The sequence below is a fragment of the Peribacillus sp. SRI_006 genome (genome assembly GCF_057586375.1).
The window spans coordinates 1-230686 of the sequence record NZ_JBYCZT010000007.1 but is presented as its reverse complement, the minus strand read 5'-3'; the positions used below and the strand labels follow the sequence as shown (position 1 = coordinate 230686).

The following is a 230686-nucleotide window of genomic DNA, read 5'->3' as shown; positions in this document are numbered from 1 at the left end:
GCGAACCGCCTGTAAATGCAGGCAACGGCTTTCCATCAACTGGAATCAACTCGAACTGTTTCACGAATGGAGTTTCTTGAATGATCTTGTTTACTTTCATTTGAATATTTCCTACTACCCGCATGATGATCAGCTCCCTACTTCTTCTTTTCCGATCGGGATGTATGGGTAACCAATATAACCTTCCCGTACGATTGAATAAAAAGGACCTATTTCAAGACTGGCTTTGCAATGGTCACATTCTGCAATTTCTGCTTCTTCTTCGACTTCCGACACTTCGAAACATTTCATGCAATATACGTAACGTCGTTTAGGCCCGATAATCACCGTCTGGATTTCAGCTTCAGATAGACCAGCCTCCACTCCGAGCGAGAAGATCATCACGGCATTGTTCCATGCAGCTGCAATATAAAATTGGGTGCCCATCCTTTGTGACAGGATGACTCTCTTAATCTCCTCTTTATCTTCCATTCCGTTAATGGATAGACATTCAATAGGCACTGTACCTGCAATTTCAGAAGTGAAACTTTTCGCCTGATCATATCCGGCTTGATCGGAAATGACGACAAACTTTCTTCGTTCATTCCGAGGGGTAAATTTGTTTACGATCGTAATGGATTTATCAAACAATACTGGACTATTGTACAAGGCCCTATCCTCCTACTTATTGTTTATTTTCGCTTTTTTCTTTTCATCGATACTCCTCAAATATTCGACCGATTGTGGTAGGAATGGGGCAATTCCTTTGTATTCAGCCATTGGTCCGGGAATATCCTGCAGTACGCTATAAGTCAGATCAAACCACTCCTGGCGCAATGTCAAATCCTCTAGCGGCAGGAATTGAGTATTCAATACGAATAGAATGGCGTTACTTCGTGGCATGCGATAAAATTTTTGTTCTTCAACACGCAAACGAACAAGTTTACCTGCATTTTCCTGAGTTATTTCAGAACGTTGCGGTCCCCAGACATCCATCGTTTCATAGTTAACATCCCAACGGTCCGCCATCAGGTTCCAATTGATGCGTGTCCATGGCTTTCCTGGCTCGATGGATAATAAAAACTTACGAACGCGATCTGCGAGTTCATCTCCTTTCCGTGATACGAATGGAACAGGTGCATGTATCTCATCAAAGGACATCCCTTTATTCCAGTTAGCCGAGAAGAGTGCAGCGTATGAAACTTGACCCACTTCCAAATAGAAATTACTATCGCGATGAACCATTAAAACAAAATCATTATGGAAATGGCGGCCTATATAGTCAAGCGGCTCATTTGGAAGCGTGCTGGCATCGCCATATACGAATGAATCGGTTTCCCCGAAAATGTGGTTCTTGAAAGTCCATTTGTCCCCATCTTTAATGACCTCGAAATGCTCCGGATAGCGATCAGCTGCCATGTCAATCAGCATTTCCAACACTTCCCATTGCATTTCCATTGTGTGTGAAAAAGATTGAAACCTTATATGCGGCTGTTCTTCAAGGAGACGACGCTTCGTTTCCACTTGGAGTTTGTATTCTGGTGTAACTTCAATACAGTTAACGTTTGAGAGTTTTTTCAAGTCGTTTGAATAACGATAGTTACCTGAAGTGAATGGAAATGGGAATGTATCTAAATCTGTTGTTTTGAAATCTAAACTTTGTGTAAACATTGAACAATCTCCTCTCGTTCCCTAGATTCTTTAAAGTGAGTTTTTTTCTACTTAGCTTCCTTTAATTCCACGGATGGACGCACCATGTCAACTTCATAACGGAAAATGTATTTAGATGAAACATAGTAGGTGACTAAAGCGACAAAGTATGTTGGAATTCCGGCAGCTGTATAAAGGAAAAAGTCACTTGCTTCAAAAGTCAATGGATTATAGAGTGCCCAGTAAACGATCGTTCCAATGACCACCGTGAGAACGGCAGACGGGTTAATGCCTTTCCAATAAGTATAAGAGCCTTGTGTGTCATACAAATCCCTTATTGAAATGCGTTGGCGCTTTACAAAAAAGTAATCTGCCACGACAATGCCGCCAAGTACAGCCATAATGAAGGAAATGACAGCAATGAATGAGCCAAATGCATCGTAGAACGTTGAGCTTAGAAGTAAGAATATAGTCGGTACGGTCGTTCCCATCGCAATCATCCATGATTTTTTCGGGAATACAGTTTTAAAGCTGACAGCTTGTGAGTACATAAGGAAAATGGCTGCACCGACATTCCCTACCGAAAGTAAAATCAAGCCAATGAAGCCTCCCCAACTTCCTGCGATGGAAAACATCCAGTCAGAAGGATTAAGTGAACCAGCGACTAATGCAGCAAGGGCCCCAACTAAAGCAGCGATACAGACGATGATTCCATAGCTGTAGAATCCCGCTTTAAATGCGCCTCCTTCTGTTTTGGACAAACGGCTGTATTGGCCAAGATACGGAAGCCAGGAAAAGCCGAGACCGATATTTAATTCCAGGGCTGTCGCGAATGAACGAGAAGTCGTTTCAAAGGGTTCAGAAGGAAGTATATGGGCAACTTTCGTGAATCCCTGTCCAAACAAGACAGTTGCGAGAAGGCCAAACATGAGAACCATAAAAACCGGCACGGCCACTGCGGTATATTTTTGAATCGCTACCGGTCCCCTCACGGTTACAAGAAATGCACAGATAAAGAGTAATATCGAGAAAAACGGCGCCCCCATTGCTTGGCTTGAAAAAATTGCGGGCATCCCCAGCCAATTAGCAGCCTCTGCCAACGCCTGGCCGGACATAAAGAGCGCAATGGAAATGTAGCCGAGGGTCAAAATAAGAAAAACAAAGAAAAAGATATTGGATCCTAAATAACCAAGTGAACTTCGAAACCCTACAAAAGTGTCTATGCCATAACGCGCAAAATAAAGGGTAATGGGAACAATCAACAGCATAGGGAAGGCGTTACCGAATAAAATCGCTGCAAGTGACTGCTTCGCGTCAAGCATTGTACCTGTATATCCGCCAGTCAACAGCCCAAAAGATGAGAGGCCAATAACAACTTGAACTAAAATTAAATCCCGTAGGTTAAAAATCCGGTCGTTTTTACTTGCCGGTAAGAACCCAAAGGCCACATCCTTTGAAATGGAGGATTTCTCTTTGCTCACACGCTTCTCTCCCAACTATTAAAATAATGATTGTATGGCTTGGAATGAGGCTGTCATTGTTCTTCGTGACCTAGACAACATTTTAGACAAATGAATAGATTAGGTAGGCGATGATTAAAATCATGAAAAAAATAGAACCTGTCGCATCACTCCATTTCATTTTTTCGATTTTCACGGCATCTTCCTGCTCATACGCATTGATCCGCTCATTCAAATCTGAATATAGATTTTTAATAAAGGGATCTTCAGAATTGATATTCTGTTGGAACTGATTCTCTTTATTCAAAATCGCTTCTCCCTCCTTTGCAATCATGCTTTCTAGTCCCTTCTCTTTACTTATTGCAATAACCATGCCAATCAGAAAGCACTATGCTAACAGGGTTTTCAATAGGAAGAATATTCATTTTTGAAACTATTGAACAATTGTGAAATTTCTGTAATATGAAACTAGGAAGTTAAATGAAAGGCAGGTAGACATAAATGGATCACTTCACCTCTGCACTCTTGTCTATTTACGATCAGCTTATTGTGACAGATAAAAATGGCACCGTCATGAAATCGACCGGAACAGGGAAAACCTTATTCCATACAATCAAATCCGCTAATGTCGGTGGTTCCATCAAGGATGTTGAACAAGATTTATTTTCCACAAGCTTGGCAGAAGAGATAATGGGCAAAAATGAGAAAAGATCTATCATGCAGTCCTCATGGCAGGGTCATGAGCTGCTGATGACGGCATACCCAATTGAATCCGGGGCATGGGTCTGGGCTTACAAAGAAATTAAAGACTCATATCCAGATACATCAAGGGGGCAATCGGGACCATTAACGGAATCGAAAAAGCCAACTTTTCCATTTGTGATCCGCAGTAAACCGATGCTTGATGTTCTTCATAAAATGCAAATGGTATGTGATGTCAGCGCAACCGTCCTTTTATTGGGGGAATCCGGTGTAGGAAAGGAAATAGCCGCCAGGGCCATACATAATATGGGTAATAGAAGCGACGGACCATTTATACCTGTCAATTGCGGCGCCATTCCGGAAAACCTGATTGAAAGCGAACTGTTTGGCTATGTAGAAGGGGCTTTTACCAGCGCACGGAAAGAAGGCGCCAAGGGAAAATTCACACTGGCCCATAAAGGTATCTTATTTTTGGATGAAGTGGGCGAGTTACCGCTTAACGTACAGGTAAAACTACTTCGTGTCCTTCAGGAACGAGTTGTCACACCAATTGGAAGTACGACCTCACACCCTGTTGACATTCAAGTGATTGCCGCAACAAATAAATCGCTCGAAAAAATGGTGAAAAAAGGTGAATTCCGAGAAGACTTATATTATCGTCTTCATGTCGTGCCTATCCATCTTCCGCCGTTAAGAAATCGTGTGGATGAGATTCCCCACCTGGTTCAGTTTTTTTTACAAAAGTACAATACACTGTACAATCGAAAGGTAGCGTTCACCCCGGATGCAATCGACTTGCTTTGCATCTATCAATGGCCCGGTAACGTGCGCGAACTTGAAAATACAGTTGAAAGACTTGTGATTACTAGCGGAATGCCGGAAGTGGATGTTGCTTTGGTTAAAGAGGTGCTTCCATTTAAAGGGCCCAAACCTCTTTCACTACCTGTCATCGATTTCCTAATGCCTTTGCAGGAAGCTGTTGACCTTGTGGAAGAACAACTCATCAACATGGCGATGGAACAATATAAATCATTGAAACTGGCGGCAAAGGTATTGGAAGTCAGCCAGCCGACGATGAGCAGGAAATATAAAAAATTACGAAATAAAATGGAAGAGGCAAGCTTTTCACCAGTGGATAAACGGGCCATTTTAGAAGAACAAATAAACCAGCGGCTTCGATCCGTTGCCGTTGTAACCGCAGCTATCATTCCAGCTGAAGAGGTTATCAGTCTACAAAAAAATATGAACCGGCAAACTTCCTATTCCCAGAAATTAAAACAAAAACTTACCATGATTCAAGAAAAGGAAGGCGTAATTGAATGGGTCTTTATATTTATCATGTCGGAGGATGGACGTCTGATTCACCTTGTTGCAGACAAAGGCTTTGTAATTGAACCGGGGGAAGAATATATGGGTCCCCCGGAAATGGTCAATGTCGCTTACCAGGCGTTTAATGGTAAAGCGGGTGTTACTCCCATATACGAAGACAGGTACGGAGAGTGGAAAACAAGCTTTGCGCCAATCATTGATGATGACGGCAATATCGTAGCAATTGTCGGATGTGATTACAGCAAAGCCTATTTCAATTCAGAAATGCAACGTCTCCGCAAACAGCTAAACATACATGTTTGATTTCGGCGTGCAGTCCCATTATCGAATTGGAGCCCATGGTAAAAAAGAAAAGCTGATAACAGGAGCCGTTTTGAACGGGCTCCTGCAGTCAGCTTTTTCGTTATTATCAAACCATATATATACAACTACATAGAAGATCTTTTTAAAATCAAGTATCTCAGAGATCCATGGTGGATTTCTAGAGCATGCCTACATCCATCGCTCCAACTTTGGAGCTTCCCTAGATTGCAATGAATGTAGGTATTTTCATTTTTTCCATCAATTGATTTTGAATAAATTCTTGCATTTCCATTGCAGAAATATTTTGTGTAAATCCAGTATTTTTAGCACTTTCACTACCATCTTTTTCAGTTTTCCACCTAATTCATCTTTAGAAAACGGCATTTCATCTCCTTATACTTTTAACACAGTACTTCAACGTTAAATCCTCCGGGTGCTTCCACGTAGAAAGTATATCTGTGTATGTGTTGTGGAGGTTTTACCTTGAATCCATCCTCCTTCAACCTCTGATTGATCCTGTTAACTTGTTCTTCATTTTCTTGAATGAATCCAACATGAAAAGTTTTGGGGTATTGTACATTGCTTCCTTTCATCAGAGTCAATATGGAACCATCATCATCTTTCATTGCAGCGAACCCATCTCCCCTACTTCCTGCACATGTCAATCCAAAGTATGTTTCTAAAAAGTCACGTGAAGCTGTAACATTATTAACAGTTAAATTTATGTGATTGATTTTCATTACTTCCCCCATTTTTAATTGTATAGTTTTCTTTTCCTTCTCTCCACATGCTTCATTGTCCTTAGCTGCATAAGAAAAAAGCGATCCTGCTTAAGTAAGATTCGCATATGTTAAGTGCAATGACACGAGTTGTTAAATAGCACCCATACCTTTTTACCACAGCTCCTGAAGCTTATCCAGAAGGTCGTCGAGGCGGTAAAATTGCGAGGCACATCCTTGGACTATACCAGCCCCTCGACTGAAACGAATCCAGAACGCATGATGGGTTTTGTCTTACCCTCGTGTTCAACAAACGTCAACGTTACCAGTATAACTGGCATACCGTCGGCTGCATTGCCTTCTTCATCTGCAAACATGTCCGTTAAGACAATCTTCCCGGGTACGGTTATTTCTTGATAAACAGCTTTCCCCCAAGATTCTTGGCCATAAAATTCACCTTGGTTTTCATCTGTGCACGGCATGCAATAATGCCATACGCCGTCAGACTTAAAATTAAACGCCCGATTTTCCGTTTGCCATCCACTCGGTCCCCCCATCCAGCCAGTGCTCAGAAAAAACAAGGTCCCGCTGCCCGTCAAGGGTACGGTACATGACGAGATCCCCCCTCTATACTCGTTGTGATGTTATTAGTCACTTTGTTATCAGAAATTCCCATTCCTCCTTCCTATGTTCGTAATATGATATTCCATCTATTTCGCCAAAATGTCAGTATTCCCCTCCCAAGTAATCATTCAAGTGACCGCAGCTACAAGATTAAAAAAAGGTTAACCAGTAATAACTCTGGCTAACCTTTTATACGAACGGACAATCAATATAGGGACTCTATTACAATATTTTTTCATTTTCCAAGTTCGTGTTCGACTCTGCTTTCTTAGCCAATTTAAATTTATAGAATAATATACAGGCTACCAAAAATCCTATTCCATAAAACAGTCCAACTCTTTGAGTGGGGTCAAAGGCAAGGAATACTAGAATCAGCGAACAAAAGCCTAAACAAAACAACGGGACGAATGGGTAAAACGGTACTATGTATTGTAAGTCTTCCGTTTTGCCACCCGCTTTAATAAATTTCTTTCTAAACATATATTGCGATAAAGCAATTCCCATCCATGAAATCGTGACGGAGATACCCGCTATGGACATTAGTATCACGAACACAGTATCCGCCGCAATGAAGCTAGTCAATAACGAGAGAAGCGAAAAGCAGATTGTAAAAAGAAGGGCATTCAAGGGCACTTTCCTTTTGGACAATAGACCAAACACTTTTGGTGCCATCCCATCATGGGCCATCGACCAAAGCAACCTTGTAGATGCATAAAGACATGAATTCCCCACTGAAAGAATGGCTGTTAATATAATGAAATTCATGATACCTGCCGCATAAGGAATCCCCGCTATCTTCATCAAAGTTACAAAAGGACTTTCCAATAAACCTAATTCCGAAGAAGGGAATATGGCGGAAAGGATGATAATGGATGAAATGTAAAAAACAATGATTCTAAATAGTATGTTTCGAATGGCTTTAGGAATGTTTTCTTCAGGTTTTTCACTTTCACCTGCCGCTATTCCTATAAGTTCTGAGCCTTGATAAGAAAATATTACATTCATCATTGTCACAAAGATAATTGTAATGCCGCCAGCTGGAAATAGACCAGAAGGTGCCAAATTCTCGAAGAATGGGGTTGGACGATCAGATAAAGAGACAAAACCAAAGATACCAGCGATTCCAATCAAGATAAACAAAATCACTGCAACGATTTTTATTCCAGCGAACCAATATTCCGCCTCTGCAAAACCTCTTGTCGTTAATGCATTCAATGTAAATAAAAGCACTATGAACACCGCACACCAAATCCAGGTAGGACTATGGGGGAACCATTGTTTCATCAATATTCCTGCTGCCGTAAATTCAACTCCTGCAGTTGCGGCTGAGCCAACGAAATACATCCATCCTAGAGAGAAACCAGCGGAAGGCCCAATATATTCGGCAGCATATTTTTGGAAGGATCCTGTAACTGGCATATGAACGGCTAGCTCGCCAAGGCAGACCATGACCATATACAAAATAAGACCGCCTGCTAGATAACCGATCAGGGCTCCTCCTGCCCCCGCTTGGTTAATCGTATAGCCAGCATTTAAAAAAAGGCCTGTACCAATTACTCCGCCAAGTGAAAGCATAAATAAATGGCGTCTTTTCATTGAGCGTTGCAGCTGATCATTATTCTCCAGTCCATACCCCATATAATCACGTCCTTATCTTATCTATTAGCCTATGCCTTCTCCGAAACCATCTTAGAACCTCAATGAGAGACAACTAAGGCCGCCATCTTGTTTTTGAAATTCAGTCATTTCCACTTCAATCACTGTGTATCCCAATTCTTCAATCTTTTTCTTTGTACCCTCAAACCCTTTCGGAACAATAACGCAGTCGTTCATTCTGACGCAGTTACCGGAATATTCTTCTTCCTCTTTTACGATGATTTGATTAAAGCTAGAAAAAGCCTCATGATTAATGAATTCCCCTGCCACTAATAAATTATTGTCTCCCAGATAATTGACACCCGTTTTTAAATGAAAGAATTTCTTAAGGGGAATGATGGTCGTGCCATAACCATACTTACCCATGATATCTTTGAACTGCAGAGCACCTGCTTCATTCGTTCTGGTTGAAAGGCCAACATAGAAGTGATCCTCAACTTGCATTACATCCCCGCCATCTAACATACCTGGAGATTGAATATATTCGATTGTGTCGTAAAAGTCCTTTAAAACTTCTTTCATTTCATTAATCTCACCATTCCGGCTTTCTGCTCCAGGATTGGTTACAAGGGCACATTTTGGCGTCAACACCGCGGTATCTTCTACAAACGTGGAATCAGGATACCTCTCATCCGATTCGAGAACGGTCACTTTCACACCGCATTGTTTTAATGCTTCTACATAAGCCTCGTGTTGTAAAAGCGCTTTTTCATAATTCGGGTTTCCTAAATCCGATGTTGTTAAGCCATTTACAAAACTTTTTCCAATCTTTCTTACAATCGCGTGATTAAACATATATATTCCTCCTAAATAGGTTGATATTTTTTAAAATGTGGGAAATTCACCTTTTTGAAATGAGATTCCTTTTTGACCTTTTTCTGTTCAAGCAGTTGCTTAACTATGACAAAAGCGAGAGAAAAGACAACCGAAAGCCTTACTTACCTAAAGGGATGTCTCTTCTTAATCCATGCTTTATCAATTATTTTGATGACCGCATAATTTATCCGCTATGCCTACAAAATATCTTACTCCATACCCTAAAGCCTTCTCATCGATTTTAAATTTAGGATGGTGCAAAGGATAAGCTTTTCCAAATTCATTATCATGGACGCCTAGAAATTGCATGGAAGAGGGAACGATTTCGGAAAAAGCCGAAAAATCTTCTGTCCCAAACATAGGATCATCAACCTGGATGATATTATTTTCCTCAAAAATACCTTCCATGACCGTTCTTGAAATATCAACGGCAGCTTTATCATTCACCACCGCTGGATACCCTAAATACCAAGTGACTTCACATTTTGCCCCATGCGCTTCTGAAATCCCCTTAACGATTTGCTCTAGATACTCCCTAGCTTTCACTCGGCTATCAGCGTCCAAGGAACGAATGGTACCGCCGATTTCTGCATATTCAGGTATGACATTGAGCGCACTTCCTGAATGGAATTGGGTGACTGAAATGACAGGTGTCCTAAGAGCTGAAATTTTTCTGGAAACGATATGTTGAATATTCGTCGTTATTTCTGCACCAATGATAAGCGGATCTACCGTTAATTCCGGAGTCGACGCATGACCGCCCTGCCCTATGATTTTAATTTCAAAATCATCGGCTGCTGCACAGAATACCCCTTCCCTTAAACATATGGTTCCTGTTCGTTCATAAGGAGTAACATGCAATGCAAATGCATAATCCACTCCTTCCATGACCCCTTTTTTCACCAATTCCTGAGCTCCTCCTGGCAGAACCTCTTCGGCATGTTGGAAAACGAACCTAATTTCTCCATTAATCTCTTCTATTTTCCCGGAGAGGACTTTTGCAGCACCTAATAACATCGCAGCATGTGCATCATGTCCGCATGCATGCATAACCCCAGGATTTTTTGATTTATATTCAATATCTGCTTCCTCTTCAATCGGGAGTGCATCAATATCTGCACGAAAAGAAATGGTATTCGATTTTCGGGGTGATTTTTTTGCTCCTTTGAGAACCGCTAAAACACTCGTTTCGGTAGGTCTTGTCACTTCTAATCCTGTAAAGGTTTTTAATTTCCTATAAATGAATTCGGATGTTTGGTGTTCCTGATACGAGAGCTCCGGATTTTCATGAAAATGACGTCTCCATGAAATCACTTCATCCACAACTGTCTCCTGTATTGTCTTCATCATAAATGCCTCCTAGATACTTAGTGCTAATATTCAGATTTTTTAGATCATTAAAAAGGGCCATACTGTATGCTTTGAGCAATGATCAAAAAGATAATCGCTACGGCAACCTGAATCAAAAGATAGGGAAATACCCATTTTACCCATTTCGTAAATGATATGCCGGCCACTGCCAGTCCAGCCAATAGCACTCCAGAAGTCGGAAATATCATATTTGAAATCCCATCCCCTAATTGAAAAGCTAAAACTGCCGTTTGTCTTGTCACACCCATTAAATCCGCTAATGGAGCCATGATCGGCATCGTCAATGCTGCTTGTCCGCTTCCTGAAGGAACAATGAAGTTAAGGAATAATTGGACAATGAACATTCCGATTGCATTTATGGCGGGAGGAAGCTGCTCAACCAATCCTGCAGCATAATATAAAATGGTATCAAGCAATCCGCCACTTGTAATGATGACCAAGATTGTCTGAGCAACACCTATTATCAATGCCCCGGAAACCATATCGCCTGCTCCTGAAATAAAACCATTAGCCATCTTGGACGGAGTCAAGCCTCCGATTAGGCCCATTATGATCCCGCTTAATAAAAACAAGCCGCCAATTTCACTTATATACCATCCTAATTTAATAACTCCATAGACTAATAGGATGAAATTCACCAATAAAATAATTAAAGCAGCGCTATGTCTCTTGCTCATCCTAAAGTTTTTATCAAGTTGTCCATGTTCTTCACGCCTGAATTTCCCATACTCCCCCAGTTCAGGGTTCCTTTTAACCTTCATTGCATGAAAATAGATGTACAATACTGTAACGACATAAAAAACTGCAAGAAGAGCGATTCGCAATCCCATTCCCGAATACATGGGCAATTCTGCAATGCTTTGGGCAACTCCAACATTAAATGGGTTCGTAATGCCCGAAATGAATCCAGTCGCCAATGTTCCAAGGATGACGATCGCAAAACCAGTAAGTGCATCAAAGCCTAATGCGATCGTCATCGGAACAATGATGGCGATATAAACTAATGCATCTTCAGCAGAGCCGATCAGTGTCCCTAATGATGCGAAGATTAATACCATCAACGGAATAAGCAATTTTTCTTTTGTTCCGAATCGGACAGCCACAAACTTAATGAAGGAATCCAGTGCTCCTGTTGCCTGCATGATTCCCAGTGCTCCCCCAAACAAAAAGACGAACAAGATAATTGACGCTCCTTCAATCATCCCTGCATGAATACTGCTGAACATTTCCAATAATCCCACAGGTGTTGATTCTACGAATTCAAAAGAAGTGGGATCGACTACACTTCGGCCATCCTTTTCAATTCTTTCATATTTGCCTGCTGGTAAGATATAGGTTAGAACCGTCACTATCACAATTACGATAAACATTAATACAAAAGGATTTACCCCTTTTTCCGGCAACTCCGTTAGTTGGTTAAGTGGCTTATTATTCTGGTTAAGCGGCTTGGAAGTGATTGGACCATTAGGAAGGTTATTCATCTTAATACCCCCAGTTAAAGTTTAATGCTATTAATCCAGTTTTCCTGTCGGACCATCACTTCTCAACCAAACACTTAAACATACTCTTTATTAACTTCTCAAGCAAAACGGGCGTATGGACAAAGGCGCTATCGATGTGAAGGCGCTCAGTACGCTGATGGGCATCCTTGCCGAACGGCCCCACATTAAGTACGGGTGCCTGAAGTTTTTGCATATCGGCAAAAGGAATGCTGTAAGTATCGCCCCAGACTGGTGTATTTTTTTCAAAAGCCGTCCAGCCGTCAGAATCATCAGTATATTGAACATAGCTTAAATCGCAAAGGCCATTAAAATAATGAATTTGGCTGACTTCTTCATCAAACTTTCTGGCAGTCTCCTTCATTAATTTCACAGATTCGATGATAAGCGGATCATCGGACGAATTGACGGCTGGATAATATGGCGGTGCGAACAGCAATACAATGGCGGGTGATAGCTCCTGACATTGTATCATCAATTTTTCAGCGATCCGCACTGATTTTTCCCGTTCATCCAAATCCTTGTTTCCTTTAACTTCACTCTTTATTTGCTCAACAAAACCCCCGCCAAATTTGCCCTCGGCATATGAAAGTAACTTTTCGTAGCGCAATACTTGTACTTCGCCCACACCTTCAATTTCTTCACGCAGGCAAAGTTCTTTATAAGATTCATTGCATTTCATCGCTGCTTCGTTCGCAACCTGCTCGAATAGATCCATTATTTCTGCAGCTGTTCTTTTCATGATGAACACATTATAAAGCGCGGCTGCCCGATAAGGTGTCTGTGTTGAATATTGTAGTTTTAGATCTTTTTGCTGAAGCGATACTGGTAAAGGTGTTTCCTCGCCAAGGTCACTTTCCAGAAAAAGAGTGTTCCACTCCATGAGCTGCGTGAGAAACGAGGCTATATAGTTGGCGGTTATGCCCTTTAATGGCTCTCCTACATGAGTTTCTTTCCCATAAAAAAGGGCAGCGGGCATGATTTTCCCCAAAGTTCCGGAATAAATATAATGATTATTATCACCCGGTTTCTGTGAAAAGGACGGTTCACTATTAAAAAACATTTTATAGGAAAGGTCATATTTATCACGTAAAGCCACAAGTTCTTTAACTGCAGCCCTCATTCCCGCAGAATTCACTTCCTCATCCGGAACCGTTAACAGCAGGAGATTGATCGGCCATTGTTCGATGCTTGCCTTTTCGATGATAGCCATATGAAGGGCAAGCCCCATTTTCATATCCATCGTTCCTCTACCAAACAAGTACTTTCCTGATTCCAGATCAATGCGCGCTTCTTCCGGCAGATCATCTTTCCTATCATGAAGTTTTTTCGTGAGCTCCTCTGGTTGAAATGCAAGAGTCTCAAGGTCACCGTATTCTTCAGTATGAACCGTATCAAAATGGCTAATTAATACTACGGTCTCCTTGCTATCGGGATGTTTATAAAAGGCATTGACAAAATTCCTTCCTAAATCTGCCTCGTGAAGCGATAAGTGTGCCGGGTTCCTTTTAAAATAATCAAGCTCCCTTAATTTCTCTTGCACCTTATAAGGGAACATTCGCTCCCCTGGTGTAAGAGTCCGGCTTTCCCAGCTAACAAGTTCACACAACAAAGCACGGAGCGTTTCTGGAGTATCCCATAGTAATTGACTCATTTCAATCCCCCTTTATCAATATTTGTACGCACCACCGGGCAGGTTAAACAGGTAGGACCTCCAGTGCCCTTAAAACTGATTTCAGTTCCTTTGTACTCATAAACTGTCGCTCCCGCATCAATTAACTTTTGCTTCGTGTAAGCGTTACCAGAAGGTATCACGCAAACCCGCGGAGCTATGGCAAGCACATTACACCCCAAGTTCAAGTACTCATCAATCGGCACTTCGATAAGCTGAATGCCTCGTTCAATAAGCAGTTTTCTGAAAAAGACAGGCATAAGGCGGGAATGAACTACCGCTAAATCATGGTCGACCATGCTGATGAAAGACATGAGATGGAGACACTCTGCCTCTCCTTGATCATGCGGAAGCTGAACTACAATGAATTCATCCACAAGATGTGCGGTCATTTCCTTTAATTGCCGAATAGCTTCAGCGTTTGTACGATAACCATGCCCGACAACCAAGGTCTTATCATCAAGCCAAACGATATCACCGCCATCCGCGACCGCATCACCCGTTAAATACCCAATGATCGGGATGTTCTTTTCCTTACAGTATTCCTTGTATACAGTCGCTTCAGGCTGCCTCGATTCTTTCCCCGACTTTAAAATAATGGCCCCTTGGCTAGTAAATTTGACTGGGTCATGCGCATATAAGGAGTCAATGCCAACTACCGAAGATGCTGGCAAATAATCGATGTTTGGGACATATTTCTCCAAAATGGATATAAAGTCACCATACTCTGTTAGCGCTTCGTTGAAATCTGGCTCTTCCAAAAAGTTGAAGTTCTCCCATGTTTGGCTTAAATGCTCTTGACTAATAAAAGCTTCTTTCGGATGTTTTACAATGACACGTTCCAATGGTTTGTACATGGACGAACAAAATGTCACTGCCTCCCCCTCCTTTTCCGCATAGCGGAAAACGTTTCCGCCAATAGGAATTTTTCTTTTATTATAAATTTAGTTTTGATATAATGTCAATATGTTTTAAATTTTCAAATAAATTAACTTTTTATTTAACTTGTATGGAAAGATAGGTGGTTTTTATATGCAATCAATCGACCGCGCCATGAACGTTATAAAGGTGCTGGTATCCAATTCTTCGGAAAACTGGCTGTCAATTACGGAACTTTCCCAAGAATGTGATCTTCCTGTCAGCTCCATGCATCGTTTGTTAAAGGCAATGTCCTTGCATGGATTAATTCAACAGGACGGGCAATCCAAACAATATGGTTTGGGGAATATTTGGCTCGAATATGGTTTACGCATGTATGACAAAATGGATTACATTAGTCAAATAAGACCTGAACTCGAAAGGCTTATGAACAAAGTGGAGGAAAGCGTCTATCTAAGCCAACCAATCGGGATGGAATCACTCGTTATCGAAAGGATCGACAGTGAAAAGAGCCAAATCCGGGTTTATGACCAGCTTGGCTCACGTGTACCTATGCATATCGGGGCTGCCAATAAAGCGATGCTCGCCTATATGCCATATAATCAAACGAAAAAAATCGTAGATGCTCTTCTGCCAACTAAAGAAAGAGCAGCTTTTTGGGATATATTGCAAGAGACTAAAACGAAGGGACATGGGATCAGTCACAGTGAAAGAACAGAGGGAACCTGTTCTGTTGCCGTACCGATATTGAACCATTTCGGGGAGGTTCACGGTGCGGTGAGCATTGGTTTTGTCAGTTTTAACCTGACAGATGAAAGACTCGATTTCCTCATTAAGAATGTGATGGAAACTGGGAATCGGGTTTCTGCAAAATTGGGGTATAGGGGACCATGATAATAAGAGAGAAGTGGAGGATTATCGGATAAAACAAAAAGAAGATGAATCATATCATCTTCTTTTTGTTTGGCTCTTTTCGTAAAGATTGTTGTTTTTAAAACGAAACTATTTTAGGTTGATTGGAGCGGAAGTGCGAGACTCCTGCGGGAGCTGCGGGACAGGTGAGACCCCACAGGCGTTTACTCCGAGGAGGCTCACCGCCCGCACCAAGGAAAGCGAGCACCTGGAGGGGAAATCAACCACACTGCACTACTTCGTAAATAGCAACAAAGTATGCGAAAACAGCCTTTCGTTTTATATTAATCGCTGCCGGTCACAAATAAATCTTCTTTAAAATAGGCGAGGACCTCGCCGGCCACCACTGGTTCGCCCTCCAATACCTCCAAAGTTTCTATTTTCCCGCTGACACCAATATCAATGATTTCCACACTTCCATCTGCCTTCTTAATCTGAAATAATTGTTCCCATTCGTAAAATCTGGAATTTTTGGATATTGAAATTTTTTCAATCTTGCCATCACAAGGGCTAAGAATCACATCAACGTACATTTACATCATTCCTTCCTTCAGTATTCTTCAAAATGAAATGGGGTTTGTAAAACTAACCTTAGAAAGTTTTGGAACTCAGATATATCTTCTTGTTCAATGCCAAGGGTCGGAGCCCAGTACTGATCTAAATTAATATCATTGGCACAAAGCAGGATCATTCTTCCGCTTTGCATGGAAGTCACCATTGCTTTACCGAAAAACTGGGCCGAATATACAATGGTTACATCATATCTATAATCTTGTGACAATAAGCAATAATGATGAATAGCCTGGTTTTCTTTATTTTCGGAAAGAATATCAAAATTCAACGGATTGCCTCCTTTCTTGTAAACCCTAATTCGTTCAGAACCTTATCCACCCCCGAAGCTGGGATGCTTCTGCTATTTTGCGAATCCCTTCAATATAAGCAGCCACTTTCATGTTCACGGAATATTTTTGTGAAGTATGGTAGACATTCAAAAAGCTGGCCGTTATCTTTTCCTTCAATCGTTCATCTACAAGCTCTTCCGTCCAGTAATAACCTTGATTGTTCTGGCACCATTCAAAATACGAGACAATTACCCCTCCTGAATTCGCCAAAATATCCGGGACTAGCACTATACCTTTATCATCGAGAATCTTGATCGCTTCCTTTGTCGTCGGCCCATTTGCTGCTTCAATCAGGATTTCACATTTTAGTCGTTTTGCATTATCCTTATTCACCACTCCGCTAATGGCTGCGGGGATCAGCACATCACACTCTTTTTCCAATAATTCTTGATTGGATAATGAATCTTTGTATAAGTTCGAAACGACCCCAAAAGAGTCCCTTTTCTCCAAAAGGTAAGGAATGTCCAATCCATTCGGATCATATAAACCTCCAAGTTCATCCGCTATTCCGACAACCTTTGCCCCCATTTCATGTAAATACAATGCTAAATGACTGCCAACATTCCCGAATCCCTGGATGATTACCCGCATGCCTTCAATGGGAATCCCCTTTAAATCACAAATCATTTGAAGTGTATATAATACGCCCTTGGAAGTGGCTTTTTCCCTGCCCTTCGAACCTCCTAATCTCAGAGGCTTTCCTGTAATGAAGCCCGGTGAATCGAATTCCCTGATGTGATCATATTCATCCAGCATCCAGGCCATGATTTGTGAATTCGTATACATATCTGGTGCCGGGATATCTTTTGTAGGGCCCACTATTTGACTTACTGCCCTGACATACCCTCTGCTTAATCGTTCAAGCTCAGATGAACTCATCTGTCTCGGATCACACACAATGCCGCCTTTTGCCCCTCCGTATGGAAGATCGGTTATTCCGCATTTCAAGCTCATCCATCCGGCCAATGCCTTAACTTCTTCAGGAGTGACATCCGGGTGAAACCGGATTCCCCCTTTCGTTGGACCGGCTGCATCATTATGTTGAGCACGATACCCTTGAAACATCCTTGTCTCGCCATTATCCATTTGAATAGGAATACAGACTTCCAGAAAACGCATTGGCGCTTTCAAAAAATCAAAAACCTGCTCTGGATAGTCCAAAACATGAATCGCTTCTTTTAAGATATCCTGGAATTCTTGCAGTGGATTATCCAATTGACGTTTTTCAATAACCTTAATTTCCTCTGACATTTTAGCACCTCACTTTTATTCTTATTACTTATTAAGCAACTTTCATGCCAGCTTTGAGGATATTGTATGAATGGCACCATACCGCCATCTGTCCTCACCCATATCACACATACAATACATCAGGACATATGTATTAATTCATAAGCAATTCAGATTTGCATATGTAAAAAATGATGATTAAATACAAAAAAAAAGCACCAGATAAATGTATAAACATTCATTGAGTGCTCTTTTTTTGTTTATCCTGAAAAAGAAAGTGTTGACCTGTAGCAGATGCCAAATGATGGTACAAATCTAATCAATGGCAGTCAATCCTAGGAACCAACTGAAATCTTAAAAAATACTCAAAATATAAATATATTGAAACTTCTATTTTCCAACCAACAGGTTTAACTCATCTACAAACCTTTTTGTGATAATTTCCGGGCGAGTAATGGCCGTTCCTACTACGACTGCAAAAGCTCCACTTTCAATAGCTTTTCTAGCATGATCTTTCGTATGAATATGCCCTTCAGCGATGATGGGGATATTTAAGGCAGAAGAGAGTTTTCGAATAAGGTCATAATCAACCTCCTTCACGTATTTTGTTTCCTCTGTATACCCACACAATGTGGTTGATATTATATCAGCACCGAATTTTTCTGCGATTAGTCCCTCTTCAAAAGTCGCACAATCTGCCATCACTAAAATATTGGGATGCTCACTATTGATTTTACCTATAATTCTTTCTACCGTTTCTCCATGGGGGCGCTTTCGTTGAGTCCCATCTAATGCTACGATTGACGCTCCAGCCTCAATAATGCTTATAGCACTTTCATAGGTAGGAGTAATATATACCTCACATTCTTCGGTCCATTGCTTGTGAATACCTAATACAGGCAATTTTGTTACCTTTTTAATCGCTTTAATATTTTCTGGCCCGGTAGCCCTAATACCAACTGCGCCTCCTTTTTCTGCAGCCTTGCTTAATGCGCCCATGATTTCCGCCCCATACATCGGCCATCCCCTTCTAGCCTGGCACGAAACTATCAATCCATTCTTAATAGATTCCAGTACGTTTTTTTTATCCATAATTACCACCTAAACAACCCCCAAGAATTTACCAGCTAATCCTACCATAAAGCAAAGGAGGATTAACCAGTAGATAGCTTTTTGATATTTAAGTAATGCCCATAAGAAACCAAGTGTTAAAAGGAGCGGTAAAAGCCCAGGTAAAATTGAATCAAGAAGTTCTTGTAAATTTATTTCTTTTCCACCAAAGTTCCATTTAGCAGCCACGGTCACTTTAACAAAATTCACTACCATTGATCCTGTTACCATTAATCCTACAATGGTAGCTCCCTGAACAAACTTATTTAGCACATCAGAGTCTTTCATTTTAAGGATGAGGCTTATCCCAAACTGGTACCCATAGACAATACCGTAGTAACGAGAAAAAATATTGAGCAAGACGTTTGGCACAATAAATATAATGGGTCCAAGTGAATTTCCATCCAACGCCAAACCAGCGCCGATTGCAGCAAAAATGGTCATAAAAGTTGCTTTAAAAACAGAATCGCCAATTCCAGAGAGCGGTCCCATCAATGCGGCTTTCGTAGAAGAAATTGTGTCGGATGTGATGGGATTACCTTGTGCCCGTTGTTCTTCAAGGGCAAGAGTAACACCTATGATGGCATTGGAAGTATACGGATGGCAGTTAAAAAATTCATTATGACGAACAACCGATTCTTTTAAATCCTGATTATTTGGATAGAGTTTTTTGAGTGCCGGCAATATCGCATAGCAGAATCCTAAACTGCCATAACGCTCATAATTTATAGACGTCATACTGAAGAAAGTGCGGAAGAATGTTTTCATTAAATCTTTCCTTGTCAGAATCGTCGTTTTAGCTGTACTCTTGCGGGAGGAATCACGGGAAATTCCACTATCATTTCCTTTCGTTCCCACTGCTGTAATGCTGACCGCGATTCCAAGACCCAAAAAGGCTATCGAAAGTACATTTAGTTCCAAGTAGACTGCCAGAACAAATCCAATTAGGAAAAATGACCAAAACTTCTTGAAGTTCATCATTTTCAGGAGCATGGCCATTCCAATTGCAGGTAGGATCCCTGCTGTAATCTTTAACCCTTCCATAAACCAAGAAGGCATTGAGCCTACGATATTATTTACAAATTCACTGCCAAAATAAACGGCTAAAAAAGTTGGAATGAACATCACTGTAAAAAAAACGATTATTCCAAAAAGGTGAAGCCGTTCTGCCCTTTTTAGATTTAGCTCTTGTAAAGCATTGTCTGCCCGATGCACTAGATAAATATTAAAGTTCCAAGCTAGCATGATTAAAAATTGTGCTAAAATACCGATTGGTAATGCCAGAGCAATTCCAACCTCAGGCTTCCCCCCAGCACTAATCGCGAAAATAGTTCCAATTAGACCAGCAATTTGTGCATTAGGAGGAACACTACCTCCAATGGGCAAGACCCCCATAAACATCAATTCCACACTGGCCCCTACAATCAATCCAGTCTGTAGGTCTCCCATTATTAGTCCTAACAATGGCCCAGCAAAAATGGGACGGCTAATCATCCAATATCCATATCCATAATTTTCGGTCATGAGAATTGCAACAAAACCACTTAACAAAATCGCTGATATTAACTCAATTTCCACTTTTCCTCCCCCTTTTTACTCTGACTATCTTTTCGACCTTTAAATCTTGGTGAATAAATCAATCGATTTATCATTAGGAGAGGTTCTGATCTCACAAGGGATCCCGTGATCTCTAATCTTGAGAAAAAAAGATTTATCTTCTTCATCCAAATAGACTGTTTTACTTATTTCCTGTTTTCCTACTTTATAGTACATGCCACCTACATTTATAGAAGGCAGAATGATACCTTTTTCAATGAGAGATAAAAGGACTCGAGGACTTTTTACTACAATAAACGTTTTTTCCTGATCAGACTGCTCAATCAGATATTTGACTGCATCTTCGACAGAAAGGATAGCATGTCTTTTCCCCGAAGGTACTGCCAAGCTTAGTAACAAATGTTGTGTAGGGTCGGCTGCAACCCTATCATCAATTACAATAAATTCTGTGACTTGATAAGCAACACTCCATGAATAAGCAACTTGCCCATGTATGAGTCGTTCATCGATACGGGTAACAACGATACTCATTACAATTCCTCCTTTATGGGGTTAACTGTAGAGTTTATATAGCTAATACTCATAGAGGTATTTGCTATAAGCTCTTCGGGACTTACAGGTGAAAGGCAAGATTCAATAACTAAACCTAAATGAAAACCAGCGATTACTTGTACCCGACTATCTTTCAACACTTGAAGTGTAGCTGCATTGCATGGGGTGCCCCCTTTAATATCTGCCAGAATGATTATTTCTTTGTACCAATCCAACAATTGATTGACTGCCGATTCCAGTTCTCTTGCAAATGAATCTAACGTTACTTGATCATCCATGCTCAATGCAAAGAGTTGCTTCTGTTTCCCTGCTATAAGCTCTACACAGTCTTTCATAGTCGAAGCTAAATTCCCATGACTTACAAGTAAAATGGCCCGATTCAAACTATCTCCTCCTTATAACGTAATTTTTTGAATATTCAAACAAACCAATCTTATTGAAAAAGAATTAAAAAATCAAGGTTTTATTAAAAATATAAGAAATAAAATTTCAATTATGGCATTTTTTTTTGCATTATGTGCAAAAAACATTTCATTTATGATATAAATGAAACAATAGGGATTTACATCATTTAATAAAATATTTAATAAAGGAGACATATCATGAGCTTAACTTTATTACAAAAAATAAATGAAAAAGCCGATTCCTTGTCTCGTGCTGAACGGCAAGTAGCCAAATATATATTGGACCATGCGGATTTGGTGCAAACTTACACGATTTCTGAAATATCAACCAACGCAAATGTTTCCCAAGCTAGTGTTGTGCGTTTTTGTAAAAGAATGGGTATAGACAGCTTTAAAACCTTTCAACATACATTGGTGAAAGAAATGAGTTCAAATAGTGCCAACATTAATGATCTTTCTTTACTGCGTGAAAATGATACGCCCTATCAACTTTTCCAAAAAGTAACTATGAGCAATAAATTCGCTTTAGACTCTTTAGTACAAACGCTTAACAAAAAAGAGTTTGAAAAAGCAGTAGAATGCTTAAGCCAAGCAAAGAAAATTGCTTTTTTTGGTGTTGGGGGCTCCTCTACGGCTGCATTGGATGCTAGTAATAAATTTGCTAAACTTGGCGTTACTACAGGAATGAACACTGACTTTCATACAGTGATTTCCTACATTTCCAATTTCACATCAGAAGACGCATTGGTCATTTTCTCCACATCCGGAAAAACAAAAGATATATTGGAGATGGCTTCATATGCAAAAAAGATAAACGTACCAGTATTGGCAATAACCGCTTATACAAAGTCGCCTTTATTGAAAATAGCAAGTATACAACTTTGTTTTCCTGACATCGAACATGATCAACGAATCGGTAGTATAGCATCTAGAATCATGCAACTTAACATGGTTGATGCTCTTTACTTAAGTGTTTTTCATCGAATCGATAAAAAAACCATAGATAACTATCAAAAAGCACGTGAAGAAATTCTACGTCTAAGAAGATAACCTGCTTAAGGATGTGTTTTACTACATTTCGTTAAGAGGCGTGAATATGTATAATTCATAGGCATTTCAGGATTACATATAAAAAAACGCATCCTTTTAGGATGCGTTCAGTTTGTAGACAATAGGGGTTCGGAATTAAAAAATTTTGAACCCCTTTTGAAATTCCCTTTGAATTTTCGCCTAAAGTTAAGAGATTGCGGCATTTTTGGACCTCACCATGTCCAATTGGCCATCTTCTTTAAATTCATGTTAGCCTCCATTTTACGAACCAAATGATTCGCCTGCACCAGTTGATTTAAAGTAATCATTTCATGTTGATCTCGCTAAATAGAATTATGTTTCGAAAACATCCTCATCATCTCAAGTTTTAATAGTTCTATTTTAAAACAAAAAAGACTGTAGGCAAAAGGAGTTTCCATCTAAATTTTTAAACATAGTTGATTGGAACGGAAGGTGCGAGACTCCTGCGGGAATAGCGAGTCTAAGGGAGCCCGCGGAAAGCGAGTGCCTACGTTCCAATCAACGTCCAAATTTGTACAAGCCAAAAAAAAAATGTAGACAAACTCGATTTTCATCAAGTTTGTCTACATTCTGACGCATCCTTATCGGATGAGTTTCTCCTTCGAAAATCTCATAGCTGAATTTCTTCAACTTGGTATTGGGGCGGTGCCTTCCTGAATGCCTTTGTGATATATAATAGATAACAAAAACCAATAATGAACCAACTTGTCCCCATTATTAGGGAACTTGCCTCAAGGTTGATCCATAGAATGCCAATTGCTATAGCTCCAATTAAAGGCATAATTAAGTATTTAATACACCCCTTTATCGTTCGGTGCTCCTTTTCCCGAATGATAAAATGGCTGATCACTGAAAGATTTACAAAGGTAAATGCCATTAATGCACCAAAGTTGATCAGTGACGTTGCTGTCACTAAATCAAAGAATAAAGCCGACATTGAAATGACTCCAACTATGAGTACATTAATGGCTGGTGTTTTCCACTTGGGATGAATGAATCCAAACCATTTTTCCGGAAACACTTTATCACGGCCCATAACATACAAAAGACGGGAAACGCTGGCATGTGATGCTAGTCCCGAGGCTAGCGTATTGACGAAAGTCGTACAAAGAAAAATGGATTGAAATAGCTTCCCGCCTACATAAAGGGCGATTTCCGGTAATGCAGCATCCGGTTCCTTAAAACGGGATATATCCGGAAAAAAGAGCTGAATAAAGAAAGATGCGGTAATGAAGATGATTCCACCCCATAGCGCAGTTAAAAATATCGCTTTTGGAATCGTTTTTTTCGGATCCGGCGTTTCCTCAGATAGTGTAGTTACCGCATCGAATCCCAAAAAGGAAAAACAAAGGATCGTAGCCCCGGTTATTATGGCCGAGAAGTCCATCCCTTCATTTACGAAAGGCATTAATGTAAACACTTTTCCTGTACCTTCTCCATCATTCAAACCTTTGACAACAAGAATGATGAACACTGCCATGATGGCAACCTGAATTAAAACAAAAAGCGCATTAAAGTTAGCAAGTACATTGACGCTCCTGAGATTGAGAATGGTGACGATTGCTACGAACAATACTACCCAAATCCATGTAGGAACTCCTGGAAATAATGCTGTCAAATAAATTTTGGTCAACAATGCATTGACCATAGGTAAAAACAAATAGTCTAACAACGAGGACCATCCTACCAGGAATCCTAAATGCGGGTTTATCGCCTTTTGCGTATAAGTGTAGGCAGAACCTGCAGCAGGAAAAACCTTTACAAGTTTTCCATAGCTGGCAGCTGTAAAAAGCATCCCCACCAATGCAACGATATAGGCAGTCGGCACATGGCCGCCCGTAATCCCAGATACAATGCCGAATGTATCAAATACGACCATGGGGGTCATATATGCTAACCCCATCATAACGATTTGCCATAATTTCAGTGATCTTTTCAATGTAACCTCATTTTCCACCTATCATTCCTCCTTGAAACCGCTTTCAAACCAGTGAGTTCAATTTCTTAACTAGAATAATCCCCATGCCTCCCTCTTTTTTAAAAGTTTTACCTGTATACCTTTATGCAATTTCTGTGCCATATGATTTCGGTTTATTTCGACAAACGAAAAACACCTTAATTCCTGTATTTTTACCGGCTAATGATTGATTTACAGATATGAAGTCTTTCAGTATCTCTTCATCGGCGGCGATTCAATTTCCCATAACTTATTCGCCTTTGCATACACAAAGCCCATGTTATCTGGTAAAAACCCTCATTAAATCACTCACAGTGACTTGGCATGGTAATTGCATGATTAATCATCTATAGGAATTCATTTAATGAGTTTCAAAACTACTATAGTTATAAGAAAATGGAGGAATAGAAAAATGAAATATCCTTTATCACCTGATGTTAAACCAGAGTTTTGTACCACCGGATCATTTATGCGCTTACCTTCTACAAGAGAAAATGCCAAATTGGCAGTGGTAGGCATGCCTTTTGATACAGCTGCTTCATTCAGGGTAGGAGCCCGGTTTGCTCCACAGGCAGTCCGCCAAGCATCCATGACGTTGTTTCCTTATCATCCCATTCACAAGGTATTTCCGTTTGACGAATGTAATGCCATTGATATTGGGGACGTTTCGGTGATTCCCCATAATATACATCGAAGCTATGAGATAATTGAAAAGGCTATGGGAGACTTGATGAAAAACGGTATCATTCCAATCGGCATCGGAGGGGATCATTCAGTAACATTGGCTAATTTAAGAGCAGCCGCAAAAATCCACGGTCCTGTTGCACTTCTCCATTTTGATTCACATACAGATACTTGGGATACTTATTATGAAGAAAAATACTGGCATGGTTCCCCGTTTATCCGTGCATATGAGGAAGGCTTGCTCCAAACGGATAAAGTTTTCCAGATTGGCATCAGAGGTACGCTCAATCATCCAGGAGATTTAGATTCCAGTACAGAACTAGGGTACAATGTGATAACTACGCCGGAGCTGAAGAAGAGAGGAATAGAAGATGTCGTGAAGGAAGTCAAGAAAACCATTGGGGATACACCATGTTTCTTGACATTCGATATTGATTTTGTCGATCCATCCTGCGCTCCTGGAACTGGCACATTGGAGGTCGGCGGTCTAAATAGCTTTGAAACCCTTGAGATGATACGCTCTCTGCAAGGATTCAACTTTATTGGGTTCGACCTGGTGGAAGTCCTCCCGCCGTATGATCCAACACAAATTACATCACTATTGGCAGCCACCATCATTCATGACTTTGCCAGTCTAGTAGCCTTACAACTAAAAGAAGAAGAAAAAAAGGAGAATTCAGCCGAAAAAAGTTTATAGGACAAACACTGGCCATATAGGCCGATACTGTTAATCGATAAGATAGATCCAAGCTAATGATATAAAAGTCTAAGTACAAAATAAAAAAGTCCTGAAATTCAAAAAGCACCTGTTTATGAAAACAGATGCTCAGACTGTAGACAAATTCGAAGAAAGTGAATTTGTCTACAGTCTTTTTTCTTCAAAAATGTTCCAGCTGATTTCAGAAATCCGCTCCCTTTCCGCCGACTGTCTGCCAAGCCTCCTCGACGCGTCTGTGGGGTCTCGGCTAGCCAGCTATTCTGCAGGAGTGTCGCAAATTTCTTCCATCCATTGAGGTTTCATAAAACAAAAAAACATTAAGGATCATCTAATCTTCCTTTAAAATCATGGTTCTATGTGAAATCATTCCGAACCCCTTTTGTCGACAAACTGAGCATCTTAGGTGAAAGCAGATGCTTTTTTTCTATGTCATCTTTATCCTTGTCCTGCTACTTCGACTATAAATCATTCCATATAACAACTTCGTCTATCGGTGTAGGAAAATAAAAAAACACATCCCATCTGAAAGAATGGAATGTGTCTTCATTTTATTCGTCCGATTCTATCCCGGGACGATTGGATTGTGTTGGCAGGGTGTCCCAAAAGCTTGCATCGACAGTTTCAATTGAATCATCGGCAATAGCTCTGACAGCTGCATCCAAAGTGGTTACCGTTTGCTTTATTAGATAGCCATTACTTTTTTGTCCAAGCGCTACTGACTCGACATTGTGGTCCGACATACCTCGCATCTCAAAGAGCAGTGTGGCAATATCATAGCGAACGGCTGCACCATTACGGCCTATATTTTCTCCAGAACCGCCATCATACCTACCAATATGCCCCCAACCAGTTGGTTCAATGGAGTTATATACGACAGCACCCAATTTTTTTGAGGCTTCTAACACTTCAGGCTTTACGTTCGCGTTTGTAGGATAAAGAATTGAACCTGAAACAAGTTCACCGTCCGTTTCGCTTAGCGTCCCTTGATGATGTAAATCTATCATGTAATCTATATCGTATTTCGCAAATACATTTTCGTGTAAAGCCTTTACCTCTACTTGCATGTTATCAGTTTTTTTATCATGCTCACGGTTCAAGTCAATCCCATTTGCATTTGCCCGTGTTAAATGCCGATCACCTTTTGCTAAATAATCATCAAGAGGGAAATTAACATCTCCCATGGCTCCATCTGCATTTAACATGGGAATGATCAATATATTGACATTATCCAAAATACCTTTAGTCTTGTTCGTGCCTAGATGTTTAATGAATTCGAGTGCACCCTCGGTAGTCAGTTGTTCATTTCCATGCTGTTGCGTCAAAAATAGTATGGTTGGATTCTTAGGATTTGAGATGTACTTCGCTAGGTAAATGTCCCTTCCTTTTACCGTTTCCCCGATTACTTCCAGTGCCAGCCTTTCTTGTTTAGCATCCTGCGTTTTAAGATAGCTCACCAGGCTTTCATATGTATGAAGATTTGAAGTTGTCACTTGTCCATTTCCAGCACTGGGACCATTTCCAACCGCTCCGACAGGTAACGCAACAGCTGTTACTGCGCTTAACGTCATTAAACTAGATAATGAAACTGATAGAACCTTCTTTTTAAAATTCAATAAAAACCCTCCTTATCAAATATAATAATCAGAAAAAATTACTATTAATAATATTCTGACACTTTCGCTACTTTATGTTAATAGTGAAAAATCACTATGTTTCCAAATAGTTTTCTTCTACCAAAAAACATTTTTGTTCCCGATGAAGAAAAACCAGACGGACACCCGTCTGACGTTGATTGGAACGTAGGGCACTCGCTTTCCGCGGGCGGCCAGGGGAGCCTCCTCGGCTTTCGCCTGCGGGGTCTCCCCTAGACGCGCTTTTCTAAGCAGGAGTCTCGAACACCCGCTCCAATCAACTTTGTCTTACCTTTTAGATAGAACACATTTGCCTAGAGTTCCGTCTGGTTACTTCAATATATGCTGGAAGTTATAAAACTATCTTTTCCTCACTTTTAATTATTGCCTGCCCTCCGTCAGTGGAATTGACTCGTATTGTTCCGGATTGATTTTATATACAGAGCCATCAGTAACTCCATCGATTATTCCATATAGGCCTCTTTCAACTGCTTTAATGAGCATGCCTTTTTTCTTTTGGCCAAAAGACTGAGTTTGACCTCTAACTTCAAAGAGTACTGTCCCGCTTCCGTTTAAAGCAAAGGCTCCTAAAGCCGTTCCAGGAAGGTTTTGATTTTGCGGATACAAGGATATATTCCCATATGGAGAATTACCTTGTGCTTTCATGGCATTATATACCGCCACATTCAATTGTCTGGAAAAATCATAATTATAGTTTTTTGCATATTTTGCATAATCCTGTCCTGAAGGCGAGCTTGGATCAGGAACAAATTGAGCGGAAATCGAGTAGGTGACTAAATCATCCGTTCCATCAACTTCATAATAGGGAGCTTGGTGATGCAGGTCCACAAAAATCTCCACCTTACCGTATTGCTTCAGTAGAGCCTTGTAAACATCACGTGTTGTTTGTGATTCAGGTGTTATGAACCAACCAGGGGTGGATGATTTTCCAGGGAAGTCTTTAGCTTGAGGAATATAATTTAAATCAGGATTAAAGTCACGATTAACATCGAAACCTGGTTTGGACTCATAATCGAATGATTCATTTTTGTATGTATAGTAGTTCCAAGATGGATTGGCTCCTGCTAACTGCGGAAACTGGTCGACGACCTCTGCCCAGGTCATATCATTTCCGCGACGGTTCAATTCAGCGGCATCGGGATTCATTTTAGGCAAAGCTACCAAGGTAATTTCTTTACGAATTTTTTCCGCTTCAGGTGAGTTGGTCCCCAAAAACTTCAAGATATTCAAGATGGCATCCGTACCAGTTTTCTCATTCCCATGGATCTCACTTTGAATGAAAACGACTTTGTCGCCTGTTCCTACGGTTGCTTTATAGATTTCTCTATGTCTATTGGAATATCCAGCTACCTCCACTTTTACTTTACCTTGGCTATCACTCGCAATTTGTTCTAGCTTTTTCCCTAGTTCAGCATGATCTGTAAAACCTGAAACCGAATAAGTTTGTTGAATGGGTGTTCCCGGGGATGTTTCATTAGCTGCAAATGCTGGTGCCGCAATACTCGCCGATAAAACGGCAACTCCCAGAGTTGAAATAACCTTCCTGTTTTTCATATGACAACAATCACTCCCTTAAAATATTTTTCTATCTCATTATACAAAATGGAAAAGTAGAAATATGTTGGAATTTGGTGTCGTATTATGGCTATTTTATGATGCTGCCACCAGCTTGAGCTAAAAGTTGGGAGCTGCACTAATATATACTCTTTTTATGTTAGTGCAAAAATGCATATTTTCCCACAACAACGATCGTTGTTGCCGGATGCCTTTAACCATATATATATTAGCTATGCATTTAGTCGAATTGATGATTTGTACTATAACATCACATTACGTTATAATAAAAGAAAAAATAAGAGAAAGGGGAAAACATGAAACTCAACACTCATAGTTCTACGCCATTATATATGCAATTGAAACAATCTATTATTGAAGATATAAACAAAGGGATTTACTCTCCTGGCGAAAGATTACCAACGGAAACAGAATTATGTGACATATATGGAGTAAGTCGCATTACTGTTAGAAAAGCGGTTTTGGACTTGGTGGAAGAGGGTCTTCTAATACGCCAACAAGGAAAGGGAACATTTGTCCAATATCCTAAAGTAAAAAGGGAACTATTTGCTGTTAACGGTCATGCTGAATATATGTCAGAATTAGGGAAGATACCTCAAACTAAAATCCTTTCATTTGGAATCATACCCGCACCGGCTAATATTTCTAAATCCTTGGAGATTACTCCTGAAAGTGATGTTCTTGAATTACAAAGGATCTTATACTATGATAATCAACCTCTCACCTTGGAAATTTCTCATTATTCCTTAAAGGTTCTGCCTAATTTAAATGAACATGTCCATAACTCCGTTTCCATGTATGACATCATAAAGCATAAATATAATATTACTCCTGTTCATAACACGAAACTCTTAAATATGGTATTGGCAAATGCAGATGAAGCAAAATTTTTAGAGTGCGAAGTGGGAGATCCCCTTTTCAAAGTGGAGAAAGTGGCATATGACGCAAAGAAGCAGCCCATCCATTCCTCCTTCTTATATTATCCTGCCAATCGCGTGACCTTTACGATTGATAGTTCCATGTCGCAAGAAAAAGGTAACGAATCCCCCTCCTAATCCGGGATCTCGTTACCTTTTTCCATCTATAAATCATGTTAAACCAGCATATGGTCAGGAATATATTCTTTACCATACCCAAAAGCTCCATAATCCTGACAGGTTTGGGAGGCAGCTAAAGCTCCTTTTTGTAAAGCTTTATTTACATCTTGCCCTTGGACATACGATGAGAGAAAACCAGCAATAAATGAATCTCCCGCCCCCAATGTATCTACAACTTTGGTTTGGATAATGGCTTGTTCATATAATTGATTTTCAATTGATAAGAGTGCTCCCTTTTCCCCACGAGTAACACATACCACTTTTGTGCCGAACGAATGCACCTTTTGAATCAGTGCATGGCACTCTGCAGTGTTTAAATTACTTCCTGAAAAAAATGCATATGTCACATACGGACAAACTTTTTGTAAATAGTGTTCCTCTTGATTTGTCGAAAAATCAAAAGAAATGTCAATGAGTTGGCTTAATGATGGGAGGTTATGCTCTATATGGCTATAAACACTTGTATGAAGAAGGTCGTGTTGCCGAATATAATCCAAATCCTTGTCATTCAGTACAATCCCCAATCTGGATTGAATTCCCCCTCTATTGGAACCAATGAAAATTCGGTCCCCGTCCTTATCCAACGCGACGACGGCCATACCGTTTTCTCCTACCGCTTGTCTTACTCTACTAATCTCCATCTTTTCCTTTTGCAATACCTCTAACACATGGTCTGCCGCCCCATCATTTCCTACAATGCCAATATATGAAGATTGTTCATCATTTAAACGATTGTACATGACTGCCACGTTTAATGAATTGCCGCCGGGATATATCTTTCCTTGGTCTTTATAATAATCTACTACGTTATCCCCAATTCCAATTAGCTTCATGCCTGTTCCCCCTGTTATCATTTTACACTTCCACTAGCAATTCCACGGATAAAATACTTCTGCATGAATAAAAATAAAATGACGATAGGTGCCGCTGAAATCGTTAATCCAGAAAGCAACACTCCCCAATCGGTTTGCAATGCATCTCGGAATTGCATTAAACCGGCAGGTATCGTACGTAAACTATCATCATCTATAAAGATGATGGCGAACATGAATTCATTCCATGTATAGTAAGCTGTTAAAATTACCGTCGTTAATAAAATAGGTTTACTCATGGGTATGAAAATCCTAAAAAGGATTCCAAGGTTTGTGCACCCATCCAGCCGGGCAGCCTCTTCCAGTTCTTTCGGAATGGACAGGAAGTAGGCACGAATCAACAAGATGGTTAGCGGAATTCTGTATGCTACATAAGGTAAGATTAGCGCCCAATGGGTGTTATATATCCCAAGCTTCTGAATGATATTATACAAAGGGATCAGGCTTACTTGAGGAGATAGCATCAAACCGCCTAAGCATATGACCAAAATGAAAGCCTTTCCACGAAAATCGAAGCGAGATAATCCGTATGCACCTAACGCACTTACTAAAACCGTTAGCATACAAGTCATGCCAGTAACCATGACACTATTTAAAAAGTAGGAAGAAATCCCACTATTCCAAGCTGTAACATAATTTTCAAACAACCATGTATGAGGAAGTGACCAACTATGGTTAAAAATTTCCTCTGTGCTTTTGAAAGAACTGATGACCATCCATAATAAGGGATATGCAACAACAAGAAAGTAGGCGATCAAACCTGCATAAACAAGGGCTATTCTCATATTATAGGTTTTTCTTTTCCTTGCATACTCTAGATCTTCCACAACTAATTCCGGTACTCCAATCGTTGATTTAGGCATCTCCATTATTAGTCCTCCTTTCCCGTTTTAAATATTTTCATTTGTACAAGAGAAATAAGTAACGTAATAATTAAGATAACCGTTGCTATGGCAGAAGCATATCCCATCATATCTTTTGAAAAAGCCGTTTTATATAAATAGGTACTCAGGACTTCCGAAGAAGTTCCCGGGCCCCCTCCGGTTAAGATATATGGCTCATTAAACACTGTAAAGGCACCTGTCAATGTTAATATTACGGCGACGAATGTCATTTCCTTTGTTGCTGGAACCGTAATGTGAAAAAACGTTTTTATTTTATTCGCTCCATCCATTTCAGCTGCTTCATATAGTTCAGGTGAAATTTTTTGAATGGAAACGATATATAGCATGGCTATATAACCAATTGATTGCCACTGTGAGACAGCAATGACTGCATAGATTGCCGTTTCACTATCACCCAACCATGGCAATGCTAAATTATTCAATCCAATCATTTTAAGAAACTGATTTAACAACCCTACTTCCGGGTTGTAAAAAAATGAAAACAGCAATGCGATGACTGTCATTGAAACGACGACCGGCAAAAAATAGACTGTGCGAAATATAGGTGAAAATTTACGGATTAATTTATCTTCTAAAACGGCTGCAACAATTAACCCTCCAAAAACCTGGAAAACAATCGAAATGACAGCATAAAGAATATTATTTTTTAAAGCTTCATAAAATACGGGATCTTTAAATAAAGTAAAGTAGTTATCCATCCCTACAAATGCTTTATCTGGTGAAAATGTACTCCAATTATACATACTATCGCCAATATTCTGGAAAATGGGAATATAAACAAGCAATAAAAAAACTAAGGCTGGAAGAAGATATAGATAAGGTACAAATTTATCGGGTTTTATCATTAAAATATCACTCCCTTAATAAAACGGAAAAATGAATTCCCTTATTTCCCCGCTTCAAATCTAACGGTATCAGCTGCTTTTTGAACATCACGCATAATTTGTTTAGGTGTTTTATCTCCATTTAACATCATTTGTGTTCCGGTTAAATAGGCATCTGCAATACGCGCATCGATGCTCATGTCAAACCATGGGGCCATTTCTTTTGTGTTTAATATGCTTTGAACCGCTTCCAGCTGTTCCGGGGAAGAATTATTTTCATTCACCGTACCTTTAACTGCACTATACTTGCCCACATCAGTGACTAGTTTTTCTCCCATATGTTTAGTGGTTAGAAACTTTAAAAACTCCATCGCTTCTTTGGGATGCTTTGTCTTGGAAGAAACCATAAAGCCTTCAGGCGATCCCGTTAGATTTGTTTGATTACCCTTTCCTCCTTCTACCTCAGGGAAGTTAAACATTCCAAGTTCAAACTTAGTGGGTCCAAATAACTTGATCTCTGCCGTTTCTGCATAAAACATAGGTGCTTTACCATTTGAAAATTGCTGCCTTGCATATTCATGATCTATTGAATTAGTATTCTCATTAAAGTAAGGTAACAACTCTTGGAATTTCTCAAGCGCTTTTATGTAGTCGTCATCCTTGAATTTTCCGGTTTTTCGATTATAATCCATTGCCAGCACTTCCGGACTAACCAGACGTTGATTCAATGTGCCCACATAATGGGAAATTGTCCAAGTATCTTGACTGCCGAATTGAAGAGCTGTGTAGTTATTCTTTTTTAACACTTTTAATACATCGATAAAATCATTCCAGGTTTTAGGTGGGTGTATGTTCAATTTTTCGAAGACATCCTTGTTATAGAAAAACATTTTCCCATCCATTGTTACGGGGACACCATACACCTTATCATTAAATGTATATGGTTTGACTTGGGATGGAACGAGTTGAGAAGACCATGTCGGATCGTTTTTATAATAAGAAGTTAAATCCAAAGCTTTATTGCCTCGCACAAACTGACTGGCAAATTCATCACTCCAAGAGAAATAAATATCAGGTGGATTATTTGTACCTGTCATTACTTTAATTTTGTCTTTATACGAATCGTTTAGGACTGCTTCGGTTTTAATATGGATATCGGGGTTTTGTTTTTCAAATTCTTTTACAACTTCATTAAAGTAAGTTTTTTCCGGTTCCTTTGGCCACCTATGGAAAAATGTTAAGGTGGTTTTTCCAACTTCTGATTCTGAAGATGTTCTTTCACCAGAACATCCCCCAAGCATTAAAGATAAACTTAAAAATGATGCGAATATAAGTTTTGTTTTTCTCATGAATACCCTCCTTTTTATAAATGCTTTTATCATCAGGAAATTATACTATAATGTTATAAAACATTATAGTATAATTCGCAAATAAAATATACAGAATATTAAGTTTTCTCTAGCTATCAGTATTCTACTTTCCACATATAACGCCTTTTGCTTAAGGGATGATTACGCGCTTCCGCTAATTCTTCTGCATATTGACGTAATACACGATTTAAGATAAGCGGTGCAATATATCCTTTTACTTCTTCATCAATACCATCAAGATCATACTGTTTTGCATCTAACACCGTTAGCTTTTTGCCATAACGCTGAGAAAAAGATAATGCTCTTTCTTCCAATGGTCTTGTTTCATCCAATCCCAATAGAATGATAAACGGTACATTTTCGTCAATAATTTCGAATGGTCCATGGAAGTACTCACCAGCATGAATGGCATGTGAGTGTATCCATTGCATTTCCATTAAGATACAAATGCTGAAAGAATAGGCTGTCCCATAGTTTGAACCACTTGCCATTGTATAGATAACAGGTTCTTTTGCATGAGATTGTGCGAATACCCTTGCATTGGAAGCTTCTTGCTCCAGGGCTTTTTCATACACTGGCTGTAAGTTCTCCAAACTTGATACCAGTTTTCCGAACTTTTCATTGTTTTCCGCCATATGAAGTACACCAAAAACTAATTGATATAAAACACTGAGGTTTGTATCGAAGGCGTTTACACCGTTCCCCCATTCATATTTAATATAAAGGTCCGCATTTTGGGCCAATGGTGATGCTGGTTCGTTCGTTAATGCCACTGCAAACGCACCTTTACTTTTTGCAAACTTAGCCGCTTCAGCTGTTTCAGGAGTTGTTCCGGACATCGAGCATAAAATGACTAAAGATTCCTTCCCTAGTTGTTGTGGATTGCGATGTATAAACTCATTTGAACTATACAGATCGGAGGTTATATTTTTAGCTTCACGATCCAGTATATACTTAGCTGAATACATAATGGCAGAAGATCCCCCGCATGCTACCAAATAAATATTGTTAATTTTCTTACCCTTTAATTGATCCCATACTGTTTTTACATTACTTTTTACATTCATAACCGATTTACTCATTTTCCCACTCCTTTAATATTTGATATACAACATTATGTAATGTTATATATTGTTATATTAAATCATCACCTTTCTTTAGTCAATGGATTTGTCAGAATATTTTATTTACTCCATTTCCATGTCCCATCAAAATTTTCATGGTAAATTTTTTCCAGATGTAAGTAATGTCCACCTGAACAAGTGACGCCCCCTTACCTTCCCCTAATTTTCCCAACTGTTAATAATAACAATGGCATAATAAAACAAATCGTTAAGGATAATGGTGTCCAAGCTGTAGCCATAAAGTGTTGATAATGCACAAGATCGGGATGCGAAAAGATGGTAAACGTGAGAATTAGAAAAGCTAATGGGAATAGAAGTATTTTGTAATTTTGCAGTCCCATCAATTGTGCTAGTCCCAAGGCGAGCCCATAAAAGCATATGGTCAACTTAAAATACTCTGTAAAAACCCAAATGAAGGCTACAATGACCTCGACCCTTTCAAAAAAATCACCAATGCTTATCCTCATTCCCAGTTTATACGAAGGGTAGGTTAATCTTGCTGTATTATCAGCACCCAATACAAGGATACAGAAAATGATCACTAAGAATAGAACGCCGCCACCTAATATGGTCCCTAAATAAAAGCTTTTCTTCATTTCAGCCTTTTCATGTACATATGGAGTGATCATTAAAAAGAAAACAAGCTGAACATAAGGCAGTGCTAAGGAGTGATATGATCCCCTCAATATCGGTTTCATGCCTTTTTCAAATATAGGTTGCAAATTTTCGATTTTGATATCCGGGATAAGAAATACGAATAATATGAAAAGCAGCAGTACAAGCCAAGGGAAAAAGATTAATGCCGTTCGGCAGATGACTTCCAATCCTAGTCTTGCACCAAATAAGCTTGTTAATATAAACAAGATCATAATCATTTCTATAGGTGTCTCAACCAGAACCTGTGTTGAAAAAAAATTCCCAATTTCACTAAGTAACGCGGAAGAAAGGTAATATAAATATAATAGGAAAAGGAGTGCAGAGATCTTCCCGATCCATTTCCCAAATATTTTTTCATTAACTTCTATATAAGTCATGGATGGGTAAAGTAAGGCGAGCCGGGTAAATAACAGAACAAAACATAACCCGATGAGAGTAGCTAAGATATAAGCAATCCAGCCATCCTGTTTTGCTAAAGAGACAAGTACGGAAGGTAAAGTAAGTATCGCTCCTCCTATGGTGAATATGATGACCATTATTAGAAATTCACCAGAGCTGATTTTTCCTTTTTCAAGCATATTCCATTCCTCCCTAGGATAAAATGCGATCCATGAAATGAGCGAGTGGACTATATATTTTCGTTATCCAGTCTATAGGAGTGGGAATGGTAACATCCTTGATAATTAAAATACTCAACGTCATGCCAACTAAAAGCAATAAAATGAAAATGACAATTTCCTTCCAGCATTTCTTTTTGATAAGGGGTAGTATTTCGAAAAATGAAATAATAGCTCCAGTACACACTGTTCCAATAATTGCCCACATTGATCTTTACTCCTCGATTTCTTTTTGAAAGGATTCTGATATGGTGCCTAAATTGCGAATCTTTGCAGTAACGGTTACATTCACGTCCAATTTTGCGAATTCCTGATCCCAATTTCCTTTTAAACGCTTCCATTCTTTAGGATCGGTTCTATGAATTTCGTCACCAAAACCGAAGATATCACTTTGATACTTCTCTTGAAGCGTTTTTATCGATCCTTCTATTTTATCCTTAATGTCTTTTGCGTATCTTTTATTCAATTCTTCGATTTTTTCGGGTTTAGTTAAATCAATTGTGCATTCTACTTCACCTATACTCCCTTCTGACGTGACATTTATATCAATTTTCGGATTTCCTTTTTCCATTTTTCCCTTGATTTTCGTTTTTGTACTTGTCGTGTTGACCGTAATTTGGTCACCTTCACATGGAATATTTACCGCGGTGGACTTAACATGATCTGTAATGTAACTAACACCTTTACTGTCGTTCCTGTTTAACCAGCCGACAAGTTTATCCTTCTTGAATACTCCAAGATAATCCAATCGCAAACCGGATTTCGGGGAGATATCTTGTGCATTCGTAACCTTGCTTCCTGCTTCGGGATCACCATAAACGAGAATTCCCGTTAGCATGGCCTGTCTGCCTTTGCTGACGATACTGCTGACCAGCTCATCCAAAGTGACCGTCCTTGTAGGCGCCCATCTTGTCTCTGAATTTTCCAAGGAGTCAAAAACTTTATTTGCCGGTATTTTTTCAAGGGCCGTTTGCACATTAAGCGTATCATAAGCAGTTGAACCCTTCGCAACGGTCATATAGAAATCGGATCGCAACTCCTTTTGCCGGGAAAGGACATCCAGAGGCTTTGCAATTCCTGCCCTGGCCATTTCCTCACCAAAGACAATTTCTCGAAGATGTGCGACATATAACCTCCTTGGTACATCAGTTGATAGGCTTCTTATTGCTTCAGCAATGGTTGCACCGCTTTTCCTGAAGGTTACAACTTCCGTACGGCCGGACCTGGCATCACCTGCAAGCTCACTCGAATTCAGAACTTGGACGGATACAAGATACCCATCTTCCGTTTTATCAATTCCCATGGCAGTAACGATGGCAAGTTCATTCAACTCAATGCTGCTCCAACAGCCGGATAAACAAATTATAGGTAGCATTAAAAATACCTTTAGCATTTTTTTCATCGTAAAACCCTCATAATCTCATCATTTTATCTAGGTGGTTTTGGAGAACTGACATCTCCTCTGTCTGTATCATTTTTACTGATCAAACGAGGCCGCTTTAATAATGACCAATGTGGCATACGAATGATGTTGTCTTTTTGATCTTGTAAAATGAATGGTGCATTTGGAGCTAAATATGGTAAACCAAAAGATCTTATGCTATTTAAATGCAGGACCATCACGATCAGCCCCAAAATGATCCCGTATAACCCAAATGTAGCGGCAAGGATCATAAACAAGAATCGAAGCATCCGAAAAGCCATGGCCATACTATTGGCTGGGAACACAAAGCTGCAGATGGCTGTTAAGGACACGATGATAACCATTGTTGCCGAAACGAACCCTGCTTCGACAGCAGCCTGTCCAATTACTAATGCACCAACGATGGAAATGGATGAACCGATTGCCCTTGGCATCCTCACACCTGCCTCACGCAAAATTTCAAACACTACCTCCATCAGCATCGCCTCCACAAAAGCAGGAAAAGGAACTCCCTCACGTTGTGAAGCTAGACTTATGAGTAATGGAGTAGGAAGCATTTCTTGATGAAAAGTCGAAACAGCTACATAAAGTGACGGTGTTAGCAAAGCTAGGAAAAAGGATAAATACCGTAATACTCGAATTAATGTGGCAATATCTGCCCGTTGATAATAGTCTTCACTGGACTGGAAAAAATGCACCATCAGTGCTGGAACGATAAGGACAAACGGCGTTCCGTCAACCATTATCGCAATTCTTCCTTCTAAAATGGCAGCGGCTACAGCATCAGGACGCTCCGTATTATAAACCGTTGGAAATGGAGTGTATACCTCATCCTGAATAAGCTCTTCAATGTATCCACTCTCAAGAATCGCATCTATATTGATTCGATTTAACCGGCTTTGCAATTCTGAAACCGTTTTATCATTGGCAACACCTTTTAAATACATAATCGCAACGTCCGTTTGCGTTTTTTCTCCAATCTGCTTTGTTTCAAGCCATAAGTTAGGATCTTTTATTCTCCGTCTTATTAAAGCAGTATTTGTTCGCAGTGTTTCAGTAAACCCATCCTTTGGCCCTCTTACTACTGTTTGGGAGGAAGGTTCTTGAACTCCGCGATCGACCCAACCTCTTGAGCCGAGTGCCAATCCTTTTGGGGAGCCGTCCATCAATAACATCGTGTCTCCCGATAAAACATGGTTAAAAAGCTTTTGAAAATCAGTTATTTCCACTATTCCCCCTACAGGAAGAGTATGTGATTTTATCATTTCAAAACAATCAGGGACCGCTACTTCCAAGTCAGAGTTCCGAATTTCAACCATCAAAGTGTCGAGGATTAAATCCTGGATGGAAGCTGAATCCGTTAATCCTTCTGTGTAAATGATGCCTAATTTAATTTCCCCATTTTTACCTGCTTGGAAATCCCTTATAACGATGTCTGAACTATTTCCTAACGTTTTCTTAATATGGTCTATATTATATTGAAGATCAGGGGATATAAGTTTTGTTTGATGATTCTTTGAGTCCTTACTTCTGTTTTGGGATGTAACTGAATTTTGGTTTTGATTTTTGGTTTTGCTGGAGTTTGGATTTTCGCTTTGATTCAGGTCCTCTAGTTGTTTTTTATTTTTCACCGATTGTTTATCTTCAATTAACTTCCTCAATGGGATAGGAACTCGAGATTTCATTGCTAACCCCCTCATAACCAAAAGCTTGTTAAAATTAGGTTTTCACCTTCGCTGCAATTATATCCATGTATGTAAAATAAATCGCTGTGCAAAAAACATTATATACATGATAATCTTTTATCAAAATTTCACTTTTACCCTTAAATCCACGATTGTTATCAACCACTTCCCGCCATCTTTTCAAACTCGGAAAAAATTTGCCTTTTAGAATCAATTCGGTAGGGTGCACAATCTAAATCAAAACCATTGGAAATTATGTATAAAAGCATCCTATGAGTAAATGCATAGATTGCCAATATTCGCATAATCCATTATTGGACTAAATTGACGGGATGGTTTAGAGAAAAAAAAAACCCTGCAGATTTCCACAGAGTTTTTAATAGCTTTCAACTAATTTTTGGATGGCAAGAATTAGGGAGTAAAGAGCTTTTTCCTTCAACTTGTTTAATTCCAAGTACCTGTTTTTTCCAAACTCAACTTTTATAATTGTTTCGTCCCCATTTTCCCAACACTCTTGAAGTCGCAACATTTCATTTCTGGTACATATGTACGATAAAAAGACTACGCCCAATAAGTCCTCTTCCCCATCCTAATATGGGTGACAAGGCGCCGATTTCAAGCTTCCAATGTAATATATTCAGCTCCTTGTTCTTTTGCCCAATTATGTATATAACTGAGCAGATTATATCCAAGGCCACTAGGACGATGATTTACATCAGTAACCAAATCTTGTACATAAACATAGCGTTCATTATATGAATCTTCACGCCAGCTAATACCTGCTAATGCTACAATGCTTGTATCATGATATAAAGCAAATAACCGTTTACCCTCCTTACGCATATCATTTAATAAATCTAGATATTCCTTTAAAGTCAAATCTGTACGTAACTGACTCAATATAGGAAAAGCCTGTAAAAATTGATGTTCTACAGTTAACTCCACTATATTTTCCACTGGTATTTTCATACTAATTTCTCCTAACATTTTAAGTTTAACCGCTTCGCCTTGCCCTTTATGAATCCGGATTAAGTTTCTGACATTTAAGCCTATCAAATATGCTTGATAACCTAGAGCTTAAATATTTTTCAATATGTCCAACAGTTCTTCTTCCTTTCTCTAAATATTAGATATACCAATAAATCATTTGCAAGAATTGTGCCATATCAAAGGAAATGTACACGTTCAGTGCAATTAATATCTTCCAGAAGTCAAGAAGGTCCCTATCAAGTACTATGAGGAATGACTGAAAAGTTAGGCCATAGTTAAAACAATATACGGTTCCTAAACCATTAAGGTTCGGGACTAAGGAATTAAATTACTTTCTCTTGGACAGTAATTCTATGATTGTATAGTAGAGCTACATCAGTAAAAAGGCAGAAAATTCGCGACCGATTGATGTAACGGGGGTGGATTGTTGAAGATAGACAATTGATGTCCGTGTGAATAACTTGAACAAGAATAGCCAAAAATAGGGAGTATTAAGAAGGAAGGAACAAACATATAGGTGAAAAATAATGCCTGGTAGTTTCAAAATTTCATCACATCAATTGATGATTTTAATCCTCTTGTATTCGGTAGGAACGGTTATTTTACATACTCCTTCTCCTTTAGCTGGTTTTGCAAAGCAGGATGCGTGGCTTGCTGCATTATTTGGAACAGGAATCGCATTAATTTTTGTATGGTTTTACATCAGGGTTGGAAATTTATATCCTGATCTCGCTTTAGATCAAATAAATGAAAAGGTTTTCGGTAAGTTAGTCGGAAAGATGATTAATCTCACATTTTTCTTCTGGTCTTTTTCAACTGCTGCCGAGACCACTTATTATGTGGGGAATTTCATTAAAACTTTTTGGATGCCGGATACTCCTCTTGTAGCTTTAAATATATTGTTAGCTACAGTAGTGATCTTTACAGTCCGCCTTGGTTTTGAAACTTTTACACGCACGTTGGAAATATTCTTCATTCCCGTATTACTATTACTGATTATTTTTTTGGTTTCCATCATTCCTCAAGCAAACATTCAAAACATTCAGCCAGTATTTGAAGGAGGCACTAAACCCTTAATACGGGCGATACTTTTTTATGTTAGCGTGTTCACGCTTTCCCCTGTTATGTTTTTAATGATTTTCCCTTCAAAAGTAAATGAAAGAAAACTAGGGGGAAAAGCCTTTTATATTGGCACTTTGATCGGAGGAATCATATTAATTCTGGTTATCATGCTGGATATCTTGGTTCTTGGACCCGATAACACCGCAAGAAATATTGCTCCAAGTTATACGATGGCAAAAAAAATAAATGTAGGGAATTTCCTCATGCGGATCGAAGCCGTAATTGCCACTATTTGGATTTTCACAACCTATACGAGGACGGTTATGTATTTTTATGTTTCGGTTGTCTTATTTTCAAACATTTTCAATATAAAGGATTATCGGCCATTTACTACAGCTTTAGGGGTGATAATGGTTTTTTATTCATTGATTGTTTTTCCGACGGTCTCTTCATCCGGGGAATACAATAAAAATATATGGTTATTCCATGCAGCGGCTTTTGGTCTGGTCATGCCTTTATTATTGTTTATAACGGCTAAATTTAGAAACATCTTTAAAAAGCACCATGGTAGCCAATAAAAATGTGATCATATACTGAGTGAGTTGGAGACTTTAAAAAGAACGTCATAAAAATACTCCAAATAGTCATTTTTTCCGGGTTCAATCTGGCTCGATTGGATGATCGTAATGAATATTTACGAATGAGGTGAGTATATTGAAACATAAAATAATCATTATTTTTAGTTTGATATTTATAGCATTCATGACTGGGTTACTCATCTTTTACCTTAAAAAAGATGATTCTTCCCGATGGATGGTAGCTCTTGGCGGAATAGTGGTAAGTGCCTTGCCCATTTCATTACTATTTGTAAAAAATAATCCCTTTAACATTCCAATCATAATCGGCTATTATGTTTTGGTTTTCTGTACGGCATTTTTAGGATCCATCGCAAATTTTTATATTGATTTTAAATGGTGGGACTCTGGACTTCACTTCTACAAAGGCATCTTCGTGGGATTTGTGGGGATTGCCCTTTATAAACTTTACATCCCTCAAAAAGCGAGAAAAGACACTTCAAGGTGGGTCATTTTCCTTTTTGTTCTTTCACTTTCAGCTTGTGTCACTGTTTTTTGGGAAATATATGAATTTGTGGGAGATCTCACTTTTACTCATACCATGCAGCGAGGCGGTAACAAAGATACCATGTACGATATAATTTTCGGACTAACCGGCGGCCTGCTCATTTCCATTTATTCTAGTGTACAAAAATTAAAATTATGATGATTTGTTGAGGTAATCATATGAATCGTAAGTTAGTTATTTCATTAAGTTTAGTGTATGTATTTTTCATGGGAGCTTTATCTATTTATTACTATACAGCCGATGAAACTTTCAAATCACTGGTTTCGATAGGCGGTGTGGTATGTGGGGCAATTCCCCTTTCACTGTCCTTATTAACCAAGCTTCAATTCAATTTGCCAATTACCATTTCCTATTTGATCTTCTTATTCGCTTCACAATTTTTAGGATCTATTTTAGGTTGGTATGGACTGGGGTGGTGGGACACATTTTTGCATTTGTTAAGCGGTTCCCTTCTTGCTTTTACGGGAATTGCTTTATATGAACGATTGGTATACAGAAATGCGGGCAAAGAGATATCCCCTTGGTTCGTCTTTTTGTTCACCCTTTCTTTCTCGGCACTTGGAGGTGTCATATGGGAGATCTACGAATTTAGTTCTGATCAATTATTCGGAATGACACTGCAAGGCGGGGGAAATAAAGATACAATGATCGATTTAATCGCGGATACGATTGGAGGACTTATCATTGCAGTGTGGGCTGGAGTGCGGACAAAGATTAAGTTAAAAAAAATATAAAAAGCATGCCAGTTGATTTCAGGTACCTGCTCCCTTTCCGCCGACTGTCTGTCAAGCCTTCTCGACGCAAACGTTTCCAATCAACCTCCAAATTTGCACAAGCAAAAAAACTGTAGACAAACTTGATGAAAATCGAGTTTGTCTACAGTCTGAAACGACCATCTTACCGATGGTCATTTTTATGTTCATTTAAATATGATGGAAATTATTTTTTCCGTCGTCATCGCACTATCCACCACATATGTTCCAGGGCGTAATCCGTTGGCCTTGCCCTTCTTTTCAACCGCGTCGGAAAACTCATTGGCATTTTTGATGACTTTTGCTTTTTGCAGGTCTTTACCCACATCGATGCTTGTCGAGCCTTTAGACACAGTAAGAACTGTACGGTATATGATTTTTTCCGTTGGTTCTTTTACCGTTTCTTTTTCCGCCTCCGCCTTATCTTTAACCGACTGTGCTTCAGCAATCTGATCTTCCCATTCTTTTTCGGAATGTATGACATACCCTTCTGAAGCCAGAGACTCTTTCATTTCATCTTCTGATAGTTTCTCAGACGTGCCGGTCGCTTCACCTGGACCAAAGAAGTACACTGCACCGCATAAGCCTGCGGCAACAACAAGGCCTCCGGCAAAGCTGCGCATTGATTTAGATGTCATTGGCCACATTTCTCCTTTCATTCGTCGTTTTCATGTAAGGAGTAAGCATCCGTTCTATTTCTTCTTCCGGCTGTTTTGTCTTAAGTGCGATGCTTTCAAATGAATAGCCTCGCTTATGTAGGTCGAGTACTTCACGCAACATGTTTCGCTTTTCGGAAGACATTGCCAAAATGCCTGCCTCTTGCACCGTAATTTCAGCATCTATCTCGATGTTCCTGATTTTTTCCTGTAATACATTCATTTCATCCCCAAAAGTGCTGGCAATCTGTTCCAATTGACTGTCCACTTTTACAGAGTCCTTTTTAATAAACGATAAAATGAACAGTAATACTGCTGCAGCGAACAAAATGATCAGAGCCCATTCCATCATTCTATGTCCCTCCTTAATCTTTGAATCTACTATCTCGCCTTCTAATTATATATTGATTTGTTCCAAAACTCGATTTAAAAGTACTAAATACCACATTAGTCACGTAATTATGACAAAAAAAGGCGCGGGAAGGTCATCCATAACTATAAATAATGAAAAAACGAAAAATAAAACTTCCATTTGAGGACCATTTTACCATAATTCATTCATCATTCATACCACTATTGGTTTATTAAGGTAAATGATCTGTATTTCGACTCCTCATACTTCAAGAATACTTCAAGAATTTTTCAACACATATAACAGGGCATTCCATTGATCATCCACATGTGTCACTGCGTTTACTTTTCCCTCAAAAAGGTCCAAGAGTATATTAAATGACAAACATGTTTCCAAACGATAAGATATATATAGGTTCCTTTTCCTATTTCATTAATAAATACGATTTTACAGTGCCATATATTTATTGGTGCAAGATAATAAGGAGGAAACAATGAATATCAAAATAAATAATATACCCGGTTTCATGCAAAACGAAATCGAACAACTTCAATTAAAGTTGTCCCCCTTGTTGAAGAAAAATATGAAATACGGTTTTTTTTCAACGGTGATGATAGGCTTTTCCATCATTAATCTTTTTTTTCTCTTATTTAAGAACGACTCTTTACCCATTTCGAAAATCGCACTTGGAATCTATGCATTGGTGGGAGCTGTAGGATTTGCCTTATTAAAAGAAAACAAACACAACCAAAGAGAAATAGTGAAAATGAGTCAAAAATATATGTTGGAGAGAATCAAAAAAAGCAACTATTTAACAGATGCCAGAAAAAACAACTACTTTAAACGAGTAAATGAGCAACCGCTTACTGCCATGAATGTTTTTTTTGAGTTTCTTGCTGAAGAACAACAATGGAAGAACAAATCCTCCCACTCCGAATAAATAAAAGGAAGTTCGCAAATTTCATAACAAATAAGGCAAAAAAGGCGGCACAAAAAAAACAACTCAACCAGTATGCTCCGGTAAACTGCCGAACCACACTGGTTGGTTGCTTAGGTTTTTTCATTTACAAATTCTCCATGAACGTTCCTTTTTTAGTGCATTCCAATTGAGAGCTCAGTGGTTAGTTCTGGAGCTTATTTTCAATGAGTTCATGAAAATAGACTGCAGCATGTTCTGTTGGAGAAAAGATTCCATTTGTAAATGCCTCGGAACTTAATCCTTTTTGCAGTTTTTCCACTAGATCAAAATCTTCCTGCCGTACTTGATCAACAAATTTAAAATATTCTTCTTTTTCTATGGTTGTTTTTTCATCTAAGGAATAATCCCGATAAATACCTAACGACGTCACAGCATCAACGGGAATTACTTGAATGGTATTCACGTTTCCGTCTCCTGGATAAACGTTAATCATCATATTTGGCCAAACCCAATAAAAACGCGCTTGGTCCCCTTCGCCATTCTTGCTTGCTGTCATATATTGATAGGTGAATTTGTCATGTGTCGTTGTGCAAAAGTTTGCTAAATCAAAGGATTTAGCAAAGCCAGGATGAGCAATGGAACAATGATCACATTCCAGGTAATTGTCAACAACGGCCTTCCAATTAGCTTTTACCACACGGCGGGTTTCCCTAACTAGTTTCAGTGAATCAAAGAATGGATACTCTTTCATTTCCTCTAAAAATTCCCGATATGCTTCTGCCATAGGGGGGGCATTTTTGTCAAGATTGACAAAAATCATGGCATTCTGAACTTCTATGCGAATGGATTTCATACAGCTGTGTATTCCCAGCTCATTCGTTTTAAAATTAGGGGCTCTATTTACACTTCCATCTAATTTGAACGTCCATCCATGGTATCCGCATTGTAAAATTTTCTTATTTCCTTTATCGGCATTTTCTACTTTCATTCCGCGATGAGGGCAAATATTGTAAAAAGCACGCAGTTCACCATCGGTCCCGTGAGAAACGATAATGGGCTCTCCGGCGATATCCAATGTCATGAAATCGCCTACCTTTTCCACTTGGCTTGCATGCCCTGCCAAAATCCAACTCTTTCTGAAGATCTTTTTGCTTTCTTCATTGAATACCTCTGGATCGACATACCGTGAATAAGGCAGTGTTGGGCTGAACTGTACATTTTCTTTCGTGGACATTTTGAAATCCCCTCCTGTTTTTGATCTAATTTACAAGTTTAAAAACGCTTAATTCAATTTTAGTTATATCCGATCCATATAGACTGTCTTGACTTCTGTATAGAATTCAACGGCACTCTTCCCTTGTTCACGGCTGCCCGCGCTTGAACTTTTACATCCGCCAAATGGCATTTGCGGTTCGGTTCCTGCCGTTTCCGAATTGACATGAACAAGACCCACTTCAACATCTTCAATAAACCGTTGAGCCGAAGTTAAATTATTCGTACAAATGGCTGCGCTCAATCCATACTCTGTATCATTCGCCATCTTAACTGCTTCCTCATAATTTCCGGCCTTAAAAAGGGCAATGACTGGTCCGAAGATTTCTTCACGCGCAATGCGGGCATGTTGAGGAACATTTTCAAAGATTGCCGGCTTGACATAAAAACCATTCGCCAATTCCGCTTCTGCCGGGATCTCTCCTCCGCATAAAAGTGTAGCTTCTGATTTCCCAACATCGATCATTTCAAGCACGCCATCGCGTTGTGATTTAGATACAGCGGGACCTATATATGTTTCTTCGTTGAGCGGGTTGCCCACTTTTAATTCTTTCGTACGTGCGACAAGCCGTTCCCGGAACTCTTCATAAATTCCTTCCTCCACAATCACCCGGCTAGTGGCTGTGCATTTTTGCCCTGTGGATTTAAAAGCTCCGCCTATAGCTATTTCCACTGCTTTTTCAAGATCAGCATCGGCGAGGACGACAAGCGGGTTTTTCCCTCCCATTTCCGCTTGCACTTTCTTTCCATGTTCAATGGCTTGTTTTTGAATTTGCTGACCTACTTGATTCGAGCCCGTAAAAGATATAGCCTTCACATCAGGATGTTCCACTAATGCAGCACCAATGACGGAACCCCTTCCGAATACACAATTGATGACACCGGGCGGAAGACCCGCTTCATCAAATGCCTTTAGCACATGATGGACAGACTTAGGTGTAAGATCAGCAGGTTTAATCACGACTGTATTCCCGTAAATCAGGGCCGGCGCCAATTTCCATACAGGGATGGCGATAGGAAAGTTCCATGGTGTAATCAAACCCACCGGACCGAGCGGCGTGCGGGTAGTATATAAAAATGTATTGGCATTGGCTGAAGGAATTACTTCCCCGAGTGGCTGCCGAGCTTCAGCAGCATAATATTCAAGTATGCTGGCAGCCCGATTGGCTTCCCCCATCCCTTCCAAGAATGTTTTCCCTTCTTCCTTTATCAAATCTTGACCTACTTCCTGCATGTTCTTTTTCAAAATATCAGCTGCTTTTTGCAAATATGAAGCCCGTTGCTGAAACGAAAGTTTTTTCCATAAAGGGAATGAACTTTTCGCGGCTGCCACTGCATCATGTAAATCAGCCGCCGCACTAGATGGAAATTCTCCTAAATTTTCACCATCATGGGGACTAAGATTTTCTCTATACTCCCCTGTAGTGGGTTCTTTCCATTTTCCATTAATATAATTTAAGTAACGCATACTATTTCCTCCGTATTCTATTATTCTACTTCTCTAAGTTATAGGTTTTGCTTTTAACTGCACTTCTAAATGAATCTTAAACGACCGTATTCTTATATCTTGCATATAATAATCACTATTGAATAAAATCATTGGTCTGTTCAGTTGTTAAGGCTGGCACCTCGACGTTCCTTCGCGCATATCTGAAATAGTAAAATATATAGCAAGCAACGACGAAGCCCAATCCCCAATACAACGAAGTTCGCTGTGTCGGATCATAAGCGGTGAACACGAAAATACCTAGACACATAATGATGCAGAGAATCGGGGCAAACGGGAAAAAAGGTACTCTAAACTTCAGATTTTCAACCTTTCCGCCTGCTCTGATATACTGCTTGCGGAATCTGTACTGTGCGAACGCAATCGCCATCCAAGTAAGCACCCCTCCAACCCCGCTTATGGAAAGCAGCACAACGAATAACGTTTCTTCCGCTACTACACTAGTAAGCAGCGACAGCAAGGCAAAGACCATGGTGACTAGTAAGGCGTTCATAGGTACACCGCGCCGATTGAGCTTTCCAAATGAAGAATGTGCCATACCGTTTTGAGAAAGGGAGAAAAGGATTCTTGTACAAGCAAACAGACCCGTGTTTCCTACAGAGAGGACCGCCGTCAAAATTACGAAATTCATAATGTCTGCTGCATAAGGAATGCCTACCATTTCAAACACGGTAACAAATGGACTTTCCAGTACACCGACTTCTTTCCAAGGAACGATGGCCGAGAGAACAAAGATTGCCAGTACATAGAAAAGCAGCACACGTATTACGATGTTTCGAATCGCTCTCGGAATGCTTTGTTGCGGGTTTTCCGTCTCTCCTGCTGCAACACCCATGATTTCCGATCCCTGGAAAGCGTATACGACTGTCATCATCGATATGAAAACACCAGTGAACCCTGTAGGAAATAGTCCATCTCCTATAAAATTGGAAAGGAACGGGGCAGGTTGTGCATCCTCCATATGAATCAATCCAAACATCGCTGCTGCACCGATAATTATGAAGAGAATGACGGCAAGCACTTTAATCCCGGAGAACCAATACTCTGTCTCTGCAAAACTTTGCGTAGTCAATGCATTTATAGTGAATAAAAGGACCGTAAATATCACACACCATATCCATACTGGTATATCGGGAAACCATCTGGTCATGAGCAAACCGGCCGCTACAAATTCCAGGCCTACGTAAAGAGCCCAGCTTAGCCAGTAAATCCAGCCAATGACAAATCCAGTGGCGGGACCAATAAATTTCGTTGCATGGACCTGAAAGGAACCGGACACCGGCATCACTACCGATAATTCACCGAGACAAATCATCGCCAAGTACATTAATAAACCACCGACCAAATAGGCAACAATCGCTCCTAAGGGTCCAGCTTCACCGATTGCATATCCTGATCCCAGGAAAAGACCAGTTCCAATTACCCCACCTAAGGAGAGCATGAATAAATGCCTGCTCTTCATTGAACGCTGTAATTCTTTTGGCTGATTTTCATCTTCTGTTTGCATGAATTCCCCCCCGTTCCTGATTGATAAACTGCCTGAACACTTTCATGATTAACACAAGTTAACGAGAGTTCCCCGATAACGCTTCGGAAGGCACTGCATATTCCGGCAAGTCGCTGATTGTCGGTTTAAATATTTCATAAGCTACTTCTCTTTGATATTTTTTTTGTTTTTTTGCTTGAGTAAACAAATGATACGTATTTTTCCTGCATAGTTTTTCTATATCATCGACGACAGCTTGTGGATTTGGTTTAATCAGTCCGAATATAACCGCATCATAAAATCTTATCGCCCCCAGGTTGGCAACGAAATCATTGACAACATCTATTCCTCTCTGTCTTATGATCTCGTCTCCCTCGGGAGAAAGGGGAATATTTGCCGCCTCCACAATCAAGCTCGCTTTTACGCTTTTGGCATTGGATATGTGGATGACATCCTCCAATGCGGACGGAATTAAAATGTCGCAATCTATGTCGAGCCATTCCGTGTTTGGCCTTACATCATAATGCGGTTCAAAAAAGGCTTTATCCATTTCCCCGTACATATTCTTATGATCAATAAGCTTTTGGACATCCAATCCTTCATCACACGTTACCAAAAGGGCTGCATCGGAAATTCCCACAACTTTATAACCTAACTGGAACATTTTCAATGCGCAGCTTGCCCCTACACAGCCGAATCCTTGAATGACAACTCTTGCTCCACCTTTTCCGTTTTTAAATTTCCATGCCTCATCTGCGGAGAAAGCCACACCATAGCCTGTTACGACATCGTTTAAAAACAACCCGTCGATTTTTGTCGTCAACAGTTCATCGAAATCTTTTATCCCTTGCAGAACATTCGGATTCTGCTTCATTGATTTCGTTAGGGGGATATCAATGCCAAATTCATTAAATATTTTGAGTACATCTTCATATTTGGTACCTAAATCACTGCCTAACGATACCCCTAAATCTATATAAGGCATCATCGCAATCAGAAATCTTCTTAACACTGCATATGCGTCTGGCGCTTTATAATCATAGGCAATGCCCGCTTTACAACCGCCAGTCGTCTCAGACTCACAGGCTACATACTTATAAGCCATCGCCTCGGCCAGCCTTTCGACCTCTTCTCTTGTAACCGTTGGGTGCATTCTTGTACCGCCGCCTGTGTATCCTTTTACAAAGTTATGGACAACCAGCCAGCCTTTAGCATCTGTTTCCGTATCATTCCATTCAACAACTATATATGGTTTTAACATCTATGATACCTCCCTTACATGCCTTTTATTGGGTCCTGCTAACTTCCAAAGTTAATTATTAGACACTAACTTTTCGTATACTTCCTTCTTGTCCTGGCCTACAGATAGAATCTTTGGATTGACTGCAACTTCTATTACAGACGGCAGCCCTGAAGCAATCGCCCGTTGCAGCGCTGGCGCAAAATCAATATTTTTTTCAACCTTTTCACCATGTGCCCCAAATAAGCGGGCCAATCCAGCAAAATCAGGATTAGATAAGTCAGTTCCAACGGCCCGGTTTGGAAAATGCCTTTCTTGATGTGCTCTAATTGTTCCGTAAATATTGTTGTTCACAACAATTGATATGGTCGGAATTTTATACCTTACAGCGGTTTCAATCTCTTGGAGAGTCATCATGAAGCCGCCATCCCCGGAAATAGAAACAACATGTTTGTGAGGCTGCGCCAGTTTTGCCCCAATAGCAGCAGGCAGTCCATATCCCATTGCACCCGACGTTGGCCCCACGTATGTGTTTTCTTGTTCAAAACGATAATATCTTGATAGCCATCCAAAAAAGTTGCCTGCATCATTTGTAATGATGGTATCCTTCGGCAGACAGACAGCCAGATCATGCATCAATCCGTCCATATCCACGAAATCCTCTGTGTAATCGGCCTTCGGTTCAGAAAATTCCATATATTTATCGTGCAATTCTTTCAGATGATCTTCGCCTGAAATAAAAGATCCTGATTCTGGCGCTTGCAGTGCTTGTTCCAAAAAGCTCTTGGCATCCGCTTCAATGGCAAGAGAAGGAGCATACACTTTACCAAAAATATCGGGACAAATATCCACATGGATCAGCTTTGAATGTTTAGAAAGCAAGGTGTAATCTTGTGTTCCTACTTGAGAGAATCGTGTCCCTAATGCCAAAACTACATCTGCATCCCGGATTGCATCAAGTAAATATTGAGGTGTCCCAAATCCAAGCCACCCTGCATAGCAAGGATGTGAGTTCGGAAACGCGTCAAACCGACGGAAAGCTGTAACGACAGGAAGTTTCATTGCCTCTGCAAACTGTACTAGCAACCTGTTGGCCTTAGCATGAATCACACCTCCGCCAGCAATCAATACGGGGCGCTCCGCGTTTCGTATCGTATCCATCGCCTGCTTCACATCTTCCATATGTGGTTGAGGAGGAAGCGAGCGATATGAAGGGTTCATGTTCAACTCTGCCTCGTCTTCCAACATGTCATGCGGCAAAGCCACTAATACAGGGCCAGGACGCCCCGATCTCGCAATATGGAAAGCCCGTTGCAATAATTCCGGGATTCTTTCCACACGATTGATCTCTACCGTCCATTTACATAAATGACTGAAAAAACCCGTCAAATTCACTTCCTGGAATGCTTCCTTTTCTTTAAAAGGGCGTTCGACTTGGCCAATAAGCGCAATCAAAGGGGTTGAATCCTGAGCAGCAGTATGAATGCCGATAGCTAAGTTTGTAGCACCCACTCCACGCGTTGCCATACAGACCCCCACCTCTCCTGAAGCCTTGGCATACCCTTCCGCCATAAAAGAGGCACCTCCTTCATGCCTTGCGGAAATAAGTTCTATTTCAGGATGTTGATATAATGCATCCATTACACTAAGATAACTTTCACCTGGTACACAAAAAGCTTTTTTTACCCCTTCTTTAGCCATTACTTCTACGACTGCTCTTCCTCCACTGACTTTCATAATCAAGCCTCCCACTTTCGAAAACGTGTTTTTATTCTATTAATCTATGATTATATGAATATCGGACTGATTCCCACTGTCATTTAACAAGCTTTTCCAATCCTGAAGCCTGTTTATTATCTTCTTTCATCCCAATTGAAGTTTTTCTTGTAAGGGCACTCACTCCTAAAGTTACTGCGATGTTGATGAATAATACAGCTAACCCTACATCAAGATCTTGTATGGCTTGCGGCAGAGATGGAAATAATGTAGCAAGTGTTGTACCTGATGTAGTCGAATATACAACTAGTAGAATTCCAACGATCATGCCGGCAAATGCTCCTTGAACCGTGACAGGATTCTTTTTCCACAAACTGAAAAATAGTGCTGGAAACAACTGTGCCATGAAGCTATATGCCATAAGATACAAGGTAAAAATCGACTCCCCGCCATTGAACGTAAAATATAGAGTCACTATAGAAATGACAGGTACTAACATCCTGCTCAATCTTTGTAGCTGGTCATCCGATGTATTCGGCTTCCATACCTTATATACATTTTTTGAAAGTATCGTGGCCGTAGCCGTCAAAACGAGTGAACTGGGAATAAGGGCGGCCATTGCCCCTGATGCTCCAATAACTCCGACAAACCAGGGATCAAATGACATCTTCGCCATTTTAAATAAAGCTAAATCTGCTTCTGCTCCCTGTAAATTCGGAACTTGGAGAATCGCAGAAAAACCAATAAATAACGAAAAAATGATGATTATTTGATAAATTGGCATAACCCCAGCATTCCAACGAAGTGATTTCGGACTTTTTGCAGAGAACACTCCCGCTAACATATGAGGAAACATATAGAATGCCAATGCTGTCATGATCGTAGCTGAAATAAACCAAGAGATACTCAAACCTTGTTCCGGGAAAATCAAAAATCCTTGTTTTGCTGTATCGATTGCTTCAAACATCGGCTGTATACCACCGTAATAATGAAGTGGAAAATAAATCCCCATAAAGACGACAACTGTCAGAATCATGATATCTTTAATGACCGCGGTCCACGCCACTCCATGCATCCCTGAAGCCGTTACATAAATTGTGATTGCAATTACCCCAACAACTATAGCCACATTTGGAGATATGGACCCATAGGAGGTTTCTGATACGATAATACCTAACCCTTTCAACTGCATGATCAGATATGGAATAATTGAAATGACGCTAATTACCGCCACAAGAACACCTAAAGCCGGACTGTTGTACTTTTTGTCATAAAAATCAGATTGAGAAATGACATTATTTTTTTTTGCATATCTCCAAATAGGCGGCAACAGCCAATAGGCGATTACAAAATAGAAGCAATTAAAAGCGTATAAGGCAGGAGGCATACCAGATCGATAAGCTCCGCCGCTCGCCCCCAAAAACGTATATGTCGTAAACATTTCACCTGCTATCAAAAAGAAGAGCAAAAAGCTGCCGAAGCCTCTTCCGCCAATGGCCCATTGTTCCAAACTCATTTTTTTACCTTTTCGAGCTTGAAGCCCTAACCAAATACACAGAACCAGAAAGAAAAGGATAACGAGCAGGGCTTCATTCATCAGTCTTCTTCCTCCTCGGTTGCAGGATCAAGTCTATTGGCGATTATCAAAAAAACTGATGTAAGACAAACCCATAATATCGCCCAAAAAAGAACAAATGGCATCCCTAACACATAAGGTTCAATTCGATTGATAACCACTAGCGAGCCAAGTGCCGGTATTGCACTTATCACATAGATTATTTTCTTCATTTGTTCACCACCCTTATCAACAAATGCCAAACTCGAATCTTTCAAACCTCATTTATCAGAAAATACAGATAATTTTCTCTGTATGATTACATTGACACCCCTTTAGTTAAAGGCTCATTTACAGCCCAGTTCGGTTTCACCCCAAAAAGAACTTGTTCCACCTGCATTGCGGCATGTACAGCCATGCGTACGGAACCTTCCTTCGTCAAAGCGGCATTATGAGGGCTGACAATCACATTATCCAATTTAAAAAGTGGATTCCATTTATCAGGAGGTTCAACTTCAAATACGTCTATTCCGGCACCGGCAATCTCGCCTGCTTGCAAAGCGTTTACTAGATCACTTTCCTTCACCACACCGCCCCTGGAAGCGTTTACAAAAAAGGAGGAAGTTTTCATCCAGGAAAACTCACGGCTTCCTATTATTCCTTTTGTTGTTTTCGTTAACGGCAGATGCAGACTAATAACATCAGCGTTTCTGAATACCCATTCTAAATCTGTTGCTATCTCCAGCCCAGAATTCGGGCTGGCGGTAACATAAGGGTCGTAGCCAATCACTTTCATATCGAAGCCTTCGGAAGCTTTTTTTGCCAGTATTCTACCGATTCTCCCCAGTCCGATAATCCCCAAAGTCTTGCCTTCCAAGTCCATACCAAAAAGTTGATTACGGATAGCAAAATTCCCGCTGCGCAGCTCTTTGTCAGCCAAGCTTAAGTTTTTGGACAAAGATAAAATTAATGCCATTACATGTTCCGCTACAGAATTCGCATTTGCCTCTGGGGTATTTGTTACATAAATGCCACGCTCTGTAGCAGCTTCAATATCAATATTGTCCAAGCCCACTCCATACTTGGCTATTACTTTGAGGTTTTCAGCTGCTGTAATAACTTCTCTATTTATTACAGCCGTTGATCTCGTTAGTACTGCATCACAACCCTTGATTTCTTCCATAAGAATTTCTTGCGACAAATCAGATCCTACTTTAATCTTAAAGCCTTTTTCTACTAAATAACTTTTCCCCTCTTTCTCAATATCTTGAGGAATATACACTAAATGACTCACACATTCCCACCAACCTTTCATGTTAACCTTGGAGGAAAAACCTTTCCTACTACATTGTTTATATACAATTATTGTGCCAACATAAAAAACATCCGTTTATTCAAGAAAGAAGCCAATTCGTTCTCAAATTAAGAGATAAATAAAGTAAACAAATTGTTTCATAATGAATGAATTTGTTTCAATCCGTTTCAATTTGTTTCGATATTCAAATTTTTCATCTTTCTCCATAAAGTCGTCCGACTCATCCCTAACTCAAAAGCAGCTTTTCCTTTGTTAAAATTCACCTTCATTAACGTTTGAACAATTCTTTCACGCTCGGATAAATGTATCCCAGGTGATATATCCATCTCTTCGTTTTGTTCCGAAAGAAGTATTTTCTGATTACTTTTATTCGGAAAATACATTTCGATATCGTACACATCAATTATCTTGTTCTTATAAAGAGCGCATAATCGCTCACAAAAATTTTGCAATTGGCGAATATTCCCTTCCCAATTCCCTTCACTCAGCCTTTTCATGGCAGTTTCCGAAATTTTGATTTGTTTCTGATCCGAATGACCTTTCCGAATAAAAGCATTCACCATTAACGGAATATCTTCTCTGCGTTCCCGAAGCGGAGGCAATACAAGGTCCAGCACACTCAAGCGATAATACAGATCCTCCCGAAAGTCATTACTCTTTACCATTTGCATGAGGTCTTTGTTCGTTGCCGACACTATTCTCACATCAACAGGGATTACTTTATCATCACCGATGCGCATGATTTCACGCTCCTGCAGGACACGCAGCAGCCGGCTTTGCATTTTTGGGGAGATTTCTCCTATTTCATCCAAAAAAATCGTACCTCTATGAGCCAGTTCAAAAAATCCTTGCTTTCCGCCTTTCATGGCTCCCGTGAAAGCTCCTTCTGCATATCCGAAAAGCTCACTTTCCAATAAATTTTCGGGAAGCGCTGCGCAATTAATGGCAACAAATGGGTTATTTTTCCGATTGCTATGATTATGTATGCTTTGGGCGAATATTTCCTTGCCCGTTCCAGTTTCTCCAATTATAAGAATGTTTGAATCCACTTCACTATAACGTTGAGCTGTTTCAATCGTCCTCTTGATTTCCGAACTCCGATACAATATATCATCAAATGTGTACTTTGCCACATGTCCGCGTGAATGAAGCTTTCTAAAGAACTTCCCTTCCATCTCCTGAATGCGGGTAACATCTTGAAAGGCGACCATATCCCCCACTTTTTTACCTTTTAAAAATATCCCGACCTTTTTTACCGATAATTGAATGGATTGGTAAGCAACGGTATCTTTTTCGTATTCATCGTCGCTTAAAAGCATATTACGAAATGTTCCGGGCTTTATTATATCGTATACAGAACTTCCAATTAAGCTCCCCTTGGAAATAGCTAATATCTCCTGAGCGGCCGTATTGAATACGGATATTTGTCCTTTTAAATCTATTGCAATAACCCCTTCATAGGCATAATTAAGAATCGTTTGGTAACGCTTGGTCTTCTCCTGTTCCCTTCTGCTGACAAGAGCTACCCTTTTCGCCTCAATCAACGCCTGCCGAAATGATTCCTTTCCAGTATCAACCAGAATGGCCCCCAACCCTATCTCTTCAGCATATTTACAGGTACTTAACCCACTTAACACAACCTCACAGCCATCTCTGGCGGCTAAATCCACTAAACTGACTGAGGACTCGATATCATTTAATATATAGGACTGAATTGGCAAATCAACGATATCCGAAAGGTTTTCCACGCCATAAATCATATTCAAAGCTCCTATGACGGCCACTTTTTTACTGCCGAAACGTGCCTTGCAATCATGCAGGGAACGAATGAGGTCAATGCCCTGCACAGGAATATCAACGATAGGAATGGATTCATTGCATTCTTTTAATAGTTTCGTGATTAATCCCCTTGAGATGATTACATCGGCATCAAGTTTCAACTTCCCAATCTTATCGGCATCCTCAACTACCTCCTCTAAAACAAACTTCACTGAAACGTTACCATCATTTTCCGATTCTTCCAACTTGTTGAACTCCTCAAATCTTTCAAAAGCATCCGTAATATACCCTTTTCGGGGAACAACGAGTTTTATTTTTATCAAAATACCCACCTCCAGCGTAAAATCAATTTGGCTTATTGGATGTAAGCTCTGGCAACCTGTTATTCTAGCCAGATCAAATAAAGACGAGATATAATAAAGGTAGCTAATACGCCGCAAAAGTTTTCATATAAGGCCGCGATAAGAAAAGTAATGGCCATAAGTACGATTGAGGTTATTTCTGCATTTTATTAAGATTTTTCATTTTGAAAAATAAAAAACCCTGTTATCCTAGGTTTTTAAGGATTCCGATTGATATTAATTATTACAAAAAGAATGGACATTCAGTCATCTCATTTAAAACTAGAGAACGATTTTTAACATCAACATAATGATCCTTATGGTGAAATTCATCATGCCTCTTTAATTTCTTAAAGGGCGGCTTCCATCTACGTTATTTTCCATAATTCCCCTTCCTTTCACGCTAACAGGACTATATTCCTTTTATTCTTCATACAAATGTGGAATTCCTTTTGATTTTATCGTTAGTGACAATAAAATTAGCCTACAAACAGATAAACCCCGTTCAAGAATCCTGAACGGGGTTTATCAATAAATAAGAGCTGTTTAATTTGATTTTTTATGGAGTTTAGTTCTCAAACATCATAAGTCTGTTCATTCAAGGTGGTTTTACATACGAACTTAAAAAGGATCGGCGATGACAAGGATTTTCCCTGCCTTAATATCCTCTAGATATTGATCGGCTTCGGCTTCCTCCAGTCCAATGTCCAATAATGGCTTTCTCAATCCGCCTGCTCCCGATGCTGCCCCGGCTGCGGCTCCGCCAAATGTGGTGAAAATCGGACCCGCTGCCAATATCGGACCTATTCCTGGTAAGGCCAATGCACTCATTCCAATAAGCAGGCCTGTCAATCCGACAGCTCCGCCGGCTGCTGCCCCGGCTACTAATCCATCAGTTTTTGCCGGGCTGACTTCCTCTGCTTCAGTTGGTAATTTATCGATGTTTTTTGCCACTACTGATATTTGATCGGATGTATATCCTTGTTCCTTTAAATTTTTGACTGCTGAAGTCGCTTCATTTTCATTATCATATATTGCTATAAACCTCTTGTCCATGGTATCTGCTCCTTTAAAAGTAATGTATTGTACAATACCCTTAATTGAGGTTTAATAACCTTCCATGAAAGAAATGAATTCTATTCCCGGATTTGCCCCTGGCCGTATATGAAGTACTTGCTTGATGTTAAGGCAGGTAAACCCATTGGTCCGCGTGCATGCAGCTTTTGAGTGGAAATGCCGATTTCTGCGCCATAACCGAATTCAAAGCCGTCGGTAAAACGGGTGGAAGCATTGTGATAAACGGCTGCGGCATCCACTTTATTCAAAAATGCGTAAGCATTTTGTTCATCCCTCGTTAGGATTGCTTCAGAATGCTTGGAACCGTATCGGTTTATGTGATCAATGGCATCGGATACACCTTTTACAGTTTTCACGCTGAGTTTTAAAGCCAGGTACTCAGTTGACCAATCTTCCTCCGTAGCCGTTTTCGCTCTCGGAAAGGAACTGCAAACCGCTTCATCTCCATATAATTCAATACCCTTTTCGTCCAGGAGTTCCAGAATACGCACTCCATTTTCTTCAAACCATTTTTCATGTATCAGAAGCCCTTCAATGGCATTGCATACGGATGGTCGCTGAGTTTTACCGTTTAAGACAATTTTCTCGACCATCGTGATATCTGCGGTCTGATCGATGAAGATATGGCAATTGCCTGCTCCTGTTTCAAGGACGGGGACAGTGGATTCCTTAATCACCGTTTCAATTAAGTTCTTTCCGCCGCGTGGAATCAAGACATCTAAATAGTCATTTAGATGAAAAAGTTCCTTAGCGGTTTCACGACTCGTATCCTCGATCAACTGAACAGCTTCTACAGGGATTTCCGTATTCTCCAATGCTTTATGAATGGAAGAGACTAGTGCGATATTGGAGTATTTGGCTGACGAGCTGCCTCTTAAGATGACAGCATTCCCCGTTTTCAAGGATAATGTAGCTGCATCGATGGTCACATTCGGCCTTGCTTCATAAATCATTCCGATTACCCCGATAGGCACCCGTTGTTTTTTAATCAATAAACCATTCTCTTTTTCAATCGTTTCCAAGCGTTCCCCAATCGGATCATTTAAATCGATTAAAAGCATAATGGCCGCTGCCATGTCATCAATACGGTTACCATTCAACATAATTCGATCTAAGATAGACTCGCTGAGACCTTTTTTCCTGCCATCTTCCAGATCCTTTTGGTTTTCCTTTATCAAAAAATCTTTATCGATAATAAGTTGTTTAGCAATTTTCCCAAGTGCCTCATTCTTTTTTTCCGTACTCAATCCGATTAGCTGATAACTGGCTTTTTTGGCTGCCTTTCCTTTCGCCGTCACTTCACTCATTTCTAAACTCCCCCTTTTTTCTTGAAATTGATTTTTTATGCTTTCACCCATTTATCGCGATGAATAACTTCTATGGAAGTGATTATAAGCTCGGATGTCCTCTTTCCCATCGCCTGTTTTAATTCTTCGTCGGAATAAAGGACCTCACCCCGCCCTAATAACCCATTTGCACCAAAGACTTCGACAACATCACCCTTATTGAAGACTCCTTTAATTTCATAAATTCCAGCTGGCAGCAGACTGCTTCCATTTGAAACTAAGGCCCTTTCGGCACCTTCATCAACGAAAATTTTCCCGGATACTTTTGAATGAAGGGATATCCATTGTTTGTTTTTCGTTACCATCGCCATGTCTTCATTCCCTATATATGTGCCATCACCATTGCCTTCAAGGATAGTTAGAAGTTTATCACTCCCCAAACCAGATCCGATGAATACTTTCACCCCTAGTGACAATGCCGTTTGCGCTGCAATCAGCTTCGATTTCATCCCACCGGTTCCGACATTAGATCCTGCACCTTCTGCCATTTGCAATAAATCATCCGTAACTTCGGATAATTCATCAAATCGTTTCGCCCCTGGGTTTGACTGTGGATTGGAATCATAGAGCCCATTAATGTCCGTTAATATGATCAAGTTCGTGGCGTGGACTAACCCGCTTACCAAGGCGGATAGCATATCATTATCACCAAAAGTCAACTCCTCGACCGATACTGTATCATTTTCATTTATGATCGGAAGGATGCCGCGTTCAAGCAATTCCATCAATGTGGCATATGCATTTTTATATCGATCTTTTTTCGAGAAATCTTTCCTTGTTAATAAAATCTGCGCCGGAACGATTCCAAAATGCCCCAATTGTTCCATATACGATTGAATCAATAGGCTTTGACCTACAGCTGCAGCAGCTTGTTTTCCTTTGAGAGTGACAGGTCGCGTAGGGTAGCCAAGCTTGCGAAAACCTGTCGCTACAGCACCTGATGAAACAAGGACAACTTCATGTCCGGCTTTCCTTAAAGCTGCCACTGCCTGGATATGATCGGAAAATTTATTCTGGTCGATTTCACCTTGTGTGTTGGTCAAAGAACTACTTCCTATCTTTACAACGATGCGTTTCTTTTCCATCGATTACTTCCTCCAATAAATATCTAAGACATGAAAAAAAGCCCTTTTCATCCTCGAAATAAGGACGAAAAGGGCTGCTCTCCGTGGTACCACCTTCATTGAATGCAAATTCATGCATTCCACTTTGCCTGATAACGCCAGGATTTGCGCCTATGTTTTGCATAGGACTCAAGAAGCAGGTTCAGCGAATTCCTGTCGCGGGCCTTCCAGCAAATGACTCCGCTCTCTGTCACAGTGATTCTCGCATACTAATCTTCTCTCAACGTTCATTGTTTTAATATAGTATGCAAAATTATCTGCTTGATGTCAATAACATTCCTTCGATGAATGAACCTTATAGCGCCATGGCCGGGCCGAAGAATTCATAGTGGATTTTATCCGTATCTACCCCAAGCTCTTTCAGGTAAGTGATGATGGCCTTCATGAAAGGCACAGGGCCGCACACATAATAATCAGCTTCAGGTTTAACAATACTGCTCAATAATTCCTTATCTACATACCCTTGCTTTGCAAAATTCGGCAGGTTCTTATCATCCTCACTCGGATTTTTAAAGACAAAGGATAATTGATAGTTGGTAAGTTTGTGTCCTAGTTCTGTCAGTTCCATTCTAAACGGCTGTAAATGGCCATTATCGGTTGCATGAATGAATTGTACATCACGCTCAGGTGTCTTTTCAGCCAACGCATGTACCATGCTCATGAAAGGCGTTATGCCAACGCCTCCGCTCAAGAATACTGCCGGTGTTCGTTTATCCAAGTCGATGGTGAAATCACCTGCTGGAGCCGTTACGTCAATACTGTCACCCATCTGAATGGATTCATGCAAGTAGTTAGAGACCCTTCCATCAGGAGAGGTTCCCGGCTTTTCTTTTTTAACGGAAATACGGAAATAATCTTTTCCCGGTACATCAGATAAACTATACTGACGGTTGAATAAATGAGATTCACCCGGTATCTCGATCCGAACGGTAATATATTGTCCTGGAAGAAATGCCGGAACCTGATTTCCATCTGATGGCTTTAGATAAAAGGATGTGATTACGTCACTTTCCCGTACTTTTTCCACCACTGTGAATCGTTTGAAATCAGACCATCCGCCGACCTGATTGGAAGCTTCGTCGTACATTTCCTTTTCGATGCTAATGAAAACATCCGCAATGACTCCGTACGCCTCTCCCCAAGCTTGAAGGATTTCTTCTGTAGCCGCATCTTGTAACACTTCTTTGATTGCGCCTAATAGGTGTTCTCCAACAATCGGATAATGTTCGGCTTTGACTGCAAGGCTTCTATGTTTTTGTGCTATTTGCTTCACGGCAGGTAAAATCGTTTCAAGTTGATCTATATATTTAGCTGCTGCCAATACCGTGTTGGCAAGTGCAGTTTGCTGGCGCCCCTTTTTTTGATTGGCATGATTGAAAACATTTAATAATTCAGGATGTGCTTCGAAAAGATTTTTATAGAATACAGTTGTGATAGTTGTACCATGCACTTCTAATACAGGTACGGTTGATTTTATAATATCGATAGTTTTCTGGGATAGCATAGGTAAACCTCTTTTCATAAACAAGTATTTTGAATACATGTTTATATTAGAACTTAAATGCATTAAAAGCAATATTTTTTATACATCTTTTCAGATAATAAGTTTTCATGTTTATAAAATGTTCACATTTATGATATAGTCAAATGGGGATAGAATGTGAGGCGATAAACATGAGGTTGACGAGTTATTCCGATTACTCACTTAGAGTGTTGATTTACCTGGCTACCCACGACCAAAGCAAATTATCAAATATCAAAGAGATTTCTGAAGTATATCAACTGTCTAAAAATCATTTGATGAAAATTGTTCATAATCTAGGTAAATTAGGCTATATTGAGACGATACGTGGAAGAAATGGCGGTTTCCGGCTTGCAAAATCACCCGCTGAAATAAATGTAGGGGAACTTGTGCGGAGAACCGAAGAAGATTTTTATCTAGTGGAATGTTTTAAAGATCACGATAACTGTGTGATTTCTCCCGTTTGTTCATTGAAATTTGTCCTTAACAATGCCTTGGATGCTTTTCTTCAAGTCCTTGATCAATATACGATTGCAGACTTCAGCGAAAATAAAGTGATGCTCAAAACCTATTTTGATTCGGTAAAGCAGAATGACGAAGAGCCCGATTTTTTATAATCGGGCTTTTTTCCATTAACCGATGATTCATTCGATTTTCCATTCGTAAATCTATGATCTCTGTACCGGTTTTCAATAAAGCTTTATGGGGATTGTATGGATCGATCTTGATGATCGTCCCGAATCGTCCATTGGTAAGCATGACTTCTTTTCCTACCAACGTGGACATTAATCGGCTTACAAGCTCCATTAGGATCTCAGGATTGAATTTACTGACCATATCCCTGTTCATTTGCTCAATCACCTTATAAAACGGCATGGCCTGATGATGATGACATCGCATGGAATACGTCGGCTATCGGCGATTTTCGCATGAAGATGGATACCCTTTCCACTCTTCCCTTGAGGATAGCCTTGCCCATCTTCCCGTTCATGGTGCTGGAGGGCTGTTAATGCAATCGATGGTGGGATTCCAGGGATATTTTTAAGTAATTCATATCCATAAATGGCATGGCGTTTCATATCTTCATATTCTGCCTCATTCAGTTTACCCGGTTTTTCCACTATATTATCCGAAATCCTTGTTTTCCCCACATCATGCAGCATGGCTGCCAAGGTCAGGGCTGAAAGGTTTTCTTTGGATAATCCAAGCTTCATCCCTAGATAAGTGGCGATTATCCCGACACCTATATTATGCCGATACGTGTACTCGTGATCTGCATGCGGCTCATCGAAAAGGGAATAAATATCAGGGTTCATTGCAGCTTCTGCAATGACAGGTGCAACTTTTGCTTTAATCAATACAATCTTTTCAAGCTGTATTTTTCCTTCTTTACGTATATCTTGAAAGATGTTTTTCAAATGAAGAGAAGCTTCGTTGATTCTATCCTGAATATTTACGTTAGGTTGTACATGTTCTACCCTTAAAGCAAATGCATCTTTTTTCAATTCTTCCCTTATTGAAATCATTTTGGGGGTATGGTAAGAGGCTGTTTCACATGCTTCCCTCTTCTATTTTTCATTGCTCTCACACTTTTCTCTATTTTTTATTTGTAATACCATATCCCTCTTTCTCTTGTGTCTTAATGAAAGCAATTAAGTTCGGTCACTAAGTTCATTGCCGAGCTGTTTTAGTTTTTCACCAACCGTGCATTCTGAAATACAGAACTGATGGGCATACGTACGCCCCTTCTCTTTTCGAAAATGCTTTCTTAAAAAACAATCTTGGCAAAATGAAGCGAGAACATCTTCCACTTCTTCATATATTTTTTTCCTGTTCATTGTTGTTATGGCTCCTTTGACCCAGCAATTTCTATTTTACTGAAAATGGCCTTTCCCTGCAGTGCAAGTGTGGCCAGGCGATCGGCTTCCTGGTTTTCCTTTCGAGAAATCGGCTTGCAGACAGGAATGATCTTTAATTTATCCAATTTCGCTTCAATGCGGTCCAGCCATTTATTTAAGTTTTCTTCCATACAGGGCCATTCACCGGAAAGTTGATTTAAGACGACAAGAGAATCACCTTTAAAGACACAGCTTTGATGGTGGATTCCAAGTTCGTCCATCTGCCTGACCGCTTCATGAAAAGCCGCATATTCAGCTTCATTATTGGATTCGAATTGCTCCAATTTCACATTGGTGCGTAACCGCAAGAACTTCTTTCCTTGACGATAATAAATGGCAACACCAATTCCTGCCACCTTTTCATCTTTTTGAAAACCTCCATCAAAGAAGACCGTCACATCCTGCGGTTCTTCCTCAATTTCCGTCAGGAGTTTCTTTAACTCCTTCTTGTTCCATATTGTATCGAATTCATCCTTGAATTCCACTTCTTTCAGCCTTCCTGCCTTTTCAAGATCTTCTGTAATGACCAGTGCAGTCCCGGCATCAAGCCAATCCGAAACGAAATCGGCAGATGGTTTTTTTGAAGCTTGATATGTCCATTGCATAATTACCTTCAAAGATTTCCAGCTCCTTATCCATTCACGATTCATGCAGAACAGCTTACAATTTTCATACCTTTTTTTCGTCATACCCTTTATAATATATTGTAAGCATTTTAATCACTCTTTTTAATTATAGTTCCCATATAAGCCTGAAATTCTCATGTTTCAATCTTAATTTTAAATGAAACGTTATTATATCGAACATTTAAACAGTTAAACTCGAGGAGGAGCACATCTTGATCGAAGTGTATATTGATGGTGCCAGTGCGGGCAATCCAGGGCCTAGCGGTGCAGGTGTTTTCATAAATAATAACGGTGTGGTCGAGAGGCATTCCTTTCCGCTTGGGAATATGGAAAACCATGAAGCGGAGTACCATGCCTTAATCAAAGCATTGGAGATTTGTGTGGCCAATGAGTATCAAGTCGTTTCTTTTCGTACAGACTCCCAAGCCATCAACCAAGCCATTGAAAAAAGATTTGCAAAAAATAAGTATGCCCTTTTGCTGGAACGGGCGTTAAAGCTTTCCGACGAGCTTGATTTATTTTTCATGAAATGGATTCCAAATATCGAAAATAAGTCCGCGGATGAGTTGGCGAGACGGGCCATTCGCTTGAATAAGGCTGAGGAAAATCATGAACAAGACAGCTGATTTTTCATTATTATTCGTTGTATTCATCTGGGGCGTCACTTTTGTCATGGTCCAAAATGCGCTATCTTTTCTTGACCCCTTCACGTTTAATGCCGTCCGTTTTTTCATGGCGTTCGTATTCTTGCTCATCCCTTATTTATTTACTCTACACAAAAAGGGGAAAAACGGGAGCAAAAGCCTTTTTAAAGCTGGGTTTCATATTGGTGTATGGCTTTTTCTCGGCTATGGACTTCAAACGATCGGATTGAATTATACAACGCCTGCCAAGACTGGCTTTATAACAGGATTAAGTGTTGTCATGGTACCTGTTTTTTCCCTGGTGCTATTAAAGCATAGGCTTTCCCGCAATACAATAATAGGTGTCGCAGCAGCAACCATCGGACTTTATTTAATGACTTTCGCTGACCGCTCCAATTTGAATATCGGTGATTTGCTGGTATTTTTGTGTGCAATCAGTTTTGCCATGCAAATCATCACTACTGCTAAATATGCCAAGACCCTTCCCGCTTTACCGCTGACGTTGGTTCAGGTTTCCACCGTATCTTTATTATCATTTGTTTCAGCTTTCATTTTCAAAGAGAATCATTCCGTCATCTTCAGCTCAGAGGTCATGTTACAGAGAGATGTATGGACTGCTTTGTTGGTTACGGCAGCCCTTGCCACGGCCTTCGCCTTTTTCGCACAAACCTTCTTCCAAGCCTACACAACACCTACAAGAGTGGCGCTGATCTTTTCAATGGAACCGGTTTTTGCAGCGTTATCCTCATACATATTGATAGGGGAAAAATTGACTTCCGCTTCCATCATCGGCTGCGCATTCATATTCTTGGGAATGATTTTTGCAGAACTGCCTGTTAAGAAAAAGAAACCGGTGACACAGGGGTTTTCTTGAAAAGCCCAAAATAAATCGGACTTCCAGTTACGAAGTCCGATTTATTTAAGTAGCCCCTGTTCTTTTGCAAACGATACCGCTGCACTACGCGTTTCAATGCCATTTTGTTTTAAGTTTTCCAAAAAGGAGATATAAAAGCTGCCATCAAAATTCTTTTGTACCTTTAATGTCAACTCTATTGCTGCATTGACTAAAATATCACTTGCATCCGTGTAGCGCTTACCAAAATAAATAAAACCAATCGCGTCATTACCAAAAGTGAATCCCTTACCCTCTAAAAAACTAACATACTCTTCAGTTGATTTCGCCACTTGCTCATCCACTCCATACTTCATGCCTTATTTTCATCTTACCGTATATCAAAGAATTTGACTATCCATTTTTCGACAAAAAAATCATCGTACAAAATAAAGGACCGATGTCCTGGACTGTACAATTTGAACGTTGATTGGAACTAGGGCACTCGCTTTCCGCGGGCGGTCCGCCTGCGGGGTCTCCCTTCGACTCGCGAGCTAGTAGGTCCCCAAACTCTTAAATTCAGGCGAAAATTTAAAGGGAATTTCAAAAGGGGGAGCTCCCATTAGGAAGCTCCCCCTTGTTTGATTAGATCATGCGCAGTAATGTCCTGAATTCATGATCCCTAGCCAGGTTTTTGACCTTTTCGCGATCATACTGATAAACCGCATCGTCCAAAGGACATGAAATTGGTACATCGCATTTTATTTCTGCTAGCTTTCTGGATAAATGAAGCATATCGACAGCGGATTCAATTTTAGCACGTTGCCCATTCGTCAATGAAGCAACATTTTCAAGAATGCCTTCGATACTTTGATACTGTATCAATAATTTCAACGCTGTCTTCTCCCCAATTCCTTTAACTCCGGGATAGTTATCAGCTGTATCACCCATTAAAGCTTTTAAATCGATCATTTGCCTTGGTGTAATCCCTTTCCACTCAAAAAAGCTATCGGGATTATGCACCTCATAGTTACCATACCCTTTTTTTAATAATAGTACGGAAATGTTTTCCTCTATTAACTGAAGCATATCTTGATCGCCAGTCAATATACCCACTCGGCTATGTTGTGCAGATGCTTTGGCAATTGTTCCGATACAGTCATCCGCCTCATAACCAGATAGTCCTATGTTAGGGATATCGAATGCTTCAACCGCTTTTTTCGCTAAGTCGAATTGAGGAATCATTTCGACTGGAGCTTCTGATCGATTCGCCTTGTATCCATCAAATAATTCATTTCTGAAAGTCTTGCTGCCCATATCCCAGCATACCGCTACATGACTGGGTGAAAAGTGATTCACCGCCGTCAGCATATGCTTCAAAAAACCTTGAACGGCATTGGTCGGGATGCCTTTGGAGTTAATCATGAATTGACCAGTAACGGCCGTTGCATAAAAAGCTCTAAATAAAAGCGCCATTCCATCGACAAGCATAAAGGATGGATGCTGCTCATTTTCTTTCATTAACACATTATCACCTCTATCATGATGTACTTCCATTTTAACATAACTGTCCCTTTTTTTAAGGATCGTTTAATTGGAAAAAATATTATTCAATTGGATTATCATCATACGAGATCCAGTCACTGAAACTGCCAATATAAATCTTTACATCTTTAAAGCCCGCTTCTTTCAGGGCGATATAATTGGGTGAGGCCGTTACACCTGAACCGCAGTACACAATGATTTCCTTATCTTTACCGATGCTTGTGAAATTCGACTGAAGATCTTCCTTCTTTTTAAAATAGCCATTTTCCATAACGTTCGTCCACACCTTATTTACTGCACCAGGTATATGGCCGGCTTTTTTATCAATTGGCTCCTCGATTCCCTCGTAGCGCTTAGATTCCCGTGAATCCATTAATACGATATCGTCAGGTCTATTCAAAGTGTAATCCTTCACTTTTCGAAAAGATGCAAAAACGTGTTCATTTAAATCGATACGATATTCGGTTGGCATATAATTCATTTGAATCGAGTCAATCGGATAGCCCGCATCCCTCCAGGCGCGATATCCCCCGTTCAGGACAAAGACTTTCTGATGCCCAAGGTAGCTTAGCAACCAGACAAACCTGGAAGCAAAAGAACCTTCCCCGCCATCATAAGCGATAAGTACAGTATCGTTGGTGATTCCATTTGATTCCAGTTTATCTTTAATGGTTTCCAGGTCAGGAAGAGGATGTCTTCCGCCATGATCTTGAACCTGACCAGATAAGTCCTTTTCAAGATCGAAATAAACAGCGCCTAAAATATGATCTTTTTTGTAATCATTATACCCTGAATCAGGAGAGCCTAGTTGAAAGCGGCAGTCACAAATTCTGATATCTTTAGAATTCAACAACGGCAACAGCTCTTCTTTTTCGATTATAAAACTCATCTCATATCCCCCCTATTCCAAAATGGCCCAAATCAATTCATTAAGTTCCATTTCCATGTTCTTACCTTGATGTAGCTTAGTTATCTCATTCTTTATGGAAAGTGATTTCCCTTCTATTAGCGAAAGATTATTTTCACTTTCATTGTTGCTTATACATTCTTCCATTTGTTTTGCTTTAAATATCCGGGTCATCCTGTTTTTCATTCCTTGATCCATTGAAACCGAATCAAGTAATTCCCATACCGATAATGGTGGCAGCGAACCCCGTTGGATGATATATTCAAGGGTTAAATACGAACGGTATACTTGTACCCATATTTTTAGCTCTTTTCTTTCGGAACCCCTTGTTTTTGTCAATTGTTGAAGATTGTCGCTCATCATCCGATAGTAATGGTGCCCCAGTGCCTTTTTGGAATAGCAATCCGCTATCAAACCAGTCATCTTCCTATAATAATCCGGATGGGTTATCAACCTGATAGGTGACTGAAACAATTCAAATAGAGCAGGGTTACTCTTTAAGGTAAGTCGGGATGATTTAAAGAGATCCCAGCCTTCCATGTCAAATAGGCCTTCTTTCACTTGAATGACTTCAACTGGCTGACTCAAGCTCAAGTATGATCGCTTATCATTATGAACATATATAAACCGAACATCGAAATCCGATTGGACCGATGATAAACCAAAAGAATGGCTGCCAGTAACAGCAGCCATCAATATCGTTATATCCTCATTTTTTTCCAGGTATCTCAAGCGTGAAATAAGGTTTTCTTTCATGAATGAACCTCGTTTCTATTTCGAATGCATTTTAGCCAATTCCGCTACAGCATTTTCATAATACGGTAAATCAACCGTTTCCTCCAATGCTGCACGTAAACCTGCAAAGATATCCGATACTTCCGTCTTAAACTCTTTTTGAATCGCGAGTAGCTCTTGATCGAGGACTTCATTATACATTTCGTAAATCCTCTCACCCTGTTCTTTTGCATATATAAGGGCAGGTTCATCCAAACGCTTCTGAAGACCTTCGCTCATTTTCGCTTTTTCATTCTTTTCAAAGAAAGATTTTGGATTCTTGAATAATGCCAATTCCTTTTTGAATTCCCCTGTATCCAATTGGGCAAAAGCTCCAGTGAATTCAAGGGATTCCCTCTCATTGGGTTCATATGGCTGTAATGAAAGGGTTCTTCTTATTTTTTGCATTTGCTGAAGCAAACTGCCCTGTTTCTCATTCAGTAATTTATTTACGAACATTTCCGTCCTTAAAGCCGTTGCCCGCATTTCCTGGGCAAGGTCAAAGCCTAACGCATCCAATAAGTTCTTCATCGATTGCTTGAGGACAATTTTCAGATCGCCTCCATCATCTTTTAAAACAGCTGGATTGAACGATTCTTTGAAGAAATCATTAAACCGGAAGAAGACCCGTTGTTTACTATAGAAAGTCAATTCGTCTATCTCTTTTTTCAACCGTTGCTTTTCGGCATCCCCTTTAATGACTGAAAGGAGTTCCGAAATGGCCTGCGACTCATGAGAAAGTGTCTCCAGGGCTTTTCGTTTCGCTTTCTCATCCTGTCTGGAAGCTGTAATTACATCTCGTAGCAATTCTTCGGTTCTTTTTACAGCCGCTTGAGCCGATTCAATCGCAAGTCCAGTTAAATCGTTTTCTATGAAAGAATCGAATTGGCCTTGGAATTCCATGATTCCGCTATTAGGAAGGAATGAATGCTTAAACGAACCAGGCGTTTGTTTTTCCATCAACGCCCCCTTACTCGTAAGCGGGAACAGTTTTGGAAAACGGATACCGAATCCATTCAATTGATCTGTGACATAATCCATCACTTCGCCCAATTCGTCAGTCGTTTGTGCCAGGTCGACGGCATTGACGATGAAAAACATCTTATCCATAGCGAAAGAATCTTTCACACGTCCAAGCTGTATCAGGAACTCCCTGTCTGCCCGGGAAAATGGATGATTATAATAAGTCACAAATAGGATGGCGTCCGAATTCTTAATATATTCGAAAGCTGCTCCAGTATGGCGTGCATTAATCGAATCGGCCCCAGGTGTGTCAACAAGGACCATCCCCTGCTTTGTCATTTCACAGTCATAACGCAATTCGATCAGATCAACAAGACATGACTTGGACTCTTCCGCAGCAAACCGTTTAAATCCTTCAAGGTCTACCGTAACCACATTTCCTAAATCATTTTGGTACTCGGGAAGCCCTTGATGAAACGCCCTAAGAAACGATAAGTGCGTTTTACCCTTATCAACTTCCCCTGCCTTCGCAATGATTTGCCCTGCTAGTTGCAGTGCTTCATCCAGAGTCTTTGCCGATTTATCAAAAGCTGCCAATGCCAGGCTTACATCTTCCAACAGCATCGCTTCGGTCTTTAATTTGACGGTTGCCGTTCCATGTGGATGCTCAGCGTCCGAAGACATGATTTTGTTGATTGCGGCAGTTGTCGGATTTGGTGAGACAGGAAGTACGCTTTCTCCCATCAAAGCATTGGCAAAGGAAGATTTACCCGCACTGAATGCACCGAAGAGGGCAACCGTGAACGTCTGTTGTTCCAAGCGATTTGCCTTCTCTTTTAATTCTTTATAAAGCGATTGAAACCCTCTCAGAGGTTGGATCAGCTCGGCCGCCTGTTTTAAACTCGCTGCAGTTTCCACTAGCTTTTCTTTTCCGCGTAAATCAGTAGCATCAGATGAAGAAACAGTCACGGAAGGTACAGCATCCGTGATTTCTTTAACATGATCACTTACAGATTGTTCGTTGACGGACCTTGAATTACTTACTTTATCGGTTGTCATGATTTTGACTGTAATATTATTTTCCTCTTCATTCCATTCAGTTAACAGCATATCGATTTCACGCTCATCGACCAATGATTCAGTTTGATGGGCAATGGCCTCTAAACGTTCCGTTTGGTACTCGATTTCCGCGTTCATCGCAGCAGTAACTTTAAGGGCTTCCGCAAATTCAGAAAAACCTTCAAGTTCCTTATCGATGGACATGGACTGCTGTTCCACTATTCCTTCCATAACGGTAACCATATCATTCAAAAATCCTTCTGATACATCACGTGCTTTCTTTTTGATGGCTGATGCCAAATCATTCGTATAGTTTAAAACGTATTCACCCGTAATATCGACTTGAGGCTTCAAAGAGTTTTTTATGTAAGATTCCGTTACCTCGATCTGAAGTGCCTGAGCCTTACTTTCAAGTGTTGAATCATGGATTTCCGCTTGATTAAGCGTTTTAACCGCCAGTTCTTTAAGATGCCATTCAAGCTGGGTTTTCACCTTTTCTTGCAGATCGCTCAAGAACGCCTTAATACGTGCCTCACGTTCGGCATCCGTTTTTTTCTTGGCAAATAATAGACCCATTTTAAAGTCCGGCTGAGCCGATTCCAAGAATGATTTACCTAGGTCCCGTGTTGCAGCCGGCATGATGTATGCGCCTTTTAAAATGGTTTCCAATGCATCGGCATACTGGCCCTTGATTTCCTCTATGCGTCCAGTCAATGATTTTTTTTCTTTCAATAGGCTGTCCACCTGATTCGTCAAGTGTATCCGCTCTTCATGAGGCAGTTCTGATAATACTTCAATATCATCGGCATGTTCCTCTTCATACTGCTCCTTCAGCCAATTAAGATGTCTTTCGACAAGGGCATTAGCCGATTGCATGATGGCATCCTTCCCATCATTTAAACCTTTGCCCGCCATTTCATATATGAATTGCTTGACCACTTCTATTTCATTTTCGGTATTGTTCAAGTCTCTTACGGATGTATAAAAAATACCATCAGGATATACATTCCAGTTCGCAAAAGCTTCAGAAACGGAAAGCTTGAAGTCTTGAAACCCAAGCTCCTTTTCATCATGCTTATCGATCATATTGATAATTAAGTATGTCGGTTTTTCAGCCTCCAACAATTCTTTCGTGAATAGGAAGTTCACTTCTGATTGGACGTGATTGTAGTCCATGACATAAAAAACGACATCAGCTAGATGCAGGGCAGATTCCGTAGAAACTCTATGTGCATCGTCTGTCGAATCGATTCCTGGCGTATCCATGATCGCACATGAATCCGGCAGTGAAAAATCATTGGAACTTATCGTTATTGCCGATACTGAATCTCCATCCTTGGCAAATTTCTTGACCTCTTTAAAATCATAAGGTGCAGGAAATAAGACTGGTGGCTGATGATGGTAAAAGACTTTGGCATAGTCTTCCCCTTTTTGTACCTTTACCGTATTTGCACTCGTTGGAATCGGACTTGAAGGCAATACTTGATCACCAAGGAGAAAGTTGATCATACTAGATTTCCCCGCTGAAAAATGCCCGCAAAAAGCAATGATGAACTCCTCATTATTCACTTTCATGATTAACTGTTTCATTTTATCTGCATTGCCTGTATCACCTGCCGATTGAAATTTCTCATACATGGCAGTCAAAATTCCCAATTTGGACTGTTGCTTTAATGTTTCTTGAATCATGAATCCATACCCCTTAATCTATCGTCATTTTGATATTCTTATTGTAAACGATTTCGTTTGTTATTCATACCGTCAGCTTTATTTTTACTATATGATTCATTACAGGCCATGTTCAAAAAAAAACCACCAATTGGTGGATTCGCGCAATTTGATCCTATTGTTGGAATGCAAAAAAAAAACCAGGATGTTTACCTGGTTGTTGGGGTGGGGTTAAAAGCAGCTCGGTTTTCCATTGGTGACCCGGTATAAGCTTTTACTGCCTTTGCCGGTTTTTGAATATTATTCAATACATGTTTCATCACAAAACCATATGTAGCGATTGTCAATAAAATGAATACCCAAACCATTACCAACACCATCCTCTTTTATATTGATTAGCTTTTAGTTTTTAATTAAAATAAATGATTGAAATCCGAATGAGAATAATTTTCATCTTCATTTAGAATCTTATCACGAACGATAATCATTTTCAATAAGTAATTTCATTTTTTTATTATTCTCCCTTAAAAACCGTAGAATATTCCGTGTGTTCCTTTAATGCCTTCTCTTCCAGTGGGATTCTTACCATCATCATCCAAACATTCAATAAACTAAAGATGATAGCAGTATAATATGCATTGAATAATAAGGAAATAACTAAAATCTCAGTTGCCACTATGATATAGTTCGGATGTTTGAAAAATTTATAAGGACCTTTAATGACTACATCGGCATCAGGAACCACTATGATTTTTGTATTCCAATGTTTTCCCAATGAACGGATTACCCAAACCCTTCCTGACTGCGCAATTAGAAAAAGGGTCAGCCAAATCGGCCAAAGTTCAGATATATCCCTTTCAAGGGCGACCACTTCAATAATGAGAACAATAAAAAAACTAAGATGCATCAGAACCATCCATTTGTAATGGGACTCACCGTATTCTATTGCTCCTCCGGCTTTCAACTGTTTTTCATTTTGTTTGGCGATATATAATTCAACAAGGCGCTGTATAGCGATCAAGATAATGAAAATGGCGAAGATCATCACTTCCACCTCATTAACACAAGTTCAGATGAAAACCCAGGCCCCAATGCAGCAGCCAGGCCCACCTCACCTTTATTCCCGCCCCGCTGCATGAACCTCTCCAGAACGTACAAAATAGTCGCTGAGGACATATTGCCGAATTCACGCAATACGCTCATTGACTCTCCCGTCATGCTTTCATCGAACCCGAGGGCTTCGTGATAAGCATCAATTACTTTCTTGCCTCCAGGATGAGCGATGAAATCTTTTACATCGTTTAGATCGAATCCATTCTCCATTAAGAACTCTTGAACATTCGGTTTAAGCCAATCCTTGATGATTGTAGGGATATCTTTCGAAAAAATCACGTATAACCCTTGATCTTTAACATCCCACCCCATTACATCCAATGAATCCGGCATTAGTGTCGATTGCGAATCCAAAAATTGCAAATGTCTTACTTTTTTTGAGAACTGTTCACTCGGTACATCATCACCGCAAACCAAAACACAGCTTACTCCGTCGGAAAATAGGGAAGTCCCAATTAAATTGCTTTTGGAGATGTCATTCCTTTGAAATGTCAGACTGCATAACTCCACGCTTAAAACAATGACCTTCGCAGTCGGGTATGCTTGGCAATATTCAAAAGCACGTGATAGGCCACTCGCTCCCCCTGCACAGCCAAGCCCCCAAATCGGAATCCTTTTAGCATGCGGGTTAAATGTAAGTTCATTCATTATCCTGGCATCAATGGTCGGGGTGGCAATCCCCGTGCTTGAGATAAAGAAGAAAGCATCTAGCTCGTTTGCCTGCAGTCCTTCTTTTAAAAATTCTGTGTTGGCTAAGCATTTTTCTATAGCTTCTTTCCCAAATTTGATTGCCTGCTTTATATATAAATCATTCCGATCGGCAAAAGAATGATCCTCTTTAAACCAATCGAGATCATTTGAAAAATATCGATTTTCCACTTGTCCATTCTTAAATGCCTTTAGTAACCGTTCTATATTCTTAAATGATGCTCCAAATATTTCTCTCGAAAATTCCATGATTTTTTCTTGTGAAAGCAAATGTGGCAGCTTTACATGAGATGCAGATAATAAATACGGCATGATTCCACCCCTAAATATTCATGATATGGTTAATATACCCACCATGACACCAATTATGCTTTATAGCTAAATGGTGATATGTATAGGCATTTAATAATTTTTTTTTCTTTTCTTCTAAATACTCAGGCAAAAAGGACTGCACAATACCATAAAACGGAAAGTACAACAATACAAGTGGAGGAACATCTTCCACAATATCACCTTTCATGCAGATAAGGGCGCTAATGCATTCCTGTACGAAAGGCTGACTTATGAGGTCCGGCTTTTGAATGTCCAAAGAGAAAGGAATAACGGAGTCAATGATCGAGGGAACAAACGGATGGGATGAGTAAAACGGTGAAATCATGCTTGAATCCTTTGCAGCAGAATTCGGCAGCATGCTTGCCGGTAATGTTACCGCCTCTTTAGCAGGAGACAAAGCATTGGTTGGTATTACAACCTCCCACGTCATGATGGGCAATGGCGAGGTACTCTTCATATCACCTTAATAATCGATATGTATACACGATTTAATAAAACCCCCTTACCTATAATTTGGTAAGGGGGCGCTTTCAGTCATCTTTCTTTACTGAAGATTGATTTTGCACTTGTATAATAATGTTTTGAAACTCCTCTTTTCCACACACACTGCACCTATACTCCTGGCTTAGTATGGTCCTGCAATGAATACAATATTTTTTCTCCATCCCTATCACTACTTTCCTGAACATATACTATCAATATATTCAAAAAGTGAAGAGAGTTTCCTTTTATCTGACAAAACTCCAAATTCATTATCAATGATATGCTTCGGCCTAAATGAAAAAAATGCCCAAAATCCTCTTCACCTGAGGATTTTGGGCATGTAAACGGGTGAATCTATCAAGATTACAGAATCTATTTTTAATCAGGCTACATTTTGCCCTTCAATGCGGGCTTCCTTCACTTTCCCTTTTGTAGGGATGATGTTAAAAACGATATTCAAGAATATAGCTGTCAAACTTCCGGCAACAATACCGTTTTCCGTTAAGATTTGAAAGCTTTCCGGAATTTGCGCAAATAGCTCAGGAACGACGGTCACCCCTAGTCCCATCCCTACTGAACAAGCGATGATCAATAAATTTTCTTGAGAAGCAAAATCAACTTTGCTCAACATCTTAATTCCAGCGGCAATTACCATGCCGAACATCGCCACCATTGCACCGCCAAGCACGGAAGAAGGGATAATTGTCGTGAATGCACCGATTTTTGGAACAAAACCTATGAAAATAAGAATGCCAGCCGTTGTGAATATGACATTTCTTGTTTTAATGCCTGACAATTGAATCAAGCCGACATTTTGTGAAAAAGCTGTATACGGAAACGCATTGAACAAACCGCCAATCATGATGGCAAGTCCTTCAGAACGATATCCGCGAGCCAGATCGTCTTCTGAAATTTCTTTGTCCGTGATTTCACCAAGAGCATAATAAACACCAGTCGATTCCACCAAGCTGACGATCGCCACCAATGTCATTGTAATGATTGCCGTGACGTTGAATGTCGGGATTCCAAAGTAGAAAAAATGAGGCATATGCAGCCAAGTGGCACTGACAACCGAGCTAAAGTCGACTTTCCCAAGGAAGAAAGCTGCAAATGTTCCTACTAAAAGCCCCAATAAAATAGAGATGGAGCGTACGAATCCTGATGAGAATTTATACATGAATATAATGAATAACAAAGTTCCGAACCCAAGAGCTACATTATTCAAGTCTCCGAAATCAGCAGCTCCTTGGCCTCCACCAAGGTTGTTGATGGCAACAGGAATGAGTGTAATGCCAATAATCAAAACGACCGATCCAGTGACAATGGGCGGGAAGAACCTTGCCAGTTTTCCGAAAAACTTACTAATGATAATGACAATCAATCCCGACGCTAAAATAGATCCATAAATGGAGTTGATTCCATATTGCGTACCAATTGCAATCATCGGGCTAACTGCTGTAAATGTGCAGCCCAGGACGACCGGAAGCCCAATTCCAAAGAATTTATTTTTCCATACTTGCAATAAAGTTGCTATCCCGCACATCAAAATGTCTATCGAAACTAAATAAGTTAACTGCGCTGCAGTCAATCCCAGCGCCCCACCGACTATCAATGGAATGACGACTGCACCGGCATACATGGCAAGAACATGTTGTAATCCTAATGAAGCAACTTTTAATGGTGATTGATTAGACATTGACGGCTTCTCCTTCCTTTTCCTCAGCAAACGTTATCTCACCGAATTTCAACTCAGCAATCCGTGCAAGTGATTCCACTTGAAAACCTTGTTCCCTAAGATCCTTACCACCGCTTTGGAATGCTTTTTCAATCACGATGCCGATTCCGGCCACTTCTGCTCCAACCTGCTTACAGATTTCCACCAACCCACGTGCTGCCTGTCCGACAGCAAGGAAGTCATCGATGATCAAAACCTTATCTCCGGCTTCAATATATTTATTGGAAACCGTAATGGTATTGGTTTCTTTTTTTGTAAAGGAATGAACGGACGCCGTTATTAAATCATTTGTTAAAGTAAGTGATTTACGTTTACGGGCAAAAATGAGCGGAACTTCCAATTCCAGCGCAGCCATCAAACCAGGTCCAATGCCAGAAGATTCAATTGTCAGCACTTTCGTTATTTCCTTTTGTTCGAAACGTTTTACGAATTCTTTACCAATTTCTTTCATTAACATAGGATCCATTTGATGATTTAAAAATGAATCTACTTTTAAAATATCTTCTGATAAAGCTTGACCCTCGGACAAAATTTTATCCTTTAAAAGTTGCATGAAGGTTCCTCCCAATCTTGGATGTTTATTGACCCATAATCTATGCAATTGTTTCCAGGCATATAAAAAAGCCCAAGAAACATTGCTGCACTTTTTTTGAGTGAAGCAATACTTCTTGGGCACGAATGAAAAAAGAATCAGCAAAAGCCTTCATTATGCAACAAGATCTATTACTCACCCATAGTCGAATTATTTACGGTAATCCGGTAGAAACTTGCAGGCCATATCCCTGCTATTATACGAGTGAAACTTAATATTTTATTAATATATGAATTATAACAACGCTGACTCTATTTGAAAAGTTATTTTTGTTAAAAACCGAACTTTCAATAAAAAAAATAAGTCATCATTCGTATTAATAGAAAATTGTGAAATCACTAAACCTAAATAGCATGGATTTACCTATAAAGAAAAAACATCGCTGCCACTTCAAATAACATTTACTGGTATTTTGTTCATGCCCTTTTATGGTTTGTACATATTTGACCGTTGATTTCCTCTACAGGTACTCGCTTTCCACGGGCGGTCCGCCCACGTCGCCTTTGCGCCTGCGGGGTCTCCCCTGGACTCGCTTTTCTAAGCAGGCGTCTCGCATATTCCGTTCAACTTTGTTTAACTTTTAGAACCCTTTTGCCTATAAAGCATGATTCTATTCAGCGAAATGAACTGGAAATGATTACTTATAAAGAGGGTTATCGTGAGTACAAATCGCCAAAACACATCTGTGCAACATCCTCATCTTTATCACAGTGTACAAAAAGAATTTCAAAAAGTGGTGACACGGCCTATCTGGCAAACCTATGTGGAAGATGCAGATCATCTGCGTCATCATTTAGATGTAAAAACTATATATGCGAAACGGAAAGAAACGATTGAGCGTGTATTCGGGAGATGCAAAAGAATGGTATGCAGTGGACTACTTTAAGGGGACTTAAAAATTGTAGATGCAGGCGATGCTTACTTTTTCGCTGGATTACTAAAAAAAGATGGCCAATTGGACATAGTAAGGTCCAAAAATGGCCTAGCCTAGTGGGCTTGTAGAGCCCCAATCGCTTAATTCCAGGCGGAAATTTAAAGGGAATTTCCAAAAGGGGTTCGGAATTTTTAATTCCGAACCCCTTTTGTCTACAAACTTAGAAGGCCTTTACACTTAATGCAAGTCCTTCTTCCTTTGATTCATTTGATTTTATAAACTTCTTTATATTTATCTTCAAGATACTTTATTAAATACTGAACATTCAGACCTTCCCCTGTCGTTTCTTTCAAAATCTCCAAAGGTTTTTTTGTTTTTCCATATTTATGTATATTTTCATTAAGCCATTCCCTGATTGGCGCAATATCCCCCGCTTCCAACAGTCCATCAAAATCAGGCAAATCTTTAAGCATCGCTTGCTTGATTTGGGCTGCATACATATAGCCCAATGCATAAGAAGGGAAATAACCAAAGCTGCCATCTGCCCAGTGTACATCTTGCAACACGCCCATGGCATCATTTTCAGGAACAATTCCCAAATAATCCTTATATTTTTCATTCCAGACTTCCGGTAAATCCTTCACTTCAAGTTCTCCATTAAAAAGAGCCTTTTCCAGTTCATACCGAATCATTATATGTAGAGGATACGTCAGTTCATCTGCTTCAATACGGATGAACGATGGTTTCGATTCGTTAATGCCCCGGTAAAATTCCTCCAGTGTCACGTCATTGAATTGTTCGGGGGCATATTCTTTTAATAAGGAGAATTTATTTTTCCAGAAGCTTTGGTTCCGTCCAATGAAGTTTTCGAAAAATAAAGATTGTGATTCATGGATCCCCATGGATGTCCCGGAATCAAGAAGTGTTCCGGTTAACTCATTGGCGATATTCTGTTCATAAATGGCATGTCCACATTCATGAATGGTACCAAAGATTGCCCCCCTAAAATCATTTTCATCGTATCGGGTCGTCACCCGGACATCTCCCCTATTTATTCTAATTTCGAAAGGGTGAACCGTTTCATCCAGCCTGCCAGCCTTGAAATCGTATCCTAGCTGTTTTAGAATTTCCAAATTGAGTTGATGCTGTTTTTCTTTTGGAAATTCTTTATAAAGGAACCCTGTTTCAGGTCTATGTTCGCTTGTTGCAATCTGTTTTACCAAAGGAACGATCCTCGACCGAAGCTCACTGAATACGCTGTCAAGTACATCTACAGTCATGCCTGGTTCATACATATCCAAAAGGGTATTATATTTCGTCCCTTCATATCCCCAGTATTCTACAAACCTGCGGGTATACGCTACAATTTGCTCCAGATAAGGTTGAAATAAAGAAAAATCAGCTTTTTCCCTTGCCTCTTCCCATGCACTTTCAGAACGCGATTGTAAAATGACGAATTCCTTATATTCGTTTGCAGGAATTTTCTTATTCCTTTCAAAATCTTTCTTACACTCTTGCACCATTTTATTAGTCGTTTCACTAAGAGGCTCCTTCGAAAGTTCTGCAATGAAGGATTCCATTTCTTTACTTGTGCTCATATTAAACACTTCGGAGGAAAGCACCCCGATAACTTCGGAACGCTGCTCAACTCCCTTTTTCGGTGCACCTGTACGCAAATCCCAAAAAATTAACGCGAGTGCTTCATTATACGCCGAGATTTTCTTTACATATTCTTTAAACTCTTTTTCTATCAGATCGATACCCTTTTTAGTCATAGTCACTGCTCCTTCCAACTACACTTTACCATATTATACAAAAATCATTCCTATCAGAACCACTCCGATTAAAAAATTAAAATAAAAAAAGAGCCAAGGGGCACCTTGGCTCTTTTTTGGATTGACTTTAGTTAAAGCGCGACAGGAAGAATGGATACAATCTTCTCTTTCACCTTCTCCGAAAGATCCTTATCAATCAAAATCTGGACTGTCCCCGAATCATTGCTCGTCCTGATCAAACGCCCTATTCCCTGGCGCAAGCGAAGGAGCATGTATGGAAGGTCCACTTCTTCAAATGCGTCGGAAACCGAGTTGCGTTTAGCCTCGAAAACTGGATCGCGCGGCGGGAATGGCAGGGAGTGTATCACAACATTTTGTAATGAAGGCCCTGGAACATCAAGTCCTTCCCATAAATGATAGGAGAAAAGAACAGATTGCTCATCCTCTTGGAACTTCTTAACCAGCTCGCTGATTTCCGCTTCCCCTTCAAAATAAAATGGATAAGAAGACGCTGGGCAGTTTTCCTTGAACCAATGCAATTCTTCTTTTGATTGGAACAACACGAGTGTTCGACCTTGATTTTCCTCAATTGTCTTCATCGTAAATTGAAGTTTAGCCAATTGATCTCCATTTTCGAAGGTAGGCATATTCATTTTCATGACTTCATCGTAATCAAACGGTGATTCAACGGAAAAGCTGTCATACTTTTCTATCCCTAAACTATCTGCAATGTACTGAAAGGATTTATTATCCGATAATGTTGCCGATGAAAAAATGTAAGGGATTTTTTTAGAGAATACCTGTTCAGACAAAATATCCTGTACGAGCCTTGGCATGATGACCAATGTTTTGGTCATTTCATTTTCTTCAAACCAGGAAACGGCCTGTTCATCCTTTACAAATAGAGAAAGGGAGTAGCCCAGCTGCTCTAAATATTCTTCCGTCACTTTTAAATCATAATCATTGATCGTGTACATTTCCGCTTCAAAAACTAGGTTCTCCTCTAACTCCTCAACCTTTTTGTGAAGCTTATGGGCAAAGCTTGTAATTTCTTTGGACATTGGGATTTCATAACGATTAGATCCGCTGACATGTATCGCTTTTTCATCCAACAAATCAAAAAATTCTTCATTGATATCAATTAAATCCTCAATGATGTATAAGGTTTCTTCACGAACCTGATTGGCTGTAAGCAATTCCAAAACCGAGGCAAGGGTTTGTTCCCCAACTTTATAAGTTAAAGCCTTTTGAGCAGCAAATTCCAATAAGTGACCTTCATCAAAGACAACGCAGCTATGATCTGGCAGCAATGGTAATTGTCCTTCACGCTTACGCTTTTCCTTGGTCCATACATGCTCCATGAAGAAGTCATGTGAACAAATGATCAAATCACTTGATTTTCGATAGTGGTCCCGTGATAGGGTTTGCCCGCATCGATGGCGTTTATCACAAGTGAAACAGTTTTGGAGTTGATCCCAGCCAACTTTAGACCAGTCTTCATCATTTAAATATGGGTACTGTTTACGGTCCCCATATGCAGTATAGGCGTTCATGGATGAGTTATCATGGACAAACTTGGGAAGTTCATCATATAGCTGATCTATTCCCTCTGAATCTTCATGATTCACTGCATAATCCAACTTCTTTAGACATACATATTGATCGTGATATTTAGCAAGCCGAACATCCACTTCAATACCTAAAGCATTCTTGATTTTTTGGATGTCGCCTTCCTCTTTGACAAGCTGTTCAATCAACGTTTCATCTGCACACGAAATAATGGCCGGTTTATTCGTATATCTCGCATAACAAATCGCATATAGTAAATAGACCAATGTCTTACCGGTCCCTACCCCTGCTTCAGCAAAACTTACATTCTTTTCCTTAAAGGCTTTTTCTAATTGAAATGCCATGAAGATTTGTTCGTCACGCAGCTCAAATCCTTTTTCGGGAAGAATATCGTAAAAGACATCACCGATCCATTCTGAAAGCTTATCGTAAAAAGAATCTTCCTTTGTTACCGAAAAAGGCAGTGTTTTAAGCATCCTGGTCTCCCCTTTTAACTATCATCAGTATATAGAATCCGAATCATTATAATCTTAGGCAAAAGTATATTATCCTTTATTTCACATTAATAGTCAAGATATTTACCAACCATTAGAAAATGAAACGTATTATATTTTTTCTATGTATGCTGCCTGGTTGTCCATTCGTAAAATAAAAGACAGGCTCCAAAAGAGAGCCTGTCTGTAAATAATATAGGGTTGAATTAAGCTTTGTTTACGTTTGATGCTTGTGGTCCACGTTGACCTTGTTCTACATCAAATGTAACGTCTTGGCCTTCTTCAAGAGTTTTGAAACCTTCGCCTTGGATAGCTGAGAAATGTACGAATACATCGTCTCCACCTTCACGTTCGATGAATCCAAAACCTTTTTCTGCGTTAAACCATTTTACTTTACCTTGTTCCATTTTTGTTGCCTCCTAGTGTGTTCTCCACACATTATATTACTATCCTTGTTCAAAAGAATATTAAGGTATTCCTTAAATCTGAACAAAAATAATTCATTATTAGAATAACAGAAAAGGAAATGATAAGCAAGACTGGAACCTATTATGAATAAATCGTCCTGACTAGCAAAATCCTCCGTTATATTCTACCTACTTATTCACCTTGAGGCTGTCTTGGCGGCCTTTTCCCCCAATATTGATAAAGGTCAGCACGGATGAAACCATTGAACAATTTCCTTTTTTTCGTTGCAGGCTTACCATAATGCTGTTCGAAGTCAGGGTTGGAGGTAATCATGTATACTGACCAAGTATCAAGCTTCTTGAAGGCTTGGCCCATTTCCCTATACATCTGCTCAACCGCTTTTTTCTCGCCAAGACGTTCTCCATAAGGCGGGTTCCCGACAATGACACCATACTCTTTCCTGGTTGAGATATCCCTCACCTGCATTTGTTTGAATTCAACCAGATCACCAAGACCGGCTTCAAAACTATTAGCTTTAGCTATATCGACCATTCGATGGTCAATATCACAACCGGTTATGTCCAAGTACTGATCATAATCGGCTAAATCTTCAGCCTCGATCCGTGCTTCATCCCAAACCTTGCTGTCCATCCATGACCAAGTTTCAGATACGAATTCCCTATTAAAACCAGGTGCTATGTTCTGACCAATTAAGGCCGCCTCGATGGGAATCGTTCCAGATCCACAAAATGGATCTATGAAAGGTTTATCCGCTTTCCAATTGGTCAGCATGATTAACGCAGCTGCCAATGTTTCTTTAAGAGGTGCCTCCCCCTGCCCGGTTCGATATCCCCGTTTATGCAGACCTGCACCTGAAGTGTCCATGGTGAGTGTCACAACATCTTTTAAAATAGATACTTCAATTTTAAACAAAGGACCAGTTTCAGCAAACCAAGACACTTGCTTGTATTTACTTTTCAATCTATCAACAATTGCCTTTTTGACAATTGCCTGACAATCAGGGACACTGTATAGCTTTGACTTAACGGATTTTCCACTCACGGGGAACTCAACATCGGCCGATAAGTAATCTTCCCAATTCAATGCCTTTGTTTTTTCAAACAACTCATCAAATGAATATGCTTTAAATTCCGCGACTTTAATTTTCACCCTATCGGCAGTACGCAGCCATAAATTAGAGCGGGCAATGGCGGATTGATCCCCTTTATACGTGATTTTACCATTTTCGACTTGACAATCGTAACCAAGATCCCGAACCTCCTTGGCAACAATTGATTCCAATCCCATTGCTGATGTTGCGATAATATCGAATTGTTTCATTATTTCTGCACCTTCTTTCCATTAATCCAAATCAATGGCACCTTTTCGCGAATTTCTGTATTTTAGAAGCAGGCATTGATTTTTTACATGTAAACCTTATTTAAAAGGTCCACTACCATTTATCTTGTCGTTAGAATTCTTCATTGTTGGCCTAGCTTCTATCATGATCATATAGCGGGAACGTCTATGGATTACCGTGAAATTAAAGCTTTACTCTATTATCACTGCACCTTAAGATAATCGCTGCACTTATATTCTTGAAATCATCCAAACCAATTATGTATGGTTCCCATCCATTATCCCCCTTCAGCTAACAGAAGAATTAAGGAACCTTTATAAATAGGATACCCAGAATCAAGGAATGCTTAACATTCCAACACTATTTTTAACAACGTTTCCGAAGACTTCATTCAAGCCATTTTCTTTACGCTGGACACTTTTCGAATGGTATGAAAAACTTGCCAAGTTCTAAGTTTAACACAGCGGAGTTTCAGAAAACGAAAAATAAAAGGAAATGCCCAATCTTTTTATATTAGGGCAATCTCCATAAACAAAAACTCTCCTTTTAAAAGGAGAGTTGTGCTTTTGGTGTAATATGATAACGTTTTGTAAGCCATGTTTTGTTCCTCAGTACTGCAAGCGACTCGCGTCTCGTACTTCGGCGGTAATCATCTATCTACAGAAGCATGTGCTCCTGTCCTTCTCCTCGTTCATTTCCAAGGAAGAAAGCGCCCCTACCATTAATTTGGGTTTCTCGCTCGTGGGGTTTACCTCGTTCCACCCTTTACATTTCTGTAAAGGCTACGTCACTGTGGCACTTTTATAGGTATTCATGCCATATCCAAAAGGACTTAGGCATTTTCCCAGCCGTCAGCAATCCAAGATTGCTGCCCAAGCTTATTTTTTCGCCAGGCACGAACACTACGGACATCGCAGTCCGTGCGAGCATGGACTTTCCTCTACTGCATTAATGCAGCAGCAATTACCCAAACGTTAACATAACATAATTGATTATACTCCATTATTCACGAAAACACAATACCACAATAATTTTTACTTTTACAATGCAAAACCTCAATCAAAAAGCTTGTTACCAAAAACGTGCTTTTCCAAGTTGGATAACCGTTTAAGGATGTCAAAGTTAGTGGTTCCCGGGGTAGCACTTGGAGCAGGTTGATTTGGACGTTTTGTACTCTCGTCGGCTTGTTTTTTCAATTTAAGATTTTCTTGTTTAAGATCTTCAATTTCCTGATGGAACACTTCATAATCTTTAATGATCAGATCCAGGAATTGATCCACATCTTCAGGTTTATACCCGCGCATGGCTGTTTTAAAATCTTTTTCAAGAATATCTTTAGCCGTTAATTTTATCTTATCGGATAGCATAAGACTTCACCTCAATACTTTCGCCAATACAATCGACTTTTTATTATTTTTTCAAATCTGCTTGGGTTTGTCAACGAAACACCTTTTTGTATCTTACTGTTTCAGTGAACGGTATGTATTCCCATTAAAACTGTATCTAAATTTCATAATAATATGATTATGCTTTAGAAACAACTTTTAATCCATAATTATTTTCTCTCATTCTTCGGACCAGCTCGCTTCTTCCGCAGCCGATTGCAAATCATCAAAGTTTATCTGAAAGATGGGGTATGGCTGTGTTTCAGCTTTTTTCATCGCTTCGAAATAAGGATATCGGGCTGATCCCTCTTTTTCGGCTTCGAAAATGATGAGCATGGCATCGCTTTTATGGACCATATACCTATTTTTGATTTTAAGCTGTTCGGGCCCTTCATATGGTTTGTTGAAAATCGATTCAACAAAATCGGCACGGGCCAATATGGATCGGTAGAACTCTTGATTCGTTTCATTCCATGACTCTTCCTGTTTCAGGAAAGGAGTAAGCACACCTAATTTAAGCTGATGAAATTCTTCCTGTAATTCGAAAACCACTTCGGCACCCCATAATTCCGTACCCAACTGACCTGAGATGATCACCCATTCCAGCCCATCTTCCACCAATGGCAGGAGACGCTGTTTCATCGCTTTCTTTATATATTTTACGGCTTCATGGTCATTTTTAAATATCCCGAATTCAAAAGCTTTGTAGCCGGTCATATACAAAACCTTCATTGCATAGTCAATCTCCCTTTTAACATGATTATGTAAGAAAACAAGGGCTTAATAAGCCCTTATTTTTTAGTATCCAAAATGCCTAGGCGGACAGCATGGGTTTTGCGGCGGCCTTCCACAGATCAAGTGTTGATTATAGCACTCGTTCACCACGGATTGAGTATGCGGGAAATAATGCTTAAACGTGTTCACATGTTTATTGACATTTGTAGTATGTGATGGATGAACGACAGGAATCACTGTGTTCGATACATTCGTATTAACATATTGCTGTGTTGGAGAAACTTGCGCTGGGGCAACTTGAGATGGAGATGTTTGTGTTGGACCATATTGCGCTGGAGACACAGCCGATGGACCATATTGAGCTGGAGACACAGCCGATGGACTATAGGCTCCCATTACGTCAGACGCTCCCATTACGTTGGAATTTTTTTTACCGGTTGATGCGCCCATTACATTGTTGTGTGCGCCCATTACATTGTTGTGTGCGCCCATTACATTGTTGGATGCTCCCATAACATGGGGTTTATTTCCTCCACAATTACGAAAATACATTTATAATACGTCCCCTTTCATCATGATAAGTTTAGTCTTACATTACAGACTATGAAAAAAAGGGGATACGTGTACTGATGAAATGACCTAATTATACAGAATAAGTATAAAACGATGTATGGCTGTCGATAAGTACACTATTATATGAATGCTATCTCTTCAAATATGGAGGGTGATTTTCTACAAAAAGGAATAGAGACTGTCTTTTAATGAAGTAAATAAAACAATCGTTAAACAAAGGACAACAAAAAATAGAAATAAAGTCGTTTTATACATTTCTCCGCTCCGCTTTCACCTTAATTTTATTTGATGTAAAGGTATGAAATGAACGCTTGGAATTTCACCCTCAACTCTTTCCATTTTACACACAATAGTTGAAGGCTACAATAATTGTATACATATTTTTTATTTTCATCCTTTTGCACTAAAAGACCATTCTCATTCCTTTATTTTATACAGAAATATCCTTTGAACCTTCTTTCTTTTCGAGCCGCCGAATCCTCTTTTCCAATTCCAATTGTTTTTTTTCCTGAGTGATCCCTTCTCTTACCATCTCTTGATGGGCGATTATTGAACATTTTAGAGCATGACCGACTTCCTTAAATTGATGTTCGTATAATTTTGCACATTCAATCTGCGCCTGTATCCTTATTTGCACATTCCCTTTTAAGGCAACTTCCTTCCAAATCTCCAAAGCTTCATTGAATTGTTTTAGCTTCTTTTTCTGGAAAGCTAAGGCATGACCAGCCATTATCCGATCTTCCTCACTTCCCGCTTCCAATATTTTTTGATATGTCTCAACTGACTCCTCTTTTTTCCCCAAATAATCGAGCCATCGTGCAATCTCCATGGACTCTTCCGTATATCCATCGATTTGGAGGATTTTTCGGGACAAATGAATATACAATGTGATCAGTGATAAGATATCCCATTCATTATGCTTCATGATCCCAAACAGAATTTCTGGATTCTTCCTCTCAACAAAATCAAAATAAATCATCGGCGCCAAATATCCAGGAATATCATCCTCTCTATGTACACCTAAAATATCTGTTTCGACCGCAGATAATTTCACTCGCTCCAATTTGTTTCTCCAAAGGCGCCTTGAAGCATGATACAAATCGAAATGTCCGAACTCCGGTAGTTTTGGTACATGTTCTTTTATCAAGGTATGTCTTGTTTTTAGCTGAGGCCAATCAAAGGATTTACCATTATATGTGACAAGGGTTTCGTAATTGATGTTTTCCAGAAAGCTTTGATAAAGCGGGATTTCACTTCCTGGCTGCGGAAGGATATGTTGCTTCACGACAACTTCTTCACCTTCTAAATACGCATAGCCAAGTAAAAAAATGGTATTGCCCGCTCCGCCTCCAAGCCCTGTCGTTTCCGTATCGAAGAAAAACAGATCTTCACTTTTAACGCCCTTGGTGGAGAGTGGATGCTCCAATGAAGCTTGATTCCACTCCTTTACGACCTTTTTCAGCTCGGAAAATGCATATAAGCCGTGTTTGTGATTTATAGGGTAGCGGACTTCCCTAATGAAACAATAGTCACCATCGAAATGAAAGGAAACGGTATCGTTCTCCAGCCACTTTTCCAAGTAAGGAATTTCTTCATTCTCTTTCTGGTCAATTACTTCTATAGGAGAAGTATGTTTCTCTAGGTTCATATGGGTTTTCATACGGTTTAGTTTATTTTTTAAAGACATGAAATTACACCTCTTTTCACGGATCCCTGTAATCTATTAATGTTTTTGCTTACAAAATTGACCTAATAATTGTTTGGCATCACTCTTGGCTGTTTTCGTTGCGGATTCCGTTCCAATACAGGAAGGACAGCCGCTTTCACAAGTGCAATTCTCGATCATTGATATTGTTTCCATCAGGATGACTTCAGAGTTTTCATATACTTTATCACTTAACCCTATGCCACCCGGATAACTATCATAGATGAAAATGGTCGGTTTTTCATTATGCGCTGCCTTAACCTGCGGATACACATGGATATCATGCGGATCGCACATAACATATAGCGGAATCATGTAATTTAGAGCATGGGAGGCTCCTATCATTCCTTGTTCTATTCGATTTTCGTCCCAATTGAATATATCAGAATCCATGGAAAGCATGGCCGAACTCGTATGCAGCTCCATCTCCGGAAGACTGATTGGTCCTGAACCAATATTTTCATGAGTTTCGAATTTGATTTTCTTGAAGATCGTAGGCATTGCCCGGATTGCGACATCACCAAAAGCAGCTGCTGTGGAAGCGAAAGATCGCTGTTTATCGACTTCCAATACAGACAACTGGACAGCAAGGTTAGCATCCGTATAATAGTCCACATTGACTTCTCGTACATAAGCTTTCTTTTCATCCCAATCAAGTTCTTCCACCTGAAATTGAATTCCCTGGTGCAAATAAATGGCTTCATCGTGGAGAAGGGTCATTGCACTGAACGTATCCATTTCCCCGATGACCCGATTAACCGGTGCATTCGTTTGGTCGATGATCACGACATTTTCCTGTGCCGCTGAACGCAGGCTGATATTGCTTGCGGGAAAAGCATCATTCATCCAATGCCATTTGTCCCCATTCAAGTGTAAGACCCTTTCTTCTGTAAGGAATTCAAGAACGTCCATAATCTCTGTTTTCCCAAATGTATCGCCTTTTTTAAATGGCAGCTCATATGCTGCACATTTTACATGATCAACCAGGATCAAAAGATTATCCGGATTGATTCTTGCCGTTTCTGGATTTCTGGTAAAGAAATAATCGGGATGCTGTACGATATATTGATCAAGGGCACTGGAACTGCCAACCATGATGATCAATGCTTCACCATGTCTCCTTCCTGCCCGTCCCGCCTGTTGCCAGGCACTCGATATGGATCCAGGGTAACCAGTCATTATGCAAACCTGAAGCTGGCCGATATCGACACCCAACTCAAGTGCATTTGTGGACACCACTCCATAAATGGAACCATCCCTAAGGCCTTGTTCAATTTCCCTACGCTGTGTTGGCAGATATCCGCCGCGATAGCCCCTGATTGATTTTGGCCCCAATTGCTTTGATACAAGCTCCTGTAAATATGTCAATAGAATTTCCACACGAACCCTGCTTCGCGCAAAAACGATGGTTTGAATTTTATTTTTCAAAAATTCATTTGCCAGCTTCCTGACTTCCAAAACCGCACTCCTGCGTATGTTCAGCGGTTTATTGACTATTGGGGGATTGTAAAACACAAAATGCTTTTTCCCACTCGGGGCTCCGTTATTATCGATAAGGACCATTTGTTTTTCCGTAAGCTCTTCTGCCAACTCTTTTGGGTTATTGATTGTAGCGGAAGTACAGATGAATACAGGGTCGCTTCCATAAAAATTGCAAATCCTTTTTAGCCTTCTAATGACGTTGGCTGTATGACTTCCGAAAACGCCGCGGTAAATATGAAGTTCATCGATGACCACATACTTCAAGTTTTCAAATAAAGAGACCCATTTCGTATGATGGGGCAGGATTCCTGAATGGAGCATATCAGGATTGGTGATCACGATATGTCCGGCCTGGCGGATTTTTTGCCTGATATTTGAAGGTGTGTCCCCATCGTATGTATAACTATTTATTTCAGCATCCATTTCATGAATCATTTCATTCAATTCGCTTTTTTGATCATAGCTCAGTGCTTTTGTCGGAAAAATATAAAGCGCCCTGGTTTTTTCATCTTCCAGTATTTTTTGAAGGACCGGCAAGTTATAGCATAATGTTTTACCAGAAGCTGTAGGTGTTACCGCTACAAGGCTATTGCCGCTGACAGCAGTATCAAATGCAGTTGCCTGATGGGTATACAACCCATTAATCCCCCGTATTTCAAGAGCATGCTTGATTTTATCATTCATTGCTTCGGGAAAGGGAACATGTTTTGCCTCTTTTGCTTCAATGACTTGCCAATGTACTATATTTTCTTTAAAATCTTCATTTGTTTTTAGATCCTTTATGACTTCCAGTAAATTTTTTCGCAGTTTCATTTAACCACCTCATCCTCCTATTCTACCGAATGAACGTTCTATGCAAAAGGGAAACTATTTCCTATTCAAAAAAAAAAGCTGGAAACGTCAACATCTCGTTTCCAGCCCGGTCATTATTTTCACTTAATTCTTCTCGACAAAGCGAATGATTTCTTCAATTAGTCTGCCTGGAGCTTCCAACATTCCCATATGGCCGCTGCCCTTAAGTATTACTTCATTGATATGGCTCCCTTTTACAGAAAAGGTTTTTTCAACGGGAATCACCTTATCCTTTTCACCTGCAACCAAAAGGACAGGCAACTTCGTATCTTTGAGAACATGATTTCTGTCCATTCTGTTCCTCATGGCATGTAAAGACCCTATCGCACCAATTTCACTTGTTTTATATCCGATTTCCTTTGTATGTTCAATATTGGGATCATCGGAATGAGCGAAAAGCTTTGGTATAAGTCCGTCAATGAAAGCAGGGATTCCCTCACTTTCGATTTTCTCGACTGATTTTAAACGCCCCGCCTTTCCAGTCTCATCATCCGGGAAAGCGGTGGAATGTACCAATGAAAAACCAGACAATTTCCCAGGAAACCTTTCTGCGAATGCCAAGGTGATATATCCCCCAAGCGAATGACCAAACATATATACCTGTCCGATTTCCTGTTCTTCCAAAAATGACGCAATATCAGCAGCCATATCTTCAATCGAGAATGACTCCCCTATTTCCTCACTTGCACCATGTCCCCGTAAATCAACGGCAATAACCCGGTATTCTTCCTTTAATCCAGCAATGATGTCACTCCAATATTCATGGCTTCCGCAAAATCCATGGATAAACAACAATGTCTCCTTTCCTTTCCCGGTATCTATGTAGGAAAGCTTGCTATCTGTCATATTAATCCCTCATTTCCTTTATTAATCATTCAGTACCGTTATTCCCTATGGACCTGAATCTGAAACCCAACAGTCCATTCACATTTCTTCATTCCTCACATAGCTTATAGGCAAAGGAATTTTTTAGAAAGGAGCACCGTGATGACCTCTTCTGAAAAAAATAATAACCGGAATCGAATGGAACCCTTTTCCCATTTCATTAACAAAATGGATCGGCTGTTTTCCGAAAGGCCTCCTAAAGGCATGCTGAAATCTCTTGACGATTTCTTCGGCTCGGCGAAAGAACGCAGCTTTCCGGTTGATATTCACGAAACGCATTCAGAATATACCCTAACTGCCACCCTGCCCGGAATTCCACGCAGCCAAATATCAATTGATGTACTGGCCCATGCCGTAACCATATCTGCAAAGCATGGAGATAGAAAGGATAAAAATCAAGGATTGTTCCAAAAGGAAGTTTCAGCCGGTACTTTATCAAGAACCATTTCCTTTCCAAAACCGATTGATGAAGCAAATGTGACCGCTCGACATCGCGATGGCATCCTCACTCTTCACCTACCCAAAATCAGGGGGAATCGGATTGAAATCCATTAGGCATGAATAAAAGCAGACTTAAAAAAGTGGCTGGTCACTTGTAAGTCTGCTTTTTTCTTTATTCACCATCTATGCTTTGAAGAAGCCCCCTACACCTTTGACCATTGAAGATACTTGGGAAACTGTATTCATCATTTGTCCAGCTGTGTTCATCATCTTCGTTATATCCATGGAGCCATCTTGTGTTTTGAATTGATTCATGACCGATTTGAAACCCGATGGCTGGGGTTTTTGCATGAACTGCTGCTTTGGATATGGATTATGAGCCTGCTGCTGACTTTGCGGAGGTCTTTTAGCTGGCTGTAACGGATTTGCGAACGGACTAAAAGCTTGCGGCTGAAGATTGGACTGGATTGGCTGCATTTGTGCCATTGGCTGCATTTGTGCCATTGGCTGCATAACACTGTTGCCCGGATAAGCTCCCACGGGCATCGCCTGCTGCGGGACTGGTTGAAATGGGTGATACGCTGCCTGCTGATAAGGATCATGATATGGCGTCATATAGCCCCCTGTATCCTGGTGATGATATGGATACATAAATGGTTGTTCAAGATTATGATTATTTGGCGGAGGATACGGCATTGGCTGTTGGTATCCTCCCCAATTTTCCGTCATTGATTGAGGAAACTGTCCTTGATTTGGGGAGATTTGGTTATAACCGGATCTCATCATGACAATAAGCCCTCCTCTTTTTCATTACATGGTTCTGATAATATATGAAAAAAGAAGGGATAAAGTGTAGGTGTTTTTATGATAAAATCCGATCGATTTCCGTTTTTACATTATTAAGGATGAATTCGATCGACTGGACATGGCTTTTAAATCGCTTATAACTTGTTTTAGGAAAAAATGCCTGAACGGCCACATCAGAAAGGTTATGGGCGGTTTGTTCGATTTGCTCGGGGAAAAGATGCCTAAATTCGGTTTCTTTCATCCACTCCTTCATTCCGGTTTCCCATTCGATGCATACGGTCCTGACCTTATCTGCAAACGGCTTTACTTCCGAAAAGAAATCCTTTTCCTTTCCTTCCAGGCGTACACCCTCATAAATATCATCTGCCTGGTCCGTATATTTAATCAATTGTTCTGTTAACAGCTGCAGTTTTTCTTTTTGCACAATATATTCCTCCGTACATTTGTTTCCCTTAGTATAATCCAGTTCTCCATAAAATGAAATTCCTGCGGATTATACGTGCAATTCAGTGAAAACCTTGTGTTTTATAATTGTTTTTTCCGGAACAATGGAAAAGGAGTGGTTCACACCTTCAGCATTCACCCAATAATCCTCGGCTTTCTCAATGGCTTCCTGGGCTTCATTAACTAATGTATATTGTTCCGCCCATAGTTTACACCGCACTGTATTTACAGTTTCCCCATATGAAATTTCCAAACGATCCAGGCTGGTACTGATCTCAGCTATCATCCTTAATATCTCTTCTGTTGCGACACTTTTATTGACCATGCTGATCCCTCCCATTCTTTACCTGTACTATTCTTTTTTTTATCTGAAAGCCCTTCATGACTGACAAAACTAGAAGCTAATCGGCAAAGAAAGTGCAATTCACTTAATTTATTATGCCCTTCGACAACAATGGCAGAATGAAGAATGGAGTTTTAAACAAGAATACAGACAGGAGGTGATTTTATGCAGTCGAATGAAAGCAGACAGCAGAAAAACGAAAAACGACAAAAGCCGCCCACTAAAGAGGCAGGAACGGGAAACCCGAAACTTAGTGGAGAAAACCGCCCCTCTACGTAAGTAATAAATACTGAACGATAAACAGGGAAGGCTTCATCGATGCCTTCCCTGTTTCCTATTATAAAATCCAATTTTTGATTATTGCTGCCGTGTGCAGCTGCTTTTGTTTATGATCATACCATTCCGTCAAATGCGGGTCTTCTTCCCATTTGGGTTCTTTGAACCATTTTTTTTTAACCTTTTTTTTCATATCCCATTGCTCTGTCTCCCCTGCTTGATGATGAATCAATGGATATACTCCTCTCAGCATCGGGGTTTCATGGTATCTAGGCTTTTTTCGATATTGTTCATAATCATATCTGGCACCCGTTGGTTCAGTCCTGCAGGAAAATTCATAAAATAGTGGAAATAAATCTTCAGAAAATAAAAGGCCAGCCAACCTTTTCCCCAATTCAATCCTTTTATCGATATTTCTAAAATGCGCAACGGACGATCCATACAGTTCTCCATTGCAAGTAGGAAATAAAACGGTGCTAAAATGCATCCAATCCTGCAGGAAAAATAACAGAGAATGAAAAACGAAGGATTGCTTTTTAATAACCGGTTCTTCAATGATGTTTTGTTCATTTATGATAAGCGCAGTGACTAATTTTTCACGATTTCCATATTTCCAAAAGGAATGCCATTCGTTCTTCATGAATTTGGTAATAAAAAAATAATGACATAAGTGAAACAATGGACGTCCATATTTCGTCGAATAATGATAGAGAAGTAATTGCGGATATGCATCTTGGAATATTCTCCAGTTGGCTTCTTCATACGTTAGGAATAAGTGATGCCTATATTTAAGGCCAAGCAAATGGGAAAACCAAATTCCTTCAAGATCACACATATTCCAGCCTGCATTCCTAGAAACCATCCCAGCTAAAAAAGACCATTGTATTTCTGGATGGATTCTAAAAAATTGTTCATATGCTTTCGTTCTTGATATATTATCCCTATTCCCTTTAGCGGTTTGAGCTTTTATGGAATGGAGCAATTGCTTTTCCGTCTTTAACATTCTCATCCATGAGTCCAGCCTTTCCATAGCGATGAATTGTGACATATAGTTGTACATAAATCCTATCGTTCTAAGAAACAATTCTTTTTATTCACATTTTGGATTCTTTTTTTGCTAATATAGAAAAGTGAAAAAAAAGGAGGGGTAAAAGTGGCATTTCATTATCCCAATGGACGAAAGTTTGTACCGCAGGCTATGGAAGAAAAGAAAAGCCCACTAAAAAAAATCAGTTACAGCAACCGGGGAAAAACATTGGAAGACGATTTGAACGAAACCAATCAGTATTATTTAGCACACGGCATTGCCGTCATCCATAAAAAACCGACACCCATTCAAATTGTCGATGTCCACTATCCGAAAAGAAGTGCTGCAGTCATTAAAGAGGCTTATTTCAAACAAGCATCGACCACCGATTACAATGGTGTTTATAAAGGAAAGTACATTGATTTTGAGGCAAAGGAAACGAAAAACAACAGTTCGTTCCCTTTGAAGAATTTTCATGACCATCAAATTGAACATATGAAACATATCGTTCAGCATGACGGAATTGCGTTTGTCATCATCCGGTTTTCCGCAATGGAAGATATATATCTAATGAGTTCTGAACAACTGAGTTTTTATTGGAAGAGAATGAAAGAAGGCGGGCGCAAATCTATAACTCTTCAAGAGGTTGAAAGCAGTTCACGAAAGATTACTCTTGGCTTTCAACCGAGAATTGACTATATTAAAGTAGTAGATTCGCTCATCGCAGAAAATTTTTAGTTTTTTTAGAAAGGCAGGTTAGCTGTAATGGCTGAAAAATATAATACTAGAGAAGAACGCCGAAAGCAGGGGCAGACTCAAAAAAAGGGACAGAATACAGGTCCTAAAAAGCCAACCAATATGCTTAAGCGAATTTTCCTTATACTTGTTACAATCGGAATAATAGGCCTTGTTGCCGGTGGAGCTGCAATGGCTTACTTTATAAGCGACGCTCCAAAACTTGACGAAAAGCTTTTGAAAGATCCGGTCACATCCAAGATTCTCGATGAAAATGGTAAATTGCTAGCTGAAATCGGAAAGGAAAACCGGGATTATGTAAATTATGAAGATATTCCCGATTTAGTCGAAGAAGCTTTCCTGGCAACGGAAGATTCACGTTTTTATGAACACCACGGGGTCGATTTCTTACGTCTGGGCAGTGCCGTCATAGCTAACTTCAAAAACGGATTCGGCTCAGAGGGTGCAAGTACATTGACCCAGCAGGTTATCAAGCGTTCTTATTTAACACCTGATAAGACCATTAAAAGGAAAGTCCAGGAAATGTGGCTATCCATTCAGCTTGAAAGAAAATATACAAAAGAAGAAATTTTCGAAATGTATGTGAATAAGATTTTCTTTGCAAACCGCGCCAACGGGATCTTAACTGCATCGCAAACTTATTATGGAAAAGATCTTAGCGAATTGAAATTGAACGAGGCGGCCATGCTTGTAGGATTACCGCAAAGCCCAAGCAGGTATGACCCGTATAAACACCCTGAACGTGCGAAAGAACGCCGTGATATTGTCTTGCACTTAATGAATAAACATGGATATATCACCGAAACGGAAATGAAAGATGCACAAAGCATCGATATAACAGAAGGACTTCAAGAAATCGATAAGAGCCAAATCGATACGACCGCATACGATGCATTCATCGATTTGGTAATTGAGGAAGTCGGAGATATGGGTGACTATAACGTATTTACCGATGGTTTGGAAATCCAGACGACCATTGATAAAGATGCCCAAGAATATGTTTATAACATGTTGAACAGTGATGAAATCATCAATTATCCAAGTAAAGATCTCCAAGCCGGAGTCACATTACTCGATACAGAAACTGGTGAAATTAAAGCAGTGGGCGGCGGCAGGAATACGACGGTTAAACGCGGCTGGAATTATGCAACGGATGCCAAGCGATCACCTGGTTCGACCATTAAGCCGATTCTGGATTACGGTCCTGCCGTGGAATATTTAAATTGGTCCACCTACCACCAAATCAAGGATGAGGAATACACTTACAGTAATGGAACACCGCTTAAAAATGCTTCCGGACGACATTATGGCACTGTAACGACTCGGGAAGCATTGGCACGGTCATTAAATATTCCTGCCTTAAAAACGCTTCAAGCAGTCGGCTTGGACCGGGCACGTGATTTTGCCACTGACCTTGGCATTCCTTTTGATAAGGAGATTACCGAATCGGCAGCATTGGGCGGCGGTAAGGATGTTTCTACACTTGAACTTGCCGGTGCATACAGTTCATTCGGAAACAACGGTATCTATAATGAACCGCATAGTGTGAAAAAGATTGTTTTACGTGATAAAACAACCATCAAAAACAAGACGGAATCAAAGCCGGTCATGAAAGATTCAACAGCTTTCATCGTGACGGACATGTTGAAAAGCGTCATGAAAGAACCTTATGGAACAGGAAGGTTAGCCAATATACCTAGTCTCCCGGTAGCCGGTAAAACAGGTTCAACCAACTTCACGCCTGAACAGCGTGCAGCGAACAACATCCCATCTTCGGGTGTAAAAGATAGCTGGATGGCAGGTTACACTACCAATTATACAGTCGCGGTTTGGGCTGGTTATGATAATGCATCTGGTGAGCAAATGGAATATCTGGGTGAATCATCTCAAAGGATCCCTAAATTCATCTTTAAGAATTTAATGGAACATATGGCCCAATCAAAAGAAACGAAAGACTTTGATCAACCTGACAGTGTTGTGAAGGTTGGAGTCATCAAAGGTTCGAATCCAGCTGTTAAAGCCAATGAATATACACCAAGCAGTAAAATCACTTATGAATATTATGTTAAAGGTCACGAGCCTACACAAGTGACGACAGAATATGAAAAAATCGACGTTCCTGGCATTAACGCTTCTTACAACCAGGAAAGCAATGAAATCAATTTATCATGGTCATATCCTAAAGGTAATGGGAATACCCAATTTGAGGTTAAGATGTCCGTGGACGGCGGAGCACAGAGCGTATTGAAAAAATCGAAGGATACTAGTTTAACGATCCCTAATCCAACCCCTGGAAGTAAATATACTTTCTCAGTGGTAGCTCTAGTGGATAACCAACAAAGTGATCCTGCGAGTACATCTGTCAAAATACCTGCTGAAGCGGTAGTCCCTGAGGATACTGAGGACGAGAAGATTGAAGATCCTGCCGAAGGTGAAAATCCGGAACAAGAAACTCCTGCTGAAGGCGAAGAGGATAAACAAGACGAAGACAAAAATAACAATGGCGAAAATGGCAATAACGATAAAAACGACAATAATGGCAATAACGGTAATAATGGCAATAACGACAATAATGGCAATGGCAACAATGGCAACAATGGTAATAATGGTAATGGAAATGGCAACAACACGGATGACGGAAATGGCAATAATGGAGAGGATGTCGAGGGCGGGGATGATACCACTGACCCTGGAACGGTAGAAGAGGAAAAACCAGTCGAGACCCCTGATCCCGATCCTAATCCGGACCCAGATCCAAACCAAGATACAGAATAAATATATATGAAGATTCTAAAAAAACGTCTAAGCTTTTGGCTTAGACGTTTTTTTGGCTGTTCTTACTTTTGATCATGAACTTTACATATTGTTTTTCAAATTCTCGGAACAACTCACTGAGCTGTCTATAAGAATGAAAAAAAGCGGGTCTGGCAAGGATGAAAGAAAGCCTTTCATCCATGTTCACCGGAATATTGTTAAAGGATTGTATTTGGCACCGGATATCATTCAATGCCACTGGCTGCCCATGCATCCAGAAGACTGCGGTTAAAAATAAACCGATCCCCTGCTTCATGAGTCCCAAGGTCTGTCCCGCTTTTCGCTCAGAATATAGCAATCTGCATTCCGAATCAATTCCCTTCCAACTCTCCAGCAGTTCCTTTACATGCATTGCCCCCTTCGTCCAGGGAGCATAGGCTTCTACATTATTATAATAAAGTAACTCATACGGGAAAGCCTCGAATGGTATCGTTTCACTCCAACCTGCATATCGTTCTTTTTCCAAGATGGTTTCCTTTTCAGGAAAAAACAAATGATGGGCCAATTCTTCAGGGACTTTTAATGATATGGACTGCATCAATTGGCTTCTTTCCTTTTCATTCTTTTTTTTCCTTCACGGCATAAATCGAGAAGCGGGCAGGTTTCACATCTTGGTGACTGGGCCTTGCAATGATAGCGTCCAAAGAATATCAGGCGGTGATGCGTAACGGACCACTCATCCTTTGGTATCTTAGCCATCAGCGTTTTTTCAACGTCGAGGACACTATCCTTCCAACGGCATAATCCCAGGCGCTTGGAAACACGCTCTACATGGGTATCCACAGCGATCGCCGGCACATCAAAAGCAACGGAAACGACTACATTCGCCGTCTTTCTGCCAACGCCAGGCAATTTAACAAGCTCATCACGATCTCTCGGAACTTCCTTACCGTATTCTTCGATCAGCATGCGCGACAGCTTTTGTATATTCTTAGCCTTGTTACGAAACAAACCGATTGAGCGAATGTCATTTTCCAACTCTTCAATCGGAACGCTTATGTAATCCTCAGGCGTTTTATATTTCTGAAATAAATCCTTCGTCACTTTATTGACTAATACATCCGTACACTGAGCTGACAGGGCAACAGCAACCACCAATTCAAATGGATTGGAGTGATTCAGCTCACAATGGGCATCTGGAAACATTTCACCCATCGTATCCAGACAATATCGAATTTGAGCTTTATTCAACATATCGGTTCTCCTTCAATTTACATTACTGCTCGAGCCAGTTATAGAAAGGCACATCTTTCAATGGTTGTGCAGTTTCCGTCTTTCGGTCCCTCTTTTGATGAACTCTAAATTTTTGTCCTTGCTCCCTTGCCTGTTCCAAGGTTTTAATTCCATTCTTTTTCCACTCGAATAAAATTCGATCAATGTATCGGAAATTCAATTTTCCGGAAATGACAGACTCCCTCAGAGCTGACTTAATGATTTCAGGTTGATGGTCATCCTCCATCCACATTGCCAATGTCTCACATTCAAAGGGAGATAAAGGGCGGCCGAACTCCTGTTCAAAAATCGTATAAAGGCTCTCCCCCGCTTTTTGGATTTCTGCAGACTCTGCCTGTTTCAAAGTTTTCAAGAAACAGTCCATCATTTTTTCATACAGTGGAGACAACGAATATTTTTCCTGTCCGATTTCTTGGCTCCCCTCAACCACCATTTCAACAAATCCCCTTTGGACCAAACGCTGGATCATGAATAGACATTCCGTTTCCTGCAATGTCATTCGGTCAGAAAGTTGGGAGGGTGCAGGGAAATGATTACCTTTATCGATGAAGCTTTGCAATTGTAATAATAGGACCATTTCTTGTTCATTCAGTCCCATTGCACTATAGTTAGTCAACAAAAAGGATGGAATCGTTATCGTTCCTTCCTTAAACCACGCATATAAATGTTCTTTATTCATGTTTTTGGACACCTCTGGTTTAGTATAACATGAATACGGCTCATCGAATAAGTTTATAATTTTAACAAAAAACGGTTATCTGCCAATTGGCAAGATAACCGCTTCATAACGTAATCAAGGATATAATCGATTTAATAGACGTGGGAACGGGATGGTTTCACGGACATGCTCGACTCCACTGATCCATGCTACGGTGCGTTCCAATCCCAAACCGAAGCCTGAATGCGGCACAGAGCCATATTTTCTTAATTCCATATACCATTTGTAAGCATCTTCGCTCAAGCCATGCTCATTGATTCTCTGTTCAAGCAATCCCTGATCATGAATCCGTTCTGAACCGCCAATTATTTCTCCATATCCTTCCGGAGCGATCAAATCGGCACAAAGAACAACTTCTTCCCTGTCAGGATCTGGCTGCATATAGAAAGGCTTGATTTTGGTTGGGTAATGAGTTATGAAAACGGGCTTATCATAACTTTCCGCTATCGCAGTTTCATGCGGAGCTCCAAAATCATCCCCCCATTGAATATCATCAAATCCTTGTTCATGAAGGAACTTAATGGCTTCATCATATGTAATGCGCGGGAAAGGAGCTTGGATTTGTTCAAGCTTCGATGTATCACGGCCCAGTGTATTCAACTCAAGCTCACAGTTTTTCAATACCGATTGGATGATGGAAGAAACGAATTTCTCCTGTACCTCCAGGTTTTCTTTAAATTCGATGAAAGCCATTTCAGGTTCAATCATCCAGAACTCGATTAAGTGTCGTCTTGTTTTGGATTTTTCTGCCCTGAAGGTTGGGCCAAAGGAAAATACCTTCCCAAGTGCCATGGCAGCTGCTTCCATATAGAGTTGACCACTTTGTGAAAGGTATGCATCCTCATCAAAGTATTTAGTCGCGAACAATTCACTTGTTCCCTCTGGTGCGCTTCCCGTTAAAATTGGGGGATCCACTTTAACGAAGCCTTCTTCATTAAAGAATTCATATGTAGCACGGATTATTTCGTTCCGGATTTTCATGACTGCATGCTGCCGTTTTGAACGCAGCCACAAATGGCGGTTATCCATTAAAAATTCAGGACCATGCGCTTTAGGTGTAATGGGATAATCCAATGATTCATGAATGATTTCAATATCTTTCACCTGTAATTCAAAACCGAACGGCGAGCGTTCATCCTTTTGAATGACACCAGTTACATACAAGGATGACTCTTGCGAAACCGATTTCGCACGAGCGAAAATCTCTTCTCCCACTTCAGCTTTCACGACCACCCCTTGAATAAAACCAGAGCCATCACGTATTTGAAGGAAAGCAATTTTCCCACTGGAACGTTTGCTGGCAAGCCAGCCTCCAATGGTTACTTCTTGATCGACGAATTTGCTAGCATCTTTTATTGTAATTTTCACGGAATTTACCTCCAAAAATAACTTAACTTACTAATGAATTTACTCTACTTATTATACCCATAGCCCTGCTTACAAGCAAATAAATCAATTGAAGCGGAGGTTCCATGCCTTTTATATCATTCTTATTATGTTTTTGTCGCGTATTCGCCAGATTGTTTCATGGTAAATTACTTTTCACTAATGCCCATGCTCTTATTACAGTAAAATCATCTCGGTACATGTATAGGCCAACATTTCTAATATTGAACATAGGATTGAATCCAATCAACCAATGGTAATCAAATACTCTTTACCATTCATAATCGGAATATCCCCCATTCATAATCTTTCAATTTGAACTCCTAGCTTCATACTAACTAAATGTTCCAGGCACTTTTCTGTTGAAACCCAGCTTTTTTCTAACATTTTTTGTCTAATTATACTGAATAATCTAAATATGTTGAACTTAAACAAAAAATCATATACGATATCATATATGATTAATTAAAAAATCAAGGGGTGAGTGCCATGGCAAAAGCAAGAGTTAAACTCCAAAAGTCAGATTACTCAGAAGAAGTGGAAATACTGTCGAACCGCTATATATTAATGAACGGTGTTAAGTATGAGGTATCACGAATCAAGTTGGATAACCCTATTTCCGGAACGGTATATGGAACATTATTAAACTATAAAGGATCATTGGAAGCAATGAAGGGAAAGATCGACCATCCGCCTTATAATGAACCTCCTAAAGGGCCGATCCTCTATATTAAACCTAGAAACACGTTTTCTTCTTATTCAAATCCAGTTCCCCTTCCAACCGGCATACCTGAATTGGAAATCGGAGCCGCACTTGGAATAGTGATCAGTAAAACGGCGACAAGAGTCAAGAAAGAACATGCCTCGGATTATATAGAAGGTTTTACGATCGCCAATGATATTAGCATTCCTCATGAAAGCGTTTTCCGTCCTGCTATCCGCCATAAAGCCCGTGATGGATTTTGCCCGATCGGTCCATGGGTCGTATCCAAGGAATCCATCTCCAACCCCGATTCTTTAGGACTTCGTGTATATATTAATGGAGAGCTAAGGCAAGAAAATTCAACTTCAAATCTAATTCGCTCCATCCCCCGGCTTATTGAGGATGTAACGGACTTCATGACCTTGAGTACGGGTGACGTCCTTCTAGTTGGAGTTCCTGAGAATGCACCGCTGGCCAAAGCCAATGATCAGGTCAGGATAGAAATAGACGAAATCGGTTATTTGGAAAATACGATCATTTCCGAGGAAAAATTATCACTGGAGGGGATTTTATGAAGAGAGCACGTGTAGCCTATGCAGGTGCCATACATCCAGCAAGTGAATATCATGGCCAGCTCCAATTGGCGGATGGCCGGCTTGTCAATGAGCAGGACGTTGTCTGGCTTCCCCCTGTGGAACCACGAACTGTCTTCGCGCTTGGCTTGAATTATGCAGACCATGCGAAGGAGCTAGCTTTTAAAGCCCCGGAAGAACCCCTTGCATTCTTAAAAGGTCCCAATACATTCATCGGCCACCGGGGACAGACAAGGCGGCCTGCTGATGCAGCTTATATGCATTATGAATGTGAACTGGCAGTGGTTATCGGTAAAAAGGCGAAGAACATAAAAAAGGAAGAAGCCTTTAATTATGTAAGTGGATATACGATTGCAAATGATTATGCAATACGGGATTATCTGGAGAACTACTACCGGCCAAATTTAAAGGTCAAAAATCGCGATACCTGCACCCCCATTGGTCCCTGGCTCGTCGATGCCGAAGATATTCCAGATCCTTCGAATCTTGCCATCAAAACTTACGTCAACGGAAAATTGACTCAGCAAGGCAACACGAAAGACATGATTTTCGGCATTGCTGATTTAATTGAATATTTCAGCAGCTTCATGACATTGAGTCCAAACGATATCATATTGACAGGCACACCTGAAGGCTTGGCGGATACTGCTGTAGGCGATGAAATCATCACTGAAATTGAAGGTATCGGAAAACTCGTTAGCACAATAGTCGGGGACGATGTATTTACTGAAATCGGGGATCGGCCTCATCTGAATATCCACAAATAATGGAAGGGACTGATCATATGCCTCATATAATTATTGAATATACGGATAATATCAAAGATGAAATCCAGATTGACGGCTTATTAAGAAAGGTGAATGATGTACTGATATCCTATCCCTCCATCTTTCCCATTGGCGGGATTCGATCCCGGGCCATTGAATTGAAGCATTATCGTGTTGCCGATGGTTCAGAGGATGATGCTTTTGTTCATGCCATACTAAAAATTGGCGCTGGACGCCAGGACAGTGATAAAACAAAAGTATGTGACCACCTTTTCGAAACGATGGAGTCCCATTTGGCATCCCTCTTTTCAAAAAGATATCTTGCCCTCTCCATGGAACTTACGGAATTCAGTGATTTTGGCACATATAAAAAGAATAATATCCATAATCGATATAATAAATGAACAATATTTCATATTTCAGACTGTAGACAAACTCGATGAAAATCGAGTTTGTCTATTTTTATGGCTTGTACAATTTGGACGTTGATTTCCACTCCAGGCACTCGCTTTCCGCGGGCGGTCGGGGAGCCTCCTCGGCTTTCGCCTGCGGGGTCTCCCCTAGACGCGCTTTTCCCGCAGGAGTCTCGTACCTTCCGTTCCAATCAACTTTGTCTTACCTTTTAGATAGAACACTTTTGCCTGGAGTCATTTTTGTTTTAAAATAGAAGTATTAAAACTTGAGGTGATGAGGATGCTTTCTAAACATGATTCTATTCAGCGAGATCAACTTGAAATGATTACTTTAGATCAACTGGTGTCACCGAACCATTTGGTTCGAAAATGGAGGCTGCCATTGACTTCACTTTCATTTATGACTTGGTGAAAGATATGTATTCAGAGTTAGGACGCCCAAGTATTGATCCAGTTATTTTAGTTAAACTGACTTTCATTCAATATACCTTCGGTATTCGTTCCATGCGTAAAACGATTGAAGAAGTTGAAACCAATATGGCTTACCGTTGGTTCTTAGGCTATGGTTTCCATGATAAAGTACCTCCTACTCCACGTTCGGGAAAAATTATGAGCGACGCTTTAAAGATACATACCTGTTTGAACAGATTTTCTATCGCATTTTAATGACAGCTGCTAATAAAAAGTTAATAAGTGCTGAACACGTTTTCGTGGATTCCACACATGTGAAAGCCAGTGCGAATAAACGGAAATTTGAAAAGAAAATCGTTCGTAAAGAAACACGAGCGTATCAAGGACGTCTTCAAGAAGAAACCGGAAGCCGTTGCCGCAGATGCAGCTTATAAAACACCAGCGATTACAAGTTACCTATTTAACAAAGAAATCATACCGGCTTTACCTTATACACGTCCTCGCACCAAAGAAGGATTTTTCCGCAAACAGGACTATGTATACGATGAACATTTTGATTGTTACCTTTGCCCTTCGGGCGAAACTTTAAAGTACTCAACAACAAATAAAGAGGGCTATCACGAGTACAAATCGCCAAAACAAATTTGTACAACATGCTCATTTTTATCTCGGTGAACAGAAAGCAAAGACTGTCAAAAAGTGGTGACACGGCATATCTGGCAAATACATGTGGAAGAAGCAGTAGATCATCTGCGTCATCATCAAGATGTAAAACCTATATATGCAAAACGTAAATAAACGATTGAGCGTGTATTCGCAGATGCCAAAGAGAAGCATCGTATGCGTTGGACTACTTTAAGGGGACTTAAAAAATTGTCAATGCAGGCGATGCTTACTTTCGCTTCCATTAATTTAAAGAAGATGGCCAATTGGACATGGCGAGGTCCAAAAATGGCCTAACATGTGGGCTCGTAGAGCCGCAATCTCTTAACTTTAGGCGAAAATTCAAAGGGAATTTCAAAAGGGGTTCAGAATTTTTTAATTCCGAACCCCTTTTGTCTACAAACTGCAATATTTCATATTTAAAGGCCTTCCACATCATCGGGAAGGCCTTTAAATTAATATGTTTTGCCAATGCTACCGGGCTCAGTTGATTTCTGCAAGGTTTTCAGTACGGTTCAAGAACTCCTTGACACGGTCCACATATTCCTGTTTATCATAGCCGTTATATAAAGCGCTAGCCATACGGACCGGATCCCCAAAAAAGAATCTTTCGTACAGGGTTTGCCTGGATCCAAATGAACTCATGCATACATCCCATGCGAGACGATACAATTTAACCCTGTCATAGGCTCCACCATTCGCAGCTTGAAGATATTTATCCAAATCCGGTCGAAGCTCCGAATTGAAATCGGCTTCATTTGGTATCGCCATTAAGCCACTAGCTCCAAGAAGCTGCATTATTTCACTGAATCTAGGGTAAATCTTCGGATAATAATTACGGGCAATGTTTAACGGTGTGAAATCGGGTGTCATCATGCCCCACTTATCCACTTTCGCGTTTGCCTCCGAAGCTGTTATGAAAGCCTTTACCGTTTCAAGCGCTATGATGACTTCCGAGATTTTTTCCTGAACATGCTGGTATTGCCCGATATTGATGGTTTCCACCATTAGTTGCAGAATCCCCAGAATGAACTCGGTTTTGGCGATATTCTTCGCTACCACCTGATGGGTCATATGAACAACCGCATTGCTTTCATTATAAGCCTGGTTGCAAATGCCGACATCCCCATATGCAAATACCCGATTCCAAGGAACAACTACATCATCAAAAACGATAATCGTATCCATTTCCTCAAATCTTGAACCAAGAGGATGGTCAAAATGTGATTTGCCATAGTCGAATGATTCACGACAGATGAATTTCAACCCTGGTGTATTATTTGGTATGGAGAATGCAAATGCATAAGGGTTTTCTTCTTCCGATTGTTTAAGCAATGTTGAAGGGAATACCATGATTTCATCCGTTATTCCTCCTTGTGTAGCTAATAATCTAGCTCCCTTTATAATAAGCCCTTCTGAATTCTTGCCAGCAATCCGTGCAGCGATGTAAGGGTCCGGAAGCTTTGCGGCACTAACTCCCCTATTAACCTGGGGTTGAATCAGGGTATGTGTCAACGACAAATCCTTTTCCCTGCAGAGCTCATAATAATCTTTCATATTTTTAGCAAATGCCGAATCCTGAGTGCCGAACATATCAGCTGCAGAACCGTACGCCATCATCCCACTGTTGATATAGTCAGGGGAACGTCCCATCATTCCATTATTATGCCTTGCCCATTCTTGAATCATTTTCCTCCTTTTTTCAAGGTCTTCCTTAGTCCGCGGCTGCATGAATGAGGTCCCTACTCTTTCGTTTGAAGTTGGTGAAATATAAGTCATGATGTCAGTTTTCGCGGAATCATGCTGCAAATCATATAATTCGGCCTGTGATTTCATGACCCCTTTAAAAGCTGGGTGTTGACTGATCTTATTTTTTACTTGCTCTCCATTGATCCATACATTCGCCTTTGCTTTGTCTACCCTATCGATATATTCTTTACCTGTTTTAGCCGGCATGCTTACATCCCCCTTAGCACCAAAGTTATGAAGCGCTTACAATTAAATAAATTCCAAAAATTGAATTAATTCCTATAACAAAATATACCATGTGTTATGATATATATATAATACTTAAAAAATTCAATGTGTATATGTAAATCATATGTATGAGGTGTATATAATGGACATCCGGCAGTTAAAGTATTTTGTGACGATCGTTCAGGAAGAACAAGTAACCAAAGCCGCAAAAAAATTACATATGGCTCAACCGCCCCTTAGCCAGCAACTTAAATTAATGGAAATGGAAATCGGTGAAAAACTTTTCGATCGGAATGGGAAGAAACTTGAACTCACTGAAACTGGCAAGGTCCTATATAAAAAAGCCGAAGCTCTATTAAACCAGTTCGAAGAATCACTACTGGAAGTGAAGGAAGTCAGTAAAGGGGTAAAGGGCACTCTTTCCATAGGGTCAGTAAAAACTTGCTTTTCTTACATTCCGCAAAGAATGAAGGCCTTTAGAGTAAAATACCCTGACATACGCTTCAAGTTAATGGAAGGTGATACGTTCCGTTTGACAGAAGGCTTAATAAACAGGGAAATCGAGTTGGCCATTGTAAGGCTTCCTATTAACGGTAAGCAATACTCATCGATTAACCTTCCGCCGGAAGATTTTGTGCTTGTCACCCCAAAAGATTGGGATATCCCAGACCCGATCGAATTCAAACAAATTAAGGAATATCCCCTCTTATTGCTGCATAGGGTTAGCGGTCAAGGTACATACGAACTGATAGTGGATGAATGCTTAAGACATGGATTTGACCCTACGATTGTATGTGAATGTCCTGATGCTGCCATGATCTTATCTTTAGTAAAGGAAGGAGTAGGCGCTACCATCATGCCACGTACCACGTCCAAATCGTTTTCAACCCAGGGGATAAAAATAGTCGAATTGATAGATTGTGAAGTACAATCGGAAGCCGCCCTTATTTGGCTCGAAGAACGCTATCTTTCCAAAGGAGCCGTCAAATTCCTAGAAACATTTTCTGAAGGAATGCCTAGTTATCCTTGAATATTAGTGCACCTGTACCTCTTTGTAGTAATCTTTGGTATTTGTTCGAATTTCTTTATCCATTGAAAAGAAAAAAGCAACCTATCATTTGATGGCTGCTTTTTCAAATCCATTCACAAGTGCGTTGACCTGCGCTTTATTAATAGGCATGCCTTTACATCATTTAATGTCGCAAAACCCCCTTAACATCATGACCGGTATTGGACTTTACCAGGATTTCATTATAATTGTCTTTTGCAACCGTTTTCGGACCGGTCCTGCGATTACCGATCAAGGCACCTAAATAGCAGGCGATGAATCCAAGCGGAATGGAAACGATTCCTGGTGAATTCAAAGGGAAAATCGGTTCACCTGTCATTATGGATGCTCCGGGGACCGGGTTCCAGACATTTGGACTGAGGGCCACGAGCAAAAGTGTTCCAAAAAGACCTGTCATCATACCGACTATCGCTCCAGTTTTATTGAATTTTTTCCAATAGATCGTAAGAAGGATTACTGGCAAATTCGAACTGGCGGCCAATGTAAAGGCGATAGATGCCAGAAACGCTACATTGAATTCCTGCAGACCTAATGATAAAACAATCGCAAGTGCAGTCACACCAATAGAAGCCCATCTAGCCATCGTCATTTGCTGTTTTTCCGTCGCTTTTCCATCTTTTAATATTTCATTATAAAAATCATGTGAAAATGCCGTAGCACCAGTTAAAACGATTCCTGCAACTACTGCGAGTATCGTTGCGAAGGAAACGGCCGCAATAAATGCGAATAAGATGTCCCCGCCCACAAGTTGGGCCAATAAAGGTGCAGCCATGTTACCTGCTGGATTAGCGGCCATGATATTCGATGTTCCGACCAACTTAGCAGCACCGAATCCGAGAAAAATGACCATGATATGAAATGCACCCATAATCCACATCACCCAAACAACCGACTTTCTTGCCACTCGTGCATTCGGGACAGTCAAAAAACGTATTAAAATGTGAGGCAGACCTGCCGTTCCCAGAATCAGGCCCAGTGACAAGGATGCTGCATCCCACCCACTGGCATACTTAATTCCTGCCTTCAGGTAATCTGCACCCATCGGTGTCGCTGTTTTCATATCCGTGAAAATTCCGATGAAACTAAAATTCAACTTCCACATGACGATCATGAATAATATAAACACTCCGCCTATCAGCAGGATGGCTTTAATGATCTGCACCCAGCTCGTCGCCGTCATTCCCCCGAATAGAACAAATACCAGCATTACAATACCTACGATGATGACAGAGGTATTATACGGGATGTCTAAAAGCAATTTAAATAAAGCGCCTGCAGCAACAAGTTGCCCCAGCATGTACATGACTGATATCACCAGGGTATTAAAAGCGGTCACTCCCCGGACCTTTTTATATTTAAACCTTGTAGTCACCATATCAGCCAATGTGTATTTCCCTAAGTTCCTTAATGGCTCAGCCACTAGGAATAACACGACAAGAAATGAAACAAGTGCTCCATACATCAGGAAAAATCCATCATATCCCGTTAAGGAAAATGCCCCTATCAACCCTAAAAACGTGGAAGCCGACATAAAATCCCCGGCCAATGCAAGTCCATTTTGCCTAGCGGTCAACCCGCCCCCAGCCGTATAAAAGGAGCCTGCCGTTTTAGTTTTTTTGGAAGCGAAATACGTGATGAAAAGCGTACCTATCGACATTAGCGCAAAGAGAATGATAACTGTCCAATTCATGTTTCAAAGCCCTTCTTTCTCGATGATTTCTTTTATTTGTTCATCGATTCTTTCAGATTTCCTTACATATATACTGCAAACCCATACAGACATAACCGTAATGGAGACACCGTACGCCCACGCCCAGGTTATGTCCCCGATGAAAGGGTGATCCAGGATATCTGTGTAAAAAACTAAGAAGGGCAAAAGCAAGGAATATCCCATAAAGAAAATCGTAAAAGGGATGACGAACTTCTTTTTGTCGGAAAGCATATTCTGAAACTCTTTCGAGGCAACAATCTTTTCATAATCCACTAGATTGGTTTGTTCCGATTCATCAAGGTTTTTTTCCAGCCGAACCATCTCTACACACCTCTTCTGATATTTATTTTTACAAGGACGGTCCTGGTAGTATTCCTCCAATGTCAGCCGCATTCTTCAATGGCACAGATCCCCCTCCATCCCAGAATACCTACAACCTCATCTGCCCAAAGAGGGTCTGAAGCCCATTCCCTAAGCTTTCCATACTCCTTTTGTGAAACCGATGAAACTTACAAATAGGGCAGCAGTAAGCTCCCACTGCTGCCCTGTCCCAGACCATATCTTTTAAAAGGTTTGCACTTTCACAATAGTCTTGGTTCGCCTATCCTTCATCTGTTTCGACTTCTTGATACATTCACTTTTCCATTTGATATGAATCTTCTTTCCTTTCAAGGGAAGAGAATCATTGAAATGTAAATGCCAACTCCCTTGAAAGGATCCGTCCATTATTTGATGGGCCATTCCTTATCCAGCAGTCTTCCATCAACTTTTCACCATTTGCACAGGCGCCCTATTGAAAAGACTATGAGAGTCCATGTATTTTTGCTGAATTTCCCATCTTTCATCCTAAATCCCGCTTCTTTTTAGATGATGAATTCAGGCTTACTTTTTGCCAGGATCGGTTCTTTAAGAGGAACTTCTTCTCCTGATATTATATCAAGCACAGAAGATGCCTCATCAAACCATGAATCCGGAGCTTGGGCTCCCCAGAATGTCTGGCGTCTTGGATCATTCAAATCCCAATGAATCGGTTCGGTATCCGGGTCAGATGTTAAGTAATCCCCATTGTATAATTCGATCCTGTGACCATCCGGATCTCTTAAATATAGGAAGAATGCATTGGATAGGCCATGCCGTCCGGGTCCGCGTTCGATGGACTGTGCATATCCAAGTGATGCCAGTACATCACAGGCATGGATAAGTGCAAGCGGGTCAGGCAGAAAGAAGCCTACATGATGAAGTCTTGGACCGATACCGTTCATGAATGCCTGGTCATGGACCGTTTGCTTTCTATGTAGCCACGTTGCCCATAATTTGCCCGACTCATCCACAGTATCTTCCGAGCAGGCAAAACCTAATTCTTTCATATAAAAGTCAGAGGCTTTTTGCACATTTGGCACACAACAATTCACATGATCGATTCTTTGGACCCTCGAACCCCTATGCATATCATATCGTTGCAGCAATCTCTCGGCTTTATCCATTTTGTAAAAAAACTCCACTGGCAATCCTGAAATATCCTGAACTCGCAGTGACTTGCCTAGTGCATGCTGTGTTCCTTCCTGCATCCACTTCATTTTCATTCCCTTGGATAGGAAGAAAGATTCCAACCCTTCAAGGTCTTCCTCTTTTTCAACCTTGTATCCTATTGCCTCAACGCTTGGCTTTTCTGCCTTTTGCAAGATAAGCGAATGATGATGCGCTTCCTCTAAACCACGTAAATATATGTGGTCATTCGTTCTTTCCGTTTCAATAAAACCTAAAGCATCCACATAAAAGGCTCTTGATTTATCTAAATCTGTTACATTAAGTATCGTTCTCGCAACACGAATAATAGAAAAATTCATAGTATTCTCCCCTTCTTTAATGAAACCCGGATTAGTTTTCAGCAGAAGAAACGGCATTTTGTTTTACGTCGCCAAATTTCGGAATGTGATGTTCTCCAATTGCCACGTGGATAACTTGTGTTTCCGTATAGAATTCAAAGCTATAATGGCCGCCTTCACGTCCTACCCCACTATATTTCGACCCTCCAAAAGGAATCCGCAAATCCCTAACGTTTTGGGAATTCACCCAGACCATCCCACTATCGACAGCTTGAGCAAACCTATGTCCACGTTTCATATCATTGGTCCATACATATGCAGCTAGCCCATACTTTACATCATTAGCCATTCTCAGTACTTCCTCTTCAGTCTTGAAAGGAATTACTGCCATGACAGGTCCAAAAATCTCTTCTTGTGCCACCGTCATATCATTTGTACAGTTCAAAAGAAGCGTCGGGGCAATATAATTCCCTTCCTTGAATGCACTTGGTATGGCTCCGCTTACAATTTCCGCCCCTTCATCTTTTGCTATATCCAGATATCGGGAGACATTATTAAAATGGTTACGATGGATCAGCGGTCCGATTTCCGTGTCTGGATCCATTGGGTTTCCAATCTTGATATTATGAACACGTTCCTTCAATCCTGCCACGAACTGGTCTATTATCGATTCATGGACAAATAATCTGGAATTGGCTGTGCAGCGCTCCCCATTGAACGAATAGATTCCCCATACCACTGAATCCAGGGCCTTTTCTAAATCGGCATCTTCAAAAATGACTGCTGGTGATTTACCACCGAGTTCCATGGAAAAACGTTTCATTGTATCTGCACCATTTTTAATGATTTCAGCGCCGGTTGTCGTTTCTCCGGTAAAGGATATCAATTGGACTTCAGGATGGGCAACCAAGGACGCCCCCGCTGTCTCCCCAAAACCGTGAACAATATTGAATACGCCTTTTGGCAGACCGGATTGATCAATGATTTGAGCTAATTTATTGGCAGTCAATGGAGACCACTCCGCTGGTTTAAGGACACATGTATTACCTGTAGCCAGGGCCGGGGCGATCTTCCAGGTTTCTAACATGAAAGGTGCATTCCAAGGAGTGATTAATCCTGCCACTCCTATCGGTTTATGAATCGTATAATTGATGAAAGTGTCATCCACTTGATATGACTCTCCTATCAGCCTGCTTTTCACCATTTCAGAATAAAAACGGAAATTCTCCGCTCCCCTTGCCGCTTGTTTTTTTGTCTGGCTAATCGGCAACCCTGTATCCAGTGATTCCAAAAAGGAGATTTCTTCGGCATTTTCTTCAATTAGATCAGCAATCCTATTCATGTACTTCAATCTTTCTTCCACTTTCATCGTTCTCCATGGGCCATTATCGAATGCAGCTCTTGCGGCGGCGACCGCTTGATCAATATCCTCTTTAAAGCCTTCTGCCACATTATTGATTGCTTGATTATTAAAAGGGCTTAGATTTTCAAATGTTTTTCCTGAGATACCATCCACAAATTGACCATTGACGTAATGCTTCACATCCTGCACGGGAAAAGTTTGCATGATAAATCCTCCTTTAAAAATTAATTCGGGAAGATGACAAAAATCATTTGGATTTGTGCAATCTTCCCAATCTAGCTTTATGACTGGATTTTTTGGTCAATCAACCCGTATGATTGAAGGGTTTCACGCAGTTCTTTTTCCAATGGTTCCGAAGGCGGTCCCATAGGCGGCCTTAATGCCGGATTGATTTTCCCCATCATCCCCATCGCAGCTTTTAATGGTCCTGGATTGGTTTCTTTAAACAAAACATCATTCAATGGCATTAATTTGTAATGGAGGTCAAGCGCCTTATCTACATCACCCTCCACCCAAAGGTTATAAATGTCCGCCACTTCTTTAGGAGTGATATTGGCAGTAGCACTTATATGTCCTGCCCCTCCAATAGCCAACATTGGATAGCATAATAATTCAATGCCAGAATATAAGAGAAAATCCCTTCCGCAATTCAATAAGACACGGTTCACATGTTCGAAATCTTTATTAGATTCTTTTACACCAATAATATTTTCACAATCTTCAGCAAGACGTGCCAATGTCTTCACTTCTAAATTCGTCGCCGTTCTTCCGGGAATGTTATAAACGATCAGCGGGATATCAACAGCATTGGCTACGGTTTTAAAATGATTATAAAGTGCCTGTTGATTCGGTTTATTGTAATAAGGTACGATGACTAAAGCAGCATCCGCGCCCATTTCCTGTGCCCTTTTTGTCAAATGCAACGTTTCTTTCTGATTGGCAGATCCGGTACCTGGTGCAACTGGAACACGGGCTTTTGTTGCTTTAATTGCCGTTTCCATCACTAATTCCCGTTCCTCAATCGTAAGTGAACTCGGCTCGCCTGTAGTCCCGCATACCGAAATTCCATGGGAACCGCTTTCAATATGCCAGTTTACTAGATTTTCAATTGCCTTTACATCAACTTCCATCTTGTCATCAAAGGGAGTGATAACGGGTGCGATGGATCCTCTTAAACGACTTTTGATTTCCTCGTACATATTTTCTACCACCTTTTTATTATTTGAATATTACGAATAATTCAAATGAAAAAATCGGCTTTGCTTTTATCAATAATCAATCGACTATAATAAAACAAAGCCTGGGTCATCAAAGTGCCTGATCTTGATTAGTTTCCGCCCTCTGCTTGAAAGTGCTTATCGCATTCAGTTTATGCTTTCTCACCAATGATTCAATTTCTTCAAAAGATGCTTTTTCCTTTAGGAGCTTTATGATGCTTTCATGTTCGCGAATCGATTGGACTGCGCGTTGCGGCACCATGGTGAACATGGACTTTCTGACTCTATTCATTCTTTGTTGTGCCTGTTTAATTTCCTCTATTAAAAAGGAATTTCCGCACTTTTCATAAATTCCCGCATGGAAACATTCGTTTAATTTACCAAACAGCTCTAATTCAAAGTTATGGAGGGCTTTTTCCATTTCATTGTTTAAATTAATTAGATTTTCAAAATCATGATCATTCATGGTTAAAGAACTGAGTGCAGCTGCATATCCTTCAAGCAGAGATAAAACAGAAAGAGTTTCAATGTATTCGCTCTCATTTATGCTTGTAACCACCGCTCCACTATAAGGCTTATATTGAATAAGGCCGTCAGATTCCAGTTGCCTGATCGCTTCCCTGACAGGAATCGGACTTAAACTAAGTTCTTTTGCCGTTTGATCGATAATGATCCGCTGTCCAGAACCATATGTTCCATCCAAAATTAATTTACGAAGGTGCTCATAAGCTAGTTGCTTTTTGCTGGGGTTTTTGCTTTTATCTTCCATATTTTCATCATATATGAAATCATATATGATTGCAATCGATTTTCATTAAAAATCATATATGATTTTCCACATGCTTGTTTTGCATATATGAATGATCTGTGCCTATGAATAGACTGAATGTATCTAGAAAATCCCGCAGCCCACCTTTTCCTTTACAATGGTGAAGTGAACTAAAATGCAATGTCCCGCCTTCTTCACGTATCGAAATATAATCCAACTAAAAAACCTGCAGACTCAGTCTGCAGGTTTTTAATAAATTAGGCCATTTTTGAATTAACGAATGAATGTATTCTTTCAACGGCTGCTTCCAGCAGCTCCAGTGAAGTTGCATAAGAGAGTCTGATGTTATCAGGTGCACCGAACCCTGAACCTGGAATAACAGCCACTTGAGCTTCTTCAAGCAACGCAGTCGTAAAATCTTCGACATTGCTATACCCTGTTAATTCAACTGCACGTTTAACGTTAGGGAATAAATAAAATGCCCCTTGTGGTTTTATGCAGCTTACGCCTGGAATTTCAACCAATTTATCATAGATTTTATTCAAACGGCTTTCAAATGCTTGACGCATTTCCTCAACAGGCTCCTGTGTACCTTCATAAGCCGCAATCGCACCATATTGAGCGGTTGTCGTTGGGTTGGATGTGCTATGACTAGCAAGGTTCGCCATTGCTTTAATGATGGATTCATCACCGGCTGCATAACCTATTCTCCAGCCAGTCATCGAGTGCGATTTAGAAACACCATTGATGATGATCGTTTGCTTTTTCAATTCAGGTGAAATCTCTGCAATGGATGTATGTTTAGCATTTCCATAAACCAATTTTTCGTAAATTTCGTCGGAAACGATCAAGATATCATGAGCCAGGCAAACTTCCCCGATAGCCGCCAATTCTTCCCTGGAATAAAGCATGCCCGTTGGATTGCTTGGAGAGTTGATGATAACCGCTTTCGTTTTATCGGTAATTGCTTGTTCTAATTGTTCTTTCGTGATTTTATATTGATTTTCTTCCGTACCGACTATATAAACCGGCTTACCGTCAGCAAGCTTGATTTGCTCAGGATAGCTCACCCAATATGGTATCGGAACAATGACTTCATCTTCTTCATCCAGGATAGCTTGAAACAATGTGTACAGCGAGTGCTTTGCACCTGAGCCAACTGCAATTTCAGACGGTTTGTAATCCAAGCCCTGATCACGCTTCAATTTAGCCGCAATTGCTTCTTTTAACTTCGGCAGACCAGCGGATGGCGTGTATTTAGTTTGACCTTCATTCATGGAAAGAAGTGCTGCATCTATGATATGTTTGGGCGTATTATAGTCTGGTTCACCTGCACCCAAACCAATTATATCTAAACCTTGGGCCTTAAGTTCCTTTGCTTTTGCCGTAATGGCCAATGTTGTTGATGGCGTTAATGACTGAACACGGTTCGCTAATTTCATTTTAAATTAATCCTCCATTCTAAATGCTTCGATAATACTTTAGCCATTCCCCAGTTTTAAAATCATAATAGTCATAATTAAAGCGCTCGGATTCATCAAGATACGTTACTTCCCAAAGCGGGACGTTCTTTTCCATGCCTAGCTTAACCGAAATGATTTTTTGGGGATTAAGCTTTTCTTTGACAATGTTCATGATTTCTTTTTTTGATTTACCATCTTTATAGTTTTCCACTACTATTTCTTTCTTCTTGTCCTCAGGAAGCCAGACTATTTTTTTAGTCCCTTTTTCCCCCTTACCAATGATGACAGAGTATGAATCCTGCCCATTATAAAGGTAGAATTCTTCCATGGTAACAAGGCCGCCCTCTTCCTTTGCCTTTTTAAAAGCCTCATTACCAGCCTCTTTTTTAGGCTGCAACGCTTTAATATATGCCCCGCTGACAAATCCGATAAAACAAAGGACTAGGATAGAAGCAATAATCAACCATTTTTTCAAAGCTGCTTTTCCTTCTTTCTATGTACGATAAATTGTAAATATCGCTTTTTCTTGATCTTGGGAATCCAATGCCAGACCGAACATCAAATCATCTTTTTTCAATGTTCGGTTCAAGGAATCCACAATTTTATACAGATCAGGAGAATGTTGCAACCTGACTGTTGAAATTACTTCGATTTTACTTTCCATGAAAATGCCCCTCCATTTTAATAAATTGTCAACAACCACTGGTATGAATAGGATTTGAAGGCTTTACCACCTATCACATTATACCAGTTCAGTGGTTATTTTTCTTTAAAAATTATAAAAATTCCTGGATTAATGAATTATCAAGATCCTTTAAATCCACTCTTCTATCATTTCAGCCATTTCTGAAATAGTGCCTTGGTGCCAGTCCACTTTCGGAATCGCCTTTTGAAATTCAGTTCCATATTTAGCAGTGATGATGCGGCGATCAAGTATAACCAAAATCCCTTTATCTTCTGGAGTGCGTATAAGCCTGCCGAAACCTTGTCGGAACCTTAATAGGGCTTCGGGTAATGAATACTCAGAGAATGGATTGCGCCCCTGCTTCTCGAGAAGTTGGCATTTTGCAGCTGTCACTGGTTCATCCGGTGGCGAAAAAGGCAGCCTGACAATGATTAAACAAGATAAATCCTCGCCAGGGATATCGACGCCCTCCCATAGGCTTGTTGTCCCAAACAGGACCGCTTTCTCGAAGTTTTGGAAATTCCTGAGCAGCCTCATCCGGCTTCCGCCAGAAATCCCTTGTGCAAACAGGGTGAACTCATCCAGAACACCACAATCTTTGACCGAATGATAGGTTGCGCGCAGCATTTCATGCGAGGTGAATAATACCATCATTCTCCCTTTCGCTGCCTGAGCGGCAGCAATAATATGGTTTGCAGCGGTTTCGGAGAATTCCTCCACCGATAAACAATTGATATCTGGTAGATCATTTGGAACCAGTACCTTTACGAGTTTCTTATAAGGAAAGGGTGATGGAAAACTTGCTGTCTGCATAGGCTCATTCTCTAATCCGAGTTGTTCCTTAAAATACTTAAAAGAATCCTTCACCACAAGGGTTGCCGATGTCATGATCACACTTTTTTGGCGCCCGAAATAGGAATCCCATAGCCGTTTACTGCCTGCAATCGGCTGAACCGTCAAAGTCACCCCATGCTGAGGTGCTGCATTCGTATAATCAAGCCAATAAATATTTTCTTCATGCGGCTTGATGAAAAACTCATGCAAGGAGTCCCTGGTATCCTGTAAATGTCCAAGCAGCACCTCGATATCATTCAAGTGAAATAATGAATTTTTCCCTAATGGGGACTCATTATTCAATAAAAGGGCCAATCTTTTCTCTAACTCCGTGATGATGTATCCTAATAAATCCACCAACCGCTCAGCGACAAGAATCGCTTTTCCCCATCTTCCGTCATCTATTTTGAATGAAAGCCGTTTTGGACTTACAGAACGTGAAAGTTTTTCCGCCTGATTGGAAAGGTAATAAAAAAGCTGTTCGAATTCATACGAAAAATCACTAAGCTTTTGATCCAATTCATGTGAAGATTTCCCGGCCGTCAGTCCGTTATTCAAAAGCATCCTGTCCAATTTATATAATAATTGCTTTTGATCCGATGTCCCTAGTCTGTTCAAAATCGTCTTCACCGAAATGTAATTAAGCCTGCTCCCAAGCTGTTTGGATGCAGCCTGTTCCAAATGGTGTGCTTCATCGAGAACCAAATACCCTTTTTTGGGAATCAAGGCGTCTTCCGTAAGAAGATCCGTCATTAAAAATGAATGGTTAGTAATGATGATATCCGCCTTTGCAGCTGTTTTTTTTGCCCGTTCAAAAAAATCCAATTCAAGCCAGGGCTGTTTTAAACCGGCGTATGTAAGACCATCACTTTGAAGCCTATTCCAAAATAGCTGACCGCCGCTTGTAAGGTTCAATTCATCTTTATCACCTGTTACGGTCTCAGTAAGCCAAACCAATATCTGCATTTTCGTTAAGGCCGTTTCATAATTATCTTCCTTTTCACGCAAAGCCCTTTCGAACTTTGCCAAGCTCAAATAATTGCTTCTCCCCTTCAGTAAAACAGCTTGAAAGGTAAAAGGAAGGATTTTCTTAAGCTTAGGAACCTCGTTTTGAAGTAGTTGGTCCTGCAACTGAAGCGTATACGTCGAAACGACGACAGGTTTTTGATGTTTTTTTGCAAAATAAACGGCCGGAAGCAGATAACCTATCGATTTACCAATACCGGTTCCAGCTTCAATGATTGCATCCTGGCTGGTTTCGAAAGAATTGTGAATCAGGTTCATCATATCAAGTTGTCCGCTTCTTGCTTCGAATGCAGGGAATGCACTTTGGAGCATGGCTACTTTTTCCTCATTGTCGAGCGGGAATTTAGACCCCGTGTCTTTATGATCACCTTCATGTTCAGCCTTTTTAAAGGCAAGGCCCCTATAAGTGATTAGATCAGGTGAATGGACTTCTGCTTTAGCAAGTTTGCTTGCAATGCAAGCATCTATTAATTCGGAAACCTCACTTTGTAAGGAATAAGATAATCGATACAACTGTTTAAGTGTCATGACTGGAAGATTCATCAGCTTTTTTTTCAATTCCAACAATAATAAAGCGGTGGCATATGCATCACTATCCGCTTGATGGGGCCTGGAATGATCTAGGTTTTCTTCTTTAGCCAGCTGGTGTAGCTTATATCCATCGGATGTTGGTTTTAATATTTTCGCTAACTCCACTGTATCAAGGGTGGAACCATAAAACGGCTCAAACCCGCATCGCACTAGTTCTTCCTGTAAAAAAGATAAATCAAATAAAACATTATGGGCAACAAAACAAGCCCCTTCTATAAGCCGGGCAATATTTTCTGCAACATCTTCAAAGTCAGGTGCATTTTTTACCGTCTCGTTGCTTATTCCGGTCAATTCTTCAATAAACAAGGAAATTTCCTGTCCAGGGTGGATGAATGTCGAGTATTCATCCACGATTTGGTCATTTTCGATGACCACTCCAGCAAATTGAATAATCCTATCTCCTTTTTTCGGAGAATTCCCTGTTGTTTCCAAATCGACCACTACATATCGTTGCATCATGAATTGTACACCTCAAACTTCGCTTTCTCCACTTCCTGATGGAATTCTCTTATCTTTTTTATACCATAATAATCGTAATAAAGGAAACAAGCCGTTCATCAAAAGACGAAAAGGGCCGGCACCTATATGCATGTTTCATGCACATGTGCCGGCCCTCCGGTTACATGATTGTAGCTGCAGGTTCGTTTGAAATTAAATCAATGATTTTATTGTATTCATCCATGATCGCAACTTTTGGTTTGTGATCTCCCAGTTTATCCTCAGAAACCATCACATAAGAAATGATTATCACGATATCATCCGGCTGCACCAGTCTAGCTGCCGCTCCATTCAAACACACGACACCGCTGCCCCGTTCACCCGCAATCACATACGTTTCAAGCCTTGCACCATTATTATTATTCACGATGGCGACTTTCTCATTAGGCAAAATCCCCACCGCATCTATTATATCTTCATCAATCGTAATGCTGCCTACATAATTCAAATTAGCTTCAGTTACCCGTGCACGGTGGATTTTTCCATTCATCATCGTTCGAAACATCTCAATTCCCCCTGATCTTATGATTTATTCTATATATAAGGTGATATTATCAATTAGTCTTGCATGCTTGAACTTTACAGCCATTGCAATGATGATGTTTCCTGCCAGTGATTCAAGTGGTTTAAGTTCCGGGTATTGATAGACTTCAATATAGTCAATCACGCCACTTGTTTGGGCAGTAATATGTTCACTAATTAGAGCCGTGACGGTAGCTGCATTTCTTTCACCTGATTCAACCGCCTCTTTGGCCTTCAATAAACTTTGGTACAGCTCTTTAGCCTCCATGCGTTCTGGATCTGATAGGTTCACATTTCGCGAACTCTTCGCTAACCCATCTTCCTCGCGTACGGTATCTACAGCAACAAGCTGGATAGGGAAATTGAAGTCTTTGATCAGTCCATCTATCACGGCGACTTGCTGGGCATCCTTCTTACCAAAGTAAGCTCTATCGGGAAGGATGATATTGAAGAATTTCGTTAAGACTGTCGCTACACCATCAAAGTGTCCAGGCCTTTGTCTCCCGCATAAAACATCCGTCCTGCTTTGGACAACAACTTTCACAGATGGTTCTTCACCGTACATTTCATGGACTGTTGGATAGAAGAGATAATCCACTCCGCCATTGGCTGCGACATTTTCATCCCGTTCCAAATCCCGCGGATATGTTTCAAAATCCTCATTCGGTCCAAACTGCATCGGATTTACAAAAATACTCAATACCACAATATCATTCTCTTTGCGGGCCTTTTCCAAAAGGGTTGCATGCCCCTCATGCAAAAACCCCATTGTCGCTACATAGCCAATGCTTTTGTGATTGTTTTTTTCCTCTCTAAGTGCCAATTGCAAATCAGCTGCTGATGTAAAAGTTTTCATCTTTTTCCTCCGTAAAGTTCAGAAAGCTGCTCTTCCTTCATCGTGAATGTATGTTCTTCCGACGGAAAATCTTTAGATTTCACTTCATTCACAAAGCTTGTAATCGATTGGCCAATCAGTTCATTTGCATCTCCATAAACTTTTACAAATTTCGCTAGCCGGTCTACCCCATACTTGATGACATCATGGTAAACGAGGACTTGACCATCCGTTTCTGCACCTGCTCCAATTCCAATGGTTGGAATTTCGAGGTTCCGTGTGACGAGTTCCCCCACTTGATATGGAACACATTCAAAAACTACTAGCATCGCCCCTGCCGCTTCACACTTTCTCGCATCTTCCAAGAGTTGTGCTGCACTTTCTGCATCTTTACCTTGCACTTTATATCCGCCCAGAACACCGACGGATTGAGGAGTCAAGCCAAGATGGGCTACAACCGGGATCCCTGCCTTTGTCAATGCTGATATTTTTTCAACAACATCATCCGCTCCCTCGAGCTTCACGGCGTCCGCATGACCTTCCTGCATGATCCGGGCTGCATTCTTCAGTGTTTCATCCATAGATAGGTGATAGCTCATAAAGGGCATATCCGTCACGACAAATGTATTTGGTGCCCCGCGTTTTACTGCCTTTGTATGATGGATCATGTCATTCACCGTAACTGGAATCGTTGAGTCATACCCCAATACGACCATTCCTAAAGAATCACCGACTAAAATCATGTCTACACCTGATTGTTCGGCTAACTTTGCTGACGGGTAATCATAAGCCGTGAGCATGACAATCTTCTCTTGATTTTGTTTCATCTTCAAAAAATCTCCGGACAATTTCATTACGTTTCCTCCTTTTAATGGAGGAGATGAAAACATCAGCGAAAACTGGTGTCTATACATTCATGCGCAAAAAAAGGACTGACTAAAAAAGTATCTGTTTCGCTACGAAAAATGGCATGAAAAGCCACAATTCGATCAATAAACAGCACTTAGCTTTTTAGTCAATCCCTTTGTTTCATCAGAAGTTTCATCCCTCCGTCCCAGTCCAGTTCTCTGGATCAAGGCAGATTTTCAAATAATTTGGTATTTATGGGGGTGCAGTTCACATGAGATACTGCCCACTTGCATTATATCAAGCAAATTTGAAATTTTCTATTTAATTTTCACGAATTTGACAAAAATCTACTGAATTTCAATATCAGCAGAATATATGGAATGTACGGTACCTTTTTCGTCTTCGAGAAGTAAAACGCCTGAATCCGTTATGCCCAATGCTTTACCGACAATCATGTCATTAACGGTACTGGCTTTGATTACCTGTCCAAGACTGATCGCATAACTCTCCCATAAATCCTTTATAGGCATGAACCCTTGATCTAAATAGAGTTCGTACAGATTTTCAAGACGAAATAATGCTCGTTGAATGACCCTGGACCTTGAAATCGTCCCTCCACTTTCTATGAGTAGGGAGGACGCTTTTTCCTGCAGTTCTTCAGGAAAATCCTCCAATTGCTGATTGATATTCATTCCAATTCCGATAATGACAGAATGGATTCTATCTGACTCCGCCTGCATCTCCGTCAGGATGCCCACCACTTTCTTGCGATTCACCAAAATATCATTCGGCCACTTTATCTGCGGCTTCAAATCAGTGGTATCCTCTATAGCCTGAGCTACAGCGACCGCGGCCAATAATGTAAGTTGCGGCGCCTCATGAATCGGAATTTTCGGTCTTAGGATCAGACTCATCCATATCCCGCTGAATTTTGGGGAATGCCAAGATCTCATTAGCCTTCCTTTGCCGGATAACTGCTCCTCGGCAACGACGAGGGTTCCCTCCTGAACGCCTTCATTTGCTAGTTGATGCGCAATTTTTTGAGTGGATTCAACAGTTTCCTGATAATGGATCATCTTGCCGATCGTTTTTGTTTCCAAGCCAAGTTGTATTTCGCTCTCGGACACTTTTTCCGGCGCCGATATGATCCGGTAGCCTTTTTTCCTAACAGCTTCGACATTATATCCTTCACTGCGCAGGTCTTCTATATGCTTCCAGACCGCTGTGCGCGAACAGCCAATGTATTCAGCAATTTCCTGACCGGATATAAACGCACCATCCGCTTTTGAGAGGGCTTCCATCAGCTTTGTTCTTAACTCAGATTGCATTTCACCAGCCACCTCTTAATTTCTTCTTTATCATTTCTTAATTCTTCATTCAAGACAGCTTTCAATATTTTTTCCAAGTATTCCTTGACCCATGGACCTGGCTTCTCTTGATGCCAAATCAATAAATCCGTCCCCGTGACGGCAAGATCCGACATTTGTTTTATAATAAGTTCATTGTAGCGTTGGTGTGCATTCTCTTCAGCATCCGATACATTCCCGGCATTCAGTGCAGCTCTGACTTTAGCAGCTTGTACCGTTATGCCATGACCTGCCTGAAATACATCGATGGCTGATGGTTCCTTACTCTTCACCAGCTTTATCGTACGTTGAACGTTTCTTATCGTTTTCAATGGCAGCTTCCATGCCCTCAAAGCCTCTTCGATTTCTTGATCCTTTGTGTGAATCATGATGATAGACCATATCTCTGCCGCATTCAGTTGATGAAGCGGCAGGTTCAGTAAGTCCATCAGATGATCTTTTTTACTTGAGAATAGAGGCAGGTATTGATATAATCCGCTTTCCAGCAAGAGTGAGAAAGCCTTTATCTTATTGGAGCCGGCCGCTAGTTTCTCAAATTCAACCAGGATTCTTTCGACAGCGATTTCACTGATGTTCTGGGCGTTCTCTTTAAGGGAATCAAAGGTTTCTTGATCCAGTTCAAAATCAAGTTGACTGACGAACCTTAAAGCACGCATCATTCTCAATGCATCTTCATGAAACCTTTCATGCGGGTTACCAACTGTGATAATCCTTTTTTGTACCAAATCGCGCTTACCATTAAATGGATCGATGATCTTTCCGGTCTTATCCATTGCTATTGCATTCATGGTAAAATCTCTTCTTTGCAAATCTTCGGTCAAAGAACGGACAAACTTTACGGCATCGGGCCTGCGAAAGTCCGAATACCCGCTTTCCGTTCTAAACGTCGTAATTTCGTATGTACCCATATCCGTAATGACAAGCACTGTACCGTGGTCGATTCCGATATCAGCCGTATTAGGAAAAATCCTTTTGATTTCCTGGGGTGTTGCGGAAGTAGCGATGTCCACATCGTTTATTGTCCTGCCAAGGATATAATCCCTTACAGAGCCGCCAACGAAATAAGCCTCATATCCTGCTTCTTCAATCAATTCCAGAATGGGTACTGATTTCAAGAATAACCGATCCATCAGCGTCTCCTCCCTATTCCATGGATTTACCTTCAAGTGCTTGAATGTAGATGGCTTCATACTCTGACATAACCGTATCACTATGGAAATCAGTATTGGCCCTTTCCAGCGCAGCTTCAGAAAAGCGTTTATGTAAACTCGGGTCGCTTAAAAGTCCAACCGCTTTTTCAGCAACCATTTTGACATCTCCCAATTCACAAATATAACCAGTCTCCCCATCAACGATGACTTCAGGTATTCCCCCGATATTCGTCCCGATACAAGGAACTCCACATGCCATCGCCTCGAGCAGCACAAGTCCGAAACTCTCTTTTTCCGATAACAGAAATATCAAATCACTGATTGAATATAATTCCGCAAGGTTATCCTGCTTACCAAGGAACAAGACCGCATCATCGATTCCAAGATCTTTAGCCAATTTCAATACGGTTGTCACTTCCGGCCCATCTCCTACGAGCAGTAGCTTTGCAGGCATTTTCTTTTGAGTTAAATAAAACGCCTGGATGACATCTTTCACTCGCTTGACCGAACGGAAATTCGAAACATGTATGATCACTTTTTCATCTTCCCTGATTCCGTATTCATCCTTAAGGTAATCTGAATCGGATTTATGGTACTCTCTTTCATCAATGAAATTATAAACGGTTTTGATTTCCTTATCCGGCGCGATTAATTCGTGCGTTTGCTGAACAAGGGAATTAGATACTCCTGTAACGACATCTGATTGCTCTATGCCGAATTTAATCAAATTGGTCAATGAGGGATCCTGGCCCAAAACGGTGATATCCGTACCATGCAGTGTCGTTACGATCTTTACTTCATTACCTGACATCTGCTTTGCAAGGATCGCACAAACAGCATGTGGAATTGCATAGTGAACGTGAAGGATATCTAATTTTTCCCGTTTTACGACATCCGCCATCTTGCTCGCAAGCGCCAAGTCATATGGCGGATATTGAAAGACTGAATATGAGTTCACTTCAACCTGGTGATAAAAAATATTACAGTACATCTTATTTAAGCGAAAAGGGATGCTTGAAGAAATGAAATGTATTTCATGTCCCTTTTCTGCAAGCATCTTACCTAATTCAGTTGCTACGACACCAGAACCCCCAACTGTCGGGTAACAGGTAATTCCAATTTTTAATTTCATAAGATTATTATTCTCCTAACAAGTCGGCATCGATCAGTAACGGTTTTTTTGTCATGAATCCCTCCGCAAAGGCGACACCCACTTCTTTGCCAAACATCCGCTCCCGTGCCTCTACAGTCTCGATATAGCCATTAACTAACGGTGTTTCTACAGATACCTGACTTTTTTCGAATTGGCTCCCATATGCCCTAAGGCTATCCAGCTTTTTCGATATTGTAGACGTGATATCCACGACGAAGTCCGGTTTGTGAAACCCATTGATCATATAATAGTGCATATTTTGGATACGATGGGAACTCAGACCTTCTTCTTCCATATACTTTCTTACTCCTGCCGAAAAAACTGCTTCCTCGACTAATTTGGCACAGTTACCATGATCGGGATGGCGATCTTCCAAAAATGGTGCAAATACAAGTGCAGGTTTATATTGGCGAATGACCGTGATGATTTGGTTTATGTATTCCGCCTTCATGTATAGTCCCCTGTCGGGTAGATTAAGGGAAATCCTCTTCACCCCAAGGATTTCAGCAGCCTTATCGGCTTCCTCTTGCCGCAGTGGAACGGTTCCATTGGACGACATTTCAGCTTTTGTCAAATCACAAATGACAATTTTCCTGCCTTGTTGCACATATTTAGCGATTGTGCCACCCATACCGATTTCAACATCATCAGCATGTGCCCCGAAAGCCAGGATATCTATATTACTTTTGTTTATCATTTATCTCACCTTGTTTTTGCCGTAGTTTTAGCCAGTCCATATACCCATGTTTTAAACCTTGTATGAGCACTTCTGCAGTGCCCATATTTGTTGCCAAGGGAATTTCATATACATCTGATAGGCGGATAAGCGCAGATACATCAGGTTCATGCGGCTGTGATGTCAAAGGATCGCGGAAAAATAGGACCATGTCCATTTCTCCGCGTGCAATCATTGCACCTATTTCCTGATCTCCGCCAAGAGGTCCTGAATGAAAACGATGGACAGGCAGTGATACTTCTTCCATGATTCGTTTCCCAGTCGTACCTGTTGCAAATAATTCATGCTGCTCAAATACATCTTTATAGGCTGTCACAAATTGAATGATATCTTCTTTTTTCATATCATGGGCAATTAAGGCAATTTTCATAATAAATCCTCCTGATCCCTATTCAATAATATTTTCCAAGCCGTATACAAGAACATCCAATTTCATGACGGTATCAACAGCAAGTTTGACTCCTGACATGAAGGAAGCTCGATTAAAGGAATCATGCCTAACCGTCAATAGCTCTCCATCACTTCCAAAAAGCACCTGTTGATGGGCAACGAGTCCCGGTAGACGGACACTGTGGATATGCATGCCATCTACATTTGCACCTCTTGCCCCCTGGATGGTTTCTTTTTCATTAGGGTGCCCCTGTTGTTTTGTTTCACGTACCGCTGCAATCATGTCTGCCGTTTTGGAAGCAGTTCCAGAAGGTGCATCCAGTTTTTGATCATGGTGCATTTCTATGATTTCCACATCCGGGAAATACTTTGCGGCCATTTGGGAAAACTTCATCATCAAAATGGCGCCAATTGCAAAGTTTGGCGCGATGATGCAACCAATGCCTTTTTCTTTTGTCAATGAATCCAGCTTTGCTAAATCTTCTTTTGTAAAACCAGTCGTTCCCACTACAGGGCGGATGCCATGATTAAGTGCCGTTTCTGTATGGAACATGCCCACTTCCGGTGTGGTCAAATCGATCAATACGTCTGCCTCTACAGAAGAAAAGCATTCATTTATATCAGAAAAAACCGGTGCTTCAATCCCGTGAAAACCTTCTATTGCGGAAAGGCTTTCCCCGTTATGCTTGCGATCTATGACAGCTGCCAATTCAAACCCTTCTGTCCTATGTACAAGCTTCACCGCTTCATTTCCCATTCTGCCTCGTGGACCTGCTACAATCACTTTCACTTTACTCATCTTTACCTTCCTCCTCCATTTCCTCTTCTTTTCTTGTCCATCTATCTTTATCGCGGGTTGTGAATTTTTCCATGACCAAATCATGCGAGTTTTGAAGATCAATCCCTAAAGAATTGGCAAAACAAATCAACACAAAAAGCATGTCCCCCAATTCCGCTTCAATGGTATTCTCTTCCTCTGTCGCCTTCTTTGGTTTTTCACCATGGTAATGATTGACTTCCCTAGCCAATTCCCCAAGTTCTTCAGACATGCGGGCGAGCATGGCCAGAGGGCTGAAATATCCTTCTTTAAATTGTCCTATGTATCGGTCGACTTCCGCTTGCATTTGTTGGATCGTCTTTTGCTTTTCCATATGAGTCACCCATTCTTGATTTTCGTTTTCAAACATCATACCTTCTCCATGTTAGCTAAAAGTGAAACAGATGACAACAGATACGTTTGGAATCAAAATTGCCCATAGTTGGTTAATTAGTTATAATAAGTAAATTGATGCTATGCAAACCTTTGGAGGTATGGGACATGCTTTTGGGCTTAAAATTGAAAAACATCATATTTATCCTTTTTGGGGCTGGAATATTCGCTTTTGGCCTTGTGCATTTTAACATGCAGAACAACTTGGCCGAGGGCGGATTCACCGGCCTCACCTTGATTATATATCAACTTATCGGGATAAATCCTTCTTATTCTAATTTGATTTTGAATATTCCCTTATTTTTAATCGGGTGGAAATATTTAGGTCGCACATCTTTCTTTTATACGATTATCGGAACGGTTGGCCTCTCCGTTTGGCTATGGGTTTTCGAGAGATACGAATTTGAAATCAATCTCGGTAATGATTTGATGCTTGTGGCATTGTTTGCCGGGGTCTCGGTCGGTGTCGGGCTGGGCATCATTTTTCGTTACGGCGGTACAACGGGCGGAGTGGATATCATTGCCCGTTTTGCCCATCGTTACTTAGGTATTGGCATGGGTCGGACCATGTTCATCTTTGATGCCGTCGTCATTGGCCTATCGATCCTTACCTACCTGGATTACCGGCAAGCGATGTATACCCTCGTTGCCGTTTTCATAGGTGCCCGAGTAATCGACTTTATGCAAGAAGGAGCCTATGCTGCTAGAGGTGCAATGATCATTAGTGATAAAAACAAGGAAATTGCCGAAAAAATCATGAATGATATGGAGCGGGGCGTAACTGTATTAAGGGGCTATGGGTCCTTTACACGCAATGACCGGGAAGTCCTCTATTGTGTTGTTGGGAAAAATGAGTTAGTCCGCTTAAAAAATGCCATAACTTCTGTGGACCCTCATGCATTTGTATCAGTCAGTGAAGTTCATGACGTATTGGGTGAGGGCTTTACCCTTGATGAGAACAAGAATCCCATTGAAAGGTGATCCATTGACTGTACATACCGATTGAATGCAACCCTTATGAATGTTGCCCTGTCCAACTGAATTTTATTAGCAATGTGCAGCAAATACTCTTAAAAATGAAAAAAGGACCCCATCCCAAGATGGTGTCCTTTTCTCATTAATCTTCTTCCCTCATTCCTGTATACATAAGCAGAAGACGAACTAATTCCAGTACGGCTACAAGAGCGGCAGCAACATAAGTCATCGCAGCGGCACTTAATACTTTTTTCGTTTCCCGTTCTTCATCGTTCCGGATGACCCCGGCGGAAACGAGTTGATCCATCGCCCTAGAAGAGGCATTGAATTCAACCGGCAGGGTAATCACTTGGAACAATACAGCGGCTGCCATAAATACGATACCCGCCAATAGCAACTGAGGAATTGAAGCTAACATCCCGATTAAAATCAAAATCCAAGATATGTTAGAGCCAAAATTAGCTACCGGTACTAATGCATGACGGAAACGCAAGAATGCATAGGCTTCTTTATCTTGAATCGCATGTCCAACTTCATGGGCTGCTACCGCTACACCGGCAACTGAATGGCCGTGATAGTTATCCGATGATAAACGCACCGTTTTATCCCTTGGGTCATAATGGTCCGAAAGCATTCCAGGTGTCTCTTCGACCCTGACATTGAACAGTCCATTTTGATCTAAAATGGCCCGCGCCGTCTCAGCACCGCTCATACCGGAAGAGGCCGATACCTTTGAATATTTTTTATATGTGCTTTTCACTTTCATTTGTGCATAAATCGGGATTAAAATGATAATCGCCAAATAAATGAAATACATGGTATCCTCCTATAACTATTATTACTCTTAATTCTATGGATTGAAGGCAACCGTGTCAAATATAGTGTTCTCTTCCCCTGTCTATTTAATCATTATGTTCTTTCCTTGGTTTTTCCCTATCACCTTTATATTTTCTCCAGCCTACATAAGAAAGCGTCATGATAATGATTGAGCCTGTCGATATGATGACCCACCAAAGGGAAGGATCTGCATCATCTTCACCCATATCATCAAAAATGGAAGTTAGTTCGTTTTGCAACGCATCCAGTTCCTTCTGACTTTCTCCATCACTGATTACCTCCGGACGGTATTGGTTGATGTATTGAATCCTCGTGTCCAGTTGCTGCATCGTTTCTTTAGAAAGGTCGACTTTCAAGCTTGGATATATCATTTCATATTGTGATAGGAATAAGTTCAATTGGCTATTGAAGGTAATTGTGTCTTGATTGATCGCGGCATTCTTTGTCTGCTGGAAAGAATTCATCATTTGATCCTCCATCTCTGTCCAAAGAGGCTGATGGGTGGACTTGACCGCATCAACAACAAGCCGGAACTTTGTAACAGAATTAACCTTTTCGGAATCTCCCTTGTTCATATCCTTTATTGTCATCAACGCCTCATTATGAGCTACAGTGATAATTCGAAGTTCGTCCATGTCAAGGATCTGCTCTTTCGCTGTCTCTTTTAAAAACCGGTCAGAAAAAAACGTCAGCATCTTTTCCGAATCTCCATATCGCTTCAACTTGGTCATTTCCAAGGCTCTATCGGAAATGTTATCTAATTGCTCCAAACTTGAAGAGGATTCTGCATAGACAGGGAAATGTAAGACGACAAATAAAACAGCAATGGTTAATATGAATTTTTTCAACATGCTACTCGTCCCTCCTCATATCTCTACTAAAACGATATGAAAGAAAAAACATGAGTAGACCTCGTTCATCATAAAAAAGTTAACCCTGCTTTTACAAAGCTGTATTTAGAGTTAACTTTTTAATGGATGAAGGATAGGGTGGTCCGCTTTTTTCTATATCCAAAGTACCAGCCGACAAAAATGGATAGTATACTGAGCCAAAAAGTGAAATAACCTATCGAATTCATATATACCAATAAATCACGATAAATTGGCATCATTTCGAAAACATAATCGATTATGTCATTATGTATGGTCCAAATCCCTGCCACTATCAAATGCCAAGGTTTTATTCGATAAAATGGTGCATATAATACCCCTTGTATCGCCATCCCCAAATGAGAAGCCATTAACATATAACCTTCCCATGGCAATGAACCGGTTGTCACGAAGGTCATCAAATTCATTGCAACCGCCCATATTCCATATTTGAATAGTGTTATGATCGCCAATGCTTCCATAAGTCCGAAATTCCTTCTTAACAGGAACCCCAATAAAACAAATACAAAAAACAGGCTAGCTGTCGGGCTGTCCGGCACAAATGCCAAAAAAATCGCCGGAGTGTTTTCCAATTGACTACCATACCAATAATATCCATAGGCAGTACCGAATATATTTATTAATAATAACAAAGCGAGCATTTGCCGGTTTGCAAGCAAACTGTAAATAACATTCATTCTTTTACCCTCACTTACATTCTCAAGTATATTCATTTTACAGGCCATCAACCAGAAAACCAAGTATTCATTTCAAATTCCTCATATACGCTTCAATTTACCAATAAAAAAGCCGACAACCGTAGTCGTCAGCTTTATTTGCAGCCTATGAAAGAAATTGAAGTTTATGGCTATATTACTTTGTCGATAAACCAGATACAAATTCAGCTAATGTTTTCAGTTCTTCATCTGTACCTTTGAACATGCCAGCTGGCATGGCACCCTGGCCTTTGACTGCGATTTTAGAAATTTCTTCTGGCTTCAATCCAGTGTCAATTAAGCTTGGCGCTCCTGCTCCACCAGTTAATTCTGCTCCGTGACAGCTAATACAGCCATTAGAATCCATCAGTTTATACCCATCGCTCTCTTTATCAATGTCTGCACCTTCCACGATGGCTCCTTGCTTCTTGGAAGCTTCCCAATCGTGATGGGCTGCGGACTCCCATGTTAGATAGAAAACGCCGGCCATTGCCAATAGCATGAAGCCTACAGCAAAAGGACGTTTCGCCGGGCTCCGCTCTGGACCACGATCTAGAAAAGGTGCCAAGAGCAACGCTCCGAAAGCCAAGCCGGGTATTACCATGGACCCGATAGCATTATAAGGACCTGAAGCATAGGTATACTTAAGTAATTGGTAAAGGAATAGGAAATACCAGTCCGGCAGCGGAATATACCCTGTATCTGTTGGATCTGCTATCCTTTCCAATGGTGACGGATGTGCGATTGTCAGGCAAAGGTAGCCTACAAGAAATACAGCTCCTACCATCCATTCTTTTAAAAGGAAATTAGGCCAAAATGCTTCAGTTTTCCCAGGATATTCTGAATAATCTTTCGGAATATTCGGTTTACGGTCCGCGGAGATACGCGAGTCACCTACGAATTTCATACCTTTCCCACGATGCATTGAACAATTCCCCTCCTTTATGAAAAGGTTTTTTTGGTTTTTGGTTCACCATTCTTTTATAGCGGACCTGAAATACCTTGTTTTCGGATCATCAGGAAATGAGCCGCTAGTAAAGCAAACAATGCTGCTGGCAGGAAGAATACATGAATTGCAAAGAATCGTGTCAATGTCTGTGCTCCAACAATGGTTGGATCTCCTGCTATCAATGTCTTGAGTGCCGGTCCCATCAACGGTACCGATTCGACAATTGTCAACGTAACTTTCGTTGCGAATAGCGCTTTCATATCCCATGGCAATAAATAACCAGTCAAGCCTAATGCCAGCATGATGAAGAAAATCAATACGCCGACCATCCAGTTCAATTCACGCGGTTTTTTGTAAGCTCCCTGGAAGAAGACACGAAGAGTATGTAAAAACATCATAACGATAACTAGACTTGCTCCCCAGTGATGCATACCACGGACAATTTGACCGAAGGCAACTTCATTTTGCAAATAATAAACAGATTCCCAAGCGTTTTTAATGTCCGGGACATAGTACATCGTCAAGAACATGCCTGACAAGATTTGGATGACCGTAATAAAGAAAGTTAACCCACCAAAACAATATACGAATGCAGAAAAATGATGTGCGGGGTTAACATGTTCAGGAACCTCATGGTCAGCAATATCCCGCCATAACGGCGTAATATCTAAACGCTCGTCCACCCAGTCATATAACTTTGTTAGCAATGTTTACGCCTCCCCGTGCGGTTTTAGTTGACCCAAATAAAGTATTCCATCTTTTTCTTTCGTGTCAAAGACATCCAATGGTGAAACTGGCGGTGTCCCTTTCACATTCACCCCATCTTTCGTATACCTGCCGTAATGGCAAGGACAGAAAAATTGATTCGGATTAGTCTTATCCGTATTCCACCCTACCGTACAGCCTAAATGTTTACAGATTGGAGATAAAGCAACGATCTTACCATCATCCGTTTTGTAAACCCAAGCTGTATTTGTTTCTTCAGACTCATACCACCCATCGACCTGTTTAAAACTAAAGTCGACACGGGTTGGTTCGGTAGTGAGTTCACCTACCTTTTGCTTAGTTGCAACGTAATCCCCGCCTTTATCAGCTGATAATACAGGATCAATTGCAAACCTAACCATAGGCATCAACATACCGGCCGCCATAAATCCACCAACGCCAGTAAGTGTGTAATTAAGGAATTGACGTCGTGAAACATTATGCTTGCTCATGCGTTTTCCCCCCCTCTATTACTATACTGAGAGCCCAAAGGACCAATAAATAGCGACACTATAAAACTAGGACATTTCCATGATATCTCAATAATTTACCAAGGTCAATATTTGTAAAACCCAAAAGGTGGCAACTATGTGTCAAATAATGCGAAAAATCCTACTTTTTTTCATTTTTCCAATTATAAGAGAAAATATCAAGGATTTGGAGAACTTGCTGGTTAATCATTTCCCTTGCTTGTTCAATTTCAAGCCCCTCCAAGGGAATGGCAGGAATCCATACTAAATTATTTTCTAATTCCCGCTCTTCTTTTTTCCACTCGAAATCCGATGTAAGTAAGAAAACATGCTCGAAATTATTTTCTTTCACTTCATTGGCCCAACGCTTTAACCGTTCAACCTTATCCATTTCATCACTTAAATAATGAAATGTCGGCAATAAAAGAATTCTGCCTTTCATCTGCTTTTCAATTTCCAAGCTTAAAATGGTAAGAAATTCATTCATTGAGCCCGTTTGCTTCATTTGCCCTTTAAAAGATAGGGGAACCAAAGGAATCAAAACGGTATCCACATACTCTTTTGATTGCATATACATGTCAAGATCTTTTGCTGTCCACTTCATGTTTTTTCTTCACTCCCGATTTTTGAATCAACTCCTTATCATTTTACCATTATTTTTATAACATCTTTACCATATACCCATAGTCTTTACAAAAATGTGGATTTTATCAATATTTTATAAAAAATAAAAACCTTTCCTGTTTAAGGAAAGGTCAATTTATTTCATCCAAGTACTTTCAATTGATTCAATTGTTCGGTTAAATCCTTAAATGCTTGTTCATCATGCTTATCAAGTGCTTCATCGATTTCCTTAAGAAGACGGTCCCTTTGAAAATACAACATGCTTCTTTCTAAAAATTGTTCAGCTAGCAGCTGATCTTTTTCATTCGATGCCGTCGATTTCGGCATGAAGGGATTATGCTCGAGTACCGCTGCATATTGATAGGAAGAGTAAGACGATTTAAAATTAAGCTGAATATAAATGTCTTCGTCCCGATTTAAACGGATATCATGAAAAGATTTCTCTGCATCGGTCGTCATGATATTGGACTTATAGAACCTGAAAGGGACCTCATCCACACAATGTGTCGACATGATCAGTCCACGTGGGCAATATTGTGCATTTTCTACAAAATGAACCTTTTTCATCAGTTGATCATGACTCATTAAGTAATTCAATATCCACACGCATTCTCTTCGTTTCAGTTGATAATGATTTAAGAACCACCGAATAAAATCCTTCTTCTCATTCACAGAAACAGGGGCAGCCACCATGAATTCCCTCCTCTGTCTTGATTTAGTTTTATTTCACTTATCTACATTTCCTCTGTGCTTTCACCTAGCCGCTCCAAGATCATTGCATACTCATCATTCGCCGGATTCATCTCAAGCAGCTTATTAAATACTTCTCTAGATGTGGCTCTGTCTCCTTCTTCAATTAAAAAGAAACCATAATCTTCAAGGAAATCTTGATTGCTCTTGAATGAATTATATGCTTTATGATAGCTGGTTAATGACTCTTTAAATTGTTCGGTATGTTGATAAGATACAGCAGCAATCCAATCAAACTGAGGATCATCCTCTCCATATCGCCTTACTTCACCTATACACTCCAATACATCTTCATACCTTTCTTGGTGCATATACAATTTCAAAAGGGTAAGTGCAGCTTCCAGATATCCCGGATCAATGGCAAGTGCTTCTTTAAATAGATTTTCAGCCTCTTCGTCAAGCCCGCTTTTCAAGGCTATTTTACCACCGAAGAAGTAAAGTTCCTTATTGAATTCATCAGCCTTGATTCCTTCTTTGACCGTTTTCAAGGCATTTTCGAGATCTTCAAGATGTTCATAACTCTTTGCCAGGTACAAATATAGTGAATGATATTCATGATCTAATTCTTTCAGTTCAATAAACTTTCGTACGGCTGTCTCATAAAGACCTGCCTGAAAAGCTGTAAATGCATATTCAAATAGAGTATTGATTTCAAGTCCGTCCTTCAAGGCCTTCTCAAAGTGCGGAAGGGCCTCCTCGAACTTGCCCGAGCTGCTTAATGCTTCAGCAAGCCTCTGATTGACATTAACACCAGCGATTTCTTGTTCCTGTTCCAAAACCTTTATGTAATTTGCAATGGCTTCCTGATCCCTGCCTTGATGAAAGAACAGTTCAGCTAGTGCAAAATCAATGATGATCTCTTCTGGAAGCATTTCCTTAGCCTGCAGTAATTTCCGTTCGCTGACCTCATCCATCCCCTGCAATTGATAAAGGTCCGCTTCCAAAAGCAAAGCACTTGGATATACTTCATCATCTGCACTTACTTTTTCAAGCATCAGCATCGCTTCATCTTCCTGGTCCATATCAATTAGGATTTCCGCCAACGAAACAATCAATTCTCCTTCATCGGGATAGAGTTGCAGCAGATGTTCAAAAAGATCCTTTGCCTCTTCCGCAAAGCCAAGCTGGAGCATTTCTTCGGCCAGCAATAAAATGTCCTCTGCTGACTCTGATGATTTAATTCGATTTATATGTTTAAGAGCTTCTGTTAATTCCCCTTTTTTTAAATGCTGTATAACTTGTTCCACTGTGTTCATTGTTGAATCCTTCCTTTTGCATGATAGACTTGGTCCCTAGTCATACACACTCACGCCATAATGTAATATACTCTGCCATTAAGAACAAAATACCTTGTAATCGCGAGATGCATAGTAAACAGTATTCATTAGTTTACCATACTGCAGCCTTGTATTCCATCGATGAAGTCCCCTCCCATTCTCATTAAAAAAAGGTTACTAGTTAATTCTCCACGCTACGGTAAATCTCCTTTTTGATCTTGAACCCCTTTTTCATTATTTTCATGATCAATTCAGGTACAAAATACCCCTGATGTTAGCGCTTTCAACACTTTTAAGCATTTAAAAAAAGTTTACAGACCAAATAAGGTATGTAAACTTTTTTTATATTTACTTTATCAATTGCGTCAAATGCCCAAAAAATTGTGGATATGATACATCGATGGCATCAGGGTCGGCAAGTTCCACTTCCCCATCCGTTATCAAAGCCGCTACAGCAAGCATCATCCCGATACGATGATCCCCATGGCTTGTAACCATACCTCCATTCAGGGCTTTACGGCCTTTGATGATCAATCCGTCTGCTGTCGGGGTTATATCTGCCCCCAGGATGGAAAGCTCATTTGCAACAGTATCAATTCGATTCGTCTCTTTCACTTTTAATTCTGCTGCATCCTTGATCGTCGTTATCCCTTCTGCCTGTGTCGCCAGAAGTGCAATTACCGGTATTTCATCGATGAGACGGGGAATTAAATCACCGCTGATGGTCGTTCCTTTTAATCGGGAGCTTCTGACCGTGATGTCACCTGCAGGTTCTCCCTCGCTCGTCTTCTTCTCTATCGTGATATCAGCCCCCATCGATTTCATGACTTCGATGATTCCAGTCCTTGTCGAATTAAGGCCCACATTCTTTAATACCACTTCACTATTTTCCGTAATCGCTGCAGCCACCATGAAGAAAGCTGCCGAAGAAATATCACCCGGCACATGGATGGCCGTCCCTTTGAAGACTTGATTTCCGCTTACTTTAATCGTATGGCCGTCCTTTTCGATTTTACCGCCAAACTCCTGGATCATTCGTTCTGTATGATCACGGGTCTCTTCTGGTTCGATAATGATCGTTTCACCTTCTGCCTGTAAACCAGCCAAGATTATCGCAGATTTCACCTGTGCACTCGCTACAGGCAATTCGTAGCGAAACCCTTGTAATTTGCCTCCTCTTATGGCGAGAGGGGTATATTCGGCTCCTTTTCGGCCATCAATGGTTGCTCCCATCTGACGTAGAGGGTTGACTACCCGGGTCATTGGACGTTTGGCTATCGATTCGTCACCTGCCAAAACGGCTGAAAAATCCTGTCCTGCCAATATGCCCATCATTAACCTGATCGTGGTACCAGAATTTCCGACATCCAGTACTGATTCAGGTTCCTTTAATCCATTAAAACCTTTGCCTTCAATTTTGACGTGCTGGCCATCTTGTTCAATATGGACTCCAAGCTGCTTAAAACAGGAAATCGTACTTAAACAATCAGCTCCCGGAAGAAAATTAGTTACTGTCGTTTCCCCTTCGGCAAGGGCTCCAAACATTATCGAACGATGGGAGATCGACTTATCTCCAGGTATGGCAATCGAACCACGCAATGTTTGGATTTTTGTTTGTAATTTTTTAGTATTCATAAAACCATCCTTCCCTATATTATTATGCCAGGATCGTTTCATAATCTGTATATCTTGAAATACACTCCGCAGCTTTTATGCGATCAACATCCGTTTGGAAACTGATGACCAGCACACCGTATATCTCTTCCCTGGTTTCAATGATCCTTATGTTTGTAATGCTGATACCTTCTTGTGCCAAATATCCGGTAATCTCAGAAATTATTCCGGCATAATCCGGTATATCGATATATAAATCATAAAACGCTGGTATGGCGCCTTTCGCATGTGTCGGCAAATCATCCCTGAAAATCTTGGCATCGGTAAAGAATCGAAGGATTTCTTCACTTTCTTCATTCGCAACCAGACCTTTTATATGCTCCATTTCATTCAGCCAATCATTCATTAATTCAAGCAGCACATCACGGTTATGTAACAAAATGTCACGCCACATTTCCGGACTGCTTGAGGCGATTCTGGTAATATCCCGGAACCCACCTGCTGCGAGCCTTGAAATCAACTTGTTTTCCTTACTGTAATTTTCTGCCTGCTTAACGAGCCCTGATGCGACAATATGCGGAAAATGACTAATGACCCCAGTCAGCTTATCGTGTGTGGCAGGACTAACAATAAGAAAGTTAGCTCTTGTCCCCTGCAGCCACCCTTTCAGCTGCTCAACTTTTTCTTCTTTGATGGTGTCCCCGGGAGTAAGCAAATAAAATGCATGTTCGAATAAATGTAATTTGGCTGCCGCAGCGCCGCTCTTATGGGAACCAGCCATAGGGTGCCCCCCGATGAAGGCCACCCCTTTATCTATCAATGGTTTCGCTGCCTTAACGACTGTATCCTTCGTACTTCCAGCATCAGATATGAGGACATTACTTTTCAAATCCATATCAGCCAATTGAGCTAAAATCTTCACGGTTTCATTGACAGGCACAGCAAGTAGAATCAAATCAGCTTCACATGCTCCCGCTTCCAAAGATGATACAGAATCATCAATGATCCCCAATAGCATCGATAGTTGAATATTCTTTTCACTTAGGTCCATACCAACAATCACGGCTTCAGGATGTGCATGGCGTACAGCCATGGCCAGTGATCCGCCTATTAGACCTAAACCTATTACAAAAACCTTACCCTTCACTCTTCTCTCCCCCGCATCTTTTATGCTCCTCTAGGTTTGATGAAACGTTAAAGCAGCGAATCAGAAGGTGCCTCAACTTCATTCAAAAAAGCTTTAATAGCATGGATCATTCCTTCATTTTCTTCCGTGGAACCTATCGTTACCCTCAGGCTGTTAGGAAAACCGAAAGATTTCCCCGACCTTGCGATGAAGCCGCGCTCAAGCAAATATTGAAAAACCACATCGGCATCCTGTTTAAAATGGATAAAGATGAAATTACCTTGTGACGCGTAATAAGCCAAATTTTCCTTATTGCAAAATTCATAGTACTGCTTTAGCCCTTTTTGATTTTCTTCCTTGCATTTTTCAATGAAGGCCTGATCTTCCAAAGCGACGATAGCAATATTCTGTGCAAATGTGTTCACATTGAATGGTTCCCGGGATGGATCTAGTTTCTGGATGATATCCTCATCCGCCAAACCGTACCCTACCCTAAAACTGGCAAGTCCATAAATTTTTGAGAAAGTCCGGAGTATGATCAAATTTTTATATTTATTGATCCATTGATTCGTTCTAGGGTAATCCTCAGCCGTTGCATATTCACAATAAGCTTCATCCAAAACGATAAGAACATCTTCCGGCACTTTTTCGATGAACGATAATAAGTCCTGTTCCGAAATGTATTTACCTGTTGGATTATTTGGTGTACAAAGCCATACAACCGATGTTTCATCATCTATTACTTTAAGCATTCCTTCTAGATCATGAGCACCGTCAATATGAGGAACTTCCCTTATTTCCGCTCCTTCTAGTGTGGCATTATGGCGATACTGCGAAAAAGTGCCTGTTGCCATGACCGTATTCTTTCCAGCTCCCAATAGACTCCTGGAGATGATTTGAATGTTCTCATCAGATCCATTTCCAAAAATAAGCTGTGTTTCTTTCACACCTGTATGTTTCGCAACAGCTTCCCTTAGCATCGTTGCATATCCATCTGGATAGATGGCAAACGAATGGGTTGAATTCCTAACGGATTCCTTGACCTTTTCCGAACAGCCAAAAGGATTTTCATTTGAAGCTAATTTCGTGATTTTTTCCAGCCCGTATAATTTTTTCACTTCATCAGTGGATTTTCCCGGTTGATAAGACTTCAAGGAAAGGACCGCTTCATTCCATTTCATGTCAATCACCTCTATATATTTATCACTTTAAAGCAAGAAAGTGTTAGAATAGTATATCATATTAATAGATTTATAATCATCTTATATCTGCTTTGTCAAATCTGGCCGTAATACCGTAGCCCCTGCCTGGTATACATGCTGTATCTCTTTTTGAGATTTTGTCGTATTTACGTGGATCATGACCCGGATGCAAAATGGCAAGGAATTGCTCACCGGTATTTCTTTCATGCATGTAACCGGTACATAAGTCCAGCCTTCGAATTTCCTCAAGGCTTTGGCAGGGAAGACAGAACGAATCTCTTCCGTAGCAGAAAAAAATACAGAAGCTACCATATCGGGATCAACTTCGTTGACCTGAATGATCTCGGCCATCAACTTTTCGACAGCAGAAATCACTTCCATTTCTGTGTCACTTTCTACTGTAGTGGCACCCCTTATTCCTCTTATCACACATAGTCCCCCTTCTACTGAACTCTAAATCATCTCCGCCATTTCCTCTATCAGCTCAGAGTCGGCTATATCCATTAATAGCGGTGACCCCACTTCGTTTAGCAGGACAAAGGTAGCTGCATCATTGACCGATTTTTTGTCTGTTTTCATTAATTCTAGCAGCATTTCATGTTGAAGTCGGGTTGGAATGGTTATTTCATAACCTAAAGAAGAAACCCAGGCAATAAACTCATCTAGTTTAAAATCAAGACCCACTTTCTTTCTGCTTAGTTTAAGAGCATATACCATCCCGATTAAAATCGATTCCCCATGCGTAAAGTTTCCGTATCCCATTGAACCTTCCACTGCATGTCCAAGCGTATGACCAAAATTCAAAAAGGCACGAATGCCGTTTTCCTTCTCATCCTCTTCGACAATTTTAGCTTTAATGCCAATCCCTTTTGTAATCATGGTAAGGAATTGCTCATCCGTTATATCATTCAAATCAACAATATTCGACTTTAACCATAGATAAAGCTCATTATCTGCTATCAAGGAATGTTTAATGACTTCTGCAAAACCTGACCTTAATTCTTTAAGTGGCAGAGTCTTTAAAAATTCCAGATCATAAATGACCGCTTCAGGCTGATGAAAGGCCCCAATCATATTTTTCCCTAGCGGGTGATTGATGGCAACCTTGCCGCCCACAGCACTGTCGTGGGCAAGCAAAGTCGTCGGAACCTGTATAAATGGAATCCCTCTCATAAATGTAGCTGCAACGAATCCAGCCAAGTCACCGACTGCACCGCCGCCAAGGGCAATAATCAATGACTTGCGATTAATCTGTTGTGTTAAGCAGAAGCTTTGGCATTCATAAAACACATCGAATGTTTTGGCATGCTCCCCTTCTGGCACTACATGATGCAAGACCGGTTTTCCCGTCTTGATCAGGGCGTCCTTCACAGTCTGCAAATGAAGTGCCGCCACTTTCTCATCAGTTATGATCAGAATCTTGTTTAGATGATTCAGCTCATGTGTTATTAATTCGGGCAAGTCATTGATTGCCTTCTTGCCAATTAAAACCGGATATTGCTTGGAAGCCGTTTTTATTTGGATGGATTCCATGATTTAAAACCCCTTTACTTCTTCCCGATATGATCTTATGTACTCTGCTAATTGCTCATAACGATCTGAAGGGAATTGATCAACGATGGCAGCCGCCAGTTCCCATGCCACTACCGCCTCAGCAACTACTGCTGCCGCAGGAACCGCACAACTATCGGAACGCTCGACACTTGCTTCAAACACTTCCTTCGTATCAATATCAACACTTTTCAAAGGTTTATATAAAGTGGGGATCGGCTTCATCACACCGCGTACAACTATCGGCATTCCAGTTGTCATACCGCCTTCAAAACCTCCAAGGCGATTGGTTTTCCGGTAATAACCCTGTTCTTCATCCCATGCGATTTCATCATGGACATCACTGCCGAATAGATGGGCCGCTTCAAATCCTAGACCTATTTCCACCCCTTTAAATGCATTGATGCTCATTATCGCTGCCGCTAGTTTTGCATCAAGCTTACGGTCATAATGCACATAACTTCCCACTCCTACCGGCATTCCTTCTACAATGACTTCGACGATTCCGCCGATGGAATCTCCTTTTTGTTTCGCTTCATCAATTGCATCCTTCATCTGCTGCTCTACGTTTTTGTCGAAACATCTAACGGAAGATTCTTCTGTTACCTGTTGCAATTGCTGGATCGTTTCGTATTTTGGCGGTTCTGCCTTCACTCCGCCAATTTCCAAAACATGCGATGCCACTTCTATCCCCAATAAAGACAATAGTTTTTTTGCGACAGAACCTGCCGCCACCCTTACTGTCGTTTCACGGGCTGAAGATCGTTCCAGAACATTTCTCAAATCGCGGTGCCCATATTTAATCCCGCCGTTCAAGTCGGCATGACCAGGGCGAGGCCGGGTGATTTTACGTTTAATTTCTTCAGCTTCCTCTTCTGAAAGCCCTTCACTTCCCATAATCTTTGTCCAATGTTTCCAATCATCGTTCTCGACCACCAAAGCAACCGGTGAACCGAGTGTGTAGCCATGTCTGATTCCTGAAGAAATAAAAGCCTGATCTTTCTCGATCTGCATCCTTCTTCCACGTCCATGCCCTTTTTGCCGGCGTCCCAATTCTTGATTGATATCCTCATTCGAAATCGGCATTCCTGCCGGTAATCCCTCAATGATAGTAGTCAGTTGCGGACCATGTGATTCTCCCGCTGTTAAATATCTCATCTTCCAGCCCCCTTTTAGCACTTTAAAGTGTATATGTATCAATATACCACAATTTTATGAAATGTGGGTATATGTAAAACGTAAAAACCATATTGTTTGAATTTAATCACTTTTCACTCTATTTTACAAGTACTTAAACATTTTCGATATAGTTTTTCTTTCAAATCAGAGTTCTACTGGGATTTGCTATTACTCGACAAACGAAAAGGACTGAACGCCCATGAGCAGAATCAGTCCCTTTTTTAAAAAGTATTTACTTTTTCTTATAAAAAAATGTGTCGATCGTTTCAAATTGATATTTTCCAGGGGTGAATATTTGCTCTGTACTTCCTACAAAAAAAACCCCGCCGCTTCTTAGTGATGCACTGAATTTTTCATATAACAAATTTTTGGCTTCTTCCGTGAAATAAATTAGCACATTGCGGCAAATGATTAAAACCCCTGTTCAAAACGATCAGCGAGAAGGTTTTGCTTTTTAAATGTCACCCTTCTCTTGATTTCTTCATCAACGCGATAAAATTCTGCTTTTTTTTTAAAGTACTTCCTTTTGATTTCTTCAGGCACTTCATTTAAGGAACGTTCAGGATACATCCCCAATTCCGCTCGCGCCAACACATTTTCATCCAGATCCGTCGCCAATATCTCTATCTGGCTAAGTGGAACCAGATTGGATAAAATCATGGCAAGTGTGTATGGTTCCTCTCCAGTTGAACAGGCCGCACTCCAAATCTTCAACTTTTTTTTGTTTGCTAATAAACCTGGAAGGATTTTCTGCTCCAACACCTTCCATCTTTTCGCATTTCGATAAAATTCGGAAACATTGATTGTCATTCTATCCAGAAACTCATTTAAAACTTCGGGATTGGTTTGAATGTCTTTATGGTATTCACTAAATGAATGATATCCTCTTTTTTCATATAGAGATGTCAATCGCCTTTTCATTTGCCCTTCCTTATATAATGCCAAATCAATGCCTGTCAGCGTTTTGATATTACGAATAAACTCTTCATATTCTTGAGGCATTCCTACGACTCCCCTGCACAAAATTATTTAAGTGGTCCTTCCCTTTATATATCGGAGAGTGCCATATTTTCTTTAAACTACAATAATTCCTTACCATCCCGGGAAGCTAAAAAAGCAATGCAAAAAAAACGGGTTCCATCGCATAATGACGATGGAACCCGCTTCCTATATAGTGATGAGTACTAATTAATAAACCCACTCGTTTACAAGTTTAGAATACTCAACAAGTTCTTCTTCTTTGAAGAATAAACCGATTTCACGTACAGCGCTTTCAGCTGAATCAGATCCGTGAATGATGTTTTTGCCGACAGTTACCGCAAAATCGCCACGAATTGTTGCTGCTGCTGCATCTTTAGGGTTAGTAGCACCCATCATTTGACGTGCTGTAGCGATTACATTTTCACCTTCCCAAACCATTGCGAAGACAGGACCTGAAGTAATGAAGTCCACTAATTCGCCAAAGAAAGGACGTTCTTTGTGCTCGCCATAATGTTGCTCAGCCAATTCTTGAGAAATGACCATTAATTTTGCTCCTGCAAGAAGGAAGCCTTTCTTTTCGAAACGGGAAACGATTTCACCGATTAAATTGCGTTGAACGCCGTCAGGCTTTACCATTAAAAAAGTTCTTTCCATGAATGTCACTCCTAATATGTATCATTGTTATTTGCCTATATAAGGCAATACTTTTAGAATATTACCATTGTTTGATGAGTTTCGCAACTCCCATTATCAAAACTTTCTTTTTCCGATATTTTTCGCAATATCCGATAAAGTTTTTCTAGCTTTAATGGCAGGAAGACCCTTCAACTCAGTAAAAGCTTTTTCTAAATACATATCACTGATCCTCGCTGCCTGTTCAATGGCACCGGAAGTTTTTATCGCATTGATTATATGGGACATTTCATCTTTTGGCGTATCTTCCCGAACAGTTTCGATAAGCTTTTTTAACTTTGGATCCTCCATAGCGATCAAAACGGGTAAAGTGATATTACCTTGAATCAAATCACTCCCGGCCGGTTTACCAAGCTCTTCTTCCGACGCCGTAAAATCCAATATATCATCGGTGATTTGATAGGACATACCGACATAATATCCGAATTTAAATAGCTTTTCGTGAATTCCCTCTTCAACACCTGCTGAAATGGCTCCCAACTGGCAGCTGGATGCAATGAGCAATGCCGTTTTCCGTTTGATCCGTCTAAAATATATCCGCCAATTCTGTTCGAAATTATACTTATCTTTAATTTGTTCAATTTCCCCAAGACATAGTTCAACCATGGTATCAGCGAGAATTTGATGCGCAAGCGGAGACTCGATGACCGCCATCATTTCCAGTGCACGAGCAAAAATGAAGTCGCCTGTGTACATGGCGACACGATTATCCCATTTCGACTTGATGGTAGCCGACCCCCTGCGTAAATCCGCATCATCCACAACATCGTCATGTACAAGGGAGGCCGTATGAATCAGTTCCAGAGTCGCTGCGACATGCTTTACGACATGAATATCATAGTTGCCAAACTTCGCACCCAATAGGACGAATACCGGACGGATCCGTTTTCCACCGGATTGCAGTAAATGCAGGGAAGCTTCCCTTAAAACCGTGGAATCCGCTTCAATTGCGGCTTCCAGCTCTTTTTCTATTAATTGCAAATCTGCATTCAAAAATGAATACATCATTTTAAATTTCATACATTCCACCCAGCTTTGTCCATTGCTATTCTGCTTATTTTGAAGGCTTGTACCCGAAATGTGTTGCTGCTACCCCACCGAAATGGGCTTTATAACTGACATTTTCCATTCCTGCCTGCTTAAACATGTTTTCAAGCTTTTTCATGCCTGGGAAATCTCGAGCCGATTCCTGCAGCCATGAGTATTCACTATAGCTTTTTGCGAATAATTTGCCGAACATGGGCATGATGAAACGGAAATAAAAATAATATCCCTGTTTAAAGCCTAGCATCGTTGGCTGTGACGTATCCAGGCAAACGACCATACCACCTGGCTTCGCTACACGGTTTAACTCTTTAAGCACTTTCATGTAATCAGGGACATTCCGCAGCCCGAAACCGATCGTGACATAGTCAAAGCTATTATCCTCAAAAGGAAGTTCCATTGCATTCCCATGCATTAGGGAAACTTGATCCAGATTGAGTTCCTTCACCTTTTGTTCGCCGATTTTCAGCATGTTTTTACTAAAATCCAGACCAACAACCTTTCCTTCTGGTCCTACTTCATTAGCAAGGGCAATGGTCCAGTCCGCTGTTCCACAGCATACATCCAGTGCATGGGCGCCTTTTGGGACATTCATGATGGCCATTGTAGCCTTCCGCCATTTAAGATGCTGTTTAAAGCTGATGAGGGAATTCATCTTGTCATAATTTCCGTAAATCTTTTCAAAGACATGATGAACTTTTTGCTCTTTAGACTGCTCCATGATTCACCCTTCTTTCACATATGAATTTGCCATACTCTCTGTTTGTTCCAAGATGGCCTTCACTCTTTCCAGTAGTTCATCATCCAACTTTGCCAGCTTCCGCATCGAGCGCTCTACGGATTGCCTGGCATCTCTCAGGCACTTGTCGAATTGGGTGCGTACCTGTTCTTCCTTTTCCGAAATGGGAACATCCCCACCGATCGAGTCATCAAAAGGTATTTCCCTAAGGACATCAAAAACTATTGATTCCCCCGACTTCATATAACTTCTCTTCTCGGCATGCAACCGTTTTACAAGCAGCAGATCTTCCGATATCTCTATCCAGGCAGGCTCATTATAGTAATCCGCAAGTTTCTGAATCAGCGAAGCCTCGATCGCTTTTATCGTCATTAAAAGCGTTGGTACATCTTGAATCGACCCTTGTTGGTATAGAATGATTTTATTATCATTTATTTTTTTTATCGCGCTTGAAAGGATACGGATCATATCAACATTACCTATACTGGCAAGCCCTTGATAATATAAGCCACTATAGTAATCACCGGCAAGCACTTGTAATTGGCGATTTTTCAATACCTCCGGCGACTCGATTCCTTCACCCGAATTTGAGACGATTTCATGGGTATCCAAAGCTATTTGCACTAACATGGTTGAAATGATGTATTGATTCCGTTTTTCGCTTGTAACGTCCAAATCGTTAAACAATCCCCAAAGCAACATCAGTTTATCTTCGTCCAAGCTTGGCTTTTGTATATACTTCAACAAATATGGATGTTGAGCTTTCGTTTCTATTAATCGTTTTAATTGCCTTATGTCGTCCGTTATGTTTAACAATTGAGATCACCCTTGCATCCCCGAAAGATAATTTTTTTCATACATACATATTGGTTTCTGTCTGTGTAAAATACACATTATTATACCATAAAAACAATCAGATGAAATGGTCAACGTTTATAAAATGAAACTTCCAAAAACAAGGAAATCATCGACTTTTGCTCTTCAAAAAATGGATGCGGGAAATTTACAGCTTGTTAAACGCGATATCAGGTGATTGATTTATAATTAACCAAGCATTGAGAAACGATCATTTGTCAGGTGAATTCTTTTTGGAATCACTTTCTATCTCTCCGAATGGAGTATAGACCTTTGCATGGCCCCTGATTTTAATTGCCGAGGTATGCTCCGTGAATTGTGCGATCATCACCTCTCCTGAGTCCAGTTTTTCGGAGTGGTGAAACTTGGTGTCCGTTCCCCTTGTCAACCCGATGACATTCACACTATCCTCAATGGCTTTGATTACGACAAAATCATTCAGAATCTTTTTATCATTCATTTTTTCCTGCCCCCATATCCTTAGTCTTTAATGAATGCCAGTACTTCAGCTCTAGTACGGTGATCCTTCGCAAACGTTCCCCTTACAGCTGAAGTCACTGTTTTAGATCCGGGTTTTTTCACGCCTCGCATGGTCATGCACATATGTTCAGCCTCGACTACAACCATTACACCATGAGGCTCGAGCTTTTCCATTATCGAGTCTGCAACTGTAGAAGTGATGCGCTCTTGAAGCTGCGGACGCTTCGATACAGCCTCAACCGCCCGTGCCAATTTGCTTAAACCAGTCACTTTTCCGTTTTTCGGAATATATGCTACATGGGCTTTCCCGTAAAAAGGGACTAAATGATGTTCACATACCGAGTAAAACGGAATATCCTTTACAAGTACGAGTTCTTCATGGTCCTCCCCAAAAACAGTATCGAAATATTCCTTTGGATCCTGATTAAGTCCAGAAAAAATTTCTTCATACATTCTGGCTACACGAGCAGGAGTATCCAGCAGTCCTTCCCTCGTTGGGTCTTCCCCTACAGCCTCGAGAAGCATTTTAACCGCTTCTTCTAATTTGGCATGATCAACATTAGCCATTTTTTGTACCTCCTAAAAAATCAATAATATTATGTATTCAGATAAAAAAACCAAAGCGCTTTGCACCCGGAAATCCATAATTGCAATTATAAAGCGACCGATTACCCAAAGATTGAAGCCCTTTAAAGGCGGTTTCGCCAGAAGCGGTTTCGGATGGGTATTTTCTTGTGACAGATTTACCATCTGAAGCGTATCTAAAATATTCACTGTCTTTTATATTATCACAGATGGAAATTAAGAAGCAAAAAAAGGACCGCGTTTTCACGCGGCCCTTTTCGGTTAAGCACCCGTATGTAATGGTAGAATTACTTCACTGCATCTTTCAGCGCTTTACCGGGTTTGAAAGCTGGCACTTTGCTAGCTGCAATTTCGATTTCGTCACCAGTTTGTGGGTTACGCCCTTTACGAGCCGCACGTTCACGAACTTCAAAGTTACCAAAACCGATCAATTGGACTTTATCACCGTTTTTTAGAGCTTCTAAGATTGTATCAAAAACAGCATCAACAGCTTTTGTAGCGTCTTTCTTAGAAATTTCAGTTGCTGTAACAACTTCATTAATTAATTCTGTTTTGTTCATGCCATTCACCTCCTCCCAAAAGGAATCTTTATAAAAAATCATTATTACAACACTATAATAGTGATTTGATATTAGCTTCGGTCAAAAAATTTTCATTCCCTGACAATCAGGGATTACCAAGCCGATTTAATTTCCAAATAATTCATCCAGAAATTTATAAATAGGTTGAAATCGCTGTTATAACGCGTTTTCTGTATGTAGATTATCACAAATCCTATAAGCTTAGCAAGGGAATTCAAAAAATAATGGGAATCTTTTCATCAATAATTGTATATATTATAAATTTTGTCTTTCGCTATTCATCATTTCCCTTTTTTATAGAAATTAAACTTATTATATTGCTGAAAATCGCTTAACCACAAGGTTTTTTCAAGATTATACTAAAGAACAGCAGATTAATTCAAATATTAGCGTTCATAAATGATTTTTTTCTTTCGATCCTGCCGTTTCTTCCATGTAAAAAGACCAATCCATAAATGGAGTTGGTCCGGCCTTAAACGTTTTCTATAAGATGATGGCAATCAAACCGCCACTGCCCTCATTAATAATCCTCTCAAGTGTTTCTTTTAATTTATAACGTGCATTGTCTGGCATCATCGCTAATTTCACCTGTATGCCTTCCCTTACGTAGGAACTTAGGCTTCTTCCAAAAATATCGGAGTTCCAAATGGAAAGTGGATTGTCTTCGAAATCCTGCATCAGATACCGTACTAATTCCTCACTTTGCTTTTCCGTACCGATGATTGGCGAGAATTCGGATTCGACATCGACCTTGATCATATGGATGGAAGGAGCTACAGCTTTTAGCCTGACACCGAACCTGGCTCCCTGGCGGATGATTTCCGGTTCATCAAGACTCATATCGTTAAGGGACGGGGCTGCGACACCATATCCAGTTTGTTTAACCATTCTCAACGCATCAGCCACCTGATCATATTCTGCTTTCGCATACGCAAAGTCCTGCATCAATGATAATAGATGATCCTTGCCCCGAATCTCCACACCGACAATTTCCTTCAGAATATCATCATATAGTTCATCCGGGGCGTATAGATCTATTTCTGCAACCCCCTGCCCCATCTCAATGCCTGCAAGCGCTGCACGGTCAATGAACTCGAATTCATTGAAATGACCGACTACACGATCAACATCCCTCAGGCGCTTAATGTCCTTGACTGTCTCTTTAACCGCTTCCTGGTAACTTTCCCTTAACCAATGATCCTCTCGCAGAACCATTACCCAGCTAGGGAGATTAACATTGACCTCGAGAACAGGAAATTCGTACAAGGCCTCGCGCAGTACGCTGTAAACATCGGATTCCCGCATTCCTTCGACACTCATGGCCAATACGGGGATATCATACTTTTCCTGCAAGGATTCCCTCAGTGCTACCGTATTCGGGTGGTGAGGCTGAACGGAATTGACAATCATGATAAATGGCTTGCCAACCTCCTTCAATTCTTCGACGACCCTTTCCTCGGCCTCTAAATAATCACTTCGCGGGATTTCTCCTATCGAACCATCCGTCGTAACGACCACGCCTAATGTGGAATGATCCTGAATTACTTTACGAGTACCGATCTCGGCAGCTTCATTGAACGGAATCGGCTCTTCATACCAAGGCGTGTGAATCATGCGGGGACCATTTTCATCCTCATACCCTTTTGCCCCGGGTATTGTATAACCGACACAATCGACTAAACGGATGTTCACGTCGAGACCTTCAGCTACTTGAATCGATGCTGCCTGGTTCGGTACGAATTTGGGTTCCGTCGTCATGATCGTCTTTCCGGCAGCACTTTGTGGCAATTCATCCTGTGCCCTGGCACGGTCCGCCTCAGACGGTATATTCGGAATGACGACTAGCTCCATGAATTTTTTAATAAATGTGGATTTTCCAGTCCTGACGGCACCGACCACCCCCAAGTATATATCGCCACCGGTCCGTTCAGCTATATCTTTAAAAATATCTACCTTTTCCAAGGTATCCCCTCCCGAATTAGAGTTTTGGGATTTCGTTTATCCATTTGCATTTATTTAGGACAATATATATCTATGATGTTGTCCTAAAAATTTATTCCATTTATTTCCCTGGTTCAATCCCTTCCTCCACCAGAAATTTTTATATAAGGGTTGTTATTTTAAAAGTAAGATGAAATAAAGATAAAAGAAATAACCCTTCCCCTACAATATATTTTGCAGAAGAAGGGTTATGCCTATTTTGTAAGAAATATTGGAGTATTTGTTTTTTCATCAATTGTATATGGTAACGAATAGGCAGGGACGAACTCCGAACTCTGCACCAGCAGTTCCCGGATATCTTCACCTTGCTTGATTTTCCCCTCATTCTTCTTCAATGCCTCAAGTAAATCCGGGGTATAATCAACAAAAATGCTGCCTTGACCATCGACTATAAGGTATAAATCTTTTTGTGAAAATGGACTCGTGACCGTCGGAGCTTCCTTCAGGCCCATCTTTTCATAATCAAGCGTGAAGACATTATCGGATAACCTTTCCTTAAACGGCGGGTATCCGTTGCTTTGCTGATAGGCAGTCAATCTCAAGGAAACATCCTGAATCTTCTGCGCCATCCTGACATCCAACAGCTTTACAGTCGGATCTTTTTCAACATTAACGAGGATGTATTGAAAGACACCCCCTGATTCAAAGGCATTGTCCGGCGGTTCAGCCATATACCTCGGCGAAATCTTAGAAAATTTTATGACATATTTTTGATAAATCGGTGTCCCTGCATCTTTAGTAACTATCGGCAGTATGCCGCCTTCATCCTTCTGAAATTGATCCACTGCACTTTGGACGGATTGTATTTGTTCTTTATAAGGCAGTTGGTTTTGCATTTTTTGCTTCTCCGGATATAAGCAGCCGGATAATGATACAGAGATGCATAATAAACATAATATTTTGAAAAAATTTCTCATCATTTCTCCTCACCTATCAAGTGGTTGGCCCGCTAAGAACAACGATAAGGATGATCAAGCCGGCCAGAATCATAAGTATGTATGCGATAATTGCTGTCAAGACTCTCCAAAAACCTTTTAATTTATAGCGGCTTAAGTAGATTAGAAATATAGAGATAACCATAAAGCCCATAGCTATAAAGGATATCCACATTTTTTGCAGAGCAGGTGTCATATCTTCATCACTCCTTTTTCCAGAAATTATTATAACATACCAAATTACGTTAAAGGAATTAAATCCTTGTCCAATCTGTGTAATTCCCGTTTTCATTACTCGTTCTCGTGAAAAAAAATTCTGAGATCCAGTTATAAAACGAGAAATATGTAATTATTCCCTCCTCCAAGCAACAAAAAAACAGCGCAATGACTGTTTCAGTTTATAAACAAACTCGATAATAATTGAGTTTGTCGACAGTTTTTTAAGGTGTTTAAAATTTGACCGTTGATTGGAACGTAGGGCACTCGCTTTACCGGAAGGTCCGCCCTCGGCTCTATTAGCGCCTGTGGGGTCTCCCTTGGCCCCGTTTTCCCGCAGGAGTCTCGTAGTTCCGTTCCAGTCAACCTTGTGTTAACAGGAAGATAAGCTCCTTATTTAAGGGTGAATACTCGAGGTGGTGAGGATACCTTTGATCAGCTTGAAATGTTTACTTAGAACACCTCTTGCAGATTAGTAGAATGGAGGTTCCCATTCATGTAAAGAAGATGGCCACCTGGACTTGACGAAGGGGAGAAATGGTGGAAATAATGACCTTGGAGAGTTCATCATTATCTAAAACTGCTACAAATTCAAAAAGGTTTCGGAATGATACCATTCCGAAACCTTTTTATCTACAGTCTGAATCAGCCAAAGGCTGTTTTTCTGCTTTTTTTAATTAAGATTGAAGAGTTGGCAAGACTTCTTTAAACGCTTTAATTACTGTATCGACTTCATCCAGCTTAATAGTCAATGATGGCTCGATCCTGATTGTTTTGGAATTAATAAGCGTACCTGCCACCAAGATGCCTTTATCAAAAAGGGCTTTTGAGAATTCATAACCCACTTCATCTTTATGGAACTCAATACCGATCATTAATCCTTGGCCACGGATTTCCAGCACCTTATCTTTGTGCTCAGCAGCCACTTCCCTTAACCCATTTAAGAAGTATTCTCCAACTTCCGCAGCACGCTGCGGTAAGTTTTCTTCCAAAAGTACGTCGATCGTAGCGATGGCCGCAGCACAAGCTAATGGATTTCCACCAAATGTCGTAGTATGCATGAATGGATTGTCGAACCAGCTTTTAAATACTTTCTCATTGGCTACAACAGCGCCTGCAGGCATTACACCGCCACCAAATGCTTTCGCTAAACAAATAATGTCCGGAACAACATCATATAGCTCAGAAGCGAACATTTTACCTGTCCGTCCCATTCCTGTTTGCACTTCATCCAAGATCAATAACGCATCATATTCGTCACATAATGCCCGAACCTGCTTTAAATAATCCTGCGGAGGCAGAATGACCCCTCCTTCACCTTGAATAGGCTCTAACAGCACAGCAGCAACATCTTCACCGACCAATGCACAACTTTCAAACGTTTTTCTCATCATATCCACATCACCGAACGGTACATGGCGCACACCTGGAACCAACGGGATGAACGGTTTTCTGAACATGCCCTTTGCCGTTGCCGATAGGGAACCAAGGCTTTTCCCATGAAATGATTTTGTCGTGGAAATGATCGTGTATTTGTCACTGTACATTTTAGCCAACTTAAGTGCAGCTTCCACGCTCTCGGTACCGCTGTTCGTAAAGAATGAGTATTTTAGATCTCCCGGTGTGATTTCGGCAAGGATCTTGGCAAGCATTGCACGTAATGGATCAAGTAAGTCCTGGCTATGAAGGGCTTGTCTTTGCAATTGATCGGTTACTGCCTTTACTACTTTAGGGTTACGATGACCAACATTATAAATACCAAAGCCACCTAAACAATCAATATATTTTTTTCCATTTACATCCGTAAAACAGGAATCTTGATCAGACCACTCCACCGAAGCGAACTGTGTGTCTTTAGTGACCGTCTTCCGGTATTCCAAAAACCCAGGGTTTACATGGTTACGGAAATTCTCGACCGTTTCTCTTGTTACCCACTGTGCATCTTCTTTTGAAATTTCTTTCTGCTCGATTAATTGAAGAACCTTTTTAATATAATCTTGAGTTGCTGATTGGTTAGCTTGAGTGTTTTTACTTTCTACGTTAATTGACATTTTATAATCTCCTTTTTTTATAGCTTTAGTTGATGGGTTAATTAAGTTTGCTTGTTTTATGAAACTTTGATGCTTACCTCCCTTTTTTCTTATACTTACTAATCAAGCAAGAAGCATGCCAAGTTAATTAACCAATAAAATCGCATTTTTTTAAAAAAACCACTCTAAAACTATGCAAATATGCATATCGTTATTTCACTTTGCATAATCAAGTATAGGAAATCATTGAAAAGCTTCGAAAATGCCTTCATAAAAATAAAAGCCGTTGACAAGTGATTTTCATCACTCGGCAACGGCTTTTGATCAAAATACATCATTTTCGATTTTCTTACTTTGTTGTTCAGCTAACACTTTTTGATACTTCCTGCTCACTGACGATTGACTTATCCCGAGCGCTTTAGCCGCTTTGGTCGTGGTTTTATACTGTTTCATGGCAAGCATGATCAATTGTTCTTCCACATGATCCTGCGCTTCCTGCAGCGGAAGGATTCTCGTAATGATGGGTTTCGTTTGTTTAAAGTCACTGCCCACAGGTATGAACCTTTGAATGAAGTCAGCATCGATCATCTCTTCATCTGCAGAAACAACCAACCTTTCAATCATGTTCTGCAACTCACGAATGTTTCCCGGCCAAGTATAGACTTCCAGTATATTTAATGCATCAGGGGAAAAGTGATAATTCCGCTGATACCTTTCATTCAGTTTTTGCAGGAAATGAAAGGCTAGCGGCGGGATATCCTCCGGCCTTTCCCTTAATGGGGGCACATGTATGGGTATGACGTTCAACCGATAGAATAAATCTTCCCGGAACGTGCCCATCTCGACCATTTTTTCCAGACTCTTATTCGTGGCCGCAACAATTTGAACATCAATGGAAATGGGTGTAGTGCTGCCAATCGGAATCACTTCCTGTTCCTGGAGTACCCGCAGCAGCTTGACTTGCAGATGTATGGGCATGTCACCAACTTCATCCAGGAATAAAACACCTTTATTAGCCTGCTGAAAGTATCCTACCTTCCCATTTTTATCCGCTCCTGTAAAGGAACCCTTCGTATAACCAAACAATTCACTTTCGAGAAGGTTTTCCGGAATCGCCCCGCAATTTATCTTCAGGAAAGGCATTTTAGATCGCCTGCCCATTTTATGAATGGCTTCAGCTATCACTTCTTTACCTACTCCCGACTCCCCATTGATTAATACAGTAGATGAAAAATGGGCGATTTTCTTGACTTGGCTGATTATCTGCTCCATTTTAGGACTTGCAAAAACCAACTCTTTATAAAATTGATCCTGTTTTTTGAAAGAGTCCAGTTCTTTCCTCATTTCATTTAATTCCGATTTCAATTGTGTCGTTTCCGTTATATCCCTTGACGCAATGACTATTCGATCTATTTCCCCTTTTTCATTGAACACAGGGGTGCCGACGGAAAGGACTTTCTTATTCATTTTCGTATCTTGGACAATCGATACTTTCTTTTTTTGTTCAAGGACTAACCGGGTTACCGAAGGATTAAAAATCCCTTCATCCTCTAATTGCAAGAGATTCTTCCCGATATAATCTTTTAAGTCCTTCCCCCAGAATCCCGAGATGATGCTGTCACTATAGCGCAGCAGCTCTCCTTTTTGATTGACTACAAGTATTTCATCATAGATATTCGCTAAAATGGCATTCAAATCTTTATTCGAGCTTTTTATCAATTCTATTTCCATGGCCATTTCCTCAACCATCGGTAAATCCTGAACAATGATGATCAGGCCTTCGACTTCTTTTTCATGGTTCAGAATCGGGCTATAGTCGACAAGCACACTCATGACATCAGTAATCTCCAACTGATTCAGAATACTGCTCCCGCTGGCAAACACGCTATGTATATGCTGCTTATTGAAGATGCTCGCAGCAGGTTCATTAAGGACTTGTTCAGAAGGTTTTTTTATCATCTTCAAGCCTGATTCATTGAAGTTCACGATATTCTTTTCTTTATCAGCCACAAATATCCCCATAGGAATGGAGGTTAATATAACATTTAACAGGTCTAAATTTTGTTTGCTGTCCTGCTTGAATAATTCAGCTAATACATCTTCCCTTTTTACATAACCGGTTAGCAGGCCATCATCCGTTTTTATCAGTACGATAGGCTCACCGATAATTTGAAACAAATGCGGCAAGGAAATGTTAGGGTGCAATTTACAGACATTATCAATCGAAAAAGCATACTGTAAAAGCTGATCGACTGTCGTTATTTTTTCATTTAACGGGAGGTCATCCATGCGGATATACGCAAACACTTGATTTTCCTTCATAAGAAAGAAGAAAGGTTCCTGTATCTCATGAATATTTTGGTCTGAAAATGTAGGCTGATCAATTGTTATAGTTATGAATGGTCTAATTTTATCATCCGGAATAGATAACACAGTTTCACTCTCCTTTTGTAACCTAACCTATATTTTATCACAATTCCGAATTGCAAGATAAAAAATAAGAGGTACCATTACTCATATCCAGCATTTACCTTTACTCATCCCACGACAAAAGGGTCCTTTAACGGACCCTTTTGACCTAAAAACCTGATATGCAGCTTAGACTTATTTTATAAAGGACCGTCCACCTTATCTTATACATTCCAATCATGTTTGAATTTTACTTATTCCTGTTTGTTATGATTCGTGGATGGCCGTCCTCTGCCAGGGCTTTTTATACAGATAGGACAGCTCCCTCCATACCGTCATTACGGCTTCATACCTGTTTGCAACACTATAAGGAACCAAGGGTAACATATATGCTTCCATGCTTCTGCCCTCGTCGCTATTCCTTATTCATCCACCTACATAATTTCCCAGATAAATAACACCCACTTTCCCAACCATGACAAGGGATCCGTCACAATAATCAGTAAATTCAATGCTTATGGAAAGGTCAGTACAGAAGGAAATTTATTAAAAGCAATATAATTGAAATGAATAATTAATCCATCAGTGTCGACTAACCTGCAAAAACAGGCGTATGTATAAATGGACTTTTGCATATAAACCTATACCGAACCTGCCGAAGGAATGACTTTGCCAACATTACATAACGTACGCCGGGAAAAGCATTACCATGAAAGCTCCCGGGCACCATACTAAGCGACATATTCTTGCCCTAAGCGCTGAATACATGTTGCTAACGCCATGAACGGAAATAGACAACAAGCAATAGCATTAATGACCTCTTCATTTCTCATCAGGCATATAACACCCTCCCTCGTGTAATGAAACAGTAGAATAAATTCACTGTGCTTTTTCAAATTGGAATAGCGGAGGGGATTCCGTAAACCATTTTGTCCGATATAGAAGATAACCAATCCCAATTACCGCCCAGACTATTCCTAAAATCAAGGAACTCATCTCGAGATTAAGCCAAAGGATGAAGACCGAAGCCGCGCCTAAAACCGGGGACAGAATAGTTGAAAGAAAACCTTTAATCGTTCTGAAGCTTTTGTTTCTTATCGAATGGACGATTACACAAATATTCACGAAGGTAAAAGCGATTAATGCCCCAAAGTTTATGAGGGAAGTGGCCGTAACCAAATCAAGGAATAAGGCAACTAGTGATATCGACCCGACAAAAATGACATTAAAAAATGGCGTGTTGTACTTGGGGTGGACAAACCCAAATAGTTTTTTCGGAATCATTTGGTCACGCCCCATGACATATAGCAACCTAGAAACACTAGCGTGAGATGCAAGACCGGAGGCAAGCGTACCGCATAAGGTTCCTGCAAGAAAGAATGCCTGAAATAACTTCCCGCCCACGAAAAGGGCAATTTCCGGAGAAGCTGCTTCAGGATCGCTAAAACGGGAAACATCCGGGAAAAATAACTGTGTAAAGAATGATGCCGTCACGAATAAAACCCCTCCGATCAGGGCAGTCAAAAAGATGGCCCGGGGGACCGTTTTGGATGGATTCGGTGTTTCTTCCGATAAAGTAGTGACTGCGTCAAATCCCAAAAAAGAAAAACAAAGGATTGTAGCACCAGTTATGAGCGACGAGATTTCCATATGGGGCCCGATGAATGGATGAACCGACAAGACCTCTCCAGTCCCTTCTCCACCCATGACTCCTTTAACGACAAGTGCCCCAAAAATGATGATGACCAACATTTGAAAAAAAACAAGGAAGCTATTAAAGTTGGCGGCAAAATTAACATTGAATAAGTTAATGACTGTCATTAAAAGGACAAATGCCACCACCCATATCCACGGGTATACTTCCGGAAAAAGAGCAGTTAAGTATATTTTTGTCAAAATGCCGTTCACCATCGGTAAAAATAAATAGTCAAGTAACGAAGACCACCCGACGAGGAAGCCTAAATGCGGACTGATCGTTTTTTGCGTGTACGTATAGGATGAACCTGCCTGCGGATATATTTTAACCATTTTTCCATAACTGGCTGCTGTAAACAACATTGCCAAAAGAGCAATGATATAAGCGGTCGGCACATGCCCCCCGGTTTTTTCGGAAACTATCCCGAATGTATCAAAAACAACCATCGGCGTCATATATCCAACACCGAGCAATACGATATGCCACAAGTTTAATGACCTTTTCAGATTACCTGTTTGCATGTATCATTCCCCTTCCTTTTATGCGAGAAAAGTTAAGACAAACTTTTCTAGCCTCCCTTATAAATTGTTGGTCATATTACACTTCGCAATTTTCATACCAAAAAATAGGGTCGATTTTTAACAAAAAACAAGGAAATATGTAGAATGATTTATGCAAATTCGAATAATCTATTCAATTATTCATAAACAGAAGATTTTTTGCCCATAAAAAAAGCAGAAGATATTTAGATATCTTCTGCTCATTTGACTAAATCCCCCGTGCCGAGGTCAAATTACTAGTTTACTTTCGTTGCATTGTATGCTGATACACGGCAAGGCGCATCATCAAATGCCTAATTTAATGAAATTCTTTTATGAAAATCAACAGATTGGAGATTAATCCTGCTGCCTGCTATCCAATATGTTAAAAAGTTCTTCCATCTCATTCGTTTTTGAACGATTCATCAAAAGGTCAACTGCCTTTTTCACTTCTTCCCCATTGAATAAAACATCGTACAGGGCTTCAGTGATCGGCATATTCACTTCGTACTTTTGGGCTAGTTGATAGGCGGCTTTAGTGGTTCTGACACCTTCAACGACCATCCCCATGTTTTCCAAAACTTCTTCAAGCTTTTGCCCTTTACCAAGCATATTCCCAGCTCTCCAATTACGGGAATGAACGCTTGTACAAGTGACGATCAAGTCGCCAATCCCAGCTAAACCTGAAAACGTTAGTGGGTTAGCCCCCATGGCCACCCCTAGACGGGATATTTCAGCCAACCCTCGAGTCATTAATGCAGCCTTGGCATTATCCCCATAGCCTAAACCATCCGTGATGCCGGCAGCCAAAGCGATGATGTTCTTTAAAGCCCCTCCGATTTCAACACCAATCAAGTCCGGATTCGTATATACACGGAAATTATTATTGATAAAGATGTCCTGAACCCTTTCGGCAGCTTTCATATTCTTTGAAGAAACGGCAACTGTTGTCGGGTGACGTAAACTGACTTCTTCCGCATGGCTCGGTCCTGAAAGAACCACTATATCCTTAAGCCATTCTGACGAAGAGACTTCTTCAATCATTTCCGATATACGAAGCAGGGAATCAGGTTCAATTCCCTTACTCACATGAACGATTGTCAACGGTTTATCATGAGCCTCTTCAATCTGGCCAAGCACTTCCCGGTAGGCTTTTGTCGGAACAGCCAAGATTATTATTTCAATCCCGGCCAATGCTTCCTTAAGGGAAGAATAACCTTTAATCCCCAAAGGCAATTCAATCCCAGGCAAGTATTTTTCATTCGTATGATTTTGATTGATTTCATCGATTTGTTTCTGATTATGTCCCCATAATCTCACTTCATGCTGGTTATCAGCGATTACAAGCGCTAAAGCAGTCCCCCAGCTCCCAGCTCCAATCACTGCGATACTTTCTTTTTCTTTTACCACGGTATAACCACCTTTACTATTTTCTCTGGCGTCCAAAAATTCGTATTGGTGTTCCTTCAAAACCAAAGGCATCCCTAATTCGATTTTCTAAAAATCTCTCATATGAGAAATGCAATAACTCCGGATCGTTAACGAATACGACGAAAGTTGGCGGCTTGATGGCTACCTGTGTCGTATAGTAAATTTTCAAACGGTTTCCATTATGAGTCGGTGTCGGATTCATTGCCACGGCATCCATTACCACTTCATTCAATACATTTGTCTGAACCCGGATAGCATGATTCTCACTAGCCTGATCAATGACCGGTATTAAAGTATGTGTCCGTTTTTTCGTTAAGGCAGAAAGATAAATGATTGGCGCATAATCCAAGAACAGGAAATGAGCACGGATCTTTTCTTCAAAATCCTTCATCGTTTTTTCATCTTTCTCGATGGCATCCCACTTATTGACGACGATGATGACCGCCCTACCCGCTTCATGGGCATATCCTGCAATTTTCTTATCCTGCTCACGAATTCCTTCTTCAGCGTTCAGGACTACAAGAACAACGTCTGAACGTTCAATTGCCCTTAATGCACGAAGTACGCTATATTTTTCCGTACTTTCATACACCTTGCCTTTTTTCCGCATCCCTGCTGTATCAATAATGACATACTCTTTGCCATTATACTTATACGGAGAGTCAATCGCGTCACGAGTCGTACCTTCAATATCACTGACAATGACGCGTTCTTCACCTAACAATGCATTGACCAGAGAAGATTTACCTACGTTCGGTCTTCCAATCAAACTGAATTTAATGACATCATCAGCATAATCCGGGCCGTCAAATTTAGGGAAATGTTTAGCCGCTTCATCCAGAAGGTCACCAAGACCAAGTCCATGAGACCCGGAAATCGGGAATGGATCGCCAAAACCTAACGCATAGAAATCATAAATTTGATCTTTCATTTCTGGGTTATCGACTTTATTTACCGCAAGGACAACAGGCTTTCTTGACTTATAGAGTATCTTTGCGACCTCTTCATCAGCAGCCGTTACACCTTCACGACCATTCGTCATAAAAATTATCACATCAGCTTCGTCAATGGCTATTTCAGCCTGCTGGCGAATTTGTTCTAGGAACGGCTCGTCACCAATATCAATTCCACCTGTATCAATAATGTTGAAATCATGTGTCAACCATTCACCCGAACTATAAATCCTGTCCCGGGTCACTCCTGGAACGTCTTCAACAATCGAAACCCGTTCTCCAACTATTCTATTAAAGATTGTCGATTTTCCCACGTTCGGACGACCGACTATCGCAATTACCGGTTTTGGCATTGCTATTCACCCTTTCTGCTACTATATCTCTGTCAAAGTCACGAAATTCATGAATGCATTTATTACGGTTGCTTTGCATTATTGATTTTCATAATTTCCTTTTAAAGGAAAAGGTTGTATTCATCATCATTTAAAGGAATCTTTCATCAGTAAGGAAAATCCCAACTGATGTTCAGTTAAACTCATCAGGTATTCACGGGCGGTTTGTCCACTTGACGCCCCGGTTCCTTAGGTGACATGAAGCTGAACCCTCTGCATGCTAAAACTTGATTCTAAACAGCCCAAAAAAATGAAGAAAGCTTCGGCATACGGCTTCCTTTTTAATTGTTTAGAGCATTTTACGATTTATCTACAGACCTCTAACTATCCTATAGTAACAAATTTCTCGCCAATCAACAATGATTGTATGAATAAAAGCCTTCCAATTCCAATTGGTTCCAATTATATTTCTGCCTTTTGATAAAACAGCTAATACCCCATACTAATTTTCTCCATACTCATTGATTAAAATTCTCTTTTCCTTGTTTTGATAAAAATCTCGAATGGGAAATTGTATAAATGTATTGGCCAACCAGTTCCAACATTCTCCACAGTATGTTTGCTCCCAATACCAGCACGGCATTATCATGCCATGCGTAAGCAAGGGCCACATAAGGTAAAGAGTGGTAAGCAAGTAATCCGGAATATATGATATCTCCCAGCAGCATCCCAATTAAAAGGACGAACAATCGATATTTCCAATTTTTAAAAAGTAATAATATAAGATAATTCAGGAAAATACACAATAGATAAGAAGGTTTCATTATGAGCCATATCGGATCAAGTAAAGAAAAAAGTTGAAAACTCGCATAGGCGAGAGTGATAATAAGACTTCCGCTGATCAGTTCCATCATCTTGATGATTGATTTCTTCCTAATATATACACACAGAATAAAGAAAAGATACGGCCCGCTCAAATGCACGGAAACCAACGGAGACTCCAGTTTATAGCCCGCTAATACCATTACGGCTAATAGATGAAAAAGAAAATCAAAACGAAAGGGAACCGTTTTCGGAATAAAATACATGACAATGACCCAAACTATCCATGAAATCCAATAAAATATAATTCCATCCATGCAGCGTCCCCCCTTTTAGGAACATTATGGGTTGTTTATTCAAAGTATAAACGTTAAGCACGGCATTTAATGAGGAAACCTTACCCCATTCATTTAAAAAGGAGGTGTGAACATGGGAAAAGATCGACAAGAGAAGAAATTAAGAGAAAGTAAACGGGTGGAGTCCGACAGGGACCAATCACTGGGTCATAAAGGGGCAACAAGAATGGAAAGCCCTGAAGAGGCACGAAAAAGGAATAGTTAAGTCTATCCATGAACAAAAAGGAAGCATCTCCATTCGATTCAATGAGATGCTTCCTTTTTGTGGTCATTCATTTAGCATACGCGGAACAATCAATGCCTCTTTGAGATAACCAATGATAGGTATTTCCTTTGATGACTAATTTCGATTTTCTTAGCTCTGAGATATTACCGCATCCGAGTGCAGTCATGATGACCTTTAAATCTTCATGTATGTAATGTATTTCTTTAATCAAATGCTCCAAGCCCAACTCTTTATAGAGCTTGAGGAAATGTCCAGCCAATCCGACACCTTTCGCTCCTAGCGCCAGGCTTTTTGTAATTTCCAAAGGGCTTTGAATGCCACCCGACCCAATGACTGAAAGCTGTGGTGAAACATTCACTGCTTCGACAATCGAAGCGGCTGTCGGTATGCCCCATTCATTAAAATATCCGAGTATTTTTGCTCGTCTTTCATTCTCGATTTTAGCAAAATTCGTTCCGCCAAACCCGCCTACATCAATGATTGAAACACCTACGGAATGTAATTGCCGTACCGTTTCCATACTCATCCCAAATCCAACTTCTTTTACGATGACAGGAATTCCGATCGTTTCATTGATTTTTTCTATTCTCGAAAGGGTACCCGCAAAATCCCTGTCCCCTTCAGGCATCGTCAATTCTTGGATGACGTTAATATGTATTTGAAGGGCATCGGCCCCGATCATTTCGCTTGCCCGCTTAGCCTGTTCGACTGTTGCTTCACCACCGAGATTACCAATCAACACACCATCAGGATTTTCCTTCCTTACAACTTTGAAAGAAGCTTGCTGGCTAGGATCCTTGATGGCTGCCATTTGCGATCCTACCGCCATGGCGATTCCCGTTTCCCTTGCAGCAATGGCTAGGTCACCATTCAATTTTTCCGTTTCAGGGCCTCCGCCTCCGGTCATGGCATTTATAAAAATTGGCGAACTTAATTCAAGTTCGCCAACTTCTGCTGTGAGGTTCACATTATTCAAGGAAATACCTGGTAAGCTTTGGTGAATAAACGAAATATCTTCTAGTCCGGTTTGATGCTGCTGTCCTGTCTTAAGCGCAAATTCTATATGATCTAATTTTCGTTGTTTTCTCTCCAAGGCCATCACCATTATTATCTTATTTTAGTTTTTTCAATTGATCACCGATCATTTCACCTAACTGAAAACCCTTCGATTCTTCAGGCATCTCATAATCTGATGTGTTGTAATTGGATTGAGGTTCTTCAAGTTCCTTGATGCTCAATGATAAACGCTGATCCGTTTCATTGACTTCCAGCACTTTCACTTCGACAGACTGGCCTTCTTTAAGTACTTCTTGCGGTGTGGCAATATGCTTGTGTGAAATTTGTGATATATGGACAAGCCCTTCTACGCCTGGGAAAATTTCCACGAATGCACCAAAAGAAACAAGGCGTTTGACGATACCTTCAAGTTTAGAGCCTTTGGCAGCTTTTTCTGCAATTCCTGCCCAAGGTCCAGGAAGGGTATCCTTGATGGAAAGTGAAATCCTTTCATTATCACGATCGATGGATAGCACTTTCACCTGCACCTTATCCCCTTCGGACACGACATCGGATGCCTTGTCGACATGCTGATGGGAAAGCTGGGAAATGTGGACAAGGCCGTCTACGCCACCAATATCCACGAACGCACCAAAATCGGTAATCCTTTGGACCACACCCTCAAGCACTTGCCCGCTTTCAATCTTATCCAAGACGTTTGCTTTTTGCTTTTCCTTTTGGTCCTGGACCACTGCCCGATGTGAGAGGATTAAGCGATTTTTGTCTTTCTCAAGTTCAACGATCTTGAATGTTAAAGTTTTGTTTTTGTAATCAGAAAAGTCTTCAACGAAATAGTCTTCTACTAGAGAAGCTGGAACAAAACCACGTACGCCTAGATCTACGACAAGCCCGCCTTTGACGACATCTTTAACTTCAGCCTCAAATACGTCTCCATTTTCAAATTTCAATTCCAGGTCATCCCATGCCTTAAGAGCGTCAATTTTACGTTTTGATAGAATGAGAGCTTCTTCTTCGACTTTAATGACTTCCAGCTCCAATGCATCACCTTCCGAAACGGCATCTGACGCCTTTTCGACATGCAGGCTTGAAAGCTCACTGATAGGTATGATTCCATCAGTCTTGCTGTTTTCCACATCGACAATGACCTGTTTTTCTTCTACCTTTGAAACGGTTGCTTTAACTTGATCCCCAACTTTGTAATTGTTCACTTCTACTTGGTTCATATCTTCTGTCATTACTAACTCCTCCTTAACCCATGACTGATCAGCAAATTTCCTCTTCATCGGCCACATATTTTATTTAAAGTGGTTCAATAAAAACACTTTCCTAATAAAGATAAAAACAGTTTTTTTTAGAGTAATAAATTTATAATTCCTTTTCATCGGCAATAAGGAACAATACCCTTATTTTATAAATTCTAACAAAATCAGAAAATTGTCAAGTATGAAGGTTTATTTATGCTCGGAAATCAATTTCCCAATATGCTCCATGATGATCTTGGTGGCTTCATCGGCTGATATTTTCTGTTCACGATATTCGGTAAAATTTATTGGAGGACCGTAAACGACCTTCAATGGACGTAAAAATTTATATGGGCCGATGATTGCACACGGTATGATAACGGCATCAGACCGCAACGCAAAAAATCCTGCCCCCGCCAAACCTTCTCCCAATTGACCAGTCTTGCTTCTGGTTCCCTCGGGAAACAGACCAATCGCCTTGCCCTCCTTCAAAAGCTTCAAGCCTTTCCTAAGGGATTCCCGATCGCTATTGCCACGTTTCACGGGAAATGCATTTACTCTTGGTAATATACCCTTTAAAACAGGTGCATGAAACAACTCTTCTTTCGCCATGAAATGAATATCCCTTGGAGACGTCATGCCAACTACGGGCGGATCCAAATTATCAATGTGATTGGCACAAATCAATACACCGCCCTCTTTAGGGATATGTTCCTTTCCGAGTGCTTTAACCCTAAACGAAGGCGTTAAAACGCCTTTTACGATGTTCTTGGCAAATGTGTAAAAATCCAATGTCATCTTTTCCTCTCTTCTATTAAAGACATGATACTTTCTGCAACTTCCTGAATCGATAATGAGGTCGTATCGATTTCGATAGCATCCGCTGCCTTTTTCAATGGCGATACCTCGCGTTCGGAGTCCAGCTTGTCCCTTGTTGCGATTTCTTCCCTTAATTTTTCGATATCCGATGGAAAACCTTTCAATATATTTTCCTGATGCCTCCGCTGTGCCCTTTCATCCACAGAAGCGATTAGAAATACCTTTACTTCGGCGTTTGGTAACACATGCGTACCGATGTCCCTGCCATCCATGACGACACCGCCATTTTCACCTAAGATTTGCTGCCTGCGAACCAATTCCTCCCGGATGCTCCGGTGCTTGGCCACTTCCGAAACGGAACCAGTCACTTCATTGTTCCTGATTTGGGCTGTCACGTCCTCGTTATCCAAGAAAACCAACTGCCCATTTTCACTTGGTCTTAATTCGATTTCCGTATTGATGAGAACTTCTGATAATGCTTGTTCATCATTAAGAAGAATCTTTTGATTAAGGGCCTTATAGGTAATGGCCCTATACATTGCCCCTGTATCCACATATATGTAATTGAACTTTTCTGCAACAATTTTAGCAACCGTGCTTTTTCCAGCAGCAGCTGGTCCATCGATTGCGACTGATAATTTTTTTTTCATAAATCCTCCCAAGAATCCTACAATCATGCTGATTATTTAGTACCTTTTCATTTTATCACAACTAGCGGGAAAATCATTAATAAAAGGGATGTGTACGATCAAAATCACCTTTGTTCTTTTTTTGATCCCAACAGCCATCAAACGTTATCGTTTTACTGAAAATCTTCTTACAAAAAAAAGCGGGTATCACCGCTTTTACTTATGGGGCCCATTGAATGTTTCAATGATTTTCGTATAATTATTGCTGGTGACACCTTCATACCTCGAGAGCTTGGTCAAATCAAAGATTTGCTCCTCCCTGCTCAAAAGGAATTGGAAAAAAAATAAGCAGGCCAATTGGATGATGATCACTTTAATTAATAGTCTTTCAAATGTTTTCATATAAGCCACCGCACCCTCCATCCGTTTATATTAGCAGTATGGATGGAATCGCTGTTTTTCATTCAATCAAGTTAAACATGCAAACCTTTTTTCTTTAAATCCACCTGCTTTTCAAATATAAACCTCATTAATGTCTGTATATCATTTTTTGAAGGTTCACGAAATTGGACGTGCAGCAGCATATTTCCATGCTCTTTTCCGTTACGCGAATGACTTTGCTTTTTAACCTTAAATAATGAAACTCACCTGATTTCAACGTAAGCGGCATCCACAGGTATAATTGCGAAACCGATTGAATTGCAGTGCCTTTTAAAAGCCTTATGGAAGCTGCGCCAGCGCTGATATCCTCCGTTAATGTGCGAAAAGGGGTAGATTCGGAATGTTCTCCGATGAATGGCCGTATCCAAGGTTACATCCAGGAGTACGAATTTGCCTCCACTGGATTTTAACAAACGTTTCTGCTTCGGGCAGCAATAGTTGCATCATGGGTATAAACAGCCTGCTCTTCATTGGAAAGTGTGACATTGAATTGTGTCCCATCCATAAGGAATGCAATTTTTCCAGTCTCTACATCGATGGGAAAGTCTAGAAACAACCCGATCCCATTTCTACAAACATTCATTTGAACTTTTCCTTCTGTGGTATGTATTTCGGTTCGAGTATTGATATATCACCAATTTTAAACATCGTCGTCCACGTCCTTTTCGATAGGAGGAAACCACATAATACCTCTACGGCCCATATAATCCAATAATCATGAAGTTATTATGTCATAAGAAAAAGGGAAAGTGACTAAGCACATTTCCCTACAACTTATGATTGGCGATTGTTTTAAATTAAATTCTCATATACCGGTTCGGAATTCTTTAATTTTTCCACCTTTTCTTCTTGACCGGTATCTGCATTAATGAAAATACGGTAGGTATCGTCTTTAATCGTACCGAGAAATTCATAACAAAGAACTTCTTCACCAATATCATTGGTGATTAACGCCTTTCCTTCTTCCATTATTTTTACGTTGCTGTTGATTTTGTCCTTTGCTTCTTTCTCGGATATGTTCGGATTCCCTACTTCCCTGGTTTTATGTGATTTTAAATACTCATCAGCTGAAAAACCTATAACGGATCCATCATCCAATGCGATTTTGACCTTGACTGAATCCGGGTAAATCTTGACTCCATTTTCTGATGTTACGAAATTCAATAATGCGATATTATCGTATTGAGCACTTTCAAATAATTCAAGTGAACTGAAATCATGTTCCTTTAAAAAAGCTTCGGCTTTTGTATAGGCTTGATTCAAATCAATATTTGTTTTGTTCACGTCTCTATTATTGATATACCAAATAGGGTAACCGCCTTTTTTTGTCAAATCCATATTCAATTCAGTATCTGAATCTTTATCGAGGATGCTCACACTATAAAATCCATAATCGGAACCTTTTCCATTTTCCTCCACATTAACCTTCAAATTTTTGCTTTTTGAGTGTGCATAGTTTTTTGCTGTCGCGATCGCTTCTTCTTTCGTAATGGTTTCACCTTGCAAATTTTTGAAGTTTTCATCCTTCTGTTGTGCAGAAGTAAAAGTCGGGTTCATCTCATTTGTTTCCCCATACCCAGATACTTTTTTCTCTACCGTCTTTAATCCGTCAATGATCGTGTTATCCGAATTTTCTTTTCCTGATGCAAGAGCCATCTCGACATCCATCCATCTTAAATTGTTTTTAAGGACTAGATACTGCACTTTCCTTAACTCGCCCTGAATGTCTCCTGCCTGTGTGTACAAGGATTGCAGTGTCGCATATTCCTTATCATCCAATGGTTCTTTTTCAAGGTCTCGTACCGCTGTTTTATAACTGAAGTCCGCAATTTTCGATAAAAATTCCTCTGTCTTGTTAAAAGGCAGCAAGGTCAATGGCAACTGCCCGACATCACTCTGGGCTTCGGAAGTGATACGCCAAACATCTGTTAACGCCGGACTTAATGAATAACGTGAATTCATGGCCAAAGTACTGCCGACCTTATCGTGCAATAAATCCACTTGATAGCTTAAATCATGAAAGGCACGCTGATACGTATTTTCCGCGTTGATTAATACAGCATTTTTTTCCTTATGTTCTTGATAACCCCAGAATGCAGTTCCCGCAACAACTACAACAAGCAGGGCAATCACTATATTCCTGATCATTTTCCTTCACCTCTTTACTTACAAAAGATATGTTTTCCGATTCTTTTAATTTGTTCCCTTGACCAGATCCATTTACTTGTTGCCGTATCGGGATTAAAGTAATATTCTGCATTACCGCTTGGATCCCACCCATTGATAGCATCCACCACGGCTTCTTTCGCCCTTTCGTTCGGTGTAAGCCAAATCTGTCCATCCGCAACAGCCGTAAACGCCCCAGGTTCAAAAATCACTCCAGAAATGGTATTAGGAAATGCGGCACTTTCCACCCTATTCAGGATTACAGCTGCCACGGCAACCTGACCTGTATATGGCTCCCCTCGCGCCTCTCCATAAACGGCATTGGCCATCAGCTGTATATCGTTTTGAGAATAACCCCCTGGAAGATTGGCAGATGTCGTTGGTTTGGAAGGGGCTTTTCCGGTAGCGGTCCCTCCAGTTCCATTTCCTTTCGCTTTTACCTGTTTTTCAATGGGGACCCCCCCAAAATAGGTGAACTCGTTTCCTTTATTGATTTGCTCATGAACCCATGCTTTATTGAAATTAGACGCATTCGCTAACTTCTGTTTTGTTGTAGTCCCTGCTAAACCATCGATTGGCAGCCCGAAATCTTGTTGAAAGTTTCGAAGTGCCCAATAAGTGCCCCATCCATAGGCTCCATCAATCTTTCCGTTATAGTAACCGATGTTTTGCAGGCGTGCCTGCAGTTCAATTACATCATCTCCAACCGCACCTTTTTGAATGACTTGGCTCGAAAAGGCATTTGTTCTTGTTTCCGGGTAAATTCCGAAACATATAGTTATACACGAAAACAGCAAAAGCCATTTCCATTTTGACGAAATTCCTTTCATCAAAAACACTCCTCTTTTTCTTGAATTAATGTAATTCTATTTTCTTCTTTACTGGCTTTTTTATTCCAAACATAAAAAAAACGGAGCGGGCAAAATATGCCAGCACTCCGTTTTTTGATAGTATTCGTCATTTGCTAAGGTAGTGATTCTGTGAAAGTTTTTCTGCGTGAAAGTCGGACAACAAACGTGCTTTCTTTACTTTTTTCATGCCTAACCACCATAGATAAATCATGAATGGCATAATAAAGTACACCCAAAATCTTTGGGAAACCAAAATATAATCGTAAACCCCATGTAACGAAATTGGTATGATCAATGCCAATAATAAATAGACCCTATTATTCGAAGCCGAAAATTTCGCCTTGCCCAAATAATATCCCATGATCACACCGAACAAAGCGTGACTGGATACAGGGAGAACGGCCCTGAGAAAAGCGTGTTCCACCCCGTTGGCCAGCAGGTATAAAATATTCTCCATTGTGGCGAATCCAAGGGAGACTGCAGCACCGTAAACAATCCCATCATATGGCTCATCGAATGCCACATGCTGATAAATAACGTAAATGAGTATGAACCACTTGAAGAATTCCTCAAGCAGTGCAGCCCATAAAAAAGCATTTGCTAAATCCGTATTCAAGATATGTTCGGTTTCGAGCACATACTGTATGAACATAATCGGCAATACAAGAAAAACACCGAATATAAATGTTTTGACCACAACCGATATCGGTTCGGTCTCATATTGATCTTTCAAATAGAAATAGCTCAGTAGCGCCAATCCTGGCGCAATAGCCGCTGACAACATGACCAGCATTAGCTGACCCTCTTTTCATCTTCGTTTCCTTAATCGTACCATGGAATGAAGAAAAACTGAATCCAAGAATCAACTCTTCCATTTTTTATTTAATCCTTCAGTACTTAAAGAAGGTCTCATCTATAGGGTTTTCGCTGGCCAGCATGACAGCTAACTTGATTCGTGCCTTCTTGCTGTCATAATCAGCGCCTAAAATCACACCGCGTTGTTTTAGATCAAATGCGCTGCCTTCATAATCATAAGCTGGGTACACTTTTCCTTCTTCTGCACTTGTAGTCATGATGATCGTGATTCCTTTATCGATTGCAGCTTGTATGGAGGTTACCATTACAGGGGTGACTTGCCCCCTTCCTACACCCTCGAGCACGATGCCTTTCGCACCGTTTGCAACCGCAGCATCAATAAAGAGGCCGTCAGCTCCTGTATGGCACTTGATGATATCAACCCTTGGGATGGGATTCTGAATATCAAAACACTCCCTATGTAAAGGTTTTTGATAGATGCTCACGACATCATTATCAATTATCCCCAAATATCCATAGCCAAAAGATTCAAATCCCTGTAAATTGGAAGCATGAACTTTTTTGACATACTTTGCTGAATAGATCCGCTCATTAAAAACGACCACTACCCCAACATCCCTAATAAGATCACTTGCAGCGCATAATATCGAATTCCTTAGATTGGAATATACATCGGTGCCCACTTCTTGAGGAGAACGTTGGGAGCCGGTTAATACGATTGGACGTTGGTCCTTACTCGTGACATCAAGGAAATATGCCGTTTCTTCAAGTGTATCCGTACCGTGTGTCACGACGATTCCCGTAACTTCGGGATCCTCCAATTCCTTTTGAATGGCTAAATTAAGCTGTTGCATTTTCTCAAAGGACATGGACATGCTTGAAATCTGGAAAAGATTAACCACCTTAACCTCGATATCGTTGGGCAATTCGCAAAGTGATGCCAACTCATGGCCAGTCAATGCACCAGAGGCCAGCATACCATTCACAGTTTCTTTACTGGCAATAGTCCCACCAGTCGTTATTAGCGATATTTTTTCCATACGGTCACTGCTCCTCATTTATATCATTCACTTTTCTTTAACGGCCAAATGATAGGCAATCAATCCACCATGAAACCTGCCGTTCTCGATGAAGATTTCGTTCGCATTATTTCCGGCTGCCAGAACTCCTGCAATATAAAGACCTTTAACGTTCGTTTCCATCGTTTCCTCGTTATATGCAGGCCTTCCAGTCTCCTTATCAATAGTTATGCCCATTGCAGCTAAAAAGGAATGGTCAGGATGGTAACCAGTCATTGCAAATACAAAATCATTTTTAATGACTTTTTCCTCATCACCTACATGATAAATCACGCTGTCTTCCGTTATCCTGTCGACATTCGCATTAAATTCCATCTTGATCGTTCCATTGCGGACTAATGATTCGAATTCCGGAAGAATCCAAGGTTTGATACTTGGAGAGTAATCCGATCCTCTATAAAGGACTGATACCCTTGCTCCTGATTTGACCAATTCCAAAGCTGCATCCACACTTGAGTTTTTGCCACCGATGACTGCAACATCACAATTAAAGTAGGGATGGCCCTCCTTGAAGTAATGAAATACTTTAGGGAGCTGTTCGCCCTGTATGCACATATAGTTAGGATGGTCATAGTATCCGGTAGATATGATCACATGCAGAGCTGTATAGTCCCCTTTCGATGTCTTGACTAAAAACTTGCCATCTTCTCTTTTTTCCACTTTTTCTACTTTTTCGAATGTATTGACCCGCAATTCTTTCCTTTTGACTACCTCCCTATAATAGGCTAGCGCCTGATTGCGGACCGGTTTACGGTTTTCGATTATAAAAGCGACATCACCAATTTCCAGTTTTTCACTCGAACTGAAAAATGTTTGATGTGTTGGATAACGGTAAATGGAATCAACCACATTTCCTTTTTCAATGATCAGGGACTGTATTCCCACTTCTTTAAGAGCGATCGCAGCAGCCAATCCACACGGGCCCCCACCTATGATAATGACTTCTTCAACATTCATCTTTATTCTCCACTGCCTTTCCATCCACTATGTGATACGTTCGTCTAAAAAATAAAAACTCCTATCAATACATGATAGGAGTTTTTACAATTCATTTCAATGATAAAGCAATGAACATGATGTTAACTATATATTAAAACCGATTTGAATCCTTTTAGATCCAACCACGGAAGCGAGAAGCTTCAGCCATTTTTCTTACGCCGATCATATAAGCCGCTAGGCGCATATCAACGCGTCTTGATTGAGCAAGTTCATAAATGTTATTAAAAGATTTTATAAGGATTTTTTCCAGCTTTTCGTCCACTTCTTCTTCAGACCAGTAATACCCTTGATTATTTTGTACCCATTCGAAGTAAGAAACCGTTACACCGCCAGCAGAAGCAAGCACATCAGGAACAAGAAGGATTCCGCGATCCGTCAAAATTTGTGTCGCTTCAATTGTTGTAGGTCCGTTAGCTGCCTCGACAACGATCGATGCTTTGATATCCGCAGCATTTTCTTCAGTGATTTGGTTTTCGATTGCAGCCGGAACTAAAATATCACATTCCAATTCAAGCAGTTCTTTATTTGAAATTGTGCTTTTAAACAATTTCGTTACGGTTCCGAAACTATCTCTCCGATCGAGAAGATAATCGATATCCAATCCCTCCGGATCATGGAGTGCACCATATGCATCTGAAATACCAATGACTTTAGCACCTGCGTCATGCATGAACTTAGCTAAGAAACTACCTGCGTTACCAAAACCTTGAATGACGACCCGTGCCCCTTTAATATCGATGCCGCGTTTTTTGGCAGCTTCATTGATACAGATCGTTACACCTTTAGCAGTGGCTGATTCACGGCCATGAGAACCACCAAGCACTAGCGGCTTACCCGTAATGAATCCTGGCGAGTTGAATTCATCCATACGGCTGTATTCATCCATCATCCAAGCCATGATTTGGGAATTTGTAAATACATCAGGTGCCGGGATATCCTTAGTCGGCCCCACGATTTGGCTAATTGCACGAACGTAGCCCCGGCTCAGTCTTTCAAGCTCACGGAATGACATATTACGAGGATCACAAACGATACCGCCTTTACCCCCGCCGTATGGCAAATCTACGATGCCGCATTTCAAACTCATCCAAATGGATAATGCCTTCACTTCACGTTCCGTTACATTAGGGTGAAAACGGATACCGCCTTTTGTAGGCCCAACAGCATCGTTATGCTGCGCACGGTAACCCGTGAAAATTTTAACCGATCCATCATCCATGCGTACCGGTATCTTCACCGTCAATAAACGCAAAGGTTCCTTCAACAGCTCAAAAACTTCTTCCGGGTAACCCAGCTTATCCAAAGCTTTATGTATTACAGTTTGGGTTGACCTCAGTACGTCGTGTTTTTCTTCTTCATTTACATGGCTATTGCCTTTTGCCGATTCCATTAAAAGTACCTCCTAGAATATCTCATCCATATATAATATTATAATGTACAAATAGTCCTCTTCATGTGCTAGTATACACCTTCGTTACATTTATGCAAGAGTAAAAACGGGAAATTAAAAGTTGGAAATATTCTAAAAATGAAAACGTTATCATATCAACTGCTTTCTTCCTCTTTTACCGTATATCTTGTTCGGCCGAAAGTTGACATAAAAAAAGGCAAACCACATTTTTTACCGTAATGCGGCTGCCTTGTCTTCTTTGTTTTACATCAGCTAAAATGTTTGAGCAAAACATGTATCGCTTCATTTTCGATGATACATGTTCCATATTCATTGATGCGGCTGAGTGTCAATGTAGATGCATGGCCATACTCAGCCGCTAGAGATATGACCGTGTCATATGTCGTGTCTTTAACATTTTCGATAAGTAAATAGTATCTGCCCTCAAAATGATAAAGGGTACTTTTAAGCAAACCTTGAAAAGATAATCTATGAGATAATTGGACGATATCTTCAAAGTCATCGAAAACATAAAGAATATGGGGGAAATCATCAATTTTCACCTGTAAATCCAAAAATTCCTCTTCGTCTGCCAATAGTTCCTCTTCTTCCTTTGTCACAATGATTATCAACCCTTGTGCAGGCAAGGAGAAAATTTCGATTGCAATGGAGCCACTCATTTTAAAGCTGAGTTCTTCGCACGCTTCTTCGACCATATCCTGAAATAGCTTGTGGACCTTTAAGGAATTCCCTAAAATATCTTCTTTCGTTATGCCTCTATCAATTAAATCATCAAGGGTCAAAAAAATCTTGATTTTATTATTAGTTAATCGCTCCAGCTTCATAAAAAAATGCCCCCTGGTTACCATCTTCATACATCATATGAAGCCTTGGTCTTAGAGTGCATATCCATTATTTCTCCTAATACGGCCGTCGCTAACCTTTCAGCCACTCCTCCCATTTCGATTGCGTGTCCCCCATTAAGACTCCGCTGAAGGCAGTTCGGTCTTCTTCAGAAATAAGGCTCAAAGCCGCACCGCCAAGACCCACCTTCAAATCCGGAAAATCCTTTATTAACGCTTCAACCAGCTTAAATGTTCCATCAAGATTCTCTTTCAGTGAACATGACATGAATAGGTAAGAGGGCTTAATGATGTTTAGAACGGTGAAAAGGTCCTTATCAGCAATGGATTCTCCTAAATAAATGGTTTCAAACCCTTTCCGCTTCAAAAAAATGGTGAAGATTAATAGTCCAAATTCATGTTTTTCACCGGGAGCGCAGACGGTAAGGGCTTTCGGAAGAAAACCATTAGTCGGAATTGTATGCATAACCGAACTGATCCTGGATTTTATTATGTTCGACGCAAAGTGTTCATGAGCGGAAGTAATTTCTCCCCTTTCCCACTTATCCCCAATCTGAACCATTATTGAACCGAGTACATCCACTATGGTTTGTTCGATTGTATACATACTGAATGCCCGGCTTATCAGCATATGGGCTTTATTTTCATTGAAATTCAATAGAGCTTCGATTAATTCATCCGATAACTTAATCGCTTGTTCATCCTTACGGTTCGTTTCAGGAACTCCAGGCGCTAGGGTGCCTGTACTTTCGAGAAGTGAAACGGCTTGGCTTATTGTAAAACCTTGCTTTGTTTTAGTAATGAGCCACTTAAGGATTTGCAGATGTTTTTCAGTATACAGCCGGTGCCCCGATTCATTCCTTACAGGTTCGATAAATTTATAGCGCCTTTCCCAAGCCCTAAGGGTTCCCGACTGAATGTCCAGCAGCTTTGAAACTGCCTTTATATTATATTTACCTTCTTGCATGGTTTTACAAGGCCTCCAATAACTGTACGATCATTTGATGAAATTATAGTGGATTTTTCAAGGTCTGTAAAATCCCGGTATACTCGCTTAAAAGCATCCTAATAGGTTTTTTCCACAGCTTCGCCTATTTCGGTGTCTGTCCCCCTTTTCAGGGTGAAGAGGTGCGTTTCAGGCTTAGCTTCAAGCCTTAAAGGCACTGCGCTTGTCCCATAGCCATTACTCGTCATATATATACAGTCCCCCTCTTTTTTAACGCTTCCGATCTGATAGGGCCCGAATCCGAATATGCGAATCTGACCGCCATGGGTGTGACCTGACAGGACAAGACTAATATGGTGTTCCGGATTCAACTGTTTCTTGACCAATGGATTATGGCTCACCAAAATCCGGAAATCTTCATTCCCGCAATCCGACAGGGCAAGGTCAAGCCTATCACGTTCTTCCGATATATCATCAATGCCCAGAAGAGCGATTTTACTTCCATTCTGAGACTCAAAAGAAACAGCTGTATTATCAAGGATCCTCACCCCATGTTTCAAAAGCGTCGCATCCAATTCATGGAAGTCTCCTTCATAATCATTATTACCCCAAACAAAATAAAGGGGACCAAGTTCTTTTAACTTCAATATATTTTTTTCCACACGTTCTAAGGGAACCCCGCTTTCCCTAATGTCACCGCCGATTATCACCAAATCTGCCTTGTCACGTGTTTCCTCAATCAATTTATCCGCAACGATACGCCGATGAAGATCGGATATAAAAAAAATCCGCACATCGCCAAAGCCTTCAGGAAAGTCTTTGAAATATAGGTCTTGAGAAATCACCCTATCTTGCATAGCCGTACGCCACATGTAAAAGATCATGGCAAATGACAGCAGGATGATGATTAAAAATAATCCAGATAACCATAACATCATCGTTAAACCTTCTTTCCATCCTTATCCAAACGTACTTTCATATAACCATAAAACGGTATTACCCGCAATTAAATATGATTTAACGCGATCATCATTTATTTTCATGATATAGGTTAATATCATAATTCTTCTTCATCATTTCAAAAACCTTATGGCGATTTTTCCATTCTTCCTCTTTTTCCCACAATTGCTTACTTTTATTAATGATTTCACAGCGTAGCAGTTGAAACTCCTTTTCAGCTTTATCTAGCTTTTTTTTAATTAAAACCATATATCCATATAGACCAATCGCTGCCGCCAAAAAAAGGAAATGGCTAAAATGGTCGACGAAAACACTAAACATACTGAAAAAGGAATAAGAATAAGGTACAACGATATAAAAATAAAGATAAATCATAAAAAGAACAGCAACAATCATGGTTGCCCATAAGCTTTGAAGGTGCTTCTTTTTAAGTGCCTCGAATTTTTTCTTCCGATCCACGACATTTTGCAGCATTTGTTTTGTTGCTTGATCCGTTTTCTCATCCAGTAAAATGATTGTCGATTCCATCGCATTTCCTCCTCTGCTCTTTCAAATCATGATATGAAAGAGTAGAGGAAAAAATGATAATGTACCTGTCACGATGGCCTTCATACTTAACCAAGTTGAACAATATTAAAAATACCCTGCCTATAAAGACAGGGTCAGACTGGAGACAAACTCGTTTTAGGTTTTTAAAATTTGAATGTTGATTTTCACTTCTGGCACTCGCTTTCCCCGCAGGAGTCTCGAACACCCGCTCCAATCAACTTTGTTTTAACATTAAGGTAGAACTCCTTTTGCCTAAAGTCTTTTTTGTTTTGAAATAGAAGGATTTAAAAACTTAATTTTTTCTTAAGGTGCCATCATTATTTCTTGATCGGAATTTTCAAAACCTGACCCCTGGAAATTTCATTGCCATTCAGCCCATTCCACTCCCTGATCAGAGCAATCCCTTCCTGTGATTTGTAGTAATTCATTGAAATGCGAAATAATGTTTCTTCACCTTGAACAGTATGTAAAACAACTTTGTATTCCTCTTTATCCGATTTAGCGGCTTGTACATTTTTCTTTTCTGCTGCTGCTTTCTTTGCCTTTTCCTCTGCTTCTTGCTGCACTTTGGCCTTTTCCTCTGCTTCTTGCTGCGCTTTGGATTTAGCCTCAGCTTCTCGCTGCACTTTAGCCTTTTCTTCAGCTTCTTCCTGTGCCTTGGCTTTTTCCTTAGCTTCCTGCTGCGCTTTGGCTTTGGCTTTAGCCTTAGCCTCAGCTTCTTCTTTTTCTTTCTCCGCTTCAGCCTTTGCCGACTCTTTTTCCTTTAAGTCCTCTGCCGTTGCTGTAGTTGGAATCGATTCTTTATCTTCCTCTTTTAAGACGACTTGGTCACTTTTAGTAACAGGTAAAGGCCTCTCCTGAAAATATGTATAAAGGCTGTAAAATCCAATTGGAAGCAAAATGAAAAATAACGCTAATAATTGTATCATTGGAAGTTTAATCTTCACTTTACTTTTTTTCTTTTTATTCTGGTGGACTTTGCTCCGTTTAGGCAATGATGACTTAGCCTTCTGGCGTTCAATTCGCGAACGAAGTTCACCAGCCTGATCATTTTCTTTTTCATTCTTTTGCACCCGGCTCATTCAAGTCACCCCCTTTCTTGCTAAACCCTCTTTGCTTTTTGTTCCTGATTAAAATACCAAGGATAAAGTCAATCAAAAAGTGGGCCGTTATCGTCACGATGATATTATTAGTCATTTCAAATAGAAACCCGATAAAGAAGCTCAAAACCAATACATTTAAAAATAAAAACCAATTAAAAAGGTAACGATAATGAACAGCTGCAAAAATGAGGCTCGTAAGTAGCAACCCAAAATGTGTTTGCAACACTCCTCGGAATAATACTTCTTCACTTATCGCTACCACCAAAGCTACGACAAATATCATCGGGTATGACAAATTACTGAAAATACGTTCATTAATGCCGCCATCATCGTGATAGGAAGATGGTGTCACTTTCATAAGCAATATGTCAATTAACACGACAATGACTCCCGCAGGAACACCAATCAGCAAAATGTTCAGGTCATCAAAGATAAATAAGTCGAAAAAAGCAGAACGGTCTCTAAATAAAATAATACCTAAAAAGGTCGCTAACGTTAAGAGAATAATTTGTGTAAGAAACAAATTATATAGCAACTGTTTATCTGTAAGTTGTTTAATTAATTCAGCTTGCTTATTTTTCATTGCCATTTTCCTTCTTTAGTAAGATATAAGCCAATTCCTTTTTCCAAGTGGAAAAGGAATTGGCCGGATCCACCTTTACTTCCGGCCAAACATCTGCCATTTTTTCGGTATCCATCCCACAGATATCACAGCAGATGGGGTTCGCTTCCCGATGCTTTTCTCCAAAATAGTCCAGTATCCCTGAACGGCGACATTCCTGTGCATATATCCAGTGAAGGAATTTATGCAGCTTTTCTTGATTCCTGATTTTCCTCTTCTTACAATACTCTTTCATCTCTGCCACTTGATCCTGGTTATTGCCCATAATAAACTGGGTAAAAAAACGGAGCTGGATTTCGTTTAACGAAAAGGATTGCGACAGCTGCTCTTTTTCTGAGGGGGTCAAATTCGCCAAATTCTTTTGAGATTCATTAAGGAAAGAACATACACCATCGATTTGCGAATCCGTAGGCAACTGTTGCTCCATCAAATGAAGGGGAAGCCCTTCATCCCCTTCGCTATATAATAAGACAGCCACACTTTGTTTCCGGTCTCGCCCCGCCCTGCCAATCTCCTGGAGATATGCTTCCATCGTGGACGGGATATGATAATGGATAACATATCTGACATCCGATTTATTCACACCCATTCCAAAGGCACTTGTTGCGCATATGATTTTCAACTGGCCGGAAATGAATTGCTGCTGAATGAGCATCCTTTGTTCCTGCTCCATTCCACCGTGATAATAATTGACACTATCGATCCCGTTATCCTGTAAAAACCCAGCGACTGATTCCGCCACTTTTTTAGAGGAAAAATAAATAATTCCGCTTCCGGTAAATTTCCTGACAAGCTCCAGCACACGGGCTAGCTTCTCATCGTAGCTGAACATTCGCTCGATAATAATGGCAATATTTTCACGATCAACCGATGAAACCATTTCCTCGGCCTGCCCAATGTTAAGTTTAACAATGATGTCCCTCCGGACCTCATCGGTTGCAGTTGCCGTCAGGGCAAGCGTCAACGGATTATTCAGCTCACGCCTCACTTCTCCTAAATTCAAATAATCCGGACGGAAATCGTACCCCCATTGTGAAATGCAGTGTGCTTCGTCTATGACGAACAAACCTATTTCTATGGATTTCAAGGATTTTATCACACCATCGATGCTCAGCATTTCAGGAGATAAAAAGATAAATCGATAACTATGTAACCGATCGAAGGCTTTCCTTTTTTGATTAAGCGTCAAAAAAGAGTTGAGGGTCAATACACTTTTTTCGCCGCTCATCTTCAGCTGATCCGCTTGATCCTGCATTAAAGATAATAACGGGGAGACAATTATGACAGTCTTATTCACCAGATAAGCCGGCAGCTGATAACATAATGATTTACCTGACCCGGTTGGGAGCATCGCTAATGTATGACGGCCGGACATCAATGATTCAACCACTTCCTTCTGTCCAGGACGGAATTCATCAAAACCGAATTTTTCTTTGAGGACTCGTTCTATGTTCATCATCTCTCACCTATTTTCGCAAGTACAAGTCTTATTTGGAAAAAGCTTATTTGTTTATTATCGACCATCTGCTTGATAGCTTTAAGCTTTTTTATACCAAGTTCCTTAATCGCTTCAGCAATTTCCCTCTCATCCTCGATTGTCACATAATCGGAAATCGGAAAATCCTTTTCCGATAAAACAATTTCTACGAGGTGATCTTCGATGGTGTTGACTTTCAATCTGCGGATTTCAGCTATTTCACCGAGGTTTTTCCCTTCCTGGATGTATCGTAAAGTAGTCTTTGTAGATTGTGTCAAATGAGGATTACCACTTCTTTTCCAATCATTGGTCAATGAGGATAAGAGAGGGTAATCACCACCCATTTCCATTTCTGCAAGCATTTGATGCAATGAGTCAAGGAATGTATAGCGAACATACTCTTCTTCCGTATTTTTCCTTTTGGCAATCTGTTCAAACGTTAGACCAATCCTGTTTATCCCGGTCAATTTCAAAATGAAAATGTCTCGTTTCATATCACTTTGATTTTCTAAAAGGGATACCAGTTCATCATATAAATGTTGGGCAATCAACGCTCGATCCTGACGATTGGCATGTAAAAATTCCTTTACGAAGAATTGAATTTTGGGATTTCGTTGTATCGGATAAAAACGTCTTTCATTGTGGACAATATGGGATATGGTTTGAATGAGTAAATTTAACCTTCCCCAGAAAACAGGGGTGATATTGTGATACTTCCAACCATTTAAATACTCCGGAAAAGGATTATTTTTAAAGTAATCGTCCAACATTCGTTCACCTTGCAAACTAATTTCATATGCATCCGGTTTATCCGTTAAATTAATTAAGTCATGCTTAAGTGAATGTTCAATGTTTTGATTTAATTGCTGACGGGTAAATCGAGGCATTGTCCCAAAAATATCCGTTAACCCGAATAAATGGGCATCTTGGATGGTTTGTGACGATTTCTTCCCCTGCAGCATATGGTATATAGCATAAATGGAGCGCTCACCTTGAAATTTTTTTATCGCATATAGAATGATGGCCTGTAGATAATTATTCATGGGACTCACATCCTTGTTTCATTTAACCAATAAACCCATTGTAACAAAAATCTGCAAAAACCGCCGTTATTATTGATGAATACAACGGAAATTATGTGACTAAATGACGAAACATGGAAAGGACCAAGTTAATTTTTTCGATGTTTTTCGTTGACATTCAACTACATGATAGTTATTATCAATACAATTTCTATTGAAAAGTTTGGCATTCGGTCTTACAATAGGAAAGAGATAATAATCTGAAATAAAAAGATTATCAGTTGTTAATCAACTTAGGAGGGGTTATATTCATGGCTAAATTTACTATTGTGGATAAAGAAACATGCATAGCTTGTGGAGCTTGCGGAGCAGCTGCACCAGATATATATGATTATGATGACGAAGGGATTGCATTTGTTACCCTTGACGATAACGAGGGTATCGTTGAAATTCCAGATGTACTTATAGACGACATGATGGATGCATTTGAAGGATGCCCAACGGATTCCATCAAAGTTGCTGACGAGGCATTTGACGGAGATGCACTAAAATTCGAATAAAGGTACAAGCCATTTTCAATCGAGAATGGCTTTTTCTTTTGGCCAATGCACATACCAAAAAACAGGCATAATAAAACAACCGGATATGGATATCCGGTTGTTTTTTCATTTCTATCGTCAATGCCGTTAAGCATTTTTATATAATGTTTGCTTATTGATCCATGTCTGTAATTTAATGAACAGCAACATGAATACAGATGTGATAAGCACGCCTTTAATCACGTTGAAAGGCAAGATTGCCGTCGTAACGAACTTTCTTGACTCGGGCGCCGACATGGCATCCCATCCCATAAAGAAGGTATAAGCCGGTAAAAAGACAAAATAGTTTAATACGCTCATGAATACTGCCATGGAAACTGTTCCCGCAAGTAAGGCGAACGTCATTCCTTTTTTTGAATTGATTTTCTGAAATACATAATAAGTCGGCAAGACAAACAGTATTCCGGCTATAAAGTTAGCGATATGCCCCACAGGCACAGCAGTCAAGGTCCCTGTCATGACTAAATCCAATAGGTTTTTAATGAACTCGACTAGAATTCCAGCCATCGGACCGAAAATCAATGCCGCCATCAGTGCTGGTATGTCGCTAAAATCAACATTGAGAAAAGGCGGGAATCCTGGAAACGGGAAATTTAAAAGCATCAATAAATACGAAATGCTTCCCATCATGGCAAGTGAGACCATTTTTTTCACTTTGTTCTTTTTCATAGTTCTCTCTCCTTCTTTTCCGATCTACCTGAAAAAGAGGTTAGGATTCCAAAATATGTTGATGTTCAATAAAAACCCTTTAATTCCAATGGAATTAAAGGGATAAATTAAAGGTTACATCAAACAAACGTTCAGCAAATAACTGTTGAAACGCACTAAGGAACCTCCATCTTCTCCCATCCAGACTATACTGTCGGCTTTGGAATCACACCAAATCCTGCCTTGTAAGGCTCGCGGGCTTAGAAGTAGAAATTCCTTCATCACCGCCGGTGGGGAATTGCGCCCCGCCCCGAAGATAGACCTATAAAATTTTTTATACTTCCCATTATATCTGAAATGCCTTTTTTTTGATAGCATTTTTTCTCATTTGATGCATGTAGGATGAATATCGATTGTCGCAGTGAACGGCTTAAAACAAACAGCGGATTTACAATATGGCAATTCGAAAATTTTTTGCAAAAGGAGCGAAGCTATTTATATCGCCACCTTAAACGGATGATCAGTTGAAAATCATTTGTTTAAGCGCTTTCATTCAGATATGCCAAATTGACATTATCAGCATTTCAATTGTAAAATTAACTGAAATTTAAGATAACTTTTTCCTTAGGAAGGTGTTTAGACGTGTATCGGATTTTAGTAGCAGACGCCATTAAACCAGAAGGACTTGGACCGCTTTCAGAGGCATCCAATATTCAGCTCATTCAGAAGACCGTAGAGGAAGCTGCAAACGAACTTGATCAGATCGATGCAATTCTTGTGAGAAGTGCAACAAAGGTTTCGGAAGATTTAATGAACCGTATGCCGCAGTTGAAAATTATAGCACGCGCTGGTGTCGGTGTTGATAACATAGACATCCCCGCAGCGACAAAACGCGGGATTGTCGTGGTTAATGCACCTGACGGCAACACCATTTCAACAGCTGAACATACATTCGCGATGATGGCTTCATTAATGCGCCACATTCCGCAAGCTTATGCTTCATTGAAAAATGGGGAGTGGAAACGTTCCTCCTATACGGGAACTGAACTTCGTGGAAAAACATTAGGCATAGTTGGATTTGGACGCATCGGAGGGGAAATTGCCAAACGTGCTAAAGTGTTTGGCATGGATGTCATTGTCTATGACCCGTTCCTGACTGTAGATCGTGCAAAGAAAATGTCCGTAACGGCCCTGCCATTGGATGAATTGCTTCCTAAAGCAGACATCATTACTGTTCATACACCACTAACGAATGAAACTAGAGGATTAATTAATAAAGAAAAACTGCTTACCTGTAAAAAAGGGGTTTATGTACTGAACTGCGCCCGTGGTGGAATTCTAGACGAAGATGATTTATATGAAATGTTAGTTCAAGGGCATGTTGCAGGGGCGGCACTGGACGTTTTCGTCGAAGAACCTCCACTTGGCCATAAACTGCTGGAACTGGACAGCGTCATTGCTACACCGCATCTAGGCGCTTCCACGAAAGAAGCCCAATTGAATGTCGCCGTACAGGTTGCCCAAGAAGTTTTGACCTATTTCGAAGGAAATCCAGTCTCAAGCTCAATCAACCTTCCAGCCATATCTAAAGAAGTGTTTGAAAAGGTACAGCCATTCCATCAACTTGTTCAGCAAATGGGATCGATTGGTTCCCAGTGCATGAATGAAGGAATTCAGGAAATCTCCGTTACATATGCAGGAGAATCTTTGGATTTCGATACCGCGATTCTTACAAAAAGTTTAATCTCCGGCTTTTTAAGATCAAGAGTCGATGCATCAGTCAATGAAGTGAATGCCTTGTTGATCGCAAAAGAGCGTGGTATAACCATTGGTGAAAAAATCTCTACGGACTCTTTAGGTTACTCGAATTTGATCAGCCTTAAAGTAAAAGGTGACAACCGAGAATTAACAATAAGTGGGACCTATATCGAAAATTACAGTTCTCGAATTGTAAGTTTGAATGGTTTCAAAATCGACTTTCACCCAGAATCGAATTTACTTTATATCCAGCATACCGATAAACCCGGTGTAATCGGTAACGTAGGTAAGGTCCTGGGTGATCACGGAGTGAATATCGCCACCATGCAGGTTGGCCGAAAAGAAGCTGGCGGTGAAGCCATCATGGTTTTGAGCTTCGATTTACCATTAGAAGACAACATGAAACAGTTTTTAATGGAAACAGAAGAAATTACGTTCTTGGCCCGTATTTCATTATAAGAAGAAAAAAGTGCCCGCAGCGCGGGCACTTTTTTCTGTTAATGCATTCAATTCACTTGGTTCGGTGCTTCGGGCACCATTATGTCTTCAGTTAAATTCAGCTTTCCCACCTCTTCAATAGGAGCATTTTCAAACTTCACTTTTTCAAAACCAAAATCCTTAGCTATGAAGAGTATGGCTTCTAAAGCTTGAAGGGTTTCCTCACTATTTTCAATAACGGCTTGATCTGATAGGTGAATGGTCACAAGATCTCCATTAGTGCTTATCCTTTCCCATTTCAGGTCATGAGGGATTGCAGGTGAAATTCCCTCGATGTCCGCCTCCCCTTTTCCGGCAGAAAGCGCCTCCTCAAAGTCCCGATAACCCATATTGCTTGGAACAAGGAAACTTGGAGAGGACTCATCCCTTTGATAAAGAAGGTATGTGCGTTTTTTTTGATGAGGTATATCCACCTCCTTTAAATATCCCGCATGCGCAAACCTGGCACCTTGCTTACCTTCTGTGGAAAATGTCATTTTCTCTATATTGTTATAGGAAAGCGTTTCTTCCATCGAATGGAGAAAAAGTGTATCTTCAGCCAACAGTTGGCTTTTTTCTGGAAAATCGATATGGGCAGTGTTTATATCGTTTCCTTGGCTAATCTTTATATCAAGCGGAAAATAGTCAGATAGCCCATATTGCGCTTCATCAATATCGGACATTTGATTAACTAACTGATTCAGTGTATCACTTTCATCATGATGTTTAAGTTTAATTGATATGGGAACGATGAAATTCATTTGATCATCCGGGATACCCATCGTAATGATCGAGGCATTTTTAAGGTCATCCTGGTAGATCGCTTGTTCAAATGTTTTTTCCTTTTCCCCTTTTCGCGGTTCCATTTCTGAAAACTTGTCTTTGGATTCGATTTTCGCTTGGTTACTCGAAAACTCTTGAGCTTCCTGTTTATCTTCTGAGGGCTTTTCTTGGTTACTTGAATCCTTCCGATCAAGATCTGCCATTTCCTTACTTTCAGATAGAGATAATTTCCCACTGCTGCCGCTGCCTTCTCGACTTGTCGTTCCTTTTTTTTCAATAATGAATGATGATGCCAAAACAACCATTAAGAATAAGGAGGCAACACCCGCGAATAGAGGTATCCAGTGTTTCTTCTTCTTTTTCTTTTCATCATGTATTCTCGCATACACCTCTGCCTTGGTCCGGTCATCTTTTAATGTCGGAAGCTCGCGCAGCATGTCTTCAATTTCGCTTTCTTTCCAACGGGATTTCCTCAATGCGGTTGCCCTCCTTTCCTGATAAATCTTCCATCAACTTTTTAATGGCCTTCAAAGCTCGGTGCTGGGTCGTTTTTACCTTACTTTCACTCCAATTCAATACTTCAGAAGTTTCCGTAATGGACAATCCCTGAATATATCGTAAAATGATCACGGATCTTTGATTCGTGGTACACCGGTTTAAGCATTGGTAAATATCTTGGATTTCATCGTTCTTGATAGCCACTTCCTCGGGAATGGGCTCTTCATCTTTCAGCAATTGCCTATCCCAATCAAAATTAGGAAAGATTTTGTCTTTCCACCCTTTTTGTTTCCGAAAGTGATCAATCGTCACATTTCTGGCAATCGAATACATCCACGTTTTTTCACTGCTTTTTCCTTCGAAGCGTTCATAGGCCTTCATCACCCGGATATAGACCTCCTGAACAAGGTCTTCGGCGGTTTCTCGATTTTTAGTCATATAAAAAATGAATTGATATATTTCCTGATGATATTTTTCATAAAGATCGTGGAAAACGGAATCCATCATTTCCCCACATCCGTTCATAAATATAGTCGTCAATTCTAAACAAAAGTTACATACTTCGGCTTTAATCTTATTATAAAATTCCGTTAATTTCCACATATCAGGTACTTCTTATTTTGTGTCCTAAAAAAACAAAGACAAGTTGGAAAGAAATCCAATTGCCTTTGTCTTCGCAGTTCTTTATGAGACAAGATTATCTGGCGATCCACCTGTCATTCATTCAGCGTTTTCCATAATTCGTGGCAAAATGATACTGAATGTCGTCCCTTTATTAGGTAAACTGTTTACCGAAATGTAGCCATCATGGGCATTGATTATATTTTTTACGATTGCCAAACCCAATCCGGTACCCGAACGGCCGCGGGTCCTTGCTTTATCCGCTTTATAAAACCTCTCGAATACAAAAGGCAGATCCTCTTCGGGAATTCCAGATCCAGAGTCCCTCACATCAATGATCAGTCCCCTTCGATCACTTGTCCTCTGAATGACATCAATGTTACCGCCTGGGGGAGTATGACGAATCGCATTATCAATTAAATTGGTCAAAACCTGTTCAATACGGTCCGGATCGAAATGCCATTGAATCTGATTGTCTTGCAGGCTGGCTGATATTGTAATCCCTTTTTCTTTAGCCAGCCCAGAAAACTTACTTGTAATCCTCTTTAAATATGGAGAAACGGGTACACATTCATAGCTAAGATTCATTTTACCCGATTCCAATTTAGCTAGATCGAGTAGATCATTGACCAAACGTCCCATTCTTAAAGATTCATCATAGATGATGCGGGCCATTTCCACCTTTTCCTCTTCACTGCCCGCAATGTCATCTACAATCGCTTCACTATATCCTTGCAACATTGAAATCGGGGTCCTTAACTCATGGGAGACATTCGCTATGAAATCAGTCCTGAGTTTGTCCATACGTCTTTCATCACTCATATCCCTTATGATGGCCACCGCTCCCCGAATATTGTCACCATTTGTATATAGCGGACTGACAATCAATCCCCAATTACGGCCCTGCAAGGTAATTTCACCGACTTGTTCCTTATCGAAGGACTCAGATTCATCAAAAAGATTCATCAAAACCAAAGGGACATTCACATTATCTTCCCGGTTATAGCCCTTTTCAAAATACCAGGATTGCAGAAACCTTTCCGCTGGCGGATTCGTTTCAAGAATTGTGCCGTCTTTATTGAAGGTGATGACCCCATCTGCCATACTGCTAAGAATGCTGGAGAGATGTTCCTTTTCCTGACTAAGTGCATTCATGTTGAATTTCAGTTGCTTTCTCATCTGATTAAACGCTATGGCCAGCTCACCGATTTCATCTTGAGTCAGTATTGGAACCTTTGTATCAAATTTCCCCCGGGCAATCGCTAGGGCGGCTTCCCTCATCTTCACCAATGGAGCATTGATTCTTGTAGATAAAAAGAAAGCAAAAATCGTTGTCAAAATAATGGCGATGCCTGCTGCCAATAAAATGAACTGTGTAGTGGATTTTGTGGTTTCTTCCATGGACTCCAACGATTGAAATAGGAACACTTCATCCTGTTCCCCATTCAATTCAAGCGGAATGCCTACCACGATTGCGGATAAGCCCTCGTTTCCCGCATCATCCGATAGCGCCATTTCCTTTTTTACAGTCTTTCTTTCCGTAAAAACCTTGAGCAATTCGGGGTCATTTTTAATGAGTTCCGGCGTGATTTCAAACTCATTATCTCCACCGATGGATGAGAATACCATTTTGTCATCATTAAGAATGATCATTTTCGTTTCATTGCCTATTAATTCCGAAGCTATTTGTAATACCTCATTGCTGGATCCCTGATGTTCATTGGTCACCTTAATGATTTGTTCAGCCGTTTTGGTTAAATCATTTTCAATATTTTCAATTTGGAAATTCTCAAAGAATTCGACCAGCAGAACGGTTAAAACAATTAATACAAACGACACGAGCAATAGGATCGTGGCCCATAGCTTCCCTACAACACTGCCCCATAGCATCAGTCATTAATGACTTCGAACTTGTAACCTACACCCCAAACGGTCACAATCATCTTGGCTGCGTTTTCGGATATGCGGTTTAATTTTTCACGCAAGCGTTTAACATGCGTGTCTACAGTTCGAAGATCTCCAAAGAATTCATAGTGCCATACTTCTTTTAACAATTGCTCCCGGTCAAAAACCTTATCTGGGGATTTCGCCAAGAAATATAACAATTCATATTCTTTCGGTGTTAATGAAACCTCTTTGTTATCAGCAAGTACACGGTGGGCATCATTATCTATTGTTAGATGCGAGAAGACGATCACATCTTTTGCCGTCGTTTCCGTCTGCATGTAACCTGTGCTTGAAGAGCGACGCAATAAAGCTTTAACCCTTAACACGACTTCACGGGGACTGAACGGCTTTACGATATAATCATCAGTCCCCACTTCGAATCCTTGAACACGGTTCACTTCTTCCCCTTTAGCCGTCAGCATGATAATTGGAGTCGTTTTCTTTTCCCTTAATTCACGGCAAACTTCGATTCCATCTTTCCCAGGCATCATAATATCCAATAAAATTAAATCATAATCATTTTCAAGGGCTTTTGTTAAAGCCATATCTCCATTTTCAGCTTCATCGATTATGTATTCTTCCCTTTCCAAATACATCTTTAGCAGCCGGCGGATTCTTTCCTCATCATCCACCACGAGAATTTTAATAGCGTTATACATTATGTAATCAGCCTCCTATCATATATTCTACAAAATGAATACTTCCATGACTAATACTTTTTCCTTACATCGTACGATAAAGAGCCGATTTCACAAGGCTTCCATGAACCTTTCACCATTTTGTCACAAAAAAGACTCCGACCGCCCATCAAGAATGGATAATTACTATTTCACCGAAATATTCCCATTGAATGGGATTGACAGAAAAAGGGATCATTTTCTAGAAAAATCGATAAGCCAACTCTCGACGTTTCTATCAAAAGACCCCCTTCATCTAAACATTACAATACAGAATCAAGCATATGAATGCAAACCAGCAATAACAAGATTGACGAAAATCAGGTTAAACATGATGATGGCAAAACCGATGACGGCAAGCCAAGCCGATTTTTCCCCTTGCCACCCCTTTGACATCCGCAGATGCAAGAAAGCCGCATAAAACAACCAAGTAACCAATGCCCAGACCTCTTTCGGATCCCAGCCCCAGAATCGTGTCCAGGCCACTTGGGCCCAGATCATTGCAAAAATGAGGGCACCGAGTGTAAAGATCGGAAAACCGATAAGGACCGAACGATAACTAATCTCGTCCAATAAATTCAAATTCACATTTTTAACGATCGGTTTAATCAAAGCTGCCACTCTTTTGCGAGCAATCAACCTTATTAAACCATACAGGACAAGTCCCATGCCGAATGACCAAAGAACAGTATTCAGTTTCTTGGCATTGATCAGTGGAGGCATGTCCACCAGCGGTTCAAATCGATCCGTCTCGATGAGTTTCCCTTCATTGGGCCCTACCAATGCCGGCAGGTTGAATTCCTGTTTGACTTCGGCACCTTTTTTATCGACCCAATCAAAATTCGCCTTATAATCCATTGCAGCAAAAGAAGAAGTGATGATGACGAAACCGATGGTGCAGACTAATGTGAACATGATGACTTCAAGCCAGAACGTTCTTTTGCTTGATTGTGTCTGATCAACGAACTTGATTAAATAAATGATGGCAGTAACGAAACTTATGGCAAGGATTGACTGTCCTGCCGCTGCAGTCGTTACATGAATATGGAGCCAATCACTCTGCAAAGCAGGGATGAGTGGCGAAATTTCTGTAGGGAACATACTTGCATAAGCGATTATCAATAATGCTATCGGTAAAGCGAATAGCCCAAGGGCAGGTGTTTTATAAAGAAAATAAATTAATATGAAAGCACCGACCAGCATCATTCCGAAAAAGGTCGTAAATTCAAACAGGTTACTTACCGGGGCATGCCCGGCAGCAATCCATCTAGTGAAGAAATACCCAATTTGCGCCGCAAACCCGATAATGGTGACGAAAATGCCCAGTTTTGCCCATTTGTTTTGTTTCTTTTCCTCCGCACCGCGTTTATCCTTGATCGATCCCCCGAATAAAAAGGTAGCGATCAGATATAAAATGAAAGCTGCATATAAAAGGTTACTGCTTAATTCAGCCATTTAAAACTTCCCCCTTACTAGAAGATTTCTCCTCTTCAAGTTGATCCATTGGTTCGGAAAGTGATGTTGATTCTATCGCTTGTTTTATATCTCTTTTAATGCCGTGCCAGTTTTTGTTTGTATGGCCGGCCAAAAGTATCTCATCATCTTTCCTCTTGATCCATATACGCCGATGATTCCAATAAGACCCTTGGACAACGCCGATCATGAAGATGATTCCACCCGTGAATAAGATCCAAAGGGTTAAATCCTTCCTGACGGTCAAAGCCGTGACATCTTGGGTTTCCACACCATTAAAAGCCATTTTATAAGTATTTTCCCCTAAAGGCTCCACAGTCTCCTTAATCGCTACGAAACTGACTTCACCCTCTGGCTTATCCGGAGTATGCATCTTAAAGATAAATGCTGGATTATTCGGAATCTTCGATATCGTTCTAGGTTCGCCTTTTTCATCGAACTCGAAATCAGGGAAGTAACTGATCAAGTCAACGGAATATCCTTCTTTCAACTCGTATTTCTTTTGCGGGTTGTTCAAATCAACCTTTAAGCTTCCATATTTCTCTTCGGTTTTTTTATTTATCAAATTAAAAGCCATCGTACTGAGCTCATCCAATTTATAGTCTACTTGGTAAAGGGCATAATGATCATGTTTCAGAGGTTCATTGACTTTGATTTTATAATCTTTAAGCTTATCAAGGTCCACTTTTTCCCCTGGTAAGGTTTCTCCCTTGCGCTCATAGAGCGTAACATCGGATTGATATGTTTTAGCGATCGTACCGGTTTTATCAATTGCAGCACTGTACTGCTTATCTTCTTCACTCTCTTTGTCATACACCTCTAAGGTAAATTCATTATTCTGAAGATAGTATTCACCATTTGTACCGGGGATTTCTTTCCTCTCGCCTTCACGCAGCCAGAGTACTTTGTCGATATACATCCCAGGGACGGAACGCAATAATGCTCCAATTAAGAAAATGATAAGTCCAATATGATTGACATAGGGTCCCCAACGTGAAAAACGACCTTTTTCGGCAAGTATATGACCGTTTTCCTCTCGTATATGATAACGCTGCCTTTTTAGTCTATCCTTTACTTCTTCAAGGTTTATATCGTGGTCTTCAAGCTTTGTCACCCCATAAATCCGCTGACGTTTCATGAAACCGTCATGACGTGTGACCCCTTGCTTTTTTAACGATCGATATAACGGAAAGAACCGGTCGATACTGGCAATCAATAGTGATATGCCCAGCATGCCTATGATAATCAAATACCACCATGAACTATACAAGTTATGAAACCCGAGTTCATAATACACCCTTCCGAACCAGCCATATTCCAGTTCATAATGCTCTGCAGGCGTCGCGGTTGAAGGGATGTACATTTCCTGGGGTAAAATCGTCCCGATAGCTGAAGCGATCAAAGCAATGACTATGAGCGTCACCCCGACCTTAACGGAAGAAAAGAAATTCCATATTTTATCGATGATCGTTTTTTTATATGTTTGTGAACGCCTGGCACTTCCTTCATATCTCATATCAATAAGCTGAATCTCTTTTTCGTTACCAAGCACCATTCCGCATTTCCCGCATATCTTTGTGCCAAACGGATTTACATGACCACAATCGCATTTTACTTCTTTCATGTCAAAAACTCCCCAATATTATGGTTTAATTCTCTCCATATGCTTTTGGATGCTCTCTTCTGTCAAAGCTCCGGTGATGATATCTATCACTTTCCCCTCTTTATCAACCAAAAAGGAGACAGGCAATATATCCACGCGGTAAGCATTTTCCACTTCCCTACCTTTATCGATCATGACAGGAAAGGTAAGGTCATGCTTTGTAATGAAATTATCGACAGCATAGTCAGATTCCCCGACGTTAACGGCCAATATCTCAACGCCCTGGTCTTTAAAGTTTTTATATTGATTTTCCATATAAGGCATTTCATATTCACACGGCTTGCAATATGTACCCCAAAAGTTCAGGAAGACGCCTTTTCCCTTGTAATCTGAAAGTTTATGCTCTTTACCTTCCATATCAGTCAAGACGAAATTGGGTGCATCGGATCCTTTTCTCAGGCTTTCATTCTTATCTTTAGTGAAGTTCGTATAAAGGGCAAACACTAAAGCTGCACCTAATAGCAGGAGAATGATGGTTCTGCTAATGAGGCGTCGCTTCTTTTTATCCATAGAGATCCTCCTAAGGCCACACTAAATTTAACCATACCATTATACCATTTAACACCATGTCCTTTATATTTGCATTTCTGAAGGTTTTGTGACATTCTTTCCCGATTCATGAAGGAAAAGGTATTTACAGGTTGTTTTCCACCACCCATTTCTTCCAGGGGAAGAGTAGGGGTAGTGGTTTCAACCTATCAATACAGGCAAAATACTAGCTTACATTCTCCGCTGTTTAGGCTCGGTCGTTGCTAAAGTCCGCATTAATTTAACTTCATGTGGAGTCAGCTCCCGGGAATCCCCTGCAGTTAAACCATCCAAGGTCAAGAAACCATATTGCTCCCTCTTCAATTTAATGACGGGATGGCCAATTGCTTCGAACATCCGGCGGACTTGCCTATTCCTGCCTTCATGTATTGTGATTTCAACTATGGCCGTTTCCTTTTTCTTGTCGGTAGACAATACCCTTGTCTTGGCCGGAGCAGTCTTGCCATCCTCCAACTTGATTCCCTTATCCAGCTTTTTCAAGCTTTCACGCAAAGGCATCCCTTTCACTTTTGCCACATACACTTTATCCACTTCATGCTTCGGATGCATTAACGTGTTTGCAAATTCCCCGTCATTGGTTAAAATCAACAAGCCCGAAGTATCGTAATCCAAGCGGCCAACTGGATAAATCCGTTCATTGATGTAAGGGAAAAAGTCCGTTACGACTTTTCTGTTCTTATCATCAGAAACGGCCGAAATGACGCCGCGCGGTTTATAGAATAGGAAATAAACCGGAGCTTCTTTTTCAAGCGGGACTTCATTAACCTCAACCTTATCATTAGGCCCCACTTTCACACCTAATTCCTTCACTACTTTGCCGTTCACTTTTACCTTACCTTCTAAAATCAACTCTTCAGCTTTACGGCGGGAAGCCAGTCCAGCATGTGCTATCACCTTTTGTAATCGTTCCATCTATCTTCACCCCATAGTATAATCATTCGTTTGTTATTGTCTATACATACACAATCATACAATTATTACATATTGAGAGGCAAAAACAAAAGGTTTTTCGCGATTAAGAGCTTTTCTTTTATTATTACACCAATAATGGGACGGTTAAATGGGTTGGTTTCCATAATGAGTGTAACATAGCTTATTTTTCCATACAAAAAAATGTTTCTTTTGATGAAAGTTTGAATACACCTTAATAATGGATGGCTGCTTTTAAGAAAAAAGACAAAAAAAAAGAAATGGAATCGTCCATTTCCCTACCTTTTAATTCATGCCGAAAACCAGTGTGACGACAATAACGGCAGCTATGATTCCGATCAAGTCTGCCAAAAGGCCGACCTTAAGGGCATCACCCATTTTTTTGATTCCGACGGCTCCAAAATAAACGGTCAATACATAGAACGTGGTATCCGTACTTCCCTGAATCGTGGCAGCCAAGCGGCCAACAAAGGAATCCGGTCCATAAACCGATATCAGGTCGCTGGTGATTCCTAAAGCCGCTGTTCCGGATATTGGTCTAATAATCGCAAGGGGTAAAACCTCAGACGGAAAATGAAGAAAGGAAAGCAAGGGGTTTAGTGATTGTACAATGAAATCCAAGGCCCCTGATGCCCTAAATACTGAAATCGCCACAAGCATCCCTACCAGGAAAGGAATAAGGGAAAAGGACATGTTGATTCCTTCTTTCCCCCCCTCAACGAAGGTCTCATAGGTGGGAACTCTTTTCAATGTGCCATACAGTAATATTCCGAGGATCAAAACCGGTATCATCCAAATTGAAATGGTGGTCATCCAGTGCAACATCCTTATTCCCTCCCGTTCCTCTTTCTCCTGTAATAAAAATATCGATCTATCGCGATTCCTCCAACGGCAGAAATGGCCGTTGCTATTATGGTCGGAAATACGATGTCCGTCGGGGAGTGGGCATCGTAGTTCATGCGGATCGCAATGACAGTGGTTGGAATCAATGTTACGCTTGAGGTATTGATTGCTAAAAAAGTGACCATCGAGCGGCTGACCGTTGCTTTTCCTCCATTTAGTTTCTTAAGCTGTTCCATGGCTTTTATACCAAGAGGCGTAGCTGCATTCCCCAACCCGAATGTGTTTGCCATCATATTGGAAAGTATATACCCCATAGCGGGATGATTAGGAGGCACTTCAGGGAATAGCCATCTCATGAACGGCTTGAACAAGTTGGATAGTTTATCTAACAGCCCCGATTCCTCCGCAATTTTCATCAAACCCAGCCAAAAGACAAGTATGCTCATCAGTCCCAGGCAAAGGGTGACCGCTTCCTTTGCGCTGACAAATAGAGCTTCATTCACCTGATCCATCGTTCCATTAACCATGCCAAAGACTATACCGATCACGAACATCCCGACCCAAATGTAATTAACCATTGCGTCCGATTCCCAATACCGCTTCAAATACTTCAGCCCATGAAGATTGGAATGATTGTTGCTTGAAGCTTTCTTTTGCTTCCCCATAAAAAATTGACCGAGTTCCTATTTTCTTCCCATCAAGATAGATGGATGCTCTGCCGACAACTTCCGGGATTTCCCTTTTATCATTCCAAGCCTTCTGGGGCTTCAACAATTTCATTTTCACTTTGACCAATTCTCTCTCTTCGTTTGTCAGTGGGTATAAAAAATCATTTTTAATGTAGACATGTCCTTTATATATTTTATTTTCCATGTTTTCCACCATGCCTGCGGGTAAAATTTCTGTTGGCTTATAATCCTTAAAGGCCGATTCGTACATATGAATATGATCATTCCAATCATCCGGACCATTCAATGTCACAGCAATCAGGTCATGCTCGTTTTTTGTTGCCGTCGTGACCAAGGTACGTTTTGCTAGTTTCGTATACCCTGTTTTCCCCCCTGTGCAATACTCATATAATTGTGTAAGTAGGCGATTTTTGTTCTTCCATACATAATCCCATTGTTCTGTGGAATTAGGTGCCCTGTGTTCCTTTGTGCCGGCAATCTTCGCATACGTTTCATTTTGCATGGCATAACGAGTGAGAATGGCCATATCATAGGCGGTTGAATAATGGTTCTTCGTATTATCCAAACCATGTGGATTTGAAAAATGGGTATCCTTCATCCCTATTTCTTCCGCCTTTTGATTCATCATCCAGATGAATCCATCCAGGCTTCCGCCAACCTTTTCGCTGATTGCCACTGCTGCATCATTACCTGAACGAAGCATCAAGCCATATACCAAATCTTCGAGCTTAATTTTTTCTCCTACTTTTAAGTAAAGGGAAGATCCCTCCGTCCCGACTGCATTGCTGCTCACCCTCACTGTCTCATCCATCTGTCCCGATTCAATAGCCAAGATGGCCGTCATTATTTTCGTAATGCTTGCTATGCGATTCTTTTCATGAGCATTCACTTCATAAATGACCCTTCCGCTATCCTCATCCATTAAAATCGCGCTATGGGCACTTACGGATACATTTGCATAGGCGCTTTGTACAGGTGCCATAAAAGACAACAGGAGAATGACGATACACAAACTCGATAACCCTTTATATAGAAAACGCATGAGTGCCCCCTCGTCTCTTTACTTGTTTTTGTACAAGTTTATGCAAAGGGACAAGGGTTATGAATAAAAGAATCTAAACCTTGATGTTATCCACTGTTTTCAAGGGAAGTTTTCCAAAAAAAAAATCGATAGGGACTCCTATCGATTTAGTGTTCTATTATACTAATAGTGCAGCGATTTCATCAATTTTCTTAGCTCCGAATACCACTTGTTCATCATTGATGATCATGGCCGGCACGCTCATGACTTTATATTTCTTCTTGATTTCCTGGAAATTGCTTATATCGACCATTTCAGCTTCAACGTTAGGGTTTTCAATCGCTATGCGCTGTGCACCCACAACAACGTCTGGACAGTAGTGACATGACAATGAAACCATGACCTTAATGTTCGCTTTTTTACTGATTCCCTTGATTGAATTCAATACGGCTGAATCCAATGCTTGACCAGGTCCAGCCAGGTTATAGATGGCCAAAATGAAGGAATTCAACTCATGGCCGCCTGGTACACCGTGGAATTTGACGCCACTGTATTCACCATTTGAATTTAAGAGGGCAACGACAGGGAACTTATCCGCATTGATTTTTTCTTCGATTTCCGCATTTTCCCCTTTGTTGTATAACTCAAGATGAAGCTTATCTCCTAATTCCGCAACATCCAACAGGAAGTCTCGCAATTCTATTGATTTTGGCAAACTTTCATCGACAATGGACACCATAGTAACGTCGCTCTCCATCTTACCGAAGATTCCCTTTAATTGGCCACGTAACGCATCACTTAATAAAGCGCTCTTGCCTGCTGGGACAGCTGCCTGTTCTTTTTTCGCCGGTTTTTCAACTTCAGGTTCATCCTTGATTCCCAGGCGATCTTTTTCTTCCTCAATATATTTGCCGGCATCCGTTGCTGCAATCGCTCCATCGGATACAGCTGTGATAATCTGGCGCAAGGATTTTGGCCTTAGGTCGCCCACCGCATAGACACCATTCACATTAGTCTTCATATCATCATCGGTTAAAATGTAACCAGCATCATCCATTTCGATATGGCCCTTGAATATCTCTGTTTTCGGCTCGTAACCTATGAAAACGAATACGCCAAATGTATTGTCTTCTTCCTTCGCCTTATATTCAAATTCTTCTTTGGTAACGTTATTGATGAAACGTGCACTTTGAATCATCCCGTCTCCATGAACCCCAAGGATTTCCGTATTGAATTTCACTTCAATCTTATCATTTGCCATTACTTTATCAACAATGGACGGGGCACACGAGAAGCTTGATTCACGGGCGATGATTGTGACTTTTGTAGCAAAACGTGTCAAGAATATCGCTTCTTCAGCGGCTGCATATCCTGCCCCGATAACGAAAACTTCCAACCCTTCAAAGAATTCACCATCACATGTTGAACAATAAGCTACACCGCGGCCAGTGAATTCCTCTTCACCTGGAAATCCTAGTGTTCTTGGAGAAGCACCCGTTGCAATGATGACGGCGCGTGCATGGTAGTCCCCGCCAAGGGTTTTAACGACTTTCACCTCACCGGAGAAATCCACACCCGTTACATCAGCTTTGGCGAACTCAACGCCAAAGTCTTCGTTTTGAAGCTTCATTTCTTCAACTAACCTAGGACCCGATATATGACGGATACCAGGATAATTGGCTATTTCCGATGTAGTTGCAGCTTGACCGCCGCCAGTGCCCTTTTCAAGAATTATCGTCTTTAGCTTCGCTCTTCCTGCATAAACACCGGCTGAGAGGCCTGCAGGACCGCCGCCAATAATTAATAAATCATATATTTTTTTCATCTTTTGTGCTCCTTGCTGAATGATTATAACGTGCTAAACTGATTATTTTGAAAAACAAAAGGCACTTATTTTAGGTAAGTGCCTTTTGTCATTGTATCATGTCGGACGATTTGTCCAGTAATCGTAATCAATGCTGGGTATGTCCATTACCTGTAGAAATGGGCCCTCCCATTAAAAATTAAAGTTTACCTACAAGGTCTAGGCTTGGTTCAAGAGTATCTTCACCTGGAGTCCATTTTGCAGGGCAAACTTTATCTCCATGTTCCGCTACGAATTGTGCAGCTTGAACTTTTCTTACAAGTTCTTCTGCATTACGGCCAATTCCTAAATCATTGACTTCGTATGCTTTAATTTGTCCTTCTGGATTTACAATGAAAGTTCCACGTAGAGCCAATCCATCTTCTTCAATCAATACACCGAATTGACGGGATAAAACGTTTGCTGGGTCAGCTAACATTGGATATTGGATTTTACCGATTGTATCAGTAGCATCAGCCCATCCTTTGTGGCTGAAATGAGTATCTGTTGAAACTGAGTAAACTTCACAACCAATTTCCTTGAATGTTTCATAGTTATCTTGAAGATCGGCTAATTCAGTTGGACATACGAAAGAGAAGTCAGCTGGGTAGAAAAAGAATACTGCCCATTTCCCTTTAACATCTTCAAGTGTAACTTCTTTGAATTCTCCTGCATGGTAAGCTTGTACTTTAAAATCTTCAACTTGTTTATTGATCAATGACATAATAAATTCCTCCAATAGCTATTTTTTTATCTGCTCCTGTTTATAATAATTATTAAATAGAAACTAGTCAATAAATATACCTTAATAATTTTTAAGTTCACAAATTGGTCACAGTTTTTATATTAATATAAATTAATTATTTTTAAAATCCCATAGCACTTCAAATTAGCTTTTTCAACACATTTCCAATATTATTTCTAGGTTTCAAATAAGACACATGCTCATTATTTCGTGAGATGATTTCCTCTCCTTTTCAATCTAATTATAATATCCAAATGAGAATCATAAGTCGCTTTCTAATAAAAATTTTCAGGTCTCCTTCATATCTTTCCCATATTCCCCCTAAAAAATTCTTGTTTCGAAATTTCAATCAAAAAAAACGAACCTTGACGGCCCGTTTAGTTGTAATTGGTTCTCCAAAGACATTTTTATATTTTATCAGTTATTGCTTTTTCCAAATAAGCTTTTTCGCTTCGGTGAACCTTACGGCTATTTTCGGCCAGTTTACAACGTCCCACCATTTGTCCACATAGCCTGCCCGATTATTTTTATATTGCAGGTAATAAGCATGTTCCCATACATCAAGAACAAGGATTGGGATCGTATCCCACTGGGTCAAAACCATGTGCAATTCCGATTGAAGTATTTCTAGCCGCCGCGCACGCGGAGACCAGACTAATATCGCCCAGCCAACACCTTCTACTTGTTTGGCAGCCTCACTAAAATGACTTTTAAAAGCTGCAAAGCTTCCAAAATCCTTCTCAATCTGTTTAAGTAAATCCCCCCTTGGCTGTCCGCCCCCTCCCGGAATCATCACTTCCCAGAACAGCGTATGGAGATAATGGCCCGATCCATGAAAGGCTGCTTCCTTTTCCCAATGTTTCAACAAGGAAAAATCATTCGTTTCTCTCGCTTTTTTCATCATCAATTCCGCTTTATTCAGACCATCGACATATGCTTGATGATGCTTATCATGGTGCAGATACATGATTTCCCTTGAGATCGTCGGTTCCAACGCTTCATAGGCATAAGGTAACGGCGGTAACGTATGCTTCCCAATCGGCACTGATTGCCTTTCCTGTATATTGAATTCTCTAGCGAGTTCTTCAATTTCCTCGTAGACCCGAGCCATCTCTTCTTCAATCAGGACCATATCCTCATAATCCATTTCTTCCTCATCCATATTCTTTGCCAAACCGGAAAGACGTTCAATATTTGACAGCAACGGCGAATCGGTGATATCGATCTTCTCAAGATATTCCATCACTCCATCAACCCAATCACTTACCTCTTTAGCATAATCTTTTACCTCTGACATCTTGCAACCTCCCCCTATTCCCATACACATAAATCATCAAAGTATTTTATGTATCGATTAAGCGGAGATTCCATTTATAGCTAAAAAAAACAGCTAGGCTTATTAAGCCTAGCTGTTTCATTATCTTGACTGCAACATTTTCGTCCGGTAATCCGTTTCATAAAACTCCAATTCTTCACGCATGGTCTGGAATCCACTTTCCACGGCCTTCAGAATGGATATTATGCTGTCAGGTACACTTTGGTGAAATTTAATCGAGTTTTTTCCTGTATAGGCAGATCTGCTGTCCTCAAACCACCGATCTGATTTTGGGGAAAAGTATTCTTCGATACATTGATGATAAACTCTATAAAGCGTCTTTTCAGCTGCAGCTTTATTGAAAACATCATTTTTCAGAACGATTTGGCAAGCCTCCAAGCCCTCTTCACAACTTACAAGCATTCTTCTTAAACTTGAAAGGATTCCTTTATAATAGGTTTCATCCCCGCTTTTTTCTTCTTGCAGCTTAGAATAGGTCGTCTCATTTATAAATTCTTCCAGTTGAGCCACTGTCGTTTCCAAAAAGCCCTTTACATCCTCAAGCTGAGATTTTACCAATGTATTCCCCAACCGTGAACCCTCCTCAAATTGATTAAGATTGAATATAATAGTCAACATGTGATTCTATATCATATGGTTTAGCTTGGTCAATAGATATAAACACTTTCTCCAATTTTTCAAAATCTATATTTTCGAAATAACCAGCCAGCTCTTTTTCTGCATTTATATATATTCGTTTTCGGTTAACCAGGCCCGGGTCTTTGAGTAGACAGACCATGGCGATGATGTCAGCCATATAAATATCTCTGTTAGGGCTTTTGAATAGGGGGTTGGCGGGATATGGGGTCCAAAGAGTGACCATCTCATCAAAATAGCGAAGATACAGTACATTCAGCGTCTTTTCTTCTCCATCCTTTATGTATTGTATAACGGATCGATTAAAGAAGTCCTCAGGTGAATTTGACTTTTCCTTTTCAAGCCCAAATCCATTGCATGCTACAATTCGCACCCGCAATCCCCCCGCATTCATTTTTTTCTATATTATCACAATTCAAAGAAAAATGTTATTCGATTGTTTGCTGAAATTTTTCAAAAAACAAATCGGCTTCACCACTTTCAAAGCTATCATCCGAATTATCGGCGAGAGGCGGTAATTCATCTATGGAATTCAGGCCGAAGTAATCCAAAAACTCTTTTGTTGTCCCATATAAATAAGCCCGGCCCGAGCCTTCAGCACGTCCGACCTCTTTAATTAAGACTTTGGTGACAAGTGTATGAATGGGGCGTTCCGTTTTCACTCCGCGTATTTCATCAATTTCAGCTCTAGTAATCGGCTGCTTATAAGCAATGATTGCGAGTGTTTCCAATGCCGCCTGGGATAAGCCTTGAGTGCTTGATGTTTCGACTAGTCTTTTCAAGTAATCCGAGTGCTCTTTTTTTGTCGTCATTTGATAAACGCCCGCTATTTCGATCACTTGAATCCCGCGTACATCCGATACATATTCTTCCTTTAAACTTTCAACGATGTCCGTTGCTTGATATTCCGTAATTTCCAGGACCGAGGCAATTTGTTTGACAGAGAGCCCTTCATCTCCGGCAGCAAACAATAATGCCTCAAGAATCCCTTTCCAATTAATAACTTCCAACTGGTTCTACACCTTCCTTAGCAGCAATCATGATTTCAGAAAAATTACCTTCTTGTTCAACGATGATTTCATTAAGTTTCATCAGTTCCAGCACCGCCATGAAAGTGATGACGATATGCTCCTTGACCGGGATCGAAAACAGTTCAAAAAAACTTTTCTTCCCTTTAATGGACTGTAACTCCATCTTGATTTCATCCATTCGTTTCTCTATCGATATCTCTTGTTTCGTTACTTTCGTGTAAAGCGGCTTTTGAATTTTTTGCCTTCTCAGCAATTTTTGCAGAGCCCCCAACATATCATATAGACTTATATTCAACTCTTGTTTATCACTTTCCGCTTCTTTAACATAAACAGATAGATCACTTGGGGGTTTGGTGAACATCAAGCTTCTTTCTTCTTCCATCCCTTTAAATTCTTCGGCTGCATTTTTATACTTTTTATATTCTAATAGTTTTTCCACAAGCTCATCCCGTGGATCTTCCTCAAATATTTCCCCATCTTCATCAATCATTTGCTCATCTTCGTGCTTTGGAAGCAGCATTTTACTCTTGATGGCAAGCAGTGTTGCAGCCATCACCAGATATTCGCTGGCCACATCCAATTCCAGATGCTGCATCGTATGGATGTAACCTAGGTATTGATCTGTAATATCAGCCATCGGAATATCGTAGATGTCTATTTCCAGGCGATTGATCAAATGCAGGAGTAAATCCATCGGACCTTCGAAAGCGTCAATTTTTATGTTATAACCCATTAAATTACCTCATTTAAATCTAATTGGCCGATATAGACCTATTTCTTTTACTAATCAAGTATAGTGGATTGCCGCCCTTTATCCAAATAATAATTTACTGTCCATAGAAAAGTTTTTATTTGGGATTACCGTCAAATGGGTCGGTGCCCAATCACATTCTGAAATCCAACATAACCTAGAAATGTAAGAATAGCAGAACAAAGGAGGTACTCATTATGGGTGCAGGTGGTTTTGGAAACGGCGGCGGATTCGCGTTTATTGTAGTATTGTTCATTTTATTAGTTATCGTCGGTGCTTCTTGGTGTTAATGGGAGACTGATGAATCAGCTGATTGCCTTGCAATCAGCTTTCTTTATTTTCCAGGAAAAAATTCTATGCTAAACTTAGTGAGTATACATAGCGGATGTTAAGCTATAAGAAAATGGCTTTTTGCCATACTTAGTTGATTCCATCAAACAAAAGGGGTGCTCCTATTGACTTACGCGGAAGACTACCTTTCTTTCCTTGTCCATTTCCATGGAACGAGGGATTACTTCGAATGTCATGAAATCCTTGAAGAATATTGGAAGGAAACCGCACCAAAAGAGCGTGACTCTCATTGGGTCGGGCTCATTCAGATTGCGGTTGCCCTGTATCATGATCGCAGGGGAAACAAAAAAGGGGCTGCAAGGACCCTGTCTAAAGCCTTGGCAAATCTCCACCTAAAAAAGGCCGAGCTCCTGAAGTTGGGACTCGATCCAGAACAACTGTTCAAATTGCTCGAGGATACACATGAACGAATGTTATCACAAAAGCCATATAAAAGCATCAATCTGCCAATATCGGATCAAAGACTGATCGAAAAATGCCAATCCATGTGTTCGCAAGAAGGATCCATATGGGGTGCGGATAGCGACATGACCAATACATCGATAGTTGATAAGCACCTAATGCGTGACCGTTCGGATGTCATTTCAGAAAGGGCTCGACAGCTATCCCTTCGAAAAACAAGAATGGAGGACCGCCCTTAAAGGCGATCCTCCATTCAAGCTTTCATATTCAGAAATCTTCACACCTGTCAAGAAAGCTTTCCGTAAACTCATTTGCTTTTAATTCTTTGTCAGGATATTGCTCCTTGATGGCCCTGACCATCGTTTTACCGATACCTTGCTTCCGGAAGGATGGATTTACAGATATATGTTGTATCTCAATGTGGGTTGGAGAGACTTCTATACCGATCAGGCCCGTAATCTCTTCATCTTTCCATAAGAACAGCTGTAGGTTTTCATCCGTTTCATAATTCTTCATCGTATTCCGAAGCGTTTTTATCTCTTTTTCATTTGGCATGAAAGATAATAATCCCATGGCAAACTTCTCATAACTTTTCTTATACTTAATCAACATAATATCCCTCGTTACTAAATAACGTTTTTATTATCTTCCTGTTTCCAATTAATTTGCTTTGAATAATAATCCTCACATATAACATTTACATCATACATAAAAATCCCGTTCGTTTCAACATCACTTTCAGCACTTGATTTATCAATGGGCTATGTGCTAAGCGATAAACAGCCAGTATACGATTCCCCATATCAAAGCGATAATAAGCATCATAAGTAAAAGAGTCTTATTACTTTTCCTCATCCCATACTCCCTTTATGAATGGTCCAAATATTTAAATAACGAATTCATTCTACTATAACTTAACACAATCTGACAAATATCCTTGCAATCTTGCTTCAATTTTACTACATTGGTAAAGTGATCTAGGTTCATAGAGTGCCATCTTAGGTATAAAAGACAAAGATACCCCCAACTTCTTCGTTTAAATGAACGTAGCTATTTGGCTATAAATTTTTTTCAGGAATATATGTATCTTTTTTAGCCTTTGTTTCGTCAAATACTATGAATCTGATTTAAAGTGCCGCCCTTTTATTGAAAGATTCCCAATTCAGCAGGAAAGTTAAGGAGGATTATCATGAAAAAAATGAATAAATGGGTCATTGTAACCATTTTATTATGTCTATTATTGCCATATAAGGCTTTTGCAGATGCAGCTGTTGGTGAAATGATCGTCACACTTGGTGAGAATTTGACAAATGAACAAAAAAGTATGATTTTATCAGAAATGAAAGCACCAAATGATGTTGAGGTTTTAACCGTTACAAATGCGGAGGAACACGAATACTTAGGAGACTATATCGCTAGCCGTCTAATCGGTACAAAAGCGATTTCATCCTCTGCGATTACTTTGGAGGAAAAAGGTACCGGTCTAAAACTTGAGTCGAAAAACATTAACTGGGTTTCCGATGAAATGTATATCAATGCACTGGCTACTGCAGGAGTAAAAGATGCTACCGTTTATGTCACCGCACCTATACCCGTTTCCGGTACAGCGGCTTTGACAGGAGTCATTAAAGCCTATGAAATATCTGCCGACAAGAAGATTCCTGAAGATGTGAAACAGGCAGCGAATGAGGAAATGGTGAAAACAGCAAAATTGGGTGACGAAATCGGTACGGAAGAAGCCTCTGCACTTGTTACGAAAATCAAAGAGGAAATGGCTGCAAATCCACCAGCCAATACTGAAGAGGTCCGCGAGGTTGTCGAGTCTTCAGCAAAAGACCTTGGAATCGCCTTAAATGAAGATCAAGTACAAAGTTTAATTGATTTATTCAATAAGCTAAAAGAATTGAATATTGATTGGAACGCTGTCGGTGATCAGCTGACTGCAGCTAAAGATAAACTTTCCAATTTTCTTGAATCCGAAGAGGGTCAATCATTTCTGGATAAATTGAAAGAAGTGTTCAGTAGTTTAATAGACGCAATCAAATCACTTTTCAGCTGATTCAAATAAAAAAAGGATGGCCAATGCCATCCTTTCAGACGTAGAGTTTGTCTATTTTTATGCCTGTACAATTTGAGCGTTGAGTTCCACTGCAGGCACTCGCTTTCCGCGGGCGGTCCGCCCTCGGCGCTATTGCGCCTGCGGGGTCTCCCTTTGACGCGCTTTTCCCGCAGGAGTCTCGTCCCCTTCCGTTCTAATTAATTCCTGAGGTCTTGAAGGTATTGCTATTGGTTATTTGGTTCGGGAACATCATTTGAGCAAAGTTACGTTTACCAAAGCCCTTTATTTACAAACTGAAAGGATGGCCAATGCCATCCTTTTTTCTATTCTTTATTGACGACTGCCGCTTCATGAAGGGCCAAGTCCAAATGGATAAGATCTTCGTAAGTTTCGCGTTTGATGACCAACCGGGCTTCTCCCTTTTCGGCAAAGACGACAGCCGGTCTCGGAATGCGATTGTAATTATTCGACATGGAATATCCATATGCCCCTGTACAAAATACCGCCAAGACATCACCGCGGCCGGCTTTTGGCAATGGTAAATCCCAAATCAACATATCTCCGCTTTCACAGCATTTTCCGGCAATGGACACTGTCTCTTCCACAGTGTCGAGCGGCCGGTTTGCAAGAATGGCATCATATTTAGCTTCGTAAAGAGCGGGACGTATATTATCACTCATGCCCCCATCTACGGCAATATATTTACGGACATTAGGAACTTCCTTTTCAGAACCCACCTTGTACAGTGTCGCACCGGCGTCTCCGACCAATGAACGGCCAGGTTCGATCCAGATTTCAGGCATCACTAAATCAGAATCAGCAATCAGGTTCTGCACTTCCCTAACGATCTCCTCAACATATTGAGACGCCGGTAGCGGGTCGTCCTCTTGTGTATACCGAATCCCGAATCCCCCTCCCAGATTCAATACCTGTGGTTGAAACCCTACCGAATCGTGCCAATCACTCAGCTTGCCGATAATTTTTTGGGCTGCCAGAAGGAAACCGGTCGTTTGAAAGATTTGGGAACCGATATGGCAGTGTAATCCAAGAACTTCCAGAAACTCACTATGAAGCGCTTGTCGAAGGGCAGCTTCTGCCTGGCCGTTAATAAGATCAAAACCAAATTTCGAATCTTCTTGCCCTGTCAAAATATAATCATGCGTATGGGCTTCAATACCCGGTGTTACACGAAGAAGGATTTTCACCTTTTGTTCACGGTTTGTACAAATTTCTTCCAACAGTGTCAACTCTGAAAAATTATCGACTACTATACAGCCAATGTCATGATCCAAAGCCATATGTAGCTCTTCTTCACTTTTGTTATTTCCATGGAAGTGAATCCGTTCTGTTGGGAAATTTGCCTTAATTGCCGTATATAATTCCCCCGCTGAGACAACATCGAGAGACAGTCCCTCTTGCTCAGCCAACTGGATCATGGCAATCGAAGAAAAGGCCTTACTTGCGTAAGCAACTTGTGCTGAAACCCCCAATTCCTCAAAAGTTCTCTTGAACCCCCTCGCCCGTTCGCGAATTAGCTCTACATCATAAACATATAATGGTGTACCAAATTGTTCGATCAATTCAATCGTGTCCACTCCGCCAATCTCCAGATGTCCACGTTCATTGACACCGCCGGTTCCGTACAAATGCATGATAGCCTCACCTTCCTGACTTAAAACTATTAATAAGAAATGAGGCAGCCTCAAATAAAGAAAACCTGCTGTAAAGGGTCTTCTATATAATCCAGCCTCATCCGAATCAATTATCCCATGTAATTATATTGTTATCTATGACTGCTTAGTAGTTCGAAGGGAAAGACAGATTGGTTTAAACTCCAAAGAGTCATAGTAGCTTTATCTCTTTGTTAAGCCCAACTTTATCGCTTTATCCGAATAAAAATAAATTACCACAACTTTTCGACAACATCAACCTTTAGATTTTCTCGGCTGTCTATATAGATCTTGGGGATGTACAATGCTCGGACGTTCTATTGTACCAGGATAAGGTCTTCTTAATATTATATGTGACAAGGCCTTCGGCTGAAACGGGAGAAGCGGCCATAAATAAGGTGTATTTAATGTTTTTATACTAGTGAGCATGATCAAATAGAGTGTGATGCCTATGACTAAGCCAGGCACTTTAAATAATGCGACCAAGACTATCAGTGCTAAACGGGTAATTTTATTTGCAACTCCTAGTTCTAAACTCGGTGTGACAAATGTACCTATTGTCGCTACGGAAGCGTAGAGAACCACTTCAGGAACAAATAGGCCAACATCTATCGCTATCTGTCCTATCAAAACTGCCGCAACCAAGCCCATTGCCGTGGAAAGCGGGGTCGGGGTATGAACGGCTGCCATCCTTAAAAATTCTATCCCAATATCGGAAATGAAGATTTGGATCACAATGGGTATATGTGTTTTATCATTCGGCCCGATAAACTCGAGCTTCTCCGGCAGGAGGGAAGGCTCTAAACAGAACAATAACCATATCGGCAGCAAGAATAACGAAACGAAAATCCCGAGAAAACGGACCCAGCGCACCAAGGTCCCGACGGCAGGCGCCTGCCGATACTCTTCGGCGTGTTGCATGTGATGGAAAAGGGTGGACGGGGTAATGATGACACTCGGTGAGGTATCCACATAAATAAGGACATGGCCTTCAAGCAAATGCGTTGCCGCCACATCAGCCCGTTCCGTATATCTGACAAGCGGGTATGGGTTATACCTTTGCTTTACGATGAACTCTTCGATCGTTTTATCAGACATCGTTATGCCATCAACCTCAATATTATTCAATTCCTTACGAACGATTTCTATTAAATCCGGATCGGCAATATCTTTAATGTAGCCGATGGATATATCCGATTTCGATCGTTCCCCCACATGCAGCATTTCGAAACGTAATCTTTCATCCCGGATTCTTCTTCTGGTTATCGCCGTGTTTATGATGATATTCTCGACAAAACCATCCCTTGATCCACGGACGACTTTTTCGGTATCTGGTTCTACTGGCTGTCTCCCGGGATAACTCCTGACATCCACGACCAACCCAATTGGTTTACCATCAACAACAACGACGATTAAACCGGATAATACCTGATCAACAAGCTCATCCATCGTCTTTATTTCCTGAACGGATTGGTGTACGAGCAAGTCTTTGACTACATCAAAAACTTTAGTAGACACGATATCGGCATTTTTGTTATGAATGAGAGAATCGAGGATATCAATGATGTACTCCGTATCCGTCAGCCCGTTTATATAGTAAAGATGCACATCTTTTCTTAAGACCTTTATCTTTCTTACTCCTAAGTCAAAGCTGACGCCTAGACCTACTTTCTCTTCCATGTATGCGTCAACTTCCGCTACCCTACTCGGAATCGGCATCATGTTTTGAGGTTTTTCTGAAGTCACCATGACCACTCCTTTCCAATATGATTTCCACCGCTAGCTTCGTTATCGGTGCTCCTCTTTTAAAATCGTCTTGATGGGACATTTTTCCGATATCCCCTATCCCAACTACTATGGGAACATGTAATTGATCGATGCAATACACCGTATCTCCTGTTATCTTGCCCAGCTCAAATTCCTCGGCGCCGTATTTATCAACCCCGTTCGGTGTCAAATTACCATCACGGTCAATACAGATATCCACCTTGGTCCACTCTTCCCTTCTAGTCTTTGATGCGACCGCTATCACGCCAAGGACATCAATATCAGGGTGTCCGGCAACTACCTTCATTGCTTGTTCGCCTGATCCTTCTCCTATAAAACCGCTATCATCAAACATGACCAATACAGGATCATACTTCGCCTTTTTTATTAATTCAACTAACTCCAAGCCCGTATATCGTGATGGATTACCTTGGGACATGGAGATACATCTTCCCCCTATTTCCTTGGCTACATGCTCGACAGCCCGTTTTGCATACTCATCTCCATCCGTAATCAATATCACTTTTCGTTTGGTCACCATCTTGGGCCTACCTTTCATCATCAGGAATAGTTACCTCTTACACTTATAAGTCGACAAAATAAATCCATTGGAATAATGATCCGGCTATTTTCCCCAATACGAGTGCCATTAACAAATAAATGATCTTCTCTTGAATTCCGATTCGTTTTGAAAGAACTGGAAATACATTCAGGACTTCAGTTAAGGCAGCCGCAAGCATCCCATTAAATATCCCGTCAGCCAAACCGATCGGAATTAAAAGAAAATGCGGAAGTGAAAGTTCCGTTTCCTGTAATCCTAACCATGTCCCTGCGACAACTCCGGCAATGATGGCTCCTTCATAATAATGTATCATTTTCATTGTTTTTGTCAGCTGAGTCAGTCTTGGAATCACCCCAAGTACAGTTAAAAACGCTACAAAACCGGCACCTGTTGCAACCCCCCCGGCTAAACCGACAAAGATTCCGAAGATGATTTTACCGGTCATCAAGGTGGCGCACGTTTTCCTTATTTTCATTCATGATTACATAACGGTCCAAATCCTGCTGATAGTTGAACATTTCAACCTCGAGCGGACTAGGTTCCTCATTGAAGCGTTTTTTAAAGAAATGATTAAAAAATAGAATCATGCCCATACCAAGGCCGAAGCTATATGGGATTTGGATCAATAACGGCTTATCTTCCACTTTTCCCGTTATTATAGTAAAGATTTTTTGATGCACTTCCCCCATGCTGACATCCACATGAAAATTCATGATTGTCATCCCGCCGCCGACAAATAACAAAAACCAAACCAAGGCGAATGTCAGGTATGACATTTTCTTTTTCGTGAGGATGACTTCGATGATCGTTTGGGAAGGGCCGAATGTTTCCACTTCAATAGTCGGATCCACCTTGCGGATGGACATGATAACCTGAGCTAAATCAATGACAATAATATTCTTATCTTCCTTCTTGACCGTTAATAATATGATTTCTTCAATTTTGGTAATCACTTCTTCAGGTCCGATTATCCTTGCAATATCTTTTATCCTCACCGTTTGATTTCCCTTTGCTTGTACACGGTTCCTCATCCTGATATATACAACTGTCATTATCATCACATCCCGACCTTTTATTTCCTTATGCTAGTAGTATGGATTGGAAGCAGTTTGAAAATGCAGGAAGTGAAGCATGTCCAAATATTACTAATTTGAAACCAAAAAAAGACACGCTGCAATGACAGCATGTCTCAAATTGTAAACAAATTAAAAACGAGTTTGACTACAGTCTTTTTTGTTTTAAAATAGATCTATTAAAATTTGAGGTGATGAGGATGCTTTCGAAACATCATCTTCAACGAGATCAACTGGTGCCGGCGAACCATTTGGTTCGTAAAATGGAGGCTTCCATTGATCCAGTCATCATCAAGATGTAAAACCTTTATATGCGAAACGTAAAGAAACAATTGAGCATGTATTCGCAGATGCAAAAGAAAGCATTGTATGCGTTGGATAACTTTAAGGGGACTTAAAAAATTGTTGATGCAAGCGATGCTTACTTTCGCTGCCATTAATTTAAAGAAGATGGCCACGTGGACATGGCAAGGTCCTAAAATCCCGTAACATAGTGACTCGAAGAGCCCAAATCTCTTAACCTTTGGTCAAAATTTCAAAGGGAATTTTAAAAGGGGTTCGGAATTTTTTAATTCCGAACCCCTTTTGCCTACAAACTGAGACACCTGCAATGTCAGAAATGTCTTTTTGGTTTACATTCAACTATTAATGAGTGGGGAAGAAAATCAGCTGAACCAAAAATATCAAACCAAAAATATATATGAGCGGATGTACCGATTTTCCTTTTCCGCTGAATACCTTCATTAGGGGATATGTAATGAACCCAATTGCAATCCCTGTAGATATACTTGAAGTAAGCGGCATCGTTAAAATGATCGCAAATGCCGGAAATGCCTCATCAAAAAGTTTCCAATTGACTTTAGCCAGACCTTCCATCATGAAACATCCCACGATGATCAAAACGGGTGCTGTGATTGCCTGAACGGAAGAAATTGCCGATATCAATGGAGAAAAGAAAATCGATACAGCAAACAAGATGGCCACGACAGTAGCGGTCAATCCCGTACGTCCGCCTGCAGCCACTCCCGTACTCGATTCCACATAGGCAGTCGATGGGCTTGTACCAAACATCGAGCCGACTGTAGTCGCAATCGCATCACCTAAAAAGGCTTTCTTGGCACGAGGGATTTTCCCATCCTTCGTTAGTCCTGCCTGTTCTGTCACGCCAATCAAGGTGCCTGTCGTATCGAAGATCGTCACAAGTAAAAAGGCGAAGACAATTGAATATAAAGAATTCGTGAAGACCCCAGCGATATCGATATCGAAAAATACTGGTGTCGGAGGTACAGATAAGACCCCATCGAAGTCGAGCAAACCGATAAAGTAGGCAATGATTGCCGTAACGATCATGCCAATGAAAATGGCCCCTTTTATATTACGGGCCATAAAAATCAAGGTAATGAATAAGCCTGCTAACGCTAAAACGGTTCCTGGCTGATGTAAATCGCCAAGCGTCACCATCGTTGATTCATTTGGCACTATGATTCCAGCATTTTTCAATCCGATAAACGCAATGAATAATCCAATTCCGGATGTAATGCCATATTTTAATGAGTTAGGAATCGCATCAATTATCATTTTACGCAAGCTAGTCACGCTAATTAATAGAAATAGCAAACCAGCAATGAAAACCGTACCGAATACGGTCTGGTATGAAAGGCCCTGTGCCCCCACCACGCTGGCAAAATAAGCATTCAAGCCCATCCCTGGTGCTATCGCTATCGGGTATTTTGCAACGAGTCCCATGATTAGGGTACCAATCACCGCTGATATGACCGTTGCCATGAAAACTTGTTCAAATGGAATTCCGATTGAAGACAATAAAGCCGGATTCACAATGAGGATATAAACCATAGTCAAAAATGTCGTAACACCCGCCATGACTTCTGTACGGACATCCGTCCCATTTTCTTTCAGGGAGAAAAACTTTTCCATAAACATATTTTAGACCTCCAGATCTAAAGGAATCACCGACAACCGTTTGCACGAAAAGACAAGGTGTCCTAATATTGTACTGCATCGGCGTTTTTCCTGTTCATTATTCATTGAAAGAAAGATAAAAAAACGAATGAGAAACGCGACCTTTACTATAATATTCGTTTTTATCCCTAAATTCAACTAAAAATTCGGCCCCATCCCTAGTTTCATCTTAAATCACTTTTACTTTTTCCTAAAATCAGTATTTATTTTCAGCTCAATAAAAAAAACCACATGAATCACTGATTCATGTGGTTTTTCATTTGCTGAAGAATCTTCTTCTCCAGCCTTGATACCTGAACTTGGGAAATACCAAGCCTTGCCGCCACTTCCGATTGCGTCTGATCTTTATAATACCTCAGGAAAACAATCAGCCTTTCACGTTCATTCAATTCATGTATGGCTTCCTTCAAAGCGATTTGATCGAACCAGGATGTTTCATTATGGTCGGCAATCTGGTCAAGAAGAGTAATCGGATCTCCATCATTTTCGTAAACCGTTTCATGGATCGATGAAGGGCTCCTGCTAGCTTCTTGGGCCATGATGATTTCCTCTGGCGAAAGCTCTAGATGTTCCGCCAATTCATTGACAGTCGGAACGCGGCCATACGTCTTTGAAAGTTCCTCTTTGGCCCTGCGAATTTTATTCGCCATTTCCTTTAATGACCGGCTTACTTTAACCGTTCCGTCATCACGGATAAAACGTTGGATTTCACCAATGATCATAGGCACAGCATACGTTGAGAATTTCACTTCAAACGATAAGTCAAATTTATCCACGGACTTCAACAGACCTATACAGCCTATTTGATAAAGGTCATCCGGTTCGTAACCTCGATTGAGGAATCTTTGCACTACTGACCATACAAGCCTCAGATTGCTATTGACAATCAGATTCCTCGCATCTTGGTCACCGCTCTGGCTGCGTTGGATTAAATTCCGCAATTCCTCATCTTTTAAATGGGGCTGGCCTTTCTTGCTCTTCTCGTTTTTAACCTCCACATCCATATGCAAGTCTCCCTTAATTGCACAAAGCTCTGCTTGTAGTTAAGTGCTTTTTTAATCGAATGATCGTGCCTTCGCCCTTATGGGAAATTATATTGATTTCATCCATGAAGTTTTCCATAATGGTGAATCCCATACCGGAACGCTCAAGTTCGGGTTTTGTCGTAAATAACGGCTGTTTAGCCTCCTCGACGTCTTCAATGCCCAGTCCTTCATCCCGGATGGTCAATTCCACAGTATCGCCTTCGATGACCACTGAAATGTAGACCCAACCTTCCGGGTCACTCTCATACCCATGGATGATCGAATTCGTAACGGCTTCTGACACGACAGTCTTGATCTCTGTCAATTCATCCATCGTCGGGTCCAATTGGGCAATGAATGCCGCAACAGTTACCCTGGCAAAAGATTCATTTTGGCTAAGTGCAGAAAATTTCGTTTCCATTTTATTTTTCATATTAGGCAACCCCCAGTCTTTGCAAAGCGTTTTTTTCGGATAGTTCCATTTTAACAATTTTAAACAACCCTGACATCTCAAATAACCGCTTTACTGCTGGAGAAATTGCACAGACCACCATTTCACCTTGCTTTTTGTTTACCTGCTTATAACGGCCCAAAATAACCCCGAGCCCTGAACTGTCCATAAAATCCAATTCTTCCATGTTGAGGATGATATGCTTGATATTATGCTTTTGAATGGCTGCCTCTGCCTGATTTTTTAATTTTTCTGCTGTATGATGATCTAAATCACCTTTGAGACGAATGCACAATACGCGGTTTTTCGCCTCCATATTAATCGTAAGACTCATTATATACAGCCTCCTTCACTGTCTTATAAAGAGTCAAATTCTCTTTTTCACCTGCCGATTCCTCCTTACTAGCAAAACTAGTGGAGTTTCGCCTAAATTAGTACGATTAACAGGCAATGCGACAATTTATTCTATTTCGAATGGGTAAACATGCCGAAAGCCCGTTTATACAATTGCCACCAGCTGGCATTATCAACAGTTTCCTTCGCAACAATCGGAGATTCGACATATACCTTACCGTTTTTCTTCAATTCAAGCGTACCAATTTCATCACCTTTTTTAATCGGGGCATCCAAATCTTTATCAAGCGTGATTTTTTTTGTAAAGTCCTTTGCCGTTCCGTTTTTGGCTGTCAAAACTGAAATAGGTTCACTTGTGACGCCCACCACGGTTTTCTTTTGCCCTTTACTTACCTTGGCTTCACCTAACACCTCACCGCGTTTATAAATGGGGTATGTGATGTATTGTGAAAATGCATAATCTAACATCTTGGTAACCTGAGCGTTTCGTTCCTTTGGAGAAACGGCTCCGAAAACGACGGCAATGACACGCATATTCCCTTTTTTAGCAGTCGCTGTCAAACAATATTTCGCTTCATTTGTGAATCCTGTTTTCAGTCCATCGACCCCAGGATAAAATTTCACTAACCTATTTGTGTTGACAAGCCAAAATTTCTTTTCGGTATTTTCACGGAGATAATCTTCATATGTACCCGTGAACCTTGTAATCGTATCGTATTTCAATAATTCCTTCGCCATGATCGACATATCATGTGCTGAACTGTAATGATCTTTAACAGGAAGTCCTGTTGCGTTTTGGAACTTTGTATTTTTCAACCCGAGGTCTTTCGCCTTTTTGTTCATTTCCCTGACAAACTCTTCTTCCGATCCAGCTAGACGTTCAGCCATCGCCACCGATGCATCATTCGCCGAACCAATCGAGATGCCTTTAAGCATTTGTTCCGTGGTCATTTCTTCACCTGGCTCGAGGAAGATCTGGGAACCGCCCATCGACGCTGCATACTCACTAGTCCTGATTTTCTCCTTCATGCTGAGTTCGCCTTTATCGATCGCTTCCATGATCAGCAGCATCGTCATGATTTTCGTCATGCTTGCCGGTGAAAGGCGATCGTCTGCATTTTTATCATAGAGAACAGTACCTGTATCCCGTTCAATCAAAATAGCGGATTTAGCATTTGCCGCCAGTTCGACTCCTTTTTCTTCAGCTGCTTTTGTATGCGGGATGTTAAAACCCAATGCTACCAAAACGGTTAAAAATACAGAAAGAATCCGCTTCATCTCCATACCCTCCAATCTTTATATTTTTTATTTTTTCCATTAAACCCATTTTTATACAAATAAAGATGAATTTTGAACATATACTGGATATAGGGTAACAAAGTGAACCAAATTAAAAGAGGATGCGCATGGGCATCCTCTTTTAATAATTCAATGGGATAAACGTAAAAAGGCCGCTCAAAAGCGCGGCCTTTTTTGGGAAATGTTTATTCCATGATCTCTTTATAGATCAATGTAGGTTTTTCTATTTTCTCTTTTGAAATCGCAATGCTTTCATACAATTTTTCTTTCACCTTTGAAACATCTTCGAAATTGCTGTAAATCGTCACAAGTGATTCACCTTTTGCCACGGTTTCCCCGATTTTTTTACGAAGTACCAGTCCGACGGCCAAATCAATCTCTGATTCTTTTGTCGCCCGCCCGGCGCCTAACAGCATGGCTGCCGTTCCTACTTCATCAGCGATGATTTCCGATACATATCCGTCCTCTTTCGCTTCCAGCTCGAAAGTATGAGCAGCCTGCGGTAGTTTTTCCGGCTGATCTACAACCGAACCATCGCCTCCCTGCGCTTCCAGGAAAATCTTGAATGAGTTAAGTGCAGAACCATCCTTAATCGCATTTTCCAGCAAGGTTCTTGCTTCTTCTAGCGAGTTTGCCTTTTTGGCAAGGTATACCATATGGCTTCCCAGTGTTAAAGAAAGTTCCGTTAAATCTTCCGGTCCCTCTCCTTTAAGCGTATCGATGGCTTCCTTCACTTCTAAAGCATTTCCGATTGCGTAACCCAACGGTTGGCTCATATCGGAAATGACAGCCATCGTGTTTCGTCCCACATTGTTTCCGATGCTAACCATTGCATGCGCCAATTCTTCGGAATCTTCGAGAGTTTTCATGAAAGCGCCCGCTCCCGTTTTAACATCAAGTACGATTGCATCAGCACCAGCGGCGATTTTCTTACTCATGATCGAGCCAGCTATCAAACCGATACTGTTAACGGTACCCGTAACATCGCGCAATGCATATAACTTTTTGTCGGCCGGAGTCAGGTTACCGCTTTGCCCAATGACAGCTATCTTATTTTTATTGACAAGTCTGATGAACTCGTCATTTTCTATTTCGACATGAAATCCTTTTACAGACTCCAACTTATCGATCGTCCCGCCTGTATGGCCAAGACCGCGTCCTGACATCTTTGCCACTGGAACACCAACAGCAGCAACCAATGGTCCAAGCACTAGAGTTGTGGTATCACCCACACCTCCTGTTGAATGTTTATCGACCTTAATTCCTTCAATCATCGATAAATCAATTTGATCTCCCGATTCGACCATTGCCATGGTTAGATCAGCACGTTCCTGCTCATTCATGCCTTTAAAATAAACTGCCATTGACCAAGCGCTCATTTGGTAATCCGGAATCGATCCATCGGTAAACCCATTGATGATGAACTGTATTTCTTCTGTAGTAAGAGCCTTTCCATCACGCTTTTTCTCGATTAAGTCTACCATTCTCATATTGGAATCCCCACTTTTTAAAGACACCGATTTTCTTTAGGTGTACTTGTATTTTTTTGGTTCGTTTTATATGTCTTTAACGATTTGCTTAACAAATTCAAGAAAACTGCTTTTCACTTTTTCAGTCGTTTCAATTACCTCTTCATGTGACAAAGGCTGATCCAGAATGCCTGCGGCCATATTGGTAAGGCATGAGATTCCGAGCACCTTCATTCCGCTATGCCTTGCTACGATAACTTCCGGGACTGTCGACATACCAACTGCATCCCCGCCAAGGATCCTTGCCATTTTCACTTCTGCCGGTGTCTCATAGGTTGGTCCTGTATTACCGATATAGACACCTTCTTTAATATCCAATCCTAGTGAAGCTGCTATTTTTTTTGCTTGCGTCCGAAGGTCTTTATTATAAGCTTCCGACATATCAGGGAATCTAGGGCCGAAACGCTCTTCATTAGGACCAATCAATGGGTTTGCCCCCATTAAATTAATATGATCCGTAATGAGCATCAAGTCACCTGGTTGATAGCTTTCATTAACGCTTCCGGCAGCATTCGTTACGATTAACTGTTCAACACCAAGAAGTTTCATTACACGGACAGGGAAAGTGACCTTCTCCATGGAGTAACCCTCATAAAAGTGGAAACGTCCTTGCATCGCGACAACCTTTTTGCCACTTAATTGTCCAATGACAAGCTGTCCAGCGTGTCCTTCAACAGTCGATACTGGGAATTCCGGGATTTCGTGGTAAGGAATCGTTATCGGATTTTCAATTTCATCCGCCAATACTCCAAGTCCGGAACCAAGAATCAGTCCTATCTCCGGAGAGCCTTCAATTTTACTTTTTATGAATGACGCAGCTGTCTCTATTTTATTAAACATCTATTTATTCTCCCCTAAATTTAGATCGCCCAATATACTTTTTCCGAAGGCAGGCATTTTCACATCAAAATTAGCAGCGACCGTCGCCCCAATATCTGCAAATGTATCTCTTATCGGGAGTTCGACACCTTCTGTAAATCGTTTGGAATAGACTAACAATGGTACATATTCACGTGTGTGATCAGTTCCTTCATGGACCGGATCATTCCCGTGATCGGCAGTGATGATCAATAAATCATCCTCTTTCAGTTTATCAAGGACTTCAGGCATCCGGGCATCGAATTCTTCCAATGCCTTTCCGTATCCCTCTGGGTCGCGGCGGTGACCGTATAAAGCATCGAAGTCGACTAGATTAAGGAAACTTAACCCTTTGAAATCCTGTTCTACCGTTTGGATTAATTTATCCATTCCATCCATATTGGATACGGTCCTTAATGATTCAGTGACACCTTCCCCATCAAAGATATCCGAGATCTTCCCGATTGCAAGGACATCATATCCAGAATCTTTCAATTCATCCATTACTGTCCGGTCGAACGGTTTCAATGCATAATCATGACGGTTAGGCGTTCTTTTGAAGTTGCCTGGTTCACCAGTGAACGGTCTGGCAATAACGCGTCCAACCTTGAACTCATCAGCCATTGTCACTTCACGGGCAATTTCACAAATCTTGTATAATTCGTCTATCGGGACGATATCTTCATGTGCAGCAATCTGTAATACGGAATCAGCTGATGTATATACAATCAGCGCACCCGTTTTCATATGTTCCTCGCCAAGCCTCTCAATGATTTCCGTGCCGCTTGCCGGGACATTCCCAATAATTCCCCGACCCATTTTCGCCTCGAGTTCATTGACTAATAATTCCGGGAAACCATCTGGAAATACACGGAATGGAGTCGATATATTCAACCCCATGATTTCCCAATGTCCAGTCATCGTATCTTTTCCTGTAGAGGCTTCCTTCATTTTCGTATAGTATGCGAGAGGTTGCTGAGCTTTTTCAATTCCCTTGATTTCACGGATATTGCCTAAACCCAATTTTGCGAGAGTCGGCATGTTCAATCCGTTCATTTTTTCTGCGATATGACCGAGTGTATCCGCACCTTTATCGCCGAATAAATCTGCATCAGGTGCTTCGCCAATCCCAACTGAATCCATAACTATTACAAATATTCGTTTAAATGCTGAATTCCCTTTCATGAGTCATTCCTCCTAAAATAGTAAATCACTTTTTATACTCTCTATAATACCCTTATTCTGCTCAGTTACTCTTCATTTAAATGAAATCGCAAGAACGTCAGAAGTCTGACCTCTCTACATTGTAAACGATTACCATGATGGAGACAAATAATATATTTCGGAATGAAACAAAGTGCCATAAGATGTGCGTCAGAATCATCAGCATCCCTTATAGCCGTCTCGCCGACACAGAAAAGGCTGCTCCTTCAACTGCCTTGCAGTTAAATTCACAACCTTTCTATCATTCTATTAATCCTTTAAGCTCGCGGATGGAATTTTGAATAGACATCCTTGATCCGTACGTTCGTAATATGTGTATAAATTTGAGTTGTCGAAATATCCGCATGACCAAGCATTTCTTGGACGGCACGTAAATCAGCCCCATTCATCAATAGATGTGTCGCGAAAGAATGTCTCAGTGTATGTGGTGTAATTTCTTTTTCAATTTGTGCCGATTTTACAAGTTTTTTTAGAATCTTCCAAAATCCCTGCCTTGTCAGCCTGTTTCCATGATGATTCAAAAAAAGTGAATCTGTCCTGTGCTTGGGGCTGGCCATTTTCCCCCGGGAACTTTCCAAATAATGTTCAATCGCACCCAATGCAGTTTGTCCAATCGGAATGATCCTCTCTTTATTTCCTTTCCCTACACAACGGACAAAACCCATCGATGCATGGACATCACTCACATCCATGGATATCAACTCACTGACACGCATACCCGTCGCATACATCAGTTCGAGCATTGCCTTATCGCGTAAGCCGAATTCATCCATTTTCTTCGGGGCTTCCAATAGTGCTTCAACCTCTTCCATGCTTAATACCTTTGGAAGGCTTCGTTCCGGTTTTGGCGTTTCTATATGTATGGACGGATCCTGATTTGTTACTCTTTCCCTTAGAAGAAATTGATGAAAAGACCGAATGGAAGCTATATGACGCGCCACCGTCTTCGATGACTTCCCTTGATCCTTTAACTGCACGAGAAAATGCAGGATGTTCACCCGCCGCGAATCATTCCAATCTTCAATGGTTTCAACATCTTTCAGAAAGCTCCAATATGATCTTAAGTCACGCTCATACGAGACGAGCGTATTCTTGGCAAGTCCTTTTTCAATGGTTAAAAAATGAATGAAATCCCTAATTTGATTCTCCATATTCATTACTCCCCGTTTAAATAAAACAACATTAGGCGTTCAAGCCATGCATCATCACCCGTATCAACAGCCTTCGATACTTTTACAGCCATGCCTTTCGGTTCATCATAACGATGATAACTTTGATATTCCTGATTTAACCATACCATTCCTATATAAAAAAGAACAGTGAAGCTAACAAAGAGAATCATCACTTTAGCCGTGTGCAAAATAAGCGATAATGATGTTTTCATCCTTTCCCCTCCCATTCGACCCTTTGTATCAATCTATGCCCAACAGGACAAGTTTTATACGTATTTCGGAAAGGAGAAAACAAAAACAGCTCTTACTTGAGAAAACCAGCTATTAAAATGCAGAAAACCTTCTCCATTAAATGGAAAAGGTCCGTCTTCATTCACCTTAATTTTCTTCTTTGTCATGACATCGATGACAAATGCCATGAAAGGTTAATCTATGGTCTTTTATCTTGAAGTTCCAGTCGCGTTCCACAATGTCTTCTACGTCTTCAAGTAGGTCTTCCTGGATTTCATCTACCGCACCACATTCCACACAAACAAGATGATGATGGAAATGCGCAGCTCCTTCTTGTCTTAAATCATAACGGGAAACCCCGTCTCCAAAGTTAATTTTATCTACTATTTTCAATTCAGTCAGCAACTCTAGCGTACGGTAAACTGTTGCCAATCCAATTTCCGGCGACTTTTCTTTGACAAGGAGGTAAACGTCTTCTGCGCTTAAATGATCCTCTTCATGCTCAAGTAAAACGCGGACGGTCGCTTCTCGCTGAGGCGTTAATTTGTAGCTGGACGAGTGTAACTGCTTTTTTATCCTATCAATTCTGTTTTCTATTTCCATACCTAATATTCCCTCCCGCGCCGCTATCTTATCCATTATATCAAAAGAGGGAAAACTGTCAAAATAGATTTCTTGTTAATGATAAAAAAATTTGCGGGAACGGTATATTTCCATCAATGACCCAATAAACTTACGACATTTTTCATTAAAGAAGGGGATAGGTACGCTTCAAATGCAGCAGCCGTAATCAAGAATAACCCTGACAAAACCAATGAGAAAATATACCGTGAAATTATCGGCTTCAGCGGCTCCCGAATCTGCTTAAGGAAAATCCGGCTGATCATTTTCATGGATAGTGAAACGGCAAGGACGGTTATTACGATGAATATCGGGACGATGAATATATTTTGGGGCAGAATAGCGACAAACGATAATAAGAACCCGCTCCATCCCATTTGATTGACTAAAAAGCCGACCGTGAATCCAACGACCATCCCTTTTATAAATAACAAAACCAGGATGACAGGCAAACCGATGACCGATATTCCGAGAATCCAGATGACCCCGATATATTTTATATTATGCATAATACTTTGGCTGAACATATCATGCGAAGATGCAAATTCACCTTTGGATACTTGTCCGAAAAATTGCGATAAATAATAGAACAAGTCTTCCTTTTGGGTAAAGCTCAAACTATTCACCAATATTGCCCCAAAAATGACACCCATCAAAAAAAGCACAGTGATAAAGACATATAATGAGGAATGTTCGTTAATATGTTTCATTACGGCATTTTGTACGACAGATTTTTTTTTCATCTTTCATCCTCCCAACTCCGCTTACTAGAATCTATGTTTTCACTCTTTCATTTATGCTAAGAAAACTTTCCCCTTCAGCCGAACACATTGAACCTAATTTATGTTATAATTTTCCACATTAATGAGATGGAGGCAGGATATGAAAGCTATATTAATGGATTTTCCCGAAAGAATTGAAACCCCTCGATTATATCTAAGACCTTGTCAGCCTGGCGATGGCCTGGACCTTTACGAAGCCATTGTCCATTCTAAACCTGAATTGAAACAGTGGCTGCCGTTTGCCCATCAAGATGTTTCTTTGGAAACTTCTGAACAGAACGTCCTTAAGGCCTTTGCGGACTTTATTTTAAAAGAGGATATCAGACTCCATATTTATAGGAAAGAAGACGATCAATTCATCGGCTCCACTGGTCTGCACCGAATCAACTGGGATATTCCTAAATTCGAAATTGGCTATTGGATTGATACGAGATTCAGTAAACTGGGCTACATAACGGAGACAGTGGAAAAGTTAACTAAATTCGCCTTTTACCATTACGGTGCAAAACGGGTCGAAATCCGCTGTGACCCTAATAATATTGCCAGCAAACGGATTCCCGAGAAGCTAGGGTTCACCCTTGAAGGAATTTTGCGTAATGACTGCCTTAGTGCAGACGGCATGGAAGTGCGGGACACCTCCATTTATGCAAAAACAACAAATTAAAAAAGTCCTGACAGATCTCATCTGTCAGGACTTTTTTCAGGTTAATTCCTTTTTGACCTTTCCGTACTTTCCTCCGCCCCCCACTTCAAAAGAAAGCGTCCCTTTTCTGGCAGAATCGATGTAGACCGCCAATTTTTCAGGAACGATTTCCATTAGCTGTTCAAGCGTAACTTCATGAAGGATATTCATCTCTGTTCCAAATGCCACCAGCAGTTTTTCCATGGATTTAGGTCCGAGTCCCGGGATGAAGTCGAGTGGCACTTGATGGATATACGGCGGCCTTTCCTTTCCGTCTCTTCTGTCCATCCCGGAAACGGAGAGTTCTTCAATCCTGGCCGATACCCCTTTAATAATGGATTTATTACCACACTCAGGACATTGTTCACTATCCCTCAATACCTGATGTAAGCACCCTGAACATACGGTTTGATGATACTTTCCCAATAAGGGGTTCAATCCATAATTAACGGTCACCTTGCGATTCCCTGTTTCTTTAAGGGCTTTTGCCAGCTCATTGAAACTTGGCTCTTCAAGCAGGACTTTTTGATATTCACGAGCGATTTTCCCAAGCGAATGCGCATCGGAATTTGTTACGAATACATAGGAGTCCAACTCCTCGATATCCTTGACCATTTCTGTATCCGAACTTAAACCAAGCTCGATGGCATCAATTAGCTCCGGATCGAATACTTCAGTCAGACTGGATCGCACCCCTTTTCCATATAAGCTTTTAAATGGGGTGAAAACATGTGCCGGGATAAACAGGCCGCCCAGTGACTTCACGGTTTTTTGCAGCGTTCTTCCATCACAATAAATCCTTTGGGAGCTCAAGGTGATATTTTTAACATGTCCGCTCATCCATGAGGAGAATTCCTTCATCGCTTTTAAAGTGGGAAAATAGGCGAGGACATGGATCGGTCCATTACAATTTTGATCATAAATTTCAATCTCCGAGCCCGGAATGATGGTTGTATTCTTGTATTGAAGTCCGCCTTCAGTCTTTTCCGTGATTTCGCCATCAAGAATCCCCGCTTCGATCTCTTCGATAATTTCAGGAGAATGACAATCGATTATCCCGATTAGATCAAGGCCCTTCCTTTCACTTGCCACTTGCAGCACATTGCTGAAGGTTAACGTTTTAGCACCTGTTATTTTCACGGCCCTTCCGCTTCTCGTTCTGCCTATATGGATATGCAGGTCAGCGTAATACTCTTTCATTTATGATGTCATCGCCTTTTTCAACTGCAGATACTGAACTGCATATGCCGTTTTAGCATCCTGGATCTTCCCTTCATCCATATAAGTTTGAGCTTCCTCCAGCGTGAGTTCCAGCATTTCGACAAATTCATCTTCATCCAGCGGTGCCGCATTTTCTTTCTTTTTCAAATTGTGGGCCACATACAGGTGGACCAATTCATCAGCGAAACCTGGGGATGTATAGAAGGATATGATGTGCTCCATTTTTTCACATTCATAACCTGTCTCCTCTTCCAGCTCCCGTTTAGCCGACAGGACCGGTTCTTCTCCTTTTTCAAGCTTCCCTGCAGGGATTTCCACCAAGCTTCTTTCCAGCGCTTTACGGTACTGTTCAACCATGATGATTTTATTTTCTGACGTGAGAGCTATGACGGCAACGGCTCCCGGATGCTTGATTATTTCACGTTTACCCGTTTTCCCATCAGGAAGCTCTACATCATCCACTTGCAGGCTGATTACTTTTCCTGTGAAGATTTTTTCCGAAGACAGCGTTTTTTCTTCAAATTTTTTCATCGTGACCACTCCTCTGTTCTATTTGCAGCATGATTCCTCATACATTTTACCATAATAGAGATGGAGGGCGATTTAATGAAAGTTTACGTATTGGAAAAAAGCGTTACTTTATCCGGAAAGAGCTGGGAAATCCTTCAAAAACTAAAGCAATTACAAAATCAATATGTTTATGTCAATGATTGGATTGCCGACATTCACGATCAGGTGCCACCCACTCCTTTAAAACGGATCAAGTGAATTCTTTGAGTGAAATGGATTTCTCCTTTACAATGAATGTAAAGGGAGTGGATAACATGAAAAAACGCAGACTAGGAAATTCTGACTTGCTAGTTTCTGAAATCGGGCTTGGATGCATGTCACTGGGGACTGTTGAAAATCAGGCATCCGAGATCATACAGGCCGCTTTAGATGAAGGAATCAATTATTTTGATACGGCCGATTTATATGATTTCGGTATGAATGAAGAAATCGTCGGAAAGAATTTAAAATCGGTCCGCGATAAGGTATACATAGCCACCAAGGTCGGAAACCGCTGGAATGAAAATAAAGATTCCTGGAGCTGGGATCCATCCGGCGCTCATATTAAAACGGCAGTAAAAGATAGCTTAAAGCGATTGGGGACTGATTATATTGACCTTTATCAGTTACATGGCGGCACCATTTCAGACAATATCGAAGAAACGGTAGAAGCATTTGAAGATTTGAAAAAAGAAGGCTATATCCGATATTATGGAATTTCCTCGATTCGTCCGAATGTCATCAAGGAATTCACTGAAAAGTCTGAGCTTGATTCCGTGATGATGCAGTTTAATCTGCTCGACCGCCGCCCAGAAGAGTGGCTGTCCCTTTTCGCCAACAAACAGATCAGCATGATCGCCCGTGGCCCCCTTGCCAAAGGGCTGCTCAGTGAAAAAATGCTTGAAAAGGCAAATGAGGATGGATACCTTGACTATAGCTATCACGAACTTAAAGATTTGCTTCCGCAAATAAAGGACAAACTTTCCGATAGGAAGTTGAATGAAACGGCACTTCAATATGTATTGTCCCATCAAAGCGTAGCTACCGTTGTTCCAGGAGCAAGCTCAGTACAGCAGCTACGTGATAACTGCCAAGCTGCCAACAGCCCTTCACTGTCCACAACCGAGTTGGATATCCTGAAGCGGTTGACCAAAGTGAACAAATATGAAAGTCACCGGAATTAAAAAAGAAATGTCAGGACAAACCTTTAGGCTGCTCTATCTCCGTTTAACCAACGGGATAGTCAGCCTTTTTCCGTTCCACCTTTTTTCGCCTTCTTTACCAACTTCAAGTTTCCGATCATTCTAATTCCTTCCAAAACCCATTTAACGGTTTTAAACTTATCATTGGACATCCTAAAATTAATGTTGTACAATTCAGTTGTGTGCAATCAAAAATAAAAAAGATAAGGGAGAAAAAATGATGACAAAAACATTATTTACAACGTCTGTAACAGTCGATGGCGGAAGAGAAGGAACGGCAATTTCTGCTGACGGCAACTTCACGGTTGATATTGCGATGCCTGGAACACCAAGGGCTAAACAGATGCCTGAAGCATCTAATCCGGAACAGCTTTTTGCAGCTGGATATGCTGCATGTTTTGATAGTGCTTTGCAATCAGTTGGTAAAATTGAACGCGTTTCTTTCGATTCAAAAGTCACCGCAAGCGTCAGTCTATTGATGGGTGAGATGCATCAGTACAGCTTGGCTATAACTTTGGCTGTGAAGGGATCCGGGGTCGACAAGGAGACATTCGAAACCCTTGTTCATAAAGCGCATCAAATGTGTCCTTATTCAAAAGCAATCAACGGCAATGTGGACGTCGCCTTTGAAATAGATGTAGATTAAATCCGACAAATAGACGCTTGGGGAACCCAAGCGTCTTTTCTTTGCTAAAATTGCTGTAAAGTTTTCAATAGTTGGAGCAGTGAAGCTTTTAAATCCTCGACCACCTTCTTATCCTCACCCGACATTGCCGAAATGCGATCGGGAATGAAACAGGCCTCTGCCTGTAAACCAAGTCCCTTTTCCGTCAGCTTAATCATGACAGACCGTTCATCTTCAGTGGAACGTTCACGGACAATCAAGCCATTCTGCTCCATTCGTTTCAACATGGGGGTAAGCGTTCCTGAGTCGAGGGCAAGGAGCTCCCCAAGTTTTTTTACTGTAAGTGTATCCTGTTCCCATAATAGAAGCAGAACAAGATATTGAGGATATGTCACTTCAAGTTTATCAAGCAACGGTTTATATTTCTTCGTCATTTCCCGCGAACTTGCATAAAGCAGGAAACATAATTGGTCTTCCAGCACTTTTTCTATTTTATTTTGCATCCCATCACCAGCTAATAGTAGTCCATCCGATATGAAAGCATATCGAACTTATCTTTAATATAATCGTTATACTTTATAAAATAAAGGAATTCCTGAACAGAAAAAGGGAGCCAGCCCTTTTAAAATTTTAACTGCTCCCTGTTCTATTTATAGTTCTTCCAGTTCAGATTGCTTTCACCCAATAGTTCTTCGAATGATTTATTCTTTTCCCGCTGCTTTCTTTCTTCACGTTTTTTTTCTTCTTCCGCTTCCCTTTTCTCTTGTTCAGCCTTATTAAGTTCTTTTTGCTTTTGACGAAGCTGGGACATGATATCTTGATTGATCATATCACCGAGTTTCAATGAAGATGAATCTTTATCTTGGTTTTTGCTTTGACTTTGTTTTCGCGGCTGTTTCTTTTTCATCCTTAAAACCTCCTGGCCATTTATGAAATAATTATATCACGACTGCCGTTTTCCTCATCATGGTTTTCAAACAGTGTTTTCCCATTTCCCTCATGGTAAAATAAAGAAAATCATTCGAGGAGGTCCTTTCATGAAGAAATGGTGGTTTACACTGGCTGGAATCCTAGCGTATATCGGCGTCGGCCTTTATTTTTCCAATCGGATCATGTATATGAAAAAGAAGGAAGATGATTTTATCCAAAATCGTGAAATCATGGCTAAACGCCTGATCACGGAGGATTTTGATAATCTGCCTAAATCGGAAATTTGGGTATCGTCACCATCCGGATATTCCTTGAAATGCTTGTTTATCGAACCCCATGACACCAAAAAGTGGGTGGTCATTTCTCATGGTGTGACGGAGAACAAAGTCAATTCGATTAAGTACATGAACATTTTTCTTAAGCGGGGCTTCAATGCGATCATTTATGACCACCGCCGGCATGGGGATTCCGGCGGCAAGACGAGCAGTTATGGACATTATGAAAAATTCGACCTGAAGGCCGTAATCGATGAATTGAAAAGACGTAAAGGGCCCGACCTTCATATTGGCATTCATGGAGAATCCATGGGGGCCGTAACCCTGCTTTTATATGCCGGAATGCTTGAAGATGGTGCTGATTTTTACATTGCCGACTGTCCATTTTCAAACTTCGAGGATCAGATCAAACACAAGCTCAAGCATGAAGTCCCATTTCCTTCTTGGACCGTATTTCCGCTCGGGCGTACGTTCATCAAACTCCGTGACGGATATTGGACCAATGAAGTGTCCCCAATCGATTATATGAAAAATATCCGAAAACCCGTGCTGTTCATCCATAGTGAAAATGACAGTTTCATTCCCGCTTCCATGACAGTGGAATTATATGCAGCAAAAGAGGGCCCAAAACAGCTGTACATCGCTAAAAAAGGGGCCCACGCTCAATCTTATAATGAAAATCCAAAAGAATACGAAGATCAAATCGATCAGTTTCTAAAAAAACTTGTCTGAGAAGAAAAGAGAGGGGGTC

225 protein-coding genes, 1 other RNA gene, 4 pseudogenes, 2 riboswitches and 1 other annotated feature (1 of these 233 cut by a window edge) are annotated in these 230686 nt (G+C 40.6%); of the genes and pseudogenes, 34 read left to right on the top strand and 196 right to left on the bottom strand.

Annotated features, from left to right (window positions below):
- The 5 genes from AC2YHV_RS12425 to AC2YHV_RS12405 all read right to left on the bottom strand — a co-directional run.
- On the bottom strand, positions 1–100 hold the beginning of the coding sequence (locus AC2YHV_RS12425; RefSeq protein ID WP_145504841.1) for a PDR/VanB family oxidoreductase. The gene continues 842 nt to the left of window position 1, outside the view; 100 of the gene's 942 nt are visible here — the first part of the coding sequence; its start codon is at positions 98–100; its stop codon lies off the left edge, out of view.
- A gap of 29 nt (positions 101–129) precedes the next feature.
- Entirely contained in the window at positions 130–648 is a 519-nt protein-coding gene (locus AC2YHV_RS12420; protein WP_268936328.1) for a hypothetical protein, read from the bottom strand.
- Positions 649–660: 12 nt separating this feature from the next.
- Entirely contained in the window at positions 661–1650 is a 990-nt protein-coding gene (locus AC2YHV_RS12415; protein ID WP_098865361.1) for a heme-dependent oxidative N-demethylase family protein, read from the bottom strand.
- Positions 1651–1697: 47 nt separating this feature from the next.
- The gene (locus AC2YHV_RS12410; protein WP_487373304.1) at positions 1698–3110 is read right to left on the bottom strand and encodes a purine-cytosine permease family protein; all 1413 of its coding nucleotides are present in this window, start codon (positions 3108–3110) and stop codon (positions 1698–1700) included.
- An 82-nt stretch (positions 3111–3192) separates the two neighbouring features.
- Positions 3193–3423 carry a hypothetical protein gene (locus AC2YHV_RS12405; RefSeq protein ID WP_034307744.1) on the bottom strand — a complete coding sequence of 77 codons (231 nt, stop codon included), beginning with the start codon at positions 3421–3423 and terminating at the stop codon, positions 3193–3195.
- 167 nt (positions 3424–3590) lie between these two features.
- Here AC2YHV_RS12405 and AC2YHV_RS12400 point away from each other — a divergent pair, with 167 nt between their 5' ends.
- A complete protein-coding gene (locus AC2YHV_RS12400; protein ID WP_487373303.1) occupies positions 3591–5423 on the top strand; it encodes a sigma 54-interacting transcriptional regulator in 1833 nt (610 codons plus the stop codon).
- A gap of 401 nt (positions 5424–5824) precedes the next feature.
- Here the strand turns inward: AC2YHV_RS12400 and AC2YHV_RS12395 are convergent, their stop codons facing one another.
- The 8 genes from AC2YHV_RS12395 to AC2YHV_RS12360 form a co-directional block, all read right to left on the bottom strand.
- Entirely contained in the window at positions 5825–6163 is a 339-nt protein-coding gene (locus AC2YHV_RS12395; RefSeq protein WP_487373302.1) for a VOC family protein, read from the bottom strand.
- 221 nt (positions 6164–6384) lie between these two features.
- A complete protein-coding gene (locus tag AC2YHV_RS12390) occupies positions 6385–6723 on the bottom strand; it encodes an SRPBCC domain-containing protein (protein WP_487373301.1) in 339 nt (112 codons plus the stop codon).
- A 265-nt stretch (positions 6724–6988) separates the two neighbouring features.
- Positions 6989–8404 carry an amino acid permease gene (locus AC2YHV_RS12385; RefSeq protein ID WP_400448189.1) on the bottom strand — a complete coding sequence of 472 codons (1416 nt, stop codon included), beginning with the start codon at positions 8402–8404 and terminating at the stop codon, positions 6989–6991.
- A gap of 51 nt (positions 8405–8455) precedes the next feature.
- Complete coding sequence (locus AC2YHV_RS12380) at positions 8456–9217, bottom strand: dimethylarginine dimethylaminohydrolase family protein (protein WP_487373300.1); 762 nt, start codon at positions 9215–9217, stop codon at positions 8456–8458.
- Between the two features lie 180 nt (positions 9218–9397).
- Positions 9398–10585, bottom strand: coding sequence for an amidohydrolase (locus AC2YHV_RS12375; RefSeq protein WP_487373299.1), 1188 nt, complete (start codon positions 10583–10585; stop codon positions 9398–9400).
- A 50-nt stretch (positions 10586–10635) separates the two neighbouring features.
- Positions 10636–12090, bottom strand: coding sequence for a YfcC family protein (locus tag AC2YHV_RS12370; protein WP_487373298.1), 1455 nt, complete (start codon positions 12088–12090; stop codon positions 10636–10638).
- 55 nt (positions 12091–12145) lie between these two features.
- Positions 12146–13762: a M20/M25/M40 family metallo-hydrolase gene (locus tag AC2YHV_RS12365; RefSeq protein ID WP_487373297.1), complete on the bottom strand. Its 1617-nt coding sequence runs from the start codon at positions 13760–13762 to the stop codon at positions 12146–12148.
- Positions 13759–14637 (bottom strand): dimethylarginine dimethylaminohydrolase family protein, encoded by an 879-nt coding sequence (locus AC2YHV_RS12360; RefSeq protein ID WP_487373333.1) that lies wholly within the window; start codon positions 14635–14637, stop codon positions 13759–13761. Before AC2YHV_RS12360 ends, AC2YHV_RS12365 begins: the two co-directional genes overlap by 4 nt.
- 175 nt (positions 14638–14812) lie before the next feature.
- Here AC2YHV_RS12360 and AC2YHV_RS12355 point away from each other — a divergent pair, with 175 nt between their 5' ends.
- Complete coding sequence (locus AC2YHV_RS12355) at positions 14813–15553, top strand: IclR family transcriptional regulator (protein WP_098865372.1); 741 nt, start codon at positions 14813–14815, stop codon at positions 15551–15553.
- Positions 15554–15855: 302 nt separating this feature from the next.
- Here AC2YHV_RS12355 and AC2YHV_RS12350 read toward each other — a convergent pair whose 3' ends face one another.
- The 7 genes from AC2YHV_RS12350 to AC2YHV_RS12320 all read right to left on the bottom strand — a co-directional run bounded on the left by AC2YHV_RS12350 (position 15856) and on the right by AC2YHV_RS12320 (position 21305).
- Positions 15856–16104 carry a biotin/lipoyl attachment domain-containing protein gene (locus AC2YHV_RS12350; protein ID WP_487373296.1) on the bottom strand — a complete coding sequence of 83 codons (249 nt, stop codon included), beginning with the start codon at positions 16102–16104 and terminating at the stop codon, positions 15856–15858.
- Between the two features lie 17 nt (positions 16105–16121).
- Positions 16122–16412: an SAV0927 family protein gene (locus AC2YHV_RS12345; RefSeq protein WP_034307765.1), complete on the bottom strand. Its 291-nt coding sequence runs from the start codon at positions 16410–16412 to the stop codon at positions 16122–16124.
- Between the two features lie 34 nt (positions 16413–16446).
- Positions 16447–17724, bottom strand: coding sequence for a Glu/Leu/Phe/Val family dehydrogenase (locus AC2YHV_RS12340; RefSeq protein WP_487373295.1), 1278 nt, complete (start codon positions 17722–17724; stop codon positions 16447–16449).
- Between the two features lie 369 nt (positions 17725–18093).
- Complete coding sequence (locus AC2YHV_RS12335) at positions 18094–18795, bottom strand: N-acetylmannosamine-6-phosphate 2-epimerase (protein ID WP_063577687.1); 702 nt, start codon at positions 18793–18795, stop codon at positions 18094–18096.
- A gap of 9 nt (positions 18796–18804) precedes the next feature.
- Positions 18805–20391, bottom strand: a complete 1587-nt coding sequence (locus tag AC2YHV_RS12330) for a PTS system mannose/fructose/sorbose family transporter subunit IID (protein WP_487373294.1) — start codon at positions 20389–20391, stop codon at positions 18805–18807.
- A 39-nt stretch (positions 20392–20430) separates the two neighbouring features.
- Positions 20431–20901, bottom strand: coding sequence for a PTS sugar transporter subunit IIB (locus tag AC2YHV_RS12325; protein WP_487373293.1), 471 nt, complete (start codon positions 20899–20901; stop codon positions 20431–20433).
- On the bottom strand, positions 20901–21305 hold the full coding sequence (locus AC2YHV_RS12320) for a PTS sugar transporter subunit IIA (RefSeq protein WP_063575813.1): 405 nt from the start codon (positions 21303–21305) through the stop codon (positions 20901–20903). The genes AC2YHV_RS12325 and AC2YHV_RS12320 overlap by 1 nt, the downstream gene beginning before the upstream one ends.
- 216 nt (positions 21306–21521) lie before the next feature.
- Between AC2YHV_RS12320 and AC2YHV_RS12315 the strand changes: the two genes are divergently transcribed.
- On the top strand, positions 21522–22376 hold the full coding sequence (locus AC2YHV_RS12315; RefSeq protein ID WP_487373332.1) for a MurR/RpiR family transcriptional regulator: 855 nt from the start codon (positions 21522–21524) through the stop codon (positions 22374–22376).
- Between the two features lie 631 nt (positions 22377–23007).
- Here the strand turns inward: AC2YHV_RS12315 and AC2YHV_RS12310 are convergent.
- Complete coding sequence (locus AC2YHV_RS12310; RefSeq protein WP_487373292.1) at positions 23008–24354, bottom strand: APC family permease; 1347 nt, start codon at positions 24352–24354, stop codon at positions 23008–23010.
- Positions 24355–24766: 412 nt separating this feature from the next.
- On the opposite strand from AC2YHV_RS12310, the gene speB reads away from it, so the two are divergent.
- Positions 24767–25735 carry an agmatinase gene (speB, locus tag AC2YHV_RS12305; RefSeq protein WP_098864306.1) on the top strand — a complete coding sequence of 323 codons (969 nt, stop codon included), beginning with the start codon at positions 24767–24769 and terminating at the stop codon, positions 25733–25735.
- Between the two features lie 569 nt (positions 25736–26304).
- Here the strand turns inward: speB and AC2YHV_RS12300 are convergent.
- Positions 26305–27369, bottom strand: a complete 1065-nt coding sequence (locus AC2YHV_RS12300) for a M14 family zinc carboxypeptidase (RefSeq protein WP_268564315.1) — start codon at positions 27367–27369, stop codon at positions 26305–26307.
- Positions 27370–27768: 399 nt separating this feature from the next.
- Positions 27769–28962, bottom strand: coding sequence for a M14 family zinc carboxypeptidase (locus AC2YHV_RS12295; protein WP_145504742.1), 1194 nt, complete (start codon positions 28960–28962; stop codon positions 27769–27771).
- A 317-nt stretch (positions 28963–29279) separates the two neighbouring features.
- Between AC2YHV_RS12295 and AC2YHV_RS12290 the strand changes: the two genes are divergently transcribed.
- On the top strand, positions 29280–30038 hold the full coding sequence (locus tag AC2YHV_RS12290; protein WP_034307783.1) for a GntR family transcriptional regulator: 759 nt from the start codon (positions 29280–29282) through the stop codon (positions 30036–30038).
- A 38-nt stretch (positions 30039–30076) separates the two neighbouring features.
- Here the strand turns inward: AC2YHV_RS12290 and AC2YHV_RS12285 are convergent, their stop codons facing one another.
- The 10 genes from AC2YHV_RS12285 to AC2YHV_RS12240 all read right to left on the bottom strand — a co-directional run bounded on the left by AC2YHV_RS12285 (position 30077) and on the right by AC2YHV_RS12240 (position 40526).
- Positions 30077–30913, bottom strand: coding sequence for a PfkB family carbohydrate kinase (locus AC2YHV_RS12285; protein ID WP_487373291.1), 837 nt, complete (start codon positions 30911–30913; stop codon positions 30077–30079).
- Positions 30914–30930: 17 nt separating this feature from the next.
- A complete protein-coding gene (locus AC2YHV_RS12280; RefSeq protein WP_226990416.1) occupies positions 30931–31737 on the bottom strand; it encodes a carbohydrate ABC transporter permease in 807 nt (268 codons plus the stop codon).
- Between the two features lie 86 nt (positions 31738–31823).
- Positions 31824–32702 carry a carbohydrate ABC transporter permease gene (locus AC2YHV_RS12275; protein ID WP_034307788.1) on the bottom strand — a complete coding sequence of 293 codons (879 nt, stop codon included), beginning with the start codon at positions 32700–32702 and terminating at the stop codon, positions 31824–31826.
- A 41-nt stretch (positions 32703–32743) separates the two neighbouring features.
- Positions 32744–34030, bottom strand: a complete 1287-nt coding sequence (locus AC2YHV_RS12270; protein WP_063575806.1) for an ABC transporter substrate-binding protein — start codon at positions 34028–34030, stop codon at positions 32744–32746.
- Between the two features lie 116 nt (positions 34031–34146).
- Entirely contained in the window at positions 34147–35133 is a 987-nt protein-coding gene (locus AC2YHV_RS12265; RefSeq protein WP_487373290.1) for an SIS domain-containing protein, read from the bottom strand.
- A 191-nt stretch (positions 35134–35324) separates the two neighbouring features.
- Positions 35325–36410 carry a GerAB/ArcD/ProY family transporter gene (locus AC2YHV_RS12260; RefSeq protein WP_487373289.1) on the bottom strand — a complete coding sequence of 362 codons (1086 nt, stop codon included), beginning with the start codon at positions 36408–36410 and terminating at the stop codon, positions 35325–35327.
- 13 nt (positions 36411–36423) lie between these two features.
- Entirely contained in the window at positions 36424–36657 is a 234-nt protein-coding gene (locus AC2YHV_RS12255) for a hypothetical protein (RefSeq protein WP_487373288.1), read from the bottom strand.
- 6 nt (positions 36658–36663) lie between these two features.
- Positions 36664–37851, bottom strand: a complete 1188-nt coding sequence (locus tag AC2YHV_RS12250) for a Ger(x)C family spore germination protein (protein ID WP_487373287.1) — start codon at positions 37849–37851, stop codon at positions 36664–36666.
- Between the two features lie 26 nt (positions 37852–37877).
- Positions 37878–39557, bottom strand: a complete 1680-nt coding sequence (locus AC2YHV_RS12245; RefSeq protein ID WP_487373286.1) for a spore germination protein — start codon at positions 39555–39557, stop codon at positions 37878–37880.
- A 615-nt stretch (positions 39558–40172) separates the two neighbouring features.
- Complete coding sequence (locus tag AC2YHV_RS12240; protein ID WP_057277857.1) at positions 40173–40526, bottom strand: GNAT family N-acetyltransferase; 354 nt, start codon at positions 40524–40526, stop codon at positions 40173–40175.
- A 548-nt stretch (positions 40527–41074) separates the two neighbouring features.
- Between AC2YHV_RS12240 and AC2YHV_RS12235 the strand changes: the two genes are divergently transcribed.
- From AC2YHV_RS12235 to AC2YHV_RS12225, 3 genes are all read left to right on the top strand, one after another.
- On the top strand, positions 41075–42187 hold the full coding sequence (locus tag AC2YHV_RS12235; protein WP_487373285.1) for a GerAB/ArcD/ProY family transporter: 1113 nt from the start codon (positions 41075–41077) through the stop codon (positions 42185–42187).
- Between the two features lie 136 nt (positions 42188–42323).
- Positions 42324–42890 (top strand): DUF2238 domain-containing protein, encoded by a 567-nt coding sequence (locus tag AC2YHV_RS12230; protein ID WP_487373284.1) that lies wholly within the window; start codon positions 42324–42326, stop codon positions 42888–42890.
- 20 nt (positions 42891–42910) lie between these two features.
- Positions 42911–43486, top strand: coding sequence for a DUF2238 domain-containing protein (locus AC2YHV_RS12225; RefSeq protein WP_328118599.1), 576 nt, complete (start codon positions 42911–42913; stop codon positions 43484–43486).
- Positions 43487–43671: 185 nt separating this feature from the next.
- Here the strand turns inward: AC2YHV_RS12225 and AC2YHV_RS12220 are convergent, their stop codons facing one another.
- Both AC2YHV_RS12220 and AC2YHV_RS12215 read right to left on the bottom strand, forming a co-directional pair.
- Positions 43672–44142 (bottom strand): hypothetical protein, encoded by a 471-nt coding sequence (locus AC2YHV_RS12220; protein ID WP_487373283.1) that lies wholly within the window; start codon positions 44140–44142, stop codon positions 43672–43674.
- On the bottom strand, positions 44132–44512 hold the full coding sequence (locus AC2YHV_RS12215) for a hypothetical protein (RefSeq protein ID WP_222619893.1): 381 nt from the start codon (positions 44510–44512) through the stop codon (positions 44132–44134). Before AC2YHV_RS12215 ends, AC2YHV_RS12220 begins: the two co-directional genes overlap by 11 nt.
- Positions 44513–45005: 493 nt before the next feature.
- On the opposite strand from AC2YHV_RS12215, the gene AC2YHV_RS12210 reads away from it, so the two are divergent.
- Positions 45006–45452 (top strand): DUF5392 family protein, encoded by a 447-nt coding sequence (locus AC2YHV_RS12210; RefSeq protein WP_063575798.1) that lies wholly within the window; start codon positions 45006–45008, stop codon positions 45450–45452.
- Between the two features lie 181 nt (positions 45453–45633).
- Here AC2YHV_RS12210 and AC2YHV_RS12205 read toward each other — a convergent pair whose 3' ends face one another.
- From AC2YHV_RS12205 to hmpA, 13 genes are all read right to left on the bottom strand, one after another.
- The gene (locus tag AC2YHV_RS12205; RefSeq protein ID WP_063575797.1) at positions 45634–46665 is read right to left on the bottom strand and encodes an aromatic ring-hydroxylating oxygenase subunit alpha; all 1032 of its coding nucleotides are present in this window, start codon (positions 46663–46665) and stop codon (positions 45634–45636) included.
- Positions 46666–46728: 63 nt separating this feature from the next.
- The gene (locus tag AC2YHV_RS12200) at positions 46729–48171 is read right to left on the bottom strand and encodes an aldehyde dehydrogenase family protein (RefSeq protein ID WP_487373282.1); all 1443 of its coding nucleotides are present in this window, start codon (positions 48169–48171) and stop codon (positions 46729–46731) included.
- Between the two features lie 115 nt (positions 48172–48286).
- Positions 48287–49717: an amino acid permease gene (locus AC2YHV_RS12195; RefSeq protein WP_487373281.1), complete on the bottom strand. Its 1431-nt coding sequence runs from the start codon at positions 49715–49717 to the stop codon at positions 48287–48289.
- Positions 49718–49775: 58 nt separating this feature from the next.
- Positions 49776–50957: a Glu/Leu/Phe/Val family dehydrogenase gene (locus AC2YHV_RS12190; RefSeq protein WP_330501259.1), complete on the bottom strand. Its 1182-nt coding sequence runs from the start codon at positions 50955–50957 to the stop codon at positions 49776–49778.
- 51 nt (positions 50958–51008) lie between these two features.
- On the bottom strand, positions 51009–52673 hold the full coding sequence (locus AC2YHV_RS12185; protein WP_487373280.1) for a thiamine pyrophosphate-dependent enzyme: 1665 nt from the start codon (positions 52671–52673) through the stop codon (positions 51009–51011).
- 79 nt (positions 52674–52752) lie between these two features.
- A complete protein-coding gene (locus tag AC2YHV_RS12180) occupies positions 52753–54249 on the bottom strand; it encodes a sodium:solute symporter family protein (protein ID WP_487373279.1) in 1497 nt (498 codons plus the stop codon).
- Complete coding sequence (locus AC2YHV_RS12175; RefSeq protein WP_057277949.1) at positions 54249–54440, bottom strand: DUF3311 domain-containing protein; 192 nt, start codon at positions 54438–54440, stop codon at positions 54249–54251. Before AC2YHV_RS12175 ends, AC2YHV_RS12180 begins: the two co-directional genes overlap by 1 nt.
- Before the next feature lie 86 nt (positions 54441–54526).
- Positions 54527–55522, bottom strand: coding sequence for a hydroxyacid dehydrogenase (locus AC2YHV_RS12170; protein ID WP_487373278.1), 996 nt, complete (start codon positions 55520–55522; stop codon positions 54527–54529).
- A gap of 167 nt (positions 55523–55689) precedes the next feature.
- On the bottom strand, positions 55690–57624 hold the full coding sequence (locus AC2YHV_RS12165; protein ID WP_487373277.1) for a sigma 54-interacting transcriptional regulator: 1935 nt from the start codon (positions 57622–57624) through the stop codon (positions 55690–55692).
- A gap of 639 nt (positions 57625–58263) precedes the next feature.
- The gene (locus tag AC2YHV_RS12160) at positions 58264–58698 is read right to left on the bottom strand and encodes a general stress protein (RefSeq protein ID WP_487373276.1); all 435 of its coding nucleotides are present in this window, start codon (positions 58696–58698) and stop codon (positions 58264–58266) included.
- A gap of 80 nt (positions 58699–58778) precedes the next feature.
- Complete coding sequence (locus tag AC2YHV_RS12155) at positions 58779–60026, bottom strand: glutamate-5-semialdehyde dehydrogenase (protein ID WP_098936933.1); 1248 nt, start codon at positions 60024–60026, stop codon at positions 58779–58781.
- A 35-nt stretch (positions 60027–60061) separates the two neighbouring features.
- The gene (gene proB / locus AC2YHV_RS12150; RefSeq protein WP_487373275.1) at positions 60062–61150 is read right to left on the bottom strand and encodes a glutamate 5-kinase; all 1089 of its coding nucleotides are present in this window, start codon (positions 61148–61150) and stop codon (positions 60062–60064) included.
- A gap of 57 nt (positions 61151–61207) precedes the next feature.
- Positions 61208–61422: a binding site (T-box leader), on the bottom strand.
- A 62-nt stretch (positions 61423–61484) separates the two neighbouring features.
- A complete protein-coding gene (hmpA, locus tag AC2YHV_RS12145; protein ID WP_400448223.1) occupies positions 61485–62693 on the bottom strand; it encodes an NO-inducible flavohemoprotein in 1209 nt (402 codons plus the stop codon).
- Between the two features lie 170 nt (positions 62694–62863).
- On the opposite strand from hmpA, the gene AC2YHV_RS12140 reads away from it, so the two are divergent.
- Positions 62864–63328, top strand: a complete 465-nt coding sequence (locus AC2YHV_RS12140) for an RrF2 family transcriptional regulator (RefSeq protein WP_057277839.1) — start codon at positions 62864–62866, stop codon at positions 63326–63328.
- Here the strand turns inward: AC2YHV_RS12140 and AC2YHV_RS12135 are convergent.
- The 4 genes from AC2YHV_RS12135 to AC2YHV_RS12120 form a co-directional block, all read right to left on the bottom strand.
- Entirely contained in the window at positions 63273–63560 is a 288-nt protein-coding gene (locus AC2YHV_RS12135; RefSeq protein ID WP_487373274.1) for a hypothetical protein, read from the bottom strand. The genes AC2YHV_RS12140 and AC2YHV_RS12135 overlap by 56 nt on opposite strands.
- An 8-nt stretch (positions 63561–63568) precedes the next feature.
- Positions 63569–64216: an HD-GYP domain-containing protein gene (locus tag AC2YHV_RS12130; protein ID WP_487373273.1), complete on the bottom strand. Its 648-nt coding sequence runs from the start codon at positions 64214–64216 to the stop codon at positions 63569–63571.
- A 147-nt stretch (positions 64217–64363) separates the two neighbouring features.
- On the bottom strand, positions 64364–64549 hold the full coding sequence (locus tag AC2YHV_RS12125; protein ID WP_034307842.1) for a zinc-finger domain-containing protein: 186 nt from the start codon (positions 64547–64549) through the stop codon (positions 64364–64366).
- A 5-nt stretch (positions 64550–64554) separates the two neighbouring features.
- Entirely contained in the window at positions 64555–65226 is a 672-nt protein-coding gene (locus AC2YHV_RS12120) for a reverse transcriptase-like protein (protein WP_487373272.1), read from the bottom strand.
- Between the two features lie 221 nt (positions 65227–65447).
- Between AC2YHV_RS12120 and AC2YHV_RS12115 the strand changes: the two genes are divergently transcribed.
- Positions 65448–65861 (top strand): reverse transcriptase-like protein, encoded by a 414-nt coding sequence (locus AC2YHV_RS12115; protein ID WP_063575784.1) that lies wholly within the window; start codon positions 65448–65450, stop codon positions 65859–65861.
- On the top strand, positions 65845–66753 hold the full coding sequence (locus AC2YHV_RS12110) for a DMT family transporter (protein WP_487373271.1): 909 nt from the start codon (positions 65845–65847) through the stop codon (positions 66751–66753). The genes AC2YHV_RS12115 and AC2YHV_RS12110 overlap by 17 nt, the downstream gene beginning before the upstream one ends.
- Positions 66754–66794: 41 nt before the next feature.
- Here the strand turns inward: AC2YHV_RS12110 and AC2YHV_RS12105 are convergent, their stop codons facing one another.
- From AC2YHV_RS12105 to AC2YHV_RS12055, 11 genes are all read right to left on the bottom strand, one after another.
- Positions 66795–67088, bottom strand: a complete 294-nt coding sequence (locus tag AC2YHV_RS12105) for a DUF6123 family protein (RefSeq protein WP_057277834.1) — start codon at positions 67086–67088, stop codon at positions 66795–66797.
- Positions 67089–67356: 268 nt separating this feature from the next.
- A complete protein-coding gene (locus AC2YHV_RS12100) occupies positions 67357–68232 on the bottom strand; it encodes a 5'-3' exonuclease (protein ID WP_057277833.1) in 876 nt (291 codons plus the stop codon).
- An 85-nt stretch (positions 68233–68317) separates the two neighbouring features.
- The gene (locus AC2YHV_RS12095) at positions 68318–69145 is read right to left on the bottom strand and encodes a sulfurtransferase (RefSeq protein WP_487373270.1); all 828 of its coding nucleotides are present in this window, start codon (positions 69143–69145) and stop codon (positions 68318–68320) included.
- Positions 69146–69157: 12 nt separating this feature from the next.
- On the bottom strand, positions 69158–69919 hold the full coding sequence (locus AC2YHV_RS12090) for a nucleotidyltransferase domain-containing protein (RefSeq protein WP_057277832.1): 762 nt from the start codon (positions 69917–69919) through the stop codon (positions 69158–69160).
- Between the two features lie 15 nt (positions 69920–69934).
- Positions 69935–73648, bottom strand: a complete 3714-nt coding sequence (locus AC2YHV_RS12085; protein ID WP_487373269.1) for a dynamin family protein — start codon at positions 73646–73648, stop codon at positions 69935–69937.
- Positions 73649–73836: 188 nt separating this feature from the next.
- On the bottom strand, positions 73837–73995 hold the full coding sequence (locus tag AC2YHV_RS12080; RefSeq protein ID WP_487373268.1) for a hypothetical protein: 159 nt from the start codon (positions 73993–73995) through the stop codon (positions 73837–73839).
- 146 nt (positions 73996–74141) lie between these two features.
- The gene (locus tag AC2YHV_RS12075) at positions 74142–74672 is read right to left on the bottom strand and encodes an isoprenylcysteine carboxyl methyltransferase family protein (RefSeq protein WP_487373267.1); all 531 of its coding nucleotides are present in this window, start codon (positions 74670–74672) and stop codon (positions 74142–74144) included.
- A complete protein-coding gene (locus AC2YHV_RS12070; RefSeq protein ID WP_487373266.1) occupies positions 74672–75760 on the bottom strand; it encodes a type III polyketide synthase in 1089 nt (362 codons plus the stop codon). Before AC2YHV_RS12070 ends, AC2YHV_RS12075 begins: the two co-directional genes overlap by 1 nt.
- A gap of 10 nt (positions 75761–75770) precedes the next feature.
- On the bottom strand, positions 75771–76238 hold the full coding sequence (locus AC2YHV_RS12065) for a hypothetical protein (protein ID WP_487373265.1): 468 nt from the start codon (positions 76236–76238) through the stop codon (positions 75771–75773).
- A gap of 408 nt (positions 76239–76646) precedes the next feature.
- Positions 76647–77960 carry a nucleobase:cation symporter-2 family protein gene (locus AC2YHV_RS12060; RefSeq protein ID WP_487373264.1) on the bottom strand — a complete coding sequence of 438 codons (1314 nt, stop codon included), beginning with the start codon at positions 77958–77960 and terminating at the stop codon, positions 76647–76649.
- Positions 77953–78552, bottom strand: a complete 600-nt coding sequence (locus AC2YHV_RS12055; RefSeq protein ID WP_057277826.1) for a xanthine phosphoribosyltransferase — start codon at positions 78550–78552, stop codon at positions 77953–77955. Before AC2YHV_RS12055 ends, AC2YHV_RS12060 begins: the two co-directional genes overlap by 8 nt.
- 161 nt (positions 78553–78713) lie before the next feature.
- Positions 78714–78815, bottom strand: a riboswitch (purine riboswitch).
- A 415-nt stretch (positions 78816–79230) separates the two neighbouring features.
- Here AC2YHV_RS12055 and AC2YHV_RS12050 point away from each other — a divergent pair.
- Positions 79231–79532, top strand: a pseudogene (locus AC2YHV_RS12050) (transposase); the annotation flags it as partial.
- Between the two features lie 196 nt (positions 79533–79728).
- Here AC2YHV_RS12050 and AC2YHV_RS12045 read toward each other — a convergent pair.
- From AC2YHV_RS12045 to AC2YHV_RS11995, 11 genes are all read right to left on the bottom strand, one after another.
- Positions 79729–81240: a carboxypeptidase M32 gene (locus AC2YHV_RS12045; protein WP_278088425.1), complete on the bottom strand. Its 1512-nt coding sequence runs from the start codon at positions 81238–81240 to the stop codon at positions 79729–79731.
- Positions 81241–81371: 131 nt separating this feature from the next.
- Positions 81372–83285 (bottom strand): ATP-dependent DNA helicase, encoded by a 1914-nt coding sequence (locus tag AC2YHV_RS12040; RefSeq protein WP_487373263.1) that lies wholly within the window; start codon positions 83283–83285, stop codon positions 81372–81374.
- Positions 83286–83509: 224 nt separating this feature from the next.
- Positions 83510–83710, bottom strand: coding sequence for a cold-shock protein (locus AC2YHV_RS12035; protein ID WP_034307871.1), 201 nt, complete (start codon positions 83708–83710; stop codon positions 83510–83512).
- 193 nt (positions 83711–83903) lie between these two features.
- On the bottom strand, positions 83904–85052 hold the full coding sequence (locus AC2YHV_RS12030) for a THUMP domain-containing class I SAM-dependent RNA methyltransferase (RefSeq protein WP_063575774.1): 1149 nt from the start codon (positions 85050–85052) through the stop codon (positions 83904–83906).
- Between the two features lie 604 nt (positions 85053–85656).
- Positions 85657–86046, bottom strand: an RNA gene (gene rnpB, locus AC2YHV_RS12025) — RNase P RNA component class B.
- Positions 86047–86126: 80 nt separating this feature from the next.
- Positions 86127–86438 carry a cell division regulator GpsB gene (gene gpsB / locus AC2YHV_RS12020; RefSeq protein WP_034307876.1) on the bottom strand — a complete coding sequence of 104 codons (312 nt, stop codon included), beginning with the start codon at positions 86436–86438 and terminating at the stop codon, positions 86127–86129.
- Positions 86439–86636: 198 nt separating this feature from the next.
- Entirely contained in the window at positions 86637–87188 is a 552-nt protein-coding gene (locus AC2YHV_RS12015) for an SLOG family protein (RefSeq protein ID WP_053535550.1), read from the bottom strand.
- Between the two features lie 66 nt (positions 87189–87254).
- Positions 87255–87743, bottom strand: a complete 489-nt coding sequence (locus AC2YHV_RS12010; protein ID WP_318269881.1) for a CotD family spore coat protein — start codon at positions 87741–87743, stop codon at positions 87255–87257.
- Positions 87744–88194: 451 nt separating this feature from the next.
- Positions 88195–89451 carry a ribonuclease H-like domain-containing protein gene (locus AC2YHV_RS12005; RefSeq protein WP_487373262.1) on the bottom strand — a complete coding sequence of 419 codons (1257 nt, stop codon included), beginning with the start codon at positions 89449–89451 and terminating at the stop codon, positions 88195–88197.
- A 36-nt stretch (positions 89452–89487) separates the two neighbouring features.
- Entirely contained in the window at positions 89488–91764 is a 2277-nt protein-coding gene (locus AC2YHV_RS12000) for a DEAD/DEAH box helicase (RefSeq protein WP_264638946.1), read from the bottom strand.
- Between the two features lie 123 nt (positions 91765–91887).
- Positions 91888–92649, bottom strand: a complete 762-nt coding sequence (locus AC2YHV_RS11995; protein WP_487373261.1) for an alpha/beta fold hydrolase — start codon at positions 92647–92649, stop codon at positions 91888–91890.
- Positions 92650–92790: 141 nt separating this feature from the next.
- Here AC2YHV_RS11995 and AC2YHV_RS11990 point away from each other — a divergent pair, with 141 nt between their 5' ends.
- Complete coding sequence (locus AC2YHV_RS11990; RefSeq protein ID WP_487373260.1) at positions 92791–93243, top strand: Hsp20/alpha crystallin family protein; 453 nt, start codon at positions 92791–92793, stop codon at positions 93241–93243.
- A 69-nt stretch (positions 93244–93312) separates the two neighbouring features.
- Here AC2YHV_RS11990 and AC2YHV_RS11985 read toward each other — a convergent pair whose 3' ends face one another.
- The 4 genes from AC2YHV_RS11985 to AC2YHV_RS11970 form a co-directional block, all read right to left on the bottom strand.
- On the bottom strand, positions 93313–93915 hold the full coding sequence (locus AC2YHV_RS11985; protein ID WP_487373259.1) for a YppG family protein: 603 nt from the start codon (positions 93913–93915) through the stop codon (positions 93313–93315).
- 76 nt (positions 93916–93991) lie between these two features.
- Positions 93992–94360, bottom strand: coding sequence for a YppE family protein (locus AC2YHV_RS11980; protein ID WP_487373258.1), 369 nt, complete (start codon positions 94358–94360; stop codon positions 93992–93994).
- A gap of 69 nt (positions 94361–94429) precedes the next feature.
- A complete protein-coding gene (locus AC2YHV_RS11975) occupies positions 94430–94705 on the bottom strand; it encodes a hypothetical protein (protein ID WP_048688368.1) in 276 nt (91 codons plus the stop codon).
- 355 nt (positions 94706–95060) lie between these two features.
- On the bottom strand, positions 95061–96008 hold the full coding sequence (locus AC2YHV_RS11970; RefSeq protein ID WP_487373257.1) for a DUF2515 family protein: 948 nt from the start codon (positions 96006–96008) through the stop codon (positions 95061–95063).
- A 144-nt stretch (positions 96009–96152) separates the two neighbouring features.
- Here AC2YHV_RS11970 and recU point away from each other — a divergent pair, with 144 nt between their 5' ends.
- A complete protein-coding gene (recU, locus tag AC2YHV_RS11965; RefSeq protein WP_487373256.1) occupies positions 96153–96764 on the top strand; it encodes a Holliday junction resolvase RecU in 612 nt (203 codons plus the stop codon).
- A gap of 27 nt (positions 96765–96791) precedes the next feature.
- A complete protein-coding gene (locus tag AC2YHV_RS11960; RefSeq protein ID WP_487373255.1) occupies positions 96792–99557 on the top strand; it encodes a PBP1A family penicillin-binding protein in 2766 nt (921 codons plus the stop codon).
- Between the two features lie 40 nt (positions 99558–99597).
- Here AC2YHV_RS11960 and AC2YHV_RS11955 read toward each other — a convergent pair whose 3' ends face one another.
- The 4 genes from AC2YHV_RS11955 to asnS all read right to left on the bottom strand — a co-directional run bounded on the left by AC2YHV_RS11955 (position 99598) and on the right by asnS (position 102915).
- Entirely contained in the window at positions 99598–100134 is a 537-nt protein-coding gene (locus tag AC2YHV_RS11955; RefSeq protein ID WP_487373331.1) for a YpoC family protein, read from the bottom strand.
- Positions 100134–100790, bottom strand: coding sequence for an endonuclease III (nth, locus tag AC2YHV_RS11950; RefSeq protein ID WP_057277814.1), 657 nt, complete (start codon positions 100788–100790; stop codon positions 100134–100136). The genes AC2YHV_RS11955 and nth overlap by 1 nt, the downstream gene beginning before the upstream one ends.
- Before the next feature lie 22 nt (positions 100791–100812).
- Positions 100813–101508, bottom strand: a complete 696-nt coding sequence (locus AC2YHV_RS11945; RefSeq protein WP_053535560.1) for a DnaD domain-containing protein — start codon at positions 101506–101508, stop codon at positions 100813–100815.
- A gap of 114 nt (positions 101509–101622) precedes the next feature.
- Positions 101623–102915: an asparagine--tRNA ligase gene (asnS, locus tag AC2YHV_RS11940; RefSeq protein ID WP_034307905.1), complete on the bottom strand. Its 1293-nt coding sequence runs from the start codon at positions 102913–102915 to the stop codon at positions 101623–101625.
- 507 nt (positions 102916–103422) lie between these two features.
- Here asnS and AC2YHV_RS11935 point away from each other — a divergent pair.
- From AC2YHV_RS11935 to AC2YHV_RS11920, 4 genes and pseudogenes are all read left to right on the top strand, one after another.
- Positions 103423–104211 (top strand): fumarylacetoacetate hydrolase family protein, encoded by a 789-nt coding sequence (locus AC2YHV_RS11935; RefSeq protein ID WP_063575767.1) that lies wholly within the window; start codon positions 103423–103425, stop codon positions 104209–104211.
- Positions 104208–104996: a fumarylacetoacetate hydrolase family protein gene (locus AC2YHV_RS11930; protein ID WP_249597601.1), complete on the top strand. Its 789-nt coding sequence runs from the start codon at positions 104208–104210 to the stop codon at positions 104994–104996. Before AC2YHV_RS11935 ends, AC2YHV_RS11930 begins: the two co-directional genes overlap by 4 nt.
- Before the next feature lie 17 nt (positions 104997–105013).
- Entirely contained in the window at positions 105014–105400 is a 387-nt protein-coding gene (locus AC2YHV_RS11925) for a 5-carboxymethyl-2-hydroxymuconate Delta-isomerase (RefSeq protein WP_487373254.1), read from the top strand.
- A gap of 289 nt (positions 105401–105689) precedes the next feature.
- Positions 105690–106780 (top strand): annotated as a pseudogene (locus AC2YHV_RS11920) (transposase).
- A gap of 186 nt (positions 106781–106966) precedes the next feature.
- Here the strand turns inward: AC2YHV_RS11920 and hpaB are convergent.
- Positions 106967–108439, bottom strand: coding sequence for a 4-hydroxyphenylacetate 3-monooxygenase, oxygenase component (gene hpaB, locus AC2YHV_RS11915; RefSeq protein ID WP_096337579.1), 1473 nt, complete (start codon positions 108437–108439; stop codon positions 106967–106969).
- Between the two features lie 163 nt (positions 108440–108602).
- Here hpaB and AC2YHV_RS11910 point away from each other — a divergent pair, with 163 nt between their 5' ends.
- Positions 108603–109490, top strand: a complete 888-nt coding sequence (locus AC2YHV_RS11910; RefSeq protein WP_487373253.1) for a LysR family transcriptional regulator — start codon at positions 108603–108605, stop codon at positions 109488–109490.
- A gap of 163 nt (positions 109491–109653) precedes the next feature.
- On the opposite strand, the gene AC2YHV_RS11905 is transcribed toward AC2YHV_RS11910, so the two are convergent.
- From AC2YHV_RS11905 to AC2YHV_RS11810, 20 genes are all read right to left on the bottom strand, one after another.
- The gene (locus tag AC2YHV_RS11905) at positions 109654–111219 is read right to left on the bottom strand and encodes a solute symporter family protein (RefSeq protein WP_487373252.1); all 1566 of its coding nucleotides are present in this window, start codon (positions 111217–111219) and stop codon (positions 109654–109656) included.
- A 3-nt stretch (positions 111220–111222) separates the two neighbouring features.
- Positions 111223–111561, bottom strand: coding sequence for a DUF485 domain-containing protein (locus AC2YHV_RS11900; RefSeq protein ID WP_063575763.1), 339 nt, complete (start codon positions 111559–111561; stop codon positions 111223–111225).
- A 542-nt stretch (positions 111562–112103) separates the two neighbouring features.
- Positions 112104–113087, bottom strand: a complete 984-nt coding sequence (gene hpaD, locus AC2YHV_RS11895) for a 3,4-dihydroxyphenylacetate 2,3-dioxygenase (protein ID WP_134782127.1) — start codon at positions 113085–113087, stop codon at positions 112104–112106.
- A gap of 31 nt (positions 113088–113118) precedes the next feature.
- Complete coding sequence (gene hpaE / locus AC2YHV_RS11890; RefSeq protein ID WP_487373251.1) at positions 113119–114633, bottom strand: 5-carboxymethyl-2-hydroxymuconate semialdehyde dehydrogenase; 1515 nt, start codon at positions 114631–114633, stop codon at positions 113119–113121.
- Between the two features lie 77 nt (positions 114634–114710).
- Entirely contained in the window at positions 114711–115628 is a 918-nt protein-coding gene (hpaI, locus tag AC2YHV_RS11885; protein WP_487373250.1) for a 2,4-dihydroxyhept-2-ene-1,7-dioic acid aldolase, read from the bottom strand.
- A 109-nt stretch (positions 115629–115737) separates the two neighbouring features.
- Complete coding sequence (locus tag AC2YHV_RS11880) at positions 115738–116415, bottom strand: GntR family transcriptional regulator (RefSeq protein WP_487373249.1); 678 nt, start codon at positions 116413–116415, stop codon at positions 115738–115740.
- Positions 116416–116672: 257 nt separating this feature from the next.
- The gene (locus tag AC2YHV_RS11875) at positions 116673–117857 is read right to left on the bottom strand and encodes a pyridoxal phosphate-dependent aminotransferase (protein ID WP_063575758.1); all 1185 of its coding nucleotides are present in this window, start codon (positions 117855–117857) and stop codon (positions 116673–116675) included.
- 19 nt (positions 117858–117876) lie between these two features.
- Complete coding sequence (locus tag AC2YHV_RS11870) at positions 117877–118353, bottom strand: cell wall elongation regulator TseB-like domain-containing protein (protein ID WP_034307930.1); 477 nt, start codon at positions 118351–118353, stop codon at positions 117877–117879.
- An 18-nt stretch (positions 118354–118371) separates the two neighbouring features.
- Positions 118372–118542, bottom strand: coding sequence for a YpmA family protein (locus AC2YHV_RS11865; RefSeq protein WP_065310840.1), 171 nt, complete (start codon positions 118540–118542; stop codon positions 118372–118374).
- Between the two features lie 150 nt (positions 118543–118692).
- A complete protein-coding gene (dinG, locus tag AC2YHV_RS11860) occupies positions 118693–121473 on the bottom strand; it encodes an ATP-dependent DNA helicase DinG (protein ID WP_487373248.1) in 2781 nt (926 codons plus the stop codon).
- A 160-nt stretch (positions 121474–121633) separates the two neighbouring features.
- Positions 121634–122017 carry an aspartate 1-decarboxylase gene (panD, locus tag AC2YHV_RS11855; protein WP_057276303.1) on the bottom strand — a complete coding sequence of 128 codons (384 nt, stop codon included), beginning with the start codon at positions 122015–122017 and terminating at the stop codon, positions 121634–121636.
- A gap of 24 nt (positions 122018–122041) precedes the next feature.
- Entirely contained in the window at positions 122042–122890 is an 849-nt protein-coding gene (gene panC, locus AC2YHV_RS11850) for a pantoate--beta-alanine ligase (RefSeq protein WP_487373247.1), read from the bottom strand.
- Positions 122887–123723 carry a 3-methyl-2-oxobutanoate hydroxymethyltransferase gene (panB, locus tag AC2YHV_RS11845; RefSeq protein WP_053535578.1) on the bottom strand — a complete coding sequence of 279 codons (837 nt, stop codon included), beginning with the start codon at positions 123721–123723 and terminating at the stop codon, positions 122887–122889. The genes panC and panB overlap by 4 nt, the downstream gene beginning before the upstream one ends.
- Positions 123724–124065: 342 nt before the next feature.
- On the bottom strand, positions 124066–125046 hold the full coding sequence (locus tag AC2YHV_RS11840) for a biotin--[acetyl-CoA-carboxylase] ligase (protein ID WP_487373246.1): 981 nt from the start codon (positions 125044–125046) through the stop codon (positions 124066–124068).
- A complete protein-coding gene (locus tag AC2YHV_RS11835) occupies positions 125031–126215 on the bottom strand; it encodes a CCA tRNA nucleotidyltransferase (RefSeq protein ID WP_487373245.1) in 1185 nt (394 codons plus the stop codon). The genes AC2YHV_RS11840 and AC2YHV_RS11835 overlap by 16 nt, the downstream gene beginning before the upstream one ends.
- A gap of 13 nt (positions 126216–126228) precedes the next feature.
- Positions 126229–127368: an N-acetyl-alpha-D-glucosaminyl L-malate synthase BshA gene (gene bshA / locus AC2YHV_RS11830; protein ID WP_063575754.1), complete on the bottom strand. Its 1140-nt coding sequence runs from the start codon at positions 127366–127368 to the stop codon at positions 126229–126231.
- Positions 127369–127375: 7 nt separating this feature from the next.
- Positions 127376–128086, bottom strand: coding sequence for a bacillithiol biosynthesis deacetylase BshB1 (gene bshB1, locus AC2YHV_RS11825; RefSeq protein WP_487373244.1), 711 nt, complete (start codon positions 128084–128086; stop codon positions 127376–127378).
- Positions 128070–128495 carry a methylglyoxal synthase gene (locus AC2YHV_RS11820; RefSeq protein ID WP_048681639.1) on the bottom strand — a complete coding sequence of 142 codons (426 nt, stop codon included), beginning with the start codon at positions 128493–128495 and terminating at the stop codon, positions 128070–128072. The genes bshB1 and AC2YHV_RS11820 overlap by 17 nt, the downstream gene beginning before the upstream one ends.
- Before the next feature lie 18 nt (positions 128496–128513).
- Complete coding sequence (dapB, locus tag AC2YHV_RS11815; protein ID WP_096337595.1) at positions 128514–129314, bottom strand: 4-hydroxy-tetrahydrodipicolinate reductase; 801 nt, start codon at positions 129312–129314, stop codon at positions 128514–128516.
- Entirely contained in the window at positions 129307–129702 is a 396-nt protein-coding gene (locus AC2YHV_RS11810) for a nucleotide pyrophosphohydrolase (protein ID WP_223255836.1), read from the bottom strand. Before AC2YHV_RS11810 ends, dapB begins: the two co-directional genes overlap by 8 nt.
- Before the next feature lie 131 nt (positions 129703–129833).
- Between AC2YHV_RS11810 and AC2YHV_RS11805 the strand changes: the two genes are divergently transcribed.
- On the top strand, positions 129834–130706 hold the full coding sequence (locus AC2YHV_RS11805) for a YitT family protein (protein WP_098937403.1): 873 nt from the start codon (positions 129834–129836) through the stop codon (positions 130704–130706).
- Positions 130707–130842: 136 nt separating this feature from the next.
- Here the strand turns inward: AC2YHV_RS11805 and AC2YHV_RS11800 are convergent, their stop codons facing one another.
- The 32 genes and pseudogenes from AC2YHV_RS11800 to AC2YHV_RS11645 all read right to left on the bottom strand — a co-directional run bounded on the left by AC2YHV_RS11800 (position 130843) and on the right by AC2YHV_RS11645 (position 164268).
- Positions 130843–131517, bottom strand: coding sequence for a zinc metallopeptidase (locus AC2YHV_RS11800; protein ID WP_053535585.1), 675 nt, complete (start codon positions 131515–131517; stop codon positions 130843–130845).
- A gap of 85 nt (positions 131518–131602) precedes the next feature.
- Positions 131603–132388: a sporulation protein YpjB gene (gene ypjB, locus AC2YHV_RS11795; protein WP_034307968.1), complete on the bottom strand. Its 786-nt coding sequence runs from the start codon at positions 132386–132388 to the stop codon at positions 131603–131605.
- Positions 132389–132507: 119 nt separating this feature from the next.
- Positions 132508–133104, bottom strand: a complete 597-nt coding sequence (gene lhaT / locus AC2YHV_RS11790) for a lipoprotein heptaprenylglyceryl N-acetyltransferase LhaT (RefSeq protein ID WP_098865335.1) — start codon at positions 133102–133104, stop codon at positions 132508–132510.
- A 175-nt stretch (positions 133105–133279) separates the two neighbouring features.
- The gene (locus AC2YHV_RS11785; protein ID WP_034307972.1) at positions 133280–134047 is read right to left on the bottom strand and encodes a menaquinol-cytochrome c reductase cytochrome b/c subunit; all 768 of its coding nucleotides are present in this window, start codon (positions 134045–134047) and stop codon (positions 133280–133282) included.
- Between the two features lie 56 nt (positions 134048–134103).
- On the bottom strand, positions 134104–134778 hold the full coding sequence (qcrB, locus tag AC2YHV_RS11780) for a menaquinol-cytochrome c reductase cytochrome b subunit (RefSeq protein ID WP_034307974.1): 675 nt from the start codon (positions 134776–134778) through the stop codon (positions 134104–134106).
- 3 nt (positions 134779–134781) lie between these two features.
- Positions 134782–135288, bottom strand: coding sequence for a Rieske (2Fe-2S) protein (locus AC2YHV_RS11775; RefSeq protein ID WP_057276295.1), 507 nt, complete (start codon positions 135286–135288; stop codon positions 134782–134784).
- Between the two features lie 160 nt (positions 135289–135448).
- Positions 135449–135910, bottom strand: coding sequence for a YpiF family protein (locus AC2YHV_RS11770; protein ID WP_487373243.1), 462 nt, complete (start codon positions 135908–135910; stop codon positions 135449–135451).
- A 161-nt stretch (positions 135911–136071) separates the two neighbouring features.
- A complete protein-coding gene (locus AC2YHV_RS11765) occupies positions 136072–136623 on the bottom strand; it encodes a ReoY family proteolytic degradation factor (RefSeq protein ID WP_034307987.1) in 552 nt (183 codons plus the stop codon).
- Between the two features lie 41 nt (positions 136624–136664).
- Entirely contained in the window at positions 136665–137936 is a 1272-nt protein-coding gene (locus tag AC2YHV_RS11760) for a tetratricopeptide repeat protein (protein WP_487373242.1), read from the bottom strand.
- Between the two features lie 369 nt (positions 137937–138305).
- Positions 138306–139592 (bottom strand): 3-phosphoshikimate 1-carboxyvinyltransferase, encoded by a 1287-nt coding sequence (gene aroA / locus AC2YHV_RS11755; protein ID WP_057276292.1) that lies wholly within the window; start codon positions 139590–139592, stop codon positions 138306–138308.
- Positions 139593–139614: 22 nt separating this feature from the next.
- Complete coding sequence (locus AC2YHV_RS11750; protein WP_440438976.1) at positions 139615–140718, bottom strand: prephenate dehydrogenase; 1104 nt, start codon at positions 140716–140718, stop codon at positions 139615–139617.
- 47 nt (positions 140719–140765) lie between these two features.
- Positions 140766–141878 (bottom strand): histidinol-phosphate transaminase, encoded by a 1113-nt coding sequence (gene hisC, locus AC2YHV_RS11745; protein WP_063575748.1) that lies wholly within the window; start codon positions 141876–141878, stop codon positions 140766–140768.
- 81 nt (positions 141879–141959) lie between these two features.
- Positions 141960–142328, bottom strand: coding sequence for a chorismate mutase (gene aroH, locus AC2YHV_RS11740; protein ID WP_082609239.1), 369 nt, complete (start codon positions 142326–142328; stop codon positions 141960–141962).
- Between the two features lie 24 nt (positions 142329–142352).
- Positions 142353–143432, bottom strand: a complete 1080-nt coding sequence (aroB, locus tag AC2YHV_RS11735) for a 3-dehydroquinate synthase (protein WP_487373241.1) — start codon at positions 143430–143432, stop codon at positions 142353–142355.
- Positions 143433–143435: 3 nt separating this feature from the next.
- A complete protein-coding gene (gene aroC / locus AC2YHV_RS11730; protein ID WP_034308003.1) occupies positions 143436–144608 on the bottom strand; it encodes a chorismate synthase in 1173 nt (390 codons plus the stop codon).
- Between the two features lie 253 nt (positions 144609–144861).
- Positions 144862–145631: pseudogene (locus AC2YHV_RS11725) on the bottom strand (CheR family methyltransferase).
- 186 nt (positions 145632–145817) lie between these two features.
- Positions 145818–146264, bottom strand: coding sequence for a nucleoside-diphosphate kinase (gene ndk, locus AC2YHV_RS11720; protein WP_034308008.1), 447 nt, complete (start codon positions 146262–146264; stop codon positions 145818–145820).
- Positions 146265–146360: 96 nt separating this feature from the next.
- On the bottom strand, positions 146361–147323 hold the full coding sequence (gene hepT, locus AC2YHV_RS11715) for a heptaprenyl diphosphate synthase component II (RefSeq protein ID WP_053535594.1): 963 nt from the start codon (positions 147321–147323) through the stop codon (positions 146361–146363).
- Between the two features lie 34 nt (positions 147324–147357).
- Positions 147358–148068: a demethylmenaquinone methyltransferase gene (locus AC2YHV_RS11710; protein WP_034308012.1), complete on the bottom strand. Its 711-nt coding sequence runs from the start codon at positions 148066–148068 to the stop codon at positions 147358–147360.
- Positions 148069–148071: 3 nt separating this feature from the next.
- Complete coding sequence (locus AC2YHV_RS11705; protein ID WP_057276286.1) at positions 148072–148902, bottom strand: heptaprenyl diphosphate synthase component 1; 831 nt, start codon at positions 148900–148902, stop codon at positions 148072–148074.
- Between the two features lie 250 nt (positions 148903–149152).
- Positions 149153–149401: a trp RNA-binding attenuation protein MtrB gene (gene mtrB, locus AC2YHV_RS11700; RefSeq protein WP_034308017.1), complete on the bottom strand. Its 249-nt coding sequence runs from the start codon at positions 149399–149401 to the stop codon at positions 149153–149155.
- Between the two features lie 20 nt (positions 149402–149421).
- Positions 149422–149988: a GTP cyclohydrolase I FolE gene (gene folE / locus AC2YHV_RS11695; RefSeq protein WP_034308020.1), complete on the bottom strand. Its 567-nt coding sequence runs from the start codon at positions 149986–149988 to the stop codon at positions 149422–149424.
- 305 nt (positions 149989–150293) lie between these two features.
- Positions 150294–150566: an HU family DNA-binding protein gene (locus AC2YHV_RS11690; RefSeq protein WP_034308023.1), complete on the bottom strand. Its 273-nt coding sequence runs from the start codon at positions 150564–150566 to the stop codon at positions 150294–150296.
- A 504-nt stretch (positions 150567–151070) separates the two neighbouring features.
- Entirely contained in the window at positions 151071–152549 is a 1479-nt protein-coding gene (gene spoIVA / locus AC2YHV_RS11685) for a stage IV sporulation protein A (protein WP_034308024.1), read from the bottom strand.
- A gap of 233 nt (positions 152550–152782) precedes the next feature.
- Complete coding sequence (locus AC2YHV_RS11680; RefSeq protein ID WP_095679754.1) at positions 152783–153508, bottom strand: hypothetical protein; 726 nt, start codon at positions 153506–153508, stop codon at positions 152783–152785.
- Positions 153509–153521: 13 nt separating this feature from the next.
- Positions 153522–153719 carry a DUF2768 domain-containing protein gene (locus tag AC2YHV_RS11675; RefSeq protein WP_048681698.1) on the bottom strand — a complete coding sequence of 66 codons (198 nt, stop codon included), beginning with the start codon at positions 153717–153719 and terminating at the stop codon, positions 153522–153524.
- A 697-nt stretch (positions 153720–154416) separates the two neighbouring features.
- Positions 154417–155790 carry a putrescine aminotransferase gene (locus AC2YHV_RS11670; RefSeq protein WP_048681701.1) on the bottom strand — a complete coding sequence of 458 codons (1374 nt, stop codon included), beginning with the start codon at positions 155788–155790 and terminating at the stop codon, positions 154417–154419.
- A 303-nt stretch (positions 155791–156093) separates the two neighbouring features.
- Complete coding sequence (locus AC2YHV_RS11665) at positions 156094–158202, bottom strand: sigma-54 interaction domain-containing protein (RefSeq protein WP_487373240.1); 2109 nt, start codon at positions 158200–158202, stop codon at positions 156094–156096.
- Positions 158203–159057: 855 nt separating this feature from the next.
- Positions 159058–160395 (bottom strand): APC family permease, encoded by a 1338-nt coding sequence (locus AC2YHV_RS11660; RefSeq protein ID WP_063575742.1) that lies wholly within the window; start codon positions 160393–160395, stop codon positions 159058–159060.
- Between the two features lie 375 nt (positions 160396–160770).
- Positions 160771–161823, bottom strand: coding sequence for an NAD(P)H-dependent glycerol-3-phosphate dehydrogenase (locus AC2YHV_RS11655; protein ID WP_330501276.1), 1053 nt, complete (start codon positions 161821–161823; stop codon positions 160771–160773).
- 16 nt (positions 161824–161839) lie between these two features.
- Positions 161840–163150 carry a ribosome biogenesis GTPase Der gene (der, locus tag AC2YHV_RS11650; RefSeq protein ID WP_034308039.1) on the bottom strand — a complete coding sequence of 437 codons (1311 nt, stop codon included), beginning with the start codon at positions 163148–163150 and terminating at the stop codon, positions 161840–161842.
- Positions 163151–163647: 497 nt separating this feature from the next.
- Positions 163648–164268: a YphA family membrane protein gene (locus tag AC2YHV_RS11645; protein ID WP_400448259.1), complete on the bottom strand. Its 621-nt coding sequence runs from the start codon at positions 164266–164268 to the stop codon at positions 163648–163650.
- A gap of 112 nt (positions 164269–164380) precedes the next feature.
- Between AC2YHV_RS11645 and AC2YHV_RS11640 the strand changes: the two genes are divergently transcribed.
- Positions 164381–164512: a YpzI family protein gene (locus AC2YHV_RS11640; RefSeq protein WP_065311210.1), complete on the top strand. Its 132-nt coding sequence runs from the start codon at positions 164381–164383 to the stop codon at positions 164510–164512.
- 67 nt (positions 164513–164579) lie between these two features.
- On the opposite strand, the gene fni is transcribed toward AC2YHV_RS11640, so the two are convergent.
- From fni to AC2YHV_RS11540, 20 genes are all read right to left on the bottom strand, one after another.
- A complete protein-coding gene (gene fni / locus AC2YHV_RS11635) occupies positions 164580–165626 on the bottom strand; it encodes a type 2 isopentenyl-diphosphate Delta-isomerase (protein WP_057276316.1) in 1047 nt (348 codons plus the stop codon).
- A gap of 19 nt (positions 165627–165645) precedes the next feature.
- Positions 165646–166785: a 30S ribosomal protein S1 gene (rpsA, locus tag AC2YHV_RS11630; RefSeq protein WP_034308045.1), complete on the bottom strand. Its 1140-nt coding sequence runs from the start codon at positions 166783–166785 to the stop codon at positions 165646–165648.
- Between the two features lie 216 nt (positions 166786–167001).
- Positions 167002–167589 carry a lysophospholipid acyltransferase family protein gene (locus AC2YHV_RS11625; protein WP_170956575.1) on the bottom strand — a complete coding sequence of 196 codons (588 nt, stop codon included), beginning with the start codon at positions 167587–167589 and terminating at the stop codon, positions 167002–167004.
- On the bottom strand, positions 167586–168260 hold the full coding sequence (cmk, locus tag AC2YHV_RS11620; protein WP_057276282.1) for a (d)CMP kinase: 675 nt from the start codon (positions 168258–168260) through the stop codon (positions 167586–167588). Before cmk ends, AC2YHV_RS11625 begins: the two co-directional genes overlap by 4 nt.
- 195 nt (positions 168261–168455) lie before the next feature.
- Positions 168456–168641 (bottom strand): YpfB family protein, encoded by a 186-nt coding sequence (locus AC2YHV_RS11615; RefSeq protein ID WP_098865327.1) that lies wholly within the window; start codon positions 168639–168641, stop codon positions 168456–168458.
- Positions 168642–169086: 445 nt separating this feature from the next.
- Complete coding sequence (locus AC2YHV_RS11610) at positions 169087–169263, bottom strand: hypothetical protein (protein WP_487373239.1); 177 nt, start codon at positions 169261–169263, stop codon at positions 169087–169089.
- A 209-nt stretch (positions 169264–169472) separates the two neighbouring features.
- Positions 169473–170828 carry a germination protein YpeB gene (ypeB, locus tag AC2YHV_RS11605; protein ID WP_487373237.1) on the bottom strand — a complete coding sequence of 452 codons (1356 nt, stop codon included), beginning with the start codon at positions 170826–170828 and terminating at the stop codon, positions 169473–169475.
- A gap of 14 nt (positions 170829–170842) precedes the next feature.
- Complete coding sequence (sleB, locus tag AC2YHV_RS11600; RefSeq protein WP_371748539.1) at positions 170843–171667, bottom strand: spore cortex-lytic enzyme; 825 nt, start codon at positions 171665–171667, stop codon at positions 170843–170845.
- 136 nt (positions 171668–171803) lie between these two features.
- Entirely contained in the window at positions 171804–172490 is a 687-nt protein-coding gene (gene prsW, locus AC2YHV_RS11595) for a glutamic-type intramembrane protease PrsW (protein WP_487373235.1), read from the bottom strand.
- 97 nt (positions 172491–172587) lie between these two features.
- Positions 172588–173553, bottom strand: a complete 966-nt coding sequence (locus AC2YHV_RS11590) for an asparaginase (RefSeq protein WP_106026843.1) — start codon at positions 173551–173553, stop codon at positions 172588–172590.
- A gap of 27 nt (positions 173554–173580) precedes the next feature.
- Entirely contained in the window at positions 173581–174549 is a 969-nt protein-coding gene (locus AC2YHV_RS11585; protein WP_487373234.1) for a YpdA family putative bacillithiol disulfide reductase, read from the bottom strand.
- A gap of 154 nt (positions 174550–174703) precedes the next feature.
- Positions 174704–175981 (bottom strand): Glu/Leu/Phe/Val family dehydrogenase, encoded by a 1278-nt coding sequence (locus AC2YHV_RS11580; protein ID WP_034308065.1) that lies wholly within the window; start codon positions 175979–175981, stop codon positions 174704–174706.
- 269 nt (positions 175982–176250) lie between these two features.
- Positions 176251–176826: a genetic competence negative regulator gene (locus AC2YHV_RS11575; protein WP_034308068.1), complete on the bottom strand. Its 576-nt coding sequence runs from the start codon at positions 176824–176826 to the stop codon at positions 176251–176253.
- Between the two features lie 91 nt (positions 176827–176917).
- Entirely contained in the window at positions 176918–177811 is an 894-nt protein-coding gene (locus AC2YHV_RS11570) for a MerR family transcriptional regulator (RefSeq protein ID WP_098865324.1), read from the bottom strand.
- Between the two features lie 98 nt (positions 177812–177909).
- Positions 177910–178725 (bottom strand): metallophosphoesterase, encoded by an 816-nt coding sequence (locus tag AC2YHV_RS11565; RefSeq protein ID WP_487373330.1) that lies wholly within the window; start codon positions 178723–178725, stop codon positions 177910–177912.
- Between the two features lie 94 nt (positions 178726–178819).
- On the bottom strand, positions 178820–179278 hold the full coding sequence (locus tag AC2YHV_RS11560) for a YpbF family protein (RefSeq protein ID WP_034308074.1): 459 nt from the start codon (positions 179276–179278) through the stop codon (positions 178820–178822).
- Between the two features lie 338 nt (positions 179279–179616).
- A complete protein-coding gene (locus AC2YHV_RS11555; RefSeq protein ID WP_487373233.1) occupies positions 179617–180381 on the bottom strand; it encodes a LysM peptidoglycan-binding domain-containing protein in 765 nt (254 codons plus the stop codon).
- Entirely contained in the window at positions 180359–180985 is a 627-nt protein-coding gene (locus tag AC2YHV_RS11550; protein WP_411738604.1) for a CPBP family intramembrane glutamic endopeptidase, read from the bottom strand. The genes AC2YHV_RS11555 and AC2YHV_RS11550 overlap by 23 nt, the downstream gene beginning before the upstream one ends.
- Positions 180975–182480 (bottom strand): RecQ family ATP-dependent DNA helicase, encoded by a 1506-nt coding sequence (locus AC2YHV_RS11545; protein ID WP_487373232.1) that lies wholly within the window; start codon positions 182478–182480, stop codon positions 180975–180977. Before AC2YHV_RS11545 ends, AC2YHV_RS11550 begins: the two co-directional genes overlap by 11 nt.
- Positions 182480–183544 carry a YpbB family protein gene (locus AC2YHV_RS11540; protein WP_487373231.1) on the bottom strand — a complete coding sequence of 355 codons (1065 nt, stop codon included), beginning with the start codon at positions 183542–183544 and terminating at the stop codon, positions 182480–182482. Before AC2YHV_RS11540 ends, AC2YHV_RS11545 begins: the two co-directional genes overlap by 1 nt.
- 290 nt (positions 183545–183834) lie before the next feature.
- On the opposite strand from AC2YHV_RS11540, the gene AC2YHV_RS11535 reads away from it, so the two are divergent.
- Positions 183835–184083 carry a ferredoxin gene (locus AC2YHV_RS11535; protein ID WP_034308087.1) on the top strand — a complete coding sequence of 83 codons (249 nt, stop codon included), beginning with the start codon at positions 183835–183837 and terminating at the stop codon, positions 184081–184083.
- 126 nt (positions 184084–184209) lie between these two features.
- On the opposite strand, the gene AC2YHV_RS11530 is transcribed toward AC2YHV_RS11535, so the two are convergent.
- Positions 184210–184791, bottom strand: a complete 582-nt coding sequence (locus AC2YHV_RS11530) for an ECF transporter S component (protein ID WP_034308089.1) — start codon at positions 184789–184791, stop codon at positions 184210–184212.
- A gap of 164 nt (positions 184792–184955) precedes the next feature.
- A riboswitch (FMN riboswitch) is annotated at positions 184956–185092 on the bottom strand.
- A 320-nt stretch (positions 185093–185412) separates the two neighbouring features.
- Here AC2YHV_RS11530 and serA point away from each other — a divergent pair.
- A complete protein-coding gene (gene serA / locus AC2YHV_RS11525; RefSeq protein ID WP_487373230.1) occupies positions 185413–186987 on the top strand; it encodes a phosphoglycerate dehydrogenase in 1575 nt (524 codons plus the stop codon).
- Between the two features lie 47 nt (positions 186988–187034).
- Here the strand turns inward: serA and AC2YHV_RS11520 are convergent, their stop codons facing one another.
- The 18 genes from AC2YHV_RS11520 to AC2YHV_RS11435 form a co-directional block, all read right to left on the bottom strand.
- A complete protein-coding gene (locus AC2YHV_RS11520) occupies positions 187035–188264 on the bottom strand; it encodes a hypothetical protein (RefSeq protein ID WP_487373229.1) in 1230 nt (409 codons plus the stop codon).
- The gene (sigX, locus tag AC2YHV_RS11515; protein WP_096338125.1) at positions 188230–188790 is read right to left on the bottom strand and encodes an RNA polymerase sigma factor SigX; all 561 of its coding nucleotides are present in this window, start codon (positions 188788–188790) and stop codon (positions 188230–188232) included. Before sigX ends, AC2YHV_RS11520 begins: the two co-directional genes overlap by 35 nt.
- A 216-nt stretch (positions 188791–189006) precedes the next feature.
- Positions 189007–190800 (bottom strand): ATP-binding protein, encoded by a 1794-nt coding sequence (locus tag AC2YHV_RS11510; RefSeq protein ID WP_034308094.1) that lies wholly within the window; start codon positions 190798–190800, stop codon positions 189007–189009.
- Positions 190797–191513 (bottom strand): response regulator, encoded by a 717-nt coding sequence (locus AC2YHV_RS11505; protein WP_034308096.1) that lies wholly within the window; start codon positions 191511–191513, stop codon positions 190797–190799. Before AC2YHV_RS11505 ends, AC2YHV_RS11510 begins: the two co-directional genes overlap by 4 nt.
- Positions 191514–191807: 294 nt before the next feature.
- Positions 191808–192986, bottom strand: a complete 1179-nt coding sequence (ccsB, locus tag AC2YHV_RS11500) for a c-type cytochrome biogenesis protein CcsB (RefSeq protein ID WP_098865318.1) — start codon at positions 192984–192986, stop codon at positions 191808–191810.
- Positions 192979–194628 (bottom strand): cytochrome c biogenesis protein ResB, encoded by a 1650-nt coding sequence (gene resB, locus AC2YHV_RS11495; protein ID WP_487373228.1) that lies wholly within the window; start codon positions 194626–194628, stop codon positions 192979–192981. The genes ccsB and resB overlap by 8 nt, the downstream gene beginning before the upstream one ends.
- Before the next feature lie 18 nt (positions 194629–194646).
- Entirely contained in the window at positions 194647–195177 is a 531-nt protein-coding gene (resA, locus tag AC2YHV_RS11490; protein WP_098865316.1) for a thiol-disulfide oxidoreductase ResA, read from the bottom strand.
- Between the two features lie 210 nt (positions 195178–195387).
- Positions 195388–196128, bottom strand: coding sequence for a 23S rRNA pseudouridine(2605) synthase RluB (rluB, locus tag AC2YHV_RS11485; RefSeq protein WP_034308106.1), 741 nt, complete (start codon positions 196126–196128; stop codon positions 195388–195390).
- 303 nt (positions 196129–196431) lie between these two features.
- Positions 196432–196959, bottom strand: coding sequence for a spore maturation protein (locus AC2YHV_RS11480; protein WP_307730013.1), 528 nt, complete (start codon positions 196957–196959; stop codon positions 196432–196434).
- A gap of 14 nt (positions 196960–196973) precedes the next feature.
- Positions 196974–197567 (bottom strand): nucleoside recognition domain-containing protein, encoded by a 594-nt coding sequence (locus AC2YHV_RS11475; protein WP_063575727.1) that lies wholly within the window; start codon positions 197565–197567, stop codon positions 196974–196976.
- A complete protein-coding gene (locus AC2YHV_RS11470) occupies positions 197560–198720 on the bottom strand; it encodes a D-alanyl-D-alanine carboxypeptidase family protein (protein ID WP_487373227.1) in 1161 nt (386 codons plus the stop codon). Before AC2YHV_RS11470 ends, AC2YHV_RS11475 begins: the two co-directional genes overlap by 8 nt.
- 157 nt (positions 198721–198877) lie before the next feature.
- Positions 198878–200524 (bottom strand): FAD-dependent oxidoreductase, encoded by a 1647-nt coding sequence (locus AC2YHV_RS11465; protein ID WP_487373226.1) that lies wholly within the window; start codon positions 200522–200524, stop codon positions 198878–198880.
- 178 nt (positions 200525–200702) lie between these two features.
- A complete protein-coding gene (gene ahpC, locus AC2YHV_RS11460) occupies positions 200703–201266 on the bottom strand; it encodes an alkyl hydroperoxide reductase subunit C (RefSeq protein WP_034308115.1) in 564 nt (187 codons plus the stop codon).
- Between the two features lie 442 nt (positions 201267–201708).
- Positions 201709–202584 carry a superoxide dismutase gene (locus AC2YHV_RS11455; RefSeq protein WP_057278753.1) on the bottom strand — a complete coding sequence of 292 codons (876 nt, stop codon included), beginning with the start codon at positions 202582–202584 and terminating at the stop codon, positions 201709–201711.
- 120 nt (positions 202585–202704) lie between these two features.
- Positions 202705–203193 (bottom strand): YpuI family protein, encoded by a 489-nt coding sequence (locus AC2YHV_RS11450; protein WP_034308117.1) that lies wholly within the window; start codon positions 203191–203193, stop codon positions 202705–202707.
- Between the two features lie 22 nt (positions 203194–203215).
- Positions 203216–203632 (bottom strand): hypothetical protein, encoded by a 417-nt coding sequence (locus tag AC2YHV_RS11445; RefSeq protein ID WP_034308118.1) that lies wholly within the window; start codon positions 203630–203632, stop codon positions 203216–203218.
- Positions 203633–203687: 55 nt separating this feature from the next.
- Positions 203688–204269, bottom strand: coding sequence for an SMC-Scp complex subunit ScpB (gene scpB, locus AC2YHV_RS11440; RefSeq protein ID WP_034308120.1), 582 nt, complete (start codon positions 204267–204269; stop codon positions 203688–203690).
- On the bottom strand, positions 204256–205023 hold the full coding sequence (locus AC2YHV_RS11435) for a segregation/condensation protein A (protein ID WP_057278754.1): 768 nt from the start codon (positions 205021–205023) through the stop codon (positions 204256–204258). Before AC2YHV_RS11435 ends, scpB begins: the two co-directional genes overlap by 14 nt.
- A gap of 215 nt (positions 205024–205238) precedes the next feature.
- On the opposite strand from AC2YHV_RS11435, the gene AC2YHV_RS11430 reads away from it, so the two are divergent.
- Complete coding sequence (locus tag AC2YHV_RS11430) at positions 205239–205331, top strand: YjcZ family sporulation protein (protein ID WP_072273196.1); 93 nt, start codon at positions 205239–205241, stop codon at positions 205329–205331.
- Positions 205332–205496: 165 nt separating this feature from the next.
- On the top strand, positions 205497–206033 hold the full coding sequence (locus AC2YHV_RS11425) for a DUF309 domain-containing protein (protein WP_230135746.1): 537 nt from the start codon (positions 205497–205499) through the stop codon (positions 206031–206033).
- A 28-nt stretch (positions 206034–206061) separates the two neighbouring features.
- Here the strand turns inward: AC2YHV_RS11425 and AC2YHV_RS11420 are convergent, their stop codons facing one another.
- Positions 206062–206406, bottom strand: coding sequence for a GNAT family N-acetyltransferase (locus tag AC2YHV_RS11420; RefSeq protein ID WP_034308124.1), 345 nt, complete (start codon positions 206404–206406; stop codon positions 206062–206064).
- A 586-nt stretch (positions 206407–206992) separates the two neighbouring features.
- On the opposite strand from AC2YHV_RS11420, the gene AC2YHV_RS11415 reads away from it, so the two are divergent.
- Positions 206993–207853, top strand: coding sequence for a DUF1002 domain-containing protein (locus tag AC2YHV_RS11415; protein WP_057278872.1), 861 nt, complete (start codon positions 206993–206995; stop codon positions 207851–207853).
- Positions 207854–208176: 323 nt separating this feature from the next.
- Here the strand turns inward: AC2YHV_RS11415 and lysA are convergent, their stop codons facing one another.
- The 5 genes from lysA to AC2YHV_RS11390 form a co-directional block, all read right to left on the bottom strand.
- Positions 208177–209505 carry a diaminopimelate decarboxylase gene (lysA, locus tag AC2YHV_RS11410; protein WP_487373225.1) on the bottom strand — a complete coding sequence of 443 codons (1329 nt, stop codon included), beginning with the start codon at positions 209503–209505 and terminating at the stop codon, positions 208177–208179.
- A 273-nt stretch (positions 209506–209778) separates the two neighbouring features.
- On the bottom strand, positions 209779–211245 hold the full coding sequence (locus tag AC2YHV_RS11405) for a spore germination protein (RefSeq protein WP_231892250.1): 1467 nt from the start codon (positions 211243–211245) through the stop codon (positions 209779–209781).
- Positions 211226–211831 (bottom strand): stage V sporulation protein SpoVABEA, encoded by a 606-nt coding sequence (gene spoVAEA, locus AC2YHV_RS11400; RefSeq protein ID WP_063577676.1) that lies wholly within the window; start codon positions 211829–211831, stop codon positions 211226–211228. Before spoVAEA ends, AC2YHV_RS11405 begins: the two co-directional genes overlap by 20 nt.
- 43 nt (positions 211832–211874) lie before the next feature.
- Entirely contained in the window at positions 211875–212297 is a 423-nt protein-coding gene (locus AC2YHV_RS11395; RefSeq protein ID WP_057278874.1) for a stage V sporulation protein AB, read from the bottom strand.
- Positions 212287–212904, bottom strand: coding sequence for a stage V sporulation protein AA (locus tag AC2YHV_RS11390; protein WP_057278757.1), 618 nt, complete (start codon positions 212902–212904; stop codon positions 212287–212289). Before AC2YHV_RS11390 ends, AC2YHV_RS11395 begins: the two co-directional genes overlap by 11 nt.
- 322 nt (positions 212905–213226) lie before the next feature.
- Between AC2YHV_RS11390 and AC2YHV_RS11385 the strand changes: the two are divergent.
- Positions 213227–213414: pseudogene (locus AC2YHV_RS11385) on the top strand (transposase); the annotation flags it as partial.
- A 156-nt stretch (positions 213415–213570) separates the two neighbouring features.
- On the opposite strand, the gene AC2YHV_RS11380 reads toward AC2YHV_RS11385, so the two are convergent.
- From AC2YHV_RS11380 to spoIIM, 12 genes are all read right to left on the bottom strand, one after another.
- On the bottom strand, positions 213571–214860 hold the full coding sequence (locus AC2YHV_RS11380) for an NCS2 family permease (protein WP_057278875.1): 1290 nt from the start codon (positions 214858–214860) through the stop codon (positions 213571–213573).
- A gap of 281 nt (positions 214861–215141) precedes the next feature.
- Complete coding sequence (sigF, locus tag AC2YHV_RS11375) at positions 215142–215909, bottom strand: RNA polymerase sporulation sigma factor SigF (RefSeq protein ID WP_034308137.1); 768 nt, start codon at positions 215907–215909, stop codon at positions 215142–215144.
- Between the two features lie 13 nt (positions 215910–215922).
- Entirely contained in the window at positions 215923–216363 is a 441-nt protein-coding gene (gene spoIIAB / locus AC2YHV_RS11370; protein ID WP_034308139.1) for an anti-sigma F factor, read from the bottom strand.
- Position 216364: 1 nt separating this feature from the next.
- Positions 216365–216715 carry an anti-sigma F factor antagonist gene (gene spoIIAA, locus AC2YHV_RS11365; protein ID WP_034308142.1) on the bottom strand — a complete coding sequence of 117 codons (351 nt, stop codon included), beginning with the start codon at positions 216713–216715 and terminating at the stop codon, positions 216365–216367.
- Positions 216716–216846: 131 nt separating this feature from the next.
- Positions 216847–218013 (bottom strand): D-alanyl-D-alanine carboxypeptidase family protein, encoded by a 1167-nt coding sequence (locus AC2YHV_RS11360; RefSeq protein ID WP_063575718.1) that lies wholly within the window; start codon positions 218011–218013, stop codon positions 216847–216849.
- Positions 218014–218219: 206 nt separating this feature from the next.
- The gene (locus tag AC2YHV_RS11355; protein ID WP_057278759.1) at positions 218220–219524 is read right to left on the bottom strand and encodes a pyrimidine-nucleoside phosphorylase; all 1305 of its coding nucleotides are present in this window, start codon (positions 219522–219524) and stop codon (positions 218220–218222) included.
- A gap of 66 nt (positions 219525–219590) precedes the next feature.
- Positions 219591–220403 carry a purine-nucleoside phosphorylase gene (locus tag AC2YHV_RS11350; protein WP_048680164.1) on the bottom strand — a complete coding sequence of 271 codons (813 nt, stop codon included), beginning with the start codon at positions 220401–220403 and terminating at the stop codon, positions 219591–219593.
- Positions 220404–221606: a phosphopentomutase gene (gene deoB / locus AC2YHV_RS11345; protein WP_487373224.1), complete on the bottom strand. Its 1203-nt coding sequence runs from the start codon at positions 221604–221606 to the stop codon at positions 220404–220406.
- Between the two features lie 296 nt (positions 221607–221902).
- Positions 221903–222796: a site-specific tyrosine recombinase XerD gene (gene xerD / locus AC2YHV_RS11340; RefSeq protein ID WP_034308151.1), complete on the bottom strand. Its 894-nt coding sequence runs from the start codon at positions 222794–222796 to the stop codon at positions 221903–221905.
- A 5-nt stretch (positions 222797–222801) separates the two neighbouring features.
- Positions 222802–223029, bottom strand: a complete 228-nt coding sequence (locus AC2YHV_RS11335) for a YqzK family protein (RefSeq protein ID WP_034308153.1) — start codon at positions 223027–223029, stop codon at positions 222802–222804.
- A gap of 166 nt (positions 223030–223195) precedes the next feature.
- Complete coding sequence (fur, locus tag AC2YHV_RS11330; RefSeq protein ID WP_034311309.1) at positions 223196–223645, bottom strand: ferric iron uptake transcriptional regulator; 450 nt, start codon at positions 223643–223645, stop codon at positions 223196–223198.
- Positions 223646–223764: 119 nt separating this feature from the next.
- Positions 223765–224412, bottom strand: a complete 648-nt coding sequence (gene spoIIM / locus AC2YHV_RS11325; RefSeq protein ID WP_057278761.1) for a stage II sporulation protein M — start codon at positions 224410–224412, stop codon at positions 223765–223767.
- Between the two features lie 139 nt (positions 224413–224551).
- Here spoIIM and AC2YHV_RS11320 point away from each other — a divergent pair, with 139 nt between their 5' ends.
- On the top strand, positions 224552–225115 hold the full coding sequence (locus AC2YHV_RS11320) for a GNAT family N-acetyltransferase (protein WP_057278762.1): 564 nt from the start codon (positions 224552–224554) through the stop codon (positions 225113–225115).
- 36 nt (positions 225116–225151) lie between these two features.
- Here AC2YHV_RS11320 and AC2YHV_RS11315 read toward each other — a convergent pair whose 3' ends face one another.
- Together AC2YHV_RS11315 and AC2YHV_RS11310 are read right to left on the bottom strand one after the other, a co-directional pair.
- A complete protein-coding gene (locus AC2YHV_RS11315; protein WP_057278763.1) occupies positions 225152–226333 on the bottom strand; it encodes an endonuclease Q family protein in 1182 nt (393 codons plus the stop codon).
- Positions 226334–226885 (bottom strand): NUDIX hydrolase, encoded by a 552-nt coding sequence (locus tag AC2YHV_RS11310; protein WP_034308163.1) that lies wholly within the window; start codon positions 226883–226885, stop codon positions 226334–226336. It abuts the gene before it with no gap.
- Positions 226886–226960: 75 nt separating this feature from the next.
- Between AC2YHV_RS11310 and mciZ the strand changes: the two genes are divergently transcribed.
- The 3 genes from mciZ (at position 226961) to AC2YHV_RS11295 (ending at position 228751) form a co-directional block, all read left to right on the top strand.
- Positions 226961–227122 (top strand): Z-ring formation inhibitor MciZ, encoded by a 162-nt coding sequence (gene mciZ / locus AC2YHV_RS11305; protein ID WP_072273199.1) that lies wholly within the window; start codon positions 226961–226963, stop codon positions 227120–227122.
- Between the two features lie 56 nt (positions 227123–227178).
- Positions 227179–228087, top strand: a complete 909-nt coding sequence (locus AC2YHV_RS11300) for an aldo/keto reductase (RefSeq protein ID WP_054400245.1) — start codon at positions 227179–227181, stop codon at positions 228085–228087.
- A 238-nt stretch (positions 228088–228325) separates the two neighbouring features.
- The gene (locus tag AC2YHV_RS11295; protein WP_034308168.1) at positions 228326–228751 is read left to right on the top strand and encodes an Ohr family peroxiredoxin; all 426 of its coding nucleotides are present in this window, start codon (positions 228326–228328) and stop codon (positions 228749–228751) included.
- A 44-nt stretch (positions 228752–228795) separates the two neighbouring features.
- On the opposite strand, the gene AC2YHV_RS11290 is transcribed toward AC2YHV_RS11295, so the two are convergent.
- Positions 228796–229233: a MarR family winged helix-turn-helix transcriptional regulator gene (locus tag AC2YHV_RS11290; protein WP_057278765.1), complete on the bottom strand. Its 438-nt coding sequence runs from the start codon at positions 229231–229233 to the stop codon at positions 228796–228798.
- Positions 229234–229376: 143 nt separating this feature from the next.
- Complete coding sequence (locus AC2YHV_RS11285; protein WP_487373222.1) at positions 229377–229637, bottom strand: YqkE family protein; 261 nt, start codon at positions 229635–229637, stop codon at positions 229377–229379.
- Between the two features lie 130 nt (positions 229638–229767).
- Here AC2YHV_RS11285 and AC2YHV_RS11280 point away from each other — a divergent pair, with 130 nt between their 5' ends.
- Positions 229768–230667, top strand: a complete 900-nt coding sequence (locus AC2YHV_RS11280) for an alpha/beta hydrolase (RefSeq protein WP_487373221.1) — start codon at positions 229768–229770, stop codon at positions 230665–230667.
- Positions 230668–230686 lie beyond the last annotated feature (19 nt).

Coding starts and splice junctions, on each gene's coding strand:
- AC2YHV_RS12415 (WP_098865361.1), bottom strand. CDS start 1,650: ATGTTTACACAAAGTTTAGATTTCAAAACAACAGATTTAGATACATTC.
- AC2YHV_RS12405 (WP_034307744.1), bottom strand. CDS start 3,423: ATGATTGCAAAGGAGGGAGAAGCGATTTTGAATAAAGAGAATCAGTTC.
- AC2YHV_RS12400 (WP_487373303.1), top strand. CDS start 3,591: ATGGATCACTTCACCTCTGCACTCTTGTCTATTTACGATCAGCTTATT.
- AC2YHV_RS12395 (WP_487373302.1), bottom strand. CDS start 6,163: ATGAAAATCAATCACATAAATTTAACTGTTAATAATGTTACAGCTTCA.
- AC2YHV_RS12385 (WP_400448189.1), bottom strand. CDS start 8,404: ATGGGGTATGGACTGGAGAATAATGATCAGCTGCAACGCTCAATGAAA.
- AC2YHV_RS12380 (WP_487373300.1), bottom strand. CDS start 9,217: ATGTTTAATCACGCGATTGTAAGAAAGATTGGAAAAAGTTTTGTAAAT.
- AC2YHV_RS12375 (WP_487373299.1), bottom strand. CDS start 10,585: ATGAAGACAATACAGGAGACAGTTGTGGATGAAGTGATTTCATGGAGA.
- AC2YHV_RS12370 (WP_487373298.1), bottom strand. CDS start 12,090: ATGAATAACCTTCCTAATGGTCCAATCACTTCCAAGCCGCTTAACCAG.
- AC2YHV_RS12365 (WP_487373297.1), bottom strand. CDS start 13,762: ATGAGTCAATTACTATGGGATACTCCAGAAACGCTCCGTGCTTTGTTG.
- AC2YHV_RS12360 (WP_487373333.1), bottom strand. CDS start 14,637: ATGTACAAACCATTGGAACGTGTCATTGTAAAACATCCGAAAGAAGCT.
- AC2YHV_RS12355 (WP_098865372.1), top strand. CDS start 14,813: ATGCAATCAATCGACCGCGCCATGAACGTTATAAAGGTGCTGGTATCC.
- AC2YHV_RS12350 (WP_487373296.1), bottom strand. CDS start 16,104: ATGTACGTTGATGTGATTCTTAGCCCTTGTGATGGCAAGATTGAAAAA.
- AC2YHV_RS12340 (WP_487373295.1), bottom strand. CDS start 17,724: ATGTCAGAGGAAATTAAGGTTATTGAAAAACGTCAATTGGATAATCCA.
- AC2YHV_RS12335 (WP_063577687.1), bottom strand. CDS start 18,795: ATGGATAAAAAAAACGTACTGGAATCTATTAAGAATGGATTGATAGTT.
- AC2YHV_RS12325 (WP_487373293.1), bottom strand. CDS start 20,901: ATGAGTATCGTTGTTACCCGTATCGATGAACGACTCATACATGGGCAA.
- speB (WP_098864306.1), top strand. CDS start 24,767: ATGAAATATCCTTTATCACCTGATGTTAAACCAGAGTTTTGTACCACC.
- AC2YHV_RS12295 (WP_145504742.1), bottom strand. CDS start 28,962: ATGAAAAACAGGAAGGTTATTTCAACTCTGGGAGTTGCCGTTTTATCG.
- AC2YHV_RS12290 (WP_034307783.1), top strand. CDS start 29,280: ATGAAACTCAACACTCATAGTTCTACGCCATTATATATGCAATTGAAA.
- AC2YHV_RS12285 (WP_487373291.1), bottom strand. CDS start 30,913: ATGAAGCTAATTGGAATTGGGGATAACGTAGTAGATTATTATAAAGAC.
- AC2YHV_RS12280 (WP_226990416.1), bottom strand. CDS start 31,737: ATGAGAATAGCCCTTGTTTATGCAGGTTTGATCGCCTACTTTCTTGTT.
- AC2YHV_RS12275 (WP_034307788.1), bottom strand. CDS start 32,702: ATGATAAAACCCGATAAATTTGTACCTTATCTATATCTTCTTCCAGCC.
- AC2YHV_RS12270 (WP_063575806.1), bottom strand. CDS start 34,030: ATGAGAAAAACAAAACTTATATTCGCATCATTTTTAAGTTTATCTTTA.
- AC2YHV_RS12265 (WP_487373290.1), bottom strand. CDS start 35,133: ATGAGTAAATCGGTTATGAATGTAAAAAGTAATGTAAAAACAGTATGG.
- AC2YHV_RS12260 (WP_487373289.1), bottom strand. CDS start 36,410: ATGCTTGAAAAAGGAAAAATCAGCTCTGGTGAATTTCTAATAATGGTC.
- AC2YHV_RS12255 (WP_487373288.1), bottom strand. CDS start 36,657: ATGTGGGCAATTATTGGAACAGTGTGTACTGGAGCTATTATTTCATTT.
- AC2YHV_RS12250 (WP_487373287.1), bottom strand. CDS start 37,851: ATGAAAAAAATGCTAAAGGTATTTTTAATGCTACCTATAATTTGTTTA.
- AC2YHV_RS12245 (WP_487373286.1), bottom strand. CDS start 39,557: ATGAAATCTCGAGTTCCTATCCCATTGAGGAAGTTAATTGAAGATAAA.
- AC2YHV_RS12240 (WP_057277857.1), bottom strand. CDS start 40,526: ATGAAAATACCAGTGGAAAATATAGTGGAGTTAACTGTAGAACATCAA.
- AC2YHV_RS12235 (WP_487373285.1), top strand. CDS start 41,075: ATGCCTGGTAGTTTCAAAATTTCATCACATCAATTGATGATTTTAATC.
- AC2YHV_RS12225 (WP_328118599.1), top strand. CDS start 42,911: ATGAATCGTAAGTTAGTTATTTCATTAAGTTTAGTGTATGTATTTTTC.
- AC2YHV_RS12220 (WP_487373283.1), bottom strand. CDS start 44,142: ATGACATCTAAATCAATGCGCAGCTTTGCCGGAGGCCTTGTTGTTGCC.
- AC2YHV_RS12215 (WP_222619893.1), bottom strand. CDS start 44,512: ATGATGGAATGGGCTCTGATCATTTTGTTCGCTGCAGCAGTATTACTG.
- AC2YHV_RS12210 (WP_063575798.1), top strand. CDS start 45,006: ATGAATATCAAAATAAATAATATACCCGGTTTCATGCAAAACGAAATC.
- AC2YHV_RS12205 (WP_063575797.1), bottom strand. CDS start 46,665: ATGTCCACGAAAGAAAATGTACAGTTCAGCCCAACACTGCCTTATTCA.
- AC2YHV_RS12200 (WP_487373282.1), bottom strand. CDS start 48,171: ATGCGTTACTTAAATTATATTAATGGAAAATGGAAAGAACCCACTACA.
- AC2YHV_RS12195 (WP_487373281.1), bottom strand. CDS start 49,717: ATGCAAACAGAAGATGAAAATCAGCCAAAAGAATTACAGCGTTCAATG.
- AC2YHV_RS12190 (WP_330501259.1), bottom strand. CDS start 50,957: ATGTTAAAACCATATATAGTTGTTGAATGGAATGATACGGAAACAGAT.
- AC2YHV_RS12185 (WP_487373280.1), bottom strand. CDS start 52,673: ATGAAAGTCAGTGGAGGAAGAGCAGTCGTAGAAGTAATGGCTAAAGAA.
- AC2YHV_RS12180 (WP_487373279.1), bottom strand. CDS start 54,249: ATGAATGAAGCCCTGCTCGTTATCCTTTTCTTTCTGGTTCTGTGTATT.
- AC2YHV_RS12175 (WP_057277949.1), bottom strand. CDS start 54,440: ATGAAGAAAATAATCTATGTGATAAGTGCAATACCGGCACTTGGCTCG.
- AC2YHV_RS12170 (WP_487373278.1), bottom strand. CDS start 55,522: ATGAAAGGTTGGTGGGAATGTGTGAGTCATTTAGTGTATATTCCTCAA.
- AC2YHV_RS12160 (WP_487373276.1), bottom strand. CDS start 58,698: ATGGACAAGAGGTTTATAGCAATATATGATAATGAAAATGAAGCGACT.
- AC2YHV_RS12155 (WP_098936933.1), bottom strand. CDS start 60,026: ATGAGTGAAGTGACGGCGAAAGGAAAGGCAGCCAAAAAAGCCAGTTAT.
- proB (WP_487373275.1), bottom strand. CDS start 61,150: ATGGAAAAGAAACGCATCGTTGTAAAGATAGGAAGTAGTTCTTTGACC.
- hmpA (WP_400448223.1), bottom strand. CDS start 62,693: ATGCTATCCCAGAAAACTATCGATATTATAAAATCAACCGTACCTGTA.
- AC2YHV_RS12140 (WP_057277839.1), top strand. CDS start 62,864: ATGAGGTTGACGAGTTATTCCGATTACTCACTTAGAGTGTTGATTTAC.
- AC2YHV_RS12135 (WP_487373274.1), bottom strand. CDS start 63,560: ATGAACAGGGATATGGTCAGTAAATTCAATCCTGAGATCCTAATGGAG.
- AC2YHV_RS12125 (WP_034307842.1), bottom strand. CDS start 64,549: ATGAACAGGAAAAAAATATATGAAGAAGTGGAAGATGTTCTCGCTTCA.
- AC2YHV_RS12110 (WP_487373271.1), top strand. CDS start 65,845: ATGAACAAGACAGCTGATTTTTCATTATTATTCGTTGTATTCATCTGG.
- AC2YHV_RS12105 (WP_057277834.1), bottom strand. CDS start 67,088: ATGAAGTATGGAGTGGATGAGCAAGTGGCGAAATCAACTGAAGAGTAT.
- AC2YHV_RS12100 (WP_057277833.1), bottom strand. CDS start 68,232: ATGAAAGAAAATGAGCAGCATCCATCCTTTATGCTTGTCGATGGAATG.
- AC2YHV_RS12095 (WP_487373270.1), bottom strand. CDS start 69,145: ATGAGTTTTATAATCGAAAAAGAAGAGCTGTTGCCGTTGTTGAATTCT.
- AC2YHV_RS12090 (WP_057277832.1), bottom strand. CDS start 69,919: ATGAAAGAAAACCTTATTTCACGCTTGAGATACCTGGAAAAAAATGAG.
- AC2YHV_RS12085 (WP_487373269.1), bottom strand. CDS start 73,648: ATGATTCAAGAAACATTAAAGCAACAGTCCAAATTGGGAATTTTGACT.
- AC2YHV_RS12080 (WP_487373268.1), bottom strand. CDS start 73,995: ATGGTTTGGGTATTCATTTTATTGACAATCGCTACATATGGTTTTGTG.
- AC2YHV_RS12075 (WP_487373267.1), bottom strand. CDS start 74,672: ATGATCTTCGCCATTTTCATTATCTTGATCGCTATACAGCGCCTTGTT.
- AC2YHV_RS12070 (WP_487373266.1), bottom strand. CDS start 75,760: ATGCCGTATTTATTATCTGCATCTCATGTAAAGCTGCCACATTTGCTT.
- AC2YHV_RS12065 (WP_487373265.1), bottom strand. CDS start 76,238: ATGAAGAGTACCTCGCCATTGCCCATCATGACGTGGGAGGTTGTAATA.
- AC2YHV_RS12060 (WP_487373264.1), bottom strand. CDS start 77,960: ATGTCTAATCAATCACCATTAAAAGTTGCTTCATTAGGATTACAACAT.
- AC2YHV_RS12055 (WP_057277826.1), bottom strand. CDS start 78,552: ATGCAACTTTTAAAGGATAAAATTTTGTCCGAGGGTCAAGCTTTATCA.
- AC2YHV_RS12045 (WP_278088425.1), bottom strand. CDS start 81,240: ATGACTAAAAAGGGTATCGATCTGATAGAAAAAGAGTTTAAAGAATAT.
- AC2YHV_RS12040 (WP_487373263.1), bottom strand. CDS start 83,285: ATGCTTAAAACACTGCCTTTTTCGGTAACAAAGGAAGATTCTTTTTAC.
- AC2YHV_RS12035 (WP_034307871.1), bottom strand. CDS start 83,710: ATGGAACAAGGTAAAGTAAAATGGTTTAACGCAGAAAAAGGTTTTGGA.
- AC2YHV_RS12030 (WP_063575774.1), bottom strand. CDS start 85,052: ATGAAACAATTCGATATTATCGCAACATCAGCAATGGGATTGGAATCA.
- gpsB (WP_034307876.1), bottom strand. CDS start 86,438: ATGCTATCCGATAAGATAAAATTAACGGCTAAAGATATTCTTGAAAAA.
- AC2YHV_RS12015 (WP_053535550.1), bottom strand. CDS start 87,188: ATGAAGGTTTTGTATATGACCGGCTACAAAGCTTTTGAATTCGGGATA.
- AC2YHV_RS12010 (WP_318269881.1), bottom strand. CDS start 87,743: ATGTATTTTCGTAATTGTGGAGGAAATAAACCCCATGTTATGGGAGCA.
- AC2YHV_RS12005 (WP_487373262.1), bottom strand. CDS start 89,451: ATGTCTTTAAAAAATAAACTAAACCGTATGAAAACCCATATGAACCTA.
- AC2YHV_RS12000 (WP_264638946.1), bottom strand. CDS start 91,764: ATGAAACTGCGAAAAAATTTACTGGAAGTCATAAAGGATCTAAAAACA.
- AC2YHV_RS11995 (WP_487373261.1), bottom strand. CDS start 92,649: ATGACAGATAGCAAGCTTTCCTACATAGATACCGGGAAAGGAAAGGAG.
- AC2YHV_RS11990 (WP_487373260.1), top strand. CDS start 92,791: ATGACCTCTTCTGAAAAAAATAATAACCGGAATCGAATGGAACCCTTT.
- AC2YHV_RS11985 (WP_487373259.1), bottom strand. CDS start 93,915: ATGATGAGATCCGGTTATAACCAAATCTCCCCAAATCAAGGACAGTTT.
- AC2YHV_RS11975 (WP_048688368.1), bottom strand. CDS start 94,705: ATGGTCAATAAAAGTGTCGCAACAGAAGAGATATTAAGGATGATAGCT.
- AC2YHV_RS11970 (WP_487373257.1), bottom strand. CDS start 96,008: ATGAGAATGTTAAAGACGGAAAAGCAATTGCTCCATTCCATAAAAGCT.
- AC2YHV_RS11960 (WP_487373255.1), top strand. CDS start 96,792: ATGGCTGAAAAATATAATACTAGAGAAGAACGCCGAAAGCAGGGGCAG.
- AC2YHV_RS11955 (WP_487373331.1), bottom strand. CDS start 100,134: ATGCAGTCCATATCATTAAAAGTCCCTGAAGAATTGGCCCATCATTTG.
- nth (WP_057277814.1), bottom strand. CDS start 100,790: ATGTTGAATAAAGCTCAAATTCGATATTGTCTGGATACGATGGGTGAA.
- AC2YHV_RS11945 (WP_053535560.1), bottom strand. CDS start 101,508: ATGAATAAAGAACATTTATATGCGTGGTTTAAGGAAGGAACGATAACG.
- AC2YHV_RS11935 (WP_063575767.1), top strand. CDS start 103,423: ATGGCAAAAGCAAGAGTTAAACTCCAAAAGTCAGATTACTCAGAAGAA.
- AC2YHV_RS11930 (WP_249597601.1), top strand. CDS start 104,208: ATGAAGAGAGCACGTGTAGCCTATGCAGGTGCCATACATCCAGCAAGT.
- AC2YHV_RS11925 (WP_487373254.1), top strand. CDS start 105,014: ATGCCTCATATAATTATTGAATATACGGATAATATCAAAGATGAAATC.
- hpaB (WP_096337579.1), bottom strand. CDS start 108,439: ATGCCGGCTAAAACAGGTAAAGAATATATCGATAGGGTAGACAAAGCA.
- AC2YHV_RS11910 (WP_487373253.1), top strand. CDS start 108,603: ATGGACATCCGGCAGTTAAAGTATTTTGTGACGATCGTTCAGGAAGAA.
- AC2YHV_RS11905 (WP_487373252.1), bottom strand. CDS start 111,219: ATGAATTGGACAGTTATCATTCTCTTTGCGCTAATGTCGATAGGTACG.
- AC2YHV_RS11900 (WP_063575763.1), bottom strand. CDS start 111,561: ATGGTTCGGCTGGAAAAAAACCTTGATGAATCGGAACAAACCAATCTA.
- hpaD (WP_134782127.1), bottom strand. CDS start 113,087: ATGAATTTTTCTATTATTCGTGTTGCGAGAACGATACTTAATGTAACA.
- hpaE (WP_487373251.1), bottom strand. CDS start 114,633: ATGCAAACTTTTCCCGTGCAGGATGTGAAGCATTACGTCAATGGTCAA.
- hpaI (WP_487373250.1), bottom strand. CDS start 115,628: ATGTACGAGGAAATCAAAAGTCGTTTAAGAGGATCCATCGCACCCGTT.
- AC2YHV_RS11880 (WP_487373249.1), bottom strand. CDS start 116,415: ATGGAAGATAAAAGCAAAAACCCCAGCAAAAAGCAACTAGCTTATGAG.
- AC2YHV_RS11875 (WP_063575758.1), bottom strand. CDS start 117,857: ATGAAATTAGCGAACCGTGTTCAGTCATTAACGCCATCAACAACATTG.
- AC2YHV_RS11865 (WP_065310840.1), bottom strand. CDS start 118,542: ATGGAAAGTAAAATCGAAGTAATTTCAACAGTCAGGTTGCAACATTCT.
- dinG (WP_487373248.1), bottom strand. CDS start 121,473: ATGATGCAACGATATGTAGTGGTCGATTTGGAAACAACAGGGAATTCT.
- panD (WP_057276303.1), bottom strand. CDS start 122,017: ATGTTTCGAACGATGATGAATGGAAAAATCCACCGTGCACGGGTAACT.
- panC (WP_487373247.1), bottom strand. CDS start 122,890: ATGAAAACTTTTACATCAGCAGCTGATTTGCAATTGGCACTTAGAGAG.
- panB (WP_053535578.1), bottom strand. CDS start 123,723: ATGAAATTGTCCGGAGATTTTTTGAAGATGAAACAAAATCAAGAGAAG.
- AC2YHV_RS11840 (WP_487373246.1), bottom strand. CDS start 125,046: ATGCAATCTGAGTTAAGAACAAAGCTGATGGAAGCCCTCTCAAAAGCG.
- AC2YHV_RS11835 (WP_487373245.1), bottom strand. CDS start 126,215: ATGGATCGGTTATTCTTGAAATCAGTACCCATTCTGGAATTGATTGAA.
- bshA (WP_063575754.1), bottom strand. CDS start 127,368: ATGAAATTAAAAATTGGAATTACCTGTTACCCGACAGTTGGGGGTTCT.
- bshB1 (WP_487373244.1), bottom strand. CDS start 128,086: ATGATAAACAAAAGTAATATAGATATCCTGGCTTTCGGGGCACATGCT.
- AC2YHV_RS11820 (WP_048681639.1), bottom strand. CDS start 128,495: ATGAAAATTGCCTTAATTGCCCATGATATGAAAAAAGAAGATATCATT.
- dapB (WP_096337595.1), bottom strand. CDS start 129,314: ATGAGTAAAGTGAAAGTGATTGTAGCAGGTCCACGAGGCAGAATGGGA.
- AC2YHV_RS11810 (WP_223255836.1), bottom strand. CDS start 129,702: ATGTTTGAAAACGAAAATCAAGAATGGGTGACTCATATGGAAAAGCAA.
- AC2YHV_RS11805 (WP_098937403.1), top strand. CDS start 129,834: ATGCTTTTGGGCTTAAAATTGAAAAACATCATATTTATCCTTTTTGGG.
- AC2YHV_RS11800 (WP_053535585.1), bottom strand. CDS start 131,517: ATGTATTTCATTTATTTGGCGATTATCATTTTAATCCCGATTTATGCA.
- ypjB (WP_034307968.1), bottom strand. CDS start 132,388: ATGTTGAAAAAATTCATATTAACCATTGCTGTTTTATTTGTCGTCTTA.
- lhaT (WP_098865335.1), bottom strand. CDS start 133,104: ATGAATGTTATTTACAGTTTGCTTGCAAACCGGCAAATGCTCGCTTTG.
- AC2YHV_RS11785 (WP_034307972.1), bottom strand. CDS start 134,047: ATGCATCGTGGGAAAGGTATGAAATTCGTAGGTGACTCGCGTATCTCC.
- AC2YHV_RS11775 (WP_057276295.1), bottom strand. CDS start 135,288: ATGAGCAAGCATAATGTTTCACGACGTCAATTCCTTAATTACACACTT.
- AC2YHV_RS11770 (WP_487373243.1), bottom strand. CDS start 135,910: ATGAAGTGGACAGCAAAAGATCTTGACATGTATATGCAATCAAAAGAG.
- AC2YHV_RS11765 (WP_034307987.1), bottom strand. CDS start 136,623: ATGGTGGCTGCCCCTGTTTCTGTGAATGAGAAGAAGGATTTTATTCGG.
- AC2YHV_RS11760 (WP_487373242.1), bottom strand. CDS start 137,936: ATGAACACAGTGGAACAAGTTATACAGCATTTAAAAAAAGGGGAATTA.
- aroA (WP_057276292.1), bottom strand. CDS start 139,592: ATGAATACTAAAAAATTACAAACAAAAATCCAAACATTGCGTGGTTCG.
- hisC (WP_063575748.1), bottom strand. CDS start 141,878: ATGAAATGGAATGAAGCGGTCCTTTCCTTGAAGTCTTATCAACCGGGA.
- aroB (WP_487373241.1), bottom strand. CDS start 143,432: ATGGAATCCATCCAAATAAAAACGGCTTCCAAGCAATATCCGGTTTTA.
- aroC (WP_034308003.1), bottom strand. CDS start 144,608: ATGAGATATTTAACAGCGGGAGAATCACATGGTCCGCAACTGACTACT.
- ndk (WP_034308008.1), bottom strand. CDS start 146,264: ATGGAAAGAACTTTTTTAATGGTAAAGCCTGACGGCGTTCAACGCAAT.
- hepT (WP_053535594.1), bottom strand. CDS start 147,323: ATGAAATTTAAAATGATGTATTCATTTTTGAATGCAGATTTGCAATTA.
- AC2YHV_RS11710 (WP_034308012.1), bottom strand. CDS start 148,068: ATGGAGCAGTCTAAAGAGCAAAAAGTTCATCATGTCTTTGAAAAGATT.
- mtrB (WP_034308017.1), bottom strand. CDS start 149,401: ATGAATGATAAAAAGATTCTGAATGATTTTGTCGTAATCAAAGCCATT.
- folE (WP_034308020.1), bottom strand. CDS start 149,988: ATGGCTAATGTTGATCATGCCAAATTAGAAGAAGCGGTTAAAATGCTT.
- AC2YHV_RS11690 (WP_034308023.1), bottom strand. CDS start 150,566: ATGAACAAAACAGAATTAATTAATGAAGTTGTTACAGCAACTGAAATT.
- AC2YHV_RS11680 (WP_095679754.1), bottom strand. CDS start 153,508: ATGATGAGAAATTTTTTCAAAATATTATGTTTATTATGCATCTCTGTA.
- AC2YHV_RS11675 (WP_048681698.1), bottom strand. CDS start 153,719: ATGACACCTGCTCTGCAAAAAATGTGGATATCCTTTATAGCTATGGGC.
- AC2YHV_RS11670 (WP_048681701.1), bottom strand. CDS start 155,790: ATGTCAATTAACGTAGAAAGTAAAAACACTCAAGCTAACCAATCAGCA.
- AC2YHV_RS11660 (WP_063575742.1), bottom strand. CDS start 160,395: ATGCAAACAGGTAATCTGAAAAGGTCATTAAACTTGTGGCATATCGTA.
- der (WP_034308039.1), bottom strand. CDS start 163,150: ATGCCAAAACCGGTAATTGCGATAGTCGGTCGTCCGAACGTGGGAAAA.
- AC2YHV_RS11645 (WP_400448259.1), bottom strand. CDS start 164,268: ATGGATGGAATTATATTTTATTGGATTTCATGGATAGTTTGGGTCATT.
- AC2YHV_RS11640 (WP_065311210.1), top strand. CDS start 164,381: ATGGGAAAAGATCGACAAGAGAAGAAATTAAGAGAAAGTAAACGGGTG.
- rpsA (WP_034308045.1), bottom strand. CDS start 166,785: ATGACAGAAGATATGAACCAAGTAGAAGTGAACAATTACAAAGTTGGG.
- AC2YHV_RS11625 (WP_170956575.1), bottom strand. CDS start 167,589: ATGACATTGGATTTTTACACATTTGCCAAGAACATCGTAAAAGGCGTT.
- cmk (WP_057276282.1), bottom strand. CDS start 168,260: ATGAAAAAAAAATTATCAGTCGCAATCGATGGACCAGCTGCTGCTGGA.
- AC2YHV_RS11615 (WP_098865327.1), bottom strand. CDS start 168,641: ATGAAAACATTTGAAAGACTATTAATTAAAGTGATCATCATCCAATTG.
- AC2YHV_RS11610 (WP_487373239.1), bottom strand. CDS start 169,263: ATGAATGTTTGTAGAAATGGGATCGGGTTGTTTCTAGACTTTCCCATC.
- ypeB (WP_487373237.1), bottom strand. CDS start 170,828: ATGATCAGGAATATAGTGATTGCCCTGCTTGTTGTAGTTGTTGCGGGA.
- prsW (WP_487373235.1), bottom strand. CDS start 172,490: ATGCTGGTCATGTTGTCAGCGGCTATTGCGCCAGGATTGGCGCTACTG.
- AC2YHV_RS11590 (WP_106026843.1), bottom strand. CDS start 173,553: ATGGAAAAAATATCGCTAATAACGACTGGTGGGACTATTGCCAGTAAA.
- AC2YHV_RS11585 (WP_487373234.1), bottom strand. CDS start 174,549: ATGAATGTTGAAGAAGTCATTATCATAGGTGGGGGCCCGTGTGGATTG.
- AC2YHV_RS11580 (WP_034308065.1), bottom strand. CDS start 175,981: ATGGAATCGGCAAAAGGCAATAGCCATGTAAATGAAGAAGAAAAACAC.
- AC2YHV_RS11575 (WP_034308068.1), bottom strand. CDS start 176,826: ATGAAGCTGGAGCGATTAACTAATAATAAAATCAAGATTTTTTTGACC.
- AC2YHV_RS11570 (WP_098865324.1), bottom strand. CDS start 177,811: ATGCAAGAAGGTAAATATAATATAAAGGCAGTTTCAAAGCTGCTGGAC.
- AC2YHV_RS11565 (WP_487373330.1), bottom strand. CDS start 178,725: ATGTTATGGTTATCTGGATTATTTTTAATCATCATCCTGCTGTCATTT.
- AC2YHV_RS11560 (WP_034308074.1), bottom strand. CDS start 179,278: ATGGAATCGACAATCATTTTACTGGATGAGAAAACGGATCAAGCAACA.
- AC2YHV_RS11555 (WP_487373233.1), bottom strand. CDS start 180,381: ATGAGCCGGGTGCAAAAGAATGAAAAAGAAAATGATCAGGCTGGTGAA.
- AC2YHV_RS11550 (WP_411738604.1), bottom strand. CDS start 180,985: ATGAAAAATAAGCAAGCTGAATTAATTAAACAACTTACAGATAAACAG.
- AC2YHV_RS11545 (WP_487373232.1), bottom strand. CDS start 182,480: ATGAACATAGAACGAGTCCTCAAAGAAAAATTCGGTTTTGATGAATTC.
- AC2YHV_RS11540 (WP_487373231.1), bottom strand. CDS start 183,544: ATGAATAATTATCTACAGGCCATCATTCTATATGCGATAAAAAAATTT.
- AC2YHV_RS11535 (WP_034308087.1), top strand. CDS start 183,835: ATGGCTAAATTTACTATTGTGGATAAAGAAACATGCATAGCTTGTGGA.
- AC2YHV_RS11530 (WP_034308089.1), bottom strand. CDS start 184,791: ATGAAAAAGAACAAAGTGAAAAAAATGGTCTCACTTGCCATGATGGGA.
- sigX (WP_096338125.1), bottom strand. CDS start 188,790: ATGGATTCCGTTTTCCACGATCTTTATGAAAAATATCATCAGGAAATA.
- AC2YHV_RS11505 (WP_034308096.1), bottom strand. CDS start 191,513: ATGTATAACGCTATTAAAATTCTCGTGGTGGATGATGAGGAAAGAATC.
- ccsB (WP_098865318.1), bottom strand. CDS start 192,986: ATGGCTGAATTAAGCAGTAACCTTTTATATGCAGCTTTCATTTTATAT.
- resB (WP_487373228.1), bottom strand. CDS start 194,628: ATGAAAGAAGTAAAATGCGATTGTGGTCATGTAAATCCGTTTGGCACA.
- resA (WP_098865316.1), bottom strand. CDS start 195,177: ATGGATAAAAAGAAGCGACGCCTCATTAGCAGAACCATCATTCTCCTG.
- rluB (WP_034308106.1), bottom strand. CDS start 196,128: ATGGAACGATTACAAAAGGTGATAGCACATGCTGGACTGGCTTCCCGC.
- AC2YHV_RS11480 (WP_307730013.1), bottom strand. CDS start 196,959: ATGACCACCATTTCAATTTGGATGATACCGGTTTTGATCCTCGGAATA.
- AC2YHV_RS11475 (WP_063575727.1), bottom strand. CDS start 197,567: ATGGTTAATTACATTTGGGTCGGGATGTTCGTGATCGGTATAGTCTTT.
- AC2YHV_RS11470 (WP_487373227.1), bottom strand. CDS start 198,720: ATGCGTTTTCTATATAAAGGGTTATCGAGTTTGTGTATCGTCATTCTC.
- AC2YHV_RS11465 (WP_487373226.1), bottom strand. CDS start 200,524: ATGAAAAAAATATATGATTTATTAATTATTGGCGGCGGTCCTGCAGGC.
- ahpC (WP_034308115.1), bottom strand. CDS start 201,266: ATGTCATTGATCAATAAACAAGTTGAAGATTTTAAAGTACAAGCTTAC.
- AC2YHV_RS11455 (WP_057278753.1), bottom strand. CDS start 202,584: ATGTCAGAGGTAAAAGATTATGCTAAAGAGGTAAGTGATTGGGTTGAT.
- AC2YHV_RS11435 (WP_057278754.1), bottom strand. CDS start 205,023: ATGGGTTATAACATAAAAATTGACGCTTTCGAAGGTCCGATGGATTTA.
- AC2YHV_RS11430 (WP_072273196.1), top strand. CDS start 205,239: ATGGGTGCAGGTGGTTTTGGAAACGGCGGCGGATTCGCGTTTATTGTA.
- AC2YHV_RS11420 (WP_034308124.1), bottom strand. CDS start 206,406: ATGTTGATTAAGTATAAGAAAAGTTATGAGAAGTTTGCCATGGGATTA.
- AC2YHV_RS11415 (WP_057278872.1), top strand. CDS start 206,993: ATGAATAAATGGGTCATTGTAACCATTTTATTATGTCTATTATTGCCA.
- lysA (WP_487373225.1), bottom strand. CDS start 209,505: ATGCATTTGTACGGAACCGGCGGTGTCAATGAACGTGGACATCTGGAG.
- AC2YHV_RS11405 (WP_231892250.1), bottom strand. CDS start 211,245: ATGATGCCGATTCCGAGTAGGGTAGCGGAAGTTGACGCATACATGGAA.
- spoVAEA (WP_063577676.1), bottom strand. CDS start 211,831: ATGGTGACCAAACGAAAAGTGATATTGATTACGGATGGAGATGAGTAT.
- AC2YHV_RS11395 (WP_057278874.1), bottom strand. CDS start 212,297: ATGACCGGTAAAATCATCTTCGGAATCTTTGTCGGTTTAGCCGGGGGG.
- AC2YHV_RS11390 (WP_057278757.1), bottom strand. CDS start 212,904: ATGACAGTTGTATATATCAGGATGAGGAACCGTGTACAAGCAAAGGGA.
- AC2YHV_RS11380 (WP_057278875.1), bottom strand. CDS start 214,860: ATGGAAAAGTTTTTCTCCCTGAAAGAAAATGGGACGGATGTCCGTACA.
- sigF (WP_034308137.1), bottom strand. CDS start 215,909: ATGGATGTGGAGGTTAAAAACGAGAAGAGCAAGAAAGGCCAGCCCCAT.
- spoIIAB (WP_034308139.1), bottom strand. CDS start 216,363: ATGAAAAATAAAATGGAAACGAAATTTTCTGCACTTAGCCAAAATGAA.
- spoIIAA (WP_034308142.1), bottom strand. CDS start 216,715: ATGAGTCTTACGATTAATATGGAGGCGAAAAACCGCGTATTGTGCATT.
- AC2YHV_RS11360 (WP_063575718.1), bottom strand. CDS start 218,013: ATGAAGCGGATTCTTTCTGTATTTTTAACCGTTTTGGTAGCATTGGGT.
- AC2YHV_RS11355 (WP_057278759.1), bottom strand. CDS start 219,524: ATGAGAATGGTAGACTTAATCGAGAAAAAGCGTGATGGAAAGGCTCTT.
- AC2YHV_RS11350 (WP_048680164.1), bottom strand. CDS start 220,403: ATGTTTAATAAAATAGAGACAGCTGCGTCATTCATAAAAAGTAAAATT.
- deoB (WP_487373224.1), bottom strand. CDS start 221,606: ATGAAAGGGAATTCAGCATTTAAACGAATATTTGTAATAGTTATGGAT.
- xerD (WP_034308151.1), bottom strand. CDS start 222,796: ATGGAGAATCAAATTAGGGATTTCATTCATTTTTTAACCATTGAAAAA.
- AC2YHV_RS11335 (WP_034308153.1), bottom strand. CDS start 223,029: ATGAAAACATCATTATCGCTTATTTTGCACACGGCTAAAGTGATGATT.
- spoIIM (WP_057278761.1), bottom strand. CDS start 224,412: ATGAAAAAAAAATCTGTCGTACAAAATGCCGTAATGAAACATATTAAC.
- AC2YHV_RS11320 (WP_057278762.1), top strand. CDS start 224,552: ATGAAAGCTATATTAATGGATTTTCCCGAAAGAATTGAAACCCCTCGA.
- AC2YHV_RS11315 (WP_057278763.1), bottom strand. CDS start 226,333: ATGAAAGAGTATTACGCTGACCTGCATATCCATATAGGCAGAACGAGA.
- AC2YHV_RS11310 (WP_034308163.1), bottom strand. CDS start 226,885: ATGAAAAAATTTGAAGAAAAAACGCTGTCTTCGGAAAAAATCTTCACA.
- mciZ (WP_072273199.1), top strand. CDS start 226,961: ATGAAAGTTTACGTATTGGAAAAAAGCGTTACTTTATCCGGAAAGAGC.
- AC2YHV_RS11300 (WP_054400245.1), top strand. CDS start 227,179: ATGAAAAAACGCAGACTAGGAAATTCTGACTTGCTAGTTTCTGAAATC.
- AC2YHV_RS11295 (WP_034308168.1), top strand. CDS start 228,326: ATGACAAAAACATTATTTACAACGTCTGTAACAGTCGATGGCGGAAGA.
- AC2YHV_RS11290 (WP_057278765.1), bottom strand. CDS start 229,233: ATGCAAAATAAAATAGAAAAAGTGCTGGAAGACCAATTATGTTTCCTG.
- AC2YHV_RS11285 (WP_487373222.1), bottom strand. CDS start 229,637: ATGAAAAAGAAACAGCCGCGAAAACAAAGTCAAAGCAAAAACCAAGAT.
- AC2YHV_RS11280 (WP_487373221.1), top strand. CDS start 229,768: ATGAAGAAATGGTGGTTTACACTGGCTGGAATCCTAGCGTATATCGGC.